This is a genomic window from Bacillus sp. JZ105, assembly GCF_053903125.1.
Genome location: NZ_CP096387.1, coordinates 1,265,220 through 1,495,905 on the forward strand (window position 1 = coordinate 1,265,220; position 230,686 = coordinate 1,495,905).

237 protein-coding genes, 4 pseudogenes, 7 riboswitches and 1 other annotated feature (2 of these 249 only partly in view) are annotated in these 230,686 nt (G+C 41.1%); of the genes and pseudogenes, 178 read left to right on the top strand and 63 right to left on the bottom strand.

The features are described 5' to 3' along the window. Both M1D81_RS06410 and M1D81_RS06415 read left to right on the top strand, forming a co-directional pair. Positions 1–453: the final stretch of a sugar-binding transcriptional regulator gene (locus M1D81_RS06410; RefSeq protein ID WP_024426787.1), read on the top strand. The gene continues 504 nt to the left of window position 1, outside the view; only the last 453 of its 957 coding nucleotides appear in the window; its start codon lies off the left edge, out of view; its stop codon occupies positions 451–453. 63 nt (positions 454–516) lie between these two features. Next, on the top strand, positions 517–846 hold the full coding sequence (locus tag M1D81_RS06415) for a bh protein (RefSeq protein ID WP_034281483.1): 330 nt from the start codon (positions 517–519) through the stop codon (positions 844–846). A gap of 104 nt (positions 847–950) precedes the next feature. Here M1D81_RS06415 and M1D81_RS06420 read toward each other — a convergent pair whose 3' ends face one another. Together M1D81_RS06420 and M1D81_RS06425 are read right to left on the bottom strand one after the other, a co-directional pair. Then, positions 951–2,285, bottom strand: coding sequence for an IS1182 family transposase (locus tag M1D81_RS06420; RefSeq protein WP_456265270.1), 1,335 nt, complete (start codon positions 2,283–2,285; stop codon positions 951–953). A gap of 96 nt (positions 2,286–2,381) precedes the next feature. Continuing rightward, positions 2,382–3,695, bottom strand: coding sequence for an APC family permease (locus M1D81_RS06425; RefSeq protein ID WP_456265269.1), 1,314 nt, complete (start codon positions 3,693–3,695; stop codon positions 2,382–2,384). Positions 3,696–4,024: 329 nt separating this feature from the next. Between M1D81_RS06425 and M1D81_RS06430 the strand changes: the two genes are divergently transcribed. Next, on the top strand, positions 4,025–4,981 hold the full coding sequence (locus tag M1D81_RS06430; protein ID WP_456265268.1) for a ring-cleaving dioxygenase: 957 nt from the start codon (positions 4,025–4,027) through the stop codon (positions 4,979–4,981). 232 nt (positions 4,982–5,213) lie between these two features. On the opposite strand, the gene M1D81_RS06435 is transcribed toward M1D81_RS06430, so the two are convergent. Further along, complete coding sequence (locus M1D81_RS06435) at positions 5,214–6,503, bottom strand: S1C family serine protease (protein WP_456265267.1); 1,290 nt, start codon at positions 6,501–6,503, stop codon at positions 5,214–5,216. Between the two features lie 169 nt (positions 6,504–6,672). Between M1D81_RS06435 and proG the strand changes: the two genes are divergently transcribed. From proG to M1D81_RS06485, 10 genes are all read left to right on the top strand, one after another. Beyond that, a complete protein-coding gene (proG, locus tag M1D81_RS06440) occupies positions 6,673–7,497 on the top strand; it encodes a pyrroline-5-carboxylate reductase ProG (RefSeq protein WP_456265266.1) in 825 nt (274 codons plus the stop codon). A gap of 189 nt (positions 7,498–7,686) precedes the next feature. After that, positions 7,687–8,511, top strand: coding sequence for a M55 family metallopeptidase (locus M1D81_RS06445; RefSeq protein ID WP_456265265.1), 825 nt, complete (start codon positions 7,687–7,689; stop codon positions 8,509–8,511). 18 nt (positions 8,512–8,529) lie between these two features. Further along, on the top strand, positions 8,530–9,465 hold the full coding sequence (locus M1D81_RS06450; RefSeq protein WP_024424621.1) for an ABC transporter permease: 936 nt from the start codon (positions 8,530–8,532) through the stop codon (positions 9,463–9,465). Continuing rightward, positions 9,462–10,424, top strand: a complete 963-nt coding sequence (locus M1D81_RS06455) for an ABC transporter permease (RefSeq protein ID WP_456265264.1) — start codon at positions 9,462–9,464, stop codon at positions 10,422–10,424. Before M1D81_RS06450 ends, M1D81_RS06455 begins: the two co-directional genes overlap by 4 nt. A 7-nt stretch (positions 10,425–10,431) precedes the next feature. Next, positions 10,432–11,445: an ABC transporter ATP-binding protein gene (locus tag M1D81_RS06460; RefSeq protein ID WP_456265263.1), complete on the top strand. Its 1,014-nt coding sequence runs from the start codon at positions 10,432–10,434 to the stop codon at positions 11,443–11,445. After that, positions 11,442–13,064, top strand: a complete 1,623-nt coding sequence (locus M1D81_RS06465; protein WP_456265262.1) for a peptide ABC transporter substrate-binding protein — start codon at positions 11,442–11,444, stop codon at positions 13,062–13,064. The genes M1D81_RS06460 and M1D81_RS06465 overlap by 4 nt, the downstream gene beginning before the upstream one ends. Positions 13,065–13,180: 116 nt before the next feature. Beyond that, positions 13,181–14,122 (top strand): S66 peptidase family protein, encoded by a 942-nt coding sequence (locus M1D81_RS06470; RefSeq protein WP_456265261.1) that lies wholly within the window; start codon positions 13,181–13,183, stop codon positions 14,120–14,122. Next, on the top strand, positions 14,119–15,198 hold the full coding sequence (locus M1D81_RS06475; RefSeq protein WP_456265260.1) for a mandelate racemase/muconate lactonizing enzyme family protein: 1,080 nt from the start codon (positions 14,119–14,121) through the stop codon (positions 15,196–15,198). Before M1D81_RS06470 ends, M1D81_RS06475 begins: the two co-directional genes overlap by 4 nt. Continuing rightward, positions 15,198–16,115, top strand: coding sequence for a C40 family peptidase (locus M1D81_RS06480; RefSeq protein ID WP_456265259.1), 918 nt, complete (start codon positions 15,198–15,200; stop codon positions 16,113–16,115). The genes M1D81_RS06475 and M1D81_RS06480 overlap by 1 nt, the downstream gene beginning before the upstream one ends. After that, a complete protein-coding gene (locus M1D81_RS06485) occupies positions 16,105–17,073 on the top strand; it encodes an ABC transporter ATP-binding protein (RefSeq protein ID WP_456265258.1) in 969 nt (322 codons plus the stop codon). The genes M1D81_RS06480 and M1D81_RS06485 overlap by 11 nt, the downstream gene beginning before the upstream one ends. Before the next feature lie 38 nt (positions 17,074–17,111). Here M1D81_RS06485 and M1D81_RS06490 read toward each other — a convergent pair whose 3' ends face one another. Continuing rightward, positions 17,112–17,993, bottom strand: a complete 882-nt coding sequence (locus M1D81_RS06490) for a dimethylarginine dimethylaminohydrolase family protein (protein ID WP_456265257.1) — start codon at positions 17,991–17,993, stop codon at positions 17,112–17,114. 180 nt (positions 17,994–18,173) lie between these two features. Between M1D81_RS06490 and M1D81_RS06495 the strand changes: the two genes are divergently transcribed. The 5 genes from M1D81_RS06495 (at position 18,174) to M1D81_RS06515 (ending at position 21,056) form a co-directional block, all read left to right on the top strand. After that, positions 18,174–18,695, top strand: a complete 522-nt coding sequence (locus tag M1D81_RS06495; protein ID WP_008346212.1) for an acyl-CoA thioesterase — start codon at positions 18,174–18,176, stop codon at positions 18,693–18,695. A gap of 114 nt (positions 18,696–18,809) precedes the next feature. Then, entirely contained in the window at positions 18,810–19,136 is a 327-nt protein-coding gene (locus tag M1D81_RS06500; protein WP_456265256.1) for a PadR family transcriptional regulator, read from the top strand. Positions 19,137–19,140: 4 nt separating this feature from the next. After that, entirely contained in the window at positions 19,141–19,899 is a 759-nt protein-coding gene (locus M1D81_RS06505; protein WP_456265255.1) for an HAAS domain-containing protein, read from the top strand. 105 nt (positions 19,900–20,004) lie between these two features. After that, positions 20,005–20,493, top strand: coding sequence for a small multi-drug export protein (locus tag M1D81_RS06510; RefSeq protein ID WP_456265254.1), 489 nt, complete (start codon positions 20,005–20,007; stop codon positions 20,491–20,493). 17 nt (positions 20,494–20,510) lie between these two features. Continuing rightward, complete coding sequence (locus M1D81_RS06515; RefSeq protein WP_456265253.1) at positions 20,511–21,056, top strand: GNAT family N-acetyltransferase; 546 nt, start codon at positions 20,511–20,513, stop codon at positions 21,054–21,056. A 14-nt stretch (positions 21,057–21,070) separates the two neighbouring features. Here the strand turns inward: M1D81_RS06515 and M1D81_RS06520 are convergent. Together M1D81_RS06520 and M1D81_RS06525 are read right to left on the bottom strand one after the other, a co-directional pair. Then, positions 21,071–22,113 (bottom strand): annotated as a pseudogene (locus M1D81_RS06520) (bifunctional transcriptional activator/DNA repair enzyme AdaA). Positions 22,114–22,257: 144 nt separating this feature from the next. Continuing rightward, positions 22,258–22,392: a YrzI family small protein gene (locus M1D81_RS06525; RefSeq protein ID WP_456265252.1), complete on the bottom strand. Its 135-nt coding sequence runs from the start codon at positions 22,390–22,392 to the stop codon at positions 22,258–22,260. 222 nt (positions 22,393–22,614) lie between these two features. Continuing rightward, positions 22,615–22,724, top strand: a riboswitch (guanidine-I (ykkC/yxkD leader). Between the two features lie 67 nt (positions 22,725–22,791). On the opposite strand from M1D81_RS06525, the gene M1D81_RS06530 reads away from it, so the two are divergent. Both M1D81_RS06530 and M1D81_RS06535 read left to right on the top strand, forming a co-directional pair. After that, the gene (locus tag M1D81_RS06530) at positions 22,792–23,121 is read left to right on the top strand and encodes a DMT family transporter (RefSeq protein WP_025092310.1); all 330 of its coding nucleotides are present in this window, start codon (positions 22,792–22,794) and stop codon (positions 23,119–23,121) included. Then, positions 23,118–23,432, top strand: a complete 315-nt coding sequence (locus M1D81_RS06535) for a DMT family transporter (protein WP_024424636.1) — start codon at positions 23,118–23,120, stop codon at positions 23,430–23,432. The genes M1D81_RS06530 and M1D81_RS06535 overlap by 4 nt, the downstream gene beginning before the upstream one ends. A gap of 194 nt (positions 23,433–23,626) precedes the next feature. Here the strand turns inward: M1D81_RS06535 and M1D81_RS06540 are convergent, their stop codons facing one another. Continuing rightward, positions 23,627–23,812, bottom strand: coding sequence for a hypothetical protein (locus M1D81_RS06540; protein ID WP_024424637.1), 186 nt, complete (start codon positions 23,810–23,812; stop codon positions 23,627–23,629). 161 nt (positions 23,813–23,973) lie between these two features. Between M1D81_RS06540 and purU the strand changes: the two genes are divergently transcribed. The 6 genes from purU to M1D81_RS06570 all read left to right on the top strand — a co-directional run bounded on the left by purU (position 23,974) and on the right by M1D81_RS06570 (position 29,537). Beyond that, positions 23,974–24,876: a formyltetrahydrofolate deformylase gene (gene purU / locus M1D81_RS06545; protein WP_341319819.1), complete on the top strand. Its 903-nt coding sequence runs from the start codon at positions 23,974–23,976 to the stop codon at positions 24,874–24,876. 43 nt (positions 24,877–24,919) lie between these two features. Further along, positions 24,920–25,138, top strand: a binding site (T-box leader). 55 nt (positions 25,139–25,193) lie between these two features. After that, entirely contained in the window at positions 25,194–26,291 is a 1,098-nt protein-coding gene (gene proB / locus M1D81_RS06550; protein WP_456265251.1) for a glutamate 5-kinase, read from the top strand. Between the two features lie 12 nt (positions 26,292–26,303). Then, positions 26,304–27,551, top strand: a complete 1,248-nt coding sequence (locus M1D81_RS06555; protein WP_456265250.1) for a glutamate-5-semialdehyde dehydrogenase — start codon at positions 26,304–26,306, stop codon at positions 27,549–27,551. Positions 27,552–27,675: 124 nt separating this feature from the next. Then, positions 27,676–28,812 (top strand): Rap family tetratricopeptide repeat protein, encoded by a 1,137-nt coding sequence (locus tag M1D81_RS06560; protein WP_024426809.1) that lies wholly within the window; start codon positions 27,676–27,678, stop codon positions 28,810–28,812. Further along, positions 28,802–28,936: a hypothetical protein gene (locus M1D81_RS06565; protein WP_024424642.1), complete on the top strand. Its 135-nt coding sequence runs from the start codon at positions 28,802–28,804 to the stop codon at positions 28,934–28,936. The genes M1D81_RS06560 and M1D81_RS06565 overlap by 11 nt, the downstream gene beginning before the upstream one ends. Positions 28,937–29,108: 172 nt before the next feature. Then, a complete protein-coding gene (locus tag M1D81_RS06570) occupies positions 29,109–29,537 on the top strand; it encodes an organic hydroperoxide resistance protein (protein WP_456265249.1) in 429 nt (142 codons plus the stop codon). 33 nt (positions 29,538–29,570) lie between these two features. On the opposite strand, the gene M1D81_RS06575 is transcribed toward M1D81_RS06570, so the two are convergent. Further along, positions 29,571–30,017, bottom strand: a complete 447-nt coding sequence (locus M1D81_RS06575; RefSeq protein WP_456265248.1) for a MarR family winged helix-turn-helix transcriptional regulator — start codon at positions 30,015–30,017, stop codon at positions 29,571–29,573. Between the two features lie 161 nt (positions 30,018–30,178). On the opposite strand from M1D81_RS06575, the gene M1D81_RS06580 reads away from it, so the two are divergent. Further along, positions 30,179–30,595 (top strand): organic hydroperoxide resistance protein, encoded by a 417-nt coding sequence (locus tag M1D81_RS06580; protein ID WP_456265247.1) that lies wholly within the window; start codon positions 30,179–30,181, stop codon positions 30,593–30,595. 84 nt (positions 30,596–30,679) lie between these two features. Here M1D81_RS06580 and M1D81_RS06585 read toward each other — a convergent pair whose 3' ends face one another. From M1D81_RS06585 to M1D81_RS06595, 3 genes are all read right to left on the bottom strand, one after another. Further along, positions 30,680–31,150: a nucleoside deaminase gene (locus M1D81_RS06585; RefSeq protein ID WP_456265246.1), complete on the bottom strand. Its 471-nt coding sequence runs from the start codon at positions 31,148–31,150 to the stop codon at positions 30,680–30,682. A gap of 124 nt (positions 31,151–31,274) precedes the next feature. Next, complete coding sequence (metE, locus tag M1D81_RS06590) at positions 31,275–33,563, bottom strand: 5-methyltetrahydropteroyltriglutamate--homocysteine S-methyltransferase (protein WP_456265245.1); 2,289 nt, start codon at positions 33,561–33,563, stop codon at positions 31,275–31,277. A gap of 152 nt (positions 33,564–33,715) precedes the next feature. Beyond that, positions 33,716–33,907: riboswitch (cobalamin riboswitch) on the bottom strand. A gap of 112 nt (positions 33,908–34,019) precedes the next feature. After that, complete coding sequence (locus M1D81_RS06595; RefSeq protein WP_456265244.1) at positions 34,020–34,979, bottom strand: S8 family peptidase; 960 nt, start codon at positions 34,977–34,979, stop codon at positions 34,020–34,022. Positions 34,980–35,422: 443 nt separating this feature from the next. On the opposite strand from M1D81_RS06595, the gene M1D81_RS06600 reads away from it, so the two are divergent. The 7 genes from M1D81_RS06600 (at position 35,423) to M1D81_RS06630 (ending at position 41,601) form a co-directional block, all read left to right on the top strand. Beyond that, complete coding sequence (locus tag M1D81_RS06600) at positions 35,423–36,109, top strand: response regulator transcription factor (RefSeq protein WP_024424649.1); 687 nt, start codon at positions 35,423–35,425, stop codon at positions 36,107–36,109. Between the two features lie 3 nt (positions 36,110–36,112). Next, positions 36,113–37,462, top strand: coding sequence for an ATP-binding protein (locus tag M1D81_RS06605; RefSeq protein WP_456265243.1), 1,350 nt, complete (start codon positions 36,113–36,115; stop codon positions 37,460–37,462). 66 nt (positions 37,463–37,528) lie between these two features. Continuing rightward, entirely contained in the window at positions 37,529–38,218 is a 690-nt protein-coding gene (locus M1D81_RS06610) for a PepSY domain-containing protein (protein ID WP_456265242.1), read from the top strand. 93 nt (positions 38,219–38,311) lie between these two features. Further along, positions 38,312–38,830: a PepSY domain-containing protein gene (locus M1D81_RS06615; RefSeq protein WP_456265241.1), complete on the top strand. Its 519-nt coding sequence runs from the start codon at positions 38,312–38,314 to the stop codon at positions 38,828–38,830. A gap of 76 nt (positions 38,831–38,906) precedes the next feature. Further along, on the top strand, positions 38,907–39,047 hold the full coding sequence (locus M1D81_RS06620; RefSeq protein ID WP_003212346.1) for a hypothetical protein: 141 nt from the start codon (positions 38,907–38,909) through the stop codon (positions 39,045–39,047). A gap of 133 nt (positions 39,048–39,180) precedes the next feature. Then, positions 39,181–39,345: riboswitch (M-box (ykoK) riboswitch) on the top strand. A 208-nt stretch (positions 39,346–39,553) separates the two neighbouring features. Beyond that, positions 39,554–40,912, top strand: a complete 1,359-nt coding sequence (mgtE, locus tag M1D81_RS06625; protein ID WP_456265240.1) for a magnesium transporter — start codon at positions 39,554–39,556, stop codon at positions 40,910–40,912. 290 nt (positions 40,913–41,202) lie between these two features. Next, positions 41,203–41,601, top strand: a complete 399-nt coding sequence (locus M1D81_RS06630; RefSeq protein ID WP_024424655.1) for a hypothetical protein — start codon at positions 41,203–41,205, stop codon at positions 41,599–41,601. 33 nt (positions 41,602–41,634) lie between these two features. On the opposite strand, the gene M1D81_RS06635 is transcribed toward M1D81_RS06630, so the two are convergent. Next, positions 41,635–41,964 (bottom strand): MerR family transcriptional regulator, encoded by a 330-nt coding sequence (locus M1D81_RS06635; RefSeq protein WP_024424656.1) that lies wholly within the window; start codon positions 41,962–41,964, stop codon positions 41,635–41,637. 191 nt (positions 41,965–42,155) lie between these two features. Between M1D81_RS06635 and M1D81_RS06640 the strand changes: the two genes are divergently transcribed. The 3 genes from M1D81_RS06640 to M1D81_RS06650 all read left to right on the top strand — a co-directional run bounded on the left by M1D81_RS06640 (position 42,156) and on the right by M1D81_RS06650 (position 43,335). Continuing rightward, complete coding sequence (locus M1D81_RS06640; protein WP_087975683.1) at positions 42,156–42,311, top strand: hypothetical protein; 156 nt, start codon at positions 42,156–42,158, stop codon at positions 42,309–42,311. 37 nt (positions 42,312–42,348) lie between these two features. Beyond that, positions 42,349–42,513: a hypothetical protein gene (locus tag M1D81_RS06645; RefSeq protein WP_041106000.1), complete on the top strand. Its 165-nt coding sequence runs from the start codon at positions 42,349–42,351 to the stop codon at positions 42,511–42,513. 357 nt (positions 42,514–42,870) lie between these two features. Further along, positions 42,871–43,335: a MarR family winged helix-turn-helix transcriptional regulator gene (locus tag M1D81_RS06650; RefSeq protein WP_087975546.1), complete on the top strand. Its 465-nt coding sequence runs from the start codon at positions 42,871–42,873 to the stop codon at positions 43,333–43,335. 223 nt (positions 43,336–43,558) lie between these two features. Here M1D81_RS06650 and M1D81_RS06655 read toward each other — a convergent pair whose 3' ends face one another. After that, positions 43,559–45,979 (bottom strand): bifunctional diguanylate cyclase/phosphodiesterase, encoded by a 2,421-nt coding sequence (locus M1D81_RS06655; protein ID WP_456265239.1) that lies wholly within the window; start codon positions 45,977–45,979, stop codon positions 43,559–43,561. Positions 45,980–46,206: 227 nt separating this feature from the next. On the opposite strand from M1D81_RS06655, the gene M1D81_RS06660 reads away from it, so the two are divergent. The 4 genes from M1D81_RS06660 to M1D81_RS06675 all read left to right on the top strand — a co-directional run bounded on the left by M1D81_RS06660 (position 46,207) and on the right by M1D81_RS06675 (position 50,038). Further along, on the top strand, positions 46,207–46,821 hold the full coding sequence (locus M1D81_RS06660) for a DedA family protein (protein ID WP_456265238.1): 615 nt from the start codon (positions 46,207–46,209) through the stop codon (positions 46,819–46,821). Between the two features lie 77 nt (positions 46,822–46,898). After that, a riboswitch (yybP-ykoY riboswitch) is annotated at positions 46,899–47,069 on the top strand. Between the two features lie 31 nt (positions 47,070–47,100). Beyond that, positions 47,101–47,892: a TerC family protein gene (locus tag M1D81_RS06665; RefSeq protein ID WP_456265237.1), complete on the top strand. Its 792-nt coding sequence runs from the start codon at positions 47,101–47,103 to the stop codon at positions 47,890–47,892. A gap of 215 nt (positions 47,893–48,107) precedes the next feature. After that, positions 48,108–48,863 (top strand): RNA polymerase sigma factor SigI, encoded by a 756-nt coding sequence (gene sigI / locus M1D81_RS06670; RefSeq protein ID WP_456265236.1) that lies wholly within the window; start codon positions 48,108–48,110, stop codon positions 48,861–48,863. After that, positions 48,860–50,038, top strand: a complete 1,179-nt coding sequence (locus M1D81_RS06675) for an anti-sigma-I factor RsgI family protein (RefSeq protein ID WP_456265235.1) — start codon at positions 48,860–48,862, stop codon at positions 50,036–50,038. Before sigI ends, M1D81_RS06675 begins: the two co-directional genes overlap by 4 nt. A 39-nt stretch (positions 50,039–50,077) precedes the next feature. On the opposite strand, the gene M1D81_RS06680 is transcribed toward M1D81_RS06675, so the two are convergent. After that, positions 50,078–50,272, bottom strand: a complete 195-nt coding sequence (locus M1D81_RS06680; protein ID WP_024424662.1) for an alpha/beta-type small acid-soluble spore protein — start codon at positions 50,270–50,272, stop codon at positions 50,078–50,080. Between the two features lie 124 nt (positions 50,273–50,396). After that, positions 50,397–51,113 carry a DUF1836 domain-containing protein gene (locus M1D81_RS06685; protein ID WP_456265234.1) on the bottom strand — a complete coding sequence of 239 codons (717 nt, stop codon included), beginning with the start codon at positions 51,111–51,113 and terminating at the stop codon, positions 50,397–50,399. Positions 51,114–51,392: 279 nt separating this feature from the next. Between M1D81_RS06685 and htpX the strand changes: the two genes are divergently transcribed. The 5 genes from htpX to M1D81_RS06710 all read left to right on the top strand — a co-directional run bounded on the left by htpX (position 51,393) and on the right by M1D81_RS06710 (position 54,736). Continuing rightward, positions 51,393–52,292 (top strand): protease HtpX, encoded by a 900-nt coding sequence (gene htpX, locus M1D81_RS06690; RefSeq protein ID WP_456265233.1) that lies wholly within the window; start codon positions 51,393–51,395, stop codon positions 52,290–52,292. Between the two features lie 144 nt (positions 52,293–52,436). Continuing rightward, a complete protein-coding gene (locus M1D81_RS06695; protein WP_456265232.1) occupies positions 52,437–53,783 on the top strand; it encodes a TrkH family potassium uptake protein in 1,347 nt (448 codons plus the stop codon). 97 nt (positions 53,784–53,880) lie between these two features. Continuing rightward, positions 53,881–54,399 carry a DUF421 domain-containing protein gene (locus M1D81_RS06700; RefSeq protein WP_456265231.1) on the top strand — a complete coding sequence of 173 codons (519 nt, stop codon included), beginning with the start codon at positions 53,881–53,883 and terminating at the stop codon, positions 54,397–54,399. Between the two features lie 6 nt (positions 54,400–54,405). Beyond that, positions 54,406–54,570 carry a hypothetical protein gene (locus M1D81_RS06705; protein ID WP_456265230.1) on the top strand — a complete coding sequence of 55 codons (165 nt, stop codon included), beginning with the start codon at positions 54,406–54,408 and terminating at the stop codon, positions 54,568–54,570. Continuing rightward, positions 54,563–54,736, top strand: coding sequence for a hypothetical protein (locus M1D81_RS06710; protein ID WP_166644678.1), 174 nt, complete (start codon positions 54,563–54,565; stop codon positions 54,734–54,736). Before M1D81_RS06705 ends, M1D81_RS06710 begins: the two co-directional genes overlap by 8 nt. A gap of 194 nt (positions 54,737–54,930) precedes the next feature. Here the strand turns inward: M1D81_RS06710 and M1D81_RS06715 are convergent, their stop codons facing one another. Beyond that, entirely contained in the window at positions 54,931–55,950 is a 1,020-nt protein-coding gene (locus tag M1D81_RS06715) for an acyltransferase family protein (RefSeq protein ID WP_456265229.1), read from the bottom strand. A gap of 293 nt (positions 55,951–56,243) precedes the next feature. Here M1D81_RS06715 and M1D81_RS06720 point away from each other — a divergent pair, with 293 nt between their 5' ends. From M1D81_RS06720 to M1D81_RS06730, 3 genes are all read left to right on the top strand, one after another. Continuing rightward, positions 56,244–58,454 carry a PAS domain-containing sensor histidine kinase gene (locus tag M1D81_RS06720; protein WP_034623371.1) on the top strand — a complete coding sequence of 737 codons (2,211 nt, stop codon included), beginning with the start codon at positions 56,244–56,246 and terminating at the stop codon, positions 58,452–58,454. A 1-nt stretch (position 58,455) separates the two neighbouring features. Then, a complete protein-coding gene (locus M1D81_RS06725; RefSeq protein WP_456265228.1) occupies positions 58,456–58,947 on the top strand; it encodes a methylated-DNA--[protein]-cysteine S-methyltransferase in 492 nt (163 codons plus the stop codon). An 89-nt stretch (positions 58,948–59,036) separates the two neighbouring features. Beyond that, positions 59,037–59,174 carry a hypothetical protein gene (locus M1D81_RS06730; RefSeq protein ID WP_162860203.1) on the top strand — a complete coding sequence of 46 codons (138 nt, stop codon included), beginning with the start codon at positions 59,037–59,039 and terminating at the stop codon, positions 59,172–59,174. A gap of 24 nt (positions 59,175–59,198) precedes the next feature. Here the strand turns inward: M1D81_RS06730 and mtnA are convergent, their stop codons facing one another. Both mtnA and mtnK read right to left on the bottom strand, forming a co-directional pair. After that, positions 59,199–60,260, bottom strand: coding sequence for an S-methyl-5-thioribose-1-phosphate isomerase (gene mtnA / locus M1D81_RS06735; RefSeq protein ID WP_073204948.1), 1,062 nt, complete (start codon positions 60,258–60,260; stop codon positions 59,199–59,201). Between the two features lie 6 nt (positions 60,261–60,266). After that, positions 60,267–61,460 carry an S-methyl-5-thioribose kinase gene (gene mtnK / locus M1D81_RS06740; protein ID WP_456265227.1) on the bottom strand — a complete coding sequence of 398 codons (1,194 nt, stop codon included), beginning with the start codon at positions 61,458–61,460 and terminating at the stop codon, positions 60,267–60,269. A gap of 80 nt (positions 61,461–61,540) precedes the next feature. Next, positions 61,541–61,698, bottom strand: a riboswitch (SAM riboswitch). Positions 61,699–61,862: 164 nt separating this feature from the next. On the opposite strand from mtnK, the gene M1D81_RS06745 reads away from it, so the two are divergent. The 6 genes from M1D81_RS06745 to M1D81_RS06770 all read left to right on the top strand — a co-directional run bounded on the left by M1D81_RS06745 (position 61,863) and on the right by M1D81_RS06770 (position 66,909). Continuing rightward, positions 61,863–63,053: an aminotransferase class I/II-fold pyridoxal phosphate-dependent enzyme gene (locus tag M1D81_RS06745; protein WP_456265226.1), complete on the top strand. Its 1,191-nt coding sequence runs from the start codon at positions 61,863–61,865 to the stop codon at positions 63,051–63,053. A 44-nt stretch (positions 63,054–63,097) separates the two neighbouring features. Continuing rightward, positions 63,098–63,199, top strand: a riboswitch (SAM riboswitch). A gap of 102 nt (positions 63,200–63,301) precedes the next feature. Then, positions 63,302–64,522, top strand: coding sequence for a 2,3-diketo-5-methylthiopentyl-1-phosphate enolase (mtnW, locus tag M1D81_RS06750; protein WP_456265225.1), 1,221 nt, complete (start codon positions 63,302–63,304; stop codon positions 64,520–64,522). Next, a complete protein-coding gene (locus M1D81_RS06755; RefSeq protein WP_456265224.1) occupies positions 64,522–65,217 on the top strand; it encodes a 2-hydroxy-3-keto-5-methylthiopentenyl-1-phosphate phosphatase in 696 nt (231 codons plus the stop codon). Before mtnW ends, M1D81_RS06755 begins: the two co-directional genes overlap by 1 nt. Next, complete coding sequence (locus M1D81_RS06760) at positions 65,181–65,819, top strand: methylthioribulose 1-phosphate dehydratase (protein ID WP_456265223.1); 639 nt, start codon at positions 65,181–65,183, stop codon at positions 65,817–65,819. The genes M1D81_RS06755 and M1D81_RS06760 overlap by 37 nt, the downstream gene beginning before the upstream one ends. A gap of 16 nt (positions 65,820–65,835) precedes the next feature. After that, entirely contained in the window at positions 65,836–66,366 is a 531-nt protein-coding gene (locus tag M1D81_RS06765) for a 1,2-dihydroxy-3-keto-5-methylthiopentene dioxygenase (protein WP_034281537.1), read from the top strand. Between the two features lie 300 nt (positions 66,367–66,666). Then, the gene (locus M1D81_RS06770; RefSeq protein ID WP_034322108.1) at positions 66,667–66,909 is read left to right on the top strand and encodes an aspartyl-phosphate phosphatase Spo0E family protein; all 243 of its coding nucleotides are present in this window, start codon (positions 66,667–66,669) and stop codon (positions 66,907–66,909) included. Positions 66,910–66,955: 46 nt separating this feature from the next. Here M1D81_RS06770 and M1D81_RS06775 read toward each other — a convergent pair whose 3' ends face one another. Next, entirely contained in the window at positions 66,956–68,461 is a 1,506-nt protein-coding gene (locus M1D81_RS06775) for an ATP-binding protein (protein WP_034281538.1), read from the bottom strand. A gap of 204 nt (positions 68,462–68,665) precedes the next feature. Here M1D81_RS06775 and M1D81_RS06780 point away from each other — a divergent pair, with 204 nt between their 5' ends. Next, positions 68,666–69,121 (top strand): MarR family winged helix-turn-helix transcriptional regulator, encoded by a 456-nt coding sequence (locus M1D81_RS06780; RefSeq protein ID WP_044331884.1) that lies wholly within the window; start codon positions 68,666–68,668, stop codon positions 69,119–69,121. A 181-nt stretch (positions 69,122–69,302) separates the two neighbouring features. Here M1D81_RS06780 and motB read toward each other — a convergent pair whose 3' ends face one another. The 3 genes from motB to M1D81_RS06795 all read right to left on the bottom strand — a co-directional run bounded on the left by motB (position 69,303) and on the right by M1D81_RS06795 (position 73,344). Then, on the bottom strand, positions 69,303–70,076 hold the full coding sequence (gene motB / locus M1D81_RS06785; RefSeq protein ID WP_456265222.1) for a flagellar motor protein MotB: 774 nt from the start codon (positions 70,074–70,076) through the stop codon (positions 69,303–69,305). Continuing rightward, positions 70,069–70,863, bottom strand: a complete 795-nt coding sequence (gene motA, locus M1D81_RS06790; protein ID WP_075622915.1) for a flagellar motor stator protein MotA — start codon at positions 70,861–70,863, stop codon at positions 70,069–70,071. The genes motB and motA overlap by 8 nt, the downstream gene beginning before the upstream one ends. Before the next feature lie 378 nt (positions 70,864–71,241). Further along, a complete protein-coding gene (locus tag M1D81_RS06795; protein ID WP_456265221.1) occupies positions 71,242–73,344 on the bottom strand; it encodes an AAA family ATPase in 2,103 nt (700 codons plus the stop codon). A 244-nt stretch (positions 73,345–73,588) separates the two neighbouring features. Here M1D81_RS06795 and M1D81_RS06800 point away from each other — a divergent pair, with 244 nt between their 5' ends. The 5 genes from M1D81_RS06800 (at position 73,589) to queF (ending at position 77,242) form a co-directional block, all read left to right on the top strand. Next, entirely contained in the window at positions 73,589–74,632 is a 1,044-nt protein-coding gene (locus M1D81_RS06800) for a YkvI family membrane protein (protein WP_081124314.1), read from the top strand. Between the two features lie 71 nt (positions 74,633–74,703). Further along, positions 74,704–74,748: riboswitch (PreQ1 riboswitch) on the top strand. Positions 74,749–74,907: 159 nt separating this feature from the next. Next, a complete protein-coding gene (queC, locus tag M1D81_RS06805; protein WP_456265220.1) occupies positions 74,908–75,564 on the top strand; it encodes a 7-cyano-7-deazaguanine synthase QueC in 657 nt (218 codons plus the stop codon). After that, positions 75,565–76,005 carry a 6-carboxytetrahydropterin synthase QueD gene (gene queD / locus M1D81_RS06810; RefSeq protein WP_024424684.1) on the top strand — a complete coding sequence of 147 codons (441 nt, stop codon included), beginning with the start codon at positions 75,565–75,567 and terminating at the stop codon, positions 76,003–76,005. It abuts the gene before it with no gap. Then, positions 75,998–76,729: a 7-carboxy-7-deazaguanine synthase QueE gene (gene queE, locus M1D81_RS06815; protein ID WP_456265219.1), complete on the top strand. Its 732-nt coding sequence runs from the start codon at positions 75,998–76,000 to the stop codon at positions 76,727–76,729. The genes queD and queE overlap by 8 nt, the downstream gene beginning before the upstream one ends. A gap of 15 nt (positions 76,730–76,744) precedes the next feature. Next, positions 76,745–77,242 carry a preQ(1) synthase gene (gene queF, locus M1D81_RS06820; RefSeq protein ID WP_024426839.1) on the top strand — a complete coding sequence of 166 codons (498 nt, stop codon included), beginning with the start codon at positions 76,745–76,747 and terminating at the stop codon, positions 77,240–77,242. Between the two features lie 378 nt (positions 77,243–77,620). Here queF and M1D81_RS06825 read toward each other — a convergent pair whose 3' ends face one another. Next, complete coding sequence (locus M1D81_RS06825) at positions 77,621–77,983, bottom strand: winged helix-turn-helix transcriptional regulator (RefSeq protein ID WP_034667321.1); 363 nt, start codon at positions 77,981–77,983, stop codon at positions 77,621–77,623. Positions 77,984–78,151: 168 nt separating this feature from the next. Between M1D81_RS06825 and M1D81_RS06830 the strand changes: the two genes are divergently transcribed. Together M1D81_RS06830 and M1D81_RS06835 are read left to right on the top strand one after the other, a co-directional pair. Continuing rightward, a complete protein-coding gene (locus M1D81_RS06830; protein ID WP_456265218.1) occupies positions 78,152–78,898 on the top strand; it encodes an SDR family NAD(P)-dependent oxidoreductase in 747 nt (248 codons plus the stop codon). A gap of 352 nt (positions 78,899–79,250) precedes the next feature. Then, complete coding sequence (locus M1D81_RS06835; RefSeq protein WP_024426840.1) at positions 79,251–79,469, top strand: hypothetical protein; 219 nt, start codon at positions 79,251–79,253, stop codon at positions 79,467–79,469. 102 nt (positions 79,470–79,571) lie between these two features. Here M1D81_RS06835 and M1D81_RS06840 read toward each other — a convergent pair whose 3' ends face one another. Both M1D81_RS06840 and M1D81_RS06845 read right to left on the bottom strand, forming a co-directional pair. Then, positions 79,572–80,096, bottom strand: coding sequence for a GNAT family N-acetyltransferase (locus M1D81_RS06840; protein WP_034623353.1), 525 nt, complete (start codon positions 80,094–80,096; stop codon positions 79,572–79,574). 147 nt (positions 80,097–80,243) lie between these two features. Then, positions 80,244–80,432: a YkvS family protein gene (locus M1D81_RS06845; protein ID WP_003211747.1), complete on the bottom strand. Its 189-nt coding sequence runs from the start codon at positions 80,430–80,432 to the stop codon at positions 80,244–80,246. Between the two features lie 167 nt (positions 80,433–80,599). Here M1D81_RS06845 and M1D81_RS06850 point away from each other — a divergent pair, with 167 nt between their 5' ends. From M1D81_RS06850 to M1D81_RS06875, 6 genes are all read left to right on the top strand, one after another. Beyond that, the gene (locus tag M1D81_RS06850) at positions 80,600–80,794 is read left to right on the top strand and encodes a hypothetical protein (protein WP_024424688.1); all 195 of its coding nucleotides are present in this window, start codon (positions 80,600–80,602) and stop codon (positions 80,792–80,794) included. Between the two features lie 306 nt (positions 80,795–81,100). Continuing rightward, positions 81,101–81,751 carry a cell wall hydrolase gene (locus tag M1D81_RS06855; protein ID WP_456265217.1) on the top strand — a complete coding sequence of 217 codons (651 nt, stop codon included), beginning with the start codon at positions 81,101–81,103 and terminating at the stop codon, positions 81,749–81,751. Between the two features lie 114 nt (positions 81,752–81,865). Continuing rightward, entirely contained in the window at positions 81,866–83,182 is a 1,317-nt protein-coding gene (locus tag M1D81_RS06860; RefSeq protein WP_456265216.1) for a polysaccharide biosynthesis protein, read from the top strand. Positions 83,183–83,236: 54 nt separating this feature from the next. Next, on the top strand, positions 83,237–83,725 hold the full coding sequence (gene stoA, locus M1D81_RS06865; protein ID WP_456267150.1) for an endospore biogenesis thiol-disulfide oxidoreductase StoA: 489 nt from the start codon (positions 83,237–83,239) through the stop codon (positions 83,723–83,725). 289 nt (positions 83,726–84,014) lie between these two features. Beyond that, positions 84,015–85,934 carry a heavy metal translocating P-type ATPase gene (locus M1D81_RS06870; protein ID WP_456265215.1) on the top strand — a complete coding sequence of 640 codons (1,920 nt, stop codon included), beginning with the start codon at positions 84,015–84,017 and terminating at the stop codon, positions 85,932–85,934. A 104-nt stretch (positions 85,935–86,038) separates the two neighbouring features. After that, positions 86,039–87,133, top strand: a complete 1,095-nt coding sequence (locus M1D81_RS06875; protein ID WP_456265214.1) for a M24 family metallopeptidase — start codon at positions 86,039–86,041, stop codon at positions 87,131–87,133. A 54-nt stretch (positions 87,134–87,187) separates the two neighbouring features. Here M1D81_RS06875 and M1D81_RS06880 read toward each other — a convergent pair whose 3' ends face one another. Then, positions 87,188–87,331 (bottom strand): hypothetical protein, encoded by a 144-nt coding sequence (locus M1D81_RS06880; RefSeq protein WP_456265213.1) that lies wholly within the window; start codon positions 87,329–87,331, stop codon positions 87,188–87,190. A 93-nt stretch (positions 87,332–87,424) separates the two neighbouring features. On the opposite strand from M1D81_RS06880, the gene M1D81_RS06885 reads away from it, so the two are divergent. The 12 genes and pseudogenes from M1D81_RS06885 to M1D81_RS06940 all read left to right on the top strand — a co-directional run bounded on the left by M1D81_RS06885 (position 87,425) and on the right by M1D81_RS06940 (position 100,307). Continuing rightward, positions 87,425–88,414: a LacI family DNA-binding transcriptional regulator gene (locus M1D81_RS06885; RefSeq protein ID WP_456265212.1), complete on the top strand. Its 990-nt coding sequence runs from the start codon at positions 87,425–87,427 to the stop codon at positions 88,412–88,414. A 55-nt stretch (positions 88,415–88,469) separates the two neighbouring features. Further along, positions 88,470–89,324 carry a glucose PTS transporter transcription antiterminator GlcT gene (glcT, locus tag M1D81_RS06890; protein WP_024424695.1) on the top strand — a complete coding sequence of 285 codons (855 nt, stop codon included), beginning with the start codon at positions 88,470–88,472 and terminating at the stop codon, positions 89,322–89,324. 202 nt (positions 89,325–89,526) lie between these two features. After that, positions 89,527–91,626 carry a glucose-specific PTS transporter subunit IIBC gene (gene ptsG / locus M1D81_RS06895; protein ID WP_456265211.1) on the top strand — a complete coding sequence of 700 codons (2,100 nt, stop codon included), beginning with the start codon at positions 89,527–89,529 and terminating at the stop codon, positions 91,624–91,626. 93 nt (positions 91,627–91,719) lie between these two features. Beyond that, a complete protein-coding gene (locus tag M1D81_RS06900) occupies positions 91,720–91,986 on the top strand; it encodes a phosphocarrier protein HPr (protein ID WP_003211078.1) in 267 nt (88 codons plus the stop codon). Next, complete coding sequence (ptsP, locus tag M1D81_RS06905; protein ID WP_024426847.1) at positions 91,986–93,704, top strand: phosphoenolpyruvate--protein phosphotransferase; 1,719 nt, start codon at positions 91,986–91,988, stop codon at positions 93,702–93,704. Before M1D81_RS06900 ends, ptsP begins: the two co-directional genes overlap by 1 nt. Positions 93,705–93,804: 100 nt before the next feature. Continuing rightward, complete coding sequence (locus M1D81_RS06910) at positions 93,805–94,047, top strand: transcriptional regulator SplA domain-containing protein (RefSeq protein WP_044331928.1); 243 nt, start codon at positions 93,805–93,807, stop codon at positions 94,045–94,047. 82 nt (positions 94,048–94,129) lie between these two features. After that, the gene (gene splB, locus M1D81_RS06915; RefSeq protein WP_087977262.1) at positions 94,130–95,158 is read left to right on the top strand and encodes a spore photoproduct lyase; all 1,029 of its coding nucleotides are present in this window, start codon (positions 94,130–94,132) and stop codon (positions 95,156–95,158) included. A 115-nt stretch (positions 95,159–95,273) separates the two neighbouring features. Beyond that, a pseudogene (locus M1D81_RS06920) lies at positions 95,274–96,296 on the top strand (cache domain-containing protein); the annotation flags it as partial. Then, positions 96,288–97,235, top strand: coding sequence for a methyl-accepting chemotaxis protein (locus M1D81_RS06925; RefSeq protein ID WP_456267149.1), 948 nt, complete (start codon positions 96,288–96,290; stop codon positions 97,233–97,235). The pseudogene M1D81_RS06920 and the gene M1D81_RS06925, both read left to right, overlap by 9 nt. Before the next feature lie 73 nt (positions 97,236–97,308). Further along, complete coding sequence (locus M1D81_RS06930; RefSeq protein WP_456265210.1) at positions 97,309–98,094, top strand: SDR family oxidoreductase; 786 nt, start codon at positions 97,309–97,311, stop codon at positions 98,092–98,094. Positions 98,095–98,107: 13 nt separating this feature from the next. Further along, complete coding sequence (locus M1D81_RS06935) at positions 98,108–98,980, top strand: NAD(P)-dependent oxidoreductase (protein ID WP_456265209.1); 873 nt, start codon at positions 98,108–98,110, stop codon at positions 98,978–98,980. A gap of 164 nt (positions 98,981–99,144) precedes the next feature. After that, positions 99,145–100,307 (top strand): IS3 family transposase gene (locus M1D81_RS06940; RefSeq protein WP_456265149.1). Its coding sequence is split into 2 segments (ribosomal slippage): positions 99,145–99,421 and positions 99,421–100,307, totalling 1,164 coding nucleotides; the frame shifts between segments, so codons are not numbered across the junction. A 66-nt stretch (positions 100,308–100,373) separates the two neighbouring features. Here the strand turns inward: M1D81_RS06940 and M1D81_RS06945 are convergent. Further along, entirely contained in the window at positions 100,374–101,168 is a 795-nt protein-coding gene (locus M1D81_RS06945; RefSeq protein ID WP_456265208.1) for a CAP domain-containing protein, read from the bottom strand. A 337-nt stretch (positions 101,169–101,505) separates the two neighbouring features. On the opposite strand from M1D81_RS06945, the gene M1D81_RS06950 reads away from it, so the two are divergent. Next, positions 101,506–103,632 (top strand): peptidoglycan D,D-transpeptidase FtsI family protein, encoded by a 2,127-nt coding sequence (locus M1D81_RS06950; protein ID WP_456265207.1) that lies wholly within the window; start codon positions 101,506–101,508, stop codon positions 103,630–103,632. 156 nt (positions 103,633–103,788) lie between these two features. Next, the gene (locus M1D81_RS06955; RefSeq protein ID WP_456265206.1) at positions 103,789–105,618 is read left to right on the top strand and encodes a PAS domain-containing protein; all 1,830 of its coding nucleotides are present in this window, start codon (positions 103,789–103,791) and stop codon (positions 105,616–105,618) included. A 25-nt stretch (positions 105,619–105,643) separates the two neighbouring features. Here the strand turns inward: M1D81_RS06955 and M1D81_RS06960 are convergent, their stop codons facing one another. Continuing rightward, positions 105,644–106,813 carry an aminotransferase A gene (locus M1D81_RS06960; RefSeq protein ID WP_456265205.1) on the bottom strand — a complete coding sequence of 390 codons (1,170 nt, stop codon included), beginning with the start codon at positions 106,811–106,813 and terminating at the stop codon, positions 105,644–105,646. Positions 106,814–107,106: 293 nt separating this feature from the next. On the opposite strand from M1D81_RS06960, the gene M1D81_RS06965 reads away from it, so the two are divergent. After that, positions 107,107–107,991, top strand: coding sequence for a cation diffusion facilitator family transporter (locus M1D81_RS06965; RefSeq protein ID WP_456265204.1), 885 nt, complete (start codon positions 107,107–107,109; stop codon positions 107,989–107,991). Between the two features lie 64 nt (positions 107,992–108,055). On the opposite strand, the gene M1D81_RS06970 is transcribed toward M1D81_RS06965, so the two are convergent. Continuing rightward, complete coding sequence (locus M1D81_RS06970) at positions 108,056–108,208, bottom strand: hypothetical protein (RefSeq protein WP_456265203.1); 153 nt, start codon at positions 108,206–108,208, stop codon at positions 108,056–108,058. A 301-nt stretch (positions 108,209–108,509) separates the two neighbouring features. Between M1D81_RS06970 and M1D81_RS06975 the strand changes: the two genes are divergently transcribed. The 3 genes from M1D81_RS06975 (at position 108,510) to M1D81_RS06985 (ending at position 111,628) form a co-directional block, all read left to right on the top strand. Beyond that, complete coding sequence (locus M1D81_RS06975) at positions 108,510–109,049, top strand: RDD family protein (RefSeq protein WP_456265202.1); 540 nt, start codon at positions 108,510–108,512, stop codon at positions 109,047–109,049. A 286-nt stretch (positions 109,050–109,335) separates the two neighbouring features. Continuing rightward, on the top strand, positions 109,336–110,646 hold the full coding sequence (locus tag M1D81_RS06980; RefSeq protein WP_456265201.1) for an MFS transporter: 1,311 nt from the start codon (positions 109,336–109,338) through the stop codon (positions 110,644–110,646). A 73-nt stretch (positions 110,647–110,719) separates the two neighbouring features. Beyond that, a complete protein-coding gene (locus tag M1D81_RS06985; RefSeq protein ID WP_024424709.1) occupies positions 110,720–111,628 on the top strand; it encodes a chemotaxis protein in 909 nt (302 codons plus the stop codon). Positions 111,629–111,862: 234 nt separating this feature from the next. Here M1D81_RS06985 and M1D81_RS06990 read toward each other — a convergent pair whose 3' ends face one another. Beyond that, entirely contained in the window at positions 111,863–112,324 is a 462-nt protein-coding gene (locus M1D81_RS06990; RefSeq protein WP_456265200.1) for a YkyB family protein, read from the bottom strand. Between the two features lie 512 nt (positions 112,325–112,836). Here M1D81_RS06990 and M1D81_RS06995 point away from each other — a divergent pair. Beyond that, entirely contained in the window at positions 112,837–113,013 is a 177-nt protein-coding gene (locus M1D81_RS06995; protein WP_456265199.1) for a hypothetical protein, read from the top strand. 127 nt (positions 113,014–113,140) lie between these two features. Here M1D81_RS06995 and M1D81_RS07000 read toward each other — a convergent pair whose 3' ends face one another. Beyond that, complete coding sequence (locus M1D81_RS07000) at positions 113,141–114,058, bottom strand: AraC family transcriptional regulator (RefSeq protein WP_456265198.1); 918 nt, start codon at positions 114,056–114,058, stop codon at positions 113,141–113,143. A gap of 113 nt (positions 114,059–114,171) precedes the next feature. Here M1D81_RS07000 and M1D81_RS07005 point away from each other — a divergent pair. Further along, positions 114,172–115,075: pseudogene (locus M1D81_RS07005) on the top strand (DMT family transporter). Positions 115,076–115,204: 129 nt separating this feature from the next. Here M1D81_RS07005 and M1D81_RS07010 read toward each other — a convergent pair. From M1D81_RS07010 to M1D81_RS07025, 4 genes are all read right to left on the bottom strand, one after another. Continuing rightward, positions 115,205–115,420 (bottom strand): hypothetical protein, encoded by a 216-nt coding sequence (locus tag M1D81_RS07010; protein ID WP_024424712.1) that lies wholly within the window; start codon positions 115,418–115,420, stop codon positions 115,205–115,207. Positions 115,421–115,679: 259 nt separating this feature from the next. After that, positions 115,680–116,957 (bottom strand): MFS transporter, encoded by a 1,278-nt coding sequence (locus M1D81_RS07015; protein WP_456265197.1) that lies wholly within the window; start codon positions 116,955–116,957, stop codon positions 115,680–115,682. A 73-nt stretch (positions 116,958–117,030) separates the two neighbouring features. Further along, the gene (locus M1D81_RS07020; protein ID WP_034623332.1) at positions 117,031–117,528 is read right to left on the bottom strand and encodes a L,D-transpeptidase family protein; all 498 of its coding nucleotides are present in this window, start codon (positions 117,526–117,528) and stop codon (positions 117,031–117,033) included. 155 nt (positions 117,529–117,683) lie between these two features. Beyond that, positions 117,684–118,541 (bottom strand): metallophosphoesterase, encoded by an 858-nt coding sequence (locus M1D81_RS07025; protein ID WP_456265196.1) that lies wholly within the window; start codon positions 118,539–118,541, stop codon positions 117,684–117,686. Positions 118,542–118,679: 138 nt separating this feature from the next. Here M1D81_RS07025 and fadH point away from each other — a divergent pair, with 138 nt between their 5' ends. From fadH to M1D81_RS07100, 15 genes are all read left to right on the top strand, one after another. Next, a complete protein-coding gene (gene fadH / locus M1D81_RS07030; RefSeq protein ID WP_024426862.1) occupies positions 118,680–119,444 on the top strand; it encodes a 2,4-dienoyl-CoA reductase in 765 nt (254 codons plus the stop codon). A 64-nt stretch (positions 119,445–119,508) separates the two neighbouring features. Next, complete coding sequence (locus tag M1D81_RS07035) at positions 119,509–120,729, top strand: EAL domain-containing protein (protein WP_024426863.1); 1,221 nt, start codon at positions 119,509–119,511, stop codon at positions 120,727–120,729. Between the two features lie 620 nt (positions 120,730–121,349). Then, complete coding sequence (locus M1D81_RS07040) at positions 121,350–122,246, top strand: manganese catalase family protein (protein WP_456265195.1); 897 nt, start codon at positions 121,350–121,352, stop codon at positions 122,244–122,246. 184 nt (positions 122,247–122,430) lie between these two features. Then, the gene (locus M1D81_RS07045; RefSeq protein WP_003212254.1) at positions 122,431–122,673 is read left to right on the top strand and encodes a YkuJ family protein; all 243 of its coding nucleotides are present in this window, start codon (positions 122,431–122,433) and stop codon (positions 122,671–122,673) included. Between the two features lie 146 nt (positions 122,674–122,819). Continuing rightward, complete coding sequence (locus M1D81_RS07050) at positions 122,820–123,335, top strand: ribonuclease H-like YkuK family protein (protein ID WP_456265194.1); 516 nt, start codon at positions 122,820–122,822, stop codon at positions 123,333–123,335. A gap of 149 nt (positions 123,336–123,484) precedes the next feature. Further along, complete coding sequence (abbA, locus tag M1D81_RS07055) at positions 123,485–123,676, top strand: antirepressor AbbA (RefSeq protein WP_003210802.1); 192 nt, start codon at positions 123,485–123,487, stop codon at positions 123,674–123,676. A 147-nt stretch (positions 123,677–123,823) separates the two neighbouring features. Next, complete coding sequence (cbpB, locus tag M1D81_RS07060) at positions 123,824–124,267, top strand: cyclic-di-AMP-binding protein CbpB (protein WP_456265193.1); 444 nt, start codon at positions 123,824–123,826, stop codon at positions 124,265–124,267. Positions 124,268–124,363: 96 nt separating this feature from the next. Further along, positions 124,364–125,245 (top strand): LysR family transcriptional regulator, encoded by an 882-nt coding sequence (locus tag M1D81_RS07065; protein ID WP_024424721.1) that lies wholly within the window; start codon positions 124,364–124,366, stop codon positions 125,243–125,245. A 76-nt stretch (positions 125,246–125,321) separates the two neighbouring features. Then, the gene (locus tag M1D81_RS07070; protein ID WP_456265192.1) at positions 125,322–125,744 is read left to right on the top strand and encodes a DUF4275 family protein; all 423 of its coding nucleotides are present in this window, start codon (positions 125,322–125,324) and stop codon (positions 125,742–125,744) included. A gap of 183 nt (positions 125,745–125,927) precedes the next feature. After that, the gene (locus tag M1D81_RS07075; RefSeq protein WP_456265191.1) at positions 125,928–126,404 is read left to right on the top strand and encodes a flavodoxin; all 477 of its coding nucleotides are present in this window, start codon (positions 125,928–125,930) and stop codon (positions 126,402–126,404) included. Then, positions 126,394–127,287: a WD40/YVTN/BNR-like repeat-containing protein gene (locus M1D81_RS07080; RefSeq protein WP_456265190.1), complete on the top strand. Its 894-nt coding sequence runs from the start codon at positions 126,394–126,396 to the stop codon at positions 127,285–127,287. Before M1D81_RS07075 ends, M1D81_RS07080 begins: the two co-directional genes overlap by 11 nt. A gap of 16 nt (positions 127,288–127,303) precedes the next feature. After that, positions 127,304–127,762 (top strand): flavodoxin, encoded by a 459-nt coding sequence (locus M1D81_RS07085; RefSeq protein ID WP_024424724.1) that lies wholly within the window; start codon positions 127,304–127,306, stop codon positions 127,760–127,762. A 109-nt stretch (positions 127,763–127,871) separates the two neighbouring features. Continuing rightward, entirely contained in the window at positions 127,872–128,582 is a 711-nt protein-coding gene (dapD, locus tag M1D81_RS07090; protein ID WP_008347987.1) for a 2,3,4,5-tetrahydropyridine-2,6-dicarboxylate N-acetyltransferase, read from the top strand. A 282-nt stretch (positions 128,583–128,864) separates the two neighbouring features. Then, complete coding sequence (locus M1D81_RS07095) at positions 128,865–129,995, top strand: N-acetyldiaminopimelate deacetylase (protein ID WP_456265189.1); 1,131 nt, start codon at positions 128,865–128,867, stop codon at positions 129,993–129,995. A 50-nt stretch (positions 129,996–130,045) separates the two neighbouring features. Next, positions 130,046–130,288 (top strand): YkuS family protein, encoded by a 243-nt coding sequence (locus M1D81_RS07100; RefSeq protein ID WP_003211408.1) that lies wholly within the window; start codon positions 130,046–130,048, stop codon positions 130,286–130,288. Positions 130,289–130,310: 22 nt separating this feature from the next. Here M1D81_RS07100 and M1D81_RS07105 read toward each other — a convergent pair whose 3' ends face one another. Then, entirely contained in the window at positions 130,311–131,117 is an 807-nt protein-coding gene (locus M1D81_RS07105; RefSeq protein WP_456265188.1) for a mechanosensitive ion channel family protein, read from the bottom strand. Between the two features lie 271 nt (positions 131,118–131,388). Between M1D81_RS07105 and ahpA the strand changes: the two genes are divergently transcribed. The 3 genes from ahpA to rok all read left to right on the top strand — a co-directional run bounded on the left by ahpA (position 131,389) and on the right by rok (position 133,525). Further along, positions 131,389–131,931: a biofilm-specific peroxidase AhpA gene (gene ahpA, locus M1D81_RS07110; RefSeq protein ID WP_003211758.1), complete on the top strand. Its 543-nt coding sequence runs from the start codon at positions 131,389–131,391 to the stop codon at positions 131,929–131,931. Positions 131,932–132,013: 82 nt separating this feature from the next. After that, complete coding sequence (locus M1D81_RS07115; protein ID WP_024424727.1) at positions 132,014–132,472, top strand: TlpA family protein disulfide reductase; 459 nt, start codon at positions 132,014–132,016, stop codon at positions 132,470–132,472. Positions 132,473–132,952: 480 nt separating this feature from the next. Further along, complete coding sequence (rok, locus tag M1D81_RS07120; protein WP_024426871.1) at positions 132,953–133,525, top strand: transcriptional regulator Rok; 573 nt, start codon at positions 132,953–132,955, stop codon at positions 133,523–133,525. 63 nt (positions 133,526–133,588) lie between these two features. Here rok and M1D81_RS07125 read toward each other — a convergent pair. Both M1D81_RS07125 and M1D81_RS07130 read right to left on the bottom strand, forming a co-directional pair. Next, positions 133,589–134,739 (bottom strand): IS3 family transposase gene (locus tag M1D81_RS07125; RefSeq protein ID WP_456265187.1). Its coding sequence is split into 2 segments (ribosomal slippage): positions 133,589–134,466 and positions 134,466–134,739, totalling 1,152 coding nucleotides; the frame shifts between segments, so codons are not numbered across the junction. A gap of 123 nt (positions 134,740–134,862) precedes the next feature. Then, complete coding sequence (locus tag M1D81_RS07130; RefSeq protein ID WP_456265186.1) at positions 134,863–135,780, bottom strand: sigmaE regulated sporulation protein; 918 nt, start codon at positions 135,778–135,780, stop codon at positions 134,863–134,865. Positions 135,781–135,868: 88 nt separating this feature from the next. Between M1D81_RS07130 and M1D81_RS07135 the strand changes: the two genes are divergently transcribed. The 6 genes from M1D81_RS07135 to moaD are packed head-to-tail and all read left to right on the top strand — an operon-like array spanning position 135,869 to position 140,004. Next, entirely contained in the window at positions 135,869–136,450 is a 582-nt protein-coding gene (locus M1D81_RS07135; RefSeq protein WP_456265185.1) for a molybdenum cofactor guanylyltransferase, read from the top strand. 30 nt (positions 136,451–136,480) lie between these two features. Further along, positions 136,481–137,497: a thiazole biosynthesis adenylyltransferase ThiF gene (locus M1D81_RS07140; protein ID WP_044335906.1), complete on the top strand. Its 1,017-nt coding sequence runs from the start codon at positions 136,481–136,483 to the stop codon at positions 137,495–137,497. A 9-nt stretch (positions 137,498–137,506) separates the two neighbouring features. Beyond that, entirely contained in the window at positions 137,507–138,784 is a 1,278-nt protein-coding gene (locus tag M1D81_RS07145) for a molybdopterin molybdotransferase MoeA (protein WP_073205013.1), read from the top strand. After that, a complete protein-coding gene (gene mobB, locus M1D81_RS07150) occupies positions 138,766–139,290 on the top strand; it encodes a molybdopterin-guanine dinucleotide biosynthesis protein B (RefSeq protein WP_073208298.1) in 525 nt (174 codons plus the stop codon). Before M1D81_RS07145 ends, mobB begins: the two co-directional genes overlap by 19 nt. Next, a complete protein-coding gene (locus tag M1D81_RS07155; RefSeq protein WP_456265184.1) occupies positions 139,287–139,778 on the top strand; it encodes a molybdenum cofactor biosynthesis protein MoaE in 492 nt (163 codons plus the stop codon). Before mobB ends, M1D81_RS07155 begins: the two co-directional genes overlap by 4 nt. Continuing rightward, complete coding sequence (moaD, locus tag M1D81_RS07160) at positions 139,771–140,004, top strand: molybdopterin converting factor subunit 1 (protein ID WP_024424733.1); 234 nt, start codon at positions 139,771–139,773, stop codon at positions 140,002–140,004. The genes M1D81_RS07155 and moaD overlap by 8 nt, the downstream gene beginning before the upstream one ends. Positions 140,005–140,051: 47 nt before the next feature. Here the strand turns inward: moaD and M1D81_RS07165 are convergent, their stop codons facing one another. Then, entirely contained in the window at positions 140,052–140,429 is a 378-nt protein-coding gene (locus M1D81_RS07165; RefSeq protein ID WP_024424734.1) for a Rok-like winged helix domain-containing protein, read from the bottom strand. A 517-nt stretch (positions 140,430–140,946) separates the two neighbouring features. Between M1D81_RS07165 and M1D81_RS07170 the strand changes: the two genes are divergently transcribed. The 8 genes from M1D81_RS07170 to lepB all read left to right on the top strand — a co-directional run bounded on the left by M1D81_RS07170 (position 140,947) and on the right by lepB (position 149,236). Beyond that, positions 140,947–141,573 carry a YIP1 family protein gene (locus tag M1D81_RS07170; protein ID WP_456265183.1) on the top strand — a complete coding sequence of 209 codons (627 nt, stop codon included), beginning with the start codon at positions 140,947–140,949 and terminating at the stop codon, positions 141,571–141,573. Between the two features lie 9 nt (positions 141,574–141,582). Continuing rightward, positions 141,583–142,689, top strand: coding sequence for an efflux RND transporter periplasmic adaptor subunit (locus tag M1D81_RS07175; protein ID WP_456265182.1), 1,107 nt, complete (start codon positions 141,583–141,585; stop codon positions 142,687–142,689). Further along, on the top strand, positions 142,686–143,387 hold the full coding sequence (locus M1D81_RS07180) for an ABC transporter ATP-binding protein (RefSeq protein ID WP_456265181.1): 702 nt from the start codon (positions 142,686–142,688) through the stop codon (positions 143,385–143,387). The genes M1D81_RS07175 and M1D81_RS07180 overlap by 4 nt, the downstream gene beginning before the upstream one ends. After that, positions 143,374–144,567: an ABC transporter permease gene (locus M1D81_RS07185; RefSeq protein ID WP_456265180.1), complete on the top strand. Its 1,194-nt coding sequence runs from the start codon at positions 143,374–143,376 to the stop codon at positions 144,565–144,567. The genes M1D81_RS07180 and M1D81_RS07185 overlap by 14 nt, the downstream gene beginning before the upstream one ends. A gap of 318 nt (positions 144,568–144,885) precedes the next feature. Further along, positions 144,886–145,641, top strand: a complete 756-nt coding sequence (locus M1D81_RS07190) for a DeoR/GlpR family DNA-binding transcription regulator (RefSeq protein WP_456265179.1) — start codon at positions 144,886–144,888, stop codon at positions 145,639–145,641. Beyond that, positions 145,638–146,549: a 1-phosphofructokinase gene (pfkB, locus tag M1D81_RS07195; protein WP_456265178.1), complete on the top strand. Its 912-nt coding sequence runs from the start codon at positions 145,638–145,640 to the stop codon at positions 146,547–146,549. Before M1D81_RS07190 ends, pfkB begins: the two co-directional genes overlap by 4 nt. A gap of 13 nt (positions 146,550–146,562) precedes the next feature. Continuing rightward, positions 146,563–148,452 carry a PTS fructose transporter subunit IIABC gene (locus M1D81_RS07200; RefSeq protein ID WP_456265177.1) on the top strand — a complete coding sequence of 630 codons (1,890 nt, stop codon included), beginning with the start codon at positions 146,563–146,565 and terminating at the stop codon, positions 148,450–148,452. A gap of 223 nt (positions 148,453–148,675) precedes the next feature. Continuing rightward, the gene (lepB, locus tag M1D81_RS07205) at positions 148,676–149,236 is read left to right on the top strand and encodes a signal peptidase I (protein WP_456267148.1); all 561 of its coding nucleotides are present in this window, start codon (positions 148,676–148,678) and stop codon (positions 149,234–149,236) included. Between the two features lie 63 nt (positions 149,237–149,299). Here the strand turns inward: lepB and M1D81_RS07210 are convergent, their stop codons facing one another. After that, positions 149,300–149,575, bottom strand: a complete 276-nt coding sequence (locus tag M1D81_RS07210; RefSeq protein ID WP_456265176.1) for a hypothetical protein — start codon at positions 149,573–149,575, stop codon at positions 149,300–149,302. Positions 149,576–149,718: 143 nt separating this feature from the next. Between M1D81_RS07210 and M1D81_RS07215 the strand changes: the two genes are divergently transcribed. Beyond that, complete coding sequence (locus tag M1D81_RS07215; protein WP_456265175.1) at positions 149,719–151,338, top strand: ABC-F family ATP-binding cassette domain-containing protein; 1,620 nt, start codon at positions 149,719–149,721, stop codon at positions 151,336–151,338. A 37-nt stretch (positions 151,339–151,375) separates the two neighbouring features. Here M1D81_RS07215 and M1D81_RS07220 read toward each other — a convergent pair whose 3' ends face one another. From M1D81_RS07220 to mreBH, 3 genes are all read right to left on the bottom strand, one after another. Beyond that, on the bottom strand, positions 151,376–152,608 hold the full coding sequence (locus tag M1D81_RS07220; protein ID WP_456265174.1) for an aminopeptidase: 1,233 nt from the start codon (positions 152,606–152,608) through the stop codon (positions 151,376–151,378). 107 nt (positions 152,609–152,715) lie between these two features. Next, positions 152,716–152,847 (bottom strand): protein YkpC, encoded by a 132-nt coding sequence (locus M1D81_RS07225; RefSeq protein WP_003210922.1) that lies wholly within the window; start codon positions 152,845–152,847, stop codon positions 152,716–152,718. A gap of 74 nt (positions 152,848–152,921) precedes the next feature. Beyond that, the gene (gene mreBH / locus M1D81_RS07230; protein ID WP_024424745.1) at positions 152,922–153,929 is read right to left on the bottom strand and encodes a rod-share determining protein MreBH; all 1,008 of its coding nucleotides are present in this window, start codon (positions 153,927–153,929) and stop codon (positions 152,922–152,924) included. Between the two features lie 277 nt (positions 153,930–154,206). Here mreBH and M1D81_RS07235 point away from each other — a divergent pair, with 277 nt between their 5' ends. The 5 genes from M1D81_RS07235 (at position 154,207) to ade (ending at position 159,480) form a co-directional block, all read left to right on the top strand. After that, complete coding sequence (locus M1D81_RS07235; protein ID WP_024424746.1) at positions 154,207–154,485, top strand: AbrB/MazE/SpoVT family DNA-binding domain-containing protein; 279 nt, start codon at positions 154,207–154,209, stop codon at positions 154,483–154,485. Between the two features lie 143 nt (positions 154,486–154,628). After that, positions 154,629–155,939: an ATP-binding protein gene (locus M1D81_RS07240; RefSeq protein WP_456265173.1), complete on the top strand. Its 1,311-nt coding sequence runs from the start codon at positions 154,629–154,631 to the stop codon at positions 155,937–155,939. A 4-nt stretch (positions 155,940–155,943) separates the two neighbouring features. Next, positions 155,944–156,780, top strand: a complete 837-nt coding sequence (locus tag M1D81_RS07245; RefSeq protein ID WP_456265172.1) for a gamma-glutamylcyclotransferase — start codon at positions 155,944–155,946, stop codon at positions 156,778–156,780. Between the two features lie 37 nt (positions 156,781–156,817). Then, positions 156,818–157,486, top strand: coding sequence for a potassium channel family protein (locus M1D81_RS07250; RefSeq protein ID WP_456265171.1), 669 nt, complete (start codon positions 156,818–156,820; stop codon positions 157,484–157,486). A gap of 263 nt (positions 157,487–157,749) precedes the next feature. Continuing rightward, complete coding sequence (ade, locus tag M1D81_RS07255) at positions 157,750–159,480, top strand: adenine deaminase (RefSeq protein ID WP_456265170.1); 1,731 nt, start codon at positions 157,750–157,752, stop codon at positions 159,478–159,480. Positions 159,481–159,570: 90 nt separating this feature from the next. Here the strand turns inward: ade and rnjA are convergent, their stop codons facing one another. Next, positions 159,571–161,238 carry a ribonuclease J1 gene (gene rnjA, locus M1D81_RS07260; RefSeq protein ID WP_012009818.1) on the bottom strand — a complete coding sequence of 556 codons (1,668 nt, stop codon included), beginning with the start codon at positions 161,236–161,238 and terminating at the stop codon, positions 159,571–159,573. A 5-nt stretch (positions 161,239–161,243) separates the two neighbouring features. Further along, the gene (locus M1D81_RS07265) at positions 161,244–161,453 is read right to left on the bottom strand and encodes a DNA-dependent RNA polymerase subunit epsilon (RefSeq protein WP_008345114.1); all 210 of its coding nucleotides are present in this window, start codon (positions 161,451–161,453) and stop codon (positions 161,244–161,246) included. 397 nt (positions 161,454–161,850) lie between these two features. Between M1D81_RS07265 and M1D81_RS07270 the strand changes: the two genes are divergently transcribed. Beyond that, positions 161,851–162,630, top strand: coding sequence for a Cof-type HAD-IIB family hydrolase (locus tag M1D81_RS07270; protein WP_024426890.1), 780 nt, complete (start codon positions 161,851–161,853; stop codon positions 162,628–162,630). Between the two features lie 39 nt (positions 162,631–162,669). Here M1D81_RS07270 and def read toward each other — a convergent pair whose 3' ends face one another. Together def and M1D81_RS07280 are read right to left on the bottom strand one after the other, a co-directional pair. Further along, entirely contained in the window at positions 162,670–163,227 is a 558-nt protein-coding gene (def, locus tag M1D81_RS07275; protein ID WP_172881619.1) for a peptide deformylase, read from the bottom strand. Between the two features lie 111 nt (positions 163,228–163,338). Further along, positions 163,339–163,521, bottom strand: coding sequence for a YjcZ family sporulation protein (locus M1D81_RS07280; RefSeq protein ID WP_456267147.1), 183 nt, complete (start codon positions 163,519–163,521; stop codon positions 163,339–163,341). Between the two features lie 234 nt (positions 163,522–163,755). Between M1D81_RS07280 and M1D81_RS07285 the strand changes: the two genes are divergently transcribed. Beyond that, positions 163,756–164,424 (top strand): YkyA family protein, encoded by a 669-nt coding sequence (locus M1D81_RS07285; RefSeq protein ID WP_456265169.1) that lies wholly within the window; start codon positions 163,756–163,758, stop codon positions 164,422–164,424. 286 nt (positions 164,425–164,710) lie between these two features. On the opposite strand, the gene M1D81_RS07290 is transcribed toward M1D81_RS07285, so the two are convergent. Continuing rightward, the gene (locus tag M1D81_RS07290; RefSeq protein WP_456265168.1) at positions 164,711–166,066 is read right to left on the bottom strand and encodes an IS1182-like element ISBpu1 family transposase; all 1,356 of its coding nucleotides are present in this window, start codon (positions 166,064–166,066) and stop codon (positions 164,711–164,713) included. 486 nt (positions 166,067–166,552) lie between these two features. Here M1D81_RS07290 and pdhA point away from each other — a divergent pair, with 486 nt between their 5' ends. From pdhA to M1D81_RS07315, 5 genes are all read left to right on the top strand, one after another. After that, a complete protein-coding gene (gene pdhA / locus M1D81_RS07295; RefSeq protein WP_024424754.1) occupies positions 166,553–167,668 on the top strand; it encodes a pyruvate dehydrogenase (acetyl-transferring) E1 component subunit alpha in 1,116 nt (371 codons plus the stop codon). 3 nt (positions 167,669–167,671) lie between these two features. After that, positions 167,672–168,649 (top strand): pyruvate dehydrogenase complex E1 component subunit beta, encoded by a 978-nt coding sequence (gene pdhB / locus M1D81_RS07300; protein ID WP_203129765.1) that lies wholly within the window; start codon positions 167,672–167,674, stop codon positions 168,647–168,649. A 107-nt stretch (positions 168,650–168,756) separates the two neighbouring features. After that, complete coding sequence (locus tag M1D81_RS07305) at positions 168,757–170,097, top strand: dihydrolipoamide acetyltransferase family protein (protein ID WP_024426891.1); 1,341 nt, start codon at positions 168,757–168,759, stop codon at positions 170,095–170,097. A gap of 4 nt (positions 170,098–170,101) precedes the next feature. Then, a complete protein-coding gene (gene lpdA, locus M1D81_RS07310; RefSeq protein WP_024426892.1) occupies positions 170,102–171,514 on the top strand; it encodes a dihydrolipoyl dehydrogenase in 1,413 nt (470 codons plus the stop codon). 170 nt (positions 171,515–171,684) lie between these two features. Next, positions 171,685–172,835, top strand: a protein-coding gene (locus M1D81_RS07315) for an IS3 family transposase (RefSeq protein ID WP_456265167.1) whose coding sequence is annotated in 2 segments (ribosomal slippage) — positions 171,685–171,955 and positions 171,955–172,835 — 1,152 coding nt in all. Because the reading frame shifts where the segments join, the coding sequence is not laid out codon by codon here. 88 nt (positions 172,836–172,923) lie between these two features. On the opposite strand, the gene M1D81_RS07320 is transcribed toward M1D81_RS07315, so the two are convergent. Next, positions 172,924–173,304, bottom strand: coding sequence for a hypothetical protein (locus M1D81_RS07320; protein ID WP_223250976.1), 381 nt, complete (start codon positions 173,302–173,304; stop codon positions 172,924–172,926). 315 nt (positions 173,305–173,619) lie between these two features. Between M1D81_RS07320 and M1D81_RS07325 the strand changes: the two genes are divergently transcribed. Next, the gene (locus M1D81_RS07325; RefSeq protein WP_003212464.1) at positions 173,620–173,739 is read left to right on the top strand and encodes a GapA-binding peptide SR1P; all 120 of its coding nucleotides are present in this window, start codon (positions 173,620–173,622) and stop codon (positions 173,737–173,739) included. Positions 173,740–173,782: 43 nt separating this feature from the next. On the opposite strand, the gene M1D81_RS07330 is transcribed toward M1D81_RS07325, so the two are convergent. Continuing rightward, the gene (locus tag M1D81_RS07330; RefSeq protein ID WP_456265166.1) at positions 173,783–175,255 is read right to left on the bottom strand and encodes an aminotransferase class I/II-fold pyridoxal phosphate-dependent enzyme; all 1,473 of its coding nucleotides are present in this window, start codon (positions 175,253–175,255) and stop codon (positions 173,783–173,785) included. Between the two features lie 190 nt (positions 175,256–175,445). Between M1D81_RS07330 and M1D81_RS07335 the strand changes: the two genes are divergently transcribed. After that, a complete protein-coding gene (locus M1D81_RS07335) occupies positions 175,446–175,715 on the top strand; it encodes a UPF0223 family protein (protein ID WP_456265165.1) in 270 nt (89 codons plus the stop codon). A 226-nt stretch (positions 175,716–175,941) separates the two neighbouring features. Here the strand turns inward: M1D81_RS07335 and M1D81_RS07340 are convergent, their stop codons facing one another. Then, on the bottom strand, positions 175,942–176,577 hold the full coding sequence (locus M1D81_RS07340; protein ID WP_024426894.1) for a DUF1054 domain-containing protein: 636 nt from the start codon (positions 176,575–176,577) through the stop codon (positions 175,942–175,944). Positions 176,578–176,864: 287 nt separating this feature from the next. Here M1D81_RS07340 and M1D81_RS07345 point away from each other — a divergent pair, with 287 nt between their 5' ends. Beyond that, positions 176,865–177,053, top strand: a complete 189-nt coding sequence (locus M1D81_RS07345) for a hypothetical protein (RefSeq protein ID WP_117730172.1) — start codon at positions 176,865–176,867, stop codon at positions 177,051–177,053. A gap of 133 nt (positions 177,054–177,186) precedes the next feature. Beyond that, on the top strand, positions 177,187–177,993 hold the full coding sequence (locus M1D81_RS07350; RefSeq protein WP_024426895.1) for an inositol monophosphatase family protein: 807 nt from the start codon (positions 177,187–177,189) through the stop codon (positions 177,991–177,993). Positions 177,994–178,100: 107 nt separating this feature from the next. Here the strand turns inward: M1D81_RS07350 and M1D81_RS07355 are convergent, their stop codons facing one another. The 3 genes from M1D81_RS07355 to M1D81_RS07365 all read right to left on the bottom strand — a co-directional run bounded on the left by M1D81_RS07355 (position 178,101) and on the right by M1D81_RS07365 (position 180,891). Further along, positions 178,101–179,456 carry an IS1182 family transposase gene (locus M1D81_RS07355; RefSeq protein ID WP_456265164.1) on the bottom strand — a complete coding sequence of 452 codons (1,356 nt, stop codon included), beginning with the start codon at positions 179,454–179,456 and terminating at the stop codon, positions 178,101–178,103. Between the two features lie 344 nt (positions 179,457–179,800). After that, on the bottom strand, positions 179,801–180,436 hold the full coding sequence (locus M1D81_RS07360; protein ID WP_024424766.1) for a hypothetical protein: 636 nt from the start codon (positions 180,434–180,436) through the stop codon (positions 179,801–179,803). 275 nt (positions 180,437–180,711) lie between these two features. Continuing rightward, on the bottom strand, positions 180,712–180,891 hold the full coding sequence (locus M1D81_RS07365) for a DUF5325 family protein (protein ID WP_456265163.1): 180 nt from the start codon (positions 180,889–180,891) through the stop codon (positions 180,712–180,714). Between the two features lie 113 nt (positions 180,892–181,004). Here M1D81_RS07365 and typA point away from each other — a divergent pair, with 113 nt between their 5' ends. Beyond that, on the top strand, positions 181,005–182,843 hold the full coding sequence (typA, locus tag M1D81_RS07370; protein ID WP_041084955.1) for a translational GTPase TypA: 1,839 nt from the start codon (positions 181,005–181,007) through the stop codon (positions 182,841–182,843). Positions 182,844–182,940: 97 nt separating this feature from the next. Then, complete coding sequence (locus tag M1D81_RS07375; RefSeq protein ID WP_044334035.1) at positions 182,941–183,222, top strand: YlaH-like family protein; 282 nt, start codon at positions 182,941–182,943, stop codon at positions 183,220–183,222. A gap of 31 nt (positions 183,223–183,253) precedes the next feature. Here M1D81_RS07375 and M1D81_RS07380 read toward each other — a convergent pair whose 3' ends face one another. Next, on the bottom strand, positions 183,254–183,484 hold the full coding sequence (locus tag M1D81_RS07380) for a YlaI family protein (protein WP_024424769.1): 231 nt from the start codon (positions 183,482–183,484) through the stop codon (positions 183,254–183,256). A 102-nt stretch (positions 183,485–183,586) separates the two neighbouring features. After that, positions 183,587–184,204: a YhcN/YlaJ family sporulation lipoprotein gene (locus M1D81_RS07385; RefSeq protein ID WP_456265162.1), complete on the bottom strand. Its 618-nt coding sequence runs from the start codon at positions 184,202–184,204 to the stop codon at positions 183,587–183,589. A gap of 140 nt (positions 184,205–184,344) precedes the next feature. On the opposite strand from M1D81_RS07385, the gene M1D81_RS07390 reads away from it, so the two are divergent. Continuing rightward, positions 184,345–185,667, top strand: a complete 1,323-nt coding sequence (locus M1D81_RS07390) for a PhoH family protein (RefSeq protein ID WP_456267146.1) — start codon at positions 184,345–184,347, stop codon at positions 185,665–185,667. Between the two features lie 15 nt (positions 185,668–185,682). Here M1D81_RS07390 and M1D81_RS07395 read toward each other — a convergent pair whose 3' ends face one another. Further along, entirely contained in the window at positions 185,683–186,165 is a 483-nt protein-coding gene (locus M1D81_RS07395) for a hypothetical protein (RefSeq protein ID WP_041108872.1), read from the bottom strand. A gap of 120 nt (positions 186,166–186,285) precedes the next feature. On the opposite strand from M1D81_RS07395, the gene glsA reads away from it, so the two are divergent. The 4 genes from glsA (at position 186,286) to pyc (ending at position 192,567) form a co-directional block, all read left to right on the top strand. Beyond that, on the top strand, positions 186,286–187,215 hold the full coding sequence (gene glsA, locus M1D81_RS07400; protein ID WP_326148660.1) for a glutaminase A: 930 nt from the start codon (positions 186,286–186,288) through the stop codon (positions 187,213–187,215). A gap of 122 nt (positions 187,216–187,337) precedes the next feature. Next, a complete protein-coding gene (locus tag M1D81_RS07405) occupies positions 187,338–187,619 on the top strand; it encodes a YlaN family protein (RefSeq protein ID WP_003212509.1) in 282 nt (93 codons plus the stop codon). A 210-nt stretch (positions 187,620–187,829) separates the two neighbouring features. Beyond that, positions 187,830–189,041: a putative lipid II flippase FtsW gene (gene ftsW, locus M1D81_RS07410; RefSeq protein ID WP_456265161.1), complete on the top strand. Its 1,212-nt coding sequence runs from the start codon at positions 187,830–187,832 to the stop codon at positions 189,039–189,041. A 79-nt stretch (positions 189,042–189,120) separates the two neighbouring features. Beyond that, on the top strand, positions 189,121–192,567 hold the full coding sequence (pyc, locus tag M1D81_RS07415; RefSeq protein WP_456265160.1) for a pyruvate carboxylase: 3,447 nt from the start codon (positions 189,121–189,123) through the stop codon (positions 192,565–192,567). A gap of 292 nt (positions 192,568–192,859) precedes the next feature. On the opposite strand, the gene M1D81_RS07420 is transcribed toward pyc, so the two are convergent. Beyond that, on the bottom strand, positions 192,860–193,783 hold the full coding sequence (locus tag M1D81_RS07420) for a COX15/CtaA family protein (RefSeq protein WP_456265159.1): 924 nt from the start codon (positions 193,781–193,783) through the stop codon (positions 192,860–192,862). A gap of 393 nt (positions 193,784–194,176) precedes the next feature. Between M1D81_RS07420 and cyoE the strand changes: the two genes are divergently transcribed. The 7 genes and pseudogenes from cyoE to M1D81_RS07455 all read left to right on the top strand — a co-directional run bounded on the left by cyoE (position 194,177) and on the right by M1D81_RS07455 (position 201,616). Further along, positions 194,177–195,094: a heme o synthase gene (gene cyoE, locus M1D81_RS07425; RefSeq protein ID WP_456265158.1), complete on the top strand. Its 918-nt coding sequence runs from the start codon at positions 194,177–194,179 to the stop codon at positions 195,092–195,094. 279 nt (positions 195,095–195,373) lie between these two features. Continuing rightward, on the top strand, positions 195,374–196,441 hold the full coding sequence (gene coxB, locus M1D81_RS07430; RefSeq protein ID WP_456265157.1) for a cytochrome c oxidase subunit II: 1,068 nt from the start codon (positions 195,374–195,376) through the stop codon (positions 196,439–196,441). 175 nt (positions 196,442–196,616) lie between these two features. Continuing rightward, the gene (gene ctaD, locus M1D81_RS07435) at positions 196,617–198,488 is read left to right on the top strand and encodes a cytochrome c oxidase subunit I (RefSeq protein ID WP_034621096.1); all 1,872 of its coding nucleotides are present in this window, start codon (positions 196,617–196,619) and stop codon (positions 198,486–198,488) included. Further along, complete coding sequence (gene ctaE, locus M1D81_RS07440) at positions 198,488–199,108, top strand: cytochrome c oxidase subunit III (protein WP_024424780.1); 621 nt, start codon at positions 198,488–198,490, stop codon at positions 199,106–199,108. Before ctaD ends, ctaE begins: the two co-directional genes overlap by 1 nt. Before the next feature lie 2 nt (positions 199,109–199,110). After that, a complete protein-coding gene (ctaF, locus tag M1D81_RS07445; protein WP_003211520.1) occupies positions 199,111–199,440 on the top strand; it encodes a cytochrome c oxidase subunit IVB in 330 nt (109 codons plus the stop codon). Between the two features lie 30 nt (positions 199,441–199,470). Then, a complete protein-coding gene (gene ctaG, locus M1D81_RS07450; protein WP_456265156.1) occupies positions 199,471–200,349 on the top strand; it encodes a cytochrome c oxidase assembly factor CtaG in 879 nt (292 codons plus the stop codon). 111 nt (positions 200,350–200,460) lie between these two features. Beyond that, positions 200,461–201,616: pseudogene (locus M1D81_RS07455) on the top strand (IS3 family transposase). A 101-nt stretch (positions 201,617–201,717) separates the two neighbouring features. Here the strand turns inward: M1D81_RS07455 and M1D81_RS07460 are convergent. Further along, complete coding sequence (locus M1D81_RS07460; RefSeq protein WP_456265155.1) at positions 201,718–202,083, bottom strand: YugN family protein; 366 nt, start codon at positions 202,081–202,083, stop codon at positions 201,718–201,720. 134 nt (positions 202,084–202,217) lie between these two features. Between M1D81_RS07460 and M1D81_RS07465 the strand changes: the two genes are divergently transcribed. The 9 genes from M1D81_RS07465 (at position 202,218) to coaD (ending at position 207,281) form a co-directional block, all read left to right on the top strand. Then, positions 202,218–202,667 carry a CBS domain-containing protein gene (locus tag M1D81_RS07465; protein WP_024426912.1) on the top strand — a complete coding sequence of 150 codons (450 nt, stop codon included), beginning with the start codon at positions 202,218–202,220 and terminating at the stop codon, positions 202,665–202,667. A gap of 99 nt (positions 202,668–202,766) precedes the next feature. Beyond that, on the top strand, positions 202,767–203,810 hold the full coding sequence (locus M1D81_RS07470; protein ID WP_456265154.1) for a CAP domain-containing protein: 1,044 nt from the start codon (positions 202,767–202,769) through the stop codon (positions 203,808–203,810). Between the two features lie 111 nt (positions 203,811–203,921). Next, positions 203,922–204,335 (top strand): YlbD family protein, encoded by a 414-nt coding sequence (locus tag M1D81_RS07475; protein WP_456265153.1) that lies wholly within the window; start codon positions 203,922–203,924, stop codon positions 204,333–204,335. Positions 204,336–204,354: 19 nt separating this feature from the next. Next, positions 204,355–204,603 (top strand): YlbE-like family protein, encoded by a 249-nt coding sequence (locus M1D81_RS07480; protein ID WP_456265152.1) that lies wholly within the window; start codon positions 204,355–204,357, stop codon positions 204,601–204,603. 73 nt (positions 204,604–204,676) lie between these two features. After that, entirely contained in the window at positions 204,677–205,084 is a 408-nt protein-coding gene (locus tag M1D81_RS07485) for a hypothetical protein (RefSeq protein ID WP_024426915.1), read from the top strand. Between the two features lie 57 nt (positions 205,085–205,141). Then, a complete protein-coding gene (locus M1D81_RS07490; RefSeq protein WP_007499807.1) occupies positions 205,142–205,591 on the top strand; it encodes a YlbF family regulator in 450 nt (149 codons plus the stop codon). A 65-nt stretch (positions 205,592–205,656) separates the two neighbouring features. Continuing rightward, positions 205,657–205,929 (top strand): YlbG family protein, encoded by a 273-nt coding sequence (locus M1D81_RS07495; RefSeq protein WP_024424276.1) that lies wholly within the window; start codon positions 205,657–205,659, stop codon positions 205,927–205,929. A gap of 310 nt (positions 205,930–206,239) precedes the next feature. Beyond that, positions 206,240–206,797: a 16S rRNA (guanine(966)-N(2))-methyltransferase RsmD gene (rsmD, locus tag M1D81_RS07500; protein ID WP_024426916.1), complete on the top strand. Its 558-nt coding sequence runs from the start codon at positions 206,240–206,242 to the stop codon at positions 206,795–206,797. Position 206,798: 1 nt separating this feature from the next. Next, positions 206,799–207,281: a pantetheine-phosphate adenylyltransferase gene (coaD, locus tag M1D81_RS07505; protein WP_024424274.1), complete on the top strand. Its 483-nt coding sequence runs from the start codon at positions 206,799–206,801 to the stop codon at positions 207,279–207,281. Between the two features lie 13 nt (positions 207,282–207,294). Here the strand turns inward: coaD and ylbJ are convergent, their stop codons facing one another. After that, positions 207,295–208,503: a sporulation integral membrane protein YlbJ gene (gene ylbJ / locus M1D81_RS07510; protein ID WP_456265151.1), complete on the bottom strand. Its 1,209-nt coding sequence runs from the start codon at positions 208,501–208,503 to the stop codon at positions 207,295–207,297. A gap of 156 nt (positions 208,504–208,659) precedes the next feature. Here ylbJ and M1D81_RS07515 point away from each other — a divergent pair, with 156 nt between their 5' ends. Further along, positions 208,660–209,439: a patatin-like phospholipase family protein gene (locus tag M1D81_RS07515; RefSeq protein WP_041084940.1), complete on the top strand. Its 780-nt coding sequence runs from the start codon at positions 208,660–208,662 to the stop codon at positions 209,437–209,439. A gap of 4 nt (positions 209,440–209,443) precedes the next feature. Further along, the gene (locus M1D81_RS07520) at positions 209,444–210,472 is read left to right on the top strand and encodes a SepM family pheromone-processing serine protease (RefSeq protein ID WP_133743855.1); all 1,029 of its coding nucleotides are present in this window, start codon (positions 209,444–209,446) and stop codon (positions 210,470–210,472) included. A gap of 38 nt (positions 210,473–210,510) precedes the next feature. On the opposite strand, the gene M1D81_RS07525 is transcribed toward M1D81_RS07520, so the two are convergent. After that, a complete protein-coding gene (locus tag M1D81_RS07525; protein ID WP_456265150.1) occupies positions 210,511–211,758 on the bottom strand; it encodes a nucleotidyltransferase in 1,248 nt (415 codons plus the stop codon). A gap of 206 nt (positions 211,759–211,964) precedes the next feature. On the opposite strand from M1D81_RS07525, the gene M1D81_RS07530 reads away from it, so the two are divergent. The 3 genes from M1D81_RS07530 to gerR all read left to right on the top strand — a co-directional run bounded on the left by M1D81_RS07530 (position 211,965) and on the right by gerR (position 213,356). Next, complete coding sequence (locus M1D81_RS07530) at positions 211,965–212,483, top strand: YceD family protein (protein ID WP_019743276.1); 519 nt, start codon at positions 211,965–211,967, stop codon at positions 212,481–212,483. A 21-nt stretch (positions 212,484–212,504) separates the two neighbouring features. Next, positions 212,505–212,678: a 50S ribosomal protein L32 gene (gene rpmF / locus M1D81_RS07535; protein WP_008354700.1), complete on the top strand. Its 174-nt coding sequence runs from the start codon at positions 212,505–212,507 to the stop codon at positions 212,676–212,678. Positions 212,679–212,816: 138 nt separating this feature from the next. Beyond that, positions 212,817–213,356, top strand: coding sequence for a sporulation-specific transcriptional regulator GerR (gerR, locus tag M1D81_RS07540; RefSeq protein WP_024424269.1), 540 nt, complete (start codon positions 212,817–212,819; stop codon positions 213,354–213,356). A gap of 61 nt (positions 213,357–213,417) precedes the next feature. Here gerR and M1D81_RS07545 read toward each other — a convergent pair. Together M1D81_RS07545 and M1D81_RS07550 are read right to left on the bottom strand one after the other, a co-directional pair. Beyond that, positions 213,418–214,580 (bottom strand): IS3 family transposase gene (locus M1D81_RS07545; RefSeq protein WP_456265149.1). Its coding sequence is split into 2 segments (ribosomal slippage): positions 213,418–214,304 and positions 214,304–214,580, totalling 1,164 coding nucleotides; the frame shifts between segments, so codons are not numbered across the junction. 114 nt (positions 214,581–214,694) lie between these two features. Further along, positions 214,695–215,174: an N-acetyltransferase gene (locus M1D81_RS07550; RefSeq protein WP_007499784.1), complete on the bottom strand. Its 480-nt coding sequence runs from the start codon at positions 215,172–215,174 to the stop codon at positions 214,695–214,697. Positions 215,175–215,384: 210 nt separating this feature from the next. Here M1D81_RS07550 and M1D81_RS07555 point away from each other — a divergent pair, with 210 nt between their 5' ends. The 12 genes from M1D81_RS07555 to murG all read left to right on the top strand — a co-directional run. Beyond that, positions 215,385–216,284: a 2-dehydropantoate 2-reductase gene (locus M1D81_RS07555; RefSeq protein WP_456265148.1), complete on the top strand. Its 900-nt coding sequence runs from the start codon at positions 215,385–215,387 to the stop codon at positions 216,282–216,284. Between the two features lie 65 nt (positions 216,285–216,349). Then, on the top strand, positions 216,350–217,969 hold the full coding sequence (bshC, locus tag M1D81_RS07560; protein WP_456265147.1) for a bacillithiol biosynthesis cysteine-adding enzyme BshC: 1,620 nt from the start codon (positions 216,350–216,352) through the stop codon (positions 217,967–217,969). 128 nt (positions 217,970–218,097) lie between these two features. After that, positions 218,098–218,529, top strand: coding sequence for a division/cell wall cluster transcriptional repressor MraZ (gene mraZ, locus M1D81_RS07565; protein WP_003211163.1), 432 nt, complete (start codon positions 218,098–218,100; stop codon positions 218,527–218,529). A gap of 66 nt (positions 218,530–218,595) precedes the next feature. Then, complete coding sequence (gene rsmH, locus M1D81_RS07570; RefSeq protein WP_024426925.1) at positions 218,596–219,528, top strand: 16S rRNA (cytosine(1402)-N(4))-methyltransferase RsmH; 933 nt, start codon at positions 218,596–218,598, stop codon at positions 219,526–219,528. 37 nt (positions 219,529–219,565) lie between these two features. After that, positions 219,566–219,913, top strand: coding sequence for a cell division protein FtsL (ftsL, locus tag M1D81_RS07575; protein WP_456265146.1), 348 nt, complete (start codon positions 219,566–219,568; stop codon positions 219,911–219,913). Between the two features lie 7 nt (positions 219,914–219,920). Next, positions 219,921–222,071 carry a penicillin-binding protein gene (locus M1D81_RS07580; RefSeq protein WP_456267145.1) on the top strand — a complete coding sequence of 717 codons (2,151 nt, stop codon included), beginning with the start codon at positions 219,921–219,923 and terminating at the stop codon, positions 222,069–222,071. Positions 222,072–222,199: 128 nt separating this feature from the next. Continuing rightward, positions 222,200–224,119, top strand: coding sequence for a stage V sporulation protein D (locus M1D81_RS07585; protein WP_456265145.1), 1,920 nt, complete (start codon positions 222,200–222,202; stop codon positions 224,117–224,119). Positions 224,120–224,330: 211 nt separating this feature from the next. Beyond that, positions 224,331–225,806, top strand: coding sequence for a UDP-N-acetylmuramoyl-L-alanyl-D-glutamate--2,6-diaminopimelate ligase (locus tag M1D81_RS07590; RefSeq protein ID WP_456265144.1), 1,476 nt, complete (start codon positions 224,331–224,333; stop codon positions 225,804–225,806). 135 nt (positions 225,807–225,941) lie between these two features. Beyond that, entirely contained in the window at positions 225,942–226,916 is a 975-nt protein-coding gene (gene mraY / locus M1D81_RS07595) for a phospho-N-acetylmuramoyl-pentapeptide-transferase (protein WP_003211854.1), read from the top strand. A 9-nt stretch (positions 226,917–226,925) separates the two neighbouring features. Next, the gene (gene murD / locus M1D81_RS07600) at positions 226,926–228,272 is read left to right on the top strand and encodes a UDP-N-acetylmuramoyl-L-alanine--D-glutamate ligase (RefSeq protein ID WP_456267144.1); all 1,347 of its coding nucleotides are present in this window, start codon (positions 226,926–226,928) and stop codon (positions 228,270–228,272) included. 59 nt (positions 228,273–228,331) lie between these two features. Continuing rightward, positions 228,332–229,432, top strand: a complete 1,101-nt coding sequence (gene spoVE, locus M1D81_RS07605) for a stage V sporulation protein E (RefSeq protein WP_024424259.1) — start codon at positions 228,332–228,334, stop codon at positions 229,430–229,432. Between the two features lie 196 nt (positions 229,433–229,628). Further along, positions 229,629–230,686 carry the 5' portion of an undecaprenyldiphospho-muramoylpentapeptide beta-N-acetylglucosaminyltransferase gene (gene murG / locus M1D81_RS07610; protein WP_456265143.1) on the top strand. The gene runs 37 nt beyond the window's last position, so the window shows 1,058 of its 1,095 coding nt (coding positions 1–1,058); its start codon is at positions 229,629–229,631; the stop codon falls past the right edge of the window.

Here is a 230,686-nt window from a genome sequence, read left to right on the forward strand (position 1 = left end):
TGTTCCTATTTATATGCCCCTGCGATTTTAGAAACAGAAGAATTAAAAGAACGGCTTATGGCGATGCAGGACATAGAAGCTGTACTTGAAGAAGGCAGAAATGTGGATATTGCTCTCATCGGTATTGGCAACCCGCATAAAGGGTCAACTTTAAAAACAGTCGGTTATTTAAAAGAAGAGGACTTATCTGGTTTAAGGCAATCAGGGGCTGTCGGTGATATTGGCTTTCGTTTCTTTGATGGAGAAGGAAAACCTGTCCAAGATGAACTGAATCAAAAGGTCATTGGCTTATCGCTGGAACAATTAAAGAGCGTCAAAACGGTCATCGCTGTTGTAGAAGGAACCCATAAAGCTGAGAGTATTTTAGGGGCTTTAAATGGCGGCTTCATCCAAGTACTGGTGACAGACGAACTAACGGCGGCAGCCATTTTAAAGGAAGCATCCGTCCAATAAAAGACTGGCAGCGTTCGAATAGTATAACAAGAGCAACATCAAACGAGAAAGGAGCTGTGTATCTTGAAGCAAACCGAAATGGAAGCAAACCTACACTGTACTCGGTGCCAAGAAGAGACCCTCCACAGCATCGTTTATGTGAATGATCAGATGAAAAGCGTTGAGTGTACAGAGTGTCATCAAAAGATCAGTGTGCAAGTCGACATCATGAAGGAATTTTACAAGGAAGTATACGAGAAAATAGCGACAAAACCAAAGCGGATCACGCAGGAATATAAGTCGAACCTGAATGGATTTATCTCAAGGCTCCCAATCCGCGTACTTAGTAAGCCATACCGGCTCATGAGATATTTAAACGAATCATACAAAGTGATCAAACAATATAAAAAATGAAGCAGAGCACTGCTTAGTGCTCTGCTTCAGACCGTAGACAAACCCCTCCTTTACTTAAAGTAAAAGTGGGGTTTTCACATTTTTTGATAAAAATATCATGTGTTTTACGCTGGACATGGTCCTTTCCATGTCCAGTTTGCTAGCTTTTTAAGGTTCATGGCAGCGAAAGTAAGCATCGCTTGCATTGAAACTTTTTTTAGTCCTCGAAGTTTCGTCCAACGCATACCATGCTTTTCTTTGGCATCCGCAAAAACGCGTTCAATTGTTTCTTTCCGTTTTGCATAGATGCTCTTATTTATTTCAGTGAGTCTTAGGTTGTCTGCTTCATCTAGGTAATCCTGTTTGGTATGATTTTGACTTTGTGTACAGTTATCTAAAAACGAGCAGGACTTACATACTTCTGAGTCGGACGCATATTGCTTATAGCCTTCTCTAGTCGTTGTACGATAGGAGAGAATTTGCCCGTTGGGGCAAATGTAACAATCAAAATATGCATCATACACGTATTCATTCTTTTTCAAATAACCAGCTTTTGTTTTTGGACGAGTGTAAGGCATGACTGGTCTTATCTCTTGATCCATTAAAAACTTAGCGATGTAAGGTGTTTTATATCCAGCATCTACTGCGACTACATTTGGTTTTCCGATTTTCTCTGTCACCTTTGATACGAGTGAATCTAACATACGACTATCATGAACATTGCCACCTGTGACCAGTGATCCTAGAATAAATCCTTTTGAATCACAAGCTGTATGAAATGAATAAGCAAATGACTTTTCACGTTCATCCTTTACATAGTAGCCACTCTCTGGGTCAGTTGTACTGACCTTGATTTCTTTTATTTCTTCTTTATTCTGAAGGGGTAAAGGCTTTTTTCCATGTTCTTCACGATCAATATTAATTTCCTCATGAAGCTGATTTTGATAACTTCTCGTCTCAACTCGAACGATTTTCTTTTCAAGTTTTTTCTTATTGGCATTCGCTTTGACATGTGTTGAATCAATGAAGGCGCCAGAAGGGTCAACGAGGCCTTTTTTCATCGCTTCTCTTAAGATTCGATAAAAAATTTGTTCGAATAAATCTGTATCGTGAAAACGTCTCACGTAGTTTTTACCGAAGGTAGAAAAGTGCGGAATTTTCTCCGAAAATCCATACCCAATAAACCAACGATAAGCCACATTGGTTTCAATTTCTTTAATCGTTTGACGCATGGAGCGAATGCCAGATAGATATTGGATCAAAACCATTTTAATGAGAACAACGGGGTCCACACTTGGTCTGCCATTGTCGGAACTATAATGATCTTTGACAAGATCATAAACGAAGTCAAAATCGATTGCTTGATCTATTTTCCGTACAAGATGATCTTCAGGCACTAATTCATCTAATGCCACTACTTCTAATTGATTTCTTCTTTCTTCTTCACGTTTCGATAACATGTTCATCCCCCACAGAAATGTTAATACCCTTATTATACAAAAAAGCTTGTAGACTTTGTCTACAAGCTGAAGCAGAGCACTGCTTAGTGCTCTGCTTTATTTTTGTGCTTTTTTCATATAATAATAAATAGGCAGTCCGGCCATCCCGATCAGCATGGAGATCAGGCAGCTTTTCCAATCGGTGATCATGGTGCTGATTAAGACGAATAATGAACCGATAATCGCAATGATCGGTGTCAGCGGGTAAAGTGGTACACTGTACGCACGCTTCATTCCGCTGTTTTGTTTCCTCAGCTTAAAGACGGCGAAAAAGGCCATGACATAAAAGATGTAGATCATGAAAATCGACACCTCAGACAGCTTCTCTGGATTACTGACGATCATAAACACAATGGCGATCAAAATTTGCACAAATACAGCGATCCAAGGTGTCTTAAACGTTGGGTGAATCCGCGAAATTGCGCTGGCGAAAGGAATCTGCTTTCGTTCTGCCATCGCAAAAATCACACGTGGGAATGAAAGAACCTTTCCGTTTAAACAGCCAAAGATACTGATGATGATCCCAATACTAATGATTTTCCCGCCAATTGGTCCAAAGAGCATGGTAGCAGCAGTGCTTGTCGCATTTTCACCCAGCTGGACGATTTGATCAGCTGGCAGCACGTGCAAAAGTGCGACATTAATAAAGAGATAACAAGCCGTCACGATTAAAATTCCGCCTGCCATCGCGCGAGGAAGCAGTTTCTCAGGGTTTTTCATTTCTCCCCCAAGCGCAGCAAGTAAAATCCAGCCATCATAAGCAAACAGCGTAGCCAAAATCGCGGCACCGAAGTTCATTTGAGCGATACTATCGTTGACGGCCATCAAGATGTTTTCGTTACCTTTCCATATGCCAAACACAATAATAGCGGCAATTGGGACAAGCTTTCCGATAGTGGTCAGCCCCTGAACAAATCCGCCGTATTTTGTTCCCATGATGTTGATGATACATAAAAATAAAACGGTGATAATGCCGATCGTTGTAGACCATAAAGACGAAAGAGAAAATAAATTGGCTAATAATGAACCAAAATAAAGACCAAGTGCACCAATGATGGCGGGTCCGTAAATAATAATCTGTACCCAGCCGCATAAGTAGCCCCAAAATTCACCATACACTTCTTCAAGATAGGCGTACAAACCGCCGGTTCTCGGGATTTGTGTACCAATTTCGGCGACAGTCAGTCCGCCTGCAAGGGTTAAGATTCCACCTAACAGCCAAGCGAATAATGCAATGTCTGAACTTCCTGAATAGGAAAGGACGTTGCCTGGCTTCATAAAGACGCCTGACCCGATAATGGTCCCGATGACAAGAGATAGGGCGAAAAATAAGCCGATGTCTTGTTTTAACGCTGGTTGTTCTTTGTTCATTACACACGACCTCCTGCATCACTTTCGTACGTTACTGTGACATGTATTTTGTTCATTGTAATACGATTTTAAGAAAACAAGAATTAAAAAAATTTTCTGATTTTCGTATTTGTATTTGAAAGTGTTCATTTATTGGAGATATTAGGATAAATGTTGTATTAAAAACGAACAATGAGAGATTGTTTTCGATTTAATGTTAATTTTATGACCAGAAACCGAACATCCAGTAAACGTGCAGCCAAATGGTTGACTTTTCTTGAAAAATGAACTATTTTATTCATAAGGATATTATCTCGAATTCGAGATAATTTAAAATAGGAGTGAAAATAATGAAAATCAATGGGATTCACCACGTATCTGCGTTAACAGCCAATGCTCAGAAAAATGTTGATTTCTACCGCCAAATCCTTGGCTTAAAACTTGTAAAGAAAACAGTCAATCAGGATGACCCGTCTATGTATCATTTGTTTTATGGAGATGAGGTCGCTTCACCAGGAACAGAGCTTACATTCTTTGAAATTCCAATGCTTGCCCGCCGTTTGGAAGGGACAAATGCGATCACAAGCACAGGTCTTCTCGTTTCTTCTAAAGAGGCACTCACGTTTTGGGAAAAGCGGTTTGAAGATAAAGGCGTGCAGCAAGAAACAGCTTCCTTGAGAGGCGGAAGACCTGCTTTGCGTTTTAAAGACCCAGAAGGGCAGCAGCTGTTTTTAACAGTAGAACCGAATACGCAAGAGGCAGGCTCACCGCCAGTGCATGACGATATTCCGGCAGAGTTTGCGATTAGAGGTTTAGGTCCAGTTGAATTAACCGTAGTAGAAGCTGACAAGACGATCCGTGTGTTAACGGACATCCTTGGTTTCACTGAAAGAGCACGTGAACAATCAAATGATGGTGAGATCGTGACCATTTTTGAGTCAGGAAATGGCGGTGCTGGAACAGAAATTCATGTGATCGAAAAAACAGAAGGGCCTTCTGAACGTTCCGGCAGAGGAAGTGTGCATCACGTCGCATTTCGCGTGAAAGATGCAGAGGAGCTTGAAAAATGGTATGAAAAAATATCAAAAGCAGGCTTTACGAACTCTGGTGTTGTAGAACGTTTCTACTTTAAAGCCCTTTATTTTAGAGAGCCAAATGGTATTTTATTTGAAATTTCAACAGATGGCCCTGGGTTTACAGTGGATGAAGGGGTGGACGAACTTGGCGATCAATTAGCCCTCCCGCCGTTCCTAGAGCATAAACGAGCAGAAATTGAACAAAGATTAACGCCAATTCAGTCGTCATAAAAAAAGCAGCTCATCAACTGAGCTGTTTCAGCGTGTAGACAAACCCTCGCATTCTTTGCCAGTCCTGCGCGCTGGTGCTCACGAATGTCAAATTCGCTCCGCAAAAGTAGCCGTCCTTCCTAGACTGCAAAGGTTTTCTATCACGCTGAAAAGAAGACAAAGAGCTAAAATAAAAATCATTTTAGCCCTTTGTCAACAATCTGAACAGCTCATCAACTGAGCTGTTTTTTCATTAGGAACTGACCTGCTTAGATTCAGATTGTGTTAATGTGACCTGCTTTGTTTCTTGTTTTCCGTTTCGAATGAGGGTGATGCTCACGGTATCTCCTACTTTTGCATTCGTGTATAACTCATGACGTAATTCACTGCCAGTTTTGATTTGTTTCCCATTGATGCCGGTAATGACATCCTCTGACTTTAAGCCAGCTTTGGCGGCAGGTGAGCCTGCGGTAATATCTTTGACGTACACACCTTGATCGAGCTGACTGGTTTTGAGTCCGAGAGTTTCTTTTTGATACACATCTGGAACTTGTTCGAGATCCAGCATGCTGATGCCGATATATGGACGTTCAATTTTACCTTTTGTGAGAAGCTGATCAGCGATTGGTTTGACATCATTGATTGGCAGTGCGAACCCAATGCCTTCAACACCTGTTTCAGAGATTTTCATACTCGTGATCCCCACAACCTTTCCGTCTGTCGTCAGAAGCGGACCGCCGCTGTTACCTGGGTTAATGGCTGCATCTGTTTGAATGACATTAATGCTGCTTTCGCCTGCTGATGTGTTCATAGAGACTGTTCGGTCGACGCCGCTGACAATTCCTTGTGTCACCGTTCTTGAAAGATCTTCACCAAGCGGGTTTCCGATCGCAATGACGGTTTCCCCAGCACGCAGTGAGGAGGAATTGCCTAATGCCGCCACCTTTGTCACATGACTACTGCTAATTTCCACAACGGCTAAGTCAGTGAGCGGATCAGCTCCAACGAGTTTTCCTTCAATGGTTTTGCCATCGTGTAAGGATACGGTTAGTTTATTTGCCCCTTCAATGACGTGGTTGTTTGTTAAGACATAGGCTTTATTGCCTGATTTTTTGAAAATCACTCCTGAGCCTGTACCAGTTTTTTCCTCCTGGCTGCTTTTGTTTTGCGGTAATTCATCAAAAGGCGTATTGAAATCGCCAAAGCTCGTATCTGTTTGAGTTTGCGCTTGGTAGTTTGTAATACCGACAATAGCTGGTGATACATTTTCGACCATGCTCGAGATGCTGCTTGATGAATTTGATGTTTGGACGGCTGTTGTTTTTGACGAATTCGTGTGATTTGTCGATACTGCTTCTGTTTTTGCTGCCGAATCATTTGCGGTGCTGTCTGATGAATGCTGAGTATATGGCGTAAGCACGTAGACACCTAACGCTAATGTACCGCCTACAACACCGCTGACAAATGGCTTAAACCAGCCGTTTGGCTTTTTCTGTTTTTGAGGTTGTTCAATTGTTTGTTTTTCATCTTTGTGCTGTGTCATGTCAATCACTCTCTTTCATCGATTTTTTCATGTATGGGTTCAAGGTGTTGTAACATATGTGGTGGGGACTGACTTTATCGTATGAAAAAAGTGTGGGATAAAAATGAAAACATTGTGGGAAATTGTTAAAATAAGTAGTGAATCTAAGCAAGATAGAGGAGATTAAACTGTGGAGACAATTGGAATCATTGGATATGGAAGTATGGCTGATATGATGGTGCAAAAGTGGCTGGAAAATGGGGTGCTGGATGCTCATCAAATCATGATCCATACAAGAAGTGAAACGGAGCGCCTGCATCAGCTCAAAGAAAAGTATCAAGAAATCAACATTTGTTTATTAGACGATCTTTCTGCGTCATGTGATATATTGTTTGTCTGCGTGCCGCCGCTTGCTGTACTAGATGTTCTGGATCAGCTGCCTTCTAAAGGGAAAGCGGTACATATTGTGTCAGTAGCAGCAGCTGTGACATTAGAAAAGTTACAAGCGCATACAGCGCAGCCAGTATCCAGATACATCCCAACGCTTACGTCAGCTGTGGGGACAGGTGTGTCCCTTGTTGCGCATGGTGAAACCGCAGGACGTGAGGACAAGGAGCGTTTGCACCGTCTGCTTTCAGCTTTTAGCATTGTCAGGGAGGTAGAGGAAGACCGGTTTGATGCGGCGAGCAATTTGACAAGCTCATCTCCTGGTTTTATCGCTGCTCTTTTTGAAGAAATGGCAAAAGCGGCTGTGAGAAATAGTGATCTTTCCTTAGAGGAAGCGAATGAATTTTTAACGTATGCCCTTTTAGGAACTGGCCAGATCCTCGTAGAACGAGGCCTAACCTTTGCTGAAACTGTCGATAGAGTGGCGACAAAAGGGGGAATTACAGGAGAAGGTGCAGAGGTCATTCAACAGCAGGCACCTCAGATGTTTGATGATTTATTTACACAAACCATGAAGAAATATGAACAGCTGAAATCGCAGATCAATGAAGCGGATAAACACCACTAAAGACATAGTTAGTGGTGTTTTATTTGTTAAAAAAATCCTTTCTGAGAAAGGCTTTTGACCTGTATTATCTAAGTCTAAATTCCTTATTTTCGGACATTGTATTGAAAAATCAATCAAGTTCTCATATAATTTTTTAGAAAATTTAGAAAAATATACACAAATTTTATGTTTAATTAAAGGGGGATGGGAATGAAGCTCTATCTATCTGTCGATATGGAGGGAATTACTGGTCTAGCTGATCATACATTTGTTGATTCACGCCAGCATAACTACGAGCGGGGCAGACGCATTATGACAGGTGAAGTGAACGCCTGTGTAGAGGCGCTTGTCCAGCATGGTGCCACCGACATTTTGGTGAATGACAGTCATTCTAAAATGAATAATCTTTTGATCGAAAAACTGCATGAAGAGGCAGTTCTCATATCAGGTGATGTAAAGCCTTATTCAATGGTGCAAGGATTGGATCAAACCTATGATGCAGCTGTTTTTTTAGGCTATCATGCAAGGGCATCAATGAAAGGTGTGATGTCACACAGTATGATTTTTGGGGTCAGACATTTTTACATAAATGATCATCCAATTGGTGAAATGGGCTTTAATGCGTATGTGGCAGGCTACTATGGTGTGCCGGTCATTCTTGTTTGCGGGGATGATCAAGCAGCACTTGAGGCAGAAAAGCTGATGCCTGGTGTGAAAACAGTGGCAGTGAAAGAGACCATCTCAAGATCTGCTGTGAAATGCTTACCTCCTGCCAAAGTCAATCAACAAATCTCGCACCAAGTGGAAGCCGCGATGAAACAGATTGATCAAATGAAGCCGCTGACGCCTCCTGATCAACCGCTGCTTAAGATTGAGTTTGCCAACTATGGACAAGCCGAATGGGCGAATTTAATGCCGGGTACTGCCATCATAGAAGGAACAACGGCGGTGACGTACCAGGCAGACAATATATTAGAAGCCTATCAAGCGATGCTTGTCATGACAGAGCTTGCCGCACGTACAACATTTTGTTAAGTGAGGGGGAGACAGCAGATGGCCAGCTTTTTGCTCAAGCGTTTTATTGCGATGATTGCTACGATCTTAACGATTACGACTTTAACGTTTATTTTAATGAAGGTCATCCCAGGATCGCCTTTCAATGAAGAACGAAATACAAACGAAACCGTCCAGCGAAACCTCGAAAGCTACTATCACTTAGACGAACCACTCTATGTTCAATATGTCATCTATTTAAAATCCATTGTTACCTTTGATTTTGGTCCTTCCATTAAAAAGCCTTCTGAAAGTGTCAATGATCTATTGGCGAGAGGCTTCCCAGTCTCATTAGAACTTGGTCTTATTTCAATATTGATTGCTGTTATCTCTGGCATTCTGCTAGGGGTTATGGCTGCCCTCCGGCATAATGGTTTGATTGATTACATCGCCATGACGATTGCTGTATTCGGTATATCCATTCCAAACTTTATCTTTGCTACCTTATTAATTCAGCAGCTTGCTGTCAATTTGAAGCTCTTTCCTACAGCGATGTGGACAAGTCCAATGCATATGGTGCTGCCTACAATCGCCCTTGCTGTCAGCCCAATGGCCATTATCGCCAGGTTAACGAGGTCGAGCATGATTGAAGTGCTGTCGCAAGACTATATCCGTACGGCCAAAGCAAAAGGACTTTCTCCCTTTAAAATTGTATTTAAACATGCGCTTCGGAATGCACTTTTACCCGTTGTGACCATTCTTGGAACACTTGTCGCAAGTATTTTAACAGGAAGTTTTGTCATTGAAAAAATATTTGCCATTCCTGGAATGGGAAAATACTTTGTCGAGAGCATTAACAACCGTGATTATCCTGTCATCATGGGAACCACTGTTTTTTACAGCATTATTTTAATCACACTTCTCTTCATTGTCGATGTGGCGTATCGTCTCCTTGATCCAAGGATTCAGCTGCATCAGAAAGGAGGAAAGGCATGAGTATACACCTTCAGCATGATCCACCGGACAGGCATCCTGAAGTGCCGGACGAATGGTTTTCTCCTCGAGAGCAAAAGAAAACGGAAGCCCATGCCATTAAAAGACCCTCTCTTTCCTATTGGGCTGATACATGGAGGCGGCTGAAGCAAAATAAGCTTGCAATGTTTAGCCTATCCGTCCTGATTTTTCTTTTTGTCATGGCAGTCTTAGGCCCATTGCTAGCGCCAAATAGTGTGACAGAGCAGCGTCTTTCGATGCAAAATCTGCCGCCCTCGGCTGCTCACTGGTTTGGAACAGATGAGCTTGGACGAGATGTGTTCACACGTACTTGGTACGGAGCCCGCATTTCGTTATTTGTGGGTGTCATGGCAGCCTTAATTGATTTTGCCATCGGTGTGATTTATGGGGGCATAGCCGGTTATAAGGGCGGCAAATACGACCATGTCATGATGCGGATTGTCGAGGTGCTCTACGGACTTCCTTATTTACTTGTCGTCATTTTATTGATGGTGCTCATGGGGCCAGGGCTTGTCACCATTATTGTAGCGCTCACTGTCACCGGATGGATTGGAATGGCAAGAATTGTGAGAGGTCAGGTTCTTCAGCTGAAAAGCCAGGAATATGTCCTTGCCTCAAAAACCTTTGGTGCCAAAAGCCTGCGGATCATTCGCCGCAACCTTTTGCCGAATACGATGGGGCCGATTATCGTCCAGATGACCCTGACTGTGCCGACTGCGATATTTGCTGAAGCGTTTCTAAGTTTTCTCGGTTTAGGTATTCAAGCGCCGTTTGCAAGCTGGGGCGTGATGGCCAATGACGCTTTGCCGACTGTGCTGTCAGACAATGGGCATTGGTGGCGTTTATTTTTCCCGGCATTTTTTATTTCACTCACGATGTTTTGCTTTAACAATTTAGGTGATGGCTTGCAAGATGCGCTTGATCCAAAGATGAAGAGGTGATGGCGCTTTGAAAAAAGTTCTACAAATTATCGATCTGCACGTCAGCTTTCGGACATACGGCGGTTCAGTTCAAGCGGTACGCGGAGTGAATGTCGATGTATATGAAAAAGAAACCTTAGCCATTGTAGGAGAATCAGGCTGCGGGAAAAGTGTGACATCACAAAGCATTATGAGGCTTCTGCCTGCATACAGCGCGCAAGTCGATCAGGGAGAAATCTGGTTTCAAGACCGCAACTTGCTGTCATTATCTGAGAAAGAAATGCGCGCCATACGAGGTGTCGATATTTCGATGATCTTCCAAGATCCGATGACGGCACTGAACCCTACCTTGACAATAGGGGATCAGCTGATGGAGGCGGCGAAGGAGCATCAAAAGCTGACGAAAAAAGAAGTGAGAGAAGCCGCCATACAGATGCTTGATTTGGTTGGTATTCCGCAGCCGAAGGAGAGATTAAAGCAATACCCGCACCAATTCAGCGGGGGGATGAGGCAGCGGCTCATGATTGCCATGGCACTGATTTGTGAGCCAAAGGTGCTGATCGCAGATGAACCGACGACTGCGCTTGATGTGACCATACAGGCACAAATTTTAGAGCTGTTTAAAGAGATTCAGAGGAAAACAGGGGTTACCATTATCTTAATCACACACGACTTAGGGGTCGTGGCCCAAGTTGCCGACAGGGTAGCAGTCATGTACGGAGGGAAAATGGTTGAAACCGGAACAAGGCAAGATATTTTTTACAGTCCGCAGCATCCTTATACAAAAGGGCTCCTGCAATCCGTTCCAAGACTTGATATGAAAGATGAACTGATTCCGATTGAGGGAAGCCCGCCTGATTTATTTGCACCGCCAAAGGGATGTCCGTATACCGATCGCTGCCCGGCTGCCATGAAAGTGTGTGATCATATCATGCCGCACGAAACGCAGCGGTCACCTACTCATACAGTGCATTGCTGGCTTCAGGACGAGCGAGCGAAACAAGCGATGTTATCTTCAACACAAAGGGGGAGTTTTTCATGAGAAAAAAAGGGTGGATCATCAGTGTTTGTTTGTTCATCATCATGCTGCTCGCAGGATGTACAGCCAATGAGCAAGCAGGTAAAGGATCATCAAGCAATAAAAATGAAAAGAAAGTATTAACCTTAAATAACGAAAACGAACCGACGTCATTTGACCCGCCGATTGGTTTTAATAATGTATCGTGGCAAGGTCTGAATAACTTAATGGAGGGATTAACAAGACTGAATGAAAAGCACGAACCATCTCCTGCAATGGCGGAAAAATGGGAGATTTCAGAGGATGGAAAAACGTACACATTTCATTTAAGAGACGGCATCAAGTGGTCGAATGGTGATCCAGTGAAAGCGAGTGACTTTGAATATGCGTGGAAGCGTCTGCTTGATCCGAAAACAGGCTCCTCTGCATCGTTCTTAGCTTACATGATTGAAGGCGGAGAGGCATTTAACAGCGGAAAAGGAAAGAAAGAGGATGTAAAAGTCAGTGCTGAAAATGACAAAACGCTAAAGGTCACACTGGCATATCCGCAGAAATCGTTCTTAAATATGACCGCAAACCCTGCCTTTTTCCCTGTCAATGAGAAGGTAGCAGAGAAGGACCCTAACTGGGCAAAGGATGCCAAAACCTTTGTTGGGAATGGACCGTTTCAGCTGACAGAATGGAAGCATGATGAGAGCTTCACTATGGAAAAAAGTAAGACATATTGGGACAAGAAATCAGTCAAGCTGGATCAGGTAAAGTGGCTGATGATCAGCGATCGAAACACTGATTATCAAATGTATCAATCGGGAGATTTAGATACTGCCTTCGTCCCAGCAGAACAAAGTGAAAATTTGCTGAAAAATAAAGATGTGCAAATTGAAGATCAGGCTGGACTGTTCTTTTATCGTCTGAATGTGAACATGGAACCTTTTCAAAATAAGAACATTCGCAAAGCCTTTCAAATGGCAATCAATCCGCAAGATATCGTGGATTATGTAACGAAAAATAAAGAGAAGCCAGCTCGCGCCTTCGTTTCACCGGGGATTCTAGATTCAAAGGGTGAGGATTTCAGAGAAGCTGGCGGTGATCTTGTCAAACAAGATACGAGTGAAGCTGAAAAACTATTAGAAAAAGGGCTGAAAGAAGAGAACTATTCAAAGCTGCCGCCCGTCACATTAACATATAGCACAAAGCCTGAGAACAAGAAAAAAGCTGAAGCCATCCAGCAGCAATTAAAAGAAGCACTGGGTGTGGACGTGAAGCTTGCAAACATGGAAGCCAATGTATTTGCAGAAGATCAAAAGGCGCTGAAATTCCAATTCTCGCAAAGTTCATTTTTAGCAGACTATGCAGATCCGATTAATTTCCTAGAGAGCTTTCAAACAGGGAATGCGATGAACCGGACTGGATGGTCAAACGACACCTATGATCAGCTGATCAAAAAGGCGAGCCAGGAAGCAGATGAACAAAAAAGAAACAGCATCCTTCATGATGCAGAGGCACTTCTCATTGAAGAAGCTCCGATCATTCCTATTCATTTTTATAACCAAGTTCATTTGCAAAAAGAGGGCGTGAAGGGAATTGTCCGCCACCCTGTTGGGTATATCGATTTGAAATGGGCGCAAGTAGATGGAGAGTAATTGAAGGGAATGAGGCACACGGACGTTTTGAACAAAAGCGTCTGTTCCTTTATTCGTTCATGTTATGGAGAAAATGCCCATAGATTGTAAGAAATAAAGAGAAAGAGGGGATTGGCATGAACCAGCTGCCAGCGGCGCTTCAAACAGGGGATACGGTGGGGATTATCGCACCAGCAAGCCCGCCTGATGAATTGAAATTAGCAAAAGGGATTGCCTTTTTAGAGAGCCTCGGGCTGAAGGTGAAAAAAGGGAAGTATCTCGATTCCCGGTACGGGTATTTAGCAGGGCGTGATCATGAAAGAGTGGAAGATCTTCATGGCATGTTTCAAGATCCAGAAGTCAAAGCAGTTATTTGTGCCTGCGGAGGGTACGGAACTGGAAGACTTGCGGAAGCCATTGACTATGATCTCATTCGCCGGAATCCAAAAATCTTTTGGGGTTATAGTGACATTACGTTTTTACATACGGCCATCCAGCAGCAGACCGGCCTTGTGACCTTTCACGGTCCAATGCTTTCCTCTGATGTGGGACTTGAAGAGGTTCATCCGTATACGAAGGATACCTTTTTGCAGCTGTTCACGCCGAAGGCCTTTACGTATACGCATCACTTGTCACCTCTTCATACCTTCTACCCCGGCACCGTTTCAGGTGACATCATAGGAGGGAATCTTGCCCTCATCGTGACAACACTTGGTACACCTTTTGAAATTGATACGAAAGGAAAGCTGTTGTTCATTGAAGATATTGACGAAGAGCCTTATAAAATCGATCGCATGATGCAGCACCTCACCTCTGCCGGAAAATTGGATGATGCGGCAGGATTCATCATTGGAGATTTTCATCAATGTGAACCAAAAAAGAAAGACCAGTCCTTAACCTTGGAACAGCTGTGGGAAACCTATATTGTGCCGCAAAAGAAACCTGCACTCGGCGGCTTTCGGATCGGTCATTCATCACCGAACTTTGCCATTCCGATGGGCGTGCAGGCTGCACTAGATGCCGCAGGGAAAAAACTGCACATTTCTCCAGGCGTTGCAGCGAAAGAGGCGATCAAATGAAAATCGTCGATGTTCGTACATGCAGAACGAGTGTACCGCTAAAAAAGCCTTTCAAAACCGCTTTAAGAACGGTGTATGACGCAGCTTCTCTGATCGTTATCATCACATATGATCAAGGTGATGTCAGCTACGGAGAGGCAGTTCCCACATCGGTGATTACAGGAGAAACGCTGGAAAGCATCGACTATGCCATCTGTGAAGTGATCAAACCCATTTTGCTCGGGGCTTCCTTGGCAGAGTATGAACAAATCTTTTCTGCTATGAACCGCGTGCTCGCAAGCAACACAAGCGCAAAGGCTGCAATCGATATGGCCATTTATGATGGCTTAGCAAAACAGGCAGGACTTCCGCTTTATCAATACCTTGGCGGATATCGTCATCAGCTCGAAACCGACTATACGGTCAGTGTAAACCGGCCGCTTGAGATGGCAGAAGATGCGAAGCAATACGCAGCTGAAGGTTTTCAGACGTTAAAAATCAAAGTAGGAAAAGATGATATACAAACGGATATTCAGCGGATCAAGCGGATTCGAGAAAAAGTCGGGCCCGACATTCAGATCAGGCTCGACGCCAATCAGGGCTGGACGTGGAAGGAAGCGATCACAGCCATTCGAAAAATGGAAGCGCTGAATATTGAACTAGTAGAACAGCCAGTGCCGAAAGAAGATATCGAAGGTCTGCGCCGTGTGACAGAAGCAGTTGATCCATTGATCATGGCAGACGAAAGCATTTTCAGTTTTCATGATGCAATCAAGGTGCTTGAAACGAGAAGCTGTGATCTGATCAATTTAAAATTAATGAAATCAGGCGGCATAAAAGAAGCATTAAAAATCAATGCCCTGGCCGAAGCATACGGTGTTCAGTGCATGGTTGGCAGTATGATTGAGTCAAAGCTTGGCATTACAGCAGCCGCACATTTCGCCGCAAGCCAGCCGAATATCACCCGCTGCGATTTTGATGCCCCGCTTATGCTGAAAGAGGACATGATAGACGGAGGAATCGTGTACAAAGGAAAAGATATATTTTTACCGCTGCATCATGGGTTAGGCATTCAAGGGGTGAAAGGAGTCTCATGATGATATATGAATCAAAGGTTCCAGTCGCTAACGTATGGACAGCGCCGCAGTCTCCCCGAGAAATCGATCGAAAGGTACTTCAGGACTCCATTAACATCAAAGAGTGGATTGACCAGCAAACATATGAAGAAAAGCTGGCTTTATGTGAAGAAAATTTGATTCAATCTCAAGTACTGCTCGGCGGACGAGTGATTGGATTAGAAGAGACAGATGGCTGGATGAAAGTCGTCATACCGCAGCAGGCCAGCCGGAAACATCCGCAAGGCTACCCAGGCTATATACCTGATGAGCAATTAAAACCAGTAACAGAGGGAAGTGCGTCAGCTGCATCTCTTATCGTTTGGCAGAAAAAAGCCACGCTCTATCAAAACGGGGAACCTGATATGGAGATTAGCTTTTTAACAGAGCTGGCAGCCGCCAATGAAACAGATGATCAATTTCATGTTGTCACCCCATTAGGAATAAGAGAAATCAACAAAGCAGATGTACGCCCAGTATCGCAAGCTTTCTCTATGACCGGCAAAGATGTCGTAGACGCAGGAAAACAATTTATTGGCCTTTCTTATTTATGGGGAGGCATGAGCAGCTTTGGCTATGATTGTTCAGGCTTTGCTTACAGCATGTACAAAGCGTGCGGATATCTTTTGCCGAGAGACGCAAGTGACCAAGCAGTTCAAGGAACGCCGGTGACATCAAGCCATTTAGAACAAGGCGACTTGCTGTTTTTTGCAAATGATAACGGAAAGGGAGCGGTCCACCATGTAGGGATCTACGCTGGGAACGGGATGATGCTTCATTCGCCTAAAACCGGCAGACAAATTGAGCTTCTTTCCCTTTCTGGCACTTCATATGAAAAGGAATGGGCAGGTGCAAGGCGGTATTTACCAAGCGAGAGGAGGAGCGATCATGACAGTTGAACCACTTTTACAAGTGAACAACCTCAAAAAACATTTTCATCTATCGAAAGGGAGAACCTTAAAAGCGCTGGATGGTGTCTCTTTTCAGCTGAAACAAGGTGAAACCTTTGGTCTCGTTGGTGAGTCTGGCTGCGGCAAATCCACACTTGGAAAAGTGCTCATGCGTCTTTATGAACCTACAGATGGTGAAGCCTTATATGAAGGGAAAAGTCTTCACCACCTTTCTAAAAAAGAATCATTTGATTTCAACCGGCAAATGCAAATGGTCTTTCAAGATCCGTATTCCTCGTTAAATCCAAGACTGTCAGTAAAAGATATTATGCTTGAGCCAATGGAGATTCATCAGCTTTATGGGAGTCAACAGAAAAGGATTGCCCGCGTGAAAGAACTGCTCGAAGCGGTAGGATTAAGCTATGATTTTGCCACCCGCTATCCGCACGAATTTAGCGGAGGACAGAGGCAGAGAATCGGCATTGCAAGAGCACTTGCCTTAGCGCCAAAATTTATTGTGGCAGATGAGCCGATTTCTGCATTAGACGTCTCCGTCCAAGCGCAGGTCGTGAATCTGCTGAAAAAACTGCAAAAAGAGGAAGGATTAACATTTCTCTTTATTGCACATGACTTGTCCATGGTGAAATATATTAGCGACCGGATCGGTGTGATGTATTTAGGCCATCTCGTCGAGTTGACGACGAGTGATGCATTATATCAAACACCGCTTCATCCATATACACAAGCCTTGCTGTCTGCAATCCCCATTCCAGATCCTGACGTAGAGGACAAGCGCAAAAGGTTTATTTTAAAAGGAGAAATTCCAAGTCCAGTGAACCCGCCAAGCGGCTGTGTATTTCGAACAAGATGTCCTGCCGCGATGGATGTGTGTGCTGAAAAAAAGCCGGCATTACAAGCGGTGGAAGAAGGACATGAAGTCGCCTGTCATTTATATAATAGAAAATAGGACAAGCTAGACAAAAGCCAGCAAGTAGACAAGCTGTTCTACATGCTGGCTTTTTTAATAGATGAACGCCGAATAGGCAATGTGCAGCATCTGAAAGAGCCGCCGGATTTAATAATTTCAGAAAAGTCCACTTCAATAACGGTGTATCCGTGAGCGGTTAACGCAGTATTTGTTTCTTGGTTGCTGGGCAAGCTGATCACTTTTTTCTGCCCAATGGATAAAACATTTGGTCCAAGTGTAAATTGCTCTTGTTCACTGATTTCAATCAAATCATAATATGTTTTGAGCAGCTGGAGATCCTTTTGCTTGAACGCTTCAGGATAAATGATGATCTCGTCATGAGACAGAATATTCATCACACAATCAAGATGCAAAATGTGAGGAGGAAGGTGAATCGGAATGATGTCATGATCCGGCAGTTCCTTTTTGAGCTGATAGATAGCGGCCGGACTAGTTCTTTTGCTCGTGCCAACAAACACACGCTTCTGATCCACAAGCACATCGCCGCCTTCAATCGTTCCATCTGTCAAAGTGACAGCTGACCACCCTTTTGCGTGTGCCCATTCTTTTAGGTATTGTTCTTCCCCTTGCCGAACCGGAGCGGCCATACTTGAAACAAACAGTGTATGTCCAATCGTAAACCCAATATCCCGAGTGAAGACTTGCTCAGGGAAGCGGTCATTCGCCGGGAGCAGGATGGGCCGTACTTGATGACATTTAAGGGTTTGGATCAATTGCTTATGCTGAGCGACTGCTTTCATTTGAGAAATATTTTCTTTCGCAAAATGTTTCTGGGTTTCATTGATAATTTGTTTGATTTCCATGTAAATAGGACTGCATAAAAGAACTTCTTCTAAATCGTCGTATTCACTCATACATTGCGGCATTTTGTATAATTGCTCTGCTCTCATAGAATCCATCAAAATGGCCTCCTTGTTCGTTCATAGTTCTATTATTCCTCGTTCTTGTCATGGTTGAAACATTTCCGAAAGAAAATCTCTCACATAAGACTAAAGCAAAAAGTTTAGACAAACCTAAAAGAATAGTGTTTAATAAAAGTCGTTCCGCATCCACGAAAACAGCAAGAAGGAGCTATGATGATGAGTGAAGAAAATTTCAAATACTGCAAAGAATCGAAAGTTGTTAAAACCAGCAGGGTGTTTCCTCTTGATACGAATAACCACCAAACGTTATTTGGCGGGAAATTAATGAGTTATATAGATGACATTGCCTCCATCTCGGCTGCAAGACACAGCCGCAGTGAAACGGTCACAGCTTCAATGGATTCTGTTGACTTTTTAGAGCCGATTGGACAAAAGGAGTCCGTATGCTTGGAATCCTATGTCACATGGGTCGGCACGTCTTCTATGGAAGTGTTCGTCAAAGTCATTAAAGAAAACTTGATGTCTGGAGAGCGCAGACTCGCAGCGACTTCATTTCTGACATTTGTCTCATTAGATGAAAACGGAAAGCCTAAACGAGTCCCGCAGGTGATGCCGGAAACAGAGGAAGAGATCATGCTTCATCAAACAGCGAAACAGCGGGCAGAGGAAAGAAAAAGCCGCCGAAAGCATAGTAAGGCGCTTGCTGACGCACTTGGGACAGATAAGCCTTGGGCGTAAAAATCACCCTTTAAGCGGTGATTTTTTTCTGGAATGGTATCTTGCATGGCAAGATAGTGTATGGTAAGATAAAGCTATCTTGTGATGCAAGGTACTGGAATCGGAGGAACAATCATGACAACATCCACACAAATGCTAAAAGGAATTTTAGAAGGCTGCCTGCTGTCGATTATTTCTGAGGGCGAAATATATGGGTATGAAATGACGAAGAAGCTCTCGCATTATGGGTTTGATCAAATAAGTGAAGGCAGTATCTATCCGATTTTGCTGCGTATGCAAAAGGAACAGCTGGTGACCACCGTCACAAAAGCGTCAGCGACCGGCCCGAAAAGGAAATACTATACGCTCACACAAGCGGGAGAACAAGCGCTCACAGAGTTTATTGACCGCTGGAATGAGCTTTCAAAAAATGTAAACCGCTTATTACAAAAAGGGAAGTGAGATTATGGTATCAAAAGAAACACGACACATTCTACTAGAGCTGCAACTTTATCTCATATCAAAGGGAAAAAATCAGGATGAAATCGATGAGCTGATGGACGAACTGACCACACATGCAGTTGAAGCTGAAAAAGACGGCAAAACAGGTGAGGATGTGTTCGGCGGAGATCCGCGGAGCTATGCTGATGAACTGGCAAAAGAGCTGTCAGGAAATCATAAAGACTGGGTGCCATTCGTCAGTGCTTTCTTAATTGGATCGCTTTTTTACATGATTTTAGCAGATGCAATCAGCCAAAACTTATCCTATTCTTGGTTTGCTTTGATTGGATATCCGCTCGTTTTAGTGGCCAATGTCATCATGATCATTGTGATGTTTAGAGCGTCCGCCTTTCAAACAAGCAGCCGGGTATTTCTCTACTTTTGGATGTTAGGAATCTTTCAGCTGACAGCGATGGTGACAATCAAACTATTGGATCAAAAACTTGGCACACCACTGCTTGTGCTTTCCTCTGACCATAGGTGGGGCGTCATTTTTCTCATGCTGCTATGTATCGTTGTATTTAATGCAATCTTAAAGGCGAATGTCGTTTCATTGATTCCGATTATCTTTTTCGGACCGCAGCTCATATTCGAATGGATTGGCTGGACGTCACCAAGTGTGATTTTGCTGCAAAGTCTGCTATCTATTGTGATTTTAATAGGGCTTATATTCATTGTACTGCGCCGGACAAATAAGAAAAATGAAAATACGAATGTAAACTGAGCACATCCTATCCGATGTGCTTTTCTTTTTCTAAAAAAATGTAGAAATGGAATTGTCTTTTTCATTACAATGGGGAGAGGACAAAAATGAAAAGGGGTTCTGTTTTTGGATATCGTATGGGGATATGTACTCGTTTTTGTATTGGCTGCCTTGCCTTTTTTTGAAGTGATTGGTGTCGTTCCATTCGCAATCTTAAGTGGGCTGCATCCTGTGACAACGGCTGTGATTGGATTTATCGGCAACTTTTTGACAGTCTTGCTTCTCATTGTGTTCGTGGACCGGTTTAAAGCATGGTGGTTAAAAAGAAAAGAGGAAAAAGGTGATGAAAAAGGAGAGAAAAAGCAGCTGCGGGCGAGAAAAATTTGGGAACGATACGGTCTGCCTGGGTTAGCACTCATAGGACCTTTTATCATCGGCAGTCATTTAGCCGCCTTGATGTGCATGAGCTTTGGAACGAAAAGAAAGCAAGTCGCGGTGTGGATGACTGTCAGTATAATGATGTGGACAGCGCTGGCTGCAAGTTTAACCGGTGCGGGCTTCCATTACTTTGCCCCAGATTCAAATGGATTGTTCGGAGATATTTTTAGCAAGTAAAAAAGGGGGGATCATCAATGACAGTTCAAACAAGAACAGTATTTGAAACAGAGCGCCTGAAACTGAGAACGATGAATGAACATGATGCGTCATTTTTATATGACGAGCTGTTCCAGGATGAAGAAGTGATGAAGTATTATCCTTCTTTGAAGAATGAACAGCAGACAAAAGAGTGGATTGCATGGAATCAAAAAAATGACCGCACGTACCACACCTCGCTATGGATCATCGAAGATAAAGAAACAAATGAACGACTTGGACAAAGCGGCATTGTTCTGCAAAACATTGAAGGACAAACGGAGCTTGAGATTGGCTATATGCTAAAGAAAGCGGCGTGGGGGAATGGCTATGCTGCTGAGGCTGCAAATGGCTGCCTTACCTATGGATTTGAAGAAATGAAGGTCAGACGGATGGTCAGCCTAATTCGTCCTGAGAATGAAGCGTCGGTGAAGGTTGCTTTAAAAATGGGCATGAAAAAAGAAAAAACCATTTCAAAATGGGACCAAATCATTGATGTATACAGCATCACCCGTAACGGAGAAAACGGCTCGCTTACCGAATAAGCAGAGCCGTTTTTTTATGCACGCTGTTCTAACTGAAGCAAATATTTCTTCCGTTCAATCCCTCCGCCGTAGCCTCCAAGCTCACCACTTGTTTGAATCACGCGGTGGCAGGGAATGATAATCGCCAATTGATTGGCACCATTTGCATTACCAACGGCACGAACCAAATGCGGATCGCCTAGTTTCGTGGCTAGATCTCGATAGGATCTCGTTTCGCCTGCTGGAATTAGTGAGAGCTGGTCCCACACCTTCATTTGAAAAGGGGTGCCATGTAAAGAAAGCGGTACAGTAAACTTGGTCAGCTTTTTCTCAAAATATAAGGCCAATTCCTTTGCTAATTGCTGATGGACGTTTGTTTCTCCAACTAAAATGCGGGCATGATGCTTCTTTCTTAATGTTTCAATTTCTTTTTCGAGTCCCCGCCTGTCCATAAACTCCAGTAAATACACATGTGTGGCATCTGTCACACTCATCATTCGCCCGATCGGTGTGGAAATAAAATTAGCATAGAGAATGTGAATCTGCGCTTTTTTAGGGGGATTTCCCATGATTTTCGTAAAAGCATCATTGAAGGCACTTGAAGATTCATAGCCGAAAGTGACCTGCTGATCGATTACTTTTTTCCGTTCAAAATTTCTTTAAAGGCAAGTCCCATTCGGCGTGATCTTGCATATTGAACAAAGGTCATGCCGTAAATGTCTTTAAACTTTCTTCGAGCTGTGGCAGAGTGAATCCCTAATTGGCGGAAGTCCTCTTCCTTCCAGCGTTTCTCAGGATTTTTTTCTACTGCTGAAACGAGTGTTTTGACTTCTTCAGGAATGCTGTTAGGGTATGTTAATGGTGTGCAGCGCTTGCACGGGCGATACCCTGCCAGCAGTGCTTCCTCCGCTGTAAAGAAAAACTCACAGTTTTCAAATTTTGGCTTTCTGGCCGTACATGTGGCATGACAGAAGATACCGGTTGTCTTAATACAGGCAAAGAATGTGCCGTCATATTGCGGATTCTTGTCAACAAGTGCTTGATAAAATTCATGTTTTTGTTCATCGGTCATCATCATATGGATCCACCTCTTGATTTCTATAAAATGTTTTTTCAGCATTGTTTGGAGTACAACGGATGATCTGTAAATACATCATCCTAAAGTTGAACGTTCATCGCATCAATCTGATTTCATTATATCAGCGATGTGATCGTTCCTGATTTAGTTCATACATTTTAGCTGCTTTTGTTTCATTTCTTCATAAAATGCTTCAACTTCTTGTTCGTAAAGTACGGTCTCCATGTCCTTGTATTTACGCTTGATCGTCAATGTCATAAAAAATAAATGGATTGTCATATACGCTCATTTCCCTTCAGTCCGCAGCACGCGAATCAGCCCGCAAATCTTCTTTATCAGTGGACCTGTTTCTAACACTTAGTATACGGCGGCTCCATAAAAATTCTTTCGAAAAATGAACAAGTATATTTGCAAGTGGAAAGCAATGCGGTAGACCGGTATTTCGGGGTGTGATACAATTTTGACACACAGAATCTGCTTTAAGTCAGATCTGCTTATGATGAATTGGTTTTCTAGGGTTCCGTGCGGGTGGCGCAGTCTGGACCGAGAGAAAACACATAGGGTCTAGACAATAGACCGTATGGACACGGAGGGATAAAAGCCCGGGAGATTTGATCAAACGATCGATTTCCGGGCTTTTTTTATTGCTTGGAATCGTTCAGAAAGGAAGAGAATCGGATGAAATGGGGAAATGTATTGATTGCAGCGATCTTTGAAGTCGGCTGGGTGATGGGGCTGAAATATGCTGACTCTTTATTGGAATGGGCCGCAACCATCGTTTGTATTGTCGTGAGCTTTTACTTACTCCTGAAAGCCACGACTGTACTGCCAGTTGGCACACTTTATGCCGTTTTCACAGGGCTCGGCACAGCAGGTACTGTCATAGTAGGTATGGTACTGGGAGAGCCGGTACAGCTAGTGAAATTACTTTTAATTATGGTGCTTTTAAGCGGTGTATTAGGACTTAAACTAACCACAGGTGAAAAGAAAGGAGAGACTGAATCATGAGCTGGCTTTTACTCATTGGTGCAGGCATTTTAGAAATGCTTTGTGTCACCATGATGAATCAATTCCAGAAAGACCGGCATGTCAAATGGATTTTATTCATTGCCGCTGGATTTTCGCTGTCCTTTCTCATGCTCTCTCTTGCGATGAATACAATTCCGATGGGAACGGCATACGCCATTTGGACTGGCATTGGAGCTGCTGGAGGAGCCATTGTCGGCATGCTGTTTTACGGTGAGTCGAAGGACGCAAAACGTATATTCTTTATCGCACTGATTTTATCTGCGGCGGTCGGGTTAAAAATCATTGAATAAGAAAAGGCTGTCATCTGTCTGCCAGCCTCAGCATGTAGACAAACCCTCGCATTCTTTGTCAGGCCTGTGTACCGGTACTCACGAATGTCAAACGCTCCGCTCTGGTGCTCGTTCTTTCTAGACTGCAAAGGTTTTCTATCACGCTGAAAAAGAAGACAAAGGGCTAAAATAAAAATCATTTCAGCCCTTTTTTGTTACATTGAATGATGATTGGAATCGTTTTCATTTTTGCGGTAAAGCTGACTCACTAGAAGAAAACAGACACCAAATGTGAGCAAAGGAATGAGTCTCTCACCGGCCATAAAAAGATAAATACCTGTGATCAGACATACGATGCCGAGCCAAAAGCTCACTTTACCAAACAAAGTCATGCTTTTCATCTCCATCACTCCTTTTGTGATAAAAGGTCTACTCACATTATATCACGCTAGGTGCAGAATTGAATGAATATTCAATAAAAAATGGACTCTTCATTGCTTTTTCTCTTTCCAGTCCAGTATAATATTTCATTAGAATGAAAACGCAAATGAGGTCATGATACATGAGAACATTGATTACAGAGAAACTTGAATTACACAGACAAAAGCACGAGCAAAAAGGCAGATTACTTGTCAGCTGCCCAGATCAGCCTGGTATTGTATCAGCTGTTTCTTCCTTTTTATTTGAGCACGGAGCGAACATCATTGAATCCAGCCAATACACAACCGATCATGAAAGCGGCCGGTTCTTTTTAAGGATTGAATTTGATTGGAAAGACATCTCGGCGAATATGGATCAATTGAAAAATAGTTTTGAGCCAATCGCAGCATCATTTCAAATGACGTGGAGCATGTCGCGTGCAAGTGAGCTTAAAAAGCTGGCAATCTTTGTCTCAAAAGAGCTTCATTGTCTGCATGAGCTGCTGTGGGAATGGCAAAGCGGAAATTTAATGGCTGAAATCGCAGTTGTGATCAGCAATCATGAAACGGCAAAAGATACAGTAGAAGCGCTTGGAATCCCATTCCATTTTGTAAAGGCGAACAAAGACATTCGCAAAGAAGCTGAAAAAGAGCAGCTCGCCTTATTAGAAGAGTACGACATTGATGTGGTTGTGCTTGCCAGATACATGCAAATTTTAACGCCTGGATTCATTGAAGAGCATCCGAACAAAATCATTAATATTCATCATTCCTTCCTGCCAGCGTTTATTGGTGCAAACCCATACAAGCGGGCATATGAGCGGGGGGTCAAATTAATTGGTGCGACTTCTCATTATGTCACCAATGATTTAGACGAAGGCCCGATCATTGAACAGGATATTGAGCGGGTCGATCACCGGGATGATGCGGAAGCCCTAAAAAATATTGGCCGGACAATTGAGCGCAGTGTGCTTGCACGTGCTGTCAAATGGCACCTTGAAGATCGCATTATTGTTCATGAGAATAAAACGATTGTCTTTAATTGACCGCTTGACTTTTCTTTAGCAATTGGTGATAATATAAAAAAATTAACGAGCGTTGAAAAGGAATAGTAAGCAGGAACTGATGCGTAAAGAGAGCAAATGATGTGCTGAAACATTTGCCGCAGACAGCTGCTGAACCTGCCCTTTGAGCCTTAGAGGAAAAATCTAAGCGCGTGCCTGGCGTTACAGGAGTTGAGTGGAATAAGCAGATCGCATGCTTATTCAATGAAGGTGGTACCACGGAAAATCCCTTTTCGTCCTTTACATAAGGAGAAATAGGGATTTTTTTGTGCCTAAAGGTATAGCGGAGGGAATCAAGGATGAAAAAGCAAAGGATCGTCATAAAAATTGGCAGCAGTTCTTTAACAGAGCAAAAAGGAGCCATTGATGAACAAAAGATGCAGGATCATGTAAGAGCCATAGCAAAGCTCAAAGAAGCAGGTCATGAAATCATTTTAATTTCATCAGGAGCCGTTGCAGCAGGATTTGGCAGTTTAGGCTATCCATCAAGACCTGTGACCTTAAAGGGGAAACAGGCAGCTGCCGCCGTTGGACAGGGTTTGTTAATGCAGAAATATACAGAGCTTTTTTCACAGTTTCATATGACACCTGCTCAAATGCTTTTAACACGTAATGACTTTTCAGATCGAACAAGATATCGAAATGCGTACGCAACGATGATGGAGCTGCTTGAAAGAAAAATCTTGCCGATCATAAACGAAAATGATTCAGTCTCCATCGAGGAGCTTACCTTTGGGGATAATGACATGCTGTCAGCTCTTGTCAGTGGATTAATCCATGCAGACCAATTGATCATATTAACAGACATCAATGGCATTTATGATGCAAATCCAAATGAGCATCCTGAGGCGAAGCGATTTGATGTCCTGACCCACATTTCAGAAGAATTGTTTTCATATGCAAAGAGCACCGGTTCAAAGGTTGGAACAGGCGGAATGAAATCGAAGCTCTCAGCTGCACAAACGGCACTTTCACTTGGCGTGAAAGTCTTCATTGGCACAGGCACTGGGGAAGACAAGCTGCTTCGCATACTTGCGGGTCAAGGCGACGGAACGTATATCGGTGAACAGGATTTATCAGCTGTGAACAACCGCCGTCAATGGATTCAATTCCACTCACCGGTCTCTGGGACGATCATGATTGATGCAGGAGCGGAAGCGGCGATTTTGCATAATGGCAGAAGCCTTCTTCCGGCAGGAGTTATTGATGTCGCTGGTGACTTTTCTAAAGGAGAAGTCGTAGAAGTCGTCGGTCCAAACGGATTAGTTGGTAAGGGACAAACCTTGTACGCCTCCGACGAGCTTCTCGGCATTAAAGGAATGCGAAGTGACGAGCTTGCAAAAGAGAAGCCTGAGGTCATACACCGAGATCACTGGGTACAGCATGTACAAAACTGAGGAGGGAATACGATGAATGAAGTTCTTGAAAAAGCAAAAAAAGCAAGTGCAGCCAAAGATCAGCTGCTTCTAAAAACGACGGAACAAAAAAATGCTGCCCTGCACGCCATTGCCAGTGCACTAAAAGCATCTTCAGCTTATTTAATAGAAGAGAACCAAAAGGATGTTCAGGCTGCTGAAGAAAAGCAGTTCACGCCATCTGTCATTGACCGGATTACACTCACAGAAGAGAGAATTGAAGCCATTGCAGACGCGACCCTTCAACTCATTCAGCTAACAGATCCAATTGGTGAAACGTTAGAAACCATTCAGAAAGAAAACGGTCTGTTCATCGAAAAGGTTCGTGTACCGCTTGGAACGGTTGGAATGATTTATGAAGCAAGACCAAACGTGACAGTCGATGCTGCGACCCTTTGCTTGAAAACTGGGAATGCTGTGATTCTGCGCGGAAGCTCATCTGCTATTCATAGTAATAAAGCGATTGTAAAGGTGATTCATGAAGCGCTTCATACGACGGATATTCCAGTAGACAGTGTGCAATTGATTGAAGATACTGGCCGTGAAACGGCGAAAACGCTGTTCACCTTAAATGAATACCTGGATGTCCTCATTCCGCGCGGCGGGAAGAATTTAATTGATCTTGTCGTGAGAGAGTCAACTGTGCCGGTGCTTGAGACAGGTGCAGGAAATTGTCATATCTATATTGATGAAACAGCGAAAAACGAAATGGCTGAGCGGATTGTGCTCAATGCCAAAACTCAAAGACCTTCTGTTTGTAATGCGATTGAGAGCATTGTCATTCATGAAACTTGGGCAAAAATATACGGTGCTTTGTTATTTGAAGCCCTTCAATCAAATGGGGTAGAAATACGCGGTGATGAAGCCGTTTGTGCGCTTGCTCCTAGTGCTGCATTAGCAACAGCAGAGGACTATGCAACGGAGTTTTTAGCACCGATTGTCAGTATTAAAATTGTAGAAAACATAGAACAAGCGATTCAGCATATTCAAACATATAGCTCTAAGCACTCTGAAGCGATCATTACGGAAAACGATGAGCATGCAGCCCTTTTCTTAACAGCTGTCGATGCTGCCGCTGTTTATCATAATGCCTCTACTCGTTTCACAGATGGCTTTGAATTTGGTTATGGAGCGGAAATAGGAATTAGCACGCAAAAACTTCATGCAAGAGGGCCAATGGGTCTGCCAGCCTTAACATCTGAAAAATTTGTCATTCGTGGTCAAGGACAAATAAGAGAATAACGAATTTTAAAGAGAGTCTTGTGACAACAGGCTCTCTTTTTTCTTTCATTTTTGTATTTCTCCGGTCAAGTATGATAAAATATGGTAATGTTTTATATTTTGAGAAGATTGGAGAAGGCAACGTATGGCGAAAATCATTCCCTCTTCGGATATTGGAGTGAAAATCAACAAGTGGTATGAATTAATCCGCAGATTTGATTCAGAACAAGCAGAACAGTTAAAACAGGAAATTCGCACCTCTCTTGATTCAATGGAAGAAGATCAGAATTTGCTTCTCTATTTTTCTTTAATGGAATTTAGGCATGAGGTCATGCTCGATTATTTAAAGCCATTAAAGGAAGGAAAGCTTCGCGCCAACTTTTCCGAGCTTTCGAAAGAAATAGATGAGCATCAAACGCATGTCACAGGCATGCTTGAATACTACTATCATTTTTTTAGAGGCATGTATGAATTCGGGCGGAGGGAGTATATTGCTGCCATATCGTCTTATCAAAAGGCAGAGCATAAGCTTTCTTTTGTATCAGATGATATTGAACGTGCGGAATTTCATTTTAAAATGTCAGAAATATATTATCACATGAAACAAACTCATATCTCGATGCACCATGCTAAACTAGCGCTGGATGTTTATGTTCAGCATGAACTGTATGCGCTTCGCACGATTCAGTGTGAATTTATTGTGGCCGGTAACTACGATGATATGAGAAGGCATGAAAAAGCATTACCACATCTTGAAAGAGCACTTGCGAGATCAAGAGAGTTTCAGAATGTGCGTTTTATTGCCTCCTCTTTGTTTAATATGGGCAACAGTTATTACCGAATGGGAGACTTGGGCCGCGCACTCGAATTAATGAAAGAATCCATCTCGTTATTTGATCAAAATCAATCCGATCATCTTCGTCGATCTATAGATCCTCTTTATACAGCCGCTCAGATATTATACAAACAAGGAAAACACGAAGAAGCATTACACTACAGAGAAGAATGTATGAAGCGAGCAGAAGCTCTTCAAGATGACATTCATATTCAGAAAACCATATTTCTAGAAGCATTGTATTTAAGACAAGATGCTGAGCATATTAAACGAATTTTCCATTTTTTAGAGTCTGCCTATGCATATCCAGATATAGAGGAGCTGGCATTAGATACCGCAAAGTATTATAATGAAATGGGGGATTATGAAAAATCTTCCATGTTCTATGGGGAAGCGGAACATGCTCGAATCTATATTCAGAGAGGGGATTGTTTATATGAATTTTAAAAAATGGGCAGTCGTCTGTACAAGCATCACCATCATGGCATTGTGGCTGGCAGCAGCAAATGCCGACCCAGATAACAGAAACCATACGCTAGAACAACCGAATCCGCAGCATGATACGATCTGAAAGCCCTTGTTAAAGGGCTTTTTTTTTACTGTCTAACAATTTCCGGACATGCTCATAAAAAGGATTCAGGCAGGATAACTTAAAAAAGAGTATTTATTGATTGACTCTACAATTTAAATTGTGTACAATTAAATTGTAGAAAATATTATTGGAGAGAAAGAGGGTTATATTCATGTCAGACGTTTTATTTACAGCAACGGTATCAGCTGTCGGAGGAAGAGAAGGAAAGGTTGTTTCAACAGATGGTGTGCTTGAACATGATGTTGCAATGCCTGGAACACCAAGAGCAAAAAAACTTGAAAAAGCAACAAATCCAGAGCAATTATTTGCAGCAGGCTACTCTGCATGTTTTGATTCAGCCCTTCAAATGTTAGCAAGACAAGAGCGTATCCGTTTTGAAAGTGAAGTAACAGCACATGTCAGCTTATTAAAAGACAGTTCAGATGGCGGCTTCAAACTAGGCGTTCAATTAGAAGTAAAGGGAACTGGCATTGAGCAGTCAGTATTAGAAGAACTTGTTCATAAAGCACACGGCGTATGCCCATATTCAAAAGCAACTCAAGGAAACATCGAAGTAGAACTAGTAGCTGTCGCACAATAATAGATATCAATAAAAGGCTGAGGGAACATTCCCTCAGCCTTTTGATTGTGTTAAATGTTGCAAAAGCTCATGTAAAGAGGCACGCAGTGTTCTTAGTTCTTCTTCCGATCTGCCTGTCCCAGTCAGCATGTGAGACGGAATCACAGCGGCCTTTTCTTTTAGCTGCTCTCCATATTCCGTTAAACGAATTTGCACAGACCGCTCATCCTCTTTCGAACGTTCTCGGATAATGATTCCGTTTTGCTCCATTCGTTTCAGCATGGGTGTGAGTGTACCGGAGTCTAAATAGAGAAGCTCTCCCATCGTTTTCACATTTAATGTTCCATGCTCCCACAATAAAAGCAGTGCCAAATATTGCGGGTACGTAATGTTTAATTCTTCTAACAACGGTTTATACTGCTTCGTCATCTCTCGTGAACTTGCATATAACAAGAAACAAAGCTGATTTTCCAGCTTCATATGTTCAAATTCATTTGTCATGTCAGTCACCAACTATTTTTTGTCATACTTATCATTGTATAAGATTTTCTTCCTTTTTAAAATAAATACAGACGAAAAATGAAAAATTCTTCAATGTGCGATAAATGTTTGAGAAATGAATAGAACGTGAAAAGGATCAATAGATGAAGGAGGAGATGAAGATGAAACCATTATTCACAGCAAAAGTAAAGGCGCAGCATGGAAGAGCTGGACATGTTCGTTCAGAGGATGGTGTGCTCGACCATAACATTGTCATGCCTAACGCAAAGAAAGATGGAGAGACTGGTACAAACCCAGAGCAATTATTTGCAGCAGGCTATGCAGCTTGTTTCGGAGGAGCTCTTGAGCAGGTAGCAAAGAAGCAAGGGGTAGAAATAGAATCGGAAGTAGAAGGACATGTCAGTCTTTTAAAAGATGAAAGCGACGGCGGCTTTAAGCTTGGCGTAAAGCTGATTGTGTCTGCGAAAGGTCATGATGATGACAAAGTGAAAGAGCTTGTCCATGCTGCACATGAATTCTGTCCATATTCAAAAGCAACAAGAGGGAACATTGAAGTAGAGCTTGAAGTGGCGGAGTAATCGTGAAAGACAAAGGGCTAAAATAAAACCCTTTTAGCCCTTTGTCATCAATCTGGACACCTGCTTACGAGCAGGTGTCTTTTTTTAATATTCTTTCTTTTTATCATATGCTTCCCATGCTTCAAATGGTGCAAGGGTTTTTTGAGGTGTCAGTTTGTAAAATGGTATATTTCTTGCTTCGTATTCTTTGTTGATTTCTTCATAAATAAATGAGTCATCAAAACCAGAATCCGCTGCATCTTGATGTCCAGCAGCAAAATATACCGCTTTCGGTCTAGCCCAGTAAATAGCGCCAAGGCACATCGGACAAGGCTCGCAGCTTGTGTATAGAATGCAATCTTCTAATTGGTATGTATGTAGAGTTTGGCACGCTTTTCGAATGGCTGTGACTTCTGCATGTGCGGTTGGATCGTTACTCGTTGTTACGCTGTTGCTGCCCTCTGCAATAATCTGACCATCCTTGACAATGACTGCTCCAAAGGGGCCGCCAGTACCATGATTGACTCCTTCTACTGCAAGATCAATTGCGCGTTGTAAAAAATCTTCGTGATTCATTGTCTTCCTCCCTTTGTTCGACTGACTTCTCTAGTATAAACGAATCATGCTAGAAATGAAATCATCATAGTAGAAGATGCGCATAAAAAACCCCTGCCAAGTTCAGCAGGGGAGAGACATTCAATTAAGCGTGCTGCGCCAGCTTTTTACGAGCGACTTCAGCAGCTGTGACCATGTTTTTCAAAGCAGCAATGGTTTCAGGCTCTTGTCTAGTTTTTAGACCACAATCCGGGTTCACCCAGAAGCGATCTGTCGGACAAACGTTCAGCGCATCATCAATGATTTCGCTCATTTCTTCAACAGATGGAACGCGCGGGCTATGGATGTCATAAACGCCTAGTCCAAGTCCTTTCAAATACGGGTGCTTTTCTAAGTAATCGAGGAATCCGCCATGACTGCGTGAATGTTCAATTGTAATCACGTCAGCATCCAAGTCTTCGATTGTATCGACAATATCCTCGAAGTTACTGTAGCACATATGTGTATGAATTTGTGTTTCATTTTGAACGGATGATGTGGATAAACGGAATGATTCTGCTGCCCAGTTTAAATATTCTGACCAATCACTTTCTTTGAGCGGAAGTCCTTCTCTTAGCGCAGGCTCATCCACTTGGATCACTTGAATACCAGCTGCTTCTAAAGCTTCTACCTCTTTACGCAAAGCGAAAGCGATTTGGAAAGCAATGTCTTTGCGAGAGATATCTGTTCTTGGGAAAGACCAGTTTAAGATGGTAACAGGTCCTGTCAGCATGCCCTTGACTTTTTTCTCTGTTAAGCTTTGCGCGTAAACCGTCTCTTTCACTGTCATTGGCTCTGTAAACTCTACATCTCCATAAATGATTGGCGGCTTCACGCAACGTGATCCATAGGATTGTACCCAAGCAAATTTCGTAAAGGCAAATCCGGCCAGCTTCTCGCCGAAGTATTCAACCATGTCCGTACGTTCAAATTCTCCATGTACGAGCACATCCAAGCCAATTTCTTCTTGAATATCAATCCATCGTTTTGTTTCTTTCTTAATAAACTCATCATACTCTGCATCTGTCCACTCATTTTTGCGCCATTTTTGACGAGCACTGCGCACTTCGGGAGACTGCGGGAAGCTGCCAATTGTTGTTGTTGGTAGAAGCGGGAGATTAAGAGATTCGTTTTGAATACGCAGGCGTTCTTCAAAGGCCGCTGGACGTTTAAAATCTTTCGATGAAAGATTGTTGCGTTCCGCTGTTAGATCCGCATTTGTTCCTTTTGCGAACTCTTTTAAGGTAAGAAGTGCTTGTGCTGCTTCGTTAATATCAGCATCAATGGAAGCTGCTCCTTTTGTTAAACCTTCTTTTAGTAATGTCAATTCAGCCAGCTTTTCAGTGGCATAAGACAGTCCGTTGAATAGTTTTTCTTCAAGCTGTTCACTTGGGTGTTTGGCAACTGGCACATGCAGTAAGCTGCTTGATGGCTGGAGCCACACTTCTTTTGGCTGAACGCCGGCAATGACTTCAGAAATAAAGGATAATCTTTCGCCAAGGTCTGATCTCCAAATATTTCTTCCATCAATGACGCCTGCTGCTAAAATTTTATCTTTCGGGAAGCCGTGCTTTTTCACTTGATCAAGGTTGCGCCCTTGATCATGGACAAAATCAAGACCGATTGCTTCAACAGGATATGTGACAAGCTCTTCATACGCATCTACTGAATCAAAGTATGTTTGAAGAAGAATGTTCAACCCAGGTACGGCTTCTTTGATCGTTTGGTAGATTTCTTTTACGGATTTTACGTCTTCACTTGAAGCTGTGACAAGTGCAGGTTCATCAATTTGAACCCATTTGACGCCGGCTTCTTCAAGTTCTTTTAAGAGCTGAGTATAAAGCGGCACTAGACGCTGCTGGATTTCTTTCACTTCATTTGCTTCATAACCTTTAGAAAGTGAGACAAATGTATAAAGACCAAGTACAACTGGTTTTGTTTCAACACCAAACGCCTTTTTCACCTTTTCGTAAGCTTCAAGCGGTTTGTTGTGTGTGAGTTTAAATTCTGTGCTTTTTTCGTATTCTGGAACGATGTAGTGATAGTTTGTATTAAACCATTTTGTCATTTCACTTGAGACGGCATCTTTTGTTCCCCTTGCCATCGCGAAGTATGTTTCTAGGGGGTCTTTTAAGCTGCGGAAGCGCTCTGGAATCCAATTGAACATAACAGCGGTATCCAGCACGTGATCATAGAAGGTAAAGTCTCCAGAAGGAACAACATCAATTTGTTGATCGATTTGTGTTTTAATGGCAGTTAAAAATTGTTCATCCAGTGTGCTTAAGAGGGTTTCGCGGTCTGTTTGACCTTTCCAGTAAGACTCAAGTGCTTTTTTCCATTCTCTGTTTAAACCAATTCGTGGAAAGCCTAGATTACTTGTTTTAACAATTGTCAATTCCAATTCCTCCTCTAAATTATAAAAAGACATTTACACTCAATGATGAAGATTGATGAGGTAAATGTCTGGTTTAAAAGACAAAATGTGTGTGCGAAATAAGGCGTGAGTATCACTGACGCTTTTCCGACATCTCCTATCAACCGTAGGGGGTTTGATGTGATAGAGCGGCTGGTATCCTGGCTGGTGAATCTGCAAGCTTTTCATCCTTCCCATCCTCATGACAGTGGATTCCTGAGAAAAGCTCTCCTCACTCACAGTGGCGGGACCGCGCCGGATTTTCACCGGTCTTCCCAATTAAAATTCGATGTGTAATCGAATTACCGACTCTCAAACTATGAATTTATTGTGTTCGATTATATAACGTTCACTTCATTTCGTCAAAGTAAATTTTGAATAATTTTAATTAAAAAAATCCTGAGAAAATTCTATCTTTTCTCAGGACCTCTATTTAAGCTATAGAGATAAAAGATCTGCTTCCAATGTTTTTTCTAAAAGGACATCAGGCGCAGTTAAATATAAAAATCCATTCCCTACAAGGGCTTTCGACTGTTTTAATGGAAGGGTTCTTCTGACAAGCTGAGCATAAACCTCAGGTTCTGTCAGCTTGCGCTGGAACGCTTCTTCTTCGGCATTTTTAATAATGGCGAGTGCACCGCTTACGTGAGGGGCAGCCATTGAAGTCCCTGTGAGCCGGCCATATTTATGGTTAGGGAGAGTGGATAAAATGTCTTCTCCTGGAGCGACGAGGTCGATTTCTTTATTGGCGTTAGAAAATTCAGAGGATTCTCTAGCAAGGGATACAGAACCGACGGCAATGACTTCATTGTATGCTGCTGGGTAGGAGAACTCTTCCGTACGCTCGTCCCCGTCCCCTTCATTTCCTGCTGCGCATACAACAAGCACACCGCTTTTTACCGCATTTTGAATGGCTTCCTGCAGGGCAGGCTCATTGCTTGGACCACCGAGAGACATGGAGATAATATCAACCTTCTGCTCTACGGCATAGTTGATGCCATCAATGATCCACTCATATTTTCCGCTGCCATTTTCACCGCCAAGAACTTTCACGATGAGCAGCTTGGCTTCAGGGGCAACCCCTAAAATTCCGCCATTTTGATCTGTTGCGGCAATCGTTCCTGCTACATGGGTACCATGCCCATTGTAGTCTTTTACATTTTCAGCATCTCCATCGTCATCATCGGTAAAGTTCTTCCCTCCGATAATCTGATCTTTTAAGTCGGGATGCTCTGTGTCACAGCCTGTATCAAGGACAGCAATGGTTATGCCTTTTCCTTTGAAGCCACTTGACCAAAGTTCGGGTGCTTTAATCTCCTGAATACTTTCCGGCGTCTCTTTCGCTTCCATCACATTGGCTTTTACTTCATACGGAATTAAGCGAATTTCACCTTTCATAAGAAAGCCCTCCTTATTTTGTTTTCAAAGTAGATTCAGGCTGCGTAATGTTATTGTATAAAAGAAACTTTTGATCGGAAAGGGTCAATTGTAATAATTTTTCAAATAATCAATCTATTATCAAAAGTGCAGTTCTCCTCACATATTGACGAAAGAGCTCACCTTTTGAAGAAAACTCTTGATATCATATGAAAAAGAAGGAAATGCTGCATAGTGAGGTTGCACCTGTACAGATGAAAATGGGTGAATAGAACTAAAAGAGGCAGACTAAAAAATAATGAGATGAAGTAACAACTTGAGAAGAAGGCTCAAGTTAAATGTTTTTTCTCAAAAATAATTCCCTCCATAAAAAAATAGATGTGAAGATTGTGACTGTTCCAAATAAGAAAGGCAACATATAATAATGGAAAGACAAGCTTGCCTTTTAGATAGGAGAGATAGAGATGAACAAAGGGAAGATACTCGTAGTCGAAGATGAAAAGAAAATCGCAAGGGTGCTGTCACTTGAGCTTGAATATGAAGGATATGAGGTGACAGTCAAAGAGACAGGAATAGACGGGCTTCAGGCTCTTGAAGAAGATAGCTTCGATTTGGTACTGCTTGATGTCATGCTTCCAGAGTTAAGCGGGCTTGAAGTGCTGAGAAGGGTTCGGAAGACAAATACAGCGACACCTATTATTTTGATTACAGCAAGGGGAAGTGTTCCTGATAAAGTAAGCGGGCTCGATCTTGGGGCGAATGATTATATAACAAAACCTTTTGACATAGAAGAATTATTAGCACGAATTCGTGCACAGCTAAGGTTGAATATACATGCACAAGAAGAAAAGGAGACAGAGCTGAGCATAGCAGACTTAACGGTCAACGAGAAAACAAGAGAAATACAAAGGGCTGGGCAAATGCTTGAACTCACACCGAGAGAATATGACCTGCTTGTTCACTTACTGAACCATCAGCAGCAAGTGCTCACAAGAGATCAGCTTTTAACAGCGGTTTGGGGTTTTGATTATTTCGGTGATACAAACGTGGTAGATGTCTATATCCGTTATTTAAGGAAAAAAATCGATTACCCATTCGAAAAACAGCTGATTCACACAGTGAGAGGTGTGGGTTATGTGATGAAAGGATAAAGAATGAGATTAAAAAATAAGATTCAGCTTTATACGTCGTTGTCTTTGTTTTTAATGGTGCTCTTGTTTCATACAGCCATTTATTTTATTTTTTCGATGACCTTGACGCAAAAAGATATGTCCCGCTTGTCTGAGGTGGCTGAAAATATTGCGATTGCTTTAAAAAAATCAGAGGAAGAGGGTCTTCCGTCCTCGGAGCTGCTGAAGGCGTACCTGCCTCAAAATGGTATGATCCGTGTCGTGACAGAAACGGGAGAGTCAAAACTGACTGTCACAAAGGAATCAACGTTTAGCTCACTGCCTTTTACATACGAATCTGGCCAGACAGCAGAAATCAAAGAATACAATAAGCATATGATTGCGTTCGCTGCTATTCCGGTCATTTGGACAAATGGTGAGATTATGTCGCTTCAAGTATATGAAGAAATCGAAAATACGGAAGAGAACTTAGCGTTATTAAAAATGATTTTAATCGCTACCGGCGTTTTGTTTATTGTGCTTTCCTATTTTGCAGGCCACGTTTTAACAAAGCAAATTGTCAGGCCGATTAGCAGAATGACGAGTACCATGAAGGCAAGTATGAAAGAGAAGGCGTTTAAACGAATTGAATTAACAGGCGATTCAAAGGATGAACTATATCAAATGGGACAAACCTTTAATGAAATGTCCGAGATTCTCGAGAAGCATTATGAAAAAGAACAGCAATTTTTGCATGATGCCTCCCATGAATTGAAGACACCGATTACCGTCATTATGAGCTACAGCAATTTACTCAAACGCTGGGGGCAAACACGTCCAGAAGTTGTAGAAGAATCCTCCCAAGCGATTCATGATGAAGCGAAAAAAATGAAAAGACTGACAGATCAATTACTGACATTGGCGAAAAACGGCCAGCCGTTATACTTGGATATGAAGCCGGTTGATCTTGGTCATTTGTGCAAGCAGCTATGTCATACACTTGAAGTGGCTACCAATCGAACGATTCAATCTCATGTGCAGACAGATCAGCCGCTGATCGCAGAAGGAGACGAAGAGAAAATCAAACAGCTTTTGACTATCTTCATTGATAATGCGGTCAAATATAGCAGAGAGCCAGTTGATGTGACCTGCGGACGGGCAGGAGACAAGCCATTTATTTCAGTGATTGATCAAGGAATTGGCATAAAAGAAGAGGATCTGCCGAAAATCTTTGACCGCTTTTTCCGTGTGGATGAAGCGAGAAACAGTGAGACGGGCGGAACCGGACTCGGTCTTTCAATTGCGAAGCAAATTGCAGAAGAACATGAAGCCGAGCTGAAGGTAGACAGCCGTATCGGCGAAGGAACAGCCATGACCATTCTTTTTCAGAAATAAATGGGTCTTTTCTCATCAATTTCTCATTTCCTCCTTATAAAATAGGAAATAGGAAGGAGGCGCTGCATGTCTAGAAAAACGAAAATGGTGCTTGCGCTCGCAGGATGTCTTGTGATTCTTGCGGCCTTTGCAATGCTCATGATCCAAACCATTGATCAAAAAATATTAAGTGAAGCAGAAATGAAAAAAATGATCTCAAAAGACTATAATGGAAACATTACACATATTGATTTAATCAATCATAAACAGGACTACACAATGACGCTGGAAAATGCAAATGGCATCTATCAAATCATTGCATCTTCTGCAAACGGTCAAATGAAAGAAATTAGACAGTTAAAAAGCTATCAGAAGCCAAATGAAAAAAATGCTGAGCTTCAGGCAGAAGAGGCGGCTGTTAAAAAGGTGAGCGGAACCGTCATTCAAAAAAAGGAGACGTCAGATCGTTTCATTTTTACCATCCAATCAAAAAAAGAATTGTATCAAGTCGAGGTCGGCAAACAGTCATTCAAGGTGCTTGAAGCAGAAAAGAAAAAACCAACCTCTAAAGAAAAGAAGCTCACGAAAATCACCGTCGAGGAAGCCATCCAAATTGCCGTCAAAGAAGTTGGCGGAACAGTGGATGATGCTGATCTTGAAACATTCAGCGGTATGCTCGTATTTGAGGTGGAGCTGGATTTGCCTGACGGCAGAGAGGCGGAGGTGCTTGTGAACGCCTATACAGGAGACATTGAGGGCATTACGTACGAAAACTAATCCTTTTCTCATGATATTCTCATGTTTCTTTCCTTCCTTTATCATCTTGTTTTCTTAAGATATAGAAGAAATCAAACAGAGGAGGAAATAAACATGATGAAAAAAGTACTAGTAGCTACAGCATTAACGGGAACTCTTGTCGCAGGTGGTTTCACACTTCAAGCGCAAAATACAAATCAAACAGCAAACGCCGAGCAAGTCGTGCAAAAGAAATCGTCATTTGTTTCAAAGAAACAAGCTGAAAAAGCAGCCTTAAAAGTGGTGAAAGGCTATGTGGATGATGTGGATCTTGAACGTAAAAAAGGAAAATGGGTGTATGAGGTCGAGATCAAAAAAGGCGGCTTTGAATATCAAGTATATGTCGATGCAAAAACTGGAAAAGCGCTGAATGATCCAGTCAAAGAAAAGAAACAGAACGTGAAGATCACGAAAAAACAGGCTGAAAAAATGGCTCTTGCAAAAGTAAAAGGCACAGTCACAGATTCTGATCTAGATAAAGAAAATGGTGTGTACATTTACGAAATTGAAATCACAACACCAAGCGGCGAGGAAGTTGATTTTGAGATTTCTGCTAAAACAGGCAAAATCCTGAAGCAAGAGTGGGATGATTAAGCTATGACCAAACCTTACACTTTCATGTGTAAGGTTTTTTCATTGGGACAAACTACTCGAAAGGAGGCGAGAGAATATGAAGAAAAAAGAAGAAGAGCAGACAATGGATCACGCGGAATACGTTCCGCATCCTGATGGAGAAGGATATGCTTTGTTTTTGCATGATTCCTTTCATCTCCTCTCCCAAGAGGATATGAATCAGCCGGAAGAGGAATAAAAAGACATGAAAAGGGCGATGGCTGAGCTGTCTATCGCTCTTTTTTTGAAAAGTAAGCGAATACATAAGGATACTTGGCATCTTGCTTATTGACATCATTCCGCTTTTTCTGTAATCTCAGTGTGTTAACAATATGAGACTTCGTTAGGTGAGGCTCCTGTATGGAGATACGCTGCTGCCCAAAAATGTCCAAAGACGCCAATGGGTCAACAGAAATCATCGACATAAGGTGATTTTTAATGCAGCTGGATTTGATCCTATGCCATACAGTGCTAAAGCTCTACGATTGAAGGAGCAAGTGTTTATTTTGTCATGCTTACAAAGCGCCTTCATTCGGTTGAAGGTGCTTTTTTATGAGAAAAGGAGGTGTGGGGATGGATCATCCCGATTCGAGACACATAGAGAGTATGTCAAAAGATCAGATTGACGCATCAGACAGAGGAGATCCTGACCCCCGCACATTCTAAGGGATTCGGGTATCTCCTGACTTTGGGGAGGTAACAGCGATGATACAGAACATTACGTACGATGAACTCATTTTAAGAATCATTATTTTATTAAGAGACGGCAAACGCAAAGAATTTAAAAACATAATGGAAGAACTTCAGCCATATGATATGGCCTATTTATTTAAAGAACTTCCAGAAAAACACCGCGGCCGTTTCCTCAGCTTTTTAACAATCGATGATGTGACGGAAATGATGGGTGAGCTTGAGCGCGAGTACCAAGAAATTGTGCTTGAAAAAGTAGGGAAAGACAAAGCCGCTTTCGTCACAAACAAAATGGATAACGATGACCTAGCCAACTTGTTTGATGAAATGGATGATGAGCTGAAAGACCAGCTTTTATCAAACATGGAGGCAGAGGAATCAAAGGCCGTCCAGCTTCTCATGAATTATCCTGCTGAGACAGCAGGCCGGATCATGACCAACCGGTACGTTTGGATTCCTCAGCACTATACGGTTCAGGACGCAGTTGTAAAGCTGAAAAGCTTTGCTGAAATTGCAGAATCGATCAACTATTTATATGTCATTAATGATCAAAAGCAGCTTGTAGGGGTTCTGTCGTACCGGGATCTCATTTTAGGTGAACCAGATGAAAAAGTGCAGGATCTTATGTTTACAAGAGTCATTGCCGTTGGAGCTTTTCAAGATCAGGAAGAAATCGCAAAGCTGATTGAACGGTATGATTTTCTTGCCATTCCTGTTGTAGAAGAGAACAATGTCCTGGTCGGAATCGTCACAGTCGATGATATCATTGATGTCGTCATTCAAGAGGCAGGAGAAGACTATGAGAAGTTCGCTGCCTCTGGTAAAGATATTACATTTGACACGCCCGCTTTTGTTGCGGCATACCGCCGTCTCCCGTGGCTCATTTTGCTCTTATTCATTGGGCTGATTTCAGGCAGTATTTTAAATTACTTTGAAGATACCCTTCAGCAAGTCGTCGCTTTAGCCTTCTTCATGCCAATGATTGCCGGGATGACAGGGAATACAGGCACACAGTCGCTTGCAGTCGTCATTAGAGGACTTTCAAAAGAAGAATTAACGAAAAAAACCATTATGCGCCTGATTTTTAGAGAGCTCCGCACAAGTATTTACATTGGGATTGTCTGTTCCATCATTATTACAGTCGTTGCAATGGTGTGGCAGGGCAATATGATTTTAGGATTTGTTGTCGGTTCCTCACTGCTTGCCACACTGATTATTGGAACGATGGCAGGTACGATTGTGCCTATTATTTTACACAGATTAAACGTCGATCCTGCGATTGCATCTGGGCCGCTGATTACAACATTGAACGATATTTTATCACTGCTCATCTATTTTGGTATTGCAACAGCGTTCCTTCATACACTTATGTAGCAAGAAGGCTGTAAAACATGACGTTTTGCAGTCTCAGCGCGCTGGCAAACCCTTGCATTCGGTGTCAGTCCTTGCGTGCCGGTGCTCACGAATGTTCAATTCGCTCCGCTCCGGTACTCGTTCTTCCTTGACTTCAAAGGTTTTCAAATCGCGCTGAAAGGTAGACAAAGGACCATCCTTTGTCCGCAATCTAAGCCTGTAAAACATGACGTTTTACAGGCTTTTTTTGTATAAAGATTGCATATAGCGCTTCCATCCTTTACATTTTAAGGAGAAGGTGGGAGAGAAACATGAAGAAATTCTTATTCATTTTGATGTGTATGTTTTTGCTGAGTGCATGTCAAAGGGAGGACGAGGGGAAAGACCGGAGACTAGTGGCTGCAGAGCATATGCTTGAAGCCATCACCGAAGGAAATAAAAGAAAAATGGAAGACATCTACGTCGAAGGTGCGGTCCCGAGCCCGGATGACATTCTGAAACTGAAAAAAGAATGGGGTATAGACACGCTTTCTTATGAGGATTTTCAATTGGAAGAAGCCAGCATTCATGTGTTCCATGCGAATTATGAAGATGCAAAAACCGGGAAGAAAAAGGCACTTGCCCTGCGGGTGAAAGAAGACCCTGAAAGAGGCGGTGTGCTGATTGACTTTGTAGGGGTTGTAGAAGGTACTGAAGCTTCCTCTAAATAAAAAGAATCGTTCAAAAGAGCGATTCTTTTTTGTTTAACGATTTTTATACCGAAAGTGTGCGTTAATCTGGCCTTCCAGCATTTTTTTCTTAAATTGTCCGCTTTTTAGCGCTTGTTCTTTTTTCTTCATGTCTTTTAAAATTTCAGCTGTCTGTACACCGTCTTCCCGTTTATTGGCGATGTCCATCAAACGTTCAACATCTGCAAAAGAATATTTGCGTGTGCCTCTTGTTGAGCGCTGGGGGTAAATGAGTTTACGTTCCTCATAATATCGGATTTGCCTGACAGAAAGCCCTGTTAGCTCACTGACAATCCCGATTGAAATGACTTTTTTATCTTTATAAGATACATCTTCCTGCGTCATATACTCACCCCTGCAAGTCTTTTCTTCATATTATATAGAACGAGAAGGAAAAAAACCTATCGTTTGTTAGAAAATATAACACAAAAACGAAAAAATGAAAAAACCATGGAAGGAAAGATAACATAAAGTGTGCAATACATCTTACGGCGGCATATAATCATGGTGAGTTGACATAGGAGGAGGAGCATATGATGGAGCAAGCACAGATCATTCGTATGGCAAAAGAAATCATCGCATTAGATGTGAAGAGGGATGAATTGCTCGAGCAATTCATGCAGGCTGCAGGTCAGAATGCACATGCGCTTCTAAGAGCCATGCAAAATGATTTGTATAAGAAGTCTTCATAAGCACCCGATCCAAATCACTTGATAGGAGGGATAATCGGTGCGGCGTATATTAAAAGAAGCTTTAGCAAAGGAAAGACATTATTATACGAAGCAGCTATGTTCATTAGGGGTTTACAGCCCTGATGCAGCCAAGAACATGACAATTAGTGACTTAAAAAAAGAGTATCATTTCTTTTTCAACAAAACAGAGCGCTATTTGTAAAAATCCCTTGAAATGTGCGTATGTCACATAAAGGGTTCTTTTTTTGTGTTTAATATTATAGCAATATTGAATTTTGTAGAAATTTGGCGAATGAAGTGCAAGAAACCATAGATTCTTTACAGATTTTGTTAAAGTGTGTCGCATCTTGATGGTTTGCTGAAAAAGCTTTTTTTCGAGATGATTGTGAAAAATAAGAAGGATTTTAAAAGTTTATATCGAAACCTTATACATAACACGAATGGAGTCACTTATGTGGTTGAAAGGGTTTTCAAAAACGTACTTCTATTTTTTACGAAAGGCTCCAACTGCACCGCAAGACAGCCTTGAAGTTAAAAAAATATTATAAGAGGTAGATATGTGATGAGACTATCGTTTAATGAAGAAGAAGTAGAACGCTCAATGACGCTTTACAAGGTTTTTGCAAGAGCATTTAAAAGCGTTTCAGAACACAGTATTAGAGACAGCAAAGAGCATGGATTCAATCCAACTGAATTTGCCGTTCTTGAATTACTGTACACAAGAGGTGCTCAAAAGCTTCAGCAAATCGGCTCAAGACTCCTGCTTGTCAGCGGGAATGTGACGTACGTAATTGACAAATTAGAACGAAATGGTTTCATTGAAAGAGAACAGGATCCCAAGGATAAACGGTCGGTTTATGCTCATTTAACGGAAAAAGGGCGAAGCTATCTTGACAAAATTTATCCGATCCACTCTCTTCGGATTGCACGTGCATTCTCTGGTCTGACACGTGAAGAACAAGAGCAATTGATTAGTCTATTGAAAAAAGCAGGTATTCACAGTCAGCATTTATTATTTAGATAAAACGAAAAGGTGCCACCATTGGCACCTTTTAGATTGTTGACAAAGGGCGAAAATGATGCCCTTTGTCTTCTTCTCAGCTCAGCGTGACAGAAAACCTTTGAAGTCTAGGAAGACGAGTACCGGAGCAGAGCGAATTGAGCATTCGTGAGCACCGGCACGCAGGCTGACACCGAATGCGAGGGTTTGTCTGCACGCTGGAAGGTGCCATCATTGGCGCCTTTTTTTATGTGTCAAGCAGCGCCGGATAGGCGATGAATTTTTCAATATCGCTTGCTGGCAGCGGTTTGGCATAATAAAACCCTTGCAGGTCGTCACAGCCTTGGGCAGATAAAAGCTGAGCCTGTGCAAATGTTTCAACACCTTCTGCTATGACTTCGAGAGATAATTGATGTCCCATCGCTATAATAGCCCCAGTAATCTGTTCAGATTTTGAATCACTTAAAATATCCTCAATAAAGGATTTATCAATTTTCAGTCGATGAATCGGTAAATCTTTTAAATAGCTTAATGAGCTGTGGCCAGTACCGAAATCATCAATACTAATGCGGACGCCAAGCTGTTTTAGCGACGTTAACACCTGTTTTGATTGCTTGATATTGTCCATTGTCATACTTTCTGTGACTTCAAGCTCCAAGAGTGACGGTGTCAGGTCGTATTTTTTCAGTGTGAGCTTGATCAAATCAATTAAGTCTTCAGAATTGAATTGTTTCGCAGATAAATTGACGGCCACAGGAATCTTCAGCCCATCGTCATACCACATTTTTGCCTGCTTGCCAGCCGTATCAATGACCCATCTGCCAATATCAATGATCAGACCTGATTCCTCTGCCAGCTCAATAAAAGCCTCAGGTGATTTTAAGGAACCATCTGGTGCCTTCATTCTTAAAAGGGCTTCAACCCCAGTCATCTTTCTTGTTTTGGCACTGACTTGCGGCTGGTAGTGAAGGACAAATTGCTCTCTTTGAATGGCATCCCTCAGCTCCAGCTCCCGGTTTAACCTGTCCTCACTTAATCTTTCCATAGATTCGGTAAAGAACTCATAACGGCTTTGCTTATGTTTTTTGGATAAATACATGGCCATATCGGCTTTTCTCATCAGCTCCATCCCGTCTTTGCCATTTTGCGGAGAGATAGCGATCCCAATGCTGATTGACGTAATAAGCTGATGGTTCTGGATGAAAAAAGGACGTTCAAATTGATGGATGATGTTTTTAGAAAATTGTTCGATTTTATGTGTATCATGATCCATGTTTGGAAAGATCATTAAAAATTCATCACCGCCAAGTCTTGCGATAAAGCCATTGTCCGGTAAACATTGCGTCAGTCTGTTTGCAGCAGCTTTCAGCAGTAAATCTCCTATGTTATGCCCGAGTGCATCATTAATAATTTTAAAACGATTTAAGTCCAGAAACAGAACCGCTGTTGATGTTTTTGACTTTTCTTGAGCGGAGAGAACATCATTTAAATGATTGATGCCGTGGCGGCGGTTAGGAAGCTCTGTTAGTGCATCATAATGTGCCATCACATGAATTTCTTTTTCTGCAATCCGCTGCTGCGTTAAATCTTTTAAAACAAGATAAATGCTGTCGAGTGAATTATTCACATGAACAGGTATGTAAGTGACATGATAATAATAAAAACGATCTGCTGCTTTCAGTTCTGCTTCGCGTGTGATGGCTTTTTTTGACTGAGAAATAAATTCTTCCCACAACTCAGTCGGCATCACATATTGGCTGACATCATCACCAATCTTAGAATTGCAAAACTCTAAGATTTGTTTACCAGAGTCATTTGCAGAAAGAACCTTTCGATCGACAGATAACACGATAATGCCGTCTATATTATGTTTGATAAGCGATTGAAACCGCTGTTCATTTTCTTTCAGCTGATCTGACTGCGTCATGATTCGGTGGTCGATATAGGCACCAAAGATCATCATTGTTTGGACTACAAGTGTCATGAAGCCGACAAAAATCGACAGACTGAATGGCGACATTTCAAGAGAGCCGCCTATAGAAGCTTGTCCATTTGAATGATAAAACATGGTAGAGGCAGCCATACCAGTATAGTGCATGCCCGCTATAGCACCGCCCATCAACATTGAACCAAACACCTTTAAAAGATAATTCTTCCGTTTACCTTTATTGAGGTCAACACGAAAGAAGAGTTTCAATGAGAAGTAGGAGGTAATGGCAGCAATGAAAAACGAAAGAAAAAAGAGAACTGGATCATAGCTGATTGAGACATTGGCCATTGATTCCATTCCAAGATAATGCATGCTGCAAATAGCTGAACCCATGGTGATTGAACTAATGAGCAGCCGTCTTCTAGTGAGCTGCTTTTGAATGCATATTGAAAAAGCGATCAAGGATCCGATAAATGAGGCCAAAATCGATAAAATCAGTAAGGATGTATCATATGTGATGCCAACACGCATTTGAAATGCCAACATGCCAATAAAATGCATCGACCATATCCCCATTCCCATGATCATTGCACCAATGAGCAGCCATACTCTTTTCTTTGCACCGCTTGACTGTGCTACCCTGCTGGCTATATGAAGAGCTGAGTAGGAGGCGACAGCGGCGACAGCGATTGACAGAAAGACAAGCCATCCATTGTAGCTTCCTGTTAAATGGGTCATGTAAGAAACCTCCTGTATCTTAAAACAGACATATACTTAATATATCGGATCGAATGGCTTCTGTGTTCACCTTTCCTTCACTTAAATACAACAATCACCGTTTTTTTCATTCTTCTTTTATAGTAAAATCGAATTTAATGTAAAAAAACGACGAAAAGTGAATCGTTTCTTCGGTTTTATTCGTTTAATGTATGGTGTGATTCTAAAAAGATTATGTGTGAAAGGGATTGATAAACATCGAAGATTTTATTATTTCTTTAGCTGATGCCTTTAAGAACTTGTCATACTTTGGCATCTTCCTCGCATTATGCATTGAATTTGTACCTGCTGAAGTGGTTTTGCCTCTTGCGGGTTACTGGGTCTCAGAAGGGGACATGGCCTTTATCGGTGTTGTGGCGGCCGGCTCCATCGGCGGCGTGGCTGGCCCTTTGACCTTGTACTGGTTAGGACGTTACGGCGGCAGACCCTTTTTAAATAAATATGGAAAGTACTTTTTTATAAAACCTGAGTCGCTTGATAAATCGGATGCTTTCTTTGAAAAGCATGGCGGATTTGTCGCATTCAGCGGCCGGTTCATACCAGGAGTCAGAACGCTGATCTCCATCCCATGCGGTATTGCCAAGATGAATGTGTGGGTCTTTTGCCTGTATACGTTTTTGGCAATTACACCAATTACGTTTGTGTATGTGTATCTTGGGTTTATGCTTGGGGAGAACTGGAAAGAAGTTGGCGCCATGTTAGATCCTTATCTTTTACCAATTGGGATCGGTGTTGTGTTATTGTTTGTTCTCTACCTATGGATAAAACGAAGAAAAAGAAAAACAGAAACGCCAACTGCCTAATCAATGGATCGGAGAGAAAGCCACCTGTTGACAATCCAGTGTCTATTGATTATGATATAAGTAATCTAAATATTCTAAATCCCGCCAAAGGGGAGTAGCGTCCGGATTTTACCGGAAACAAAGTCGTCATTACATGGACTGATGTTCATCGGCTTTGTTGGCATGATTCTACATATCACATGTCTAGCAAGACCTTTGCCATTACAGGCAAAGGTCTTTTTTGCATTCATAAGCCTTTGTCTGTTGTGGGACAATAGATAAAAACAAGGAGGAATGATGATGGATGCAGCTATTATTTTAGAGTACGGGTGGGTTCTGCTCGTACTGATTGGATTAGAAGGTATTTTAGCAGCTGATAACGCGCTGGTTATGGCCGTGATGGTCAAACACCTTCCTGAAAAACAAAGAAAAAAAGCACTGTTTTACGGACTTGCAGGTGCATTTGTCATGCGGTTTGGTTCTCTGTTTCTTATTTCGTTTTTAGTGGATGTGTGGCAAGTTCAAGCCATTGGTGCAATTTATCTTCTTTATATTTCCATTCACCATATTTTAAAATCGCACGTATTTAAGAAAAAGGAAACTGAAACAAATGTGAAACAAAGCGGCTTCTGGGCAACAGTCGTGAAAGTAGAGCTTGCCGACATTGCTTTTGCTGTAGATTCCATTTTAGCGGCCGTCGCTTTAGCTGTGACACTGCCAAAAACAAGTCTTCCGCAAATAGGCGGGCTCGATGGCGGTCAATTTATTGTTATTCTTTTAGGCGGTATCATTGGTCTTGTTATTATGCGATTTGCAGCAACGGTCTTTGTGAAACTGCTCCAAACAAGGCCGAGCCTAGAAACAGCAGCATTTGTCATTGTCGGATGGGTGGGTGTGAAGCTCACGCTTTATACACTGTCACATCCAGCCATTGGGGTCGTATCGTCTCATTTTATCCATTCAGCATTATGGAAAGTCATTTTCTGGACAGTGCTTCTCGCAATTGCAGCATTTGGCTGGTTTTTATCAAGTCCATCAAGAAAAGGCGGGCAGGAAAACGAGGAGAAACAAGAGGCACGCCTGAGAGAGTAGGTTTTTTGAAAGAAATATCATTTCATTTTCATAACACGTATATTACAAATAAGGGGGAGATACCCCCTTATTTCTTTGCTTTTAGACGAAACATTGTAAAGTAGATGGTGGCATACATGTCATAATTGAGTAATAGGAAATGAATTCCTCATTTCTTCCTTTGCGCTTCCCTCATAAATTAGCTATCATAAATGAGTAATATAGGGAGAACTGAGGTGAAACCATTGCTTAGCCTTTTGTTTAAAAAAGGAAAGAAAAAGCAAGCATTAGAGCAGTCGGCTATCAGCATTCAACAAGGTGATATCGAACTGCAAAATGCATTAATAGAGCAATACAAACCATTTGTCGCTAAGACGGTTTCATCCGTTTGTAAACGATATATAGATGAAAAAGATGATGAATTCAGCATAGGCTTAATAGCCTTTAATGAAGCGATAGAAAAATACTCTGCCGAAAAAGGAAACTCACTTCTTGCTTTCGCAGAATTAATTATTAAAAGAAAAGTGATTGACTATATTCGAAAAGAAGCAAGAAATGCATCAACGGTTCAAATGGACCTGCAAGAAAGTGAGAATGGCGAATACTCTCAAAGCATGATTGAAGCAGAGCTCTCTGCAAATGAATATAGGCGTTTAATTGAACAAGAACATAGAAAAGAAGAGATTGAACATTTTAAAGAACGATTGAAAGTTTACGGTCTCACATTTCAAGAGCTGCTTGATCATTCACCAAAGCATGCAGATGCCAGGCAAAATGCCATTAAAGTAGCCCATACACTCGTTGAACACGATGAGCTGAGAACCATTTTATTTCAGAAAAAACAATTGCCGGTCAAACAGCTGGAAAAGCTAGTGGAAGTCAGCCGCAAAACGATTGAGAGAAATAGAAAATATATCATTGCGATGGCGATCATTATGACAGGTGATTATGTGTATTTGAAAGATTACCTTAAAGGGGTGCTTAATTCATGAGAAGAGGCATTATAGTAGAGAAAAACAAAAAATATGTCACGCTGCTGACCCCTGATGGACAATTTCTGCGGACAAAATATGAAGAGCAAAACTATGAAATCGGCCAAGAAGTGACATTTCCGAATGAATCACGTCTCGAAAGAAAAAGAGCTGGTTTTTTTGACCTGCTTCGTTTACGTCCGTTAAATGCAGGAATCCTATCAATAGCAGCGATTATTGTCGTAATTTTTACTATGATGCCATCTTTCACTAGTCAAAAAGCATATGCGTATATGACAATTGACATTAACCCAAGCTTTGAGCTGAAGCTTGATCACAATTATCAAGTGATCGGTGTCACACCGCTGAATAAAGATGCAAAGCAAGTACTGGCGAGTATGAAGGATTTAGAAAAAAACGACATGACCAAAGTTGTGCAGGAAATTATAGATAACTGTGACAAAAAAGGATATGTGAACGACTCTAAAAGTATCTATATTTCAACCGTTTATGAGAACAAGCAGGACAATACATATAAAACAAACGTAAAAAACAAAATTAACACCATTTCTGGTGAATATCAAAAACGCAATTATAAGCTGGAAACTGTGGAAAGTGACCTGGAAACAAGAGAAAAAGCCCAAAAGGCAGGCATTTCAACAGGAACATATATTAGAAATCAAGAAATGCAAGATAAAGAACATGAAGGCATCAAAAAGGATGAAGACGCAGCAGAGAACGATGCTGTGAAGGAAGAAGAACCTAAGAAACATGATGAAGAACAAGCAGATAAAGACAAACAAGAAGACGTAAAGACAGACGATAGCGAAGAGATGCAGCCAGATCAAGAGGCTCCTGAAGCTGATGACAAAGAGCAGAAGGAAGCAGAGAGGGAAGAGCAAGGATCTGTTCATAAGCCTCAAAAACCTGATGATGAAAGCAGAGACACCAATATAAAGGAAGAAAAGGATCATTCTTTCGATAAAGAGCAAAAAAAAAATCACTCAACTGATCTTGATGAAAGAAGACACTGGAACGGCACATCACGTGGTGATGCAGAAAAACACGCAAAAAAAAACGGCAGGGATCAGATCAATCCATCCGCTGAACAAAAAAGAGAACATGCAAAGCAAAAAGGGAAAGGTGCACCGTTTCCTTATCGCGAGAACCGGCATGAGCACACATATCAACAATAAAAAAACGCCAGATTAGCTCCGGCGTATTTCACCATGTCTTTATTTAGATTGATTGCCCATTTGTGATTGAGCCTGTTGAACGAGTCTTTTTGTGATTTCACCGCCAACAGAACCGTTTGCACGTGAGACTGTATCTGAACCGAGAGTGACGCCAAATTCTTGAGCGATCTCGTATTTAAATTGATCTAAAGCTTGTTCTACTCCAGGAACAAGAAGTTGATTTCGATTTGCCATGTTCATATTCCTCCTTTCACCTCATGTTTGTTGCGCCTTCTTATTTTGAAAAAAAAGCCGTACATTTATGCTGGCAATTGCTGTACAAAAAAACCGAGATGATGAAGGTCACCTCGGTTCTTATTTATCCCTTATTCAGCTGCAGCGTATTATACATCATTTCTTGAGCTGTACTTTGCAAATGAGAAGTAAATACAGAGAAAACGGTAGAACTGATAATCCCTTTAATCAAATTCCATTGGCTATTCGTCAATTCTGTAAACTCATCATGGAGCTTGTCTGTCTGCTCCTCGGTTATTTCTCGTAAATTTGTTTCCTTTAATGGAAATTGTGTATGGTGATAAATAAAATCAAGGACGTGCGCATATGCTTCATAAAAACGGATTGGACTAATAATATCATCTGTTCGATCTGTGATGGTGTTAAATAAGGCAGATAAGATCATACGAATGGTATCGAAGTCAAAAACTGATTTTAAATCCCTGACAATTAATAAAATAACCACCTGATCAATTGAGTACTTCTTGCCAAGCTCTGGATGGCCAATCATATCTTTAATATCACGTTTGATCCAATTTTGAATCGCCGTCGATTTAAGAGAAGTCAGCTCACACAAGTTGCCAAGCTCAACAATTTCATTTGTAGAAAGACCGTGCTCTGATTTTTGCTTCCGCCGTTCAAGCTTCTCAAAAAAAGACGGGATCTTTAATTCATCATAGTCATGATCCTTGCCATTTTTTACAGATAGTTTCAAAAGCTGAAGCGGAGTCAGATCTCCCTCTCCTTTTAGAGAATACAGAAGTCTTGTCATGTCCATTCTCGTTAATTTAAAAGTAACCATGTTCCACCTCATTTGTACGTCAAAACGTGATTATTGATCTAATTCAACATCATAGTCTCTTTTTGATCAAAATGCAAAATAAACTCAAAATCAGACCTGTACGTCACAATTTGTTCACTTTTCTGCTGGGGGCAAATGTCGTAAATATTGATGTGACGGGGCTTTAGCCGTTATGATAAACAGAGAAAGTGATTCCTTTTTCCTTGCAATTTGAGACGTTTATTTTTATAATTTTATTAATAAGTTCATTTGAACTTAATATGACAGCGGAGGTTATGTATGGGTAAGAGAATATTTCTGTTTATATTAACGAACATTCTTGTTATCACTACGATTGGTATTGTACTGTCGGTTATTAGTGCAGCAACTGGTGTTGGTTCTTATATAGGAGCAGACGATGGAATTAATTTTGTTGCACTGCTTGTATTCAGTGCAGTTGTTGGTTTTGTTGGCTCGTTTATGTCACTTGCAATGTCTCGCTGGATGGCAAAAATGATGATGGGTGTACGCGTGTTAAATCCAGAAAAGGATTCATTAACATATGATGAGCAGCAGCTCGTTGACCGCGTGCACAGACTTTCAAGAGCAGCAGGCCTTTCTAAAATGCCTGAGGTTGGTATTTATCAATCATCTGAAGTCAATGCATTTGCAACAGGTCCTTCTAAGAGAAGATCACTTGTTGCGGTATCAACTGGATTGCTTCATGAAATGGATGATGCAGCAGTTGAAGGTGTAATCGCCCACGAAGTCGCTCACGTTGCGAATGGTGATATGGTGACGATGACGCTGCTTCAAGGAATCGTCAACACGTTCGTTGTGTTCCTTTCAAGAATTGCGGCATGGATCGCAAGCCGTTTTGTTTCACGCGAAGAGCTTGTGCCGATTGTTCACTTTATCGCTGTGATTGTTTTCCAAATTCTTTTCTCTATCCTAGGAAGTCTTGTCGTGTATGCATATTCTAGACACCGTGAATTCCACGCAGACCGAGGCGGAGCCGACCTTGCAGGTAAAGACAAAATGATTCATGCGCTTCGTTCACTTGAGGCGTACACGTCAAGAATCAAAGATGATGATCAAACAGCAGTCGCTACGCTGAAAATCAGCGGTAAACGAAAAGCTTCTCTTTTCTCAACACACCCTGATTTGAACGAAAGAATCAGAAGACTAGAAGCAAAATAAGAAAGACGAAAAGACATTCTTTGACAGGATGTCTTTTTCTTTTTGATGAAAAAGAAAATAAAGCATAAAATAGCTTTAAAATCATGTCTCTTTTCATTAAAATGATAAAGGTATTCGAAAAGATAGATAAAAGAAGGAATGACAATGAATCCTATAAAAAAGCTAATTGACCGGCTGTCAGCGTTTCAGTTGATTGCCCTTTATTATTTTCTTGCTGTGACCGTGTCGTTTATTCTTCTCAGCCTGCCAGTCGCTCATCAAGAGGGAGTCAAATGGACATTCATTGATGCCTTGTTTACAGCGGTGAGTGCGGTAAGTGTTACAGGACTGACTGTTGTCGACACCTCACAAACATTTAGTGTGATGGGGATGTGGATCCTTGCGTTTGTTCTGCAAATCGGAGGCATCGGTATTATGACGCTCGGTACCTTCGTATGGCTTGTTATGCGAAAAAGAATTGGAATTAAAGAAAGAAAGCTGATCATGGCAGATCAAAACCAAAGCAATTTATCTGGAATTGTGAAACTAATGAAGCAGGTCTTATATTTAATTTTGCTGATTGAGTTTGTCGGCGGGCTGATTTTAAGCATGTATTTTCTCAAGTATTATGATGTGCAAGGTGCTTTCTTACATGGCTTCTTCTCAAGTATTAGTGCGACAACCAATGGTGGCTTCGATATTACAGGGAATTCGCTTATCCCTTATAAAGATGATTATTTTGTCCAATTTATTACGATGCTGCTGATCATCTTTGGAGCAATTGGCTTTCCTGTGCTTGTGGAAGTGAAGGATTATTTGTTCAATCAGGACCGAAAGCACGCTTCGTTCTCATTGTTTACAAAAATTACAACGCTCACGTTCGGCGTTCTTGTCGTTGTTGGAGCGATTGGAATCTATGCACTTGAAGCCGGGTTTAGCTTTGTAGGGAAAAGCTGGCATGAAATTTTGTTTTATTCTTTGTTTCAATCGACTGCAACAAGAAGCGGGGGGCTGACAACGTTAGATATTACGCAGCTGACGGAACCGACGCTTTTATTTTTATGTATGCTGATGTTTATCGGGGCTTCCCCAAGCTCTGTGGGGGGCGGAATTCGGACAACTACGTTTGCCCTTAATTTACTCGCCTTGTTTCATTTTGCCAGGGGAAATAAGTCCATTAAAATCTTCAAGAGAGAGCTTCATCAAGCGGATATTAATAAATCCCTTATGGTAACCATGATGGCCTTTATTTTGGTCTTTGGCGCTACGTTCCTGTTATCCTTAACAGAGCATAATACACTTCTTGAAAATTTATTTGAAGTTTGCTCTGCTTTCGGAACAACGGGGCTGTCGCTTGGGATCACCTCAGATCTCACTGTGTTTGGTAAATGTATCATCATGGTGGTCATGTTTATTGGCCGGATCGGCATTCCAAGCTTTTTATATTTAATAGGCCGAAGAGAAAGCGAAGCAAATTATCATTATCCGAAAGAGCGTGTCATTATTGGCTAAACAGCATTCCGTTTGAATGCTGTTTTTTTATTTCCATTATCTAACTGGCTAAATCACATGGAATGTTCGCAATCTATAGGTAAGAGGTGAACGAGACGTGCTGGATGTGTTATGGAAAGCAATTGTCATGCTGCTAGTTGGTACCTTGCTGCTGAGAATAGCAGGGCCTAAATCCATTAGTCAATTAACTGTACAACAAACAGTGATTATGATTTCCATCGGATCGATTATTATCCAACCCTTTATTGAGCATAATTTACTTGAAACCATTTGTGCAGCTACCATCTTTATTGTGGCACTTGTCATTATGGAAAAGCTGTCAATTCAATCGGATTTTTTTGAAAAATTGCTTTCAGGCAAATCGGTTGTGATTTTACAGGATGGCGAAATGCTTGATCATAAGCTGAAGAAAACAAGGCTCACAAGGGATCAATTTAAAATGCGTTTAAAGCAGCAAGGCATCACTGACATCAGCTGTCTCAAAAAAGCCACGCTAGAAGCCAATGGGCAAATTGGCTATGAGTTAAAACCTGAGGAAAAGCCAGTGACGGTCAAGCAAATGAAGGAACTCCTTGACCAATTAAGAGAAGAACTAAACCTGTCAAAAAAGGACTGAATGCAGATGAAAAGAAAAGCAGCGAAAAATGAAGCATTAACAAATAATATGACGCCGACAGAAAGCATGGCACATAATCAAGGACAAACTCAATTTGACGAACAATCAAGAGATCGTCAGGCAAACCGAAATTCTCATAAAGGAAAACAAGGGGGAGCATCTCGTGACTAAGAAGCATATGAAGAGCAAAGAGATGAAGGACCATAAAAAGCCAATGGACCCAGATATTTTAGAAGAGGAATTTGGCAGTGAGCTTGGAGATATTAACAGCAGCAAATGGATTGATACATTGGTGAAGCCAAAGAAAGATGCTGCATGTCAGCAGAATAAGAAATAGAAAAAAACGATCCATGAAGGATCGTTTCAGCGTGTAGACAAACCCTCGTATTCGCCCGCAGGTCTGCGCTCCGGTGCTCGTCCTTCCTAGACTTCAAAGGTTTTCTATCACGCTGAAAAGAAGACAAAGGGCTAAAATAAAAATCATTTTAGCCCTTTGTCAACAATCTGAAACGATCCATGAAGGATCGTTTTTTATTTGATATAACTGCCTTGCCTGCCGGTGATTGTTCGCATGAGATTGGTCATTTTGAGCTCAATCACTGGCTGTGCAACGGTTTTGACAAAAGTGCTAGACAAGGTAAAGGTTAACAGAATAGTCAGCAGCAATAAAATGAGTACACTTGCTGCATTGAGCGCCCAGTCATCAAACCAAGTGGTTCTTAGCAGTTTGATCACAAAGCCATGTAATAAATAAACATATAACGTTCTTGTTCCCCATTTTGTAAAAAAGAAACGGCGTGTTGGAACTAATGCAAAGAAGCTGAATGTAGCGCCAAATGCAAGCAAATACCATGCCATTCGTTTCAACGCGGCAATCATTCCTTCATCTCCTAGAGAAGCATACGACTTTGAGCCAAATAAGAAGGAATAATCAAATTCATAGAAGTAACAAAACAGGAACACAGCCATTAATACAAAAAGTGCCGCCAGCTTTCCTTTGCTTGTACGGATGAATTCAAAATGCTGCTTTTTTAAATAGAATCCAGCTAAAAACATAGGCAGAAAGACAAACGTACGTGATAAGCTGAGTGTATCGCTGATGCTGTCCACATAACCGACAAGTAATGCAATCGATAAACTGACAATCATCGCCCAGTGGAACGGCAGTTTTGAAAAAGGAATAAGCAGCAAGTTCCAAAAGAATAAACTAATTAAAAACCATAAGGACCATTGCGGATCAATTGGATTTAAATTGGCCATGCTTTGATCCTGTAATAGATAATAGTAAACCGAATAGATCACCTGAAAGATTAAATATGGGATGATCAGCTTAACGGCGACTTTTTTCATAAAGCCCGGTTTTCTAAACCCTTTTGCAAAAAAGCCAGAAACTAAAATAAAGGCGGGCATGTGAAAGGTATAAATAAACTTGTATAAGTAGAGCATCCAGTCATTATCATGAATGAATGATCGTAACAAATGACCAAAAACAACTAGAAAAATCAGAAGGAATTTCGCATTATCAAAATAACTATCTCGTGAAGATGCCATAACATCACCTTTCCTGCTCGTTTTCGAACATAAATGTTCTAAGTGCACTGTTCCCTTATTTGCCTCATTCTAAAATACATTTTCGCTTAATTCGCTATTTGATGTGAAATTGTAGAACGGTTGTAAAAGAAGCGTAAGAAAAGTGAATCGTTATACAATCCTGTCATCCAAATGAAATAAATGAGACAGTCTTCGTGTAAAAAGTTATCTTTTTTTATGAGTCGAATGAAGGAACAATGAAAATATTGTAGAAATATTGTAGAGGAATGAGGCTGGAAAAGGAGTGTAAGAGAATGACTGAAACGCTCGATGGCAATAGGTTAACCCCTGCGGGAGATATCAGAAAATTAGAAAAAGAGAACGAATATTTGCGAACTGAGTTGATGCAGCAAAAAATGCTGTTAAATAAGACGCTAGATGCCATTTTTATATTTGATCAGCACCTCAACATCATCCAAGCCAACGAAGCAACATGCAGGCTTGTCCAGACACCGAAAGAAGACCTCCTCAATAAATCCGTTCTAGATTTCCTATACGGCATCCCGAAAGATAAAGTTGAATGCTCACTCGATCTATTTTTTCGAAAAGGTACGTTAAAAAGAGAAATCTCCATTCAGCTGGAAAATGGCGAAACAAAATACATTGAATTTGTCGCAGAGCACGACACCATGAATCAGCAGTATATAGTGGTTATGCGAGATATTTCATCAAAGAAAATATTAGAACGAGAACGCTCCATGAATGAGCAGCTGTTCAAAGATTTGTTTGACCGAGCCATTGACGGGATGGTCATTTTTGATCAGGATGGCTGCATGATTGATGCGAATCATTCTTTTTGTCAGAGCTTTGAGCTGCAAAAGACTGATTTAACCGATCGCTATTTACATGAATTTGTCGAAGAAGAAAATCTTCCCGCCTTGCAGCATCTTTTAACGTCACTTAAAGAAACAGGGAAAGCAAAAGGGGAGCTTCCTGTTACCCTTCAATCTGGCCAGCACAAATTATTCGAACTCACCATTACATCAAATGTGATGAGTGGTTTTTATATGTCCATCATGCGGGATATTACCGAAAAAAGGCTGATGGAAGAGAAGCTGTTAAAAAGTGAAGAGCGCTTTAGAGAAATTTTCGAAAATGCAATGGATGCCATCATCATATGGGCGGACGATGGAGAGATTGTGAGAGCCAATGAATCAGCCTGCCGAATTTTTGAATTACCAATGCACTCGCTGATTGGCAAAAAACTTACCGACTTTCTCGTCAAATCTGATAAGAGATATAGACCAACAAGAAGACGCTATATCCGGAATCATGAAATAAGGGAAGAGCTATTGTTCAAAATGGCAAATGGACAGTATAAAGAGCTTGAGTTTACATCAAAGCATGCGGTATTAGAAGGACAGCACTTAACCATTTTACGTAATGTAAGTGATCGAAAAAGAATGGAGCAGGAGCTGCGCGAAAGTGAGCTCAAATTCCGCAAAGTATTTAATGGTTCAATGGACGGCATTGTTCTTTTTGATAATCAATACCGAATCATTGAAGTCAATCCATCTGCCAGCGAGCTGCTTCAATTGAAGGACGATCATTTAACAGAAATGAATCTTTTCCACATCCTTGCCCCTTATCAAATAGAGAATTTGGCTCAGCCCGCCGAGGCGATGTCATTAGATGAAATGGATAATGAGGTTCCGTTTGTACTGAACCATCCAGATCAGCGTATCCTGGAATTCTCTTTTAAACGCAACATTATCCATAATATGAATTTGGCGATCTTTAGAGATGTGACAGAGCGGAAGGAATTAGAAGAGCGGGTGAGAAAATCAGATACCCTTCATGTGGTCGGAGAGCTTGCCGCTGGAATTGCTCATGAAATTAGAAACCCGATGACAGCCTTAAAAGGCTTCATTCAGCTGTTAAAAGGAAATATAGAAGGGGAGTATTCGCTCTATTTCAATGTCATCACATCAGAGCTGAAAAGAATTGAATCCATCATCACCGAATTTTTGATTTTAGCGAAACCGCAAGCCATTGTATATGAAGAAAAAAATGTGGTGCAGATTGTGAAAGACACGATGGATCTTCTGCACGCACAGGCGAATCTTGGCAATGTTCAAATGCATCTCAATGTGCTGGATGAGATTCCGCTCATTTATTGTGAACAAAACCAATTAAAGCAGGTCTTTATTAACATTTTAAAAAATGCAATTGAAGTCATGCCGCGCAAAGGAAATGTTTATGTGAGCATTCAGCGGAAGGGTGAGGAGCATATTGTCATTTCACTGCGTGATGAAGGCTGCGGAATGGCAGAGGATAAGCTAAAGCGTCTAGGTGAGCCTTTTTATACAACGAAAGAAAGAGGAACTGGACTTGGGTTAATGGTTAGTTATAAAATTATTGAAGAGCATCAAGGAACCATTGAAGTAGAAAGTGAGGAAGGCGTAGGGACCGTCTTCCATCTCACGCTGCCACTTAGGCAGCAGAAACAAGAAGGAGAACAGTAACGTGTATTATACCGTCTATCATGCACCTATCGGGGCATTATACATACTAGAAAAGGATGGTGCCATCATCGAGGTGATGTTTGATGATGAACCGTTTCTAGCAAAAAAGCAGGCAGCGAATCTAAAGCAAGCAGATACGCCTGTCTTACAAGAAGCGAAAAAGCAGCTAGATGAATATTTCAAAGGTGAGCGTCAAGTATTCGATCTCCCGCTCAAGCAAACAGGCTCTCCTTTCCAAGAACAGGTGTGGGAAGCATTGTCGGCCATTCCATATGGTCAATCAAAAAGCTATGCAGACATTGCAGACGCGATTGGCAATCCAAAGGCTGTAAGAGCCATCGGACAAGCTAACAGACGAAATGCATTACCTATTTTTATCCCATGTCACAGGGTGATTGGAAAAGACCGGTCTTTGACGGGCTATGCAGGATCGAAGACAGACATGAAAGCGGTCCTCCTTGAATTAGAAGGCATCCCATTTGTTCAAAAATAAATCGATTGACCTGTTCCAAATGTTTGTCAAGCGACATATCCTTTTATTAAGCTAAAAAAGTTGGTTGAGGGAAAAAGGAGGGCGCTGGCATGTTTTGGGGCAAAAAAGGTAAAATGTATGCCGTTACGTCACTATGTGTCAAAATGAACGTTTTGACAGAAGAACAAAAAAAAGAAATCTTAACAAAAACGAATCAAGAAACAAAAAAGCGCGGTGCTCTTAAATGACAAGAACACGGCGCTTTTTTGCGATTATTGAGAGATGCTTTCGGCGAAAAGAGCATCAATCTCTTCTGCATAGTTCGATGTGATAATTCCCTTTTCTGTAATGATGCCTGAAATAAGATGATGAGGAGTGACATCAAAGGCGGGATTGAATACCTGAACATCAGGCGGTGCAATGGGGACGCCGTTTAATTCCTTTACTTCCAGCGGGTCGCGCTCTTCAATTGGAATATCTGACCCGTCGCGGGTGGATACATCAAAGGTTGAAAGCGGTGCTGCTACAAAAAACGGAATGTGAAAATGCTTGGCTAGAACGGCAAGACCTAACGTTCCAATCTTATTCGCTGTATCTCCATTACGGGCGATACGGTCAGCTCCAACAATGACAGCAGAAATTTGCTTTTCCTTCATCGTATGGGCTGCCATGTTATCTGTAATGAGCGTCACATCCACGCCGCCTTGCATAAGCTCCCATGTTGTCAGACGAGCACCTTGAAGAACAGGGCGTGTTTCACATGCATAAATGTGAAGATCAAGATTTTTCTTTTTGGCTAAATAAAAGGGAGCAAGGGCTGTTCCGTACCGGCTCGTTGCGATGGAGCCTGCATTACAAATGGTCATGATACGGTCACCTGATTTAAAGAGCTGAAGTGCATTTTGACCGATTTGTCTGCATGTTTCTTCATCTTCAATTTGAATTTGAATGGCTTCATGGACAAGGTCTGTTTTGGCTGCATTCACTGATGCTGCACGCTGAATGCGCTGCAGCAGCCGGTCTAATGCCCAGGCGAGGTTCACAGCGGTTGGACGAGCACTGTTTAAATATTCTTTGATTCGAATGACTTCTTGTTTAAACACATCCATTTCTTCTGTCTCAATGGCTTGCGCACTAAGCGCCAGCCCAAAAGCTGCTGTAATGCCAATCGCAGGCGCTCCGCGTACTTTTAATGACACAATCGCATCATACACATCTTCTTTCGTATATAAATGCTCAAATACGGTTTCGGCCGGTAATTTTTGCTGATTTAAAATGTGAATACGGTTTTCTTCCCATTCGACAGAACGGGGGACTTCAAATTCTTTTGACAAAACCCGTCACTCCTTTACAGATGGCTGGAATAATGCGACGAGATCAGACGCTGTTTCCACTGTATGATATTGTTTGATAAATGTTTTTCCAAGTGTCAGTGCTGCTTTTTTCTGCTGAATCCGTCTAGTTGGTGATGGAATCGCATCGAGATCAGCGGCATGAGCAAGACCGATTGTTCGGCGGACAAGCTCACAGCCGGCAAAGCCTGTCGCTTCTTTTAAAATCCGGTCAAAGGTTGTTTCTAAAAAGCTGTCCGATACACTAAACGCTTCAATGCTGTCCTCTTTCCAAGCTCTTGTGAACACTTCTTTGAAGGTTGCCCATACATTGACGACATGGTCAAAAAGGTGCTGCTGCTCGTGTTCATTCTCGCGAGATAAAGCATTCAGGAACAGATTGGCGATAAAGTGGCCGATATCGAATCCAAAGGGACCGTAAAACGCGAATTCTGGATCAATGATTTTCGTTTCAGTCTCATTTGCAAAAATACTGCCTGTATGAAGATCTCCATGAACCAATGTTTCAGCTGATGTCAGGAAGATACGCTTCAATTCCGCTGCTTTGGCTTGCAGCTCAAGATCTGCCCAAAGCGCTTCTGCTGATTCTCTTAATTCTTCTTCGAAGTCATTTGTTTCACTATCAAAGAAAGGGTCTGTGAAGACGAGTTTTTCTGTGATATCACACAGGTCAGGGTTCGTAAATTGCTTCACAAATTGTTTTTTGATTTTAGGATTTGTAGCAAAGTCAGATGTGTAAAAAAGTGTTTTTCCTAAAAATTCTCCGACATGATCGGATAAATGCGGATATTGTTTTCCGGCAATTAGCCCTTTTCTGACGATTTCTAAGTGTGAAAGATCCTCCATGGCTGTCACTGCAAGAGCTGTATCTGAATAATAGACTGCTGGTACGAGGTGCGGCGCATATTCTGACTGCTTGATCAGGGCGGCACTTTCAATTCTTGCCCGGTCTAATGTAAGCGGCCAGCTCTCCCCAACCACCTTTGCATAAGGCAGCGCCTGCTTGATGATCAATCCTTTTTCTTGTTTGTGATCATAAATATGAAAGACGTAATTTAAATTCCCGTCACCAATTTCAGTACATGTCAAATGGCTGCTTTCTTGGATCAAACCAAGTCTAATTGCGAGTGCAACTGCCGAGCTTTCTGTTAGTTCTTCATATGATGCCGTAAGTGTAACCAATTGCTTCCCCTCCAAATCATATAAAAAAGCCTCTTTCTCCTGAGAGAAAGAGGCTTGATGGTGTGTATGCTCAAAGCCTCTCTTATCTCTCAGCACATATGTCTGATGGAATTAGCACCGTGCCCTATAAGACAATTGTCTTGGCGCGTTACTTGCTGCGCCCCACTTCACAGTGGTATTAACGGTCGGTTGCTGTTGGGGTCAAAAGGCCAAATCCCTCGCCCAACTCTCGATAAGAGAAATCAATATGTAATTGTTTCGTGTCTGTTTGCATTTCTTAATTCAAGATATTATCAGAGCGGCGCTTTACATGTCAATCTTTTTTCAAAATTGCTTTACAATTCATAAAACAATCCATTACAGTGATTGTATTGTCACGTAACTTGAATAGAAGGTGAAGAAATGGAATTCCAGCAATCAGATGTGTTGAAACAATTACCGAAGCAATTTTTTGCGTCGCTTGTCCAAAAGGTGCAGAAAAAAGTACAGGAAGGGGCAGATATCATTAATTTGGGACAGGGAAATCCTGATCAGCCAACTCCTCCGCACATTGTAAAAGCCATGCAGGAAGCGGTAGCAAAACCTGAAAATCATCAATACTCCTCATTCCGTGGAACAGCGAAATTAAAAAAGGCTGCTGCCGCTTTTTATGAAAGAGAATATGGCGTCACACTTGATCCAAAGGCGGAAATTGCGATTTTATTTGGCGGGAAAGCAGGGCTTGTTGAGCTGCCGCAATGCCTGCTGAATCCGGGTGATACGCTTCTTGTCCCTGATCCTGGCTATCCTGATTATTGGTCAGGCGCTGTGCTTGCTGGAGCGCATATGGTAACCATGCCACTTCTTGAAAAAAATGATTTTTTACCTGACTACGATTTGCTGCCTGAAGATGATAAGAAAAAGGCAAAATTAATGTACTTAAATTACCCCAACAATCCGACGGGGGCTACGGCAAGCCGTTCATTTTTTGAAGAAACCGTTACGTTTGCGAAAGATCATAAGCTATGTGTTGTCCATGATTTTGCATATGGCGGCATTGGCTTTGATGGAGAAAAGCCGCTCAGCTTTCTGCAAATAGAGGGGGCGATAGAGACGGGAATAGAAATTTACACATTGTCTAAAACGTACAATATGGCAGGGTGGAGAGTAGGATTTGCAGCTGGAAATTCGTCTGTTATTGAAGCCATTGAGCTTTATCAGGATCATCTGTTTGTCTCCCTGTTTAAAGCCACTCAAGATGCAGCAGCGGAAGCGCTATTAAGCGATCAAACGTGCGTACAGGTGCAAAATGATCGATATGAGAAAAGGCGGAATGTGTGGATTGCTGCCTGCAAAGAAATTGGCTGGGAAGTCAGTGCACCAAAGGGATCATTTTTTGCTTGGTTAAAGGTGCCGGAAGGATATACATCTGAAGCCTTTTCTGACTTATTATTAGAGAAGGCACATGTTGTGGTTGCGCCAGGTAATGGCTTTGGTGATCACGGTGAAGGGTACGTGAGAGCAGGGCTTCTAACAAGTGAGGAGCGGTTACAAGAAGCTGCTCAGCGCATCGCTGCCTTGAATCTGTTTGAAAAAAAGCCATTGACAACATAAAAAAATGGTGCGATAATTCAGGCAATATTTAAGAAAATTGAATATTCTTATCAAGAGTAGGCAGAGGGACTAGCCCAATGAAGCCCGGCAACCGACTTCCATGAAGCACGGTGCTAATTCTTGCAGCAAGCGCTGAGAGATAAGATTCGGATGAATGACACGAAACAACCTCTTTAAGGCGCTCAAGAAGCACTTGAAGAGGTTTTTTTATTGAATATATGCATGACGCAATCGAAAGGGGATTCCTAGTGAGTGAATTACTGGCAACATACGTATTAACACATCGAGAGGATGAACAAATAAATCGAAAAGTGGAGCAGATCGCGCTTGGTTTAACAGTTGGATCATGGACGGATTTGCCGCAGCTCAAAAAGGAGCAGCTTCAAAAGCATAAAGGCCGAGTTGAAAAAGTATTAGAAAAAGCTGCTCCAGCCGAAAATGGTCTTTATCAATCAGAGGTGACGATTGCTTATCCTGAGGCAAACTTTTCAGCTGATTTACCAGCAGTTTTCACGACGATTTTTGGAAAGCTTTCACTAGATGGAAAAGTGAAGCTAGTCGATATCCAATTTTCTGAAGAATTTAAAAAAAGCCTGCCAGGACCTGTATTTGGAATTGACGGCATTCGAAAAAAGGTAGGCGTGTTTGATCGTCCATTATTGATGAGTATTTTTAAAGGCGTTATCGGCCGTGATATGCAGGATTTAAAAGAGCAGCTCCGTTTACAGGCATTAGGCGGGGTTGACTTCATCAAAGACGATGAAATTTTATTTGAAAGTCCATTAGCTCCTTTTGAAGAGCGAATCAAAGAAGGAAAAGCGATTTTAAAAGAAACCTATGAAGAGACAGGACACCGCACGCTGTATGCTGTCAATTTAACGGGCAGAACCTTTGACCTGAAGGATCGGGCGAGAAAGGCCGCTGAACTTGGGGCAGATGCGCTCTTATTCAATGTCTTTGCTTACGGCCTGGATGTCATGCAAAGCCTAGCTGAGGACCCAGACATTCCACTGCCGATTATGGCGCATCCTGCTGTGAGTGGTGCTTTGACATCCTCTCCTGAATATGGATTTTCGCATTCTCTTCTTTTAGGCAAATTAAATCGATATGCTGGCGCTGATTTGAGCCTTTTTCCCTCACCTTATGGGTCGGTTGCACTTCCGAAAAAAGATGCCTTTGGAATCTATGAAGCTTGTGTGAAAGAGGATACGGTTCAAAAAACATTCCCTGTCCCGTCAGCAGGCATTCATCCAGGAATGGTTCCAGTATTGATCAAAGATTTTGGAATTGATCATGTGATAAATGCAGGTGGAGGCATACACGGACATCCGCGGGGAGCCATCGGCGGAGGGAAGGCATTTCGTTCGATCATTGATGCAGTGATTCACGAAGAGTCCATCCGAGATAAGGCGGCTTCCTGCCAAGACTTAAAAGCGGCACTTGATCTTTGGGGAAGGGTAGCAGAATAATGAAAAAACCAATTGTATGCTGTGATTTTGATGGAACAATTACAAAAAATGATAATATCATCCGCATCATGAAACAGTTTGCACCAAGTGAATGGACGAAGCTGAAGGATGGTGTCCTGTCAAAGGAAATCACCATTCAAGAAGGCGTCGGGCAGATGTTTCAATTACTGAAAAGTGATCAGAAGGAAGCCATTCAATCATTTATATTAGAGGATACAGAGATTCGAGAAGGGTTTAAGCAATTTGTGGATGAAGTAAAAAAAGCAGACATTCCTTTCTATGTACTTAGCGGCGGTATGGACTTTTTTGTTTACCCGATCCTCGAAGGCATTGTCGATCGAGACGATATTTATTGCAACCATGCATCATTTGGGGAAGACCATATTCAGATTGAATGGCCGCATGCCTGCGATACGCAATGTCAAAATGGCTGCGGATGCTGCAAGCCCTCAATCATTCGAAAGCTGACTCATGAGGATGACTTCATCATCATGATCGGAGATTCAGTGACTGATGTGGAGGCGGCGAAGCATGCAGATCTTACGTTTGCGCGCGACTACTTGCTCAATGAATGTCAAGAGCTCGGGCTCGTACATAAGGAGTACGACACATTTATTGATCTACACGCGCAATTTGTTCAAATAAAGGAAGTGAAGGAATGGCAGACGCAAAGAGCAAACGCTGGCAGGAGCTAGCAGACGTTAAACGTGAACTGGCTCAAAGAGATTGGTTTTTCGGAACAAGCGGTAATTTATCGATCAAGGTGTCGGATGATCCAATCACGTTTTTGGTGACGGCAAGCGGCAAAGATAAACGAAAAGAAACAAACGAAGATTTTGTGCTAGTAAATGCGGCAGGCCAGACCCATCATCCGAACGAGCCGCTTAGACCATCAGCTGAAACACTGCTTCACACGTACGTGTATGAACGGACGAAAGCAGGCTGCTGCCTCCATGTCCATACAATCGATAATAATGTGATATCAGAGCTGTACGGGGATAAGGGAGAGATTCGTTTTAAAGGCAACGAAATCATCAAAGCGCTTGGTTATTGGGAAGAGGATGCAGAAGTGTCGATTCCGATTATTGAAAATCCAGCTCATATTCCGCAGCTTGCAGAGCAATTTGCAAAACATCTGACACTAGAGGCGTCATCTGGTGCTGTACTCATTCGCAATCATGGCATCACGGTCTGGGGAAAAACAGCCTTTGAAGCAAAACGAGTATTAGAAACATATGAATTTTTATTTAGCTATCACTTAAAATTAGCGCTTTATCAACAGCAGCTTGTAAGATAAAAAGGAGGAAAAGCACATGGCGACGATTTTGATTCATAACGAAGAGAACACATTACTGGAAAGCGAGCAAGAGGTAGCATCATATTTAGAAAACCAAGGGGTCATTTATGAGCATTGGGATATTGAAAAGCTGCCAAACCGTTTATCAGAAAAGTATGATTTAACCGATGAGGAAAAGGAAGAGATTTTGACTGTTTTCCAAAAAGAAATCCAAAGTATTTCTGAAAAAAGAGGGTACAAAGCGCAGGATGTCATTTCATTATCTGATGCCACGCCAAATCTTGATGAGCTGCTCCAAAACTTTAAACGTGAGCATCACCATACAGATGATGAAGTACGCTTTATTGTGAGCGGGCACGGAATCTTTGCTATTCAAGGCAAGGATGGCGTCTTTTTTGATGTGAGATTGAATCCAGGTGATTTAATTTCTGTTCCGCCAAACATTCGTCATTACTTTACACTTCAAGAGGATCGCAAAGTGGTCGCAGTTCGCATATTTGTCACAACTGAGGGCTGGGTGCCGATTTACGAGGAAGAAACGGTTTAATGATAGAGCTGATCATTCCGCATGAGGCGGAAGATCAGCTTTTTTTTAGGAGATTAGATATAAAATGAGAAAGAAAATAGTTGATTTTGATCTTCTGCATAGGATAAAATTCTGTTTAATCAATGTGTCAGTCCTGTCCAATTTTGAAGTTTACCCCCAAATTTGATTGGGTAAAAGGTCTTTAGGCTGTAAAAAATTAAATAAAATAAGCATATTTAATTTAATTTACAAATAAAGTATAATTTTGGTGTCGGATCATTTTGAGCATAGACAGTCGAAATCATTGCGGGAGCTGAGATCATGAATATTTATGTAAGGAAAGAACAATTGCTGATGTCCATTGATGAGAAGAGAAAACAAATGGTAGAAGCTGCTCAAGTGGAAGGGTACACTGGTGAGACGACAATTAAATATAGTCAAGAACTGGACAACCTGATGAATGAGTATCAGCATCTTCTTTTTCATGAGAAACAATCTGCCCCCTCCTTTCATGATCTAGTGTCTCAAATGAGTCTATTATCTGTGAACCGCCCCTCTTATTGACATGAAAAACCGGTCTTGCATAAGCAAAACCGGCTGACATCTTCAGTTATGCTGAGTGAGCAGAAGGAAGCATGATCATGACAGTCGTTCCTTTATTCACTTCGCTATGAATATCAATTGTTCCGCCATACATCGAAATGATTCGTTTACACACGACAAGCCCAAGACCTGTGCCTTTTTCCTTCGACGTAATAAAGGGGAGGAAGATGTGCTTTAACATCTCTTCTGGTATGCCTTCACCTGTATCCTCTACTTTAATGATGACATGTTCTTTTTCAGCTTCGATCACAATCTTCAAATGACCGCCGTTTGGCATCGCTTCTAAAGAGTTCTTTGCTACATTTAAAACGACTTGTTTAATATGATCCTTTGTGCAATACACGCCCACATCTTGAATCGTATTGATTTGCAAATCCACTTCGACATTATAAAGGTTTGCCTCAGAGAAAACGATCGGCATGATCTCACTTACAATTTCTTTTACAGAGTTATTCTGCCATTTTTCAGCCGTTGGTTTTCCTAAGACAAGAAATTCACTGACGATTTGGTTGATCCGCTTAATTTCTTCCTCAATGACAGAAAAATAGAGCTGATCTTCTTCTGAATGATACTTCTTTTGCAATAGCTGGATAAATCCGCTAATCCCTGTTAATGGGTTGCGAATTTCGTGTGCTGTACTTGCTGCGAGTGTTCCGATCAATTCAAGCTTTTGCGCTTCGTTTTGATGACGCTCCTGCTGAGTTTGCCGCCTTAACACGATATATTGGACGAGTGTGAATAAAATATTTAATAAGATAAACGCACTGGATAAAGGGATGAGCATCACAGACAGCACTTCACTAGTTGAAGCACGCTGCGGAAAGACCTCCAGCTTCCAGCTGTTTTCATCTAAATATGTAGACACGGTGCTGCCGCCTTCGGGTACTGGCTGTGGACCGCTTGTAAAGACGACATGTCCATTTTGATTCAGCATCTTAAAATGAAGATCAGGGTTCAATACATTCATAATATTTCTTAAATAATCAATTTGAATGGCGGCAATCAGCACATTGGTGACCTCTTCGTTTTCATCGAGTACAGGCACACAAATGGAGAGAATCCGCTGTTTTGTAATTCGGCTCACATAGTTGTCTGTGATCACAGTCTGCTTGGTCACTTGAATGCGTTTAAAGTAATCTCTGAATGATAGGTTGATTTTTTCCTTTAACGGGGTGGTGCTTGCTGTTACATTTCCTTTTTTGTCTAGGAGATACAGACCTGAAAAACGAGGTTCTTGTTTATAGATTTTCTCTAGGATGTTTTGTACTTTTTTCGTTTCAAGCGGCTGGTCAAATCCCATGGCAAGGGAAGTTAATCTCGCTTCTGTTTCACTTATTAAATAATTCATTTGGTTTTTGTGAATATTTAACATAAGTGTAGCGGTTTGTTTGTTCTTTAAATCGATTTTTTCAGTTTCTTTTTCGTAGATAAAATAACTAATGATTAGGGTTGGAAGCATGACCAAAATAAGGTAAAGCCTGATCTTCTTCCAAAACCCTTTCAGTATACTCATCATTCATCGCTCCAACGTATTACCTAATAGACTTATTATAGCATTGAACCTATCTTTATTACGATGACTTGTGTGATTTTTAAAAAATTAGGTGATTCGTTCTGGTCTCATTTTCATGCTAAAGATGGATCAAAATGTTGACATTTTACTTATTGTTTATTAATGTCACATTAGTGGGTTGCATTTCATAAAGGATGATAAAAAATGGAAAATCATAATGTTGAAAAATCATTGAAATTATTTATTGTATTATCACGTGCCTATCGCTCAATTAATCATCACATGAACAAACATATTGTGAAGCACGGGCTGAATCCAACTGAATTTGCTGTGCTAGAATTGCTGTACCATAAAGGTGATCAGCCGCTTCAGCAAATCGGTGATAAGATTTTACTTGCAAGCGGCAGCATCACGTATGTGGTCGATAAATTGGAGAAGAAAGAACTTCTCAGTCGCAAGGCTTGTGCAGAAGACCGCAGGGTGACATTTGCGCATATTACCAAGCAGGGACGAGCTTTGCTTGATGACATTTTCCCAGATCATGCGAAAGAAATTCATGAAATGATCAGTGTCCTGAGCGAAGAAGAGAAAGATGCCTGCATCGATATGCTCAAACATGTAGGGCTGCGTGCAAAGCATTTATATGATCATCAAGATTAAATAAAAAGGAAGCCGCTGGCTTCCTTTTCAGCGTGCAGGCAATCCCTCGCATTCGGCGTTAGTCCTGCGTACCGGTGCTCAAAAGGTTTTCTATCACGCTGAAAAGAAGACAAAGGGCTAAAATAGAGATCATTTTAGCCCTTTGTCAACAATCTGTAAAGAAGCCGCTGGGCTTCTTTTTTTATTTTGCTTTTTTCTCAATCGGTAAAATGAGTACTTCTACACGCCGGTTTTTACTTCTGCCTTCTGCTGTATCGTTTGAGGCAATCGGTTTGAATTCGCCGTATCCTTTTGTACTAAAGTTCTCTTGGTTTAGATTGCTGTTTTCAAGAAGAATATTTAAAAAGTTCACAGCACGAATGGCGCTTAAATACCAGTTTGATTCAAATTCTGAATTTCTGATCGGTACATTATCTGTATGTCCGCTAATGACAATGTCACGAGCGGGATTAATGACGAGCAGTTTTGAGATTTCTTTTGCTAATGGGACATCTTGAGGGCGAATAACTGCCCGCCCAGAATCAAAGAAGATACTGTCCTCAATCGTAATGAGAAGTCCTTCATCCGTAAGCTTTGTTTCGAGCTTTGAACCAAGTTTTTTATTTGCAATGAAAGAATCGACCTGTTTTTTGACCTTTGTGAGAACCGCTTGGTCCCTAGCCTTTGCTTTGGCTTCTTCATCTTTCTCTTCCTCGGCTGCTTTCTTGACTTGGTTGCTGTTTTCAGTTTCTTCCGTGCTTTGCATGCTGGATTGATCCATAACACCAGTACCGCCAGTAAAAACTACATTAAAAGACTTAGCCATCTGTTCATATTTCGCCGCATCAATTGAACTAGATGCAAAAAGCACAATGAAGAGAGCGAGAAGAAGCGTCAGGAGATCGGCATAAGGGATAAGCCAAGATTCATCTACATGGTCTTCATGATCATCATGGTTTTTACGTTTCCTAGCCATTTTGATTTTCTCCTTCTTCAATGACAAGATTTGCACGTTCTTTTGCTGGTAAGTACATAAGAAGTTTTTGTTCAATGACTTTTGGAGACTGACCTTCAAGAACAGACAGAATACCTTCGATCATAATCAGACGAAGCTTTACTTCTTCCTTTGATTTACGCTTCAGCTTGTTGGCAAATGGATGCCATAATACATATCCGGTAAAAATCCCAAGCAGTGTGGCGACGAAGGCAGCACTGATTGCATGTCCAAGTGCTTCAATATCTCCCATGTTGGCAAGTGCGGCAATAAGTCCGACAACGGCGCCAAGTACCCCTAGCGTCGGAGCGTATGTACCAGCTTGTGTAAAGATTAATGCACCTGACTGATGTCGTTCAGACATGGCGTCGACTTCTTCTGTTAAAACGTCTCGAATAAATTCAGCGCTTTGACCGTCAACTGCCATGCTTAACCCGTTCTTTAGAAAATCATCATCGACTTCTTCAAGACTTGCTTCTAATGCCAAAAGACCTTCACGACGCGCAATTTGTGCCCAGTTTGAAAATAGAGGGATCATTTCTTGAATCGTTGGAAGCTTGCTGTCTTTGAAAATTTTGCCGAACAATTTTGGTGTTTTCTTAATTTCACTAGAAGGGAATGCGATGACAACAGCTGCAACCGTTCCAACAATGATGATTAATATAGCCGCCGGGTTGAGAAGAGCAGTTAGACTCACACCTTTCAAAACCATACCGACACCTAGTGCAATAAATGCTAAAATAATACCAATTAACGATGTTTTGTCCATTATCTCACCAAATCCTTTAACTATCTTTTTCTATAGTTAATATCGGTGTGTTCTAGAATGGTTTTAGTCAGAATATAAAATTAAGACAGTTTCTGTGAAGAATTTTTGACGAAAGCGCTTTCTGAATATGAAAAAGAAGAAACTCCCTCTCATATAAAGGGAGTCTCCACTTAATCGTTTTGAGCTGGTTCATCTAAATGAAGCAGCTCTTTTAATTTTTCTTCATATATGATTTTGACAAGGTCGTAGCTCCAATTCATCATGTGATCCACCTCTTTTTCTTTTATCGTAAAGGAAAAGAGGCGGGGGAGCGTCGGCGTTCAGATGGAACTTAGACACCGCAACATGATGGAGGTGCATATCATCCTGAAGATGTAGTTATCCTTTTTTTACAACGATTTCGTCATGGTCAACATCTACAGTAAATCCAGAAAGCTGCTCCTCTTCAAGCAGGATCTCCGTCATTTGATCTTCCACGTGCTCTTGGATGGTTCTTCGAAGTGGACGAGCACCAAATGCAGGGTGATATCCAAGCTCTGCGATTTTTTCTTTCGCTTCATTTGTGACATGGACTGTTAAATTCTGCTCTTTTAATTGCTCTGACAGCTCATTGAGCAGAAGGTCAACAATCTTCACTAAGTCTTCTCTGTCTAGAGAATCAAATTGAATGATACTGTCAAAACGGTTCAAAAATTCTGGTTTGAAGTAGCTGCTCAGTGAATCAATGAGTGATTGTTCCTCAATCGCTTCTTCCTGATCAGACTGGAAGCCCACTTTGACCGTTTTATCTGCGGTGCCTGCGTTACTTGTCATGATGATGACTGTATCTTTAAAGCTGACCGTTCTGCCTTGGCTGTCTGTTAAACGGCCGTCTTCCATGATTTGCAGGAACATGTGCTGTACATCTGGGTGTGCTTTTTCGATTTCATCCAGCAAAATGATGCTGTATGGTTTTCTGCGCACTTTTTCAGTCAGCTGGCCAGCTTCATCATGTCCAACGTAACCAGGAGGAGAACCGATGAGTTTGGACACAGAGTGTTTTTCCATGTACTCACTCATATCTAAACGAATGATCGCATCTCTTGAACCGAATAATTCTTCAGCTAACGTTTTAGACAATTCGGTTTTCCCGACACCTGTTGGTCCAACGAAAAGGAATGAGCCTGTTGGTCTATGTTTTGATTTTAATCCAGCTCTGCTTCTTTTCACGGCTTTGGCCACTTTATCAACCGCATGCTCCTGCCCAATCACTCGTGCTTTTAGACGGACGTCAATTTCTTTCATTTTGGTTTGTTCGTCTGCTTGCAGTTTCCCGACAGGAATGCCTGTTTTTTGTTCCACAATGGCCTGAATATCCTCTGCTGTAACGATATGCTCTTTCTCAGTTGTTTTGTTTTGAAGTCTTGCTTCAATGGCTTCTTCTTCATCGCGAAGCTTCGCTGCTTTTTCATATTGTTCTTCTGTTAGCGCAGCTTGTTTTTCTGCGGCAATTTGCGCTAATCGGTTTGTCAGCTCATCTTCACTTGCTGCATCAATGGAGAGGTTCGCTTTTGAACCAGCTTCATCCATTAAATCAATGGCTTTATCCGGTAAATGACGGTCTTGAATATACCGCGAAGATAACTGAACACACGCTTTGATTGCTTCATCTGAATAGGTGACACCATGATAGGCCTCGTATTTATCTTGAATGCCTTTTAAGATGTCGATCGCTTCATCTTGTGTTGGCTCATCTACGATGACGGGCTGGAAGCGCCGTTCGAGTGCAGCATCTTTTTCAATTTGGCGATATTCTTTTAATGTCGTTGCACCTACTAGCTGCAGTTCACCTCTTGCAAGGGCTGGTTTTAAAATGTTTCCAGCATCCATTGATCCTTCTGCAGATCCTGCGCCCACAAGAAGGTGGATTTCATCTACAAATAAGATGATATTTTTACGGCTTTGCAGTTCTTTGATTAACTGCTTCATTCTTTCCTCAAATTGACCGCGTACACCTGTGTTTGCGACAAGTGAAGAAACATCTAATAAATAGATTTGTTTGTTCTTTAATTTATTTGGCACATCACCGCTCGCAATTTTGAGTGCGAGTCCTTCTGCGATCGCTGTTTTTCCAACACCTGGTTCCCCAATAAGAACAGGGTTATTTTTATTTCTTCTATTTAAAATCTCAATGACTCTTGCGACTTCTTCATCACGGCCAATGACTGGATCAATTAAACCAGCATTTGCAGCATCTGTTAAGTTACGGCCAAGCTCATCGAGTAAGCCTTTTTGCTTTGGCTGCTCCATGTTTGGGGCATGTCCTGCTGCCTGAGAGAAGAATGAACTTCCTCCAAAGAGCTGAGGTCCCATTTTCATTTTTGACTGCTCGATCAAAGAGGTATAGCAGTCTTCACATAAAACCATTTGGCTCCGGGACGAATTTACTTGCATATTCAGGCGAATAGTTGCTTCATTTACTTGACAATGTTGACAACGCATTTGCCATAACCTCCTTAAAATAAAGTTTGACTTTATTTGACCAATGAATGTTAAAGAAAATGGTCTATTGTTTGACCATCTTTGACTATAGTATACTCTGACCTATTTTGACTTTCAACTGTTTTGCTCAAAGGGGAATAAAAATCCTTTTTTGCATTTAATCATGGTTTGTCCTTCTTTTCAAGGAACTTGTCTCATAGGATAAAAAAGAGACAATCGAAAGTGATGGGTGCGGAGGGGTCACATGAAACGTTCAAATGAATCCGCTTTTCAGCTTGCCTTTGTTTATGTAGGAACAGTGGTTGGAGCTGGGTTTGCGACAGGGAAAGAAATCGTAGAATTTTTTGTTCGTTTTGGCTGGATTGGACTATTAGGAATCCTGATTAGCGGTGTTATTTTTACTGGCCTTGGGGCAAAAATGATGCTGATTTCGAAACGAATCGAAGCCGAGTCTTATCAAGATATGAACCGTTTTTTATTTGGCGCAGCTGCGAGTCGATATATTAATATTGTGATGTTTTTTATTTTACTTGGTGTTACCTCAGTCATGATTTCAGGCGCAGGGGCTATTTTTGAAGAACAGCTTGGTATATCGAAGGAGTATGGGGTCTTTTTGACGATTATTCTGAGTGTCATTGTACTCTTTAAAGGTTCAAAAGGGCTTTTTGGAGTCAACGTGCTTGTCGTTCCAATGCTGATTTTCTTTTCAATGATCGTGTTTCTTGATTCATTTGTGTTTAGCAGCAGTGAAAGTTATGTTCTTGCGCTGCAAATGGGTGAGGGTGAGTGGATATTATCAGCAGTGTCATATGGTGCTTTTAATTTAGCACTGTCACAGGCAGTGTTAGTACCCGTCGCAAATGAAATGACCTCTGAAGCAGTCATTAAAAAGGGAGCGGTGCTTGGGGGCGTCATGCTGACACTCATTTTGCTTGCTTGCTTCTTATCTCTTTCTTCATTAGATATGCTGGAGGCGTTTGATATTCCAATGGCCCAGGTGGTGTATCAAGTTGCAAACTCCATTCATCTCATTTATTTATTTGTCATCTTCGGTGAAGTTTTTACATCCGTCATAGGCAATTTATACGGGCTGGAGAGACAAGTGAGGGCATATATCCGAATGAACAGCATCTTTACGATATCCCTTATACTCATATGCTGCTATGTGATTAGTAAAATTGGTTACGGTACACTGATTTCAACGGTTTATCCGGTTTTTGGCTATGTCAGCATCTTTTTTATCCTCTTTCTTTGTCTAAAAAAAGTGCCTGCACCGCTAGATAAGTAAAGAAAGGATAGCCTGCATGAAAAATATGTGGTACACTATCCTCTGTGAAAATTGAACAAAAATCCGTGAAGACGGGAGAGGTTCTAGCAAAACCCTCTATAAAAAACTAAGGACTTGCCGTATCCTTGGATGTGGCATTTTTTATTTTTTATGGCTGGGACACCTCATACACATGTAAAGGTGTCTTTTCTTTTGAGAAAAATAGGGGTTTTCAGGAGCCTTTCAGATGCAGTGTTGTACGGTTGTACTCATCTGCAAAAGGAGGAGAACAGAAAATGAAAAATGAAAAAGCAGTCGTTGTCTTTAGCGGGGGACAGGACAGTACGACCTGTTTATTATGGGCACTTCAACAATTTGAAGAGGTAGAAACAGTGACCTTTCATTATAATCAGCGTCATCAAGAAGAAATTGATGTCGCCAAAAGAATCGCTGACAAATTAGGTGTGAAGAATCATCTATTAGATATGTCACTTTTAAATCAACTGGCACCTAATGCTTTAACAAGAGATGACATTGACATTGAGGAAAAAGAGGGAGAACTTCCTTCCACATTTGTACCAGGAAGAAACTTAGTGTTCTTATCCTTCGCCTCTATCCTGGCGTTTCAAATTGGAGCAAGGCATATTATCACAGGTGTTTGTGAGACAGACTTTAGCGGCTATCCAGATTGCCGTGACGAGTTTGTGAAATCTTGCAACGTCACAGTGAATTTAGCAATGGAAAAACCATTTGTGATTCATACACCACTGATGTGGCTGAATAAAGCAGAAACATGGAAGCTGGCAGATGAGCTCAATGCGCTGGATTTTGTGAAAAATGAAACGCTCACTTGCTATAACGGCATCATCTCTGATGGCTGCGGGGAATGTCCTGCGTGTAAGCTGCGGAAAAATGGCTATGACACTTATATGGAAATGAAGGAGGCAAAATAAATGCTTTCTCAAATCTATCCACAAACCGATCATCCATTTTCATTTGAATTAAATAAAGACATGCATGTATCAGCTGCCCATTTCATCCCGCGGGAAGATGCGGGCGCATGCAGCCGTGTTCATGGTCATACGTACACCATCAATATCACGATTGCGGGAGACGAGCTAGATGAATCGGGTTTCCTTGTCAATTTCAGTACATTGAAGAAGCTCATTCATGGGCAGTACGATCACACGCTGCTCAATGATCATGAGGAATTCTCATCAAACGATCGATACGCGATGCCAACCACTGAGGTGGTGGCAAAGACCGTACATGACAAAGTTGCAGCGTATTTATCGACTTTAGCGAACAAGCCGACATGTGTTCAAGTCTTTGTCAGAGAGACACCAACAAGCTATTGCATTTACCGTCCGAAACGAGTTGAGATCAATGGCTAAAGCGATTCCCGTATTAGAAATCTTTGGTCCAACCATTCAAGGAGAAGGAATGGTCATTGGACAAAAAACCATGTTTGTCAGAACGGCTGGCTGTGACTACTCGTGCAGCTGGTGTGATTCCTCTTTTACATGGGATGGCTCAGCGAAGCATGACATTCAGTGGCTTGAGGCAGAAGACATTGTCAAAGAATTAAAAAGAATAGGCGGACAGGCTTTTTCTCATGTCACCATTTCAGGGGGAAACCCGGCGCTTTTAAAACAAATGGAATCCCTTATTGATTTGCTGCATGAAGAAGGAATTGATACAGCGCTTGAAACACAAGGGACGATGTATCAGGAATGGTTTTTGAAAATTGATGATTTAACTATTTCACCTAAGCCGCCAAGCTCGAATATGAAAACAGATTTTACGAAACTAACACGTATTATAGATGAGCTGAAAAGCGGGAATAGATTGCAGCATGCTAGCCTGAAAGTCGTGATTTTTGACGACCATGATCTAGCGTATGCGAAGGATGTTCATGCGAAATACCCTGAGCTTCCGTTTTATTTACAGGTAGGAAATGATGAAACGACGACAGGTGATGATGCGTACTTATTAACGCATTTATTAAAGAAATATGAAGCGCTTGTCGATCAAGTCGCGCAAGATCCAGACTTAAACCGCGTAAGAGTGCTGCCGCAGCTGCACACGTTATTGTGGGGAAATAAACGAGGCGTATAGAAAGGAAGAGATGACATGACGACAAGAAAACCAGAAGAATTAGAAGGTGTCACGTTACTAGGAAACCAAGGAACCAATTATTTATTTGATTATGCACCACAAGTGCTTGAAACGTTTCCAAATAAACATACAAATAGAGATTACTTTGTGAAATTTAACTGCCCAGAATTTACATCACTATGTCCGCAAACAGGACAGCCTGATTTTGCGACAGTTTATATCAGCTATATCCCAAATGAAATCATGGTCGAAAGTAAATCGCTAAAATTATATTTGTTCAGCTTCCGTAACCATGGTGACTTCCATGAGGATTGTATGAACATTATTATGAACGACCTGATTGAATTGATGGACCCAAGGTATATTGAAGTTTGGGGAAAATTTACGCCAAGAGGCGGTATTTCCATTGACCCGTATACGAACTACGGAAAACCCGGCACGAAATACGAGGAAATGGCCGAATACCGTATGATGAACCATGATATGTATCCGGAGACGATTGATAATCGGTAATTATTCCGTTGTGTAAGACGGAGTATGAAACGAATTGGTGTCACATTAATGTGGAAAAAGTCACACCTGAAAATACTCATGGGAATTGTATGAAAAAGTGTGACCTGATGTGCAACCTGAACTGTGACTTTTATGCAGTGAACAATTGATAGTACAGAAGCAGATGAAGGCGTACAATTTGTACGTCTTTTCTTTTTTATCCGAAAGAAAAAATGCCTATTTAAAGATCATAGGCATTAAATTCATATCTTCATTTATTGTTTTGCTAAGTTTCTGAACCTTCTCTTTCAAAATTGACTATCTCATTTATTTCTGACTGTTCTCCATCTGTTAGGTAATGGTATTGATGTTGTTGAGCATTTGCTTCAGCAGCTACATCTATCCTAACTTTAGTTGTTCTGGTTGTACAATTTCATATTCACCTTCTGCATACTCTTGCTCCGCATAATGGCTCCCCCATTGACAGAGCTCTTGCAAGATAGGTTTAAGAGATTTTCCAAGTTCAGTGGAAGAATATTCAACCTTCGGCGGTACTTGATTATACATCTTTCTTGTCACAAGTCCACTGGCTTCAAGCTCTCTAAGAGTTTGAATCAGCATTTTCTGAGTTATATTTGGAATAATGCGCTTTAATTCACTCGTTCTTTTTGGGCCATTCATTAAAAAGTATAATACAAGCCCTTTCCATTTTCCGCCAATCACTTCCTTTGTCACTTCAAACCCACAGCTAAATTTTTTCATGTTTAAAGCTCTCCATTCCACATTTGTTACTTTTTAGTTACTATATCACAAAAAAGTGGGTACTTCCGATAATGTGCTTACTGAAGGATACTATATCTTGTAAGTTGTTCTTTAAGTACTCAAAGGCACTAGACATAAAATAATATGAATTCTAAAGGAGTGTTAAGTATGGGCAAATTTGAAGGTAAAATAGCGCTTGTAACGGGTGGAACAAGTGGGATTGGTCTTGCTGCAGCACAAAAATTTGTAAACGAAGGTGCATATGTTTATATCACGGGACGTAGACAAAACGAACTTGATAAAGCTGTTAACCAAATTGGCAAGAACGTAACCGGTGTTCAAGGTGATATTTCTAAGCTTGAAGACTTAGACAAACTATATGACATGATAAAGCAGGAAAAAGGTAAGTTGGACATCCTTTTTGCTAATGCAGGCATCGGCAACTTCCTTCCATTAGGTGAAATTACTGAAGAGCAGGTTAATAGAACGTTCGACATTAACGTGAAAGGAACCATTTTTACTGTTCAAAAAGCGCTATCACTATTCCCGGACAAAGTAGGTTCTATTATTGTAACGGGCTCTACTGCTGGATCAATTGGCAACCCAGCATTTAGTGTATATGGAGCATCTAAAGCAGCATTAAGAGCACTAGTTCGCAACTGGATTCTTGACCTAAAAGGTACTGAAATTCGTGTAAATGTAGTAAGTCCAGGAGTGATTCTTACACCTGCATACGATGAGCTTTTTGGTGATGCACTTGAAGGAGCGATGGAAAATGCCAGAAATGCTGTTCCAGCTGGAAAAGTTGGGACACCTGAAGAAGTAGCAAACGCTGTAATTTTCCTTGCATCAGACGAAAGCAGTTACTTGACGGGTGTTGAATTGTTCGTAGATGGCGGGCTAGCACAGGTATAATGTCACTGCGAAGGGATTGCAAATCGTCCTTAATGGGGATTTCCTTGAGTCGTATAAAAAAGTCGTTTTCCATATGTCCTGAGTAGATGGATATGTAAAATGAGAAAAAAGGAAAAGACATGCCAGATGCATGTCTTTTTTTGCGAATCAACCATAAAAAAAGAGAAGAGTCATGTCACTCTTCTCATACGAATGGGAATAGAACTTGCTAGGACGGCTGGGGGCTACCAGCTCGTAAACATATTATACACGACAGAACGTATGTTTGTAAAGAGCGGTCATGCTTTTTTTGCTTATCTCATTTGATGTAAGATAAAATAGAGGCAATGAATGATAAACGGAGGCGTTTGAGTTGGCAAACAAAGAAGAGCGGGCAGAGCAGCTGCTAATGGAACTAAAGGAAGAGCTTCAAATGCTTGAACATCAAAACAAAGAACGGTATAAATGGAGTGCCTCCACATTGCTTGGAGTGATTGCCCTCTTGATTGATAAAGGAGTGATCACACCCGAGGAAGTCGAGATGTACAAGACGAAGGCGGAAATGCAAACTTTTCATATGAAAAGAGATTGATGCTTTCTTCATATGGAGTAAGGTAAAAATAAGAAAAGGACATAACAAATTGATGACTCAATTGATATTATGTCCTTATTTCTGCAATTCGTTTTCACAGCATTAAACAAGCTTATACATTAAAACATCATCCCAGTATTCATGATCATTTATTTTAAATTCTTTTATTTTACGTCCTTCTTCTATAAACCCCATCTTTTTGTACAAAGAAATGGCCTTTTGATTTGTTGAGAAAACGGCTAAACTAACCTTTTCAATTGAAGGGTTCTTTTCTGCCCAATGTAATAATGCTGTTAGCAGCATTTCCCCTACGCCTAAACCTCTATAGCTCTTATGCACCATCAGCCCGAAAGAACCCGTATGGGAAGTTCTTTTTCTATTTGATGAATGTTCAAAGGCTATCCATCCAATGACTTTTTCATCAGTTTGAGCAACTATGTACGTCTCATTTTCATTTTCTATTCTTTTCTGTATCCATTCCCTGTGTTCTAAGAGGGTTTTTTTATTTTCTTCAGGCGATGTAAGTAGATAATCTGATTCAGCAATAACAGATTTCTGTATTTCTAAAGTCATTTCAGCATCTTCCATTTTTCCAAAACGTACAATGATATCATTGGAATTTTGCATATTAGTTTTCTCCTGTCTAGAGCTAATACTGCATCTCATCATTTTTTAAAATGAAAAAGAAGGGTATTGAAATAGCTTTCACCATTTGGCCAAATCGTGATTAGCTTTGCTTCGTATGTACCGATCGTCTGAATTGAGGATTGCAAATTAATGTACGGAGTCTTTGATGATTTTATAGTTTTTATGATTAACGACTGTTAGTGAATCCAGTTCTAAATCTCTATAGTTGTCCATAATGGTGACATCCACAATGACAGAGTTTTCATTCACTTTTTCAACTACACCTGTTAAACCATTTCTAAATTCGATCACATTTCCAATTTTTGCAATCTTCAACCGATCCCTCTCCTTTAAAAACAGATTTCATTCCCTATTAAAAAGTATTTTGCAATATTTTCATACCAATGTAAAGGATAAAGACGTTTTTGTTTTGTTTTCGTTGTATGCTTTTCTAACGAATGGTATATTTAATAATTGATCATGGCTGAAAAGGAGCGGTTTTTTTGACTGAAGAACAAATCCTCACTATCCTCGAATCTTTACGGAATGGGACGGAAAAACAGGTGACCATCCAAAAAGATGACTTTTTAACGTTTCGTTCTGTTTTGGTGAATCAAGATGATTTTAAACATTTTCGCGGGATCGCCAAACATGGTGGAGATGTTATTTTTGAATATCTTACAGAAGCAAGAAGCTAAAGCTTTTTCTCATTGATGAGAGAAAGCTTTTTTATTTTCGTTCTTTTGTCACACTTCAAACCCCTCTGATACATATGAAAAGAAAATGTAATAACCCATAATCAGGAGCATAAGGATGATGATAGGTGAAAAAGGGACTTTTTTAAGCGCTAACAATTCCATTTTATGTGCGCTCAACTAGGACATGCCATTTAATGACGGAATTTGGACAGGTATGTAAATCTTTGTGAGTGAAAATAGAATGAGCTCTTGTTAGAGTGGACAAGTATCTTACAGCCTACTTTGATTAAAGGAGGAAAAAGGCGAATGATTAAAATTCATACAGCTCTTTTTGTCATCCTTATGCTCGTTGCAGCAATGAAGATGGACAATATACAAGAGCAGCAAGGCACATTAAGTCAGGAAATTTCACAAGCACCTGTTAAACATCAGCTTTCAAATATAGATCAAGACCACGATCAAGTCATCCCAGCATTTTCTGAAGAAAAGCGTCAGCCAAAAGTGAAATTGCTAAGTACGTCAACAGAAGAAAAGTCTTCAAAACCGAAGCAAAAGAAAAAAGTAAAATCTGAAACGACGAATAAGGCAAGCGGCAAACAGTATTCTAATGAAGAAATGGACTTGCTTTCTAGGTTGGTACACGCTGAAGCGAAAGGTGAATCTTACGAAGGGAAAAAAGCGGTGGCAAGCGTTGTCTTAAACAGAGTAGAGCATCGTTCTTTTCCTGACAGTGTTAAAGGTGTGATTTATCAGCGAAATGCTTTCCAGCCAGTATCAAATGGAAGCATTCATGATAAGGCAGATCAAGATTCCATTAAAGCGGTGAAACAGGTAGTAAAAGAGCATGACAGAACAACAAAGGCTATCTATTTTTATAATCCAAAAACGGCAACAGATCATTGGATTCGTTCCCGCAAAATTGTAGAACGTATCGGGCATCACGTGTTTGCCGTATAAAGAAAAAGAGCGATCAATGAGATTGCTCTTTTTTTGTCTTCAATTATTAAAATATTTTTTGGACTTGTCTCATAGAATGTGAAAAGAATTTGCTTTTAGACAAGGGGAGGCTACATGAATCGATTTGTAAAAGGGGTCATTCTGCTATCTGTCGCAGCTTTTATTGCGGAGTGTATAGAGTTTTTAGTCAATATGATTTTAGCGAGAGAGCTTGGAGAACATGGAATGGGATTATATATGAGTATCCTTCCCATCATCATGCTTGTCCTTGTGATCGCCAGTTTAGAGCTGCCAGTCTCCATTTCTAAGTTCATTGCAGAATCACATGAGCGTCTCCACAAAAGCATGCTCCGTCATGCCTTTAAAATGACACTTGTGGTGACAAGTACAACAACAGCTATAGCAGCCATTGTACTGCCTTTCATTCCAGTGTTTCAGTCGTATCATCCGCTTATGAAGGGTCTAGTGCTGTCACTTATCCCGATTATTGCGTTTACCTCCATTGCCCGCGGCTATTTTATGGGAAAGCAGCAAATGGGCAGAATTGCTTTAGCCAATATGCTGAAGAAAACGATCCAGCTTATCTGCTTGTTTTTGTTTTTTCATTGGTATTCGTTTGATATTGAAACAGCAGTACTCATCGCCATTGGTGTCATTGTTGCGAGTGATCTTGTGGTCTTTATTTATTTATACTCCCAATACGTCATGGCAAAAAATGCTGTGAATGTCAGGTCTGTTGAATTAAGAGGAAGTGATGTGCGAAAGCGCCTATTAGCCGTTTCCATTCCGACAACGGGCATGCGCATCTTTCATGCGATTGCCAATGCGGTTGAACCATTTTTAATCAAAGGAGCGCTCGTTGCAGCAGGCATTTCTGGAACACTTGCAGTTGATCATTACGGCATGCTGGCTGGTGTCGCAATGTCGATCGGTTTTTTTCCTGCGTTTATCGCTCATTCCATCATGATTGTGATGATTCCGAGTGTCTCTGAAGCCTATGCTTTAGGTCAGTATGATCTTGTGAAAAAACGTGTCAGACAGGCGATTCTTATAACGTTTGGATACGGGGTGCCGGCAGTGATGGTCATGTATTATTTTGCTTACCCGCTCACACAGCTCTTCTTTGATTCACCGCAAGCCGCGGTCTACTTACAGCTGCTTTGGCCATACTTTTTATGCCATCTGTTTGTGATGCCGTTTCAAGCGTGTTTAATCGGCATGGGGCTCATCAAAGATGTGTTTCTACATAATATATGGGTGCACATCGTTTCGTTTTCTATGGTGTATTTCCTTGGTTCAATTGAAAGCTTGAATATGATGGGGGTTATTTTAGGGATGAACACAGGCATGTTGCTGTTGACTGCACTGCATTATGCGACGATTTGTAAGGAGCTCGGCGTTTCAATGTTTCTTACATTGAAAAAAGCGTGAATGTCATTGCCATCGAGAGGGCAAGCTAGAAGAAAACTGGGAAGGAAGATCATGATGAATCGTAAACATCTACCCGCCAGTCTTCTGATGATGACCCTGCTCCTATTTCTCATGAACGCAGCAGCAGAAGCAAAAGAGCCTGTGATGGCGCCAAGAATAAAGGCCTCGACATTAACTGGTGAAACGCAGATGGTTCCCGCAAAAGGGAAAAAGACCATTTTGCATTTTTGGACAACATGGTGCCCGTCCTGCAAAATGGAGCTGCCCGAATTTGAACAGATTGTGAAAGAAAATCAGAGTGATGTTGACATATTGACCGTGAATTTACTAGGTGCTGAACAAAGTAAACATGCTGTTGCCCAATTTGTGAAAGACAGAAGGTTTACATTCCCGATCCTACTAGATGAACACGGAGAAATGATGAAGAAATATCAAATCATCACCATCCCAACGACCTTTTTGATTAATGAAAAAGGAGAAGTGGTGAAAAATCATGTAGGTCCACTGACGAAAAAACAAATCAAAGAGTGGACAAATTCGTAGAACAAATCCTTTCTATGAAAGAACCAATTCTGTTGGTTCTTTTTTGTGTTCATTTGCTTTTCATCTGAATACACTGTGCTCAGAAGAAGACGGAACGGTCTATATCAATAATGATAATTATTATCAAAAAGAAATTATAATAATTATTAATTGAAAATTGATCAGAACCTGTTATAATGAGTTACAGACCAATAAAAAGCTTGAAATAGCAGAAAATATAGATGGGAAAAGAAATGGGCAACGATTGATAATGTGAAAACGATTATCAATTAGAGAGGAGAAAACAATCATGAATGAGAATACAGCACTGTATCAAACGACAAATCAAAAGGAATCGAAATGGTCCTTACATAAATGGGCACAGCACGGAGAATTAATTGCAGCAGGTATCTCGGGGATTCTCATTTTAATTGGATGGATTCTAAAGGATCAGAGCATGTGGAGCATTCCTCTTTTCATCCTAGCATTTGTTATTGGAGGTTTTGCAAAGGCGAAGGAAGGAATTGAAGAAACGATTTCGTCGAAGACCTTGAATGTGGAACTTTTAATGATTTTCGCAGCAATAGGCTCAGCTCTAATCGGCTATTGGGCAGAAGGCGCTATCTTAATTTTTATTTTCTCACTGAGTGGTGCGCTTGAAACGTATACGTCAAATAAAAGCAAGAAAGATTTAACAGCATTAATGAGCATTGCACCAGATGAAGCAACTTTAATTGAAGAAGATGGTACGACCATTCAAATCGCCGCTTCATCATTAACACCAGGTGACCGGATTATGGTCAAAGCTGGGGAACGCATTGCAGCAGATGGTGTCATTTTAAGCGGGAGAACAAGTGTGGATGAATCTGCCCTCACAGGCGAATCTATTCCACAGGAAAAAGGGCAGGGGGAAGACGTATTTGCAGGAACAGTGAATTTAAATGGTTCCTTAACAGTGGAAGTCACGAAACATAATGAAGAAACGTTATTCCATAAAATTATTAAACTTGTCGAATCCGCTCAAGAAAGTGTTTCGCCAAGCCAGGCATTTATCGAAAAATTCGAGGGTGCCTATGTAAAAGGTGTGCTGATCACCGTTGCGATTTTAATGGTTCTGCCTCATTTTGTCCTGGGCTGGAGTATGAGTGAAACCTTCTACCGGGCTATGGTGTTTATGGTCGTTGCTTCACCTTGTGCTCTTGTTGCATCCATCATGCCAGCAGCATTGTCATTGATCTCAAATGGCGCAAGAAATGGAATGCTTGTCAAAGGGAGTGTCTTTTTAGAAAAACTAGGCACAAGCAGCATGATTGCTTTTGATAAAACGGGGACGATTACAAGCGGGAAGCCAGCCGTAGAACAAGTCATCATGGGGAAAGGACAGGATGAATCTGCTTTTTACCAGGCACTCTATCAAATTGAGAGTCAATCAAACCACCCATTAGCGAAAGCAATTTCTGATATGGCAAAAGAGCACCAAACAGAAAGAACAGTCCATGTCACCATTGAAGAAACCTCTGGATTTGGTGTGAAAGCACAATTAAATGGAGAAACGTGGCGGATTGGGAAGAAAGAATTTGCGGGTAAGGCAGCAATTGACCGCGAGATTGAAGAGACAGGTGATGACCTTTCCGCGCAAGGATACACAGTGGTCTACGTTCAAAAGGATGAAAAAGTTGTTGGCTGTCTTGGCCTTAAGGATCAAATCAGACCTGAAGCCAAAAAAATGATTCAAGAACTGAATGATTTAGGCATCCAAACTGTCATGCTGACAGGAGATCAGCAAAAAACGGCTGAAGCGATTGCGCAGGAAGCCGGCATCCAAACCGTAGTGGCTGAATGTCTTCCGGATGAAAAGGTACATGAGGTCAATCAATTAAAAAAACAAGGTAATTCAATCATCATGGTAGGAGACGGAATCAATGATGCACCAGCGCTCGCCACAGCAGATGTTGGGGTTGCGATGGGCGGAGGTACAGACGTTGCCTTAGAAACAGCGGATATCATCTTAATGAAGAACAATTTAAATAACCTAACAAAGATGATCCGTCTTTCAAGAAAAATGAATCGAATCATTAAGCAAAACATTATTTTCTCATTAACGGTGATCTGTCTGTTAATTTGTGCGAATTTCTTACAAGTGCTTGATTTGCCTTTTGGCGTCATCGGGCATGAAGGAAGTACGATTTTGGTCATTTTAAATGGTCTGCGTCTGCTTCGTGCATCTTAAATCCATCATCAGGGTGCACTGGATTCATGCCAGTGCGCTTTTGTGCGAAATAAAGCAAAAACTGATACAATAGACCAGTAGTAAAACGTGTGAGGAGGATCATGATGAACCGAATGAAGAGCTTGTCTTCTTGGCTTAAGAAAGAAGACATTCAAGGTGCATTTATACATACAAAGGAAAATGTGTTTTATCTATCTGGATACTTCACAGAACCGCATGAAAGAGTGATGGGGCTGTTTGTGTTCCAAGAGGCAGAACCATTTTTTATTTTGCCTAAAATGGAAGTCGATCAGGCAAAAAATGCAGGATGGTCCGGCGATATTATTGGATATGAAGATCATGAAAATCCATTTGATTTCATTCAATCAGCGATAGAAAAACGCGGCATTCAAACGGCGCGTCTTGCGATTGAAAAAGAATCGATTCCGCTTCAAAGAGCTGAGCAGCTCCAAGCTGTCACCGGGGCAGAAACGTTCGTCCGGGCTGAAGATGCGCTCAATCAGCTCAGACTGATTAAAGATGAATCTGAAATTGCTACACTCAAAAAAGCAGCTCAATTGGCAGATGAAGGTGTAAAAATTGGGGTTAACGCCTTAAAAGAAGGAGTTACAGAAACAGAAGTGCTCGCTGTCATAGAATATGAACTAAAGAAAAAAGGCATTCAAGGTATGTCCTTTTCAACCATGGTTCTCTTTGGTGAAAAATCAGGCGAGCCTCATGGAAATCCGGGACAGGCAGTCTTAAAAAAAGGCGATTTTGTGTTATTTGACCTTGGCGTCATTGTCGATGGATATTGCTCAGATATCACAAGAACATTTATCTATCAGGAAGCTTCTGAAAAGCAAAAGGACATCTATCAAACCGTCTTAAATGCAGAAATGGCAGCACTTGAAATGAGTAAGCCCGGCGTGAGAATCGGTGATCTTGATTTAAAAGCCCGCGGGCTGATCACAGAAGCGGGATATGGTGAATATTTCCCTCATCGCCTTGGACATGGATTAGGGGTTTCTGTTCATGAGTTTCCTTCTATGAGTCAGGCAAATGACGACCTACTGCAAGAAGGTATGGTGTATACGATTGAACCAGGAATTTATGTGCCGGGAGTCGGCGGTGTAAGAATTGAAGATGATGTTCTCATTACGGCAGATGGTCCAGTCACCTTAACCAATTATCCGAAAGAGCTGACGATCATCAAGTAATGAAAAAAATCACGATGAACGTCCAGGTCTTGGAAGTGTCATCGTGATTTTTTATCACTCTTCTTGATCCTTATCAACAAAAAAATCATCAATTGATTGAAACGGTTTGATTTTATGTTCTTTTCCTAAAGGATGTAATGCAAAACGAGCAGAAAACAAAACAGTCATACATAATATAATCCATATGATGAAACCCATCTTGAATTCCCCTTTCCATCCAGTGATTTGTTTAGCTCACATACATCTTAAAGTATGAAACGCTTACCATATCAAGAGAAAGTAGGAGAAAAAATGGCAAACATAAGGGAGATTGCGAAAAGAGCGGGCGTATCTGTGACAACTGTATCACGTGTGTTGAATGAGCATCCTTATGTTAAAGAAGAAAAAAGGGAACGTGTTCTACAAGCGATGAAAGAGCTCAAGTATACGAGAAACATCCAGGCGGTCCATTTAGCGAAGGGCTATTCGAATATGCTTGGCATCGTCCTTCCAAACATTGAACACTCTTATTTCAGCGCACTCGTCACAGGTATTGCAGAAAAAGCACAGGCGCGCGGCATGCATTTTGCCTTATTTCAAACAGGATATGACCCATTTAAAGAAAAAGAAGCGTTAATGAGTTTAAAAGAGCGCCGTGTGGATGGTTTAATATTTTGTTCAAATGCGTTAAGTGATGGTCACATTTTAAAGTGGCAGGAATCAGGTCCGATTATATTTTGTCATCCTGCGCCGCACGATCAATGCTCAACCGTGTCGATTGCGCATGATCAAGCATTTAAGGAAGGCCTGCATCATTTGGCGGCATGCGGCCATCAACGAATTGCGATCGTTCTCGCCAGAACAGAAGGAGCGAATAGCGAGTCGCGCCTTCAGGCTTATCAAGACATGATGCAATCGCTCGGGCAGACCATTGATGAGGAATGGATCATCGAAGGGAAGTTATCCCTGCTTGATGGGAAGCATTTATTTGCAGAATGGCAGGAAATGAAACATCGTCCTACAGCTTTATTCATCACAAATGACGAAGTCTCTGCAGGCTTTTTATTAGAGGCGCAGCGTCACGACATAAAAGTAGGAGAATCACCAGCCATACTCAGTTTTCAAAATAACCAATTGAGTGAGGCTTTGGGGATTTCCAGCATTCATATTCCCCTCAAACAAATGGGACAGGAAGCGTTTGACTTGTTTGACCGGGCATTAAAGGGAGAGAAATCAGAAAAAAGAATGCTGCCATTTCGCCTGATTGAGCGAACAACAACCGTTTTGAAAAACAATCGTTGACGCACGTTTCATCTGTTTTGTACGATAAGAGGGATTGAATAAGAAGGAGGTGGGGATGTTCATGGAATCCTTCACCGTTGATAAAGCGTTAAATAATAATGTCATCATCGCAAGACACCCTTCTTTGGGCGAAGTGGTTCTGATTGGGAAAGGGATTGGCTTCGGTAAAAAATCGGGGGATCTCCTCGATCAAGACGTGTTTGAAAAAATGTTTGTGTTAAAAAACACGAAGGAACAAACAGAATATAAACAGCTGCTTCATCATATTGATGAAAACATGATCGAGCTTGCCAATGACGTCATTTATCATATACGAGAAAAAATGGGACAACGATTGAATGAGCATATTCATGTTGCGCTGACCGATCATATTGCGTTTAGTTTTAAGCGGGTGCAGCAAGGCTATGATATCACGAACCCTTTTATGCTTGAGACGCAATCGCTTTACCCGAAAGAATACGAGGTTGCAAAGGAAGTCGTTGAACTGATTAACGAGCGGCCAGATGTCGAAACGAAGCTGCCAGAAGGAGAAATTGGCTTTATAGCGCTTCATATTCATTCAGCTTTGACGAATCGGCCTTTATCTGAAGTGAACCGTCATTCGCAGCTCATTACACAAATGGTCCAAGTCATTGAAGATTCATTTCATATGAAAGTAGACAGAGAAAGTATTCATTATTTACGCTTATTACGCCATATTACGTTTTCAATTGAGCGTATTAAACGGGGAGAATCATTAGAGGAGCCAGAAAAATTGCTTCATCTATTGAAAAATGAATATCCTTTATGCTACAATACTGCTTGGAAAATGATCAAAATTTTGCAGCATGCATTAAAAAAGCCTGTACAGGATGCTGAGGCCGTCTACTTGACACTTCATCTGTACAGATTGACAAATAAAATTTCATAGTTTCCTTGAAACGTGTAACTGATTCGATCAGGCATGAGTGACTTAAGGTAAATACAGGATAAGATCCTGTTATTTGCGCAACCTTATATCACCATGCCTTTTTTTGCGTTTGAAAGTGAAATGTAAACGGTTAATTATGAAATGTGCGTCAGGGAGCATCCCAAATGTATGTTGTAAGCGAAAACAAAAGGAGGTTCAACCAGTGTTTAAATCACTTTTTGGTGTGTTGCAAAAAATTGGACGAGCACTCATGCTTCCAGTTGCGATCCTTCCTGCTGCTGGTATTTTACTGGCACTTGGGAATGCGATGCAAAATCCGCAGCTGATTGATGTAGCTCAATTTTTAAGCAATGATACAATTCAGCTTGTTGCAAGTGTCATGGAGAATGCGGGGAACATCGTCTTCTCGAATCTTCCGCTATTATTTGCTGTAGGGGTTGCCATCGGTCTTGCCAATGGAGATGGAGTGGCAGGGATTGCCGCTATCATCGGTTACCTTGTTATGAACGTCACGATGAGTGCCGTATTAATGGCTAACGGATCCATTCCATCCGATTCGCTCAAACTGGCCCAGTTCTTCAAGGAAGGCCATCCAGCATATATTAATATGCTCGGCATACCGACCTTGTCTACCGGCGTTTTTGGCGGGATTATCGTCGGGGTATTAGCCGCTTATATGTATAATAAATTTTACAAAATTGAGCTCCCGCAATATCTTGGCTTCTTTGCTGGTAAGCGTTTTGTTCCAATCGTTACTTCTATTTCAGCACTTATTTTAGGGCTATTGATGCTAGTCATTTGGCCGCCAATCCAAGGGGCACTGAACTCATTTTCAACAGGACTGCTTGCAGCGAATGAGCCGCTGGCTGCCTTTGTATTCGGTGTCATTGAACGCTCATTAATTCCGTTTGGTCTGCACCACATTTTCTACTCGCCATTCTGGTATGAGTTCTTTAGCTACAAGAGCTTATCAGGAGAGCTTGTCCGTGGTGACCAGCGTATTTTCATGGCGCAAATCAAAGATGGTGTTCAGCTGACAGCTGGTACATTCATGACAGGAAAATATCCGTTCATGATGTTCGGTCTTCCAGCAGCAGCACTTGCGATTTACCATGAAGCAAAACCAAAGAATAAAAAGGTAGTAGCAGGAATTATGGGATCAGCGGCCCTTACTTCTTTCCTTACAGGGATCACTGAACCGCTTGAATTCTCATTCTTGTTTGTTGCACCAGTATTATTTGCGATTCACTGTGTATTCGCTGGATTATCCTTTATGATAATGGATATTCTAAATGTGAAAATCGGGATGACCTTCTCAGGAGGGTTAATCGACTTCTTCCTATTTGGTATCCTGCCGAATAGGACCGCTTGGTGGCTCGTCATTCCAGTAGGTCTCGTACTTGCTGTCATTTACTACTTCGGTTTTAGATTCGCCATTCGCAAATTTAATCTGAAAACGCCAGGCCGCGAAGATGAAGCAGCAGACGGAGCAAGTGAGGCGAAGTCTGAAAAAGGTAATGACTTGCCTTATGAAATCCTTGAAGCAATGGGTGATCAAGAAAACATTAAGCACCTTGATGCATGTATCACGCGGTTACGTGTCACTGTGAATGACCAGAAGAAAGTGGACAAAGACCGTTTGAAAAAGCTAGGCGCTTCTGGTGTTCTCGAAGTAGGGAACAACATCCAGGCAATCTTCGGCCCGCGCTCTGATAACTTAAAAACACAAATGCAGGACATTATTGCAGGCCGCACGCCTCGTCCAGCGAAAGACCCTTCTGCAAAAGAAGAAGTCAGCCAGCAGGTTGAAGAAGTTATTGCAAAGCCGCTTCAAAATGAGCAAGGGGAAGAAATTTTTGCTTCACCAATTACAGGGGAGCTTCATCCAATTACAGATGTACCAGATCAAGTATTCTCAGGGAAAATGATGGGTGACGGTTTCGCCATCTTGCCAACAGATGGAACGGTTGTTTCACCGGTAAGAGGGAAGATCTTAAATGTGTTCCCGACGAAACACGCCATTGGCCTGCAATCTGATGGTGGACTTGAAATTTTGATCCACTTCGGAATTGATACGGTCAGCCTCAAAGGAGAAGGATTTGAAGCATTTGTACAAGAGGGAGATCAAGTAGAAATCGGTCAAAAACTTTTAGAGGTTGATATTGATAAAATTAAGTCTGAAGTACCATCTTTGATGACTCCAATTGTATTTACCAACTTAAGTGAAGGACAATTTATTGACCTTCAAGCATCCGGTGAAATCAAAGCTGGACAAGAAAACATCGTGAAAATTTCAAAATAATTTTCATAACTGCCGTTCTTGTTAGATGACAAGCTCGGCAGTATGATATAATATTGTGGATGTATTAATTGTATAAAAAGGAGATTGATAAAAATGGCTCAACAAACATTCAAAGTAACTGCAGATTCTGGAATTCACGCACGTCCTGCAACAGTTCTTGTACAAACTGCTAGTAAATATGATGCTGATATCAACTTAGAATATAATGGTAAAACAGTGAACCTGAAATCTATTATGGGTGTAATGTCTCTAGGAATTGCGAAAGGTGCTACAATCACAATCTCTGCTTCTGGTTCTGATGAAAATGATGCACTTGCTGCGCTTAAAGACACAATGAAAAGTGAAGGCCTAGGCGAGTAATGCAACAACTGAAAGGAATCGGTGCTTCAGCAGGCGTTGCGATTGCAAAAGCGTATCGTCTGGAAGAACCAGATTTAACAGTTCACCAAAAAGACATCAATGATCCAGAGACAGAAGTGAAGCGTTTTGAAGAAGCAATTCATGTTTCTAAACAAGAACTTGAAGCAATTAAAGAGCATGCGCTAAAAGAGCTTGGCCAAGACAAAGCAGATATCTTTTCTGCCCACCTTCTTGTGTTAAGTGATCCTGAACTGCTAAACCCAGTAAAGGATAAAATCAAATCTGATAAAGTAAATGCTGAGTTTGCTTTAAAAGAAACAGCGACAATGTTTGTCACAATGTTCGAAGCAATGGACAATGAATACATGAAGGAACGTGCAGCGGATATTCGTGACGTAACGAAACGTGTGACTGGCCATTTGCTAGGCGTTGACATTCCAAACCCAAGCATGATTTCTGAAGAAGTCATCATCATTGCTGAAGATTTAACACCTTCTGATACTGCTCAGCTGAACAGACAATTTGTCAAAGGCTTTGCAACAGATATCGGCGGTCGTACTTCTCACTCAGCGATCATGGCAAGATCAATGGAGATTCCAGCAGTTGTTGGGACAAAAGAAGCAACAAAAACGGTGAAAAACGATGATCTGATCATTGTGGATGGTATTAGCGGCGACGTCATCATTCAGCCTTCTGAAGATGAAGTGAAAGCGTATCAAAAAAAGCATGAAGACTACTTAGCTCAAAAAGCGGAATGGGCGAAACTTGTTGACCAGCCAACGGTTACAAAAGACGGCGTTCACGTAGAGCTAGCTGCAAATATCGGAACACCTGAAGATGTAAAAGGTGTACTTGAAAATGGCGGCGAAGCAGTTGGATTGTACCGTACTGAATTTTTATACATGGGCAGAGACCAGCTTCCTACAGAAGAAGAGCAGTTCGATGCGTATAAAACAGTTTTAGAGAAGATGGAAGGGAAAGCAGTGGTGGTCCGCACACTAGATATTGGTGGCGATAAAGAACTTCCTTACTTGCAGCTTCCAAAAGAAATGAACCCGTTCCTTGGCTATAGAGCCATTCGCCTTTGCCTGGAAGAGCAGGAGATTTTCAGAACACAACTACGCGCCTTACTTCGTGCAAGTACATATGGAAACTTGAAAATCATGTTTCCTATGATCGCGACGTTATCAGAATTTAGAGAAGCAAAAGCCATTTTACTTGAAGAAAAAGAAGCATTGGTTGCCGCTGGTACAGACGTTTCTGATTCCATTGAAATCGGAATGATGGTAGAAATTCCATCAACAGCTGTCATCGCAGATCAATTTGCAAAAGAAGTAGATTTCTTCAGTATTGGAACGAATGATTTGATTCAATACACAATGGCAGCTGATCGAATGAACGAACGAGTGTCTTATCTTTACCAGCCTTACAACCCAGCGATTTTACGTCTTATTACGCTTGTGATCGAAGCAGCGCATAAAGAGGGTAAATGGGTCGGCATGTGCGGTGAGATGGCAGGAGATGAAATCGCAATCCCGCTTCTACTTGGATTAGGATTAGATGAATTCTCAATGAGTGCAACATCCATTCTTCCAGCTAGAACGCAGCTAAGCAAGCTTTCTAAGGAAGAAGCTGCATCATTTAAAGAGCATATTTTATCACTTAGCACAACAGAAGAAGTGGTTGATTTCGTCAAGAAGACGTTTCAACAGAACTAAGTGAATGAAAACCAGACAGGTGAAACTGTCTGGTTTTTTTGTCGAATTTTATCATATTGAGTCATATTGGGCAGTGAGAAGGGCACCCTATAATTAAAAAATGGAGGTGACCAGATTGCCTTTCTCAGACTATAAACCAGGTGATCAAGTATATGTGATTTATCGAAATCCACATGCTGCAAACGTAGCACAAATTAAAGAAGCAGAAATTGTTTCACATCCATACAACGAAGAAGAGCTTGCCCTCTTTTTGCTTGAAACGTATCATCCACTAGCACCTGATGATGCTGTGTTTCCAACATATGAAGAAGCAGAAGCTCTTTATCAAGATTTGTTTGAATAAGGGAGATTTTAGAAAGGATAAAAGCCATCCTGTGCGGTTAAAGTAACGGTATGAAAACCTTAAAGGTAAGGATGTGCTTAATATGATCAAACCTTTCGTTCCCCAGCTTGTTTACATTGAACCCCGGGCGTTAGAGTACCCGTTAGGACGAGAGCTGAAGGAAAAGTTTGAGGGTATGGGAATCGAAATAAGAGAAACGACTTCACACAATCAGGTCAGAAATATTCCGGGAAAAAATGACTTGCAAAAGTATCGTAATGCGAAGTCAACGCTTGTCATTGGTGTGAGGAAGACATTGAAGTTTGACTCGTCTAAACCATCTGCAGAGTATGCGATCCCATTTGCAACAGGGTGTATGGGACATTGTCATTATTGCTATTTGCAAACAACAATGGGAAGTAAGCCGTACATTCGAACGTACGTCAATGTAGAAGAAATATTAGATCAGGCAGAGCAATACATGAACGAGCGAGCGCCGGATATCACGAGATTTGAAGCATCATGTACATCAGACATCGTAGGAATTGACCATTTGACACATACACTCAAACGAGCGATTGAATACTTTGGGCAGACCGACTTAGGAAAGCTTCGCTTCGTCACGAAGTTCCATCATGTTGATCATCTGTTAGATGCAAAGCATAATGGCCGGACAAGATTCCGTTTTAGTATCAATGCCGATTATGTCATTAAATATTTTGAGCCCGGCACATCACCGCTAGATCAGCGGATTGAAGCGGCTGTAAAGGTCGCAAAGGCAGGCTATCCTCTAGGCTTTATTGTTGCCCCAATTTACATCCATGAAGGCTGGCAGGAAGGGTATAAAGTTCTTTTTGAAAAGCTCAATGCAGCTCTTCCTGAAGATGTGAGAGACGATATCACCTTTGAGATGATTCAGCATCGCTTTACAAAACCAGCAAAGCGTGTGATTCAAAAAAACTACCCAAAATCAAAATTAGAATTAGATGAAGAAAAAAGACGATACAAATGGGGCAGATACGGGATTGGGAAATATATCTATCAAAAAGATGAGGAAAAAGAACTAAGAGAGACGTTAGAATCATATATTGATCAGTACTTTCCATCCGCAAAAATTGAATATTTCACTTAAAACAAGTCTATAAGGCTTGTTTTTTCTATTTAAATTTTCTTATAACTATTGAATGCGGTATCATTTTGCCGATATATAAATTAAGGTGTGAAAGTAGATGTAGGGGTGTGAGGAGATGTTTAAGAAACTTCAAGTGAGAATAGCTGTTTTCATCTCAGTTATTTTGATTTTAACTGTTTTGGCTGTTCAAGTGGGTTCCAACTTAGTGTTAAAACCACTTATTGAAAGAGATGCAAAAACCACCGCAGCAGCAACGGCAGAAAGTATGAGAGACATCATTACAGAAAAGCTTGATAATTACGGCAATACCATTAACAAAGTGGCAACAGATAAAATGACTGAAGAATTTGCGCAAAAACAAACAAAGCAAACACTGGATTTTGAAAAAAGTGCACTAAAAAACTTGCAGGAACAGGATAAACTCATTTCGTTTGCTTATATTGGAACAATTGACGGCAAAATGCTCGGCTTCCCAGAGTTCGATCTTGGCGAAGGGTATGATCCATCGAAACAAGGCTGGTTTAAACAAGCAGCTGAAAAGCCTGATCAGGTCGTTTGGACAGATCCATATGTCGATGAAGCAACAAAAAAAGTGATTGTCTCAGCCACGAAGGCGATTGTCATAGATGGAAAAGTCATTGGGGTCGCTGGACTTGATTTGAAGCTGTCCTCTATTCAAACGTATATAAATGAACAAGAGATTCCTTATAAGGGGACCGCTTTCTTAGTTGATGGCACAGGTACCCTTTTGGCGCATCCAACAGAGCAAGGAAAAAACATATCAAAGGTCGCTTCTGTGAAAAAAGCGCTTGACAACTCAGGTGTTGATGACAGCAAAGAACTGACGGTCCTATCTAAAATCAAAGAAGCCAATTGGACGGTTGGTGTCAGCTTTGAGAAAAGTAAACTGCTTTGGATCACAGAACAAATGAATCAGACAAGTATCATTATATCCGTCATTGCCATTATTCTTGCGATGATCCTCAGCTTCTTATTGGCAAGAAGTATCACTACGCCAATCAAGCGTTTAATAGGGCATGTGCGTAAGGTGTCAGAAGGCGATTTAACAAGCACGCTTGCAGTGAAATCCCAAGATGAAATTGGTTTCCTCACGAAAAGCATTAATCAAATGACCGAGGATATCCGGGAGTTAATTGAAAAAGTAAAAGGGGCTTCAGATCAAGTTGTGAAATCAGCAGATGAAGTGACCCACATTTCAAATGAGACCTTGCTGTCTAGCGAACAGATTGCAACGGCCATTCAAGAGGTGGCAACAGGAGCATCTAAGCAGGCATCAGATGCAGAAACGATTAATGAGAAATCAGAGCATTTGTATGAGAAAGTGCGTCATATGGGTGAGCTTGCCTCACAAATGCAAACCAACTCAAAATCATCTGAAGATGCAAGCTATAAAGGGCTTGATGCACTTGGTATGCTCGTCCAAAAATCAGCACAAGCGAACGAAGAATCGAAAAAGGTAGAGCAAATGCTGCTTGACCTTGAGCATAAAACGAAAAATATTGAAAATGTCGTGACCGCCATCTCTGAAATCTCGGATCAAACGAATTTACTTGCACTGAATGCAAGCATTGAAGCAGCGAGAGCAGGAGAAAGCGGACGAGGATTTGCTGTAGTTGCAGAAGAAGTGAGAAAGCTTGCTGAACAATCTGCACAGTCAACAAAACACATTAGTGAAACCGTCAAACTCATTCAAGATGAATCGAAGAAAGCAGCTGAGGCGATGACAGCAGCAAGTAAAATGAATGAGGAACAAGGTGCGGCCATCAATGCAACAGGTGAGGCACTCAGCAGCATCACAATGGAAATGCAGGCACTTGTCGATTCAATCGACAGCATTCATACACAGATTAATGAAATGACAGAAGAACAGCAGAAGATGAGTGACTCCATTCAAAGCATTGCTGCCATTTCAGAAGAATCTGCTGCCTCAGCTGAGGAAGTGCATGCGTCTACAGATGAACAAGTTCAAGTGTTAGAAAGAACGAAAACCTCAACTGAAATGCTGAACGAATCAAGCCATGCACTGCGTCAGGCGGTTGACCGATTTAAAGTGTAAAGAGCGGGAAAGAACCTTGCGATGTGAGCAAGGTTCTTTTTGTATGATAAAATAAACTAGAGGAGGTGTTGACATGGATGTCAATCTAACTGGAAAAAAAGCATTGGTAGCAGCAAGCAGTCAAGGTATCGGAAAAGCGATTGCCTTTGCTCTAGCAAAAGAGGGAGCAGATGTGATGCTCTCGGGAAGACATGAACAGAAGCTGAAAGAAACAGTCAACGAGCTGTCTCCGCTTGTCAAAGGACAGCTGACTTATCAAGTATGTGATGTATCTGACGCCGGGCAAATCAAGGCGCTTGTTCAAGCGGCGGCTGGTGATGAGAAGTGTCTCGACATTCTTGTGAACAATACAGGCGGGCCTAAAACAGGAACGCTCGACACCTTAACAGATGAAGATTGGATCGAATCATTTCAGCTTCATTTACTCAGCTATATTCGGTTATTAAAAGAGGCATTGCCCTTTTTGAAAAAACGCGGCGCACGTGTGTTAAATATTGCGTCAATGTCAGTGAAAGAACCGATCCCAGGCTTGATGCTGTCAAATACATTTAGACCGGCCATAGCCGGCTGGACAAAAACAGCTGCTCTGGAGTTTGCAAAGGATGGTATTTTAATTAATACGTTAGCACCGGGAAAAATTGAAACAGACCGTGTGAAACAGCTGGAGAAGCACCGCGCACAAACAGAGAATCGAACGGTTGAAGAAATCAAAGCACAGGCTGAACAAGCGATCCCGCTTGGCCGTTACGGCCAGCCAGAGGAATTTGCAGCATATGCAGCGTTTCTTTTATCAGAAGCCAATACATATATGACAGGTCAAACACTGATCATTGATGGTGGATTGACAAAGTCTCTTTAAGGAGGAACAAGTGATGGCACAAATCAAAACAGTTGGTTTTATAGGAATCGGTGTAATGGGGCGCAGTATGGCAGGACATTTAATAGATGCAGGCTATGAAGTTCTCGTTTATACAAGAACGAAAGCAAAAGCAGACGCATTGATTCAAAAAGGCGCATCATGGAAGCCGGCAGTAAAGGAGATTGCAGAAAGTGCAGATGCCGTCATAACAATGGTGGGATATCCATCTGATGTAGAAGAGATCTATTTAGGTGAAGATGGGCTTGTGGCACATGCCGCGCCAGGTACATATCTCATTGATATGACGACATCGAAGCCTCAGCTTGCAAAAGAAATTGAGTTGAAAGCGAAGGAAAGAGGTATATTTGCATTAGATGCACCTGTATCAGGCGGAGACATAGGAGCCCAAAATGGTACGCTGGCCATTATGATCGGCGGAGAAAGGTCAGCCTATGAAGCCTGTCTGCCGCTATTTAAGCAAATGGGTGAAAACATTCAATATCAAGGGCCGGCAGGAAGCGGTCAGCATACAAAAATGTGTAATCAAATTGCCATTGCAGCGGGGATGGTCGGTGTCGCAGAGGCAATGGCCTATGCCGAAAAATCAGGGCTTGATCCAGAGCAGGTGCTCAAAAGCATCACAACAGGTGCAGCCGGCAGCTGGTCTTTGTCAAACCTTGCACCAAGAATGCTGAAAGGTGATTTCGAGCCAGGGTTTTATGTGAAGCATTTTATCAAGGATATGGGCATTGCACTTGAAGAAGCAGAGCTGATGGGGGAAGAAATGCCAGGGCTCTCACTTGCGAAGTCACTTTATGAAAAGCTGAGCGAACAGGGCGAAGAAAACAGCGGGACCCAGAGCATCTATAAATTATGGGTCAAATAAAAAAACTGTCCTGCCTAGGTGGAATAGTTTGCAGCTTTAATCAAACCCTCAAAACAAATTAAAAACCTGCCCCAAATAGTAGACTAACCTAGTCAAATGGGACATAAAAAAACACCCTTCAAGTGATACACTTAAACTAAGTGCTAATTTGGAGGGTATTTTTTATGAAAAAAAACAAATATTCAGCTGAAATAAAATGGGCGGTTGTGAAAGATAAATTAAGCGGGCAGTTTACCAATCAACAAATTATGGATAAATATCATATAAAGAATGTATCTCAGATTAAAACATGGATGAAGTGGTATCGAGGAAATCAGTTACATCGATTCGATCAGCCAATTGGAAAACAATATAGCTTCGGGCATGGACCTGACAATGTATCCAAAGAGGAAAAAGTGAATAGGCAGGTTGAACACCTTAAGATGGAGAATGAAATTCTAAAAAAGTATTTGGAGATCGTAGAGGAGTTGAAAAGGGAGTAACCTTGTATTTGATCGAGAGATTACGGAAGAAATATACAGTAAAGTCTGTCTTAAGTATTTTGCAGGTCGCCAGATCGACCTATTATCGTTGGGTATCCGAAGGAATACGTAAAAAATCACAAGTGGAGAAGGCTGTTATTTCCTTATGTACCGAAACGTCGTTCCGGTACGGCCATCGTAAGATCCGAAAGCTACTTCAGCGTCAATATGATATCAAACGAAACCGAAATACTATACAGCGCATCATGCAAAAATACCATCTTCAATGTCGTGTGAAGCGTAAAAGGAAATGGAAATCAAAAGGGGAATCTGTCATCATTGCCCCAAATATATTAAATCGAAACTTCACCGCAATACACCCGAATTTAAAATGGGTAACAGATATTACTTATATTCAGTATGGACCAAGAACGCTCTACCTTTCGACCATTATGGATTTGTACAACAACGAAGTTGTTGCCTACACCCTAGATGATCACCAACAGACATCACTCATATTGGACACATTGAGAGCAGCTTTAGAGAAAAGGAATTCGCCTAAAGGTGTACTTGTGCATTCAGATCAAGGAAGTGTATACAGTTCGTATGCATATCAAAAGGAGCTGGGGGTAAGGAACCTCACAAGCAGTATGTCTAGACGAGGTAACTGTTGGGATAACGCAGTGATTGAATCATTCCATTCCAGCTTAAAATCAGAGGAATTTATGTTTACAAAGTTCAACTCTATATCAGAAAAAGATGTCAGGCAACGAATCGACCGTTACATCAAGTATTATAATGAAGAGCGTATCCAAAAAAAATTAGGCTACCACGCACCAAAAACATTTGGTAGCATGGCAACCTAATAAGGGTGTTTTATTTGTGTCTCAATCTGCTATGTCAGTCTATGAGTAGGAAGGTTTTTTTTGACCTTATTTTCCGATGAATTGCTGCGTCCAGTAGTTGCCAGATTTCACATAACCAACACCGATATGTGTATAGCTTTTGTTTAAAATGTTCGCTCTGTGGCCTTCACTGTTCATCCATGCTGTCACAACTTCTTGAGGGGATCTTTGACCTTGGGCAATGTTTTCACCTGCTGATTTGTAAGTGATACCGAATTGCTTCATTTGATCAAATGGAGATCCATAAGTTGGGCTTGTATGAGAGAAATAGTTTTTATCTTTCATATCTTGAGATTTTGCGCGAGCAGATTTGCTTAATTTAGAATCAACAGAAAGTGCCTTTAAGCCTTGTTTTGCACGCTCTTTATTTGTAAGCTCAACCACTTCTTTTTCAAATGCATTTAAGTTGCTGTCTTCTTTTGATGCCGCTGTGTCTTTTTGGTCAGCTTTTGTGTTGCTGCTTGTGTTTTCTTTTGCTGGAGTGCTTGGTTTAGAAGCAGTTGGTTTTTTCACTGATTCTTGTTTTTGTTCTTGTTTTGCTTTGTTTACTTCTTTCACTACTTTAGTTCCTGTAACAGGTTGACCGCTTTTGATCAGCTTGTTTAATAGAGCTTCGATCTCTTTTTGATTCGACTTGCTTAGCTTGTTTACATCTGAAGAGATATGTAATTTTGCTGCTAGTGTATGAAGATCAATGGCTTGATGCTGTACATTTATCACTTGTTTCAGGTTAAGCTCCTTCGCATCAGCTGAATGTCCTCCAGTGAACGTGATGAGTGCAGCAGCTGTCAGCGCTGAAAAAAAGAATGATTTCTTCTTCATATTGTAACTCCTCCTAAAATCTTTGTTTTGTTTTCTCACAAAAAATCATAACATGGACTTTTTGTTATAAACGTACCAGCATCCTCCATTGACAATGCCAGTTTGTCATTTTTGTTAAAGTCATCGTAAGAGCCGCTTTATATCAAAGGATAGAGAATTCTTCCATTTAAAGAAAACGACATAAACATACCAATATTTTAAAGTGTTAGTATATTTTTTTGCAGATTAGGGATTGACAGCTTTTTTTCACTTGTTTCGCTGTAACAACTATTACAAAAGTGTTACAATAATGAGTGGTAATTGTAAAAGATTGAAAAGGATGAGAGGAGCTACATAAGTGGGAGAGAAACAGCATCAAGGTGCTGCCGAGCAAAAAAGAATCAAGCGCCGGAACGCCTGGAGAATTAATCTCTTTTTCTTCGCTGTATTTAGTTTATTTGCTGGACTTGTGATCAAGCTTGGTGTGCTGCAAATCGTCAATGGTGAAGATTATAAAAAGCAAGCCAACCGAACAGAGGTCAAAACAGCATCATACCCGTCTCCAAGAGGAAAAATGTATGACGCGAGAGGAAGAGTCGTCGTTGATAACGAAAGTGTACCTGCCATCGTTTATACATCAGAAAGCGGTGTGAAAGCGGAGGATAAGATTAAGGTAGCAAGAAAACTTGCGACTTATATAAAAATGGATACTGATTTTTTGAGAGAGCGTGACATTCGAGATTTTTGGCTGGCGAGCCATCCGAAAGAAGCGGATAAACTCATTTCAAAAGCGGAGAAAAAAGATATCGATGCAAAGGATGTCTATCCGCTTCAAGTAGAACGTGTCCCAAAGAAAGAAGTCAAGGCGATCGAAAAGAATGCAGAGGAAAAAGCTGTTGCAGCGATCTACCGTAGATTTACAGGCGGATATGCCTTTGAGCCCCAAATCGTGAAGGCGATGGACCCAAACGAAGAGAAAAAAGGGGACGAAAAAGTTGCTTTACTCGATGAAACGAAAGAATCCAAACAAACTTCATCCGTAAGCCTGACATATGAAGAAATTTCACTTGTCTCAGAGCATCTTGATGAACTGCCTGGTGTGAACGTCATCAACGACTGGACAAGAAAATATCCGTATGAAAAGACCCTTTATAATGTACTTGGCGGTGTGACTACACCAGAGCAAGGAATTATTAAAGAGCGTGAAGATTACTATATGGCAAGAGGCTACTCGCGAAATGACCGGGTAGGGAAGAGCTATTTAGAATATCAGTACGAAGATTTTCTAAACCCTGAGAAAGCGACCGTTCAATATACACAAGTTGGCGGGAAGCTGCTTGATGAAATCAAGCGGACAGAGGGACGAAGAGGACTTGATCTTGCGCTGACATTTGATATGGAGCTGCAAAAGGAAGTCGACAAAATCGTTGAATCAGAACTTAGATCCGCCAGCGCGAGAAACTATATGATGGATCGTGCCTTTGTCGTCATGATGGACCCTCATACAGGGGATGTTCTCGCCATGTCGGGCAAGAAAATGGACGGCAGAGACGTCACAGATTTTGCGATCGGAACATTTACGACCCAGTACGAAATGGGCTCTGTTGTCAAAGGAGCCACAGTACTTGGCGGTTATCAGGACGGGATGTCACACAACCAAGCCTATATGGATACACCGCTCTACTTTGCAGGGAGTAATGGAAAACCGAAAAGGTCTTACAAAAATCTTGGATGGGTTAACGACATTCAAGCACTCCAAAAAAGTTCCAACGTCTACATGTTCCAAGTAGCGATGAGAATGGCGGGCATCACCTATCAAAAGGATGGTCCGTTACCTGCAAGGCCTGAGCACTTACAAAAAATGAGAAACTACTATGCGCAATTCGGTCTTGGCGTGAAAACGGGGATTGATCTGCCGCAGGAATCAAGCGGGATGCAGACGCATCCTAAGACGGTCGGCGGACTCTTGCTTGATGAAGCAATTGGTCAGTATGACACGTATACACCGCTTCAAGTGGCACAATACATGTCAACGATCGCCAATGGAGGCAGCCGTATTCAGCCGAGAGTAGTGAAAAGTGTTCATCTTCCAACGAAGAAGGATGAAGTAGGCCCAGTCGTAAAAAAATATGAGCCAAAGGTGCTGAACACGATTAACAACTCGAAAGCAGATATTGACCGCGTAAAAACGGGTCTGAAAATGGTCACATCAACAGGCGGAACTGCCGCTGGCCGGTTTGGTCAGCATGATGTCGCAGGAAAAACAGGTACAGCGCAAACGTTCTACTATGGTGCCAACCGCAGCTGGTGGGGAAATTCAACGTACAACTTAACCTTTGGAGGATACTATCCTTCTTCTAATCCAAAGGTGGCGTTTAGTGTCGTGACACCTTATGTCTCAGATAAAGATCCTGTTATTAAAAACATCCCAAGTAAAATTGTGGATAAGTACGTTGAATTACAAAAGAAATATGAAAAACAATAAACCGCAGGGAGCACAGCAGCAGAAAGTGCTCCCTTTTTGCTGAAAATATGGACGTTTCCCTCGATGACAGAAGGAAAATACGGGTTTTCTAGCGAATCTTTTTTATACATCAATCTAAGGACAACCCTAAAAAATGAAAAGGAGGGTCGGACGACGATGGAACAACAAATGAAAGATTCGAATCAATTGTATTCGAACATCGATTTACATGCCGTTCTTTCTTCTAATGGCCGCTTTCTCTACATTTCTTCCAACTGTAAGCAGCTTTTGCTCTATGAACAAAAGGATTTTCTAGGGTGTTTTTTGAAAGACTTTGTTCATACCGAAGATCAATTTCTCGTCGAAAGTTATTTTTACAATCAGCACATGCTAGAGGTTTGCCACTTTAGACTGCTAAGAAGTGATCTGACAGCTGTATGGATCGAAGCAAGCATTGATTTTGTTGCTTGTGATGGGTTAGACAACGAAGTAAGTAGAGAAATGATCCTGAAAATGAGGGTGCTGGATACTGAGCCCCAAAAAGCAGCATTTCAAACAACATCAAAAGCAGCAGAACAGTCGCTGGGCAGTCTGCCGGCTTTCCAAAATGTCGGTGAAGCTGAACAATTGATTGCCATGCTGCCAAATCCGTTATGTATTACGACTTTAGGGAAAATTGTGTATGCGAATGATGCAATGCTGCAATTAATGGGGGTAAGTGCAAGAGATGACATGATCGGCAAGTCCGCGTTTGATTTTATTGCTGAAGAGTACCATGACATTGTCAGAAGCCGAATAACAAGGCTGCAGCAAGGACTTCCAGTCGGAATGATTGAACAGATATGGAAGCGTCAAGATGGAAGTAGTATTCATATTGAGGTAAAGTCATCACCGACGATTTATCAAAATCAGCGGGCAGAGCTTTTACTGCTAGTGGACATCTCATCCCGTAAAAAATTTCAAACCGTTCTTCAAAAAAGCCGGGAGAGGTATCAGCTGCTCATTCAAAATTCCATTGATACGATTGCGGTCATCCATGATCACAAATGGGTGTTTATGAATGAATCTGGCATTAAATTATTTGAAGCCGAGCATTACGATAAATTAATAGGAAAGGATATCTTTCATCAAATTCATTCCTGTGATCAGCAGAAGGTCAAAAAGAGTTTATCTCGTATTATTGAAAGAGCATCAGATTCCGAGATTGTCACGATGAGCTGTCATACGTTTAAACATAAGCTGATTTATACAGAAATGGTCTGTATCCCAACTACATTCTTTGGAGAAACAGCGGTTCAAATTATTTTAAGAGATATCTCCGAACGTAAACAGACAGAAGAGCTCATGCTCCGCTCAGAAAAATTATCGATTGCAGGTCAATTGGCGGCTGGCATTGCACATGAAATCAGAAACCCATTGACCGCCATCAAAGGCTTTTTACAGCTCATTAAACCGAAAACAAAAGATCGCGATCAATACTTCGAGATTGTTTTCTCTGAGCTGAGCCGAATAGAAATTATCTTGAGTGAGCTGCTAATGCTGGCGAAACCGCAGCAAACGTCCTCAATGCAGACGCTTGATTTGAAAAAAATCATCAGCGAAGTCACAGCCTTGTTAGAAACACAAGCGAACTTAAATGGCATTTTAATGAACACAAGTGAGATAGAGGAGGGTCTCCTGATGAACGGAGATCAAAATCAGCTCAAGCAAGTGTTTATCAATTTAATTAAAAATGCCGTAGAATCCATGCCGGACGGAGGAAAGGTAGACATCACAGCCAAAGCAGAAGGTGATGGAATACTTGTCACCATTCGTGATGAAGGGGTCGGCATTCCTGAATCGGTGATGAAGCGGATTGGAGAGCCCTTTTTAACCACAAAGGAAAAAGGAACCGGACTTGGCCTCATGGTCACATTTAATATTTTAGAAAATCATAACGGGACGATCCGTGTGGATAGTCATCCTGAAAAGGGCACCGTATTTCACATCATGTTTCCTGCCAAATAAAAACAACGGCAAGAGAGCCGTTGTTTCAATCTAGCGAATGAATGGAACGTTTTTCGAGTACAAATTGTTCTAGCCGGTCAAGTCCTTCTTTCAGCGTTTCAAGTGAATAAGCATAAGACAGGCGCACATACCCTTCACCGAGTGGAGAGAAAGCAGAGCCTGGTACGACCGCAAGTCTTGTACTTTCTAACAGCTCCATGCAAAAATCAAAGGAACTCATCCCAAACGATTCAATGGATGGAAAAATATAAAAAGCGCCAGAAGGTTTAATTACCGGAAGCCCCATAGAAATGAGCCGATCATATACATAATCGAGTCTTTTCTTATATTGCTCTCTCATGATCAGTGCATCATCCACACCATTTGTCACAGCTTCAAGTGCCGCCTTTTGTGAGACAGCCGAGGCACAAGACACGTTATATTGATGTACTTTTAATACATGTTTAGCAATCGGAGCTGAAGCAAATAAAAATCCAATTCTCCATCCAGTCATGCTATGAGATTTAGACAGTCCATTGATGACAATGGTCTGTTCTTTTAAGAAAGAGGCAATTGAATGATGCGGCCGGTCAAATGTCAGCTCGCTGTAGATTTCATCGGATAAAATAAAGATGTCTTTTCCTTCAAGGAGCTGGGCAATTTCTTTCAATTCTTCTTCTGAAAGCGTGACACCAGTCGGGTTTGAAGGGTAAGGAAGAACCACACACTTTGTCTTTTCCGTTAGCGCATCCTCAATCAGCTTGGCATTCAATTTAAAGCCGGCATTCGTTGTGTCAATATGTACGGGCATGGCACCGCACATTCGAATGATCGGTTCATATCCGGGGTATACAGGTCCAGGTAAAATGACCTCGTCGCCTTCTGTTAAAATGGTTCGAAACGCAGCATCAATGGCTTGGCTTGCACCTGTCGTCACAATGATTTCTGACTCTGCCTCATAATCAAGATTCACTTTCTTCTTGATATAATGCTGGATTGCTTGTCTTAGCTCTAGGAAACCAGCATTGTGAGTGTATGAGGTGAAATTCTCGTCAATGGCTGCTTTGGCAGCTGTTTTGACATGATGCGGCGTATAAAAATCGGGCTGGCCTATCGTCAATGAAACGACATCTTCATATGACGATACGAGATTTGAAAATGTTCGAATGCCTGAAATTTCAATATCCTTTACTCTTGGATTCAGCAAATGCTCCATTTCTCATCACCTTAAAAATTTATGTTTTTATCCTATTTTACCATTCACTGCATAAATGTCACCTGCGAAAGGCACTGGATATCGTTATATGTAGTCTATTCTCCTATCCATCACCGCATGAGTGATATATTGAAGAAAGAGCAACATTTATTATAGCGTAACCTCAAGAGAAAATACAGGCTGTGATGAAGATGATTAGAAAACGGCAAAACTGCGTAAACTGAAAGAACGTGAGAATCAGGGTCATGGGAATTGCTTTCATAGACATACGATCTCCTAAAGGAGGACGATAGATGGAACAATCAGCGAAGACATCGAAAATCGCGTTTCTATCCGTGCTGAGCAACACATTTGTTGTCATCTTAAAAATCATTGTGGGTCTATTAACCGGATCTGTTGCGGTTTTATCAGAAGCCATTCATTCGTTTCTCGATTTAATGGCGTCGTTTATTGCATTTATTTCTGTTCGTATTTCAAGAAAGCCAGCAGATTCTAAACATCCTTATGGACATGGAAAAGTCGAAAATATTTCTGGAACGATTGAGACCTTGCTGATTTTCGTTGCTGGCATTTGGATTATATACGAATGTGTTCACAAATTAATGCATCCAGAGCCAGTCAAGCTGCCTGTGCTTGGCATTGTGGTCATGCTGCTAGGCGCGCTCATCAATTTTGTTGTATCGAGGGCTGTAAACAAAGAGGCTCAGCGAGTACATTCAGTCGCCATGAAATCAAATGCACTGCATCTTTTAACGGATGTGTTTACGTCATTAGGGGTGGCATTTAGTTTATTGCTTGTGGCATTAACCGACTGGTATTTCTTAGATCCGATCATTGGAATGATTCTGGCCCTCTTTATTATGCGTGAAGCGTTTAAACTCATGAAGGAAGCCTTCCCGCCGCTTGTTGATGCTCGGTTAACACCAGAGGAAGAACAAGCAATCGAAGCGATCATTCAAGGATTTAGTCAAGAATTTATTGAATATCATGACTTTCGAACAAGGCGGTCTGGCGCCGAGGAATATATTGATTTTCATTTGATTGTAGATGGAAAGACAACGATTGAAGATGTACACCAATTATGTGATCGAATTGAAGAGAAGATTCAGCTGGCATTTCCGCATGCACAAATCTTTATTCATGTGGAACCTGAAAGTGAAAGAAGCGCACAAACGTAAAAAAGGCGATCAACCTATTCTCAGGTTGTATCGCCTTTTTTTACGCTTCATCTATAAAATGAAATCAATATCCATAAGCAGTATCGTAGTCTTCATACCAAGAGATATAAGCTGTGTCATCATTTGACAAACCATGCTTCATATCTAAAAAATCAGCTTCGCACATATCTTCAATTACAGTCATTTCGTTGTTCTTTAATAATACGACAGTTCCCATCATGAACACCTTTCTTTAAAAAATCCTTGACTATTGTACCATTTGAAGAATCATTGTCAACAGAAGAATGGAAACAAGACGAAAATATCACAAAATGTTAAAAAATCAGGGGGGAAAAGAACTAGAAGTGCCATGATTTTCACAAATTTTCAGTGTTTATTCATATAAATCGTGTAGATCAAACTGATCTAAAATATATGTAAAAGTGTAAAGCTGCATTGATCTTGCTATATTCATAAGATATAATAACGAATGATTATAAGAAATTTATAGAAAACATACATAATAAAGGAGAAATAGGATGGAAACCAACATAACAGAACCACACATTCAAGAGAAGAAACATCCTGAGCTAGCAGGTGTAGGCTATCGTTTTCTTGCACACCTTTTGGACGGTATCATTATTAGTGTACCATTTTCATTCATTGTATTTATTCTGGCAACACTCTTTTTTGTCTCAAGCCCTGAGGCGGCATTTTTAATGTATGATGATAGCTATTACTATTCTTCAACGGTGATTACGGATGAAGAATGGGCAGTCATTATGGGCCTTCTCTTTTTCTATGGCGTAACGATCTTAGTCGGTATCGCGGTGACTTGGCTGTATTATGCGATCATGGAATCATCAAAGCTGCAAGGAACTCTTGGCAAGATGGCTCTTGGAATCAAAGTGACAAAAGCAACGGGTGAAAAAATAACATTCGGGCGCGCGACAGGCCGCTTTTTTGCAAAAGGCTTTTTGTCTCCAATCTTATGTATTGGCTACATCATTGCCTTTTTCACAGAAAAAAAACAAGCACTTCACGATTTGATTGCAAGTACCATTGTTGTGAAGAAATAATGAAAAAAGTACCTCTGCTATATGGGGACTGACCCCATAAAGTGAGACAAATAAAAAACACCTTCAAGTTTGAAAACGGATCGTTGTCATCCGAAATAAAACATGGAGGTGTTTTTTCTATGGGGACAAGAATCAGCAATTGGCTGTATAAAAGTGTTTTGATCCCTGTCTCAAAAACGGGGGTCAGTCCCGTGCCTTTTTTTCATAGATCGCTTGTATGGAAGAGGGAAACAGCACATAAAATAGAATGATAGTGAAAAATGAGGCAGGGAAGGGAGACAATCGATTGAGAACAGGAAAAAAGACCGCACAGAAAAAAGGGGCAGGCTTTGGGTTGTTTTTGACAGCACCTGTGCTGGCCTGGGCGTTGTATGATTTTGCAAATACGATCTTTTCATCAAATATGATCACCATTTTCTTCCCATTTTACTTGCAGGAAACGATCGGGGACAGTGCGAGAATGGACCAGATCGCCAGCACCTTTATTTCTTATGCAAACGCACTAGCCAGCTTTTTTCTCGTCATTTTTACACCTTTATACGGAGTGCTGATTGATCGTACAGGGAAAAAGAAACGCTACATTACGGTGTTTACGTTCATATGTATTGCTTGTACGTTGATGATGGGGATTTTTGCTGGGATTGATTTCTCAAGTGAATGGTTTGGGCTGCCTGTTTCTTTATTAGTCGTGGTCACCTTGTTTGTGATCGCAAAGTTTTTTTATCATTCTAGTCTTGTTTTTTATGACACCATTTTGCCCGATCTTGGGACAAAAGATGAAATCCCGCTTATTTCAGGATTTGGTATCGCCGTTGGCTATTTAGGAACACTTGTCGGCCTCTCTGTTTATTTACTTGTCGGCAATGACCAGTTTCATGAAGCATTTATTCCGACAGCCCTTTTATTTCTTCTCTTTTTTCTACCCTTTCTCTTTTTTGTAAAAGATCCTCATCCGCTGCCTCAGCAAGAGAAAAAGGCGTCTTTTTTCAGCGGGTATAAAGAGATTGTTCACACGTTTAAAGAGATGAAAAAGTACAAGCCAGCTTTTATCTTTATGATTGCTTTCTTTTTTATGAATGATGCTTTACAAACAGCGATTGCGATGATGGCTGTTTATGCCAAAATCATCATTGGCTTTACAGCTGGACAATTTATTTTGCTCTATCTTGTGTCGACCATTTCAAGTGTCATTGGCTCCTTTCTGTTTGGATATATCACAAAAGAGATAGGGGCAAAGCGATCGATTACAGTTGTGTATGTCATTTTGATTGCTGCGCTGATTCTGGCTGTGACAGCGGCAACCGAATGGGTCTTCTGGATAGCGGGCAGTTTATTCGGGATTTCACTTGGCGCAAGCTGGGGGGCATCACGAATCTTGATTATTGAACTGACACCGAAGGAAAAGCGAGGACAGTTTTTTGGCCTCTTTGCATTCTCAGGGAAGGTATCTTCCATTATCGGGCCGATCATTTATGGCTCAATTACCCTGCTGTTTGCAGAGCACGGAAATCTCGCAAGCCGCCTTGCACTAGGGTCTTTGCTCATCCTTGCAGCGATAGGACTTGTGATTCATCAATTCGTTCGAGAGAAAGCATAAAGAAACGTCAACTTTTCACCTATGCTGCCGATATAAAAAGTACAATCTTATACTGAAGAATAGAGGGATTTCCGTGGCTTTAAACAAACAAGAAATTTTACTTGACTCTGGTACCAATGAATTGGAAATTGTGAAGTTTGAAATTGGTGCAAATCAATTTGGCATTAATGTCATGAAAGTAAGAGAAATCATTCAGCCGGTTGAGGTGACGGTTGTCCCGCACTCTCACCAAGATGTAGAAGGGATGATTAGTTTACGAGGCGAGATTTTACCAGTCATCAATCTATTTTCCTTTTTTAATGTCGAGTCAGATCAGTCAGAACAAGAGAAATATATTGTGACTGAATTCAACCAACGGAAATTTGTGTTCCATACAGGAACGGTATCACAAATTCACCGCGTCAGCTGGGAAGAGATTGAGAAGCCGACTGCACTCAATCAAGGGATGGACCGTCATTTAACGGGCATCATTAAGCTTGATGAAAAAATGATTTTCCTTCCAGATTACGAAAAAATCATTTATGATATTGAATCCGCTTCTGGTGTTGATACGTATCATATGTTTGACGGTGAGAAAGACGAGAGGAGAACAGGGAAGAAGCTGTATGTCGTTGAAGATTCTCCGCTTCTCATGCGTTTATTAACAAATGAATTAACCGAAGCAGGCTATAAAAACATTGTGACCTTTGAAGATGGCAAACAGGCATATGATCATGTCATGGACCTTGTCAGCAAAGGAATCAGTGTCACAGAAGAAATTGATATGATTATTACGGATATTGAAATGCCTAAAATGGATGGCCACAGGCTAACAAAACTACTGAAGGACAATCCTTTAACAAATTCCATTCCGATTCTTATTTTCTCTTCGTTAATTACTGAAGATTTGCGTCATAAAGGGGAAACGATCGGGGCAGATGATCAAATCAGTAAACCAGAAATTCATCAGCTGATTGAAAAAGTCGATCATTTTATTATCTAAACAAAAAACCACTCGGTATGAGTGGTTTCAGCGTGTAGACAAACCCTCGCATTCTTTGTCAGTTCTGCGCTTCGGTGCTCACGAATGTCAAATTCGCTCCGCTCCGATGCTCGTCCTTCCTAGACTGCAAAGGTTTTCTATCACGCTGAAAAGAAGACAAAGGGCTAAAATCAAGATCATTTTAGCCCTTTGTCAACAGTCTGAAACCACTCGGTATGAGTGGTTTTTTTCTGTTTAAAAATAACTTTCCCCGAGTCGTTTGAAAACAGGCTTTGTGTAATGTGATTTTTGTCTTGTGGCGGCAGGTTTTTCTTTTAAACCGACATACGTTTGAAGTATTTGCTTTGCTCGGTTTAATGACATATTCGCTTTCGGATTGCGATATGATTGATTTAAATTTCCTAAGTGTGGCAAAAATTCGAAGTCTTCTTTCGTTGGTGGCAGGTGAAAATAATAATCTCCAATTTCAATCAGCACGTCGGACTGTTGTTGACTATACTTGGGATTGTTAGAGAAATGTAGGCCGACTTTTCTTCCTTTACCTTCTTGCAATAGTTTTTGCAGCGCGCGTTTTTTCAAAAGATAAAGAAACTTGGGGTTTGGTGCGGTTTTAGCATGGCGGTTAACAGTATAAATGGCTTTTGCGATGTTTTCTGCTGTAGGTTCTATGTCTTTAGTATGAGCATAATCGTCCATTTTTTCTCTCCTTTGTCTTTCGTCTTCCTGTGCTTAGTATAAATTATACGTTTTTATTAGTAAATTGCAAATAGAGTTATTGTAAAAAGAAAACCTTTGGTATAAAGGAATTAGGGAGGGTTAAAAAATTTGTGTGTTCGAATCCTTCCTAACTTCCCCAAAATTTATAAATTCACGCCTCTTCAAAAACTTCAACTGATTCTATTTCTGTTGATTTTATAGTAAGTATATAAGTTATTAATCATTTGAAGGTTATTTCTTAGAAGGTCTGCACTATTCTTTTGCTTATCAGTATAGTCGCATGAGTAAGTCGTAAACTGTGAATGGTAAATTTTTTAGATTGAGGTTATCGATAACAGATTGACAGCATAAAGGAGATGTCAGAGGAACAGTCTCGAAAAGCGTGAAAACAAGTAAAGCTTTTGTCCATAAATGGATAGGGGCTTTAACTGGAGAAACTTGGTTATACGGTTGGTTAAAACGTGATATGATTGTAAAAAGGAGGTAAAATCATGACAATCAAAAAAGCGTTCAATATAGGTTATTTTGTTTTGCTTTTATCTTTTATTGTCGTATATTTCTTGCTTCCAGTCGATCAATTATTTACAGCAATTATGATCCTAACCGTATTATTTGGAGTATATCAATTTGTGATTTTCAAGAAACTAAAAGAACAAAAACAGCCATAAGAAATGCCCTAGTCTGCATTCGTCGAGGGCATTGAAAATTATGCCATTCTCATTGCTTGTATTTTCAATAATTATTTATGATGGGTCTAAAACATCTTCTTCATTTTAGCAAACACGCTATCTGTCATCAGTTTTCCTCTACCTGTTTTATCTGGAGAAGATCCAGCTGTTTTAATTTTCTATATGCTAAAGGTGTCGTATTTTTTATTCTTTTAAACAAATTGATAAAATAGCTTGTGCTGTTGAAGCCTACTTTGTAGGCGATTTCTGTGATAGTGAAATCCGTTTCTTGAAGCAGGATGAGGCTTTGCTGAATTCTATATTCATTTACATAATGCATAGGTGATTTCTTTAAAATGTCCTTGAAGGATCTGCAGCATTCTGAGCGGCTAAGCTGCCCTGCACGAGCAATATCTTGGAGAAGGACCTTTTCGTGATAATGCTGATGAATCCAATTCAGCATGTGTTTCATCCGTTCATTTTTATCGTGTTGACGCGCATCATGTTTCATTTGGAAGCCATTTTGTAATAAGCTTTTCCAAATGGTGATGAGCTGAATATTGAGTTCAAGTTCATAATAGACTGGAGTTTCATCAATTAATTGTTGAATGGTTTGAATACATTGATAAATATGTTTAGGCCAGTGATCTTTTTGGTTGAGTAAAATATAAGGTGTCTGGCTCGCATGCATATAAGGATGGACAAAAGTGGTGAATAATTCATTCGCTGTGATGAAAGAGGGAGAGACATTTAAACAAACATAAGTACATGCCGTCCCATTCGCATCTTTTGCCATGTGCAGGCACCCACTATTGATGAAAATGCCATCTCCTTGCTTTACATATAATGTCTCTTCATTGATATGAAATTCAGCCTCACCCTCTAAAATAAAGACAAATTGAAACTCGTCATGCCAGTGAAGAGGAATATAGCCGCTTCTATGATGACGAATCTTCGTATGATAAAGAGCAATGGGCCATGTTGTCGTGGAATGCTCTGTTAATTCTTTCAGGTTGTAGTCAATTAGAAAATGATGGTTGTGCATAATTCTCCTCAATATTCTTTTATTTTTATGTTCAATTAATATATCAATATGTAACAAAGTGAACTACTATCAACTATATTATCATGATTTGTTGAGAATTGAGGAGAATGAAAATGAATAGGAGAAAGGGCATTTTACTTGTACTCATAGGCGCTATCTGCTGGGGAGTAGGAGGAACGATTTCACAAAAATTGTTTCAGCAATATCGGATTGATGTCAATTGGCTTGTGACGGTCCGGCTGCTCATTTCAGGAGGATTGCTTTTATTGGTTCATGTGATGACAAAAGAAAAAACACATCTGATCGGTGTGTGGCAAAAGAAGAGGACAGCGATGCAAGTCATTCTATTTGGGCTAATGGGGATGCTGGCTGTTCAATATACTTATATGGCATCCATTCAACATGGAAATGCTGCTGTGGCAACGCTGCTGCAGTATACAGCCCCTGTTATGATTATCGTGTATTTGGTCATTCGCAGGCAATCAACCTTCACTAGAAGAGATCTGGTCACAGTGGTATTGGCTTTAGCGGGTATGTTTTTCTTATTGACGAATGGTTCTATTTCAACATTAACCGTTCCATTTGCGGCAGTGATGTGGGGAATATTATCGGCTGTGGCGCTCTCGTTTTATACGTTATATCCAATCAGCCTGTTAAAACAATTCGACTCTCTAGTGGTTGTCGGCTGGGCGATGCTGATAGGAGGAGGTGCCCTTAGCTTGATCCATCCTCCATGGAAGGTCAATCTCACTCATTTACCTTTTGAAGCGTATGTCTATTTATTATTTGTGGTCATATTTGGAACAATGATCGCTTTTTGGTTTTATAATAGAAAGTTTGCAATACTTATCACCAAAAGAGTCAAGCTTCATTGGCAGTGTTGAGCCCCTTGCAGCAGTCGTCACGACTGTTTTCTGGTTAAAAGAGCCATTCTGACTTTTCCAATGGATAGGGACAGCTTGCATTGTCTATATGATTTTATTTTTGGCATTGTATCAGCCGAAAATTGAACAATAGAAGGAATGATAAGAAGAATTGACTGAATGAAATATAAATAAAGTGAACTATTAGTTCATGATAACTACCTATTTATTAAAATGGGTAGTTTCTCAAATGATATTTTTTTATATGATGTAAGCAGATGAATTATTTTGTATGAATAGAATAAGCGCAATAAAAACAACCATTAAAGTCCGTTTCATTCGTCATTTGTTTAGCTTCGCCCATGGCGCTTTCCCCATTCATATGCATGCCAATCAATGTACGGCTTGCAGCATCACCTAAAAATGCACAATCTTCTGTATGTACAACAAACTGTCCCTGTTCATTTTTTGTATGAATAAAATAGTAACTTTTTAGCATTTCTTTCACCTCCAACCTGATTATCCTACTATAAAATGTTTAATGATGTAAAGGAATTTTATTGTGAAAAGCAAGAAAAAATGGATCAACAAAACAAAAAGAGAGGTGCTAAATGGATGGAGGGGTTAGTAAAGCGAGGTATATGTAATTTATTTATGCCTGCTTCAAGCAGATTCTATGGGCAGAGGAAATGACATGAAGGATGTTTCAGCCATGCAAAAAGGACTTTCCCGAAAAGAAAGTCCTTTTTGCTATTTACTTATTGAACTCCCTGACCCTTTAGTTCACGCTGCACGTCTAAGTCGGCAGCTTCTCTGCTGAACTTTGGCAGTGTAATGAAGTAAAAAAGGAAAACGAGTAAAATAATAAAGCCCATTCCGTAATAAATATAAGAAACATTTGTGATGAGTTTTGGGAATAATACAGCAATCAGACCTAATGTCATCGATTGAGCAAACATAGTGAGCGGATCAACCCATCCTGACACACGGCCCATCAGGCGAGGGTGGACGATTTTAGGCAGCCAGCCGCCAATGACAATGTTGACTGGGCCAATGCATGTACCAATGACAAATGATGTGACATAAAATAACCATAATGTATGGGTAGAACCAAGGACAAAAATCAAAATACCTGCGACCAGAATTGGAATCGACATGAGATATTGCATCTTTACCTTCTTAGCGAGGACAGAGCCCATTAAGCTTCCAACGAGCAGTCCTGCACCGATCGCAATTGTAAAGAAGGATGTATGCAGTTCAAAATGGTCCGGTGAAAGTCCATATTTCATTGTAAACATCGGAAGAACGGCAAATGCGCCATTGACTAAACCGAAAACAAAAAAGCCAAAAATTAAAGAAGCCAATAATTTATTTTTTAAAATATATAGTATGCCTTCTTTAAAATCTTTCAGAGACGTTTTGATGGTCATGCCTCTCCAGCCGGCTTGTCCATTTGGCTGACGCGCTTCAATTGGAATGTTACATGAACGAATCAGGATACCTGAAATAATAAAGCTGATTAAATCAATTGTAATGGCACCGTGAAGGCCAATCGTTTTATACATAATGGCACCGAGTCCAACGCCAAATACCATGAATAAACTAAACAGCATTTGATTTAAGCCGGCGGCTTTTGCATATTGATCTTTATTTAAAATGGCCTGAACGAGAGAAGCTTCAGCTGGGTAGAAGAATTTCGTAATGGCACTTCGAATAAACAAGATCAAGAAAATAAGCGGCAGTGAATTAAAATAAATAACGATGAATAATACAATCGTCAGCCCAGCTCGTATCCAATCACAATTCTCTGCGACTTTTTTACGATCAAAACGGTCTGCGACCACACCGACCATAAAAAAGACAAAGATGGTAGGAAGAGAATACATAAGCTCAGCCAATGTGGCGTATGCGGGCTGATGACTAAAATGGTCGAGCAAATAAAAGGCAAACGCCATATTGCCTACTGTTGTCCCCATTTGCGAAGCAAATGCTGCAAAAAAGAGACGAACAAAATTTCTGTTTTTAAAAATATCCATAAATACGCTCCTTAACCTGAAGATCCCACTTTATATCATATAAAATTTTAACCATTCGTACAATTGATTTCATCTACTGGCTAATGGTCACAGGTGTTCCGTTTGGAACGAGTGAAGCAAGCTCGATGACATTCTGATTATACATGCGAATGCATCCTCTAGAAACAGCTTTACCAATTGAAGACGGGTTATTCGTACCGTGAATGCCGTAATGAATTTTTGAGAGGCTCAGCCAATAAGCGCCAAAGGGACCTCCTGGGTTTGGCTGTCTGTTGACAATATAATAAGAACCTGTCGGTGTCATATTTAAAATTTTCCCTGTGGCAATCGGATACGAACGAATAAGCTGTGATCCAGAAAACAAAACAAGACGTTTCGTTGAAATCGAAACAAAGATGCGGTAAGGGATCGTATTAGGATCCGGCAAACCAGGAATGATGATGACCTCATTTTGTTCGGGCTCGCGAGCTTGAAGTGACGGATTTGCAGCCTTTAAGGCATCTGTTGTTGTTCGAAAATCAAGTGCTATAGAAGCAAGGGTTTCTCCACTTTTCACCGTGTATCGAAGCACCAAAGCACACTCCTTTTACTCAAATAAAAGAAGCCATGATGCCGTCACTTAACATACTATATGGACGGAATCAGGCTCCGTAAGGTTTCTCCTAACATTTGTCATGAGAAAGATCTTGATTATACATATGCAGGTGAGGGCGGTTTGGCTTCTATTTATACGCAAGATGTCAAGGTAAAAAAGGTTAACTCGGGTTTGGCTAAAAACCGAAGCGGCAGCCGCGTTGTTCCAAGTCCACGGTTGACATAGATGCGGTGCTGATCGCTGCCGTATAAACCTTCTACATATGTACGGCCGTAAGGTGCTGTGAGAATCGGCCCATAGAAAGGCAGCTGTACTTGACCGCCATGCGTATGCCCGGAAAGCTGCAAGTTAATAGGTGTTGTTTTCAGCTCTAATGCGGCATCAGGCTCATGGACGAGCAGTAACGTAAATAAATCAGTTGATACTTCCCGTTTGATCAAATCGTAATCAGGCACGCTCATCATGAGATCATCCAGTGAAGCAATTTGAATATGCGCATGATCTTTTTCTAATAGAAACACATCATTTTTACATAATGTAAATCCACAAGCCTCCATTGTTTTCTCATAAAGCTCCACGCCAAATGGTCCGTAGTCATGATTTCCGTAGATGGCAAGCTTACCGAACGGAGCATGAAGCTTATTCAAATAAGCCTTCGCTTTTTCATGCTCTTCAGAGGATGCTTGAAAATCAACGAGATCACCTGTGAACACAATGAGATCTGGAGATGCAGCATTGATTTTCTGAACAATGGCTTCTAGATCCTTCGCAGGGAATGTATCACTCAAATGAACGTCACTAAATTGGGCGATTTTAAACTGGTCAAATGAAGCTGGAAGCTGAGCATCTTGAATGGTCAGTGACACGGTATCGATCATGCGCGGCTCAATGTACCTGGCATATCCATATCCACAACTTGTAGCCAAAAAACCGAGAATACTCGCACCAGCTGCTCCTTTTAAAAATTGTCTGCGGGAAAGCTGCTTCATATAAGACTCCTTTATAAATAAATCTAAGTATAGCATCATATTTGGATAATCTCCCATATGGTGCACCGAGGGTCAATCATGATATGATAGACAATAATGAATGAATAGTCATTCAAATGACACAGAGGGGGAGAACAAATGACGAAACAAACAGTGATTGTCACAGGGGGATCAAGCGGTATGGGGAAGGCGATGGCTGCTCATTTGGCAGCAGAGGGCTGGAATGTCGTGATTACTGGTAGAACGGAAGAGACGCTGGAAAAGACGGCAAAAGAAATGAAACAGAAGGGCGGATCGGTCGCTTATTTTCAAATGGATGTACGAAACCCAGAGGATGCTGACCAAATGGTCAAGTTTGCAGTGGATACATTCGGTGATGTCGATGCCCTCATTAACAACGCAGCAGGAAATTTTTTAGTGCCAGCAGAAAAACTGTCTCCTAACGGCTGGAAGGCTGTCATTGATATTGTGTTAAATGGTACATTTTTTTGCAGCCATGCAGTGGGGAATTACTGGATTCGTCAAAAGAAAAGGGGAAGTATGATTAACATGGTGGCCACCTATGCATGGGGTGCTGGTGTAGGCGTGGCGCATTCGGCGGCAGCAAAGGCTGGTGTGTTGTCTCTCACTCGAACGCTTGCTGTGGAATGGGGGAAGCAATATCGAATTCGCGTCAATGCGATCGCACCAGGTCCAATTGAGAGAACAGGCGGTGCAGATAAACTATGGGAATCTGAAGAGGCAGCGCAAAGAACATTAGATAGTGTTCCTCTTGGAAGACTGGGCACACCTGAGGAAATTGCAGCGCTTGCGAGCTTTTTATTGTCTGAGCATGCGTCTTATATAAATGGAGATTGTATCACGATGGATGGGGGACAATGGCTCAACCAATCACCATTTTGATTGACGATGTAAGACCTGCTTTTGATGTGGTATAATCACACAAAGAGAGAAGCAGGTGATGAAAATGGTCGATCCATTGGATATTTTAACGAATATTGAAGATGTTTTCCCGCACTATCAAGCAATATTCAGTGCGGAAGAGCAAAAAGTGATAGGCTATGAGATTCTAGGAAGAATGAAGCTTGAGTCAGAAACGGTCAGCCTAGGCTCCTTCTTTACGGATTCATCTATTCCTGACGAATATAAATTGGAAGTAGATCACAAAGTATTGACTCAAGCACTTGATCTCTTCACAACTGCAGATGACGATTTGCTCATTTTTATTAATCATGATGCCAATATCCTCATGCTGGATCATGGAGAAAGCTTTTTAGAACTTTTAAAGGAATATGAAGCAAGGGGCATTCAGCTTAACCGGTTTGTTATTGAGTTTGCAGAGCATACGTTTAGCGGCGACATTGAACAGCTATACCATACGTTAACGTATTATCGTACATATGGGATTAAAATCGCCGTCTCAAATATAGGAAAAGAAAGCAGTAATCTGGACCGGATTGCCTTGCTTTCACCTGATTTATTAAAAATAGATTTACAGGCATTAAAGGCATCGGCTCCGTCTCCTTCCTATGAATATGTCTTGTACAGCATTTCATTGCTTGCAAGAAAAATAGGAGCTGCCTTAATTTATGAGGATATTGAAGCAAATTTCCAGCTGCAGTATGCTTGGAGAAATGGCGGAAGATATTTTCAAGGGTTCTATCTTCATGAGCCTGCAGGAGAATTAATCGACCGAAGCCACCGAAAAGATCAGCTTAGAGAAGAATTTCAGCAATTTATTGCCCATGAGAAAAAGAAGCTGCAAGCGGTCTACGAACATTCTGAAACATTTTATAAACGAATTCATCAAGCTGTTACGACTTTAAAGAAATCATGCAGCACAAATGATGAGCTCATTCAAAAACTGGCACTTGAACTAACAGATTGCAGCTTCCGGATTTATATGTGTAATGAAGAAGGCTTTCAAATCACTGGAAATGTGTTCAAAAAAGAAGAAGAATGGCTGTTTCAGCCGGAGTATATCGAAAAAAACTGGAGCTGGCGTCCTTATTTCCTAGCAAATATTCTTCAAATGAGAATTAGCGGAAAAGGATTTTTCAGCGATATTTACAGTGATTTAGAAACCGGTGAGAGGATACGTACGTTTTCTTATCCTTTAGAGGGAGATATGTATTTGTTTATAGACCTTCCGTATGCTTATTTATATGAGCAAGATGGATTAATTTGAAGACGCGGCGTGAAGACAAACCCCCGCATTCGTTGTCAGTCCTGCGTGCCAGTGCCCGCGAATGGACAATTCGCTCCGCTCCGGTACTCGCCCTTCCTAGACTTCAAAGGTTTTTTATCACGCTGAAATATAAACAAAAGGCATTTTAGCCTTTTGTCATCAATCTGGCAGCCTTACAGGCTGCTCAGCGTGTAGACAAACCCTCGCATTCGTTGTCAGTCCTGCGCGCTGGTGCTCACGAATGTCAAATTCGCTCCGCTCCGGTGCTCGTCCTTCCTAGACTTCAAAGGTTTTCTATCACGCTGAAAGGAAGACAAAGAGCTAAAATAAAGATCATTTTAGCTCTTTGTCAACAATCTGGGCAGCCTTACAGGCTGCTTTTTTTGATAGAAAAAAGAAATAAAAAATGGTTGACAATGAAACTGATAATCATTATCATTTAGTTATAGAGAGAAGCTACTCTCTGTTCCCCAACCCCTCTATCAGATCAAGATCCAAAAAACTTGGCGCTACCCCCGCCAAGTTTTTTTTGTGCTTCAATCTTTCCCTTCATGCATAGGACAGCCCAAACCTTCCATACATCTTAAGTGATGATAGTTAGACGGTAGGAGGGAAACATCATGATCAAACGTGACACGCGGCTGCTCATTGATTTGCCAAGACCAGATCACCCAGATGCAAATGGTGCCGCTGCTGTGCAAGAATTACTCGGCGGAAAATTCGGTGAAATGTCCACATTAAATAATTACATGTTTCAATCCTTTAACTTTAGAGGAAAACGAAAACTCAAACCGTTTTATGACCTCGTATCCAGTATTACGGCTGAAGAATTCGGTCATGTTGAGCTTGTCACCACAGCCATCAATCTCATGATTACAGGAACCACCCATGGCGGGGATCCAGATACGACGCCGATGAAGGCAGCTGTCGATAAACGAAATACACAGCATTTTATTCAAACAGCCCAAACAGGCTATCCGTTTGATTCAATGGCAAAACCTTGGACCGGAGAGAATGTGTTCTCAAGTGGCAACCTCATTCTTGATCTTCTCCATAATTTCTTTCTTGAGTGCGGAGCACGTACGCACAAAATGCGCGTATATGAAATGACGGATCATCCTACAGCAAGAGAGATGATCGGTTATTTACTTGTCAGGGGCGGCGTGCATATTGTGGCATATGCAAAGGCACTTGAAGTCGCTACAGGAGTAGATGTGGGGAAGATGCTGCCAATCCCAAACCTCGACAACAAATACTTTGACTCAGCGAGAAAATTTGAAGATCAGAATATTCATACAAAGCTGTATACATTTAGTGATACGGATTACAAGGATATCAATAAAATTTGGAAAGGCAATCATCCGATTGATGGAAAGCCGCTGACAGTCATTGAGGGCACTCCGCAAGGTGCACCTGTGCCAGATTATAGAGAATTACCGGAAGAGTTTGCTCCAGGCATTTCAAAAGAGGATTTTGACGAAATTGCGAAACGACTGATGAGATCTGCTGGTTTATAAAAATCATAGTGCATGAGATGAGAAAAAAGACTCAAACTAAAAAAACAGATTCTTTTTCTTTTTTTGAATTCAAGAGGAAAAATATCATCTGAGAACACTTTATGGTATGATGCTTTGTAGGACTTGTGTATAATCAATACGGGTTCATCTTGAGTTGTTTTTTTGAAAGGAGTCTTTTTTTAGAATGTCACAATTAATGGGTATTATTACAAGGCTGCAAAGTCTTCAAGAGACAGCAGAAGCTGCAAACGAGCCGGCACAGCGTTATTTCGAAGTGAACGGTGAGAAAATCTGTAGTGTTAAGTATTTCGAAAAGAATCAAACGTTTGAATTGACTGTTTTTCAACAAGGGGATAAGCCAAATACTTTCCCATTTGACAACATTGATATGATTTCGATTGAGATTTTTGAGCTTCTACAATCCTAAGCTGAATCGTATGAAATGTTTTTTCTGAGGATTCCTTCGTTTATTGCGGCAGCATACATGGATCATCATAGATGATATGTACAAATGGAAGATGATCAATCAGCGCATTTTTCGGATAAGAGACCATTAAAAAGGAGTTCCTTTCTGTGAGTGATTCTTTTTTCTACAATCTTTCTGAAGATCGTTTAGCGTTTTCTGATGTCGTCATGAGAATGAAAGACTTTATTCGAAAAGACCCTAGATCCGCCTATTTGTTATCAATTGGTACGGACTCTCAGGTCAATCAAAATGTCACAACATTTATGACTGCAATTCATCTCCACCGGATTGGCAAAGGAGCTTGGGGCTGTCTCACACAACAAGTGATCGAGAGACCCGTGAAAAGTCTTAGAGAAAAAATTTCATTAGAGACAGCGTTTAGCCAAAAGGTATGTGCAGACATCCTTGAGGGGCCTTTAACAGAACTGATGGATTTGCTTCTTCCGTTTGCTGAGGAAGGGGCAGACCTTCGTTTTGAAGCCCATCTGGATATTGGCAAAAAAGGAAGTACGAAAGAGCTGATTCAGGAAATGACCGGAATGATCACAGCTATGGGAATTGAAGCAAAAATAAAACCCGACTCATATGCAGCATTTTGCTATGCCAATCGATACACAAAATAAATTCCGTCATTTTTCTCCAAACCTTGTCGAAACGTGCGGTTGACGATTCGATTCTAGTTCCTTATTCTAGCTGTATAGAGAGGAAGCAGACATTCAAAAGCCTGCTAATCAATATAAAAGCATATATGAAACAGGGGGCCTGATGTTGAATGAGCGTCATCGAAAATCGTTTTAATGAAGAAGAGAAAAAGCTATTATTAAACGTATTGCTGAATCAGGAATATGCTGTCGAATTACTAAGCAGTGAGATCAATGATATAGAATGTGGAACAAAAAATGTCGACGACAATACGTATAAGCAATTGATCACATTGTATGACAGAGTAAGGTTTGAGAATTAATATTGGTTTTAACATTCTATTAGATACTCGGGGGCTGAGTATCTTTTTTATGCAGAAAAAATCTTTCGACAAAATTCGTTTTAGTTTATGCTTAATCGTAATGGGGAATGTATGATTGATGATTGAGAGAAAAGGGGTCGAAGAAACATGATAGAGATAGAACCGACTCAATTGCTTGAGTCCACAGTAGCCGAGCATATGATTGATGCAGATAAAGTCGCACATGTTCAAATTGGAAATAACCTTGAGCATGCCCTATTGGTTCTAACAAAAACAGGATATACAGCCATACCGGTATTAGACGCTTCTTATCATTTACACGGGTTAATTGGAACGAATATGATTATGGATAAAATCTTCGGTTTAGAACGAATCGAATTCGAGAAGCTCGACCAGTTGAAGGTTGAAGAGGTCATGCTGACGGATATTCCGAGACTTAAAACAAAAGATCCTGTACTAAAAGGCGTTCATGCTGTGACGAATAATGGATTTGTTTGTGTAGAAAATGAGGAGCAGGTCTTTGAAGGCATTTTTACTCGACGAGTTGTATTAAAGCGCTTAAATGAGGTCATTCATTCCGCAAAAAAATGAGCTGCAGCCCAGCTTATTTTTTTTGCCTTCATAAGTTAAAATTTATATAATGAGCATATAAAATAAGAAAAACTTATAGAGAGAAAGGGGACGCCCATGCAGCTTCAAGAGTTACATATGCTTGTTGTGCTAAGTGAAGAATTGAATATGAGAAAGGCTTCGGAACGGCTCTTTGTCTCTCAGCCTGCATTATCTCAAAGATTGCAGACGATCGAAAAGGAATGGGGAACCAAAATCTTTTTTCGTTCACAAAAGGGGCTGACCGTGACTTCGGCAGGTGAACAGATTATTCAATTTGCAAAAGAGGTGACGGTTGAACAGGATCGAGTGAGAGAGCGGATTGATGAACTTGAGGGTGACATTCACGGTACACTCAAGCTTGCGGTGGCGTCGATTATTGGACAGCACTGGCTGCCTAAGGTGTTAAAGCGGTATGTTGAAAAATATCCAAATGCCAAAGTATCACTCGTTACTGGCTGGAGCAGTGAAATGCTCAAAAGCTTGTATGAAGACCATGTGCACATAGGAATCATTCGCGGAAACCCTGATTGGAAGGGAACAAAGGAATACTTGATGACAGATCATTTATATTTAGTCGATTCCGTGATCAAGGACGTAGATGAATTAATTAAGACAGAGCGGCCATTTATCCAATTTAAAAGCGACAGCACATATTATCAGGAAATCCAGCACTGGTGGCACCAAAAGTTTAAAGTGTCTCCAAAGCAGACGATTTTAGTAGACCAAATTGAAACATGTAAACAAATGGCCTACCACGGCATCGGCTACGCCATTTTGCCTTCTGTTACCTTATATGACCACGAAAAAAGTGTTTATAAAACACCGCTTGTTGATGTGAACGGAGAGCAAATCGGCCGTGACACATGGCTGCTAGGCTATGAAGCGTCTTTTCAGTTAAAACAGGTACAAGCATTTGTCGGTGTGGTTAAAGAAATGCTTGAGAATGATGCCGTGTAAGTACCTTCTTGGAAGAAAGAAGGTGCTTTTTTAAGTCCTTCGACTTCATACACTATTTGAGGAGCGATTTCAACAAATGAGAAACAAACAGTTGATCAAAATCAACAAACCGAAATGGGGACATGATTTACGCGCGAGATGGCGTGAACGTTTTGCTCGTCATTTGTCAATCAAGGAACAAAAAGAGGCGGCAATAGATGACTTTCTATGGCATTTATGCAGCTCAGGAATGGTTACATGCCTTGAAAAAGATGAAGCGATTGACGCATTTCTGAAACAACCAAAGTACAAATGTACTGTTTTTTATCAATTTGTGAACGAGGCGTATCTGTTCGAAAATGCCAGCTCACTTTCAATCAATGATTTACCATATCAATCTGATAATATGGATTATAACGATATGTATGTGATGGATTGGAATGAAAAATGGACATTTGTGATGACGCATGAAACAGACTATGGTCCATATTTTATTCAAATAGAAGAAACGAGCGAATGATCAAGCCATGATCCTTTCGACATAAAACACCCGCCTTCCAGTTGGAATGAGCGGGTTTTTTATTTAGTGATGCTGGTTGATCAATGTCTTTTCATAAAAACATTTGACAATGAAAATCATTATCATTTAAAGTGTACATATAATAATTGAAAATGATTATCATTTAGATGAGGTGACCGATAGATGAAAGCACTAATTGCATTTGCGAGTATGTCTGGAAATACGGAAGATATGGCAGCGATCTTAAAGCAAACACTTGAAGGAAAAGGGATCGATACAGAAATGATGGAATTTGATGATACGAATGCAGAAGACCTTTCCTCATACGATTACGTATTCATTGGTTCTTATACATGGGGTGATGGAGATTTGCCTTATGAAGCAGAGGATTTTTATGAAGAGGTCTCTACTCTTGAACTTAGCCACATTAAAGCAGCTGTCTTTGGATCGGGTGATTACAGCTATCCGAAGTTTTGCGAGGCTGTCCATACATTCCATGACATGCTGAAATCAACGGGTGCATCTGTTTTTCCTGAAACATTAAAAATGGAGCTTGCACCGGATACAGATGAAGATGTGGTGTGCTGTCAGGAATTTGCTGCAAGCTTTTTAACGTGGGCTGCTTTATCTGAGAAACGAGTTGAAAATCATGTTTCATAAAGGAGCAACAGCCGTTGCAGCATCTAAAAGTGGTGGATACTTTGTTGCTGTAAAACGTGAAGGTATTTTTCACTATAGTGTGGAGAGCGGATGGCAGCAGCTGTTTAAGCTCAAGCATAAAATCCATGCGATCAGCTATATTGGCCCTTATTTATTCGGTGTTGGTGAAAATGGCACAGTAATTAGATCAGGAGATGAAGGCAACACATGGGCGTTATCTTCATTCCCAACAAATGCAGTCGTTTGGTCTATTACAGGACGCAAAGATGGGTTTGTATGTGCGCATGGAAAACATAGTATCTATGTGTCAAATGATTTCGGAATTTCCTGGGAAATTATGAAGCCATTTGCTCATGTGAATCATCCGCCGGTCATTCGTTCTTTATGTGCTGCAGGTGACCATCTTTATATTGGAACACAGATTCATGAGGTTCACGGAGGAATATGGATGTATGACTTAAAGAGTGAACAGATTTTTCTTCTAAACAGAGAGGAGCACCGCATGACGGCTTCTATGCTGCTCTGTCACGAACATCTTCTTGTTTGTGCGTTAGGTTCAAAAAAAGGCAAAAAAGGATCTGTTCAAATTTTAGATTTACATACAAATATACTGCATGATATTCAATCACAGGCCTTTGCTAGAGAAGAATCATTTTTGGATGTGTCAGAGGATAATGGCATTGTGTATGTGACCACCTCACAAGACGAACACGGATTTTCTAAAGTGTATCAGCTTGATATTGAGCAAAAAGAGCTCAAATGGTTTGATACGATCAAAGGACATGGTTTTCGTGTAGCCAATCAAAACGAAAACTTTTTCTGTGCGGGTTTATATGAAAGTAAGTTTGTCAGGCCATATGAGGAGCCTGCATTGATTCATTGATAAGGAGGAAGAAAAAGTGACAGAAAAGGTTTTATTGGTATATGCCACGATGTCTGGAAATACAGAAGCGATGGCAGATTTAATTGAAAAAGGTATAACGGAAGCAGGAGCCAGCGTAGACCGGCATGAAGCGATGGATATTGATGCCGAGCTGCTCAATGATTACTCGCATATTATGTTAGGTGCGTATACATGGGGAGATGGCGATCTTCCGGATGATTTTATTGATTTATATGAAGAAATGGAAGAGCTTGATTTAACGGGAAAAGCATTTGCAGTATTTGGTTCTGGCGATACATCTTACGAACATTTTTGCGGAGCTGTTGACCTAATTGAAGAAAAAGTGAAGGAGCTTGGCGGTGACATTGTCCTGCCCTCAGTTAAGATTGAGCTGAATCCAGAAGGTGAGGAAGAAGACGAATTAATTTCTTTTGGCAGACAATTTGTTCAGCTTCACCAGCAAGAAGCGGGATAATCGGTCCCGCTTGTTTTATTTTCCATTACGGAGATGACTCTTTCACTTGTCATTAAAACACTCCTTTGGTACAGTAATGAAGTATAAATTAAGAGGAGGACATACATACATGAAACAAATGGACGCTAATGAAATTATTTCATTTATTCAAAATAGTACAAAATCAACACCTGTCAAAGTCTATATCAAAGGTGACTTAGAAGGTATTGAGTTTGGTGAACATGCAAAAACATTTATCACAGGAAACACTGGAGTTGTTTTCGGTGAGTGGAGCGAAATTCAAGAAGCGCTGGCATCTAACAAAGATAAAATTGAAGATGTTGTCGTGGAAAATGACCGCCGCAACTCTGCAATTCCGATGTTAGATTTGAAAAACATTAAAGCCCGTATTGAGCCAGGGGCAATCATTCGTGACCAAGTTGAAATCGGTGATAATGCAGTCATTATGATGGGTGCTTCTATTAATATCGGTTCTGTGATCGGCGAAGGTACGATGATTGACATGAACGTGGTGCTTGGAGGCCGTGCGACAGTAGGTAAGAACTGTCATATCGGTGCTGGATCTGTTCTTGCAGGTGTCATTGAGCCGCCGTCTGCTAAACCAGTTGTTGTAGAAGATGACGTTGTTATCGGTGCGAACGCTGTTGTTCTAGAAGGCGTGACAATTGGTAAAGGTGCAGTAGTAGCTGCAGGTGCAATCGTTGTGAACGATGTAGAGCCTTACACAGTTGTAGCAGGTACACCTGCTAAGAAAATCAAAGACATTGATGAGAAAACAAAAGGTAAGACTGAAATTAAACAAGAACTGCGTCAGCTTTAATTTATATAATTCGCAGCTGAAGACAAAGACGTGGATGAGATATCCACGTCTCAGGTTGTTGACAAAGGGCTAAAATGATCTTTATTTTAGCCCTTTGTCTTCTTTTCAGCGTGAAAGAAAACCTTTGAAGTCTAGGAAGCTCGAGCACTGGAGCGGAGCGAATTTGACATTCGTGAGCACCAGCGCGCAGAGCTGACAACGAATGCGAGGGTTTGTCTACACGCTGAGACGTGGATGAGATATCCACGTCTTATTCGTATAGAAGAAAGGAAGTGAGTTCACTTGTTAAATCGTGAGCAATTAATATCCATTCGAAGAGATTTACACCAAATCCCTGAGCTTGGTTTCCAAGAATTTAAAACACAAGCGTATCTCATTCAGCACCTTAATACCTATTCAAAAGATCGAGTTGAGATTGAAACGTGGCGAACTGGGCTTTTTGTGAAAGTGAAGGGAACAAATCCAACGCGCGTATTTGCTTATCGTGCAGATATGGACGGACTGTCTATTCCTGAGGAAACAGGGTATCCATTTGAATCTGTGCATGAAGGAAAGATGCATGCATGTGGACATGACCTTCATATGACCATTGCACTTGGTATCATTGATCATTTCGTCCATGAACCGATCAAAGAAGACGTATTATTTATTTTCCAGCCAGCAGAAGAAGGGCCAGGCGGAGCTGAACCGATGCTTACAAGTGATGTATTGAAAAAATGGACGCCAGACTTTATTACAGCGCTGCATATTGCACCTGAATATCCTGTTGGAACTATTGCTACGAAGCCTGGTTTGTTATTTGCCAATACGAGTGAGCTTGTGATTGAGCTTGAAGGAAAAGGCGGACACGCTGCATATCCTCATTTAGCCAATGATATGGTTGTTGCTGCAAGTGCACTTGTAGGTCAGCTGCAATCGGTTATTTCGCGTAATGTCGATCCCCTTGATAGTGCGGTCATTACAGTCGGCACGATTACCGGCGGAACGGCTCAAAATATTATTGCGCAGCATGCAAAGCTTGACGGTACCATTCGCACACTATCCCCAGAGTCTATGGACAAGGTGAGAAAGAGAATTGAAGCACTGGCAAAAGGCATTGAAATTGGCTACGAATGCAAGGCAACCGTTCAATACCCTTCCTCTTATTACGAAGTGGACAATTCAAAGGATTTGACTGAGGAATTTATGTCATATGTAGCCGAAGAAGGGCTAGCGAATGTGATAGAATGCAGAGAAGCCATGACAGGAGAAGATTTTGGCTATATGCTGAAAAAGTATCCCGGCTTCATGTTTTGGTTAGGGGTCGATTCAGAATACGGCCTGCACCATGCAAAGCTCCAGCCTGATGAAAACGCGATAGAAACAGCTGTGAATGTCATGACGGCTTATTTTAAAAAGCAAGCTGGTGAATGAATAATCGAGCTGCCTCCTGTACACCTTATGAACAGGAGGTGTTCTTGATTATGACAAGAATTGGTGTAGAACCATCTTTATCCGATGTAGAAGAACTATTGAAGCAAAAAGGGTATGATGTCGTACGTATTCAAAATGAACAGCAAATGGATCAGTGTGACTGTTATGTCGTCACAGGACTAGATTCAAATGTTCTTGGCATTTCAGACACAACAACAAAGGCATCTGTTATTACAGCATCAGGTATGACGGCTGATGAAATTTGCCAAGAAGTAGAACAGCGTGTTCAATAAAACAAGAAAAAGAACCGGTAGATTATGATCCCGGTTCTTTTTGCTTTTTTATATCGAGTACTTCTTTCATTTTTTTGCGCAAGATTCGTTCTACTCGCCATTGCTCCATTGTTTCAGTTTTCGCTATGATGCGCAGCACAAGGGAAGAGGAACCGAACGCCTCCACGCCGACAACTTGAGGACCTTCGATAATTTGCGGAGTTTCCTCCCGCACTTCATCACAGGCAGTTTGGAGGGCTGTGATCATCTGATCCACATTTTCATCCGGTGACAGCTCAATATCAACGAGTGCCTGCATCGTCCCTCTTGAATGATTGCTCACATTCAGTATGCTGCGATTTGGAATGAAATGAAGGGTGCCGTCAAAGCTTCGAAGCTGCGTGGTTCTTAGGCCAATTTGTTCGACAATCCCATCAAAGCCAGCGACCGTTATATATTCTCCTACATCAAATTGTTTTTCCAATAATATAAAGAATCCGGTCACAATATCACTCACTAACCCTTGAGCGCCAAAACCGATCGCAAGTCCCACAACGCCCGCACCTGCCAGCAAAGCGGTCGGGTTATAATGAAATAAGTCGAGGATCATCACAACTAGAATAAAAATCAATAAGTAGGCGAAAATATTTAACGTCAAACTTTGCAGTGTCTGAGCTCTTGATAAAGAGACTTCATGCTTTTCAGCGAATGTTGAATAGGCGCGCTTAATCATCTTGTTTCCTATGGCTCTGATGATAAAGTAAATAGCAAAAATGGCGACTAGTTTTAGCAAAATCATACTGCTATTGAGGATAATGGAAACCCAATCTACTTGTTGAAATGCTCTCATAATCTTCAAAACCTTTCTATGTATGCTCTAAAAGAGAAGCTAATCATTTGTTCCCTTATGCAAGTCATGTTAAACTTTTGATAAGCAGAGAAGGACTTGTGACAAATCGTTAATTAAATTTATTATTAATTAATATTGACTAAAAATCGCATAAGTATTATAATTGTAATTGTGAAGTTATTAACTAAATGAGAATTTTAAGTTTTGATTCTCATTTTATATACAGCTAAGAAGACTGTATAAAGATATTATTTTTTGGAGGGATTTACATATGGCAGAGCGTTTTGTAGGAAAACAAGCTCCACGTTTTGAAATGGAAGCAGTACTTGCTAACAAGGAATTTGGTAAAGTAAGTTTAGAGGAAAACATGAAGAATGACAAATGGACAGTTCTTTTCTTCTATCCAATGGATTTCACATTTGTTTGCCCAACTGAAATTACAGCAATGAGCGATCGTTATGATGAGTTCGAAGATTTAGATGCAGAAATCATTGGTGTATCTACTGATACAATCCACACGCATCTTGCTTGGATCAATACAGACCGTAAAGACAATGGTCTAGGTGAATTAAAATACCCGTTAGCTGCTGATACTAACCACACAGTATCTAGAGAATACGGCGTTTTAATTGAAGAAGAAGGAATTGCTCTTCGGGGTTTATTCATCATTAACCCAGAAGGCGAACTTCAATACCAAACAGTATTCCACAACAATATCGGTCGTGATGTAGATGAGACATTACGTGTTCTTCAAGCATTACAAACTGGTGGACTTTGCCCAGCGAACTGGAAACCTGGTCAAAAAACACTTTAATTGATAACTGAAGAAACAGGAGGGTCTAACTGATGTTAGACCTTTTTGTTTCGACACATACAATGGATGGAGGCGCTTCATAATGAAATTACGTCAACCAATGCCAGAACTAACTGGTGCAAAAGAATGGTTAAATGGAGAAGTAACAAAAGAAGACTTGATTGGTGACAAACCAACATTGATTCATTTCTGGTCAGTCAGCTGTCATCTTTGTAAAGAGGCAATGCCTCAAGTCAATCAATTCCGTGATGAATACAAGGATCAACTAAACGTTGTGGCAGTTCATATGCCTCGTTCAGAAGATGACCTAGATCTAGAAAAAATCAAAGAAGTTGCGAAAGAGCATGAAATCACACAGCCAATCTTTGTGGACAGTGATCATCACTTAACAGAAGCCTTTGAAAACGAATATGTACCGGCATATTATGTATTTGATAAAACAGGTGCTTTGCGCCACTTCCAAGCCGGCGGAAGCGGAATGAAAATGCTTGAAAAACGTGTCAATCGAGTGCTTTCTGAGTCTGAAAAGGCTGCAGAATAAGCTTCCCCCCATAAATGGGGGTTTTTTCATGGACAAAAATAGGAAGCATATGGATTCGGATGAGTTTTTATGTAGGTGTTATTCCTAAGAAAAGAGAAAATGAGGGAGTTTATTAAAAAATATCCTTGAAACAAAAAGGTATAACGACCTATTTACATTTTTGTTTTGAAATGAAAATGTAAAGATTTTAACTTTTTACTATTCAGAACGTTTTTGCACAAAAGAAATTTCAGTTAGGTAAATAACTATATAAATCAAGTAGTATAAGCGTTTATTCAATTTTTTTACAATATTTTAAGGTTTGTCAAAAGCCTATAGTGGCAATGAAATGGATGTCGATTTTTCCTCTTTGGCAAAATTTTAGTTGAAAATACCTATCTGTTAGCAAACTGTAAAATGATAAAAAAATAGTTGATAAAATTAGTTTTCTAATCTAATATTTACTATAGAATATTTTTTATATGATGAGGGGGAAATCCATTGTTTAATGAGAGGGAAGCGTTACGTTTACGATTGGAACAATTAAACGAGGCAGAAGTAAAGGTCATCCGTGAATATCAAATTGAGCGAGATGCGATTTATGCAAAATTAAGAGAATTAGACCGTCAAGGAACAGGTCTAGTGTCAGATACAAAAAAAGAAGTACGTACAGAGAGAAAGACGGATTCACTGCCTGTATTAGCTGAGCTTGCTGCGCAAGAAATGAGAAGCTATCAGCAGCCGGCACAACCACAATCATCCTCTTTAGGAACAGGACAGCTAAACGGTGCACCTGTAGGTATTCCTGAAGGATCGACAAGACGCAGAAGAGGCACAGCTCGTCCTGGCTCTAAGGCAGCGAAGCTTCGTGAAGCTGCGATTAAAACGTTAAAACGTCATAATGCAGCGATTAAAAGCTCAGAGCTTCAAAAAGAGATCGAAAAAGAGAGCGGTCTTGAAATCCCAAATATGACAACATTTATGCAAAGCTTAATTAAAATGTACCCTGAAGTGAAGAAGCCTTATCGCGGACAGTATATTTTAGAAGGCGACATTCAAACAGAAGACGAATAAAATAAAAAACTGCTGGGCATAAAGGGACTGACCCCCGTTATTGAGACAGGGATCAAAACACCTTTATACAGCCAATTGCCGATAGTTTATCGGTGATTGGTTGTTTAGTTTCGTTTGAATACGAATGTTGTTATAATAATAAATGTATTCTTTGACAGTGCGTTCTACGATGTTGGTCGTAGTTCGATCAATGCTGTTAAGATAGAACGTTTCAGACTTTAGTGAGGAATGAAACGATTCGATGGAGGCATTATCAGCGGGTGTCCCTTTACGGGACATGCTCATGGTAATGCCTTTTATATGAACAGCTTTCTGATACTCGTAAGATGTATACACAGAACCTTGGTCGCTATGTAACACGCAGTTCTCAGGCAGTGCTGGGAGCTGATCAAGTGTGTTTAAGATAAAGTCTGTGTCCTGCTTATCACCAATCGTAAAAGCAATCACTTCTCCATTATATAAATCCAATATACTGGAAAGGTACAATTGTTTCTGTCCATAAGGCAAATACGTGATGTCCGTTACTAGTTTTTCAAGAGGGCGATCAGACTGAAAGTTCCGATCGAGTATATTACCAGCCACGGCATAGGGTTGCCCATTCTTCTTACGCTTTTTCATTTTAACCCGGCATTGCCACTGGTTTTTCTGCATGATACGTTGAACAGTTTTATGGTTAATACGCATTCCCACTTTTAGTATGGCTGTAATTTTTCGGTATCCATATCGATACTTGTGCTCTCGGCACAACGTGCCGATTTGTTTCTCTAGTTGTCTTTTAGAATGATTCTGAGTCAGATTCTTTTTCCATCTATAGAACGAAGCGCGTGAGATGCCTAAATGGACACAGATGTCCTGTACTGTCATCTTTTTGCGCAATTCTTCTACCAGTTTGATTGACGTTTCCTTATCAACTTCCTTTCCAATTCGTTGTACTTTTTTAAAACTTCATTCTGTTGACTCAGATAGCGATTTTCTGCCCGCAGTCTCTCTAATTCGGAAGAGTACTCGGGACCCTTTCCATAGGTATATTGTTTTCCAACAGGCTGTTCGAACCGGTGTGTATCCCCAGCATGATGCCACCTCACCCATGTTTGAACCTGCGTTTTATTTTTGATATTCAATTCTTGCATGATCTCTTTCATAGGTACGCCTGCCAATCTCATGTCTACAGCCTTCTGTTTGACTTCAACCGGATAACTCACTCTTGTCCCCATAGAAAAACACCTCCATGTTTTATATCGGATCACAACGATCCGTTTTCAAACTTGAAGGTGTTTTTTATTTGTCTCATCTTATGGGGTCAGTCCCTAAAAGCCAGCAGTTTTTTATTTTGAGAATTACTTCTTTTGATCAACTGTATAGACAATTTTGCGTTCCTTAGGCAGGTGATCACGCTGTTTTTTGAAGCTGTCGATTTTGACTGTCATGACTTCTCCATTACGCTGCACTGCATCGACTTGTTCCTGAAGGATTTGAACTTGTTCGTTGAGTTTCTTCAAGATCGGTTCGATTTCTTCTGTCGTTTGCAGGATGCGGTCTCGTGAGAACGGCTGTGCATTTGTTTGTGCTGACTGGTCAATATCAGCAAAATGAGAGGCGATCCATTCTTCGCTTTCTGCTAACTGTTTTTGATAGCTTGTGAGCGTTTCGTAAAAAATCTCTTCTTTTGCTTTTTCAATTTGCAGCAATTTCTCTTGTGTCTCATAAAAACGTTCTTGAAGGTGTTTGACGCCTTCCTGTAATACATAGAGCTCTGCATTTTTATCGCCCAATGTTTGCTGCAGCTTTTCAATCACTGCGGATAAAGTATTTCCTTTTTTCTCCTCTTTTGCAAGCTGTTTATCTTGATCCTCTATCCGTTCATTTAATTGTTGAGAGATTTCCTTATATTTGACAACTTTCAAATGCAGCCTGTGTTTTTCTTCGGTTTCTTTTCTTCTATGATAGGTTTCCTTTTGCAGCATCTCATGGAGAAGGACAATTTTATGTAACAATTCTGATTTGCTGTAGGAGAGTTCCTGTATTTTTGAGGCAGCATCGTGTTGGTCATTGGTCATTTCATCCAGTTGTTGTTTTAATTGCGTGAAATCCTTTTTCATCTCATGATATTCTTGAGTTAACTTCTTATTTTTAGAATACGTATATGAGGACTGTAAATCAGAGATCATTTGTTGATATTTGGCAGTTTCAGCTTTTAAGTATAAATTCTCTTGAGATAAATCATGGAATAGGGGAGAAGCATGGCGCCTGTTCATCGATAGACCCTCCTTATTCATGTTACCAATAAAGTATGCGAAAGGAGTGCGATTAGAACAACCATATCAAAGGAGGATGAGAGAGAGGATGCACGTAGTGAATGTGATTTTAGCTGGAGGAGCTTCCAGACGCTTTGGAGAGCCAAAGGCAAGTCATATGTATCAGGGGAAACCATTATATGAACATGTGAAAAAGCAGCTTTTAGAAGGGCAGACGGTCATCATCAGTCATCCGTCGCTTCTTCCTTTTTTCAAAGCAAGAGGTGAACAAAGTGTGTGGTTAGATGATGAAGAGGTGCGCGGATGCGGACCGCTTGCCGGCATATATACGGCGATGCAAAAGCAAGAGGCAGCATGGTATTTAGTGACGGCATGTGACATGCCTTTCATACGGAAGGAAACGGCGAAAGTATTATCGTCCTATTGCAGCGAGCACGCAGACGCCATCATCCCGCGTGTTGAGGGCAGATTACAGCCTTTATTTGCGCTTTATCACCGCCGCTCTCTGCCATTTATTCGCGCTTGTTTAAAAGAGAATCAATTAGCCGTTAAAGACTTGCTTCAAAAGCTTCAAGTGCGTATCGTTTCAGAGGAAGAACTGAACGTGACATCAAATGAATTTCGTAATATCAATAAAAGAAGCGATTTACCTGAAAACGGTATGATATGATACATAAAAAACGGTGAGGAGAGAACAGCATTGAATGACCGATATTCAAGACAAATCTTGTTCCCTCCGGTTGGGGAAAAAGGACAGCATGCGCTGGCTGAAAGTCATGTTCTGATCGTTGGAGCCGGTGCTCTTGGTACCGCCTCTGCGGAAGGGCTTGTTCGGTCTGGCATCGGTACGCTGACGATTGTCGATCGTGATTATGTGGAATTTTCAAATTTACAGCGGCAGCAGCTGTACACGGAACATGATGCAAACGCACATGTGCCAAAAGCAGCTGCGGCAAAAAAACGTCTCGAGCAGATCAATCATGAAGTGACGATACACGCCCTGATTGAAGATGCAGGGGCGGAGCTGTTAAGGCCGTTATTCCAGAGAGCAGATATCGTCATTGATGCAACAGATAATTTTGAGACAAGAATGGTGATGAATGATTTATCACTAGAAACGAAGACGCCGTGGATATATGGCGCTTGTGTGAGCAGTCAGGGGATGTATATGACCATATTGCCGGATAAAACGCCATGTTTATCATGTGTGTTCACGGCAATGCCTGTTGGCGGCTTGACGTGCGATACAGCGGGGATTATTTCACCTGCCGTTCAAATGGTTTCTGCTTATCAGCAAACAGAGGCACTCAAATATTTAACAGGTCATGAAGAGCAAATCGAGCGGAAATTTGTCACGTTTGATCTTTGGCAGTCTACATCATTTAAAATGGATTTATCTCGCACTAAAGAGAAGACCTGTCCAACTTGCGGCACGGCAAGAACCTATCCTTATTTACATGATCAGCGTAAAAAATCGACGGTCCTTTGCGGACGTGACACCGTTCAAATTGTATCGAAGGATTTAGCAAAACTATCATTTCAGCATATAAAAGAGCGGCTCTCATCTATATGTGAGGTGGAAGTAAACGACTTCTTAATCCATGTACGCTACGAAAACTACCGAATGGTCTGTTTCAAAGGGGGACGTGCATTAATCCATGGAACAAATGATGAAAAAGAAGCCAATTCATTACTAGCAAGACTGCTAGGGATATAGGAGTGATGTGTGATGGAAAGACGGCAGCCAATACCAGTAGAAGAGGCCATAAAGAAAGTCCACCAATACGAAAAACATGGAGAAATAGAATGGGTCCCTTTAAAAGACAGCCTTGGACGGTTTATTGCAGAAGATATTTTGGCAGACCATGATGTTCCGGCTTTTGATCGTTCTCCGTATGATGGCTTTGCACTTCGGGCAGAAGATACAAAAGAAGCGTCAAGTGCGCATCCAGTTGAATTCGAGGTCATTGATCATATTGGTGCAGGAATGGTCTCAGCAAAAACTATCGGTCCCTTTCAGGCCATTCGTATTATGACAGGAGCAAAAATTCCAAATGGCGCAAATGTCGTTATCATGATTGAACTGACGAAGCCTTTTGAAAAAGGCGGCAAATCATTCATGTCACTGAAAAGACCGCTGAAAAAGGGAGACAATATTTCTCGTCAAGGAGAAGAGGTACTTAAAGGAAACGTGATGGTCAGAAAAGGAACAGATGTCACTCCTGGCGTCACGGCTCTATTGGCGACATTCGGATATTCGGTAGTGCCAGTTGTCAAAAAACCGGTGATTGGCATTATCTCAACAGGCACAGAGCTTCTTCAAGTAAGTGATGCCATGGTGGACGGCAAGATTAGAAATAGTAATCTTAGTATGGTCTATGCGCAAGTACTTGAGGCCGGAGCTGAGCCGCTTGATTTAGGCAGAGTCTCCGATGATTTTGACAAAAGTTATCATGCAGTAAAAGCAGCCATGAGCAAGGTAGACATTCTGATCACAACAGGCGGTGTGTCAGTGGGCGATTTTGACTTTCTGCCTGCCATTTATGAAAAGCTGGGAGCCAAGGTCTTGTTTAATAAAGTAGCCATGAGACCTGGAAGTGTGACGACTGTGGCTGCAATGCCGAATGGTCAATTGCTGTTTGGGCTGTCCGGAAACCCTGCTGCCTGTTTTGTGGGCTTTGAATTATTTGTGAAACCGATCATTTATAAATGGTATAGGAAAGAAAATCCGTTTCCCGGCTTCGCTGAGGCGAAACTCACACATGATTTTCCAAAAGCCAATCCGTTCACTCGTTTTGTCAGGGCGGCCCTTCAATTCACTGGCAGTCAGATCAGTGTGACTCCAACAGGTCTTGATAAATCAAGTGCAGTGACCTCTATTGCAGAGGCTGACTGTTTCATCGTGCTGCCTGGGGGAACAAGAGGTTTTCAAGCAGGTGATCAAGTTGATGTTCTGCTGTTTCAGCACAAAGGCGGTGGGTCTCCATGCTGGATGACAAATTAAGCATATTACAGGTGGTCGGTTATCAAAATAGCGGCAAGACCACGTTGATCGAAAAGCTCTGTCAGCTGGCTGAATGTGAAGGGCTGAAGCTAGGCTGCTTTAAACACCATGGACATGGCGGGACACCAGATCTTCTTTTCAAAGAAAAAGATACTGATCGATATATTCAGGCAGGTGCATATGCCGCAGGTGTGGAAGGAGAGGGTGAATTTCACTTTTCGATGCAGCACATCACGTTAGAGCAGCTGCTCAACATGTGTCAGCATCTTCCGTTAGACGCTGTTCTCATAGAGGGGTACAAACAGGCGCCTTATCGCAAAATCGTTTGTGTCAAGAATGAAGAGGAGCTTATTGACCTTTCAACTCTTTCTAATATACAAGCAGCTATTTATTTTTCTCAAGAGGATCCATTAACCGAAAATTACCCGTTTCCTGTGTTTTCAGCTTTTGATAAGCGCGGGATGACATTTGCTTTTCACTTATTGAAGGGAGGCGGCACGTTTTGAGCGAACTTTTTAAAATAACAAAAACGCCGATTGAGGTAAACGAATTGATTCAGCATGTGACAAGACGAAAGGCAGGAGCCATTACAACGTTTATCGGGACGGTCAGAGAATGGACAAACGGCAAGAAAACATTGCGTTTAACCTACGAAGCATACATACCAATGGCTGAAAACATGCTAAGGCAAATTGGACAAGAAATGAAGAATCGGTGGCCTGACACTGAAGCTGCGATTGTGCACCGAATTGGAACACTTGAGATAACCGATATTGCTGTTGCGATCGCCGTTTCGTCTCCTCATAGGAAGGCTGCCTACGAAGCCAATGAATATGCTATTGAACGAATCAAGGAAATCGTTCCTATTTGGAAAAAAGAATATTGGGAAGATGGAGAGGCCTGGATAGGTGATCAGCTTGAAATGGTTTCATATCCAGAAGGTAAACCTAGCCATCTTCAACTTGCAGAGAAAGAAGGTGATCAGCATGATTAATGTGTTATTGTTCGCCGGCCTTGCTGAGAAGGCCGGTAAACAACAAATCATCATTCAAAAAGATCAAACAACGGTTGATGAGATTAAAATAGAATTACAGGAGGTATATGGTGTTGATGCTGCACAAAATGTAATGGTTGCAGTCAACGAAATATATACGAGGGGAAATGCTGAAGTGCGTAGCGGGGACACTGTTGCACTCATTCCTCCTGTAAGTGGTGGATAATAGATATTAGAGGATTTGGTTATGGCCACCCGGCTGTAACCAATTTTTTATGTGTGAAAAGTTTGTAGAGGTGCTTGGGTGTGATCTTCGTAAATAAAACATCCCCTTCTTGCTTTAGAAATGTGAGGATCGAGCTGCTGAATGAGATCATACAATTCGCTGATTCGTCTCACATTGAAATCTGTTTGAGCTTGAAGCTGTTCCTTTAATTCTTTTGTGCTCACAATGCTTCCCTTTTTCTCTTTAATAATATCTACACATCTTGCAGCGTAGTATATTTTGTCGTTAGAAGGTCTGCTTTCTTTCATATCAAGTAATTTGAGCTCATGATAAATCGATTCTCTTTCCTTTCGAAAGTATTGCCATGCTTCTTGTTCCTTTTCATACAGTAAAATCAATTGCATTTTCAATTTTTCTCTTAACATTCACTTGACTCCATTTCCACTATCATTTAACCTACCTCTATTTTACATTATATGAAAAAATAACTTTTGATCAAGTAAAATCCCTTTATTTTTAATTTTTTAATATGAAAGTATTGATACTAAAGACTTATTTGTTCTGTAAAAGAAACCATTCATAGTCCTATAAAGCCGGGATTTGCCGAAATTACTAGGATTATTTTAACAAAAAATTGTTGTGTCTATGTAAGACCATGCGAATCCAAAAGAAAAGGATATTTATTCCGAAAGACATATTGTTTACTTAATAAAATGTTTTTAAGTCAGTAAAAGCACGATTCTTGATATGAATATGGTCGGATCATGAGGTCATTTGAAGGGTTTCATTCGTGAAAATAGAATAATAGATAAAATTTTTTCTCAACGAAAATAAGAAAATTAAATGATCGATCACTTATTGGCAATCTTTTGATAAAATAGAAAGAAAAAGAGCGTCATTGTGCGTTTGCATACTTGCTTGACATAGAGAGGATGACATTTGATGAAAGAAAACATGCAAAAACCTACGATCATTGGAGTGAGCACAAGACCATCAGAGCACCTGAAAAGAGTATGGGAACATCCAGTTGTTTGGTGGCCTTTATCTTGTGTGCTTATTTTAACAGTCGTTGTGACTTATTTGTCTGAGCTCGTAAATAAGGGAATGTGGGCAGATTTAAGTTTGCCGGTACCTGTTGTTTATGTGGTGACGCTCATTGGCCTGGTATTTGGCATTGTCATCAATGCAGCTATATATAAGTTCATCGTATTTTTAGCGAAAGGTGATGCATCATTTCGGCAGCTGTTTTCAGCGGTCCTGTTCATTACGCCCGTTACGATCATTGGAACGATTATTTCTCATTTGGCAGTAATCCTTTTTCATGTTCCAAAAGACATCACGGTTACCTCGTTAAACGCGCTCATTCGAATTTCTGGTCCATGGCAGGCGGTGTTAGCCAATATCGATCTTTTTGTGATCTGGAATCTTGTTTTAACAGGCTTTTTATTCATCCGAGTTGGGCGTATATCACCGAGAATTTCTTGGGTGATGATAGGCGTTTTTTATATCTTATCGTTAATTTTTCAATATATAGGAACAGCAATTAACATATCAGTAAGCTGGGGGTAGAAGGTTTTTATGAGAAAGAAAATCATCATCGGATCTATTTTAATTATTGTGATTGGACTATTTATTGGATTTAATATTGCGAAAAACCAAGCAAAGCCTGCTTCTACAGCAGCGATTAAAACAGTCAAACTCACGCCGAAAGAAATCACATCTACGGTGATGACACCCGGGACACTTTCGTTCTCTGAAGAGCAGTTCATCTATGAAGAAGAGGAAAAGGGGAAATTGAAGGGAATTGCTGTGAAAGAAGGGGAAAAGGTAAAGGCTGGTACGCCGCTTCTTACATATGAAAACAAGGAACTGGAGCTTGAGGAGCAGCAGCAAGCACTAGCGGCTGAGTCAAGTACATTAAAACTGGAACAATTGCAAAAAAGGCTGAGTGAATTAGATGAGAAAAAAGCAGGCGGATCTGACGCTAATGCTAAAAGCGAGCGAGATCAGCTTCAATTAGAACTGAAAGCGGCTGAATTAGAACAAAAGCAAGCAGAGATCAGCCAAGAAAAAGTAAAGGCGCAAATAGAAGATTTAACCGTACATAGTAAAATTGATGGAACAGTCATTTCCATTGAGCAAGAGGCCGGAGCTGAGGGGCCGGAAGAAAGGCAGCCGATCATCCATATTGGTCATGAGAAAAAAATGATTGTGCGGGGTTTGATCTCAGAGTATGATGCCATCAAAATCAAAAAGAAACAAAAAGTGAAGGTAACGTCTGATGTCATTCGCGGGAAGAGCTGGCAAGGAGTCGTGAAAAAAGTGGGCGCTGTTCCTATCCAGACTGCAGCCGAAACAACTTTGAGCGATCAAACGGTTCAATATCCTGTTGAAGTTGAAATAAAGGGAAAGAAACCTGAGGCGAAGCCTGGTTTTAAAATGATCATGGAAATTGAAACAGATAAGCGCCAAGCGCAAACGATTCCTGAAACAGCAGTAAAAAAAGAGACTGATGGACAATACGTTTATGTTGTTCGAAAAAATGTACTGAAAAAAATAAAAGTGGTCATAGGGGAAACGTCAGGTCATGATCTTGAAGTGACAAAAGGTGTCAAGGCAGAAGATCAAATCATTGCTCATCCAACAGATGACATGTATGACGGAATGGAAGTGAATGCTGAATGATTCAGCTTTCCAACGTAACAAAAAGCTATGAAGTCGCACACGAAACATTTGATGTATTAAGTGACATGAATCTTGTCATTGAAAAAGGCGAGTATATGTCCATTATGGGTCCGTCCGGTTCTGGAAAGTCAACATTAATGAATATTATTGGCTGTTTAGACCGCCCGACGACAGGACAATATCATTTTCAAGGTATAGAGCTGTCAGCAGCAAAGGATCAAGAGCTTGCGGTCATTCGAAATCAATCCATTGGATTTGTTTTTCAGCAATTTCACCTTCTGCCAAGGTTAAATGCGAGGCGCAATGTTGAACTGCCAATGATTTACGCTGGGATCAGCCAAAAGGAAAGAAAAGAACGTGCGGAATTGGCACTTGAAAAGGTTGGTTTGGCAGATCGAATGAAACATATGCCAAGTGAGTTGTCAGGAGGGCAAAAACAAAGGGTGGCAATTGCACGAGCGATTGTCAATAAGCCTCAGCTTATTTTAGCAGATGAACCGACTGGTGCTCTCGACTCAAAAACAAGCTTGTCAATTATGGAACAGTTTACACAGCTGAATGAGGAAGGAACAACCGTTGTTCTTGTCACCCATGAAGAAGAAATAGCTGCGCATACAAACCGTACGGTCGTTGTGAGAGATGGACGGCTTGTTGAAGATAGATGGATACAAGGGGACGCTATGAATGAAACTCTTTGAAAATATCAAAATAGCGCTGAATTCGGTTTTAGCTCATAAATTACGTTCTATTTTAACGATGCTTGGGATTATTATTGGTGTTGGATCAGTCATTGCAGTTGTGGCGATCGGTCAAGGCGGTGAGCAAATGTTAAAAGGATCGATTTCAGGTCCAAACAATACCATTGATATGACATATACGCCTTCTGACGAAGAATTGAATGCAAATCCAAATGCCTTATTCGAAGCCGCATTTACTGAGGAAGACATAAAAAGCATTAGGACAATCAATGGGGTGAAGCAGGTCGCTTCCTCGACTGCACAAGGAATGCAGCTGAGATTTCAAGATACGACAGTTGATGCGACAGTTAACGGCATAAATGAGGGGTATACGGATGTACATTCATTACAAATCGCTGAGGGACAGAATTTACGAGATATTGACTTTAGAAGCGGCAGAAGAGCTGCTCTCATCTCAGATGGCTTACAAAAAGAACTATTCAACGGACAAAAGGCATTAGGCAAACTGATTTGGATGAACGGACAGCCGGTTGAAGTCATCGGTGTGTTAGCAAAACAGAAAGGGATGTTTTCATTTGATATGAATGAAATATATGTCCCATTTGCGATGCTTACCTCCACATTTGGTATGAATGAATATGATAAGTTGTCTATTCAAATCGCACATGCGGATCAAATGAAGGAAGTAGGAAAGAGCGCGGCTGCCATATTAAACGAAAATCATCATACAGAAGATGCTTACGAAATGATCAATATGGAAGAAATTGCAGAAGGGATCGGTCAAATAACGTCCGTTATGACAACGATCATTGGCTCAATAGCCGGAATCTCTTTACTTGTCGGCGGCATCGGTGTGATGAATATTATGCTCGTTTCTGTGACAGAGAGGACAAGAGAAATCGGTATTCGAAAGGCGATGGGCGCAACAAGGGCGCAAATTCTCGTTCAGTTTTTAATTGAGTCTGTCGTTTTAACACTCATCGGCGGGCTGATGGGGATTGCCCTTGGTTTGGGCGGTGCTTCACTAGTATCACTATTTGCCGGCTGGCCGTCTCTCGTATCTTGGCAAGTGGTTTGTGGAGGCGTACTGTTTAGTATGCTCATTGGTATTATTTTTGGGTTGATTCCTGCGAATAAAGCAGCGAGACTCGACCCTATTGTATCGCTCAGGTATGAATAATGCGGAGAAGAAAAAAGTATACAAACGGTTTACATTCGCCTTCATTACCCATCAAAAGCTTTTATGCAAATCGCATAAAAGCTTTTTTTAGTTCCATTGAATGAAATAAAAAATGATAGAAATGCTAATATCATGACTTTCATCTTAATGTCACATATTTTTCAGTTTACAAATGGTACATATAAAGGTAAGATGACCATGGTGAAAGATTTTGATAGTTATTGAATGTATTTGATTGTTTTGTATTGATAATGTTGAAAAAAGCGATTACAATAAAGGTGCGCGCAAAATGAATACGTTTTCAAAAGGGGTGTTCTCATGTTAACACCGGAAAGACATCAACTCATTATCGACAGCTTAGAAGAAAATGATGTCATTAAAATACAGGACTTAACGATGATGACGGATGCGTCTGAATCTACAATTAGAAGAGATTTATCAGCCCTTGAAGAAAAAGGATTTCTGAAAAGGGTTCATGGAGGAGCAGCCAAGATTTCGAGTATTCGCCTTGAACCAGATGTATTTGAGAAATCTGCCAAAAACCTTCAAGAAAAGTCAATGGTAGCAGAGGCAGCGGCATCTCTTTTAAAACAGGGCGACTGTATTTATTTAGATGCAGGTACAACCACACAGCAAATGATTGAATATATCGATCCAGACCAAGATATTGTCGTGGTGACAAACGGTGTGATGCACATTGAAGCACTCATGAGAAAAGGCATTACCTTTTACTTGATAGGCGGATCAGTGAAACATCGAACAGGAGCCATGGTGGGAGCCGCAGCTTTGACAGCGATGGAAAATTATCGTTTTGACAAAAGCTTTGTTGGGACAAACGGCATCCATCCCGAGGCGGGTTTTACAACGCCTGATCCAGAGGAAGCACTCATGAAAAAAAGAGCCATGATACAGGCGAAAAAAACCTATATCTTATCAGATGCCTCGAAGTTTGGCGAAATATCGTTTTCAGCCTTTGCTAGTTTACAGGAAGCCACCATTATCACAAACGACGCAAAAGAGGATTCATTCGATAATTACCATGAAAAAACGGTTATAAAGGTAGTGAAATCATGATTTATACAGTTACTTTAAACCCATCAGTTGATTACATCGTACACGTGGAGGATTTTGCAGTCGGCGGATTAAATCGTTCAACCTATGATCAAAAATATCCAGGTGGTAAAGGAATCAATGTCTCAAGGCTATTAAAACGTCACGGTGTTGAATCAAAAGCACTTGGATTCATTGGTGGATTTACAGGCAAATATATTCAAGATTTTTTACAGAACGAACAATTACAAACAGCCTTTCACGAGGTGTCAGAAGATACAAGAATCAATGTGAAACTAAAAACAGGTGAAGAGACAGAAATCAACGGACTCGGTCCATCTATTACTGAAGTGCAATTTGAGTCGTTTCTATCTCAATTTTCTTCATTGACTGAAGGAGATGTCGTGGTTTTAGCTGGTAGCATTCCTTCTTCATTACCTCATAACACATATGAGCGTATTGCTGAAGTTTGCAGAGAGCAAGGTGTAAGAGTTGTTCTTGATATTTCTGGCGAAGCGTTAAAAAAAGCAGCAGACATAAAACCGTTCTTAATGAAGCCAAATCATCATGAACTTGGTGAAATGTTTGAGACGAGTATTTCATCAGCAGAAGAAGCAATTCCTTATGGGAAAAAGCTGTTAGAACAAGGTGCTGAACATGTCATCGTCTCCATGGCTGGAGATGGGGCCCTTTTATTCAGTAAAGAAGGAATCTATCAGTCCAATGTTCCAAAGGGAACGCTCGTTAATTCAGTTGGAGCAGGGGATTCAGTCGTTGCAGGGTTTTTAGCCGGCGTTTCAAAAGGCCTTTCAATTGAAGATTCATTTAAGCTTGGTGTTACTTCAGGAAGCGCTACAGCCTTTTCTGAGGAGCTTGGTACAAAAGAGCTTGTTGACACACTATTACCACAAGTAAAAGTCACACGTATTTAAAGGAGGAGTCATCATGAAAATTACAGAACTACTCACGAAGCATACCATTAAGCTTCAATTAGACAGCCAGCAGAAAGAAGCTGTCATTGAAGAGCTGGTCACTGTTTTAGATACAGCAGGCAAGTTAAATGATAAAGAGGGCTATAAAGAAGCTGTGATCAATCGTGAAAAACAGAGCTCTACTGGTATTGGCGAAGGAATTGCCATCCCGCACGCTAAAACAGCAAGTGTAAAAGAGCCTGCCATTGCATTTGGCCGCTCAACTGCTGGTGTAGATTATGAATCACTAGACGCACAGCCGAGTCATCTTGTCTTTATGATTGCCGCAACTGAAGGCGCAAACAACACGCACTTAGAGGCACTTTCTCGTTTATCCACACTTCTTATGCGTGAAGAAATTCGAAAGCAGCTCCTTGAAGCGGCGACTGAAGATGAAATCATTGAGATCATCAATACACATGATCAAGATGATGAAGAAGAAGAAGTTCAAGAGGAGCCGGCTGCAGAAGGAAAACCTGCTAAAATTTTAGCGGTAACCGCTTGCCCGACAGGCATTGCCCATACATTTATGGCAGCAGATGCTTTGAAAGAAAAAGCAAAAGAAATGGGCGTTGACATTAAAGTTGAAACAAACGGCTCTGGCGGTATTAAACATGCCCTTACAGCAAAAGAAATCGAAGAGGCACCAGCCATCATTGTGGCAGCGGACAAGCAAGTTGAAATGGAACGCTTTAAAGGCAAACATGTCATTGAAGTCCCTGTAACAGCTGGTATTCGCCGTCCGCAGGAATTAATCGAAAAAGCAATCAATCAAGATGCGCCGATTTATAAAGGTTCAGGCGGCAGTTCTTCTAAAGACGAAAATGAATCATCTGGCAAAGGAAGAAGCGGATTTTACAAGCACTTAATGAGTGGTGTAAGTAACATGCTTCCATTTGTTGTCGGAGGCGGTATCCTTGTTGCGATTTCATTCTTCTGGGGGATTAACTCAGCAGATCCTAAGGATCCTTCATTTAATTCATTTGCAGCTGTCTTAAAAGGAATTGGCAGCGATAATGCACTTGCCTTAATCGTTGCGGTATTAGCTGGATTTATTGCCATGAGTATTGCAGATCGTCCAGGTTTTGCGCCGGGTATGGTCGGTGGTTTTATGGCATCAGCAGCAGGTGCAGGGTTCTTAGGCGGACTGATTGCTGGTTTCCTAGCAGGTTACATTGTTGTGCTGCTTAAAAAAGTATTCACATTCGTACCGCAGACACTCGACGGGATTAAACCGGTTCTGCTGTATCCATTGTTCGGTATTTTCTTCACAGGCATTATCATGCATTATATTGTCAACACACCAGTGAAAATGGTGATGGACGGATTAACACATTGGCTTGAATCATTAGGTACTGGAAACCTTGTCTTAATGGGTATTATTTTAGCGGGTATGATGGCAATTGATATGGGAGGCCCAATTAACAAAGCGGCTTACACATTTGGTCTTGCAATGATTGCTGCTGGCAACTATGCACCGCATGCTGCGATTATGGCAGGCGGAATGGTTCCACCACTAGGTATTGCACTTGCAACAACGATCTTTAGAAATAAGTTCTCAAAACGTGACCGTGAAGCAGGGATTACATGTTACTTCATGGGAGCTGCCTTCATCACTGAAGGAGCGATCCCATTTGCAGCGGCAGATCCTCTTCGTGTGATTCCTTCAGCTGTTATTGGTGCAGCAGTTGCTGGCGGATTAACGGAATTCTTTAGAGTGACGCTTCCTGCACCGCATGGCGGACTATTTGTTTTCTGGGTAACAAATCATCCAGTTCTTTATATCATCAGCATCTTAATCGGTGCCGTTGTGACAGCGATTTTACTGGGTATTTTGAAAAAACCAGTCAGGCAAGAGGCGTAATGCAGAAGAGAAGCATCGTGAAAAACGGTGCTTCTTTTTGTTTAATCATCAGTGAATTAGGAAAAAATATCTAATTAGATGGTTGTCTTGTGAATTTTCAAATGACATATGATAAAGTAAAGTTATTCAATTCACGTTTCAAGTCTTTTAGCAGAAAGTCTTAGGAGGAAGCAGTATTTTGAACGAAGAAAACAAACAAAACGAAAATGAAATTCAATCTGATGTGAAGCAAGCCAAAACAGAGAAGAAAAGTTCACTGTTTGAATGGATCAAAGCCATTTTAATCGCACTTGCGCTCGTCTTGCTCATCCGTACGTTTATATTTGAACCGTATGTGGTGGAAGGAGAGTCAATGGAACCGACGCTTCATGACGGGGAGAAGCTGTTTGTCAACAAAACCATTAACTATCTCGGTGGTGTGAAGCGCGGTGACATCGTGATTATTAATGGAAAAGATGGTCAGAAGATTCATTATGTCAAACGATTGATCGGCCTTCCAGGTGATACGATTGAAATGAAGGATGATACGCTTTACATTAATGGTAAAAAAGTAGATGAGCCTTATTTAAAAGAGAACAAGGCGCATGCGAAAGAGTATGAAGTGCATTTAACTGGAGATTTTGGTCCAGTGAAAGTACCAAAAAACGATTTCTTTGTAATGGGGGACAACAGACTAAATTCCATGGACAGCAGAAATGGACTTGGCCTCATTGAAAAGGATCGGGTTCTCGGGACATCAGAATTTGTTTTCTTCCCATTTGGCGACATTCGACAGACAAAATAAAAGCACCTTCTCATGGGCAAGAGAAAGGTGCTTGAACGAGCGACCCTTACAGAAGGGTCGTTTTTAATTTGGCGTGAGCATCGTCACAATGATCACAATCGCTAAAACAGAAGCGAATACAGATCCGGTAATGGCTAAAACGGATCGAAACAATCCGATCTTTTGGTTTTCTTTTCCCCGTTTTTGTAAAAAGCGTTTGGAAAAGATGTGAACCAGTGTGTAAATGAGGACAAGCCCAATATAAAGGCCAAAGTCCCTCGCATTAAAGCCTGTTGCAGATAAATAAATGCCCATGAAGAAAATCAATAAACAGTATTCCATCAGTGTGAGTAATCTCAAATCGTCCGAACTCCTTCAATCAATCCTTCCCGTTTATTATATCATAATAGACAAAAAGCCTTCCTTCTTAGCGAGAGACGTTTCTATCAAACGTTATTCATGTTATACTTCATAATGATGAATGAGTGATGGAGGATTAATAAATGATTGCAGTAAATAATGTTAGTTTGCGCTTTGCTGATCGTAAACTATTTGAAGAAGTAAATATTAAATTCACTCCTGGCAACTGCTACGGATTAATTGGTGCCAATGGAGCTGGTAAATCAACGTTCCTAAAAATTCTTTCTGGAGAAATTGAGCCTCAAACGGGCGATGTTCATATGAGTCCTGGTGAGCGTTTAGCGATTTTAAAACAGAACCACTTTGAATACGAAGAGTTTGAAGTGCTGAAAGTCGTCATCATGGGTCACAAACGTCTATATGACGTGATGCAGGAGAAAGATGCGATCTATATGAAACCTGATTTCTCAGATGAAGACGGGATTCGTGCAGCAGAGCTTGAAGGTGAGTTTGCTGAATTAAACGGCTGGGAAGCTGAAAGTGAAGCAGCGATTCTACTAAAGGGTCTTGGCATTCCAGAAAGCCTTCAATCGAAGAAAATGTCTGAGCTTGGCGGTTCTGAAAAGGTAAAAGTACTTTTAGCTCAAGCTTTATTTGGCAAGCCTGATGTTCTTCTTCTCGATGAGCCGACGAACCATTTGGACTTACAAGCAATCCAGTGGCTCGAAGAGTTCCTCATTAACTTTGAAAATACCGTCATCGTCGTGTCGCATGATCGTCATTTCTTAAACAAAGTATGTACACATATTGCGGACCTTGATTTCGGAAAAATCCAAGTATACGTCGGTAACTATGATTTTTGGTATGAGTCCAGCCAGTTAGCGCTGAAACTAAGCCAAGAAGCGAATAAGAAAAAAGAAGAACAAATTAAGCAGCTTCAAGAATTCGTTGCCCGGTTTAGTGCGAACGCTTCTAAATCGAAGCAAGCGACATCAAGAAAGAAATTGCTTGATAAAATCTCATTAGATGACATTAAGCCGTCTTCACGTAAATATCCGTATGTTCATTTTGCGCCAGAGCGCGAAATCGGAAATGATGTCCTTCAAGTAGAAGGTCTATCAAAAACAATTGACGGTGTGAAAGTACTTGATAATGTCAGCTTCATTATGAACCGCGAAGATAAAATTGCGTTCTTAAGCCGTAATGAGCTTGCTGTGTCCACTTTATTTAAAATTCTTGCTGGTGAAATGGAGCCAGACAGTGGATCATATAAATGGGGCGTCACAACGTCACAAGCCTATTTCCCGAAAGACAATAGTGAATACTTTGAAGGAAACGATGTTGATCTTGTTGATTGGCTTCGTCAATATTCTCCGAATGATCAAAGTGAAAGTTTCTTGCGTGGTTTCTTAGGACGTATGCTTTTCTCAGGGGAAGAAGTGAAGAAAAAAGCAAGTGTCTTATCAGGAGGAGAAAAGGTTCGTTGTATGTTATCAAAAATGATGCTGTCTGGAGCGAATATTTTGCTGCTGGATGAGCCAACGAACCATTTAGACCTAGAATCCATTACAGCGCTGAATAACGGCCTCATGAGCTTTAAAGGAGCCATGCTCTTCTCATCTCATGACCATCAGTTTGTGGAAACAGTCGCAAACCGGATTATCGAAGTGACGCCAAATGGCATTGTCGATAAACAAACAACATATGATGAGTTCTTATCAGATCAAGACATCCAAAAAAGACTTGAAGAGCTTTACGCATAAATCAAAAAAGACATCCAGATGTGGATGTCTTTTTTGATTAAATTGCCCAGTTTCCATTTCGGAAGATCGGTTCGCGTTTCCCGTCTTTTGTGATTCCATCAATATTCATTTCCTTTGAACCAATCATAAAATCAACGTGTGTAATACTGCTGTTCACACCCGCAGCATCCAATTCTTCTCGTTTCATTTCTTTTCCGCCTTCGATATTAAACGCATATCCGCTGCCGATGGCAAGGTGGTTTGATGCATTTTCATCGTAAAGTGTATTGTAATAAAGAATATTTGAGTTAGAAATTGGTGAATCATCTGGTACGAGGGCAACCTCACCTAGATAATGAGAGCCTTCATCTGTTTCAACGAGAGATTTTAAAATATCTTCGCCTTCTTTTGCTTTCACATCCACAATCCGGCCATTTTCAAAGGTTAATGAAAATTCATCAATGATGTTTCCAGCATAGCTGAGCGGCTTTGTGCTTGAGACTGTCCCGTTTACACCATCTTTTTTCGGTACGGTAAAGACTTCTTCTGTCGGCATGTTGGCCATGAACGAGACGCCGCGTTCACTTACGCTGCCAGCGCCTACCCAAATATGCTGCTCTGGAAGCTCGATCGTTAAGTCTGTGCCTGGTGCTTCATAATGAAGCTTATGGTAGTGGCGTTCATTGAGTATTTTGACTTTTTCATTTAATGACGCATCGTGCTTTTTCCAAGCCTCAACAGGATCTGCTTGATCAGCGCGTGCGACTTTAAAGATTTGATCCCACAATAACGTGACAGCTTCTTCATCTGTATGATCAGGGAAAATCTTTTTCGCCCATTCTTTTGATGCAGCACCTACGACTGTCCAAGCGACTTTGTCAGATTGAACGTATTGACGATATGTATGTAGTGCTGAACCAGCAGCTTTTTGCTGTGCAGCGATTTTTTTCGAATCAATGCCTCGCAAAAGGTCAGGGCTTTCTGACAGGATGGTAATAAAAGCGCCTCCGCGTTTTGCGATGGTTTCCATCATCTGTGCTTCCCATTCAGGGAATTGCTCAAATACATCCTGTGGCGCATGTTCATACTTTAAACGGGTGAGAACACCATCACTCCAGCGGATATGTACGTTTTTCGCCCCGCGCTCATACGCGTGTTCCGCTACAAGACGAACAAGATGTGCGGATTCATTAAATGCGGATACAACGACTTCCTGCCCCTTTTGTACATTCACACCGACTTCAACGATGGTCTTTGCATATTGATCTAGTTGTTTTTCAAATGAACTCATAAAAAACCCTCCTTTAGTCATGTTCATCATATCAGATTTATGACCGAAAAGGAAAATGGGGAGCCCGTTTAAAGCCAAAATAAAAAAGCCGCTTTTGTGCGGCTTTTTTAGCGGTTCAGTTGTTTCACAGGCTGTGCATTAGAAGGCGGCATATGTGAAAACGACAGGCTCATTCCTCCTAAAATAATACCTGTTAAAATGACTGTGACAACGACCCGTTTACCTAAATCAAGCAACATGTTCTTCCTCCTTCACGTTTATCCATTTCTCACGATATGATCGAAATGACAAAAAAAGAAGTAGAACAAGAAGATTATTTTAAAGTTTTTTGCAATTTGTCGATCACTTCTAATGAACGGCCTGTTCCAATTGCAACAGATTCAAGTGGATTGGCTGCAATATGGACTGGAACAACAATTTCTTGAGAAAGCCATTCTTGAATTCCATTTAAAAGAGCACCTCCGCCAGTTAAAATGACGCCGCGGTCTACAATATCTCCGCTTAGTTCTGGAGGGCTGTCTTCTAATGTGGCACGGATCGCTTCTAAAATATGAAGAAGTGATTCTCGCATCGCGCCTTGGATTTCATGAGAAACAAGTGTGATCGTTTTTGGCAGACCTGTCACAAGATCGCGCCCGCGCACTTCTAATGATTCAGGCTCATGCTCAATAAGACCATACCCAATTTCCATTTTCACCTGCTCGGCAGTCCGTTCGCCGATTAATAGGTTATATTTCTTTCTGACAAACGTAATGATATCTTCATCCAGCTGATCGCCGCCAATTCGAATTGAATGACAAGAGACAACGCCGCCAAATGAAATGATCGCAACTTCTGTTGTTCCGCCGCCAATATCGACTACGACGTTCGCAACAGGCTCGTCTACCGGAAGATCAGCACCGATTGCAGCTGCAACAGGTTCTTCAATTAAATGCACATGTTTTGCTCCGCAGTTTTTCACAGCATCGCTGATGGCGCGGCGCTCAACAGCTGTTGAACCAGAGGGTGTACATACAACGACAGTTGGCTTTCTGAAGGTAAACCCGATATTTTTTCCTGCTTTTTTCATGATTTGTTTAAGTAAATCTGTTGTCATATCATAATCAGCGATGACACCGTCTTTCATCGGACGGATCGCAACAATTTTTCCAGGTGTTTTTCCGATCATTTCTTTTGCTTCTGATCCGACGGCAAGTACAGTCTTTGTTTCTGTATCGACTGCTACGACGGACGGTTCATTTAAAATAATCCCCTTATTTTTACTATAAACCAATATGTTAGCTGTTCCTAAATCAATTCCAATTTCGGCATTTTGAAACATGTTTTCACCCAATCTCTATTTTTGCTGTTTTAAACAATTTTACATTTAAAAGTTCAGAGGGGTGATGTCATTTGTGGGGGTTTGTGATCACCTTGAAATGAATCTGTAAAATTCAAGTATCATTTTGACAATCACAATAAATTTTCCCTTTGTTTTTTCTTTTATGAAAAAAATTTTTATAGAGGAGAAACCTTTTAAGAATCTCTTACGTCTACGATATATCAATTGGTGAAAAAACAGATTGATCTTGAGCTAATGAAAGAAAGAGGGAACGAAATTGAAATCTATCGGAGTCGTAAGAAAAGTAGACGAACTAGGGCGTATTGTGATGCCAATCGAATTGAGAAGAGCACTTGATATCGCTATTAAAGACAGTATGGAATTTTTTATAGATGGAGATAAAATCGTCTTGAAAAAATATCAGCCAGAGGGCGTTTGTCTCATGACTGGTGAGATTACATCAGAGAACCATGAATATGGAAATGGTCAAATTACATTAAGCGCTGAAGGCGCAGAACTGCTGTTAAAAGAGCTGCAAGAAGCTCTTCAGAAGTAATTAAAATAGCCTGCTCTCTTCCTTTGTGCTGAGAACAGGCTTTTTTCTTTAAAAAAGTTCCTTAAAAATGCCCCATCTCCCTCAAAAAATAAGTGGAAAATGGTACAATTGACAAAGAATCTCAGGGCGGCAGGTGGAATCATTTGAACAAAACATATCAAGTGCGGATCGTGTTATCTGTTCTTGCATTTATCTTAATCATAAGCTGGGATTTCTTTTATTATCTAGGCGGCTATCAAATTAATTGGCCGCTCGATCTAGCCTTTACAGTCGTTGTGTTAGCAGGGATCTGGGTTGTCTCAGGATATGTAGACCGCTTGAATTTACTTGTGTCTGATCTAAATAAGAGAGAAAAAGAAGCACACGAACTGACAGAGCGGCTGAATCGAATTACAGATAACTTGCAAGAAATTGTCTTTGAAACAGATGAAAAAGGGCACATCATCTTCTTAAATCAAGCATGGAAACAAATGACCGGCTACGACATAGATGAATGTCTAGGTACGATGTACAATCAGTACTTTGATCAAGAAGAAAGAGTTATTCAGCATTTGTCATCTGTCATCAAAGAGCATAAAGATTCAGGGCGGATCGAGCTGCAGCTTCTTCATAAAGAGGGGAAGAAAGTATGGGGAGACGTTCATTATAAGCTCTACTTTGATGAGCAGCACCAGTTTACTGGAGGTATTGGAACAGTTGCAGATATTACAAAACAAAAGCTGGCAAAGCTTGAACTTGAAAGATCAAATCAACAAGTGCAAATGCAGGCGCAAAAGCTGGCCGTTGCAGGACAAATAGCCGCTGGAATCGCCCATGAAGTCAGAAATCCGCTGACCTCAGTAAACGGCTTTTTGCAGCTGATGAAAACACAATATCCTGAAAGAACCGATTATTTTGACATTATCTTTTCTGAAATTAAACGGATTGATTTTGTTTTAAGTGAGCTGCTTGTGCTGGCAAAGCCGCAGTCGGTTCATTTTCAAGAAGTTCAGCTTCATGGACTGTTAGAGCAGGTCATTACATTGCTGAAAACCAATGCAGTCCTTTCGAATATTGATCTCAAACAGCCATTTAAAAAGCAGGATGCCGGCGCTATATTAGCAGACGCTAATCAAATGAAGCAGCTGTTCATTAATTTAATCAAAAATGCCATTGAGGCAATGCCTGAAGGCGGCAGCATATACATATCAACAGAAAAAGTGATGAACGAATGGAAAATTACCATTCAAGATGAAGGAAAAGGGATGTCTGAAGAGGATATTCAGAAAATATATGATCCTTTCTTCTCCACGAAAACAGAAGGGACGGGACTTGGCCTCACCATCTGTGCAGCGATTTTAAAAGATCATCACGGTAGGATGGATGTGGTCAGTAAGCTGGGAAAAGGTACAGCTTTTCATATCTATTTACCTGTGTGGCAAAAATGCAGACAGCAGCAAGGCGAGAGGACGTGATTTCATGAAGGCGAAAGCTTTATTTGTATATGGGACGCTTCTGCAGCATGAAGAGCACCACGAGTTGTATATGAAAGAAAGCAGGCCATTAGCTAAATCAGCTTGGATCAGCGGCAGAATCTATGATACAGGTCAAGGATACCCAGCGTGCGTGCTAGAAGAGAAAAGCACAGTATATGGAGAATTGTACGAGGTAACCGCAAGCACGCTGAATAAGATAGATTTACTTGAGGAAGGGTATGACAAGCAGGCGGTCGATGTCATGACAGACCAAGGGCTGGTGGCGGCTGTCACATACACTTTATCAAAGCAGAAGGCATCAGCGCTGAAGGAGATCGAGAGCGGCTGCTGGAAGGAATATAGACTGTGGCAGCAGAAGCCGGCATCCTTCTATTATTTTGCCTATGGCTCCTGTATGGATGATGCAAGATTTAAGCTGGCGGAAGTCGATCATTATTTTAAACAAATCGTCGGCGGCGGTGCACTGAACGGCTTTACAACTAGATTTACATTGGTAAGGCCTGATGGATCAAGAGCCGATATGGTAGAAGACGGCGGAGAAACAGAGGGCGTTTTATATGAGGTTCCTTTTGATGCCATTCGATATTTGTACAAACGAGAAGGCGTCTATAAGGGCACATATCGTCCAGCTTTTGTCGATGTCAAAATAGGTGATCACATATATGCGGACTGTTTAACCTTTCTAGTTCTTCAAAAGAGCGAAGAAATTGCTCCTCCAGGTCATTACCGCAGTGAAATTGAAAAAGGAGCAGATCTTTACTTAAGTGAAGCGTTCCGCAAAAAAATTCGCTCGCATATGGATTCATTAATCAAACCGTAGTAAAATGCATGGTAAGTGAGATAAAAGGAGTCTGAACATGAAAAAGGAATATGCAGTCATTGGTCTTGGACGCTTTGGCGGAAGTATTTGCAAGGCGCTGAGCGAAGAAGGACTTGAAGTCATGGCCATGGATATGAATGAAGATCGAGTGAACGAATACGCGAAAATTGCCTCACATGCGGTCATTGGTGATTCGACGGACGAATCTGTTTTAAAAAATCTTGGTATCCGCAATTTTGATCATGTCATCGTTGCGATTGGTGAAAACATTCAGGCCAGTATTTTAACGACGATTATGCTGAAAGAGCTTGGCGTCAAAACGGTCACAGTAAAAGCACAGAACGATTACCACGAAAAGGTACTAAATAAAATTGGGGCTGACCGCATCGTTCATCCAGAACGGGACATGGGCAGACGAATTGCACATAAAATCATCTCCAATAATGTATTAGATTATCTTGAGCTGTCAGATGAGTACAGCCTCATTGAAATCGTTGCCAACAGCAGGCTTGCAGGGCATTCTCTTTTAGATCTTGATATTAGAGCGAGATATGGCATTAATATTGTGGCGATTAAGCGGGGGAAAGAAGTGATTGTTTCACCGCTCGCAGATGAAATGATTCAAAAAGAAGATATTCTGATTGTCATCGGGGCAGTTGCCGATATCGGACGTTTTGAAAAACGAGAAATGCAGAACGACTATTAAACACTCCCTAAGCGGGGTGTTTTTTTATATGAATTTGTACACATGGGGTGGACAGTGAAGAGGAAAGAAGACTTTTAAAAGGGCTGTTTTGTTCTGCATAAAGAGCAAAATCCAATCATTATATTTTTCATGCAATTATCACTATTCAGAAATAAAAATCAGTCTTTTTATCTGGATGATTTTCTCTAAATGTCATTGACTGGGCAAACAGATTCGTTTACGATAAGAAACATTATATTGTTTACTTGGAGGAGGCAGTGTCGTTGGATAAGGAGCTTTTCAGACATCAAATTGAGGTAGCTGCAAAGAGAAAAAAAGCAGCCCTAGTGATTAAACATGCGAAGGTTATGGACGTGTTTAACCAGGAATGGCTAGACGCTGATGTCGCTGTTGAAAATGGACAAATAGTAGGGATTGGAGAGTACGAGGGGGAACAGGAGCTGGATGCAGCAGGTCAAATGCTTGTACCCGGTTTTATTGATGGCCACGTTCATATCGAGTCCTCTATGGTGACCCCTGCTGAATTCTCCAAAGCTGTCGTCCCGCGCGGTGTGACAACTGTCGTAACAGACCCGCATGAAATTGCCAATGTGTCAGGGATCACAGGCATCCGTTTTATGCTGGAAGAAGCGAGAAAAGCTGCCTTAAATATTTATTTCATGCTGCCATCCTGCGTACCGGCAGTTAGTTTTGAACGATCAGGTGCTGTTTTAAAAGCGAAAGATTTAAAGCCTTTGTATCAAGAGAAAGAGGTTCTTGGTCTTGCCGAGGTGATGGATTACGTCGGTGTGGAGCAGGCTGAAGAAGATATGCTTCAAAAACTGCTTGATGCTCAAAATGAGAATAAATTGATTGATGGTCATTTAGCAGGCTTAACGGACCGATTAATAAACGTTTACCGCACAGCTAGTGTCCAAACAGATCACGAGGTAACAACAGCCGGCGAAGCCCTTGAACGTGTAAAACGAGGCATGTATGTCATGCTGAGAGAAGGCTCTGTTGCCAAAAACGTGAAAAACGTTTTACCAGCTGTGAATGAAAAGAATGCGAGACGCTTTTTCTTTTGTACCGATGATAAACATTTAGATGATTTAATGGCTGAAGGAAGTATTGATGAACAAGTACGTATGTCTATAAAAGAAGGGTTAGACCCATTTTTAGCGTATCAAATGGGAAGTTTAAACGCAGCGGAGTGTTTTGGCCTCAAAACAAAGGGAGCCATTGCGCCAGGCTTTGATGCTGATTTTATGCTCGTCTCTGATCTTCATCAAGTAGACATCACCAGTGTATTTATTGCAGGAGAATTGGTAGCGCAGCATGGAGAGTACAAGCCAAGTGTCGAAAAAATTGCACCAAGTCCAGCCTTATTACAATCTGTTCATGCTATAGACGTTCAAGAGCAGGATCTGGCTCTGCCTATCACAGCTCATCAAAAAATGAATGTCATCCGCATTATTCCAAATCAGCTAGAAACAAAATTAGAACGCATCTCTCCATCAGAAACGAACGGACAATTCACTAGTGATACAGAAAGAGATGTATTAAAAATGGTGCTTGTTGAACGCCATCAAGGCTTATCTGAAATGGGGATAGGGGTTGTCAGCGGCTTTGGATTAGAAAAGGGCGCAATTGCAACAACGGTTGCGCATGATTCTCACAATTTAATTGCGGTTGGCACAAATGATGCTGATATCGTGAAAGCCATTGACGCATTAAAAGAAGCAGGGGGCGGTTTGACGGTTGTCAAAGAGGGCCAGTCTCTTCATACGCTGCCATTACCGATCTCTGGTTTACTTTCAGATCAGCCGGCACATCTTGTAAATGAAAGCCTTCATGCACTCCATGAAGCGTTGAAAGAAACAGGCTTTACTTTAGATTTTAATCCATTTTTGACGCTGTCCTTCTTGGCACTCCCAGTTATTCCTGATGTGAAAATGACGACAAAGGGTTTGTTTGATGTCAGAAGCTTCCAGCATCTCCCAATTCAATCATAAAAAATGAGAAACCGCATGTGTACCATGCGGTTTTTTCAATGAATGGTGAAAAAAGAGACACAGCCAAACGGCTTGTGTCTCTTTTTGTGATTATACTTCCATAATAATCGGTAAGATCATTGGACGGCGTCTTGTTTTTTCATAAAGGAAAGGTGCAAGGGTATCAGTAATTTCGTTCTTGATTTCGGACCACTGAGTTGTCTTACGTTCCATTACTTTTTCAAGATGCTTTGAAATTAAATCCTGTGCATCGTTGATCAGGTCTCCAGATTCTCTCATGTAGACAAAACCTCTTGAGATTAAATCAGGACCAGCAGAGATTTTGAATTCTTTCATGTCCATGCTGACGACTACTATGACAAGACCCTCTTCAGAAAGAATGCGGCGGTCTCTTAAAACGATGTTTCCGATATCACCAATACCGCTTCCATCGATATACACGTTGCCTGATGGAATTTTGCCAGCGACACTTGCTTCGTCACCTTTCAGTGCAAGAACTTCACCATTATCCATGATAAAGCAGTTTTCCTCAGGGATGCCGCAATCATTCGCAAGTTTGATATGCGTTTTTTGCATGCGGTATTCACCGTGAATCGGCATAAAGAATTTTGGTTTAATTAAACGGAGCATGAGTTTTTGTTCTTCTTGTCCGCCGTGACCAGATGTATGAATATTATTAAGCGAGCCATGAATGACCTCAGCACCTGCACGATAAAGCTGGTTAATGGTGCGGCTTACACTAATATTGTTACCTGGGATCGGTGAAGATGAGAAGACAACAGTGTCTCCAGGGTTAATGGAAATCTGGCGGTGGGTACCGTTCGCAATACGAGAAAGAGCTGCCATCGGTTCACCCTGGCTTCCAGTACAAAGAATGGTCACTTTGTTTGCCGGAAGGCGGTTGATTTCATTATGTTCAATAAACGTGTTTTTTGGACATTTAATATAGCCAAGATCTTGTCCAATATCAATAGCAGACTCCATACTGCGTCCAAATACAGCGACTTTTCTGCCGTTGGCAACAGCAGACTCAATCACTTGCTGAAGTCTGTGAATGTTTGAAGCGAACGTGGCGAAGATGATGCGTCCATCGACTTTTCTAAAGATGTCATCAATGCTTTCACCTACGCGTCTTTCAGACATCGTAAATTCTGGGATTTCACTGTTTGTACTATCAGATAAAAGACAAAGAACGCCTTCTTTTCCGATCTCAGCCATTTTGGTTAAATTGGCAGGCTCGCCAACAGGAGTAAAGTCAAACTTGAAATCACCTGTATGTACGATGTTACCAGGAGGTGTCTTGACGACAATTCCATAAGAATCTGGAATACTGTGAGTCGTTCTAAAGAAAGACACAGCTGTTTTTCTAAATTTAATGGTATCTTCTTCTTCAAAAATGTGAAGTTTTGTTTGTCTCAAGAGCCCATGCTCTTCCAATTTATTACGAAGTAGGCCGATTGCGAGTTTGCCGCCGTAAACTGGAATATTCACTTGCTTGAGAAGGTAAGGGATACCGCCGATGTGGTCTTCATGTCCGTGAGTGATGAAAAGACCTTTGATTTTATCTTCGTTTTTAACTAAATACGTATAGTCAGGGATGACGTAGTCAATTCCAAGAAGCTCGTCTTCAGGAAACTTAATACCTGCATCAATTAAAATGATTTCATCTTGAAATTGAACGCCATACGTGTTTTTACCGATCTCGCCTAAACCGCCGAGCGCAAAAACTGCCGCCTGATCGTTTTTAACAAATTTCATTCCTCTCATAGCTCCAATACTTTAAAATTTTCACTTTCTCGTTCATAGTCTAAAAAAGCACCGTCTACAGGCTGAATGAATTCAATGTTGTAGTTATGTTTTTTCAACTTATCGCGTACGTCTCTTTCAGAAACCGCTTCAACGTATAGTGAATCTGTGTGTTCTCTTACAGGTACCTCAGTAGTACTTGCCTGAAAAAATACCTTATATATCATCCAAATCTCTCCTTAAATACCGTATGTTACACTCGCTTATTCTATTATATTAAAAAAACGCGCATAAGAAAAGTCTCTGAGAAAAAAGGACCTTCGGCAAATGTGCGGAAGATCCCTTTAAGCAATCGATTTTTTACGAAGCATGTCCTTCCATTGTCTTCGAATTTTCTTACGCAGACGACGAAGCATCACATGCCGCCTCCTTTCGGGTTGAAGTAAGCATAACCAGCGTGTTCCGGTCTCTCTATATACTTGTATTATATGATGTTTCCAATGAATGTTACATGGTTATATGTGGGAAATGGGCGCTTTCAAAAGGAATTGGTTTCGAAAGTGGAAATCTTTCTGTATGATGAAAGGGAGTGTGTATACATAACGAAGGGCAGGAGGGCGAGATATGAATAAAAAAGTCATCTTCTTTGATATCGACGGTACTTTATATGACCATGATAAAAATATACCTGAGTCAACGAAGCGAGCGGTTCATTTATTAAAAGAAAAAGGCCATCATCTCTTTATTGCATCTGGGCGTTCTCCTTTTCTGATTCGGCCCATTTTAGAAGAATTAGGGCTTGACTCATTCATTGCTTATAACGGTCAGTATGTCATGTATGAGGGAGACGTTATTTACGGCAATCCGCTGAAGCAGGAGCTGATGGAGCGGATTTATGAGACAGCGGATCGTCATGATCATCCGCTTGTTTTTATGGGAGAAGAAACGATGAAGGCGTCTGTGCCGAATCATCCGTTTATCCATGAAGGAATCGGTACTTTAAAAACAGAGCATCCTGAGCACGATGTATCTTTCTTTAAAGAAAACGACATTTTTCAAATGCTGTTATTTTGTAAGGCGGAAGAGGAAGTGGAGTATAAGGCATTCCGCGAAGAAATTGACCTTGTCAGATGGCATGAGCTGTCAACAGATGTTCTGCCAAAAGGCGGATCAAAAGCTGAAGGAATCAAACGAGTCATCGAAAGACTTCCTTACGATCAAAAGGATACCATTGCCTTTGGAGACGGACTGAACGATAGAGAAATGATTTCGTTTGCTGGAACAGGCGTGGCGATGGGGAATGCTGTAAGTGAACTGAAAGCATTGGCTGATTTTGTGACAAAGCCTGTAGATGAGGACGGCATATTCCATGCAGTGACCCAGCTTGGCCTCATTGAAGAATAAAAAAGAAGACCCTTAGATCGCCGGGTCTTCTTTTTTATGTTATGATCTGCCGATCGCAACAGAGTTTTCTGGCTCAGCGAATGGCTGATCCTTTTGAATATGATCATAAAACATAATGCCATTTAAATGGTCAATTTCATGCTGAAAGACAATAGCGGGAAACCCTTTTAGACGGATATCAATGTCCTCTCCTTCAAGCGTAGTGGCCTTGACCCTGATTTTTTGATATCGAGGAACAAATCCAGGGATGGCTTCATCCACTGATAAGCAGCCTTCACCACTCGCTAAATAAGCTCTTTTGACTGAATGACTGACAATACGCGGGTTGAACAGAGCATAGCTGTATTCTTCTCCGTCTTCATCCTCACAGTGAACAGCGATCATTCGTTTACTAATATTGATTTGCGGAGCTGCCAATCCAACGCCGGGTCTTAGTCCGTATTTTTCAGCAATGTCAGCATCCTGACTGTTTTTGACGAATTCGATCATGTCAGCTAATTGCTGTTTTTCCTCTTCTGTCGGCGGGAGCTCGACCGCTTCAGCTGTTTGTCTTAAGACGGGATGTCCGTCCCTTACGATATCATCCATGGTAATCACAAAACTTCACTCCTATTTCCTTTGTATGTAAAGTATATAAAATGATACACAACATATGCAATGAAATAAAGAAGACCGGTCCTATGAGACCGGTCAGAGGCTTAAACAGCCTTAGCAGCAGCCACCGCCGCCTAAGAATGCTGCGCCAACGATAATTAATAGGATGAAAAGCACAACGATTAAAGCGAATGTACGTCCGCCGCCGTATCCGTATCCACCGCCATAACTTGGGTAACAACAGCCGCCGCCATATCCACCACCGAATCCATACCCGTAACCGCCGCCACCATACATACTTCCATGACTATAATTAGACATACTTTTGACCTCCTTTGGAAATACACTTGGCCTCTCATAAGTGAAGGCGAAGCGTGTAATATAAACTATGTATGAATGCACTATTTGTATAGTCATGCGCCTATTGCTTGAAAAAAATCTTCTCCGCCTCATCTGAACTGATCTCTTTCCTTGTCACAAACGTCTATAAAAATTATAGTGGTATGTGGAGATGTAAAGGGGGACCTTGTCATGAGACAGATGAAAAGAAGCATAAAAGCAGGTGCTGCTTTAGCGGGGATATGTACCCTTTTGCTGACAGGGTGCGGAGGTCAAAGTCCGTTCAATGATATGCAGGACGCGATGACGAAAATGAGTGAAAAAGAAGCATCCTTCGAAAAAGAGCAAGGTACACTGCAAAGCTATGAGGAAAAAGAGCAGAAGCTGTATAAAAAAATGATTCAAACAACAAAGGATCATACAAAAACAGTGGCAAGCCTTTCTGATCAGGCGTTAGCATCGGCAGCACAAAGAGAAGAACATTTAAAAACAGAAAAAGACAGTATGGATGAATCGAAAAAAGAATTGAAAACGGTAAAGGAATCTGCCGCACGATTGCAAGATGCGGAGTTAAAAGAGAAAGCAGATCAAACGGTCAAATCGCTCGAGAAACGATATGCGTCATATGATCAGCTTTACAAGGAGTATCAAAAGGCGCTGAAACAAGATCAGCATTTGTATCAATCTTTAAAGAAAAAGGATCTAGGATATGAAGAGCTGAAGTCAAAGCTGAAGACCGTGAATCGTTCATATAGCAAAGTCAGAAAAGAAAGCAAGAAGTTCAATCGATATACAGATCAATTGAATGATCATAAAAAGGCTTTGTACAAAGCAGCAGATCAAGAGTCGAAAAAGAGCTGAAAAACAGCTCTTTCAGCGTGTAGACAAACCCTCGCATTCGTTGTCAGTCCTGCGCGCAGGTGCTCACGAATGTCAAATTCGCTCCGCAAAAGTAGCCGTCCTTCCTAGACTGCAAAGGTTTTCTATCACGCTGAAAAGAAGACAAAGAGCTAAAATAAAAATCATTTTAGCCCTTTGTCAACAATCTGAAAGAGCTGAAAAACAGCTCTCAGACCGTAGACAAACCCCACTTTTACTTCAATTAAAAGTGGGGTTTTCACATTTTTTGATAAAAATATCATGTGTTTTACGCTGGACATGGTCCTTTCCATGTCCAGTTTGCTAGCTTTTTAAGGTTCATGGCAGCGAAAGTAAGCATCGCTTGCATTGAAACTTTTTTTAGTCCACGAAGTTTCGTCCAACGCATACCATGCTTTTCTTTGGCATCCGCAAAAACGCGTTCAATTGTTTCTTTCCGTTTTGCATAGATGCTCTTATTTATTTCAGTGAGTCTTAGGTTGTCTGCTTCATCTAGGTAATCCTGCCAAATATGCCGATGAATTTGTTTGGTATGATTTTGACTTTGTGTACAGTTATCTAAAAACGAGCAGGACTTACATACTTCTGAGTCGGACGCATATTGCTTATAGCCTTCTCTAGTTGTTGTACGATAGGAGAGAATTTGCCCGTTGGGGCAAATGTAACAATCAAAATATGCATCATACACGTATTCATTCTTTTTCAAATAACCAGCTTTTGTTTTTGGACGAGTGTAAGGCATGACTGGTCTTATCTCTTGATCCATTAAAAACTTAGCGATGTAAGGTGTTTTATATCCAGCATCTACTGCGACTACATTTGGTTTTCCGATTTTCTCTGTCACCTTTGATACGAGTGAATCTAACATACGACTATCATGAACATTGCCACCTGTGACCAGTGATCCTAGAATAAATCCTTTTGAATCACAAGCTGTATGAAATGAATAAGCAAATGACTTTTCACGTTCATCCTTTACATAGTAGCCACTCTCTGGGTCAGTTGTACTGACCTTGATTTCTTTTATTTCTTCTTTATTCTGAAGGGGTAAAGGCTTTTTTCCATGTTCTTCACGATCAATATTAATTTCCTCATGAAGCTGATTTTGATAACTTCTCGTCTCAACTCGAACGATTTTCTTTTCAAGTTTTTTCTTATTGGCATTCGCTTTGACATGTGTTGAATCAATGAAGGCGACAGAAGGGTCAACGAGGCCTTTTTTCATCGCTTCTCTTAAGATTCGATAAAAAATTTGTTCGAATAAATCTGTATCGTGGAAACGTCTCACGTAGTTTTTACCGAAGGTAGAAAAGTGCGGAATTTTCTCCGAAAATCCATACCCAATAAACCAACGATAAGCCACATTGGTTTCAATTTCTTTAATCGTTTGACGCATGGAGCGAATGCCAAATAGATATTGGATCAAAACCATTTTAATGAGAACAACGGGGTCCACACTTGGTCTGCCATTGTCGGAACTATAATGATCTTTGACAAGATCATAAACGAAGTCAAAATCGATTGCTTGATCTATTTTCCGTACAAGATGATCTTCAGGCACTAATTCATCTAATGCCACTACTTCTAATTGATTTCTTCTTTCTTCTTCACGTTTCGATAACATGTTCATCCCCCACAGAAATGTTAATACCCTTATTATACAAAAAAGCTTGTAGACTTTGTCTACAAGCTGAGAGCTGAAAAACAGCTCTTTTTTTATTTTTCGACAAAAACAAACATTTTCTATTGTAGTACAGTAGTACACTCTATACTAGTACAGATTAGGTTGTTTGTTAAACAGATTGATACAGTTCACCCTAAAAAGTAAAGCGAATACATTTATTTAAATAAAGCCGTTAAATCAATTGACGGACTATTTTTCTTGTTGTAAACTATTCCTTGTTAACAGAAGTTGTATTAGTTTTTTGTGAACTATCGTTAATACAGTTAGAAGGACTCAAAAACGAGTGGTCAACCAATGTTTCGACAACGATCTTAGTGGCTATTATATACAGGAGTCATATGAGTATTTTGGGTTATCCTATATCTGTATGTATAAATGGATTCACGACAAATGGACTGTTAAAAGAAAGGAAGAGGTGACTTTAGAATGGCTGCAAAAACAAAAAAAGCAATTGTTGATAGCAAAAAGCAATTTGATGCCATCAAAAAGCAGTTTGAAACGTTTCAAATTTTAAACGAAAAAGGCGAAGTCGTAAACGAAGCGGCAATGCCGGATCTTTCAGATGACCAATTAAAAGAATTAATGCGCCGTATGGTGTTTACACGAGTATTAGATCAACGTTCAATTTCATTGAACCGTCAAGGACGTCTTGGCTTCTATGCGCCAACAGCTGGACAAGAGGCTTCTCAGCTTGCAACTCACTTTGCACTTGAGAAAGAAGATTTCATTCTTCCAGGATATCGTGATGTACCACAATTAATCTGGCATGGTCTTCCGCTAACAAAAGCATTCTTGTTCTCTCGCGGACACTTTGTTGGTAACCAAATGCCTGAAGATGTGAATGCACTTTCACCGCAAATCATTATCGGTGCTCAAATCATTCAAGCTGCTGGTGTAGCTCTTGGTTTGAAAAAGCGCGGGAAAAAAGCTGTTGCAATCACTTACACTGGTGACGGTGGAGCTTCACAAGGTGATTTCTACGAAGGTATTAACTTTGCAGGGGCTTACAAAGCGCCAGCGATTTTTGTTGTCCAAAACAACAGATATGCGATCTCTACACCTGTTGAAAAGCAGTCTGCTGCACAAACAATTGCACAAAAAGCAGCTGCAGCTGGTATCGTAGGCGTACAAGTTGACGGTATGGATGCATTAGCTGTTTATGCAGCAACTGCTGAAGCTCGTGAGCGCGCTGTAAATGGTGAAGGTCCAACATTAATTGAAACTCTTACATTCCGTTACGGCCCACATACAATGGCTGGTGACGATCCAACAAGATATCGTACAAAAGAAGATGAAAACGAGTGGGAGCAAAAAGATCCATTGGTACGCTACCGCAAATTCTTGGAAAACAAAGGCCTATGGTCTGAAGAAGAAGAGAATAAAGTGATCGAAGATGCAAAAGAACAAATCAAACAAGCAATCAAAGAAGCTGACGAACAGCCTAAGCAAAAAGTCACTGACTTGATTGAAAACATGTACGATGTGAAACCATTCAACTTAGTTGAACAGCTTGAAATTTACAAACAGAAGGAGTCGAAGTAAGCCATGGCGCAAATGACAATGATTCAAGCGATCACTGATGCGTTACGCACAGAACTGAAAAATGACGAAAACGTTCTCGTTTTCGGAGAAGACGTTGGTAAAAACGGCGGCGTATTCCGTGCGACTGAAGGATTGCAAAAAGAGTTTGGTGAGGATCGTGTATTCGATACTCCACTTGCTGAATCTGGTATTGGCGGTCTTGCTATTGGCCTTGGACTACAAGAATTCCGCCCAGTAATGGAAATTCAATTCTTCGGATTCGTTTACGAAGTATTAGATTCTGTTTCTGGACAAATGGCTCGTATGCGTTACCGTTCTGGCGGACGCTGGAATTCTCCAGTGACAATCCGTTCTCCATTCGGCGGGGGAGTTCACACACCTGAGCTTCACGCTGACAGCTTAGAAGGTCTTATCGCACAACAGCCTGGTATCAAGGTTGTTATTCCTTCAACACCTTACGATGCAAAAGGACTTTTAATTTCTGCAATTCGTGACAACGATCCTGTAGTGTTCCTTGAGCATATGAAACTTTATCGTTCTTTCCGTCAGGAAGTTCCTGAAGAAGAGTACACAATTGAAATCGGTAAAGCTGACGTGAAACGTGAAGGTTCCGACCTTTCAATCATCACTTACGGTGCAATGGTTCACGAATCACTAAAAGCTGCTGAAGAGCTAGAAAAAGAAGGCGTTTCTGCTGAAGTGATCGACCTTCGCACAGTAAGCCCGCTTGATATTGAAACAATCATCGCTTCTGTTGAAAAAACAGGCCGTGCGATCGTTGTTCAAGAAGCACAAAAACAAGCTGGTATTGCTGCAAACGTAGTAGCTGAAATCAATGACAGAGCGATCCTTAGCTTGGAAGCACCAGTACTTCGTGTAGCTGCACCTGATACTGTATTTGCTTTCTCTCAAGCTGAGAGCGTATGGCTTCCAAACCATAAAGATGTACTTGAAACAGCGAAGAAAGTTCTTGAATTTTAATTAAATGACAGAGGGGAAAAGAATTTATTTCTCTTCCCCTTTATCAATTACATGACCGTGTAAATATACACAACAAGGGTTCAACAAAATCTAGGAGGCGAAAAACAGTGGCATTTGAATTTAAACTTCCGGACATCGGAGAAGGTATCCACGAAGGTGAGATCGTTAAGTGGTTTGTTAAACCAAACGACGAAATCAATGAAGATGACGTTTTAGCAGAGGTACAAAATGATAAAGCAGTTGTAGAAATTCCTTCACCTGTTAAAGGAAAAGTATTAGAATTAAAAGTTGAAGAGGGAACAGTTGCAACTGTAGGACAAACAATCATTACGTTTGATGCACCTGGTTACGAAAATCTTCAATTTAAAGGCAGCGAAGAAGAAGGCGAAGCAAAAACTGAAGCTCAAGTACAAGGTACTGCTGAAGCTGGTAACGAGCCAGAGAAGAAAGAAGTAGCACAAGAAGAAGCGGCAGCAGCAACTGGTGCAGGCGCACAAGAGCAAGTAGACGCTGATCCAAACAAACGCGTGATCGCTATGCCATCTGTACGTAAATATGCTCGCGAAAAAGGCGTTGAAATTTACAAAGTTGCAGGTTCTGGTAAAAACGGCCGTGTGTTAAAAGAAGATATCGACAGCTTCGTTAATGGTGGTTCTGCAGCTCAAGAAGCAGCACCTCAAGCAGCTGAAAGTGCGAAAGAAGAAGCAGCTCCAAAAGCGGCAGCAGCTCCAGTTCTTGAAGGAGAATTCCCAGAAACTCGCGAGAAAATGAGCGGAATCCGCAAAGCAATCGCAAAAGCAATGGTGAACTCTAAGCATACAGCTCCTCACGTAACATTAATGGATGAAGTTGATGTAACAAACCTTGTTGCACATCGTAAACAATTCAAACAAGTTGCAGCTGATCAAGGAATCAAGTTAACTTACTTGCCTTACGTTGTAAAAGCTCTAACTTCTGCTTTGAAAAAGTACCCAGTACTTAACACTTCTATCGATGATAAAACAGATGAAGTTGTTCAAAAGCATTACTACAACATCGGAATTGCAGCTGACACTGAAAAAGGCTTGCTAGTTCCAGTTGTGAAAAATGCAGATCGCAAAGCGATTTTCGAAGTTTCTAACGAAATCAATGAGCTTGCAACAAAAGCACGTGATGGTAAATTGGCTCCAGCTGAAATGAAAGGTGCATCTTGCACAATCACAAACATCGGTTCTGCTGGTGGACAATGGTTTACTCCAGTCATCAACCACCCAGAAGTAGCGATCCTTGGTATTGGCCGTATCGCTGAAAAAGCGGTTGTTCGTGATGGCGAAATCGTTGCAGCTCCTGTCTTAGCTCTTTCCCTAAGCTTTGACCACCGTATGATTGACGGAGCTACTGCGCAAAATGCCCTTAACCACATCAAGCGTTTATTGAATGATCCACAATTAATTTTAATGGAGGCGTAATGTCATGGTAGTAGGAGATTTCCCAATCGAAACAGATACTCTTGTCATCGGTGCAGGTCCTGGTGGATATGTAGCTGCTATTCGTGCTGCACAGCTTGGACAAAAAGTAACAATCGTTGAAAAAGGAACACTTGGCGGTGTATGTCTAAACGTTGGCTGTATCCCTTCAAAAGCATTAATCAATGCTGGCCATCGTTTTGAAAATGCTAAGCATTCTGAAGACATGGGTATCAAAGCTGAAAACGTAACAGTTGATTTCACAAAAGTTCAAGAGTGGAAAGCTTCTGTTGTTAATAAGTTAACAGGTGGAGTTCAAGGTCTTCTTAAAGGAAATAAAGTAGACATCGTCAAAGGTGAAGCTTATTTCGTAGACAGCAACTCTGTACGTGTAATGGATGATAATTCAGCACAGACTTACACGTTCAAAAATGCAATTCTTGCAACTGGATCTCGTCCTATTGAATTGCCTACTTTTAAATACACAGACCGCGTGATCAACTCAACTGGTGCTTTAGCGCTTAAAGAAGTACCTAAAAAGTTAGTTGTTATCGGTGGTGGATACATCGGTACTGAGCTTGGTACTGCTTATGCAAACTTTGGAACAGAAGTTGTGATCCTTGAAGGTGGAGACGAAATCCTTCCAGGTTTCGAAAAGCAAATGAGCTCATTGGTTAAACGTAACCTGAAGAAAAAAGGAAACGTTGAAATCCATACAAACGCTCTTGCAAAAGGCGTTGAAGAAAAATCTGATGGTGTCACTGTTACGTTCGAAGTAAAAGGTGAAGAAAAAACAGTTGATGCTGATTACGTACTTGTGACTGTTGGTCGTCGTCCAAACACGGATGAGCTTGGTCTTGAGCAAGTTGGTGTTGAATTGACTGACCGCGGAGTTGTCAAAACAGACAAACAATGCCGTACAAGCGTATCTAACATCTATGCAATTGGTGACATCGTTGATGGACCACCACTTGCTCACAAAGCTTCTTACGAAGGTAAAATTGCAGCTGAAGCAATCGCTGGAGAGCCAGCTGAAATTGATTACCTTGGTATTCCTGCTGTTGTATTCTCTGAGCCAGAACTTGCAACTGTTGGATACACTGAAGCAGAAGCAAAAGCAGAAGGAATCGAAATCGTTGCAGCGAAATTCCCATTCGCAGCGAACGGACGTGCACTTTCTCTTGATGCAACTGATGGCTTCATGAAAATGATCACTCGTAAAGAGGATGGTCTAGTTATCGGTGCACAAATCGCAGGTGTTGGCGCTTCTGATATGATTTCAGAGCTTAGCCTTGCAATCGAAGCTGGAGTGACTGCTGAAGATATCGCTATGACAATTCACGCTCACCCAACATTAGGTGAAATTACAATGGAAACGGCTGAAGTAGCAATCGGAAGCCCAATCCACATCGTAAAATAATGAAACCTATAAACCCTCTCCTTGATGGAGAGGGTTTTTTGGCGTTGGAACTCCATATGAAAAACCCCTCATGTGGGGGACTGACCCCATAAAGTGAGACAAATAAAAACACCTTTAAATTGAAAAATCGGGTATAGCATATCTGAAAACAATTTGGAGGTGTTTTTTGTATGGGAAAAAGAGTTAGTTATCCGATTAGTGTAAAAGAAGAGGCCGTTCAAATGAGGTTAGCTGGAATCCCGACAAAAGAAATCATGGACAAGTTAGGAATTAAGAATAGAACACAAGTGAAAACGTGGATGAAATGGTATCGCGAGGGTGAAATCCATCGATTTCATCAACCAGTTGGAAAGCAGTATACCTACGGGAAAGGACCAGAATATCAAAATGAGAACGAGAAGTTGAAAACAGAAAATCTTTATTTAAAGCAACAAATTGACCTATTAAAAAAGTATATAGAATGGGAAAGGAAGTGAAAAAAGAAGCATTCGTGTCGATTTATGATGCGGTAAAAGACACAGTAAGTGTAAGTGCATTCTGTCAGATGTTTGAGCTCGCAAGATCAACATTTTATCGTTGGAAAAAACAAGATCTCCTGCCAAAACAGCAAGTGTTAATTGACCTCATATCGTCGCTTTGTGAGTCACACCAATATACGTACGGTTATCGTAAAATAACGGCCCTACTGCGAAAAGAAAGGAGAATAAATCATAAGACAGTACAACGCATTATGCAAACCTACGGTTTACAGTGTCGTGTGAAAATAAAAAAGCGTAAACAGACTGGTCAACCTTACTATATTACAGAAAATCACTTAAAACAGGATTTTACTGCGACAAAGCCACTTGAAAAACTGGTGACAGATATAACGTATTTGCCATTTGGTCAAAAACCACTTTATCTATCCAGCATAAAAGATTTGTATACTAGTGAGATTGTGGCTTATACGATTGGTGATAAACAGGATGTTTCTCTTGTTTTAGATACATTGAAGCAGTTACAGACATTACCTAAAGGCTGCGTACTTCATAGTGATCAAGGTTCGGTCTACACTTCTTATGCTTATCAAAAGGAGATAAAGGAAAAAAGCATTACCATGAGCATGTCCCGGAAGGGAATGCCCGCTGATAATGCCCCCATAGAATCCTTCCACTCCAGTTTAAAAACAGAAGGATTCTATCTCCACCACCTGACAAACACTACAACAGCCATTGTAGAAAAAACGGTCAGGGAGTATATTGATTATTATAACAATATCCGAATTCAATTGAAATTAAACAGCCAGTCACCAAAAGAGTTTCGGCAACTGGCTGTTTTATAAAGGTGTTTTGATCCCTGTCTCAAAAACGGGGGTCAGTCCCTGGTGAGGGGGTTTTTTATATGAATATATAAGTGCAAGGTAAATATCATTAGTTTGTATTGACGCGGTCTAAAGCATGGCATAAAGGCGATAAGATCTCCTGTTTACTGCGGACATTTCCTTCCACCTTCACGATCACTTTTTCATCATTGACAAGTAAAATAGCCGGTAATTCGTCCACTTCATTTTTCCAGCCTTTACGATCTTCTTTCACAATCATTTTTGACATTTCCTTAGGGTATTCATTTTTTAAATCGAGGACTGCATCATAATATGGACTTTCTTTATCAAGGTTTTCTGCATCAGTAAAAAAGAGAATTCTCGGTTTTTGAATATGACGGACTTGGTCGGTCTGATTCGGTATGATATACGCAAATGAGCATGAACTAAGTACAAAGAGCATGGGGAATATAATGAGAAGTGTCCTCATAAAATTCAATCTATTCACCTCAAAATCATTTGGGGTTGTCCCAACATTTTTAGGAGCTTGTTCCCTGTTAGTCACTCTAGTGTATCATGTCCCTTTTGACAATTTTCGATTGTTACTCAATTGTTACAGAATTGATATGAAGCAAAATACAATTGAAACGTTCCCTCAATATGATGAAAAAAAGCACATATTTATAAAAAATGATTAAATGTGTCATACAATTAACCGTTGACAACTTAAATGTGACACCATATTATAGAGATAAGAAATAGATCAAACGCTTTCAAACTATGAATGAAGAAAAGGGGAATGTACGTGGGTACAATTATTTGTCAAGATTGCAATGAAACCATTGATCAATTTGAAAATGAAAAAGTGACAACGCTATACGGAACTTGCGGTCACTGTCATTGCTGTGATGAAGCCTCTGAATAAATAAAAAAGCATGCAGCTCCATTTGGGGCTGCATGTTTCTTTTTTATAAAATTGGTTTTTGTTCCTTAATCACACGAATCATTTTAAGCGTTGAATCTTCAGGTCCTTGGACAGGGAGACCAATTTCAATATTTTTAAAGATATACGATATATTTTCTTCTGTGATAATTTCACCTGGTATAAAAATCGGAATACCTGGCGGATACACCATCACAAACTCTGCGATAATGCGGCCGACTGCTTCCTTAAACGGAACGACTTCCGTTGTAGCGTAAAAGGCGTCACGCGGCGTCATAGCAAGCGATGGGATCTCAGGCAGCAGCACTTCCGTTACCGCTTGTCTGCCGCCCTCACGAGAAGAGGCTGCGGCAATTTCCTGCATTGCCGTCACGAGCGTATCAATTGTCTCATCTGAATCGCCAGGGGTGACGATACATAAAATGTTGTAAAGGTCAGAGAGCTCTACTTCAATTCGATAGCTTTCTCTCAGCCATTTTTCGACATCATGTCCGTTTAACCCAAGGTCTTTAATGGAGATAATTAATTTCGTTGGGTCATAATCGTAAGTGGAAGCTGAACCGAGTACTTCCTTGCCAATGCAGGTAATGCCGTCAATTTGATTCAAACGGTCTCTCGCTGATTCAGCCAAACGAATGGCTTCATCAGCTAGTGCCTTTCCTTCAGTGGCTAATCGTTTTCGAGCGACATCAAGTGACGCTAAGAGCAAATAAGAAGTGGATGTTGTCGTCAGCATACTCAAAATCGATTGCACGCGGTCTTTTGAAACAAGCCCTTCCTTCATATTTAAAATAGAGCTCTGCGTCAGAGAGCCGCCGAGTTTATGGACACTTGTTGCTGCCATGTCGGCACCTGCCTGCATCGCAGAGAGGGGAAGCTCATCGTGAAAATGTATATGCACACCGTGGGCTTCATCGACAAGGACAGGCACATCAAATGAATGGGCAATGTCTACGATTGATTTTAAGTCTGCTGAAATACCAAAATACGTTGGATTAATGACAAGCAAACCTTTCGCATCTGGATGCTCAGTGAGCGCCTTTTTGGCTGATTCAGGTGTAATACCGTGAGAAATGCCAAGCTCTTTGTCTATTTCTGGGTGAATAAAAACTGGAACTGCGCCAGAAAATACAATCGCGGACATAATTGATTTATGGACATTACGCGGAACGATAATTTTATCTCCAGGTCCGCATACCGTCATCACCATTGTCATGATGGCGCCGCTTGTGCCTTGAATAGAGAAAAACGTATGATCAGCACCGAAGGCTTCAGCAGCAAGCTCCTGTGCTTCTTTTATCATCCCTCGAGGTGAATGTAAATCATCGAGAGGTTCTATATTAATGAGATCAATGCTTAATGCATTGTCGCCAATGAATGCTCTAAATTCAGGATCCATTCCGGCTCCTTTTTTATGGCCTGGAATGTGAAATTGGACTGGATTGGTTGCTGCGTGTTTTTTTAGTCCAGTATATAAGGGTGTATCATGTTGTGACAATTGCTTTCCCACCTTCATCGAAATACCTGCTATTATTGTGCCAATTACAGCAGATTTCATTGCATAAAACAAAAGAATTATATTATGAACTGATCGGAATGTAAAGCATAAAATCAATCGGTTTCTGATCAAACAGATGCTATAATAAAGGTTCAAATGAGAAATGAGTGTTAAAGTGAGGGACAAGTAAATGGAATATCAATATCCAATGGATGTCGACTGGACGACAGAGGAAAAAATTGCGGTCATTTCATTTTTTCAGGCTGTTGAAAAAGCCTATGAAAAAGGAATAGCGAAGCAGGAGTTATTAGATGCTTATAAACGATTTAAAGATGTTGTGCCATCTAAAGCAGAGGAAAAAACGCATTGTGCGGCGTTTGAAAAGGGAAGCGGGTATTCCCCATATCGTGCAGTGAAAACCGCAAGAGAGGCAGAAGAGACAGCCGTTATACGCATGTGAAAAACGAGCCTATAAGGGCTCGTTTCAGCGTGCAGACAAACCCTCGCATTCGTTGTCAGGCCTGCGTGCCGGTGCTCACGAATGTCAAATTCGCTCCGCGCCGGTACTCGTCCTTCCTAGACTTCAAAGGTTTCTATCACGCTGAAAAAGAAGACAAAGGGCTAAAATCAAAATCATTTTAGCCCTTTGTCAACAATTTGAATCGAGCCTATAAGGGCTCGTTTTTTTATACAGATTCTTTCTGTGTGAAGCGGTATAGATACGTCAGCGTGCGGAAGGCATTTTCGATTTTCGATAGGAATTCTTCATTATTCATTTGAACGACTTCCTCTCTAGGCAGCTGAATGCCGCACAGAAGCTCGGCTTTCTTCACTGTTTGAACACGTTCAAAAAGCGTTTTCAGCTGTTCGGAATCTAGTTCGCTGTGACGCATGACATCTGGTTTCATATGATCTTTAGACCAAACAAAATCTTGCGGTATTTTCTGCTGGATGGTGTCTAGCTCTTTTTCAAATAGCTGGCCGTACTCACCTTTCACTGGAGATTCATAAATGAGCGCAAACCAGACAAAGACATGTGTTTTCCAAAGCCCAATTTGAAAATGAGGGAGTTTTTTATATCCGCGCTTACTGTTTGCAAAAGCAACCCATGTATCATTTGGCGGGTTGACAGATCTTCTAGCATGCTTTGCGACGTGTACAAACATTTCGTCTCCTGTAATAGAAGAAAGAAGTGGTGCAAAATGTTCCCCAAGTGCCTCAAGCTTTGGACGGACTCTTTCTTTTAATACAGTCATTCGTTCATCTAAACCATCAACTGTGAATGTTTCAAAATCTTCATCTCTAAAACGCATTTCACTCATGTTATGCCTCCTGTATCTTTTCGCTGATCATATTTTATCATAGCTTGGGTCAAGCTCAAAAAAAGATGCACCGTCAGATAAAAGATTGTAAAAGGCGTTGTGCAGCGTTTAAAACCTTTCATTTTGTGGTACATCATTAATAGGTAAAGACACAATTTTCAGAATGTCGTTGCGGTTATGCGATCGCTTCATACGATATAAGCAAGAACCATTTCTCTTATCGATTGAATTTTTTATCAATGAAAACTGACAAGGAATGAATCATTCTCTGGAAGGGGCGTTGACCAATGAAGCAAATCGTGAAGCAGGGGTATAGACAGGAGAAGAAAAATCGCATCGCTGTGTGGAGATTAGAGGTTGATTATGAGCTTTCTACACTTCATGAAGCCATCGAAGAAAAAGATGACATCCAAATCGAACGCAGCAAACGAAAGCTTGAGCGCCTAAGAAAAGAATGGGAGCAGCTTCAAGGGTAAAACAGCGTGAGGTAAAAACGAACCAATTCATCGGTTCGTTTTTGTATGAAGCTGCTTTTTTCTTGCTTTTACGTACATAATATCAGTATGCTATTACAAATAGGTCCTACATAGAAAAGAGGTTTACAATCTGATGACAAACTGGGTGGAAATTGACCGTCTTGCAAAGCTGTGGGTAAAAGAAGCAGGGAGCCGTATTAAAGCATCCATGCAGGAAGGTCTATCAATTGAAACAAAATCAAATCCAAATGATTTAGTCACGAATATCGATAAAGAAACAGAACGTTTCTTTATTGAAAAAATACAGTCGACATTTTCAGATCATCACATTTTAGGAGAAGAGGGACAAGGGGAAGAGGTGACCTCACTCGATGGAATTGTGTGGATCATTGATCCGATCGATGGCACAATGAACTTTGTCCATCAAAAACGCAACTTTGCCATTTCAATCGGGATATTTGAAAATGGTGTGGGGAAAATCGGTCTTATTTATGACGTCATTCATGACGAGCTCTACCATGCCATTAAAGGAGAAGGAGCCTATATGAACGATATCCTGCTCCCTCCATTAAAAGATGTGGAGATTGAAAAAGCCATTGTGGGTATTAATCCGACATGGGCGATCGAAAGCCCTTATTTTGACGCCAAACCATTTGCCCGTCTTGTGCGTGATGTAAGAGGGACACGAACGATTGGATCTGCCGCCCTTGAGCTTGCTTATATTGCAAGCGGAAGAAGTGACGCATATGTCACCTTAAGGCTTGCGCCGTGGGATTATGCGGCGGGCTGTGTACTGCTTGATGAAGTAGGGGCCGTTTACTCAAATATCCACGGAGAACGTCTTACGTTCCTAGACAAAAACAGCATAGTGGCTGGAAATCGATCCATTTGTGAAAAAATCTTGCATGATTACATAAAAGGAAGCGGAAATAAAAAATAAACGGAATCACTTCATGAGAATGAAGTGATTCAGACCGTAGACAAACCCCACTTTTACTTCAATTAAAAGTGGGGTTTTCACATTTTTTGATAAAAATATCATGTGTTTTACGCTGGACATGGTCCTTTCCATGTCCAGTTTGCTAGCTTTTTAAGGTTCATGGCAGCGAAAGTAAGCATCGCTTGCATTGAAACTTTTTTTAGTCCTCGAAGTTTCGTCCAACGCATACCATGCTTTTCTTTGGCATCCGCAAAAACGCGTTCAATTGTTTCTTTCCGTTTTGCATAGATGCTCTTATTTATTTCAGTGAGTCTTAGGTTGTCTGCTTCATCTAGGTAATCCTGCAAAATATGCCGATGAATTTGTTTGGTATGATTTTGACTTTGTGTACAGTTATCTAAAAACGAGCAGGACTTACATACTTCTGAGTCGGACGCATATTGCTTATAGCCTTCTCTAGTCGTTGTACGATAGGAGAGAATTTGCCCGTTGGGGCAAATGTAACAATCAAAATATGCATCATACACGTATTCATTCTTTTTCAAATAACCAGCTTTTGTTTTTGGACGAGTGTAAGGCATGACTGGTCTTATCTCTTGATCCATTAAAAACTTAGCGATGTAAGGTGTTTTATATCCAGCATCTACTGCGACTACATTTGGTTTTCCGATTTTCTCTGTCACCTTTGATACGAGTGAATCTAACATACGACTATCATGAACATTGCCACCTGTGACCAGTGATCCTAGAATAAATCCTTTTGAATCACAAGCTGTATGAAATGAATAAGCAAATGACTTTTCACGTTCATCCTTTACATAGTAGCCACTCTCTGGGTCAGTTGTACTGACCTTGATTTCTTTTATTTCTTCTTTATTCTGAAGGGGTAAAGGCTTTTTTCCATGTTCTTCACGATCAATATTAATTTCCTCATGAAGCTGATTTTGATAACTTCTCGTCTCAACTCGAACGATTTTCTTTTCAAGTTTTTTCTTATTGGCATTCGCTTTGACATGTGTTGAATCAATGAAGGCGACAGAAGGGTCAACGAGGCCTTTTTTCATCGCTTCTCTTAAGATTCGATAAAAAATTTGTTCGAATAAATCTGTATCGTGAAAACGTCTCACGTAGTTTTTACCGAAGGTAGAAAAGTGCGGAATTTTCTCCGAAAATCCATACCCAATAAACCAACGATAAGCTACATTGGTTTCAATTTCTTTAATCGTTTGACGCATGGAGCGAATGCCAAATAGATATTGGATCAAAACCATTTTAATGAGAACAACGGGGTCCACACTTGGTCTGCCATTGTCGGAACTATAATGATCTTTGACAAGATCATAAACGAAGTCAAAATCGATTGCTTGATCTATTTTCCGTACAAGATGATCTTCAGGCACTAATTCATCTAATGCCACTACTTCTAATTGATTTCTTCTTTCTTCTTCACGTTTCGATAACATGTTCATCCCCCACAGAAATGTTAATACCCTTATTATACAAAAAAGCTTGTTGACAAAGGGCTAAAATGATCTTTATTTTAGCCCTTTGTCTTCTTTTCAGCGTGAAAGAAAACCTTTGAAGTCTAGGAAGCTCGAGCACTGGAGCGGAGCGAATTTGACATTCGTGAGCACCAGCGCGCAGAGCTGACAACGAATGCGAGGGTTTGTCTACACGCTGAATCACTTCATGAGAATGAAGTGATTTTTTGTTTTTCCTGAAACTTTTTGGTAAGGCGGATGTCTATACGCTTTAAAGGCTGAAATAAAACCCCCATCTGGATAAACCAGATGGGGGTTTTTCTAGCTTAGCTTAATTTTTCTTTCGCAATTTGAACTGCATCATAGAACGTTTTCAATTGCTCTTGAGGAATTTTCTTAAGCATTTGGTTGAAAACAAGTAATTCAGTAGAGCTGAATCCAAGACCTTTTGCGATTTTTGAATCAATCACAACGTTTCCTTTTTTGTCTAGAACAAGGGCATCACCAGCAAGATCAGCAATTCTGATCACTGATTTGAAAAGCTTTTCGAATTTAGCCGCTTCTTCTTTTGTAAGACCAAGTTCAACAGCTTTTGCTGCATCAAAAACCAATTTCCCTTTTTCGTTTTTAGTGATGCTTTCACTGAAAACGATTGTAAGAACAGCTGCGCGGTCTAAGAATTTCTCAGCAGTCGCCGCTTCTTCTTCAGTTAGTCCGAGCTCAACCGCTTTTTTCACATCAAATGTGTAGTTGTTGTCTTCCTCAACAAATGAATTGATGAGAATGTTGATGACACGCTCGTTTTTCTCCAATAATTCTTTAATGATTTGCTGCTGTTCAAAAGGAATTCCTTTGAAAGTTGCAGCGCTTGCTTGCCCAGGAGCTACTGTTGTGAAAGTAAGAATGATAGCTAAAGCGAAAAATACAACAGAGCTGAGCGATTTGCTCAAAAACTTCTTCATGCTTCTTTTCTCTCCCTTTTCTGTTAAATTTTGTTGCAAGAAAAGCATACCATGAGAAACTTTGTGGAAGAATAGGAAAATTGTAACTTTATGTTTGATTTTGGAGAACTATAAAAGTTCTTGTCGAAAAATGGAGGGGTTCAGATTGCTTACTTTTGTCAATTCTTCAAGATACGTTCCGTCTGCAAAATGAAGCTTTCATAGGTGATTTGTCTTGTTTTTACTCAAAATAAAAAGCCTTCTACATATAGAATGTAAAAGGCTTTGAACTAATTTTATGATTGCACGTTTAATTTTCCTTTTAATGTAAATCCTGTACCCATGAAAATCATAGCGAACACGATACTTAAACATATGCCCAGTATGTTTTTTTCTGCAAGAGATACCCCAATAAACGCCATACTGACAACTGCAAGTAATGCACATAATAATAGAAGCCATTTGATTTGTTTCATTTGTCTCCATCCCTTTTTTTAGAGTTAATTTAAGTTTACAGAAAAACGATCGGCATTTAAAGGGGATTGTGATATAATATGAAAGTTATCTAATTATTTTAGGAGATGAAAATGTGAAACTTCGAAAAGACCTTCGCAACATCGCAATTATTGCCCACGTTGACCATGGTAAAACGACGCTTGTTGACCAATTGCTCCATCAAGCTGGTACTTTCCGTGCGAATGAAAATATCGCTGAGAGAGCCATGGATTCAAATGATTTAGAGCGAGAGCGCGGTATTACGATTTTAGCTAAAAATACTGCGATCCATTATAAAGATACACGCATTAATATTTTAGATACACCAGGACACGCCGATTTCGGTGGTGAAGTTGAGCGTATCATGAAAATGGTAGATGGTGTACTCCTCGTTGTGGATGCTTATGAAGGCTGTATGCCTCAAACACGCTTTGTGCTGAAAAAAGCACTTGAGCAAAACTTAACACCAATCGTTGTCGTCAATAAAATTGACCGCGACTTTGCTCGTCCGGCTGAAGTAGTCGATGAAGTGATCGACTTGTTCATTGAATTGGATGCAACAGAAGAACAGCTTGAATTCCCAGTTGTCTATGCATCAGCAATCAATGGTACAGCAAGTAACGATGCGAGCAAGCAAGATGAAAACATGGAATCATTGTTTGAAGCCATTGTGAACCATATTCCTTGCCCAGTTGATAACCATGAAGAGCCGCTTCAATTCCAAGTGGCACTACTTGATTACAATGATTATGTTGGCAGAATTGGAATTGGCCGTGTATTCAGAGGAACAATGCAAGTAGGACAGCAAGTAGCCTTGATGAAAGTCGACGGCACTGTGAAACAATTCCGCGTGACAAAGATCTTTGGTTTCCAAGGGTTAAAACGAGTGGAAATCAACGAAGCGAAAGCGGGAGATCTTGTCGCTGTATCTGGAATGGAAGACATCAACGTAGGTGAAACGGTTTGTCCGGTAGAACACCAAGAAGCACTTCCAATCCTTCGTATTGATGAGCCGACACTTCAAATGACGTTTGTTGTAAACAACAGCCCATTTGCAGGCCGTGAAGGAAAATACGTGACATCACGTAAAATCGAAGAGCGTTTAGAGCAGCAGCTTCAAACAGACGTCAGTCTTCGTGTAGATCCAACTGATTCACCTGATGCTTGGGTTGTTTCTGGACGCGGAGAGCTTCACTTATCCATTCTTATTGAGAATATGAGACGTGAAGGTTTTGAATTACAAGTATCGAAGCCAGAAGTTATTGTAAAAGAAGTTGATGGTGTTCGATGTGAGCCTGTAGAGCGCGTTCAAATTGATGTACCAGAAGAGCACACTGGCTCTGTTATGGAATCAATGGGTGCAAGAAAAGGTGAAATGATTGACATGATCAATAATGGTAACGGTCAAGTTCGCCTGATCTTTACAGTGCCATCACGTGGTTTAATTGGATATACAACTGAATTTCTTTCATTAACTCGTGGTTTTGGTATTTTGAACCATACGTTTGACAGCTACCAGCCAATGCAGTCTGGTCAAGTTGGCGGACGCCGTCAAGGTGTACTTGTTTCAATGGAAACAGGTAAAGCGACTGCTTACGGAATCCAAGGTGTTGAAGAGCGCGGTGTGATCTTCGTTGAGCCGGGTACTGAAGTATACCAAGGGATGATTGTTGGAGAGCATAACCGTGAGAACGACCTTGTTGTAAACGTAAGCCGTATGAAACAACAAACAAACGTACGTTCAGCTACGAAAGATCAAACGGTCAGCATGAAAAAACCTCGTATTATGTCACTTGAGGAATCTCTTGAGTACTTGAATGAAGACGAATACTGTGAGGTTACACCTGAATCCATTCGTCTTAGAAAGAAAATTTTAGACAAAAACGAACGTGAGAAAGCAGCGAAGAAGAAAAAGCTAGCAGGATTATCTTAATTCCATGAAGAATTAAAAAGTATAGAACCCTGAAAGATAAGGGGAGGGAATCTTTTTGAATGATCAGGAAGTAAGTGAAAATCTATCCTTTTTCGCGATGCTGTTTCGTGTCGATGAAAATCCGCAAACAGGGATGTGGCTCCTATATGGCACCATCCTTGTTTTAGCGATTATTGTTTTTAAGCTCGGCTTTGCAAGACGTTTACCGATTTTAAAAGCGCTCGTGATTTATTTGTTTTTGATTTTTGGCTGCACGTTTCTCACATTTCTAGGTATCTTCCTGCCAGTAGCGGAAGGACTGGTTGTGGCAGCTGCCATTTTGATTATTTATAAAATACGGCTGCATCGTGCGAAAAAAGAAGGAACAGTCAATACGTAAAAAAAGACCTGAACATGTGTCAGGTCTTTTTTTATGTCTTTTGTTCTTTCTTTCCTTTTTTCTTCTTTTTCTCTTTCGTCGCAGGATCCTGATAAAGAGAGAATCTGCCCGTTTTGATGCGAGCTTCAGTCTTTATTTTAATGCGTTCTTGGCAGTCATCGCACATATATGTATGAATGGGCCGGTTTCTTAACCGTTTAGCAACAAGTGTATCATCATCAATGGTTTCAAGCTTTTCACATAATGAGCACTTCACTCTCATCATTTTCACCTCACTTTATTGCATTTATTATAGCATGTTTTCCAGCTACTTAAAATCAGCGTAGAAAAAGGCTTATATCACAGGAGATATAAGCCGTTCTCATTAGTTCTTCTGATTCATATGATGGTTTGATTGGTCGTTTTGATTTTTTTCTAACTGCTTTTGATCCTGTTCTTTGAGCTGATTATTCGGATCATTTGTCGGATCTTTTTCGTTACGGTCGATCTCATTTCTTGGCATCTCTGGCATCACGCGGCCGACAATGGCAGCTAGTTCATCCATAATACCGCTTACTGGTCGGCCTGCTTGGATTTCTTTGCCCATTTCTTTTAAACGGCTGACTGTATCCGGATCAGCCACCACAACAGCATTTGCACCTTCCGGATCATTTCTCAGCGCTTTTGCAACTGAATATTTAATGGTTTCTACTTTGCTTCTATCTAAATCATCTTTTACATCAATACCAACAACAGCATAACGGCCGATGACGATTGCCGTTGCATCATTGACATCTGCTACGTGCTCTGTCACATTGACAAGATGCTGCGCAACATCTGTAGATGGGCGGGCTTGATTTGTCTTTTTCTTCGATGAGTCTGACACCCGTACTAAGTGCTGGCGTCCACCTTGCTCATCCACTGCTTCTGGCTTTTCCTGCTGCTGACAAGCGCCTAACAGAATGATCGTTTGAATCATGAATAATGTCAAAAATAGTCGCATTTATATTCCCTCCTTCACAAACTGCATGATTTATTTTATTGTTGAATTAACCTTCTAACTTTATTCATGAAAACATATATTTTAACAATCGTTTTGGGAAAGACAAGGATGAATGAAACCCCGATCAGGAGGCGAAGGACCTGAGTAAAATTTATGTATTAGACACAAATGTGTTATTACAGGATCCGAATTCAATCTTTTCATTTGAAGACAACGAGGTCGTCATTCCGGCCGTTGTGTTAGAAGAAGTAGACTCGAAAAAGAGATACATGGACGAGGTTGGGCAAAACGCCCGGCGTGTCTCACGTTTAATCGACGGTTTGAGATCGAAAGGGAAACTGCATGAAAAAATTACACTAGAATCAAAAGGGACGCTGCGCATCGAGCTGAATCACCGCTCTTTCCATGAGCTTCAAGAAATTTTTATTGAAAAAACGAACGATAATCGGATTTTAGCGGTCGCGAAAAATTTGAGCTTAGAGGAAGAAACAAAGCCTCACGGCCGGCCCGTCATTTTGGTCAGTAAGGATGTCTTAGTTCGGGTAAAGGCAGATGCTATAGGTCTCCAGGCAGAGGACTTTTTAAGTGACCGTGTGCTGCAAAACGAAGACATTGACAACGGCTATCATGAGCTCTATATTCCGACCGAGCAATTGAATACATTTTATAAGCAAAGTCAATTGCCGATAAAAGAAGTCACAAGTGCACCATTAAACCCTCATCAATTCGTCATTATGAAGGGGAATGAAGGCGGCTCTGCTTTAGGAATGCTTGATCAAAAGGCACAGCACGTGAAACGGCTGATTTATGATCAAGAGCATGTTTGGGGAATCCGTCCGAAAAATGTTCAGCAGACGATGGCCTTAGAGCTGCTATTGCGCCGTGATATACCGCTTGTGACATTGATCGGAAAAGCGGGTACTGGTAAAACACTCCTTGCACTGGCAGCCGGATTAATGCAGACAGAGGATCTCGGCATGTTTAAAAAACTGATCGTAGCCCGTTCCATTGTTCCTGTTGGCAAGGATTTAGGCTACTTGCCAGGTGAAAAGGAAGAGAAACTCAGACCTTGGATGCAGCCGATTTATGACAACTTGGAATTTTTATTTAATACAAAAAAACCTGGTGAACTTGATGCGATTTTGGCGGGAATTGGTTCTATTCAAGTGGAAGCTTTAACGTATATCCGTGGAAGAAGTATTCCTGATCAATTTATTATCATTGATGAGGCGCAGAATTTAACGAAACATGAGGTAAAAACATTATTAACGCGCGTCGGAGAGGGAAGTAAAATCGTGCTGATGGGAGACCCGGAGCAGATCGATCATCCTTATTTAGACAGCTTAAATAATGGGCTTACGTATGTCATTGAACGGTTCAAAAGACAGCAAATATCTGGACATGTCAAGCTTGTCAAAGGAGAAAGGTCTGGACTTGCACAGCTTGCAGCTGATTTGCTGTAGTCCAGACCCTCTGTCTTATGTAATGATGAGCTCTTTGACACCTTTTATCGGCTGAGTGAGGTTGGACTGATCCGCGAAATAAACGTGGATTGGTCCTTCTTCAGTCATAGGCTTCCCATTTTGGCTGAAGTGTGCAATACTTTCCATTGCCTGAGAAAGCGGAACAGCAATTGTCTCTGTTTCTGTGACAAATTCGCATGTGTCTGCATGTTCAAGCGGTTCTGCATTTTTCAGCATATCACCGAGCTTCATTCCGAAGCTGCCTGTGATGAGTCTTTCCTTTTCGTACTTCTTCTCTGTTTTTAAAGTGGGTGGAAGTGTTTGTCCTTCTCTGATTACCCGCTCTTGGTCAAGCTCCTGATCCAGCTGACTTTCTTCATTTGCTGTCCTTTTTTCAAAAAATGAATCCATTAAAAATTTGCGGTCATCAAAAATCCATACACTTGGATCAATGGTGATCTTGTACTTTACGTTCCCCTTAATTTGAATGATGCTCATGTTCAAGACAACCCCTTTCCACCATAAATTATAGAAGTTTTCGCCTGCTTTGTCACTTTCATAAACATGCTTCTCCTTGTACACACTAATCGTACATGAAAGATAGGGAGGATATTGGGCATGGCATGTCGCGACAATGAAGAGCTTCAGCGATTTGTAGAAGAAGCAAAAAAAGTGGCCAAAGATGGCAAAGTAGCATCCTATATTCCCGCTCTCGCCAAAGCGGATCAGACGGATTTATCTGTGGCTGTGTACCATGTGAGTAATACTTGCCACTCGGCAGGAGATGTAGATAAACGCTTTACTCTGCAAAGTATTTCTAAAGTATTAGCCCTTGCGCTCGTACTCTCAGAAGAAGGACCGAAAAAAGTCTTTCAATTTGTTGGACAAGAGCCTACAGGTGACCCGTTTAATTCAATGATTAAGCTGGAAACAGCAAGTCCAAATAAGCCGCTGAATCCAATGATTAATGCAGGAGCGCTTGCAGTCACAAGCTTAATAAGAGGAGCCACTCCGCAAGATCAGCTGAACCGCCTGCTTGGCTTTATTAGAGAGCTCGCAAATGACAAAAGCATTACATACTGCAAGGAAACAGCCGCATCTGAATTTGAGACATCGATGATTAACCGGGCTATGTGCTATTATATGAAGCAATATCATATTATTAGAGGGAACGTAGAAGAGGTCATGGACGTGTATACGAAACAATGTGCCATCATGATGAACAGCTTAGATTTGGCGAAAATTGCTTGTGTTTTTTCATTAGATGGCAGACATCCAGAGACGGGCCAGCAAATTCTTTCAAAAGATGTCGCTAGAATTTGTAAAACCTTTATGGTGACGTGCGGCATGTATAATGCAAGCGGGGAATTTGCCATTAATATCGGCATACCTGCTAAAAGCGGTGTTTCAGGCGGGATTATGGGAGCGGCACCATATGATTTTGGGATCGGAATTTTCGGTCCTGCCCTGGATGAAAAAGGGAATAGTATTGCTGGGATTAAGCTGCTTAAACTCATGAGTGAAAAATATGAGATGAGTATCTTTTAATGAGGAATGTCTTCTTTTTATTTTTACAAAGCGAACTGTACAAATCTGCTTGCAATTTTGGGCGTTTCGCTTTATGATAAATAGAAGAATTAGGTACTCGCCTGGGGAACGGAGGGATACTTTTGGCGTCAGAAATTTTAGTCGATCATCGGCAAAAGGCACTGGCTTTATTAAAATTGGATGCAGATAAAATTTTAAAATTGATCCAAGTGCAAATGGACAACTTAACGATGCCGCAATGTCCTCTTTATGAAGAGGTTTTAGATACTCAAATGTTCGGATTATCGAGAGAGATTGATTTTGCTGTCCGGCTTGGATTAGTTGATCAACATGAAGGCAAGAAACTACTCGATAAACTTGAGAGAGAGCTTTCCGCACTTCATGATGCGTTCACAAAAAAATAACGATTGAAAACTCAAACTTCCACAACATAAGTTTGAGTTTTTTTGTCCCCTATTTTCTTTTGATGGATTGACGGCAAACGGACTTGATTCTTTCATGAATGACGAACAATATAAAAGAGGTAAAACGGGATCAAACGGAGAAAATGTAGTAGAATAAGAACAGCTAAGAAGATATCAAGCAGTAGAAACAGACGTTAGGAAGAGGATTATATGTTAAAGAGAATGCTAAAATCGTATGACTACTCATTATTGTTCGCCATTATCTTAATCAGCGCATTCGGTTTGGTTATGGTGTATAGCTCAAGTATGATTACATCTGTTATCAGATACGATGCCGCGCCAGATAACTTTTTTAAGAAACAGCTCTTATTTATGATTGTTGGAGCAGCCATCCTGATCTTTACTGCATTAGTTCCATATCAGCTGTTTTCAAATAAGAAATTCCAGATTGGTATGCTGCTGATTTCAGTTTTTTCCCTCATCTATGTGTACTTTGGCGGTCATATTGCAGGGAACGCAAGAAGCTGGATCAAATTAGGCCCTTTTAGTCTTCAGCCAGCTGAATTTGTAAAGATTGTCGTCATCATCTATCTTGCTGCGGTGTATGCCAAAAAGCAGCATTATATTGATCATATTTTAAGAGGTGTCACGCCTCCCATCGTGATTGTCTCTATCCTGTGCGGATTTATCATGTTGCAGCCAGACTATGGAACAGCCTTTATCATTGGCATGATTGCCCTTGCAATGATTTTATGCTCAGGCTTTAGCGGCAAAACGCTTGCGAAGCTGCTGGCGCTATTTAGTGCAGTGATGGTCGTCGTGACCCCGTTTATTATTCTTTTTTGGGATAAAATTTTCACCCAAAATCGTCTCGGACGTTTTGAGAGTTTCCAAGATCCATTTAAAGATGCAGGGGCTACTGGGCACCAATTGATTAATTCATATTATGCGATTGGATCAGGCGGCTTTTTTGGACTCGGTCTAGGAGAAAGCGTTCAAAAGTACGGATATCTTCCAGAACCGCACACAGACTTTATCATGGCAATTATCTCAGAAGAGCTTGGCTTTTTCGGCGTGTTTTTTGTTCTCGCTCTTCTTGGTTTCATCGTCGTGAAAGGTTTTTATATTGCGAGAAAGTGTGAAGATCCGTTTGGAAGTTTGCTTGCAATAGGAATTTCCTCCATGATTGCGATCCAAACTTGTATTAATTTAGGCGGTGTTTCAGGTCTTATTCCAATTACTGGGGTGACACTTCCGTTTATCAGCTACGGGGGATCGTCTATCATTTTACTTAGCATCTGTATGGGCGTGCTGCTGAATATCAGCATGTTTACTGAATATAAAGAGCGTTACAAAAAGAAAAAATCAATGAGCAAACCATCGGTTGAAAAAAATGGATTGCAGAAAACTTTGAATCTTTAGAAAACAAAAGTGTACAGTTTTCATTTCTTCCTTTATTATAGAATACATATAAAATTTTAAGGGATATGGAGGAGTGAGAATGTCACAGAGAACAATTCAAAAGGTTCTAGTTGCAAACAGAGGGGAAATCGCTATCAGAGTCTTCAGGGCCTGTACGGAGCTCAACTTACGTACAGTGGCCATTTATTCCAAAGAAGACTCTGGCTCTTATCATCGCTATAAAGCAGATGAAGCATATCTAGTTGGAGAAGGGAAGAAACCGATTGATGCCTACCTTGATATCGAGGGGATCATCGAAATTGCGAAACGAAATGACGTGGATGCGATTCATCCAGGCTACGGATTTTTATCCGAAAACATTCATTTTGCAAGACGGTGTGAAGAGGAAGGCATTCAATTTATCGGTCCAACTTCTCAGCATTTAGATATGTTTGGAGATAAAGTAAAGGCGAGAGATGAAGCGAAAAAAGCTGGAATTCCAGTCATTCCAGGAAGTGACGGACCAGTTGATTCGGTCGAAGAAGTCGAAAAATTCGGTGAAGATTACGGTTACCCGTTTATTATTAAAGCTTCACTAGGCGGCGGCGGCCGGGGTATGCGGATTGTCAGATCAAAAGAAGAGCTGAAGGAAGCCTATGACCGTGCGAAGTCAGAGGCAAAAGCTGCTTTTGGAAATGACGAAGTATACGTTGAAAAGCTGATTGAAAATCCAAAACATATTGAAGTGCAGGTGATTGGAGACAATCACGGCAATATCATTCATTTATATGAGCGTGACTGCTCTGTTCAAAGGCGGCATCAAAAGGTCATTGAAGTGGCGCCAAGTGTGTCTCTAACAGATCAATTGCGTGAAGATATTTGCGAAGCGGCTGTCCAGCTGGCTCGGAATGTATCGTACATTAATGCAGGGACTGTAGAATTCCTTGTTGCAAATGGAGAGTTTTACTTTATTGAAGTCAATCCAAGGGTGCAGGTAGAACACACGATTACTGAAATGATCACAGGTGTTGATATCGTTCAAACTCAAATTCTTGTTGCAAAGGGGCATAACCTTCACAGCAAAGAAGTTGGTATTCCAAAGCAAGAAGATATCTTTACACACGGCTTTGCCATTCAATCAAGGGTCACAACAGAAGATCCTTTAAATGACTTTATGCCAGACACAGGAAAAATTATGGCCTACCGCTCAGGTGGAGGATTTGGTGTACGTCTTGATACAGGGAACAGCTTCCAAGGTGCGGTCATTACACCTTATTACGATTCACTATTGGTCAAGCTGTCTACATGGGCGCTCACGTTTGATCAAGCGGCTGCTAAAATGGTCCGAAATTTACAAGAATTCAGGATTCGCGGGATTAAAACAAACATCCCATTTCTTGAAAACGTGGCTAAGCATGAGAAGTTCCTAAAAGGGGAATACGATACATCGTTTATCGACTCAACGCCAGAACTATTTAATTTCCCTAAGCAAAAAGACCGCGGAACGAAGATGCTTACTTATATTGGTAATGTTACCATTAATGGGTTCCCAGGTATTGCGGATAAAAAGAAGCCTCATTTTGACAAGCCAGACGTACCGAAGCTTCCTCTCAATCAAGAGATTCCGTCTGGGACAAAACAATTGTTAGATGCGCATGGACCTGAGGGGCTTGCCAACTGGGTGAAAGAACAAAATAACGTCCTTTTAACTGACACAACCTTTAGAGATGCGCATCAGTCTCTGCTTGCGACACGTTTCAGAACACATGATTTAAAGAAAGCTGCCCAGCCGACAGCAGGTTTATGGCCAGAGCTGTTTAGTATGGAGATGTGGGGCGGGGCTACATTTGATGTTGCGTACCGTTTCTTAAAAGAAGATCCTTGGGAACGATTGAAAGAGCTTCGTCAAGAAGTGCCAAACACGCTGTTCCAAATGCTATTAAGATCATCAAACGCTGTTGGATATACAAACTATCCGGATAATGTGATCAAAGCATTTGTAAAAGAATCAGCCGAGGCTGGCATTGATGTATTCCGTATTTTCGACAGCTTAAACTGGGTCAAAGGCATGACGCTTGCCATTGATTCTGTTCGGGAATCAGGCAAAGTGGCAGAGGCGGCGATTTGTTATACGGGGGATATTCTTGATCCATCTCGTCCAAAATATGATCTTGAGTACTATGTATCTCTTGCAAAAGAGCTTGAATCTGCCGGCGCACATATTTTAGGTATTAAAGATATGGCGGGGTTATTAAAACCGCAGGCTGCCTACGAGCTAGTCTCTGCTCTAAAAGATGAACTTACGATCCCTATCCATCTTCATACGCATGACACGAGTGGAAATGGACTGTTCACCTATGCAAGAGCGATTGATGCAGGTGTTGATATTGTGGATGTTGCCGTCAGCTCTATGGCAGGACTCACATCGCAGCCAAGTGCTAGCTCACTTTATTATGCTTTAGATGGACATGAAAGAAAGCCAGACATGAACGTCCAATCTGTCGAACGCCTTTCTCAATACTGGGATTCCGTCAGAAAATACTATCATGAATTCGAAAGCGGCATGAATTCGCCTCATACAGAAATTTATGAGCATGAAATGCCTGGCGGTCAATATAGCAACTTGCAGCAGCAGGCGAAAGGTGTCGGTCTTGGTGAGCGCTGGAATGAAGTAAAGGAAATGTACAGACGTGTGAATGACATGTTTGGTGATATTGTAAAGGTAACACCATCTTCTAAAGTAGTTGGAGATATGGCACTTTATATGGTGCAAAATGATCTAACAGAAGAAGATGTTTATGAAAAAGGAGCAACACTAGACTTCCCGGATTCTGTTGTGGAATTATTTAAAGGTTATTTAGGCCAGCCGCATGGCGGATTCCCAGAAAAACTGCAAAAGCTGATTTTAAAAGGGGAAGAGCCACTTACTGTCAGACCTGGTGAGAAGCTGAAGCCAGTGGACTTTGAAGACATTAAGAAGCAGTTCAAAGAATCTCATGACCTGACGTTAACAGAGCAAGACGCAATTGCGTATGCTTTATATCCGAAAGTCTTTTCTGAATTTGTCCAAACAGCAGAAAGCTATGGTGACATCTCTGTTCTTGACACACCAACGTTCTTCTACGGGATGAGGCTTGGAGAAGAGATTGAGGTGGAAATCGAAAAAGGAAAAACCCTGATTGTCAAACTCGTATCAATTGGTGAACCGAATCCAGATGCCACAAGAGTTCTTTACTTTGAGTTAAATGGCCAGCCGCGTGAAGTGGTAATTAAGGATGAAAGCATCAAATCCTCCGTTCAAGAAAAAATGAAGGCGGACCGTTCGAATCCAAATCACATCGCCGCATCGATGCCGGGAACTGTCATCAAAGTACTCGTGGAAAAAGGACAGAAAATTTCACAAGGTGAGCATTTGATGATCAATGAAGCCATGAAAATGGAAACGACTGTACAAGCCCCATTTTCTGCGGTCGTAGATGAAATACATGTGACAAATGGAGAACCGATCCAAACCGGTGATCTGCTAATTGTATTAAAGCCTGAATAAGAAGTGAGACACATCCACCGTGATGTGTCTTTTTTTGAGCGCATTAAAATGTGCAGCAGCCAGTGAGAGTGATTACACTATAGAGTAAGGTGAAGAAGGTTGGACAACATTGTTGTGATTTGATTTCGCCGGGATACGCGATGAGATGATCAGATCGCCTTATCAAAAGCGCTCACATTTGCAAAAAACACGAGTACAAATTATTTGCTCTTTATCATCTGAGATGTCTTGCGCGCCTTTCAGCAAGTTAATAAAAAAATCCCCCTCTCCACATGAAAGGGGGATACAATTCTTATCTAAATGGCTCTTTGCTTTCATATTTAAAACGGGCAATAAGTAAGCAGAAGTAACATAGTATCCCAAACAAACAAGAAATAAAGAATGAATGAGCCAGTGCGTAACCAAGTGCAAGCTGAGAATAAACAGACATCACACCTGAAAGGGCTTGAAGTGTAATCAGAATGGCTGAGATGATCCATCCATAATACAGCTGCTTCTGTTCTTTATAATGTTTTATAGCATGGAACATAGCGACAAATATCCAGATGAATAAAAGAAGTGCTGCTGCTCGGTGAGACATTTGAACCCACTGATTAAAATACGTTGGAAGCGCACCGTCTTTTGAACAAAACGGGAAGACAGAACAAGCAAGGCTTGACTTTGTATGTCTCACATAAGCGCCCGTATATACCACGATATACGTATACGTGATCAACCCATAAATATGGAACTGCATTTTTTTGCCGATATGAAGCGGCTTCACAAGCTTTGTTTCAGATCTGGTTGCTTCAAAGACAAGAAGTGCAAGCAGTAATACTGAAGCAAATGAAATGAGTGAAATACCGAAGTGCAGTGCCATCACAAGTGCGTTAGAACCAAATACGACGGCAAGAGCTCCTAACAGCGCTTGAAGCATTAAGAATATAATGGACATGATGACCAAAAATTTGGTTTCACGGAATACTGGACTAATTTTTTTCCAGCATAAGACCGCCAGTGCCAAAACAAGGATGGTGGAAACCCCTGTTGACATGCGGTGACTCCATTCGATGATGGAAGCGGGGTTCATTTCAGGAAAGAAACGACCGTGGCAAAGGGGCCACTGTCTACCGCAGCCAAGACCCGAACCGGTTTTCGTCACAAGCGCACCGCCAATCAGTACGATCAGCATCACAAACGTTGTGATCACGCTCAATAGCCTTAAAGCAAATTTCATCAAATTATTTCACCTTCTCTAAAAAACTTCTGATGTAAATGAAAACCTCACATGCTCTCAAGTTTAAGCCAAATGCGTGTTCTGTTGCAATTCATAATGACCAAAGTTCACAAAAAAATGACATGTTAGTTCACAAAGTTTACAGATTTAGAGTGCTTGATCTTTCTTTGACAGTCTGATAGAAATAGAGGAGAGAATATTTCATTTTGCACCGCCTTCTGAAACACACATATATCCTAATAAATTCACGAAAAGTTCACAAATAACTTCAAGTTTGTCGTTTATTATTTAATAGGATGTTTTTTTACAGCTGTTTATCTTGTATGATAGAGTTGTAATGATTTTACGTGTCATTCGTTCGTTTGAAGGTTTGGGCAAGGGAGGTTATACACATTGGCAAATTCCAAAACAGCCGCGGAAGCAGCTATTCATGGACAAATAGAAGAAACAACAGCGTGGAAAGATTTTCTTGCTCTGATTAAAATGGGCATCGTCAATTCCAATTTCATTACGACATTTACTGGAATGTGGCTTGCTTTTTATTTTACAGATATGAGTTTTCTTGGAAATCTTGATATTGTGCTGTTAACAATGATTGGTTCTTCTCTTATTATTGCCGGTTCATGCGCAATTAATAATGCGTTTGACCGTGATATTGATATATTAATGGAAAGAACAAAAACAAGACCGACGGTTACAGGTAAAATTCAGCCGGGGCAAGCGTATGCATTTGGCATTCTGCTTGTTGTATTAGGACTCATTATGCTTCTGATGACAACCATTACATCAGCAGTGATTGGATTTATTGGAGTCTTTACTTATGCGGTTCTTTACACCATGTGGTCTAAACGCCATTACACCATCAATACAGTCATCGGAAGTGTATCTGGCGCGGTTCCGCCATTAATCGGCTGGACAGCTGTCACAGGTACAATCGACACAACGGCTTGGGTTTTGTTTATGATTATGTTCATTTGGCAAATCCCGCACTTCCTGTCACTTGCGATTAAGAAAACGGAAGATTACCGTAAGGCGGGCATTCCAATGCTCCCAGTTGTTTATGGCTTTGAAGTCACAAAACGCCAGATCATCATTTGGACAGCATGTCTTCTCCCGCTTCCATTTTTCTTAGGTGGATTAGGATGGCCGATTGTCGCACTTGGTACATTGCTTAATATTGGATGGCTCATTATTGGCCTTATGGGCTTTAAAATGAAAGACATCATGAAGTGGTCAACGCTCATGTTCGTTTATTCATTAAACTACTTAACCATCTTCTTCGTAGCGATGATTATTATTACACTATTCTAGAGTGAAATACACTTTGATCACATCAAAACAATGGCTATATCTTATAACACAACATTTTCTAACAACTATGAAAGCCGCCTGATATTCAGTTCTATTTAGGCGGCTTTCTGTTTATACATAGATGGTATTTTGAGTAAAAACATCATTTTTTTATGAAAAGAGGAAATGTAAGTGCTTTTATAAGAGGCGGGGGTTATAGATGGGTGAGAAGTGATTTTATAAATAAGAGGTAAAAAGCGAAAGGCAAAGGAGATCAAGCAAAAGGGGTTGGGACAAATTATGATAAGAAAATGGCGTGTTTATTCACTGTTTCTCTTACTGACGCTCGTTTTGGCGGGCTGTGGTGAACCATACTTATCAACACTCAAGCCTGTTGGGGAAGTAGCAGATAAACAGTTTTTCCTAACGGTACTGAGTACACTCATTATGGTTCTTGTCGTCATTGTTGTATCGATCATTTTCTTTTACGTCATCATTAAATTCAAACGTTCTAAAGTGGGAGAAGATACGATTCCAAAGCAGGTGGAAGGGAACCGCAACCTGGAAATCACATGGACAGCGATTCCGATTCTTCTACTCATTATTCTCGTTGTACCTGTTGTGGCATACACGCTTGAATTAGGGGATACAAGCGCCATGGATAAGAAAAAACGAGATCCTGAAAAGACACTTGTTGTCAATGTAAGAGCCAGTTTATATTGGTGGGAATTTGAATACCCTGATTATGGGATTGTCACAAGTCAGGAATTGATCGTACCAACAGATCAAAAGGTGTACTTTAAGCTGAAAGCATCCGATGTCAAACACTCATTCTGGATTCCATCGGCTGGCGGTAAAATTGATACAAACACAGATAATGAGAACAAATTTTATTTAACCTTTGACTCGAAACGAACGAAAGATGCAGGGGAATATTTCTACGGGAAATGTGCGGAGCTGTGCGGGCCGTCACATGCTTTAATGGATTTTAAAGTTAAAACGCTTTCTCAAGATGAATTTTTAGGATGGACGAAAAAAATGGCTGATTACAAGAAGCCTGAATCCACAAATGATCTCGCTTTAGAGGGTGAAAAGCTATTTAAAGAGAAAAACTGCTTAAGCTGTCACGCGGTAGAGCCTGGTGACGAACGGCCGGAAGCAGCAAGGACAGCACCAAACCTTGCGACCTTCGGAGAGCGGACGAAAGTAGCTGGAATTAAAGACATGAACAAAGAAAATGTGAAAGCATGGCTGAAAGATCCAGAAAGCTTTAAACCAGGTAATAAGATGACAGGAACGTACCCAAAATTAAATGACTCAGAAGCAGATGCACTTTACGAGTATTTAAAAGGTCTTAAAATCGAGTAACAACTAGAGCAGATATTCAAGAGGGTATGTGATCGATGTGAAGTTATTGTTAAGAGCTCCCGAATATGTCTCTACAACCGAGAAGTCGTCATCTGTCAGACATAGTCTGCTTAAAGGATCGTGAAGAAAGACATCTATATGAAAAGGGGCAAATGGGAGATAAGAGGGGGATTTCATGGTGAGTACAATAGCTAAAAAGCGGGGGTTTGGCGCTGTCTTATGGGATTACTTGACAACGGTTGACCACAAAAAAATTGCCATATTATATTTAGTGGCAGGGGGATTTTTCTTTTTGGTTGGCGGTCTAGAAGCGATGTTTATCCGTATTCAGCTAGCCATCCCTGAAAATGATTTTGTCAGTGCAGGGGTTTACAATGAAATCATGACGATGCATGGAACGACAATGATTTTCCTTGCAGCTATGCCGCTGTTATTTGCATTAATGAATGCGGTTGTACCAATTCAAATTGGTGCACGTGACGTAGCATTTCCGTTTGTGAATTCACTTGGTTTTTGGTTGTTCTTTTTCGGAGGAATTTTCTTAAACCTTGGATGGTTTATGGGCGGAGCACCTGATGCAGGCTGGACTGCATACGCTTCGCTCACGCTGAATTCAGAAGGTCATGGAATGGATTTTTACATTTTAGGTTTACAGATTGCGGGTATTGGTACGCTGATAGCAGGGATTAACTTTCTTGCAACGATTATTAATATGAGAGCGCCTGGTATGACGTATATGAGAATGCCGCTCTTTACTTGGACGACATTTGTCGCCTCCGCACTTATTTTATTCGCATTCCCGCCGCTGACAGCAGGGCTTGCGATGCTGATGCTTGATAGAATGTTTGACACGAGCTTTTTCAATCCAGAGCTTGGAGGAAATACAATCATCTGGGAGCATTTGTTCTGGATTTTCGGACACCCGGAAGTATATATCTTGATCCTGCCGGCATTCGGGATCTTCTCTGAGATCATTCCGGTGTTTGCAAGAAAAAGATTGTTTGGTTACTCGTCCATGGTGTTCGCTACTGTATTGATTGGTTTCCTTGGATTCATGGTGTGGGCGCATCACATGTTCACCACGGGGCTTGGACCTATCGCCAATGCGATCTTTGCTGTAGCGACCATGGCAATTGCGGTGCCAACAGGAATTAAAGTATTCAACTGGCTGCTTACGATATGGGGCGGTAATGTGAAGTTTACAACGCCGATGCTTTATTCTGTTGCTTTTATTCCGTCGTTCTTACTTGGCGGGGTAACTGGGGTCATGCTTGCGGCAGCTGCAGCGGATTATCAGTTCCATGATACGTATTTTGTTGTGGCACATTTCCATTACGTCATTATCGGCGGGGTTGTATTCGGTATTCTAGCAGGTGTGCATTACTGGTGGCCGAAGATGTTTGGAAAAATACTGAATGAGAAACTTGGAAAAATTGGCTTTGTGCTGTTTTTCGTCGGTTTCCATTTAACTTTCTTTATCCAGCATTTTCTCGGTTTATGGGGCATGCCGCGCCGGGTCTTTACATTCCTGCCAGGTCAGGGTCTCGAGCTTGGGAACTTAGTCAGTACGATTGGGGCACTGTTTATGTTTGTAGCTGTTGTGATCATGCTGATTAACATCATCTGGACAACAGCAAAAGGAGAGCGTGTATCGAGCGATCCTTGGGGAGATGGAAGAACACTTGAATGGGCAGTGTCTTCGCCTCCGCCAGAATACAACTTTAAACAGCTTCCGCTTGTGAGAGGACTAGATCCATTATGGATAGAAAAAATGGATGGTAAAAAAGGAATGACAGCATCTGAACCGCTCGATGATATTCACATGCCGAATAACTCCATTTTGCCTGTCATTATCTCATTCGGTCTATTTGTGTCAGCGTTTGGTTTCATGTATCGTCAAGAGCACAGCTGGGGGCTTCCGGTGATCTTCATTGGTCTTGGTATTACGTTTGCGACCATGCTGGTTAGGTCTCTGAAAGATGATCATGGATACCATATTCACAAAGAAGATTTGACCGACGACGATGATAAAGGGGTGAAAGCATAATGGAACCACAAAAAATGACGGCGGAAACCTTTCCGGCTTCTCCTGAGAAGGCCACGTTAGAAGGGAAGAATAAGTTTGTCGGGTTCTGGCTGTTTCTTGGAGGAGAAACCGTTCTGTTTGCATCGCTTTTCGCCACTTATTTGGCGCTGAAAAACTCAAATGCAGGCGGAGCAAAAACAACTGATATGTTTGACCTCACACTTGTCTTTATTGCCACAATGCTTCTATTAACGAGCAGTTTAACGAGTGTGTATGCCATGTATCATATGAAAAATTTTGCCTTTAAAAAGATGCAGCTTTGGCTTGGTATCACAGTCCTTTTAGGTGCTGGATTTTTAGGCGTTGAGATTTATGAGTTTTATCACTATGTGCATGCGTATGAATTTACGATTACCAGCTCTGCTCTTGGTTCTTCATTCTATACACTTGTAGGAACTCACGGAGCTCACGTCGCCTTCGGACTTTGCTGGATTACCGCTCTCATGATTCGAAATATGAGACGCGGACTCGATTTATACAATGCGCCGAAATATTATGTGGCAAGTCTCTATTGGCACTTCATTGATGTTGTGTGGGTCTTCATCTTTACCGTTGTATATTTAATGGGAATGGTGGGATAAGAGTGGGAAATAAAAACACAAATCAGTCCAAAGTCGACCTTGTATATCGTAAAAAGAAAAATGCCGAAGAAATGAAGCATCAGCTCATTTCTTTCGGCTTGATGATTGGATTAACATTTGTTGCGTTTTTAACGATCGCCTCAGAAGATGTTGGAAATTGGTTCGCAGTCCCATTTATTTTACTGCTTGCAGTCATTCAGGTAGCTTTTCAGCTTTATTATTTTATGCACATGAACCAAAAAGGGCATGAAACACCCGCCTTGTTTCTATACTCAGGTGTGTTTGTTGCGTTTATTACCGTATTAGCCTTTTTGACCATTATATGGTGGTAAACCCGCTTTGCCCTTGAAGGAGGCGCGGCAATGGAGAACTTAGAAATTTTCGGATTTCGGGCTTTATGGAGCCCTTATTATTTGACTTGTATTGTGATAGCAGCTGCTCTTTATCTGCTTCTTGTGACAAAGGGAAAGCACCGTGCGACGGTGAAAGAGAAGACGTTGTTTCTGACGGGGCTTGTTTTGTTATATGCTGTGAAAGGGAGCCCAATTGATTTAATGGGGCATATTATGTTTAGTGCACATATGGCGCAAATGGCGGTGCTGTACTTAGTCATCCCGCCTCTCCTTATTACAGGATTGCCTCCAGCCATTTGGGAGCGGATCATTCAAACACCAGGTATTCAAGCTGTTTTCCGGTTGTTTTCCAAACCTTTAATTGCACTGCTTGGATTTAACGGCTTGTTTTCGCTGTATCACATTCCTCTTGTGTTTGATTTTGTGAAAACAGATCCGTTTTACCATGCATTGATGACGGTGGTTATTTTTATCGCTGCCTTTTTCATGTGGTGGCCGCTTGTCCATAAAGTTCAAAGTCATCCGCAGATCACAGGCATTTTGAAGCTTGGATATATCATGGCAGACGGGATATTGATGACACCGGCCTGTGCACTCATCATGTTTAGCGAAGCACCGATCTATGCAACCTACTCTGATGCCGGCGCATGGATACAAGCACTGCATTTATGTGTGCCAAGTGATATGCTTGCAGGCCTTGCTCTTACTGGCCCTGATATGTTCCACACCTTGCCGCTGCTAGAGGACCAGCAGCTAGGTGCGATTTTAATGAAAATTATTCAGGAGATTGTGTACGGCTCTATTCTTGCTGTTGTCTTCTTTGACTGGGCAAGAAAAGAAAGAGCGAAAGATGCCGTTCCAGATGCGCTTATTCCGAAATATGAATAAAAGAAGCACAGCCAGATGGGACTGACCCCATAAGATGAGACAAATAAAAAACACCTTCAAGTTTGAAAACGGATCGTTGTGATCCGAAATAAAACATGGAGGTGTTTTTCTATGGGGACAAGAGTGAGTTATCCGGTTGAAGTCAAACAGAAGGCTGTAGACATGAGATTGGCAGGCGTATCAATGAAAGAGATCATGCAAGAATTGAATATCAAAAATAAAACGCAGGTTCAGACATGGGTGAGGTGGCATAAGGCTGGGGATACACACCGGTTCGAACAGCCTGTTGGAAAACAATATACCTATGGAAAGGGTCCCGAGTACTCTTCCGAATTAGAGAGACTGCGGGCAGAAAATCGCTATCTGAGTCAACAGAATGAAGTTTTAAAAAAGTACAACGAATTGGAAAGGAAGTTGATAAGGAAACGTCAATCAAACTGGTAGAAGAATTGCGCAAAAAGATGACAGTACAGGACATCTGTGTCCATTTAGGCATCTCACGCGCTTCGTTCTATAGATGGAAAAAGAATCTGACTCAGAATCATTCTAAAAGACAACTAGAGAAACAAATCGGCACGTTGTGCCGAGAGCACAAGTATCGATATGGATACCGAAAAATTACAGCCATACTAAAAGTGGGAATGCGTATTAACCATAAAACTGTTCAACGTATCATGCAGAAAAACCAGTGGCAATGCCGGGTTAAAATGAAAAAGCGTAAGAAGAATGGGCAGCCCTATGCCGTGGCTGGTAATATACTCGATCGGAACTTTCAGTCTGATCGCCCTCTTGAAAAACTAGTAACAGACATCACGTATTTGCCTTATGGACAGAAACAATTGTACCTTTCCAGTATATTGGATTTATATAATGGAGAAGTGATTGCTTTTACGATTGGTGATAAGCAGGACACAGACTTTATCTTAAACACACTTGATCAGCTCCCAGCACTGCCTGAGAACTGCGTGTTACATAGCGACCAAGGTTCTGTGTATACATCTTACGAGTATCAGAAAGCTGTTCATATAAAAGGCATTACCATGAGCATGTCCCGTAAAGGGACGCCCGCTGATAATGCCTCCATCGAATCGTTTCATTCCTCACTAAAGTCTGAAACGTTCTATCTTAACAGCATTGATCGAACTACAACCACCATCGTAGAACACACTGTCAAAGAATATATTTATTATTATAACAACATTCGTATTCAAACGAAACTAAACTAAACAACCAATCACCGATAAACTATCGGCAATTGGCTGTATAAAGGTGTTTTGATCCCTGTCTCAATAACGGGGGTCAGTCCCAGATGGCTGTGCTTTCATCTTAGAAAAAGGGCTAAAATAAAGAATATTTTAGCCCTTTGTTTTATGCTTCAGCCGTCATGGCTGCTAGTTTTTCATTCAGACGCTCAAGCGTTTTTTTGCTTGATTGAATGAGAGACTTAGGGAATTCTTCGCCTTCGCCGTATTCAACGCCATGTGGATAATAGTGTTTTCCAAGTAATGGTGTTAGAAGCTGAATGTGTGCTTTTTTGGAACCGACATCTCCTTCAGTAGCGTAGCCGGAAATTCGTAAATAAAAGGTTCCCTCTACCATGCTGTACTTTCTGTCGTATGTCACACGCTCATAATCCCATTGATCGGCTCGTACAAATCCTTCACTTTCCATAATGAAATCTAATTTATTTAAGTCAGCTGATACTTTTTCAATCCCCGTACCTTCAAACTTCACCCTAAACCCCTCCTTATAAAATTTCCCTTTACTGACAATCATAGTATGAAAGCGTTAAACTTTCAACTGTGAAAGGTATGTTCTTTTATAAGCTGGTTACAGTAATAAAGAAAATAACGGATGGAGGAATCAACATGAAAACGAAAAAAATCAAAGATATTATGACAAAAAAAGTCGTGACATGTCAGCAAGATGACAATACGTATGAAGCAGCAGTCAAAATGAGAGATGCTGATATCGGTGCTATTCCAGTGGTTGACGGAGATCAGCTCGTTGGGATAGTAACAGACCGTGACCTTGTGCTTAGAGGCATTGCAGAAAAAAAGCCAAACTCACAGGAAGTGGGCTCACTGATGACAAAGGAAGTACTAACAGCTGAAGAAGATGCAACACTTGAAGAAATTGTCCGGCTCATGTCAGAGCATCAGCTCCGCCGCATTCCTGTTGTAAAAAACGGGGCATTAACAGGGATTGTCGCTCTAGGAGATTTATCAGTCGAAGATTTATCAAATGATCGCGCGGGAGAGGCACTGACAGAAATCTCTCAACAGGATCAAGATCATGGACAAGGATTTCTTCATTAAGAGGGGCATATTTTAAATTCGTGTTAAATAGGCTGTATTGTCGTTAAATGACAGTAGAAGGTACTTTTTGTACCTTGCCAATTTAACGGAGGTGTTTATTTGAAAACTGTGCTCAAAACACTCCTCATCCTCCTGATTATATCTGGAACGTACGTTCTGTTTATTCAATATGGATCTTCACCAGAAAAAGAAAACAGCGATGAACCGAAGGTGTCTAATGAAGAAACATCTAGCGATAAGCCGATCAACATCCCAAAAAAGGGGCTCATGTCCTTTATGGGGAAATCTTCAAACGAAGTGCTTAAACAGCTGGGAGAACCAGATCGAATTGATCCTTCCGCATATGATTATGACTGGTGGATTTACAACCAATCGAAGAAGCACTATATTCAAGTAGGGGTAAAGGATAGTAAAGTGGTGACCTTGTTTGCAACAGGAGACGGTCTGACTGTAGAACCGTTTAAAATCGGTCAAGCCACGAGTGAAGTCTTTAAGAAAACACAAATTGCACCTTACATTCATGTAGAGGATGAACAAAATTCATACCGCTTTGAATTCTCAGAAGATGATATGAATACAAGACCGACTGTGAAAGTGGGAGATGATGTGTATGTTCAGCTTTACATGGATAAGTTTGAAAGCACCCTTTCAAGTATCAGGGCCTTCAACGCAGATACATTTGTGAAACAAAAGCCGTATGAGGTGGTCTACCGAGGTCAATTGGTAGAACCTGAGGCAATATCAGGCGAAAAGTGGAAAGATATCGAAGCTTCCAGTCAAAAACAAATTTTTGATATGACCAATATTATCCGCCATAAGTACAACCTGCCGATCTTAAAGTGGGATGATGAAACCTCTGAAGTGGCATTCATGCACAGTGAGGACATGAAAGAGAATCATTATTTCTCCCATGAATCTAAAAAATACGGTACGCTGAAAGACCGGTTAGAAAGAGGCGAGGTGGGCTTTCAGCTCGCAGGTGAAAACATTGCCTATAACTATGTCGATGGACCTGCAGCGGTAGAGGGCTGGCTCAATAGTGAAGGTCACAGGAAGGCGTTATTAAATAAAGATTACACGCATCTTGGCGTAGGGGTGAAAGAAAAATATTACACCCAAAATTTCATCAAGAAAACTTCTTAAAACGAAAGCAGCTGCATGGTCGCAGCTGTTTTTTTGATGGTTAAAAAGAGGCTCACCAAAACAGATGCTGGTGTATATAGTATAGTAGGCATTTGTATGGGGGGTGAGGATATGACAAACAAGCAAAAACAAACATCCATTGATGAATTTAAACAATTCGTCAGACGCCATCCGAAGTTAATTCAAGAAGTGCATACGCAAGAAAAAAGCTGGCAGAGTGTATACGAGAATTGGGTCATGTTTGGTGAGGAAGATGAGATGTGGTCGCCTTACCGGCAATCGAAATCTGAAGATACGAAAGAAGAAAAAGCCTCTAAGCCAAGTGAAGCAGGAAAAGCAGATTTTATGTCTAAAATGGTTTCTGCTGTGAAAAAAATGGACGCTGATCAAATGAATGAACAGATTAACAAAATGAGCCAGTCTATTTCCTCTTTACAAAGCTTGCTCGGCCAATTTTCATCCAATGGTTCAAAGAAAGATTCATCTGGAGGCAGTCAGCACCCATTCTCCTTCAGGAAAGATTAAGTGAAAGGGGATGCTTCTGGTGCGAAAAGAAGTACAGGAATTTGTCATGGCCGAAGAGGAGCGAATCAAATTCATAAGGCAGCGTCCTATCTGGTACAGACAGCTGACGCGACATCCTGAAAATCTATCGTCTTTTGAATTAGATAAAATGAACTTTTACGAAAAAACCATTCCTCATCGTGTGAGTCAGTTGAGCAATAGCGTCCAAATGGCTGAAATGATGATTCAAATGTTCCAAGCAATGCGCAATCAAAATGGAGCCGGTTGAGGCTTTTTTTGAGTTGATTAAGATGTCTATTTCCTGAGCATCCTATAAAAGTAGATGAAAGGAGAATCAGATGATGAAATGGATGCTGTCAATAGGCGCATTGCTTTTTCTTGTCACCGGGTGTCAAAGTCAACATGGAGAAGAGCAAGTGATTAAGCAAGACCCAGCAGTACCAGTCATGCAGCAAGCCCAAAGCGAAATGAAGCAGCAAGGCTTTTTGAAATACAAAGTGCAAGGGTCGTCTGTCTATATAGAAAGTACACTTCAAGATTTTCATCTTCAGCCAGAGCGTCTGAAAAAGAACGAGAAGGCGGGATATTTTACAGTGTATGTAGACGGGAAACGTGCAGGGAATGAGTATACTGCGGCATTTGTGGTCAAGCATCTTTCAAAAGGAAAGCATAAAATGACTGTTGTGCTGAATTCCCGTCATCCAGAATATAAACAGAAAAGAGAAACATGGGATGTATTTGTCACGTAAAAGCATTTTCTGATCCATAGGTTTCGTGGTAAACTATGAATTGGAGGTGCAACATTTATGTATGCGACAATCGAATCTGTGGAGCTCCAAGAGGAAGCAAATCAATTGGCTGCCATGATTCTTCAGTCGGAGGAGGCTGAACATTACCGCAACTGCTTTAAGCGTCTCCAGCAAGACGAAGAAGCCCAACAAATTATTGCCCATTTTACAAAAGTAAAAGAGCAGTATGAGGATGTGCAGCGGTTCGGCAAATATCATCCGGACTATAGAACGATCTCAAAGGAAATGCGTGAGGTCAAAAGAAAGCTAGATCTTCACGATACAGTGGTTGATTTCAAAAAAGCAGAAACAGCGATTCAATCCATCTTAGATGAGATTAGTATTGAAATCGGTCAAGCTGTATCAGCATATATTAAAGTTCCAACAGGGAACCCATATTTTGATGGTCTATCATCATGCGGCGGTGGCTGTGGATCAGGTGGCAGCTGCGGCTGTAAAGTATCTTGACGAGACTTGAATGTCTCGTCTTTTACATAATGAATGAAAAGAATTGAAAAGCGGCAGGTGAAAAGATGGAAACCAAACGTCAAGGGATGGTCGTCTGGCTGCATTCGTTAAAGCAGTCAAAAGCGCTGAGAAAATTCGGGAATGTTCACTATATTTCAAGGAAAATGAAATATGCTGTGATCTATTGTGATATGGATGATCTTGAGCGCCATATGGCTAAGCTCAGCTCGTTACCATTTGTGAAACGTGTTGAGCCTTCATATAAACCTTTTATTAAATTAGAGTACGAATCCAAATTGGACAAAGCAAAAGAGTATGATTATAAGGTGGGCTTTTAAAGACACAAAAAAATCCCCGCGGCATCACCCGCGGGGTCCTTCTATTCTTAATGATTCATTAAGGAGAAGGCAAAGGGAGAGGAGAAACCGGAGGAAGAACTTATGGGGAAACGTAAGTCTTCTCCGCGGTTGGCAACAGCACCACATCAGATGCTGTTATAAGTAGTATGACCCCGGATTTCTTGATCTATACATAGAAAATGAATGAATATCAGTGCATTGTTCCTTGAGGAGTGATGTGGTAAGATAATGTTGAATTTTTTGTCATAAACAATGACGATTAGAAGCAAGTAGAAAAAGTGGTGGAAAAATGAGAGTCATCTCTGGAACGAGAAAAGGCCGCACACTTAAAGCGGTACCAGGTCAATCAACAAGACCGACGACAGATAAAGTAAAAGAATCAATATTTAATATGATCGGCCCGTATTTTGATGGCGGATGGGCTCTTGATTTATTTGCAGGAAGCGGTGGTTTAGGAATTGAAGCGCTTTCTAGGGGATTCGATCATTGCATATTCGTTGATCGAGATATAAAGGCGATTCAGACGATTAAAGGAAACCTGAATCAATTGTCGCTAATGGATCAAAGTGAAGTGTTTCGAAATGAAGCAAAGCGTGCACTTGCAGCTGTTGTGAAACGAGAGGAATCCTTTCAAGCCATTTTCCTTGATCCGCCCTATAAAGATCAACAGCTAAAAGCACTTCTTGAAATGATTGACGAGCACGCCTTGTTAACAGATGACGGCGTGATCGTGTGTGAGCATGATAAAGATGTGAAGCTGCCAGAAGAAGCAGGGCAGCTCCACATCACAAGACAGGAACTGTACGGATTGACTGGTATTACGATCTATAGAAAGCGGGGAAATTAGCATGGGGAACATAGCCGTTTGTCCGGGCAGCTTCGATCCAGTTACATTGGGGCATTTGGATATCATCAAAAGAGGTGCAAAGATTTTTGATGAAGTGTATGTATGTGTACTAAATAATTCATCTAAAAAACCGTTATTTACTGTTGAAGAACGGTGTGAGCTTATTCGCCAAGCAACGAAGGAGCTGCCAAATATCAAAGTTGAATCGTTTCACGGCCTGCTTGTTGATTATGCGAAGCAAAAAGAAGCCAAAGTCATTTTACGCGGACTAAGAGCTGTGACGGACTTTGAGTATGAGATGCAAGGCACCTCAATGAACAAAGTGTTAGACGATGAAATTGAAACGTTTTTTATGATGACCAACAATCAATATTCCTTCTTAAGCTCCAGCATTGTCAAAGAAGTAGCGAAATATCATGGGGCAGTCAACGATCTTGTACCAAAAGAGGTAGAAGCAGCACTGAAGGAAAAATTTAATGGATGAGTGCACCCGGCACTCATCCATTTTTTAATTTCCGATAGTACAGCGCGATATACACAATCAAACTGCAAAGTGTGATGAAGGGACCGGCTTTCACAAGCTGATTCCAAAGCACGCTGCTGAACATGACGACCTGCTGGCTTGCATCAAAGGCACCCGCTGGGAGAGCCATGTCTGATCGAGAGACATATAGAGGCTTGAATAATAAAAAGGCAAAAACAGCTGCATAAATCCCGTGAAGCAAACGGGCGAAGAAAAACGGTTTAAAGCGGATATCGGTTGCCGCCAAAATGCCGGCGACTTGCGCTTGAACAGAAAACCCGCTGAATCCTAAAATAAAGCTGACGACAATGGTTTTAGCGAGAAGGGTGACTTCCTGTGACCCCGTCATCTGGCTTCCTAATGTGATTTCAAATAAACCGGCAATCATGGCAAGGTCTAATTCTGGCGGAAGATGCATTGTTTGCAGCATATATCCGAGCCCGATGGATAAAAGGTCTGTCACATGGACAACTGACAGCATTTTGCTAAACACAGAAAATAAGATAATAAAGCCGCCAATCATAAAGAGTGTTTGGACTGATGACATGACTGCATCACTTAAAATTTGGCCGAGCGGTCTTTTCTCTGCGAGTCTTGCTGTATGAAGAGCATTGAATGCCTCTTTAAACGGCGGAAATAAAAGCTTCTTTCGGCTTCTTAGATGGGCATCATGCCGCGCTTTATATCCCCGCATCGTCACACCGACAGCGAGATTCCCTAAATAATGAGCGCTGGCCAATACAATGCCTAAAGCTGGATGATGAAAAAAACCAACAGCCACCGCACCGAAAATAAACAATGGATTCGATGAATTTGTAAAGGAAACGAGACGCTCTGCTTCGATCCGCGTCAGCTGCCTTTCCTGCCTCAGTCTTGTCGTTAATTTCGCACCAGAAGGAAACCCTGAAGCCATTCCCATAGCCAGTACAAATCCGCCTACACCCGGCACCCGGAAGATGGGGCGCATAAATGGCTCTAATAATACCCCGACAAATCTGACAATCCCAAAACTAATTAATAGCTCCGACAAAATAAAAAAAGGAAGCAATGATGGAAATACAACCTCCCACCACATTGCAAGTCCATTTTTCGATGCTTGCAAAGAGGCTTGTGGGTGTGTAATCACAGTAGCTGTTAAGAAAATAAAAAAAGCAGCGATGAACAGAGTGTTCCATTTTTTCATGGAGATTTCGCCCCTTGCCGTTATGATCTATTGGCGAGCTCGTGATTATAGAAAAAGAAACCAGCCGAGCCTGTCTTCTATTACTATACGAGCAGTAGGGGCATGTTTAGACCTATAGATTCGTATATATGCATAGAAAGAGGAGGGTGGATTTTCATGAAGCGACCGATCATCGGGCTTGCACTAGGCTCTGGGGGTGCGAGGGGAATGGCGCATATCGGGGTTTTGTCTAGTCTTGAGAAGCAAGGGATACAGGTAGATATGATTGCTGGAAGCAGCATTGGCGCACTTGTTGGGAGCTTTTATGCGGCAGGACAAGATGTAGAAAAAATGAAAAAACTTGCACTTGTCTTCAGAAGAAAGTATTATGCTGACTATACACTGCCAAAAATCGGTCTTTTAAAAGGAAATCGAATTTTGCAGCTGATTCACACGTTTACATATGGGAAAACATTCGAAGAATTAAGAATGCCCCTTGCGGTGGTTGCCTGTGACCTCGAAACAGGGGAAAAGGTTGTGTTTAAAGAAGGGTCTGTCTCACAAGCAGTCAGAGCAAGCATCAGCATTCCAGGCGTGTTTGTTCCCCACGAAATGGGCGGCAGACAGCTAGTGGATGGAGCGGTTGTTGACCGCATTCCTGTGTCTGTTTTAAAAGAAATGGGCGCAGACCTTATTATCGCCTCTGATGTATCTAGGGTGAAAAAAACAGAAAAGGCGACGAGATTATCGGATGTGATTATGCAAAGTTTGGACATCCTTCAAAATGAATTGGTCCGTCATCAAACCATTCATGCAGATCTCATGATTCGGCCGAGGCTTGAAACATTCAGCTCCAGTTCGTTCACACAGGTTCAGGAGATGATTGAAGCTGGTGAGCTCGCCGCAGACCAATTAACAGGTAAACTGAAAGATGTCATTGATAAATGGGAGTGTTAATCGAATGAAAAAATTGAATATTCGCTGGCTCAGCTTTTTTGTCATTGTTCTTGTCTTATTTGGCTTAACTTTTGTCAAACTGCCGTATTACGTGACAAAGCCGGGTGATGCAACAGAGATTGCCCCTCACATTCAAGTGGATGGTGGATACGGCGAGAAGGGCAGCTTCTCTCTTATGACGATAAAAGTAGGTCCAGCCAATCCGTATACGTATTTGCTTGCGAAAATGAATAAATATGACGAGATCGTCCCAGAAGAAAATATTAAAGCGGACGGAGAGTCGGATGAAGATTATATGAAAAGACAGCTTCAGCTGATGAAAAGCTCTCAAGAAAATGCCATGATTGCAGCGTATACAAAAGCAGGCAAAAAAGTAGATTATACGTTTAATGGGGTATATGCGAGCTACGTCATGAAAGGCATGCCTGCTTACGGCAAAATTGAAGTGGGCGACCGGATTAAAAGCGTTGATGGCAAGACGTATGATTCTGCTGATAAAATGGTGTCGTATATCAGCCGTCAAAAAGCTGGTACATCTGTCCGTTTTGTCCTTGAACGAAACGGCAAGGATATTACGCAGAAAGTGAAGTTGAAGCCTTTTAAAGAAGAGCCGAACCGAGTCGGAATTGGCGTATCTTTATTTACAGACCGAAATGTGAAAGTGTCGCCTTCTATTAAGGTGGATATTGAAAATATCGGCGGCCCGTCGGCAGGTTTAATGATGTCACTTGAAATTTATAACCAGCTGACAAAAGAAGACGAAACACATGGCTATGCGATTGCAGGGACTGGAACGATTGACGCTGATGGTACGGTCGGGCCAATTGGCGGAATAGATCAAAAGGTTGTTGCAGCAGATAAAGCAGGAAAAGATATCTTCTTTGCACCAAACGATAAAGGTGATCCAAATTCAGACTACAAAAATGCAGTGAAAACAGCGAAAGATATTAAAAGTAATATGAAAATCGTTCCTGTGGACACAATGCAGGACGCACTGAACTATTTAAACAAGTTAAAAGAGAAAGCATCTTAAGTGAAAAAAGAGCTGCCTTTATCAAAAGGCTGCTCTTTTTATCGAGATTGGAAGAGACCAGTCTCTTCATCATAGCGGATCGGTGAGGTTTTAAATTCTGCTTCTGTTAACTTTGTTTGCGTTGGTTCGCTGATGGGAAGGCTGAAGACGCGGGAAGCGCGAATGTCAAGATCAAGGGCAGGATGTGAAAAGGAAGACAGCTTGCTGACAAGCGGTACGTCCAATTCCTTTTTGACAAGAGATAAGTATTGCTGACCTTTCTTTGACATACCAAGTAAACGAATGTATGGCGCGTGTTTCTCCTTTAGCAGCTCATGCATAACAGTTTTCTTCACCCTCATTAAAAGGTGCGTATTCATCCGCTGCAGCCTTGTCCACGTATATCGTTTTGTTTTCACAAGTGATAGATATTCCTCGTAGGAGGACGCATGTGTGATTGCCTTTTGCATGCGGTGTTCGATACCTTCTTCAATTTCATAGATGCCTTCTAGTTCTGCTGTATCCATTGTGTGAAACACATGTTTTAAGAAGCTGAAATAGTCTTCTTGCGTATGTAAAAGACCATAAGAAGAATAATAGTCATGTAATTGCTTAAGCGAAGCTTCCGGGAGATAAGAGGCGACAGTTTCAAATGACCCGTTCTCTTTTAAGGCTTTTCGGATGCTTGTCGCGCTTGCGATTTTCTGATGTTTAGGAAGCTCTTGATCATGATAACCGGATGCAATTCTTTGAGAGGTAAAGGGCTCTATGTGAGGAGATCTCTCTAAGATGGCTTTGACATAGTGGAAGCCTAAAATGTTATTGGGCTTAGACAGATCCAGTAAGTGTTTAGGATCAATGATCTTTTGAAACGCAGCGGCAGAGGCTGCCGGATAACTAAGCCCTTCTTTGACCTTTGCTTTTGTGAAAAGATCAATTTCTTCTTTTTTCTCATGCCAAGCGTGAGCTGTTCGCTCAAATGCTTTAATGTCCCCGTCCTCGCTTCCGAAAAAAAGGGAGCGGCATTTTAAAGCGTCTAAAATAGACACAGCGCCATTTGCAAAGGTTTCTGCCTTTTGCACTGCATAGATGTATGGAAGCTCACATACGATGTCTACACCGTTTTGCAATGCCATTTTTGTACGTGCCCATTTGGAGACGATGGCAGGTTCTCCGCGCTGGAGGAAAGATCCGCTCATGACGGCAATGGCTACATCTGAGGAGGTATGTGTTTTCGCCTGGCGAACATGATAGGCATGCCCATAATGAAATGGATTGTACTCGACAACGACTCCTGTTGCTTTCAATAGATGTTCCGCCTTTCTTGCTATGGTTAAATGGTCTATGCTACAGTAGCATAAGGGAAAAATGAAGCCCATTTTTTTCAGTGTAGGCATTCCGTGAACTGATGTCAAACAACGCTCTGACATCACAAAGGACTGTAAAGAAAAAATATTGACAAATAGCATGATGAAAGCTATAATCATGTTTGTTGCTCTTAGAGGTGATACAATTGAAATGGACAGTTTATCAGTTACATCAAAAAGCTAAAAACAGCTTCGATTTTCATGAGACGGTTGACTTAAATGAACTTACTAGCCTTCATTCAGATATACGTCGCATTTCACCAGTAGAGGTGAAAGGGACTGGAGTGATCGAATCAAAGCAAGTCGCATTTGATTTAACCATCACAGGTGAAATGACATTGCCTTGTTCAAGAACGCTTGTTGATGTAAATTATCCATTTGCGATTTCAACGAAAGAACTATTTGTACTTCATAAGACAGACGATATAGAAGATGAAGACGTATCTGTTGTAGAAGACGATATCATCGACTTAACGCCTATAGTCAAGGAAGAAATTCTTCTTGAAGTGCCGATGCAAATCTTTTGCGACCAAACAGACGTAAAAGGTGCTGCACCACAGGAAGGGAATGACTGGGCGGTCATTTCGGAAGATGCACATCAAAACCGAATTGATCCGCGTCTGGAAGGCTTGAAGAAGCTCTTAGAAGAAAATAATGAATCTTAACTCTTTAAGGAGGTGGGAATAATGGCTGTACCTTTTAGAAGAACTTCTAAAATGAAAAAAAGATTGCGTCGTACGCATTTCAAACTACAAGTACCTGGTATGGTAGCTTGCCCAGAATGCGGTGAAATGAAAATTTCTCATCGTGTCTGCAAATCTTGCGGAACATACAAAGGCAAAGACGTAAAAAGCAACTAATGCTTGATAAAAAAGCGTAAGGGAATCTTCCCTTGCGTTTTTTTATTTGTCTATTTTTTAGGTTTCTCTCCTGCAAATAGTCTATCTACTCTAGTAAGCGCATATGATGTGGTATTCAGATTCAGGGGGGATGATCAATTGACGATTACAAGGCAGGACGCATGGACGCAAGATGAAGATTTACTTTTAGCAGAAGTCGTCTTAAGACACATTCGAGATGGAGGAACGCAGCTTTCCGCATTTGAAGAAGTCGGAAAAGCGTTGTCAAGAACGGCTGCAGCATGTGGATTCAGGTGGAATTCATACGTCAGAAAACAATATCAGGCAGGCATTGAGCTGGCGAAAAAACAGCGGAAAGAACTGCGTAAAAAGATTGGGATTCATTCCTCGGGTTTACCACAAAATACGTTAACGATAGAAGAAAAGGCAACTTCAGATCAGGCTGAATTGACCTTGCGAGAAGTGATTCAGTTCTTAGAGCAGCTTGAAAAAGAACCTGCTGGCTCTGCTGATTTACGCGAAGAACTAGCGGACACGCAGCATCAACTGAAGTCGCTCACGGAAGAAAATGAACACTTGAAGCGGCAATTAAAAATGACAGAAGAAGATTACCGGGCACTCATTGGGATTGTTGAAAGAGTCAAACAGAATATCAACTTAAAAGAATATGCTAAATAAGAAAACGCCCCTCACAGAGTAGACTGACATAGCAGATTGAGACACAAATAAAACACCCTTATTAGGTTGCCATGCTACCAAATGTTTTTGGTGCGTGGTAGCCTAATTTTTTTTGGATACGCTCTTCATTATAATACTTGATGTAACGGTCGATTCGTTGCCTGACATCTTTTTCTGATATAGAGTTGAACTTTGTAAACATAAATTCCTCTGATTTTAAGCTGGAATGGAATGATTCAATCACTGCGTTATCCCAACAGTTACCTCGTCTAGACATACTGCTTGTGAGGTTCCTTACCCCCAGCTCCTTTTGATATGCATACGAACTGTATACACTTCCTTGATCTGAATGCACAAGTACACCTTTAGGCGAATTCCTTTTCTCTAAAGCTGCTCTCAATGTGTCCAATATGAGTGATGTCTGTTGGTGATCATCTAGGGTGTAGGCAACAACTTCGTTGTTGTACAAATCCATAATGGTCGAAAGGTAGAGCGTTCTTGGTCCATACTGAATATAAGTAATATCTGTTACCCATTTTAAATTCGGGTGTATTGCGGTGAAGTTTCGATTTAATATATTTGGGGCAATGATGACAGATTCCCCTTTTGATTTCCATTTCCTTTTACGCTTCACACGACATTGAAGATGGTATTTTTGCATGATGCGCTGTATAGTATTTCGGTTTCGTTTGATATCATATTGACGCTGAAGTAGCTTTCGGATCTTACGATGGCCGTACCGGAACGACGTTTCGGTACATAAGGAAATAACAGCCTTCTCCACTTGTGATTTTTTACGTATTCCTTCGGATACCCAACGATAATAGGTCGATCTGGCGACCTGCAAAATACTTAAGACAGACTTTACTGTATATTTCTTCCGTAATCTCTCGATCAAATACAAGGTTACTCCCTTTTCAACTCCTCTACGATCTCCAAATACTTTTTTAGAATTTCATTCTCCATCTTAAGGTGTTCAACCTGCCTATTCACTTTTTCCTCTTTGGATACATTGTCAGGTCCATGCCCGAAGCTATATTGTTTTCCAATTGGCTGATCGAATCGATGTAACTGATTTCCTCGATACCACTTCATCCATGTTTTAATCTGAGATACATTCTTTATATGATATTTATCCATAATTTGTTGATTGGTAAACTGCCCGCTTAATTTATCTTTCACAACCGCCCATTTTATTTCAGCTGAATATTTGTTTTTTTTCATAAAAAATACCCTCCAAATTAGCACTTAGTTTAAGTGTATCACTTGAAGGGTGTTTTTTTATGTCCCATTTGACTAGGTTAGTCTAGAGAAAGGAGGGGCGTTTTGCCATCAGTATTAAGCAGATTCACCTGTATTCTTTTGAATATGGGCAGGTTCCCAGATGAGTGGATTTTCACCTTTATCGCGTTCCATATCATATTTGACCGCTTCAAAGCCCATTTTATCCCAAAAGCCGGCAGATTTGACGCGAGGATTGGTCCGGATTGGCAATCCGAAAGATTTGGCAAAATCAACAAGTGCCTCGCCGTACCCTTTACGCTGATACCCAGGAAGCACTTCCAGCTTCCATAGCTCTAAATAATCATGATTGTGGTCAAAATACGTTGTCGTCGAGCCGTCCACTTGATAAAGGCTCATACGTGCGACCAGCTTATCTCCAAAATAAATCCCGTAAAATGGAGAGTTGCTGTCATTTTCAATCATATTACTTTCAAGGTCTTCAAGCATGGATAGTTCTTGTATACCATATTCTTTAAATTGTTTAAATTCCTCTAAAGTTTTGTAATTGATTAGAAGTCGTTTTACTTGTGTCATATGATCTTCCCCCTTACACACATAATGTCGACAGTGATGTCAATGAAGGCGTTTTCATCCCATCCGCCTCAAAAAGTTTTTACACTTATTATTATAGTTTTTAAATTAAAAAAATTCAATCGCGGCGCGCTAGCTGCTTTTTGCATCGCGGCTTGAAACTGTTAAAATGGTTGATATGATGAAGTAAACAGAAAAAGGGAAGTGCTGCAGTTGAACATTGGAATCATTGGCGGCGGTGCGATTGGTCTGCTTTGTGCCAGTTATTTATCACAGCATCATGACATCACTGTTTTGACAAGAAGAAAAGAACAAGCAGAGGAGATTCGAACATCAGGAATTAAGCGAACGGTAAAAGGAGAGACATTCCAGGCGTCTGCGGAGGCAAGGGCAGGGATTACAGGAGGATTTGATCTGCTGATTGTGACAGTGAAATATCATCATCTGCAAGAGGTGCTTGATGAACTATCGACATTACCTCGTCAGCGAATCTTATTTTTACAAAATGGCATGGCCCACTTATTAGATTTAGAAAACTGGGACACGTCGCATTCAATATATATAGGTGTCGTAGAGCACGGGGCCATGAAGGTATCAGACCATGCAGTGAACCATACAGGGATCGGTGTCATCAAGTGGGGGGCTTTTCACCCTGAGGATACAGCTGATGTGAGAAAGGCTTTAAATGAAACGCCGGTCCATTTTCAGATGATTTATACGGATGAATGGAAAAAAGTGCTGGAGGAAAAACTGCTGGTCAATGTCTGCATTAACCCGCTCACGGCTTTATTGCGTGTGAAAAATGGAGAATTGATCGCAAATCCTGCATATGAATACATGATGAAATGTGCATTTGAAGAAGCATTGTCCATTCTAGGGCTGGCTGAAGAAGAGCGTCTCTGGTCACACGTCGTTTCAATTTGTAAAAAAACGGCCGCCAATCAATCGTCAATGCTTCAAGATATCGTCAAAGGCCGTGAAACCGAAAGAAAAGCCATCGTTGGCTATCTTTTAAAAAAGGCTCAAGCTCAAGAGATTCTGGCGCCACATCTTACTTTCTTTAATCGAAGCTTGGAAGTATTGGAAAAAAAGCAAACAAAATCTTTTGAGTGAGTTCATTTACATGCTATACTTTTTTCGGGAAACTAACTATTTATTGAAGAAAGGAAGTTCTAAACATGCAATTGACTGAACTTTCCATCCGAAGTCAGAATTTATTCATACGTGATTATATAGAAGAAAAAAAAGAGATGACTGCTTTTTTTGATTATGATATATATTCTGAAGACACATGGAAAAAAAGATACGACGATCTCATGGAAATGAGCTTCCCGCGCGAGGCTTTAGCGGATTATATGAGCGCATACCACGCAAAGTTTGAATCGGCAGCGATGCGTCAGAACATTGAAAAGATCCGTGACAAGCGGAGTGTCATGGTGGTTGGAGGACAGCAGGCCGGCCTACTTTCAGGACCGCTTTATACCATACATAAAATCATATCCATTATTCAGTTCGCAAAAGAAAAAGAATCAGCGCTTGGCGTTCCTGTGATTCCAGTCTTTTGGGTAGCAGGTGAGGATCATGACGTAGATGAAATTAATTTTGTCTACACATCCGGCGAAAAAGGTCCAGTCAAGCAAAAGCTGCCATTACATAACGTCAAAAAAACTGCGGCCAAAAGAACACCTCTGCATCAAGAAAAAACAGAAAAATGGCTCCGCGATGTGTTTTCAACGTATGAAGAATCTGCGTATACTAATGACTTGCTTGATCAGCTTCTTCGATGTTTACGCAAATCACAAACGTTTACGGATTTCTTTGAATGGATTGTATGCGACCTTTTTGAAGAAGATGGACTGCTTCTATTTAATTCAGGAGACTTAGGCGTCAAACCACTTGAGCGTACGTTATTCAAGCACATTGTCGAGACAAATGATGCAGTCACAGCTCGTTTGAATGAAACGCAGGCTGCCATGAAACGAGCGGGATATCAGCCGATCATTGAAGCTGGTGACACTCAGGCGAATCTGTTTTACGAATATGATGAAGAGCGTTTCCTTATTGAAAAAGAAAACGGCCAGTTTTCTATATCAGAAGTGGGGCTTACGTGGACAAAAGAAGAGCTTTTGCAGGAAATTGAGGAGCACCCAGAACGGTTCAGCAACAATGTGGTGACGCGTCCCTTAATGCAGGAAACCCTTCTTCCAACACTTGCTTTTATGGCAGGACACGGTGAAGTCAACTATTGGGGAGAACTGAAAGGAATCTTTGAGCATTTTGAATTAAAGATGGCACCCGTTCTTCCAAGACTGCACGTGACCATTCTTGAAAGGCACATCGATAAGAAGCTGCCGGTCAGAGAACTTTCTCTAGAAGAAGTGCTCACAAACGGAGTAAAAGAAAAGAAAGAGGCTCACTTTGAGCAAAGCCTTCCAGACAGCTTTGTTCAAGCCGTTGATCATGCGAAATGTGAATTAGCGAATGTTCATGGTGTATTGAGGCAAGAAGCACTGAAGGTTGAACCAAACTTCGAGCAGCTGCTAGATAAAAATGCCAAATTTATCGAAGACCAGCTTCAATTTGTTTATCAAAAGGTGGCGCAGCGTGTGGAAGAGAAGGAAGGATATATCCTTCGAGATTTTGAACGGATTGAAAACAGCTTAAAACCATTAGATGCCCCGCAAGAAAGAATTTGGAACATCATGTACTTTTTAAACAAATATGGACCAGAATTCTTCAAAACGTTCAAAAATCTGCCATTTTCATTTCAAAACAAGCAGCAAATTGTCAAACTTTGAAATAAAGTTTTAATGAACCCTGACTAGTTCAGGGTTTTTTTTTATGTAGAAACAGTGTAAAATAAGTTTTGTGGAGAGAAGTGGTGGATAGTGGAGAGTAAGGGTGAGAAAGTGGGGCTCTGATTATCATGTTCATGGGTGAATACCAACATACGATTGATACAAAAGGGCGCATGATCATCCCTGCTAAATTTAGAGACGGTCTCGGAGAACAGTTTGTGCTGACGAGAGGGCTTGATCAATGTTTATTTGGCTACCCTATGAGTGAGTGGAAACTAATTGAAGAGAAACTCAAAGCACTGCCGCTAACGAAAAAAGATGCACGTGCGTTTACCCGGTTCTTCTTCTCCGGCGCAGTTGAATGCGATCTGGACAAGCAGGGGCGCATTAACATCGCATCAAACCTACTCCAATATGCAAAACTCGAAAAAGAATGTGTGGTCATCGGCGTTTCAAATCGAATTGAGTTGTGGAGTAAGTCGATCTGGGAACAATATACAGAAGAGCAAGAAGATTCTTTTGCTGAAATTGCTGAAAACATGATTGGGTTTGATATATAATAATCCCTTGTGCAGCAAGCTTTCTACACATTCATTTCTATTTGAAAAAGGTGGGACCATAACATCATGTTTCAACATGAGACAGTATTATTAAAAGAAACAGTTGACGGTTTAAACGTCAAAGAAGACGGTACATATGTAGACTGCACGCTGGGCGGAGCAGGTCATAGCTCATATTTACTATCTCAACTATCAGAAAAAGGTACATTGATTGGATTTGACCAAGACGATGCTGCACTGGATCATGCACGAGAGAAGCTCGCAGATTCAAAAGCGAACATTCTTTTCATAAAGAGCAACTTCCGATATTTAAAAGAACGTCTGAATGAACAAGGCATTACAAGCGTAGACGGTGTGATTTTTGACCTTGGGGTTTCATCTCCTCAGCTCGACACACCAGAGAGAGGCTTTAGTTATCACCATGATGCACCTCTTGACATGCGAATGGATCAAACAGCCGCATTGTCGGCAAAACAAGTGGTGAATGAATGGCCATTTGAAGATCTAGTTCGGATTTTCTACAAATATGGGGAAGAAAAATTCAGCAAGCAAATCGCACGCAAAATTGAAGAAGCTAGAAAAAAAGCACCAATTGAAACAACAGGTGAGCTTGTCGACATTATCAAAGAAGGAATTCCCGCACCTGCAAGACGAACTGGCGGACATCCAGCAAAAAGAGTGTTTCAAGCGATCCGAATTGCCGTCAATGATGAATTGAAAGTTTTTGAAGAAGCACTAGAACAAGCAATAGAGTTACTCAATCCGAAGGGGAGAATTTCTGTCATTACATTCCATTCACTTGAAGACCGGATTTGTAAAAGTACATTTAAAGAAATGTCTTCTCTTCCAGAACTTCCGCACGGACTACCAGTGATTCCAGAAGGACTTGAACCAAAACTGAAGCTGATCACGAGAAAACCAATCGTTGCATCAGAACAAGAGCTGGAACATAACAACCGTGCCCGTTCAGCGAAGCTCCGAATTGCAGAGAAAAAGTAAAACGACACCATAGATGATGATAAAAAGGAGGTTTCTTATGAGTAATTTGGCTTACCAAAGAGAAGTAAAACAATATCAAACAGAGCAGCAAGGCCAATCGGTTGTTATTAAAAGAAGAGGTTCTATCACACTTGGTGAAAAAATCTTACTTGTCATGTTTGTCATGGCTCTTATGTGCAGCTCCATTCTCATCATTTCTAAAGCCTTTGCTGTCTATCACGCTAATATCGAAGTACAGAAATTAGAACAGCAAGTAACTTTAGAATCGAAGAAGATCACTGAGCTTCAAAAAGAAAAAGACTTGCTGAGTGAACCGGAGAGAGTCATTGATACTGCGAAAAAAGCAGGCTTAACCATTTCGAAAGATGTTAAGAAGGTCGATTAAGATGGCGATGCCCAAAAAGAATAAAATGATGAACAGAGGCGCGGCAATTGCGAGTATTTGCTTCGCCCTGTTTTTCTTTATCATCCTTGCACGTTTTATCTATATTCAGATTACAGGAACGGTCGATGGCCAAGTGTTAGCCGCAAAGGCAAATGAACAATACCAATCGAAGAAAACACTTGAAGCCAAAAGAGGGTCTATTTTAGACCGAAATGGGAATGTGATTGCAGAGGATACGTCTGTCTATAAGCTCATTGCGATCATGAGTAAGAAAATGACAGTTGATCCAAAGCACCCGATGCATGTCGTCGACAAAGAAAAGACAGCAAAAGAGTTGTCAAAAGTCATTGATATGAGTGAAAGCGAAATTTTAGAGCGTCTGAATACTAAAGGTGCGTTCCAAGTGGAGTTTGGTAAAGCTGGAAAAGACATCAGTTTTTCAACAAAGGAAAAAATTGAAAAGCTAAAGCTTCCAGGAATCGCATTTGAAAAAGACACGAAGCGATATTATCCAAACGGCATGTTTGCTTCCAACTTGATCGGTTATGCAAGATTAGATGAGGCAACGAAGGACATGTCAGGCGCGATGGGACTTGAGAAGGCGCTGAACAAATTTTTAAAAGAAAAAGACGGCTATGTGACATATAACAGTGACAGAAGCGGATGGGCTCTTCCAAATAGTAAAGAAGACATTGTCGCTCCGAAGGATGGAAAAAATGTCACGCTGACCATCGATCAAAAAATCCAAGCGTTCCTTGAAGAAAGTATGACGCAGGTTGCCAAAAAATATAAACCGAAGAAAATCATTGCCACAGTCGTTGACCCAAAAACGGGAAAGGTGCTCGCGATGGGACAGCGGCCAAGCTTTAATTTAAATGAATTAGACATTACGAATTATAACAATGATGTCATTTCATATGCGTTTGAACCAGGTTCAACGATGAAGATCTTTACACTTGCTGCAGCAATCCAAGAAGGGGTCTACCAAGGCAATGATAAATATCAATCTGGTACTTATAAAGTAGGGGGAGGCCTTGTAAAAGACCACAACAATGGAAATGGCTGGGGAAAAATTGACTTTCATGAAGGTGTTCTCCGTTCGTCTAACGTAGCTTTTGCAAAGCTGGCAAAAGAAAAATTAGGCTTCACGCGCTACGAACAATATTTGCAGAAGTTCCATTTCTATGACAAAACAGGTATTGACTTACCGAACGAATCGTCTAGTAAAATCAATTACAGATACGAATATGACAAAGCATCGACGGCTTACGGTCAAGCATCTGCCATTACACCGATTCAACAAATCGAAGCAGCGACAGCGATAGCAAACGGCGGAACGATGATGAAGCCATATGTCATTGATCATATTACAGACCCGAACACAAACAAAACGATTTTACAGCACGAACCAACAGTAGCTGGAAAACCAATTTCCTCTGATACAGCAAAGCAAGTCCGTGACATTTTAGGTGAGGTGGTTTCCTCGAAGATTGGAACAGGCCAGCCTTACCAAATCAAAGGATTTGACGTTGCTGGGAAAACAGGTACAGGACAAATTGGCGGTGCCGGCGGTTATCTCAAGGGAAGAAACGATTATGTCTTTTCATTTATGGGAATGGCGCCAAAAGATGATCCGAAGCTGCTCGTTTATGTAGCTGTACAGCAGCCGCAGCTGTCTGATACAGAAACTGGCTCTGCCCCAGTTGCACAAATCTTTAACCCAGTGATGAAAAATAGTCTGCTATATTTAAATATTGCACCAACAAAAACAGACGATAAAAAATCAGGCGAACAAAAAGTGAAGCAAGAAACAATGCCTTCATTCTTAGATTTAGAAGTGAAGCAGGCGGAAACAGAAGCCAAAAACAAAAACGTAACGCCTGTTGTCATCGGCGAAGGCCTCTCCATTAAACGACAGTGGCCAAGTGCAGGCTCTGAATTCTCTGAAAGCCAGAAAGTTTTCTTGAAAACAGCAGGAAAAACGATAAAAATGCCTGATATGACAGGCTGGTCGAGACGGGAAGTCCTTCAATATGCATCCATTTCCGGTGTGCATATCGAAACAATAGGACAAGGATATGCTGTCAAACAAAGTGTGAAAAGTGGAGCGGAGATTTCAGATAAAGTCGTCACTGTGACATTTAAAAGCCCGAATTAACTGCAAAACCTAGCAAACCACTTGCTAGGTTTTTTCTTTTGCCGAGCGGGATAGACGAGACGTTCTACATAAGGACGGGCTTGCATATGATGGAAACAAGCCATATGTATGTAAGGAGTGAACCGGGCGTGCGAGTATCAAGTGTAACAGTGAGAAAACGATTGCTTTTCGTGCTGCTGTTTGGGGTGATCATTTTTTTCATCATAGATACTAGATTAGGATATGTACAGTTTATTATGGGCGAGAAGCTCACAAGCTTAGCAAAAGATTCATGGAGCAGGAATCTCCCGTTCGAACCAGAAAGGGGAGATATTTTGGACCGAAATGGGGTAGAGCTTGCGACGAACAAAAGTGCCCCATCTATATTGGTCGTCCCGCGGCAAATTAAAGATCCGGCAGAAACAAGCAAGAAACTGGCGGCAGTACTGAATATGTCTGAAGAGAAAGCGTACAAGCACGTCACAAAGAAAACATCCATCGAACGAATTTCTCCAGAAGGCAGAAAAGTATCTCATGAAAAAGCAAAAGAAGTCAGAGAGCTTGATTTAGATGGCGTTTATGTTGCGGAAGACAGCATCAGACACTACCCGTTCGGCAGTTTTCTTTCTCATGTGCTGGGCTTCGCTGGAATTGATAATCAAGGGTTACTTGGACTGGAAGCCTATTATGATGATGACCTAAAAGGTGAAAAAGGCTCTGTCAAGTTCTATTCCGATGCAAAAGGGCAGAAAATGCCAGATGAAGCAGATGACTATACCCCGCCTAAAGATGGTCTTGATATGAAGTTAACTATCGATGCGAAGGTGCAAACCATTATAGAGCGGGAATTAGACAACGCACAGGCAAAATATAACCCAGACGGGATGATTGCAATTGCGATGAATCCGAAGAACGGTGAAGTGCTTGGGATGTCGAGCAGACCGGATTTTGATCCAGCGGATTATCAATCAGTTGACTCGAAAGTGTTTAACCGAAATCTGCCGGTGTGGAGCACATATGAGCCAGGTTCGACGTTTAAAATTATTACGCTTGCAGCAGCACTAGAAGAGAAGAAAGTCAATTTAAAGCGCGATCATTTTTTTGACAGCGGATCTGTAACAGTAGATGGTGCAAGGCTTAGGTGCTGGAAAAAAGGCGGCCACGGATCACAGTCATTTTTAGAAGTGGTTCAAAACTCCTGTAACCCCGGTTTTGTTGAACTAGGTGACCGTCTAGGAAAGGATAAATTATTTTCCTATATTAAAAATTTCGGGTTTGGCCAAAAAACAGGAATCGATCTTCAAGGGGAAGGCCGGGGCATTTTGTTCCCGCTGGACCGGGTTGGCCCTGTAGAGCAGGCGACAACTGCCTTTGGTCAAGGTGTATCTGTTACGCCGATACAGCAAGTAGCTGCCGTAGCAGCTGCGGTAAATGGCGGAACACTCTACACGCCGTACATTGCAAAAGAATGGATAGATCCAATCACAAAAGAGGTAGTGAAAAAGCAATCACCGATTGCCAAAAAGAAAGTGATTTCAGCAGAAACATCCAAAGAAATCAGATATGCGCTTGAAAGTGTAGTCGCTCAAGGAACTGGCCGAAATGCATTTGTTGAAGGATATCGAGTTGGCGGAAAAACAGGGACAGCACAGAAGGTAAAAGACGGCAAGTACATGGAAAATAACCACATAGTGTCGTTTATCGGGTTTGCGCCTGCTGATGATCCGAGTATCGTTGTATATGTGGCTGTAGATAACCCGAAAGGCACTATTCAATTTGGCGGGACAGTTGCTGCACCAATTGTAGGTCATATTATGCGGGACAGCCTGCCTGAGATGGGTGTGAAAAAAAGAAAAGGGCAAATTGAAAAGAAGTACCAGTGGCTGGACACAAAAACCATTGAAGTACCGAATCTTGTAGGGGGATCTGTTTCAGACCTTGAATCCCTCTTGATTAACCTTAAGATCGATGCTTCTGGAACTGGCAGTAAAGTGGTGAAGCAATCACCTGCTGCCGGGACTAAGCTGAAAGAAGGCTCCACCATCAGATTATATTTAAACGATGAATAATAAAGAATGAACAGAGGGTAGCCGCACTCATTCGGCTGCCTCTTTTTGTTGAAAGAGAAGGCCTGTTTGAAAAAAAGAGCCTAAAGTGTGTTTTTTCCAAGAGAAACTTAAGGAATACGCTGGATGTATCCTTTTTTTTACGATAAAATATAGACTGTGTGTTTTTTTCACAAGACATGCACGTGAACGAATTTGAGAGGTTTGATATGAAATGAAATTACAAGAACTCCTTACATACTTTAAAAGTGAAAACAACGAACTAATAAACGAAAATCCTGATATCACTTCCATTGAAATGGATTCAAGAGAGGTGAAAAAAGGAAGCCTTTTTGTCTGTATAAAAGGCTATACAGTAGATGGACACGATTATGCTGAAAAAGCGGTGGAAAGCGGGGCTGCAGCGATTGTAGCAGAACACCCTCTTAACATATCAAATGTACCAGTCATTATTGTAAAACACTCTCAAAGAGCTCTTGCAAGAATAGCTGATGCGTTTTACGAGCAGCCAACACATAAGCTGAATCTCATCGGGATCACAGGAACAAACGGAAAAACTTCGACAACACACATGATTGAACAAATGATGAGAAAAGCCGAAAAGAAAACGGGCTTAATCGGTACGATGTATATGAAGGTGAATGATGACATTCTCGATGTGAAAAACACTACACCTGAAAGTGTCACACTTCAAAAAACCTTTAAACAGATGCTTGACCAAGATGTAGACACAGCCATTATGGAAGTATCATCACATGCACTGCATCTTGGCAGGGTACATGGATGTGATTATGATATTGCCGTTTTCACAAACCTTTCGCAGGACCATCTTGATTATCACAACACAATGGAAGAATATAAACATGCGAAAAGCTTGCTATTCTCACAGCTTGGCAGTGCCTTTCATCACGATAAGCCGAAGCATGCGATTTTAAATGCAGATGATGACGCTTCGAGTTATTATGAAAAAGTGACAGCTGCCGAAGTCATGACATATGGCTTAGAGCAAAAAGCAGATGTAATGGCAAAGAATATTCAAATCAAACCGAAGGGGACTCAATTTGATTTGATCACTCCAATTGGCACAAAAAATGTGACAGTTGCCCTCATCGGTAAGTTTAATGTGTACAACATTCTAGCAGCTGTATCAGTAGGGATTGTATCTGGCTTAACATTTGAAACGATTGTAAGTGCTATTGAAGAGCTGGAGGGAGTCAAAGGCCGATTTGAACTTGTGAACTGTGATCAAGATTTCCCTGTTATCGTCGATTACGCCCATACACCTGACAGCTTAGAAAATGTCCTGACAACGTGTAGAGAATTAACAGAGGGCAAAATTTTCTGTGTGATAGGCTGCGGCGGCGACCGTGATAAAACAAAGCGTCCTCAAATGGCCCAAATCGCTGTGAAGTATGCAGATGAACCTGTATTTACTTCAGACAACCCAAGAAGCGAAGATCCTTCAGCTATTTTAAAGGATATGGAAAATGGGGTGCCAGACGCATATTATCATAGTTTTGTGAATCGCAAACAAGCCATCTTTTTTGCAATTGCCAATGCGAAAAAAGGCGATACAGTCTTAATAGCGGGTAAAGGTCATGAGACATATCAAATCGTCGGCGATCAAGTTTACGATTTTGATGATGCAAAGGTTGCTATGGACGCTATTTTAGATCTAAACAAATCTTAAAATGATGAAAAGAGTGTAATGAAATGAAGCATTTTGTACAAAAACAACATACGAAGAACGCGAATGAATACCTTAATAATGAATGTGATTTTCTGATGGAAAACGGCTTTGGAAATTCGGAAGGAGTAAAGAACGATGCTTGAACAGGTGATATTGTTTACAATCATAATGGGATTTTTAATCAGTGTTCTTTTATCCCCGATTTTTATTCCGTTTTTAAGAAGGCTTAAATTTGGTCAAAGTATTAGAGAAGAAGGGCCACAGTCTCACCAAAAGAAATCAGGTACTCCGACAATGGGCGGAATTATGATTATCTTTTCTATTACCATTACAACGATTGTGATGATCAACAAATTTTCTGAGATTAGTCCAGAAATGTTTTTATTGTTATTTGTTACGCTTGGCTACGGTCTATTAGGATTTTTAGATGATTATATTAAAGTAGCGATGAAACGAAACCTAGGTTTAACATCGAAACAGAAATTAATTGGTCAAATTGTGATCGCAGTGATTTTTTATGCAGTCTTCCATTATTATCAGTTTGCAACGACGATTCGCATTCCAGGAACAGATGTGAGCTTCGATTTAGGATGGGCTTACTTTATCCTTGTCGTTTTCATGCTTGTCGGAGGTTCTAATGCCGTGAACTTAACGGATGGACTGGATGGTCTATTATCTGGAACCGCGGCTATTGCCTTTGGAGCCTTTGCTATATTGGCTTGGAATCAATCACAGTACGATGTAGCGATCTTTTCAGTAGCTGTTGCTGGAGCCGTTCTTGGGTTTCTTGTGTTTAACGCGCATCCTGCAAAAGTATTTATGGGTGATACAGGGTCGCTTGCTTTAGGCGGAGCGATTGTAGCAATTGCGATTTTAACAAAGCTTGAAATTTTACTTGTCATTATTGGAGGAGTATTTGTTGTCGAAACGTTATCCGTTATTCTTCAAGTGATCTCCTTTAAAACAACTGGAAAAAGAATCTTTAAGATGAGTCCGCTTCACCACCACTATGAGTTAGTTGGCTGGTCTGAGTGGAGAGTAGTTGTCACCTTCTGGACTGCTGGTTTATTACTTGCTGTTTTAGGAATTTACATCGAGGTGTGGTTATAATTGAATAAGATGCAAATGTTAAAAAACGAACATGTACTAGTATTAGGTCTTGCAAAAAGCGGATATGCGGCAGCTTCAATTCTTCATGAGCATGGAGTAAATGTCATAGTAAATGACCAAAAGCCGTTTGAAGAAAATGAACCTGCTCAGCTTCTTTCTGAAAAGGGGATTAATGTCGTTTGCGGCAGCCATCCTCTTCGTATGTTCGATGATAAAGAAATTACGATTTTGATTAAAAATCCAGGAATTCCATATGAAAATGTGATGGTTCAAGAAGCGCTTCGCCGACGAATTCCAGTTTGGACGGAAATAGAATTAGCTTATCATTTAACCTCGGCTCCTTTTATTGGGATCACTGGATCAAATGGAAAAACCACTACCACGACTTTGATTTATGAAATGTTGAAACAAGACAGTCAAAAAACTTTAGTGGCAGGTAATATTGGCACAGTGGCCAGCGAAGTCGCTGCAAAGGCAGCTGGCGATGAGTGGATCGTAACTGAACTCTCTTCTTTTCAGTTAATGGGAACAGTTGATTTCAGACCTAAAATCAGCTTAATATTAAATATTTTTGATGCACATTTAGACTATCACCACACTCGTGATGAATATGAAAAAGCAAAGCAGAAAGTATACGCACATCAACTTGAAGATGACATAGCTGTTATTAACCTCGATGATCCATCAGTCGTAAAACTGGCTGAAGCTTCAAAAGCAAAAAAAGTGTTTTTCTCAGTGAAAGAGCAAGTAGAACATGGTGCGTATATTAAAAATGGTGCGATCTACTACATGAATGAACATATCATCGACTTAAAGGATGTTGTTCTTCCTGGTGAGCATAACCAAGAAAATATTTTGGCGGCTATTTGTGTTGTGAAAAATGCAGGCTGTTCAAATGAAGCAATCGCACACGTTCTCACGATATTTAGTGGAGTGAAGCATCGTCTGCAGTTTGTAGATACAATTCAAAGCAGAAAATTCTATAACGATAGTAAAGCCACCAATATACTGGCAACAAGTAAAGCATTGTCAGCTTTTAATCAGCCGACCATTTTACTAGCTGGCGGGCTTGATCGCGGCAATGAATTTGATGAATTGAAACCTTTTATGAAAAATGTAAAAGGAATTATCACATTTGGTGAGACGGCACCTAAGTTTGTGAAGCTTGGTGAAGAACTGGGAATACATCACGTAAAACATGTCGATAATGTTGAACAAGCAGTACCTGCGGCGTTTAACATTTCTGAAGAAGAAGACGTGATTTTATTATCCCCGGCTTGTGCAAGCTGGGATCAACATAAAACATTTGAAGAACGTGGAGACATGTTTGTAAACGCCGTGCATATGCTTAAATAAGGGCTTGTCTCTCGTATGACTGACAGCCCAAATGAAATTATGCTTGGGGTGTCGGTCTCTTGACGAATAAGAAAACTTCTCCGGACTTTTTGCTTGTTGTCATTACGTTACTTTTATTGACGATTGGTTTAATTATGGTGTACAGCGCTAGTGCTGTGTGGGCATCGTATAAATTTGATGATTCGTTTTATTTTGCAAAAAGACAGCTTTTGTTTGCCGGAATCGGAGTTATCGCGATGTTTTTCATTATGCGAGTCGATTATTGGACGTGGCGGACTTGGTCAAAGATATTGATTGCTGTTTGTTTTCTCCTTTTGCTGCTTGTACTTATTCCTGGTATCGGTATGGAGAGAAATGGCTCAAGAAGCTGGATCGGTGTCGGAGCGTTTAGTATTCAGCCCTCTGAATTTATGAAGCTTGCGATGATTGCGTTTCTTGCAAAATTCTTATCTGAAAAACAAAAAAATATCACATCCTTTCGTAAAGGTTTCGCACCAGCATTAGGCATTGTGTTTTCTGCATTTGCCATCATCATGCTGCAGCCAGATTTGGGAACAGGGACGGTAATGGTTGGAACCTGTATTATTATGATATTTGTTTCAGGTGCGAGAATTGCTCACTTTATATTTCTCGGTCTATTAGGGCTCAGCGGATTTGCTGCACTAGTCTTATCAGCGCCCTACCGCATAAAACGAATTACATCGTACTTAAATCCTTGGGAAGATCCACTAGGCAGTGGGTTTCAAATTATTCAATCTTTATACGCTGTTGGTCCAGGCGGTCTGTTCGGAATGGGTCTCGGTCAAAGTAGACAAAAATTCTTTTATTTACCTGAGCCTCAAACAGACTTCATCTTTGCAATATTGTCTGAAGAGCTTGGCTTTATAGGAGGATCACTCATTTTGCTGCTCTTTAGTGTTCTATTATGGAGAGGCATAAGAATAGCACTTGGAGCGCCAGACTTATATGGAAGTTTCCTAGCAGTTGGCATCATTTCAATGGTTGCCATTCAAGTGATGATTAATATCGCAGTTGTTACTGGACTTATCCCTGTGACAGGTATCACGCTCCCATTCCTAAGTTATGGCGGCTCATCACTGACATTAATGCTGATGGCAATTGGCGTACTCTTGAATGTAAGCAGGTACGCTAGATATTAATGCTGCTAGTTCATGAAACCATGATGACATTTATTTTGCAAAAGTACAAAAAAATGATTTGAAGAGTAAAAATGACAGATTTTGTATTGAAAACATGTTTTTTGACTCTTCTTTACAGGTTTTAACGGAGCCCTGTTGTTTAAAACAGGGTTTATACTTTGTTCAGAGCAGAAAAAAATTGAGGGGAAATGGTATAATGCGTATAGTAATCAGTGGAGGCGGAACAGGCGGACATATTTATCCGGCCTTAGCTTTTATTAAAGAAGTGAAAAGACTGCATCCTGATGTAGAATTTTTATATATTGGTACTGAAAATGGACTTGAAAAGAAAATTGTAGAAAGAGAAAATATCCCTTTCAAGTCCATAGAAATTTCAGGTTTTAAAAGAAAGCTTTCCTTTGATAACGTAAAAACGGTGATGAGATTTCTAAAAGGCGTTCAAAAAAGCAAATCTTACTTAAAGGAATTTAAGCCAGATGCGGTCATTGGAACAGGTGGTTATGTGTGCGGCCCTGTTGTTTATGCAGCTTCTAAGCTGAAAATCCCGACCATTATTCACGAACAGAACAGCCTGCCTGGTATCACAAATAAGTTTCTAGCAAGATATGTTGATAAGGTAGCCATCTGCTTTGAAGAAGCAAAGGCACATTTTCCTTCTGAAAAGGTTGTATTTACGGGAAACCCTAGAGCCTCTGAAGTCGTCTCTATAAAAGAGGGGAAATCTCTGAAGGAGTTTGGGCTGGATGAAACGAAAAAAACGGTTCTTATCTTTGGCGGGAGCCGGGGGGCTGCGCCGATTAATAGAGCAGTTATTGACATGCAAGATGCATTAAAGGCTAAGAACTATCAGCTTTTATATATCACAGGTGAGGTTCATTATGAAAAAGTGCTGAACGAACTAAAGGAAAAAGGTGCAGCACCTAATATGATCACAAAGCCTTTCTTGCATCAAATGCCGGAGTACTTGAAATCGATTGATGTGATTGTTGCAAGAGCCGGTGCCACAACGATTGCTGAAGTGACAGCCCTTGGAATTCCAACTATTTTTATTCCAAGCCCATACGTGACGGCAAATCACCAGGAAGTCAATGCAAGATCACTAGAAAAGCATGACGCTGCAATCGTTTTAAGAGAATCAGAGCTTTCTGGAGAAAGCCTCCTTCATGCCATTGATGAAATTGCTGGTAATGAAGAAAAATTAAACGAAATGAGCCGTTTAACAAAAGAACTTGGAGTACCAGATGCGGCTGGACG

Excerpts from the sequence above, each read along its gene's own strand:
- queD (WP_024424684.1), top strand. The coding sequence starts at position 75,565 with ATGCTTTCTCAAATCTATCCACAAACCGATCATCCATTTTCATTTGAA.
- rsmH (WP_024426925.1), top strand. The coding sequence starts at position 218,596 with ATGTTTCAACATGAGACAGTATTATTAAAAGAAACAGTTGACGGTTTA.
- M1D81_RS06910 (WP_044331928.1), top strand. The coding sequence starts at position 93,805 with ATGGAGGTGACCAGATTGCCTTTCTCAGACTATAAACCAGGTGATCAA.
- mobB (WP_073208298.1), top strand. The coding sequence starts at position 138,766 with ATGCTGGATGACAAATTAAGCATATTACAGGTGGTCGGTTATCAAAAT.
- M1D81_RS07165 (WP_024424734.1), bottom strand. The coding sequence starts at position 140,429 with ATGTTAAGAGAAAAATTGAAAATGCAATTGATTTTACTGTATGAAAAG.
- M1D81_RS07365 (WP_456265163.1), bottom strand. The coding sequence starts at position 180,891 with ATGAAACAAATCAAATGGCTTCTATTATTATGTGCATTACTTGCAGTT.
- M1D81_RS06855 (WP_456265217.1), top strand. The coding sequence starts at position 81,101 with ATGATTAAAATTCATACAGCTCTTTTTGTCATCCTTATGCTCGTTGCA.
- M1D81_RS06555 (WP_456265250.1), top strand. The coding sequence starts at position 26,304 with ATGAATGAAGTTCTTGAAAAAGCAAAAAAAGCAAGTGCAGCCAAAGAT.
- M1D81_RS07380 (WP_024424769.1), bottom strand. The coding sequence starts at position 183,484 with ATGAGAGTGAAGTGCTCATTATGTGAAAAGCTTGAAACCATTGATGAT.
- M1D81_RS06540 (WP_024424637.1), bottom strand. The coding sequence starts at position 23,812 with ATGAAAAGCATGACTTTGTTTGGTAAAGTGAGCTTTTGGCTCGGCATC.
- rnjA (WP_012009818.1), bottom strand. The coding sequence starts at position 161,238 with ATGAAATTTGTTAAAAACGATCAGGCGGCAGTTTTTGCGCTCGGCGGT.
- M1D81_RS06955 (WP_456265206.1), top strand. The coding sequence starts at position 103,789 with ATGGAACAACAAATGAAAGATTCGAATCAATTGTATTCGAACATCGAT.
- M1D81_RS07035 (WP_024426863.1), top strand. The coding sequence starts at position 119,509 with ATGGTCGATCCATTGGATATTTTAACGAATATTGAAGATGTTTTCCCG.
- M1D81_RS06565 (WP_024424642.1), top strand. The coding sequence starts at position 28,802 with ATGAATTTTAAAAAATGGGCAGTCGTCTGTACAAGCATCACCATCATG.
- M1D81_RS07100 (WP_003211408.1), top strand. The coding sequence starts at position 130,046 with ATGACAAGAATTGGTGTAGAACCATCTTTATCCGATGTAGAAGAACTA.
- M1D81_RS07070 (WP_456265192.1), top strand. The coding sequence starts at position 125,322 with ATGAGAAACAAACAGTTGATCAAAATCAACAAACCGAAATGGGGACAT.
- M1D81_RS07225 (WP_003210922.1), bottom strand. The coding sequence starts at position 152,847 with ATGTTGCTTGATTTAGGTAAACGGGTCGTTGTCACAGTCATTTTAACA.
- M1D81_RS07220 (WP_456265174.1), bottom strand. The coding sequence starts at position 152,608 with ATGAGTTCATTTGAAAAACAACTAGATCAATATGCAAAGACCATCGTT.
- M1D81_RS06585 (WP_456265246.1), bottom strand. The coding sequence starts at position 31,150 with ATGAATCACGAAGATTTTTTACAACGCGCAATTGATCTTGCAGTAGAA.
- M1D81_RS06780 (WP_044331884.1), top strand. The coding sequence starts at position 68,666 with ATGGAAAATCATAATGTTGAAAAATCATTGAAATTATTTATTGTATTA.
- cbpB (WP_456265193.1), top strand. The coding sequence starts at position 123,824 with ATGATAGAGATAGAACCGACTCAATTGCTTGAGTCCACAGTAGCCGAG.
- coxB (WP_456265157.1), top strand. The coding sequence starts at position 195,374 with ATGATAAGAAAATGGCGTGTTTATTCACTGTTTCTCTTACTGACGCTC.
- queF (WP_024426839.1), top strand. The coding sequence starts at position 76,745 with ATGACGACAAGAAAACCAGAAGAATTAGAAGGTGTCACGTTACTAGGA.
- M1D81_RS07080 (WP_456265190.1), top strand. The coding sequence starts at position 126,394 with ATGTTTCATAAAGGAGCAACAGCCGTTGCAGCATCTAAAAGTGGTGGA.
- stoA (WP_456267150.1), top strand. The coding sequence starts at position 83,237 with ATGAATCGTAAACATCTACCCGCCAGTCTTCTGATGATGACCCTGCTC.
- M1D81_RS06570 (WP_456265249.1), top strand. The coding sequence starts at position 29,109 with ATGTCAGACGTTTTATTTACAGCAACGGTATCAGCTGTCGGAGGAAGA.
- M1D81_RS07065 (WP_024424721.1), top strand. The coding sequence starts at position 124,364 with ATGCAGCTTCAAGAGTTACATATGCTTGTTGTGCTAAGTGAAGAATTG.
- M1D81_RS06830 (WP_456265218.1), top strand. The coding sequence starts at position 78,152 with ATGGGCAAATTTGAAGGTAAAATAGCGCTTGTAACGGGTGGAACAAGT.
- motA (WP_075622915.1), bottom strand. The coding sequence starts at position 70,863 with ATGGACAAAACATCGTTAATTGGTATTATTTTAGCATTTATTGCACTA.
- M1D81_RS06600 (WP_024424649.1), top strand. The coding sequence starts at position 35,423 with ATGAACAAAGGGAAGATACTCGTAGTCGAAGATGAAAAGAAAATCGCA.
- M1D81_RS06800 (WP_081124314.1), top strand. The coding sequence starts at position 73,589 with ATGAAACGTTCAAATGAATCCGCTTTTCAGCTTGCCTTTGTTTATGTA.
- queE (WP_456265219.1), top strand. The coding sequence starts at position 75,998 with ATGGCTAAAGCGATTCCCGTATTAGAAATCTTTGGTCCAACCATTCAA.
- mraZ (WP_003211163.1), top strand. The coding sequence starts at position 218,098 with ATGTTCATGGGTGAATACCAACATACGATTGATACAAAAGGGCGCATG.
- mraY (WP_003211854.1), top strand. The coding sequence starts at position 225,942 with ATGCTTGAACAGGTGATATTGTTTACAATCATAATGGGATTTTTAATC.
- M1D81_RS06925 (WP_456267149.1), top strand. The coding sequence starts at position 96,288 with ATGACCGAGGATATCCGGGAGTTAATTGAAAAAGTAAAAGGGGCTTCA.
- M1D81_RS06495 (WP_008346212.1), top strand. The coding sequence starts at position 18,174 with ATGAGTGAAGAAAATTTCAAATACTGCAAAGAATCGAAAGTTGTTAAA.
- M1D81_RS07185 (WP_456265180.1), top strand. The coding sequence starts at position 143,374 with ATGAAACTCTTTGAAAATATCAAAATAGCGCTGAATTCGGTTTTAGCT.
- M1D81_RS07290 (WP_456265168.1), bottom strand. The coding sequence starts at position 166,066 with ATGTTATCGAAACGTGAAGAAGAAAGAAGAAATCAATTAGAAGTAGTG.
- M1D81_RS06605 (WP_456265243.1), top strand. The coding sequence starts at position 36,113 with ATGAGATTAAAAAATAAGATTCAGCTTTATACGTCGTTGTCTTTGTTT.
- rpmF (WP_008354700.1), top strand. The coding sequence starts at position 212,505 with ATGGCTGTACCTTTTAGAAGAACTTCTAAAATGAAAAAAAGATTGCGT.
- ahpA (WP_003211758.1), top strand. The coding sequence starts at position 131,389 with ATGGCAGAGCGTTTTGTAGGAAAACAAGCTCCACGTTTTGAAATGGAA.
- M1D81_RS07245 (WP_456265172.1), top strand. The coding sequence starts at position 155,944 with ATGAAGGCGAAAGCTTTATTTGTATATGGGACGCTTCTGCAGCATGAA.
- mgtE (WP_456265240.1), top strand. The coding sequence starts at position 39,554 with ATGATACAGAACATTACGTACGATGAACTCATTTTAAGAATCATTATT.
- M1D81_RS07385 (WP_456265162.1), bottom strand. The coding sequence starts at position 184,204 with ATGCGACTATTTTTGACATTATTCATGATTCAAACGATCATTCTGTTA.
- ftsL (WP_456265146.1), top strand. The coding sequence starts at position 219,566 with ATGAGTAATTTGGCTTACCAAAGAGAAGTAAAACAATATCAAACAGAG.
- M1D81_RS07215 (WP_456265175.1), top strand. The coding sequence starts at position 149,719 with ATGATTGCAGTAAATAATGTTAGTTTGCGCTTTGCTGATCGTAAACTA.
- ylbJ (WP_456265151.1), bottom strand. The coding sequence starts at position 208,503 with ATGAAAAAATGGAACACTCTGTTCATCGCTGCTTTTTTTATTTTCTTA.
- M1D81_RS06825 (WP_034667321.1), bottom strand. The coding sequence starts at position 77,983 with ATGAAAAAATTTAGCTGTGGGTTTGAAGTGACAAAGGAAGTGATTGGC.
- M1D81_RS07320 (WP_223250976.1), bottom strand. The coding sequence starts at position 173,304 with ATGAGGACACTTCTCATTATATTCCCCATGCTCTTTGTACTTAGTTCA.
- M1D81_RS07515 (WP_041084940.1), top strand. The coding sequence starts at position 208,660 with ATGAAGCGACCGATCATCGGGCTTGCACTAGGCTCTGGGGGTGCGAGG.
- M1D81_RS06500 (WP_456265256.1), top strand. The coding sequence starts at position 18,810 with ATGACAACATCCACACAAATGCTAAAAGGAATTTTAGAAGGCTGCCTG.
- M1D81_RS06960 (WP_456265205.1), bottom strand. The coding sequence starts at position 106,813 with ATGGAGCATTTGCTGAATCCAAGAGTAAAGGATATTGAAATTTCAGGC.
- M1D81_RS06640 (WP_087975683.1), top strand. The coding sequence starts at position 42,156 with ATGGAGCAAGCACAGATCATTCGTATGGCAAAAGAAATCATCGCATTA.
- M1D81_RS07335 (WP_456265165.1), top strand. The coding sequence starts at position 175,446 with ATGGAATATCAATATCCAATGGATGTCGACTGGACGACAGAGGAAAAA.
- ptsP (WP_024426847.1), top strand. The coding sequence starts at position 91,986 with ATGCAACAACTGAAAGGAATCGGTGCTTCAGCAGGCGTTGCGATTGCA.
- M1D81_RS07015 (WP_456265197.1), bottom strand. The coding sequence starts at position 116,957 with ATGGATATTTTTAAAAACAGAAATTTTGTTCGTCTCTTTTTTGCAGCA.
- M1D81_RS07345 (WP_117730172.1), top strand. The coding sequence starts at position 176,865 with ATGAAGCAAATCGTGAAGCAGGGGTATAGACAGGAGAAGAAAAATCGC.
- M1D81_RS06515 (WP_456265253.1), top strand. The coding sequence starts at position 20,511 with ATGACAGTTCAAACAAGAACAGTATTTGAAACAGAGCGCCTGAAACTG.
- M1D81_RS07265 (WP_008345114.1), bottom strand. The coding sequence starts at position 161,453 with ATGATATATAAGGTATTTTTTCAGGCAAGTACTACTGAGGTACCTGTA.
- M1D81_RS07115 (WP_024424727.1), top strand. The coding sequence starts at position 132,014 with ATGAAATTACGTCAACCAATGCCAGAACTAACTGGTGCAAAAGAATGG.
- M1D81_RS06665 (WP_456265237.1), top strand. The coding sequence starts at position 47,101 with ATGGATGCAGCTATTATTTTAGAGTACGGGTGGGTTCTGCTCGTACTG.
- M1D81_RS07280 (WP_456267147.1), bottom strand. The coding sequence starts at position 163,521 with ATGTATGGTGGCGGCGGTTACGGGTATGGATTCGGTGGTGGATATGGC.
- M1D81_RS07360 (WP_024424766.1), bottom strand. The coding sequence starts at position 180,436 with ATGAAGAAGTTTTTGAGCAAATCGCTCAGCTCTGTTGTATTTTTCGCT.
- mreBH (WP_024424745.1), bottom strand. The coding sequence starts at position 153,929 with ATGTTTCAAAATGCCGAAATTGGAATTGATTTAGGAACAGCTAACATA.
- ctaG (WP_456265156.1), top strand. The coding sequence starts at position 199,471 with ATGGAGAACTTAGAAATTTTCGGATTTCGGGCTTTATGGAGCCCTTAT.
- M1D81_RS06435 (WP_456265267.1), bottom strand. The coding sequence starts at position 6,503 with ATGACACAGCACAAAGATGAAAAACAAACAATTGAACAACCTCAAAAA.
- dapD (WP_008347987.1), top strand. The coding sequence starts at position 127,872 with ATGAAACAAATGGACGCTAATGAAATTATTTCATTTATTCAAAATAGT.
- abbA (WP_003210802.1), top strand. The coding sequence starts at position 123,485 with ATGAGCGTCATCGAAAATCGTTTTAATGAAGAAGAGAAAAAGCTATTA.
- queC (WP_456265220.1), top strand. The coding sequence starts at position 74,908 with ATGAAAAATGAAAAAGCAGTCGTTGTCTTTAGCGGGGGACAGGACAGT.
- M1D81_RS07075 (WP_456265191.1), top strand. The coding sequence starts at position 125,928 with ATGAAAGCACTAATTGCATTTGCGAGTATGTCTGGAAATACGGAAGAT.
- fadH (WP_024426862.1), top strand. The coding sequence starts at position 118,680 with ATGACGAAACAAACAGTGATTGTCACAGGGGGATCAAGCGGTATGGGG.
- M1D81_RS06885 (WP_456265212.1), top strand. The coding sequence starts at position 87,425 with ATGGCAAACATAAGGGAGATTGCGAAAAGAGCGGGCGTATCTGTGACA.
- M1D81_RS07010 (WP_024424712.1), bottom strand. The coding sequence starts at position 115,420 with ATGCTAAAAAGTTACTATTTTATTCATACAAAAAATGAACAGGGACAG.
- proB (WP_456265251.1), top strand. The coding sequence starts at position 25,194 with ATGAAAAAGCAAAGGATCGTCATAAAAATTGGCAGCAGTTCTTTAACA.
- M1D81_RS06935 (WP_456265209.1), top strand. The coding sequence starts at position 98,108 with ATGGCACAAATCAAAACAGTTGGTTTTATAGGAATCGGTGTAATGGGG.
- M1D81_RS07105 (WP_456265188.1), bottom strand. The coding sequence starts at position 131,117 with ATGAGAGCATTTCAACAAGTAGATTGGGTTTCCATTATCCTCAATAGC.
- M1D81_RS07180 (WP_456265181.1), top strand. The coding sequence starts at position 142,686 with ATGATTCAGCTTTCCAACGTAACAAAAAGCTATGAAGTCGCACACGAA.
- M1D81_RS06705 (WP_456265230.1), top strand. The coding sequence starts at position 54,406 with ATGAAAAGAAAAGCAGCGAAAAATGAAGCATTAACAAATAATATGACG.
- M1D81_RS06430 (WP_456265268.1), top strand. The coding sequence starts at position 4,025 with ATGAAAATCAATGGGATTCACCACGTATCTGCGTTAACAGCCAATGCT.
- rsmD (WP_024426916.1), top strand. The coding sequence starts at position 206,240 with ATGAGAGTCATCTCTGGAACGAGAAAAGGCCGCACACTTAAAGCGGTA.
- M1D81_RS06420 (WP_456265270.1), bottom strand. The coding sequence starts at position 2,285 with ATGTTATCGAAACGTGAAGAAGAAAGAAGAAATCAATTAGAAGTAGTG.
- M1D81_RS06480 (WP_456265259.1), top strand. The coding sequence starts at position 15,198 with ATGATATATGAATCAAAGGTTCCAGTCGCTAACGTATGGACAGCGCCG.
- M1D81_RS07130 (WP_456265186.1), bottom strand. The coding sequence starts at position 135,780 with ATGAACAGGCGCCATGCTTCTCCCCTATTCCATGATTTATCTCAAGAG.
- M1D81_RS07420 (WP_456265159.1), bottom strand. The coding sequence starts at position 193,783 with ATGAAATTTGCTTTAAGGCTATTGAGCGTGATCACAACGTTTGTGATG.
- M1D81_RS07485 (WP_024426915.1), top strand. The coding sequence starts at position 204,677 with ATGAAATGGATGCTGTCAATAGGCGCATTGCTTTTTCTTGTCACCGGG.
- M1D81_RS06775 (WP_034281538.1), bottom strand. The coding sequence starts at position 68,461 with ATGAGTATACTGAAAGGGTTTTGGAAGAAGATCAGGCTTTACCTTATT.
- pdhB (WP_203129765.1), top strand. The coding sequence starts at position 167,672 with ATGGCGCAAATGACAATGATTCAAGCGATCACTGATGCGTTACGCACA.
- M1D81_RS07550 (WP_007499784.1), bottom strand. The coding sequence starts at position 215,174 with ATGACACAAGTAAAACGACTTCTAATCAATTACAAAACTTTAGAGGAA.
- M1D81_RS06680 (WP_024424662.1), bottom strand. The coding sequence starts at position 50,272 with ATGGCAAATCGAAATCAACTTCTTGTTCCTGGAGTAGAACAAGCTTTA.
- M1D81_RS06455 (WP_456265264.1), top strand. The coding sequence starts at position 9,462 with ATGAGTATACACCTTCAGCATGATCCACCGGACAGGCATCCTGAAGTG.
- M1D81_RS07170 (WP_456265183.1), top strand. The coding sequence starts at position 140,947 with ATGAAAGAAAACATGCAAAAACCTACGATCATTGGAGTGAGCACAAGA.
- M1D81_RS06425 (WP_456265269.1), bottom strand. The coding sequence starts at position 3,695 with ATGAACAAAGAACAACCAGCGTTAAAACAAGACATCGGCTTATTTTTC.
- M1D81_RS06840 (WP_034623353.1), bottom strand. The coding sequence starts at position 80,096 with ATGCAAAATTCCAATGATATCATTGTACGTTTTGGAAAAATGGAAGAT.
- M1D81_RS06975 (WP_456265202.1), top strand. The coding sequence starts at position 108,510 with ATGGAAACCAACATAACAGAACCACACATTCAAGAGAAGAAACATCCT.
- M1D81_RS06595 (WP_456265244.1), bottom strand. The coding sequence starts at position 34,979 with ATGAAAGGTGAAATTCGCTTAATTCCGTATGAAGTAAAAGCCAATGTG.
- M1D81_RS06560 (WP_024426809.1), top strand. The coding sequence starts at position 27,676 with ATGGCGAAAATCATTCCCTCTTCGGATATTGGAGTGAAAATCAACAAG.
- M1D81_RS06770 (WP_034322108.1), top strand. The coding sequence starts at position 66,667 with ATGAATATTTATGTAAGGAAAGAACAATTGCTGATGTCCATTGATGAG.
- M1D81_RS06470 (WP_456265261.1), top strand. The coding sequence starts at position 13,181 with ATGAACCAGCTGCCAGCGGCGCTTCAAACAGGGGATACGGTGGGGATT.
- M1D81_RS06930 (WP_456265210.1), top strand. The coding sequence starts at position 97,309 with ATGGATGTCAATCTAACTGGAAAAAAAGCATTGGTAGCAGCAAGCAGT.
- bshC (WP_456265147.1), top strand. The coding sequence starts at position 216,350 with ATGCAATTGACTGAACTTTCCATCCGAAGTCAGAATTTATTCATACGT.
- ctaD (WP_034621096.1), top strand. The coding sequence starts at position 196,617 with ATGGTGAGTACAATAGCTAAAAAGCGGGGGTTTGGCGCTGTCTTATGG.
- M1D81_RS07580 (WP_456267145.1), top strand. The coding sequence starts at position 219,921 with ATGCCCAAAAAGAATAAAATGATGAACAGAGGCGCGGCAATTGCGAGT.
- M1D81_RS06535 (WP_024424636.1), top strand. The coding sequence starts at position 23,118 with ATGAGCTGGCTTTTACTCATTGGTGCAGGCATTTTAGAAATGCTTTGT.
- M1D81_RS06990 (WP_456265200.1), bottom strand. The coding sequence starts at position 112,324 with ATGGACGATTATGCTCATACTAAAGACATAGAACCTACAGCAGAAAAC.
- M1D81_RS06675 (WP_456265235.1), top strand. The coding sequence starts at position 48,860 with ATGAGAAGAGGCATTATAGTAGAGAAAAACAAAAAATATGTCACGCTG.
- M1D81_RS06715 (WP_456265229.1), bottom strand. The coding sequence starts at position 55,950 with ATGGCATCTTCACGAGATAGTTATTTTGATAATGCGAAATTCCTTCTG.
- M1D81_RS06610 (WP_456265242.1), top strand. The coding sequence starts at position 37,529 with ATGTCTAGAAAAACGAAAATGGTGCTTGCGCTCGCAGGATGTCTTGTG.
- glsA (WP_326148660.1), top strand. The coding sequence starts at position 186,286 with ATGGCATGTCGCGACAATGAAGAGCTTCAGCGATTTGTAGAAGAAGCA.
- M1D81_RS06685 (WP_456265234.1), bottom strand. The coding sequence starts at position 51,113 with ATGGTTACTTTTAAATTAACGAGAATGGACATGACAAGACTTCTGTAT.
- M1D81_RS07135 (WP_456265185.1), top strand. The coding sequence starts at position 135,869 with ATGCACGTAGTGAATGTGATTTTAGCTGGAGGAGCTTCCAGACGCTTT.
- M1D81_RS06875 (WP_456265214.1), top strand. The coding sequence starts at position 86,039 with ATGAACCGAATGAAGAGCTTGTCTTCTTGGCTTAAGAAAGAAGACATT.
- pyc (WP_456265160.1), top strand. The coding sequence starts at position 189,121 with ATGTCACAGAGAACAATTCAAAAGGTTCTAGTTGCAAACAGAGGGGAA.
- M1D81_RS06695 (WP_456265232.1), top strand. The coding sequence starts at position 52,437 with ATGAATCCTATAAAAAAGCTAATTGACCGGCTGTCAGCGTTTCAGTTG.
- M1D81_RS07490 (WP_007499807.1), top strand. The coding sequence starts at position 205,142 with ATGTATGCGACAATCGAATCTGTGGAGCTCCAAGAGGAAGCAAATCAA.
- M1D81_RS06475 (WP_456265260.1), top strand. The coding sequence starts at position 14,119 with ATGAAAATCGTCGATGTTCGTACATGCAGAACGAGTGTACCGCTAAAA.
- ftsW (WP_456265161.1), top strand. The coding sequence starts at position 187,830 with ATGTTAAAGAGAATGCTAAAATCGTATGACTACTCATTATTGTTCGCC.
- M1D81_RS06655 (WP_456265239.1), bottom strand. The coding sequence starts at position 45,979 with ATGACCCATTTAACAGGAAGCTACAATGGATGGCTTGTCTTTCTGTCA.
- M1D81_RS06445 (WP_456265265.1), top strand. The coding sequence starts at position 7,687 with ATGAAGCTCTATCTATCTGTCGATATGGAGGGAATTACTGGTCTAGCT.
- M1D81_RS06575 (WP_456265248.1), bottom strand. The coding sequence starts at position 30,017 with ATGACAAATGAATTTGAACATATGAAGCTGGAAAATCAGCTTTGTTTC.
- M1D81_RS06635 (WP_024424656.1), bottom strand. The coding sequence starts at position 41,964 with ATGACGCAGGAAGATGTATCTTATAAAGATAAAAAAGTCATTTCAATC.
- M1D81_RS06620 (WP_003212346.1), top strand. The coding sequence starts at position 38,907 with ATGAAGAAAAAAGAAGAAGAGCAGACAATGGATCACGCGGAATACGTT.
- M1D81_RS06870 (WP_456265215.1), top strand. The coding sequence starts at position 84,015 with ATGAATGAGAATACAGCACTGTATCAAACGACAAATCAAAAGGAATCG.
- M1D81_RS06970 (WP_456265203.1), bottom strand. The coding sequence starts at position 108,208 with ATGGGAACTGTCGTATTATTAAAGAACAACGAAATGACTGTAATTGAA.
- M1D81_RS07190 (WP_456265179.1), top strand. The coding sequence starts at position 144,886 with ATGTTAACACCGGAAAGACATCAACTCATTATCGACAGCTTAGAAGAA.
- M1D81_RS06505 (WP_456265255.1), top strand. The coding sequence starts at position 19,141 with ATGGTATCAAAAGAAACACGACACATTCTACTAGAGCTGCAACTTTAT.
- M1D81_RS07520 (WP_133743855.1), top strand. The coding sequence starts at position 209,444 with ATGAAAAAATTGAATATTCGCTGGCTCAGCTTTTTTGTCATTGTTCTT.
- M1D81_RS07045 (WP_003212254.1), top strand. The coding sequence starts at position 122,431 with ATGTCACAATTAATGGGTATTATTACAAGGCTGCAAAGTCTTCAAGAG.
- moaD (WP_024424733.1), top strand. The coding sequence starts at position 139,771 with ATGATTAATGTGTTATTGTTCGCCGGCCTTGCTGAGAAGGCCGGTAAA.
- M1D81_RS06945 (WP_456265208.1), bottom strand. The coding sequence starts at position 101,168 with ATGAAGAAGAAATCATTCTTTTTTTCAGCGCTGACAGCTGCTGCACTC.
- M1D81_RS06530 (WP_025092310.1), top strand. The coding sequence starts at position 22,792 with ATGAAATGGGGAAATGTATTGATTGCAGCGATCTTTGAAGTCGGCTGG.
- M1D81_RS07355 (WP_456265164.1), bottom strand. The coding sequence starts at position 179,456 with ATGTTATCGAAACGTGAAGAAGAAAGAAGAAATCAATTAGAAGTAGTG.
- M1D81_RS06965 (WP_456265204.1), top strand. The coding sequence starts at position 107,107 with ATGGAACAATCAGCGAAGACATCGAAAATCGCGTTTCTATCCGTGCTG.
- purU (WP_341319819.1), top strand. The coding sequence starts at position 23,974 with ATGAGAACATTGATTACAGAGAAACTTGAATTACACAGACAAAAGCAC.
- M1D81_RS07475 (WP_456265153.1), top strand. The coding sequence starts at position 203,922 with ATGACAAACAAGCAAAAACAAACATCCATTGATGAATTTAAACAATTC.
- htpX (WP_456265233.1), top strand. The coding sequence starts at position 51,393 with ATGGGTAAGAGAATATTTCTGTTTATATTAACGAACATTCTTGTTATC.
- M1D81_RS07250 (WP_456265171.1), top strand. The coding sequence starts at position 156,818 with ATGAAAAAGGAATATGCAGTCATTGGTCTTGGACGCTTTGGCGGAAGT.
- M1D81_RS06995 (WP_456265199.1), top strand. The coding sequence starts at position 112,837 with ATGACAATCAAAAAAGCGTTCAATATAGGTTATTTTGTTTTGCTTTTA.
- M1D81_RS06485 (WP_456265258.1), top strand. The coding sequence starts at position 16,105 with ATGACAGTTGAACCACTTTTACAAGTGAACAACCTCAAAAAACATTTT.
- M1D81_RS06755 (WP_456265224.1), top strand. The coding sequence starts at position 64,522 with ATGAAAAAACCAATTGTATGCTGTGATTTTGATGGAACAATTACAAAA.
- M1D81_RS07495 (WP_024424276.1), top strand. The coding sequence starts at position 205,657 with ATGGAAACCAAACGTCAAGGGATGGTCGTCTGGCTGCATTCGTTAAAG.
- M1D81_RS07000 (WP_456265198.1), bottom strand. The coding sequence starts at position 114,058 with ATGCACAACCATCATTTTCTAATTGACTACAACCTGAAAGAATTAACA.
- M1D81_RS06580 (WP_456265247.1), top strand. The coding sequence starts at position 30,179 with ATGAAACCATTATTCACAGCAAAAGTAAAGGCGCAGCATGGAAGAGCT.
- pfkB (WP_456265178.1), top strand. The coding sequence starts at position 145,638 with ATGATTTATACAGTTACTTTAAACCCATCAGTTGATTACATCGTACAC.
- glcT (WP_024424695.1), top strand. The coding sequence starts at position 88,470 with ATGTTCATGGAATCCTTCACCGTTGATAAAGCGTTAAATAATAATGTC.
- pdhA (WP_024424754.1), top strand. The coding sequence starts at position 166,553 with ATGGCTGCAAAAACAAAAAAAGCAATTGTTGATAGCAAAAAGCAATTT.
- M1D81_RS07590 (WP_456265144.1), top strand. The coding sequence starts at position 224,331 with ATGAAATTACAAGAACTCCTTACATACTTTAAAAGTGAAAACAACGAA.
- M1D81_RS06720 (WP_034623371.1), top strand. The coding sequence starts at position 56,244 with ATGACTGAAACGCTCGATGGCAATAGGTTAACCCCTGCGGGAGATATC.
- M1D81_RS07395 (WP_041108872.1), bottom strand. The coding sequence starts at position 186,165 with ATGAGCATCATTCAAATTAAGGGGAACGTAAAGTACAAGATCACCATT.
- M1D81_RS07285 (WP_456265169.1), top strand. The coding sequence starts at position 163,756 with ATGAGACAGATGAAAAGAAGCATAAAAGCAGGTGCTGCTTTAGCGGGG.
- M1D81_RS06730 (WP_162860203.1), top strand. The coding sequence starts at position 59,037 with ATGTTTTGGGGCAAAAAAGGTAAAATGTATGCCGTTACGTCACTATGT.
- M1D81_RS06615 (WP_456265241.1), top strand. The coding sequence starts at position 38,312 with ATGATGAAAAAAGTACTAGTAGCTACAGCATTAACGGGAACTCTTGTC.
- M1D81_RS06860 (WP_456265216.1), top strand. The coding sequence starts at position 81,866 with ATGAATCGATTTGTAAAAGGGGTCATTCTGCTATCTGTCGCAGCTTTT.
- M1D81_RS07375 (WP_044334035.1), top strand. The coding sequence starts at position 182,941 with ATGCTGTTTCGTGTCGATGAAAATCCGCAAACAGGGATGTGGCTCCTA.
- M1D81_RS06795 (WP_456265221.1), bottom strand. The coding sequence starts at position 73,344 with ATGCGTTGTCAACATTGTCAAGTAAATGAAGCAACTATTCGCCTGAAT.
- M1D81_RS06465 (WP_456265262.1), top strand. The coding sequence starts at position 11,442 with ATGAGAAAAAAAGGGTGGATCATCAGTGTTTGTTTGTTCATCATCATG.
- M1D81_RS07465 (WP_024426912.1), top strand. The coding sequence starts at position 202,218 with ATGAAAACGAAAAAAATCAAAGATATTATGACAAAAAAAGTCGTGACA.
- splB (WP_087977262.1), top strand. The coding sequence starts at position 94,130 with ATGATCAAACCTTTCGTTCCCCAGCTTGTTTACATTGAACCCCGGGCG.
- murD (WP_456267144.1), top strand. The coding sequence starts at position 226,926 with ATGCAAATGTTAAAAAACGAACATGTACTAGTATTAGGTCTTGCAAAA.
- M1D81_RS06630 (WP_024424655.1), top strand. The coding sequence starts at position 41,203 with ATGAAGAAATTCTTATTCATTTTGATGTGTATGTTTTTGCTGAGTGCA.
- M1D81_RS06525 (WP_456265252.1), bottom strand. The coding sequence starts at position 22,392 with ATGACAATCCATTTATTTTTTATGACATTGACGATCAAGCGTAAATAC.
- lpdA (WP_024426892.1), top strand. The coding sequence starts at position 170,102 with ATGGTAGTAGGAGATTTCCCAATCGAAACAGATACTCTTGTCATCGGT.
- M1D81_RS07025 (WP_456265196.1), bottom strand. The coding sequence starts at position 118,541 with ATGAAGCAGCTTTCCCGCAGACAATTTTTAAAAGGAGCAGCTGGTGCG.
- M1D81_RS07350 (WP_024426895.1), top strand. The coding sequence starts at position 177,187 with ATGACAAACTGGGTGGAAATTGACCGTCTTGCAAAGCTGTGGGTAAAA.
- M1D81_RS06900 (WP_003211078.1), top strand. The coding sequence starts at position 91,720 with ATGGCTCAACAAACATTCAAAGTAACTGCAGATTCTGGAATTCACGCA.
- M1D81_RS06765 (WP_034281537.1), top strand. The coding sequence starts at position 65,836 with ATGGCGACGATTTTGATTCATAACGAAGAGAACACATTACTGGAAAGC.
- M1D81_RS06760 (WP_456265223.1), top strand. The coding sequence starts at position 65,181 with ATGGCAGACGCAAAGAGCAAACGCTGGCAGGAGCTAGCAGACGTTAAA.
- M1D81_RS07340 (WP_024426894.1), bottom strand. The coding sequence starts at position 176,577 with ATGAGTGAAATGCGTTTTAGAGATGAAGATTTTGAAACATTCACAGTT.
- motB (WP_456265222.1), bottom strand. The coding sequence starts at position 70,076 with ATGGCTAGGAAACGTAAAAACCATGATGATCATGAAGACCATGTAGAT.
- M1D81_RS06745 (WP_456265226.1), top strand. The coding sequence starts at position 61,863 with ATGGAATTCCAGCAATCAGATGTGTTGAAACAATTACCGAAGCAATTT.
- M1D81_RS06450 (WP_024424621.1), top strand. The coding sequence starts at position 8,530 with ATGGCCAGCTTTTTGCTCAAGCGTTTTATTGCGATGATTGCTACGATC.
- ctaE (WP_024424780.1), top strand. The coding sequence starts at position 198,488 with ATGGAACCACAAAAAATGACGGCGGAAACCTTTCCGGCTTCTCCTGAG.
- M1D81_RS06490 (WP_456265257.1), bottom strand. The coding sequence starts at position 17,993 with ATGGATTCTATGAGAGCAGAGCAATTATACAAAATGCCGCAATGTATG.
- M1D81_RS06880 (WP_456265213.1), bottom strand. The coding sequence starts at position 87,331 with ATGGGTTTCATCATATGGATTATATTATGTATGACTGTTTTGTTTTCT.
- M1D81_RS07200 (WP_456265177.1), top strand. The coding sequence starts at position 146,563 with ATGAAAATTACAGAACTACTCACGAAGCATACCATTAAGCTTCAATTA.
- coaD (WP_024424274.1), top strand. The coding sequence starts at position 206,799 with ATGGGGAACATAGCCGTTTGTCCGGGCAGCTTCGATCCAGTTACATTG.
- M1D81_RS07175 (WP_456265182.1), top strand. The coding sequence starts at position 141,583 with ATGAGAAAGAAAATCATCATCGGATCTATTTTAATTATTGTGATTGGA.
- M1D81_RS07270 (WP_024426890.1), top strand. The coding sequence starts at position 161,851 with ATGAATAAAAAAGTCATCTTCTTTGATATCGACGGTACTTTATATGAC.
- M1D81_RS07040 (WP_456265195.1), top strand. The coding sequence starts at position 121,350 with ATGATCAAACGTGACACGCGGCTGCTCATTGATTTGCCAAGACCAGAT.